The organism is Peribacillus sp. B65 (assembly GCF_058513295.1).
Genome location: NZ_CP195840.1, coordinates 3,719,592 through 3,942,942, shown reverse-complemented (window position 1 = coordinate 3,942,942; position 223,351 = coordinate 3,719,592). Strand labels below are relative to the sequence as shown.

At 41.2% G+C, this 223,351-nt stretch carries 209 protein-coding genes, 1 pseudogene, 4 riboswitches and 1 other annotated feature; of the genes and pseudogenes, 150 read left to right on the top strand and 60 right to left on the bottom strand.

The window, feature by feature from the left end:
- Positions 1-482: 482 nt before the first annotated feature.
- The 13 genes from ACSR9O_RS19200 to purD all read left to right on the top strand — a co-directional run bounded on the left by ACSR9O_RS19200 (position 483) and on the right by purD (position 13,825).
- Positions 483-701, top strand: a complete 219-nt coding sequence (locus ACSR9O_RS19200; RefSeq protein WP_491724922.1) for an NETI motif-containing protein — start codon at positions 483-485, stop codon at positions 699-701.
- Positions 702-775: 74 nt separating this feature from the next.
- A riboswitch (purine riboswitch) is annotated at positions 776-877 on the top strand.
- Positions 878-1,056: 179 nt separating this feature from the next.
- Entirely contained in the window at positions 1,057-1,545 is a 489-nt protein-coding gene (gene purE / locus ACSR9O_RS19195) for a 5-(carboxyamino)imidazole ribonucleotide mutase (RefSeq protein ID WP_076372819.1), read from the top strand.
- Positions 1,529-2,689 (top strand): 5-(carboxyamino)imidazole ribonucleotide synthase, encoded by a 1,161-nt coding sequence (gene purK / locus ACSR9O_RS19190; protein WP_230177956.1) that lies wholly within the window; start codon positions 1,529-1,531, stop codon positions 2,687-2,689. Before purE ends, purK begins: the two co-directional genes overlap by 17 nt.
- Positions 2,686-3,978, top strand: coding sequence for an adenylosuccinate lyase (gene purB, locus ACSR9O_RS19185; RefSeq protein ID WP_034306123.1), 1,293 nt, complete (start codon positions 2,686-2,688; stop codon positions 3,976-3,978). The genes purK and purB overlap by 4 nt, the downstream gene beginning before the upstream one ends.
- Before the next feature lie 103 nt (positions 3,979-4,081).
- Positions 4,082-4,801, top strand: coding sequence for a phosphoribosylaminoimidazolesuccinocarboxamide synthase (gene purC / locus ACSR9O_RS19180; protein ID WP_491724921.1), 720 nt, complete (start codon positions 4,082-4,084; stop codon positions 4,799-4,801).
- Entirely contained in the window at positions 4,794-5,048 is a 255-nt protein-coding gene (gene purS / locus ACSR9O_RS19175) for a phosphoribosylformylglycinamidine synthase subunit PurS (RefSeq protein ID WP_034306118.1), read from the top strand. Before purC ends, purS begins: the two co-directional genes overlap by 8 nt.
- Positions 5,045-5,731 carry a phosphoribosylformylglycinamidine synthase subunit PurQ gene (gene purQ / locus ACSR9O_RS19170; protein WP_048680628.1) on the top strand — a complete coding sequence of 229 codons (687 nt, stop codon included), beginning with the start codon at positions 5,045-5,047 and terminating at the stop codon, positions 5,729-5,731. The genes purS and purQ overlap by 4 nt, the downstream gene beginning before the upstream one ends.
- On the top strand, positions 5,715-7,934 hold the full coding sequence (gene purL, locus ACSR9O_RS19165; protein WP_101225022.1) for a phosphoribosylformylglycinamidine synthase subunit PurL: 2,220 nt from the start codon (positions 5,715-5,717) through the stop codon (positions 7,932-7,934). The genes purQ and purL overlap by 17 nt, the downstream gene beginning before the upstream one ends.
- Positions 7,919-9,334 (top strand): amidophosphoribosyltransferase, encoded by a 1,416-nt coding sequence (purF, locus tag ACSR9O_RS19160; RefSeq protein WP_048680621.1) that lies wholly within the window; start codon positions 7,919-7,921, stop codon positions 9,332-9,334. Before purL ends, purF begins: the two co-directional genes overlap by 16 nt.
- 42 nt (positions 9,335-9,376) lie before the next feature.
- Positions 9,377-10,402 carry a phosphoribosylformylglycinamidine cyclo-ligase gene (purM, locus tag ACSR9O_RS19155; RefSeq protein ID WP_034306111.1) on the top strand — a complete coding sequence of 342 codons (1,026 nt, stop codon included), beginning with the start codon at positions 9,377-9,379 and terminating at the stop codon, positions 10,400-10,402.
- Positions 10,402-10,977, top strand: coding sequence for a phosphoribosylglycinamide formyltransferase (gene purN, locus ACSR9O_RS19150; RefSeq protein ID WP_101225021.1), 576 nt, complete (start codon positions 10,402-10,404; stop codon positions 10,975-10,977). Before purM ends, purN begins: the two co-directional genes overlap by 1 nt.
- A gap of 18 nt (positions 10,978-10,995) precedes the next feature.
- Complete coding sequence (purH, locus tag ACSR9O_RS19145) at positions 10,996-12,531, top strand: bifunctional phosphoribosylaminoimidazolecarboxamide formyltransferase/IMP cyclohydrolase (protein ID WP_230177955.1); 1,536 nt, start codon at positions 10,996-10,998, stop codon at positions 12,529-12,531.
- A gap of 19 nt (positions 12,532-12,550) precedes the next feature.
- Complete coding sequence (purD, locus tag ACSR9O_RS19140; protein ID WP_101225049.1) at positions 12,551-13,825, top strand: phosphoribosylamine--glycine ligase; 1,275 nt, start codon at positions 12,551-12,553, stop codon at positions 13,823-13,825.
- Positions 13,826-13,874: 49 nt separating this feature from the next.
- On the opposite strand, the gene ACSR9O_RS19135 is transcribed toward purD, so the two are convergent.
- Complete coding sequence (locus tag ACSR9O_RS19135) at positions 13,875-14,141, bottom strand: YgaP-like transmembrane domain (RefSeq protein ID WP_101225019.1); 267 nt, start codon at positions 14,139-14,141, stop codon at positions 13,875-13,877.
- A 147-nt stretch (positions 14,142-14,288) separates the two neighbouring features.
- Between ACSR9O_RS19135 and ACSR9O_RS19130 the strand changes: the two genes are divergently transcribed.
- The 19 genes from ACSR9O_RS19130 (at position 14,289) to ACSR9O_RS19040 (ending at position 35,053) form a co-directional block, all read left to right on the top strand.
- Positions 14,289-16,034, top strand: coding sequence for an adenine deaminase C-terminal domain-containing protein (locus ACSR9O_RS19130; RefSeq protein ID WP_491724920.1), 1,746 nt, complete (start codon positions 14,289-14,291; stop codon positions 16,032-16,034).
- Between the two features lie 43 nt (positions 16,035-16,077).
- A complete protein-coding gene (locus ACSR9O_RS19125; protein WP_101225017.1) occupies positions 16,078-17,115 on the top strand; it encodes a DUF3048 domain-containing protein in 1,038 nt (345 codons plus the stop codon).
- 26 nt (positions 17,116-17,141) lie between these two features.
- Positions 17,142-17,456 (top strand): YerC/YecD family TrpR-related protein, encoded by a 315-nt coding sequence (locus ACSR9O_RS19120; protein ID WP_034306094.1) that lies wholly within the window; start codon positions 17,142-17,144, stop codon positions 17,454-17,456.
- 220 nt (positions 17,457-17,676) lie between these two features.
- Positions 17,677-18,360, top strand: a complete 684-nt coding sequence (pcrB, locus tag ACSR9O_RS19115) for a heptaprenylglyceryl phosphate synthase (protein WP_063235730.1) — start codon at positions 17,677-17,679, stop codon at positions 18,358-18,360.
- A 61-nt stretch (positions 18,361-18,421) separates the two neighbouring features.
- A complete protein-coding gene (gene pcrA / locus ACSR9O_RS19110; protein WP_491724919.1) occupies positions 18,422-20,668 on the top strand; it encodes a DNA helicase PcrA in 2,247 nt (748 codons plus the stop codon).
- A gap of 101 nt (positions 20,669-20,769) precedes the next feature.
- Positions 20,770-22,776, top strand: a complete 2,007-nt coding sequence (gene ligA / locus ACSR9O_RS19105) for an NAD-dependent DNA ligase LigA (protein ID WP_491724918.1) — start codon at positions 20,770-20,772, stop codon at positions 22,774-22,776.
- Positions 22,777-22,787: 11 nt separating this feature from the next.
- Entirely contained in the window at positions 22,788-23,957 is a 1,170-nt protein-coding gene (locus ACSR9O_RS19100) for a CamS family sex pheromone protein (protein WP_491724917.1), read from the top strand.
- Between the two features lie 350 nt (positions 23,958-24,307).
- The gene (gene gatC, locus ACSR9O_RS19095; protein ID WP_076372748.1) at positions 24,308-24,598 is read left to right on the top strand and encodes an Asp-tRNA(Asn)/Glu-tRNA(Gln) amidotransferase subunit GatC; all 291 of its coding nucleotides are present in this window, start codon (positions 24,308-24,310) and stop codon (positions 24,596-24,598) included.
- A 12-nt stretch (positions 24,599-24,610) separates the two neighbouring features.
- Positions 24,611-26,071: an Asp-tRNA(Asn)/Glu-tRNA(Gln) amidotransferase subunit GatA gene (gatA, locus tag ACSR9O_RS19090; protein ID WP_101225012.1), complete on the top strand. Its 1,461-nt coding sequence runs from the start codon at positions 24,611-24,613 to the stop codon at positions 26,069-26,071.
- A 13-nt stretch (positions 26,072-26,084) separates the two neighbouring features.
- Complete coding sequence (gatB, locus tag ACSR9O_RS19085; protein WP_101225011.1) at positions 26,085-27,512, top strand: Asp-tRNA(Asn)/Glu-tRNA(Gln) amidotransferase subunit GatB; 1,428 nt, start codon at positions 26,085-26,087, stop codon at positions 27,510-27,512.
- 154 nt (positions 27,513-27,666) lie between these two features.
- Positions 27,667-28,209 (top strand): RNA polymerase sigma factor, encoded by a 543-nt coding sequence (locus ACSR9O_RS19080; protein ID WP_232783007.1) that lies wholly within the window; start codon positions 27,667-27,669, stop codon positions 28,207-28,209.
- Positions 28,206-28,673 (top strand): hypothetical protein, encoded by a 468-nt coding sequence (locus ACSR9O_RS19075; protein WP_101225009.1) that lies wholly within the window; start codon positions 28,206-28,208, stop codon positions 28,671-28,673. The genes ACSR9O_RS19080 and ACSR9O_RS19075 overlap by 4 nt, the downstream gene beginning before the upstream one ends.
- Entirely contained in the window at positions 28,666-29,730 is a 1,065-nt protein-coding gene (locus ACSR9O_RS19070) for a hypothetical protein (protein WP_491724916.1), read from the top strand. Before ACSR9O_RS19075 ends, ACSR9O_RS19070 begins: the two co-directional genes overlap by 8 nt.
- Positions 29,727-30,653, top strand: coding sequence for a LiaF transmembrane domain-containing protein (locus ACSR9O_RS19065; protein WP_230177946.1), 927 nt, complete (start codon positions 29,727-29,729; stop codon positions 30,651-30,653). The genes ACSR9O_RS19070 and ACSR9O_RS19065 overlap by 4 nt, the downstream gene beginning before the upstream one ends.
- A 180-nt stretch (positions 30,654-30,833) precedes the next feature.
- Positions 30,834-31,748 carry a diacylglycerol kinase gene (locus tag ACSR9O_RS19060; protein ID WP_101225006.1) on the top strand — a complete coding sequence of 305 codons (915 nt, stop codon included), beginning with the start codon at positions 30,834-30,836 and terminating at the stop codon, positions 31,746-31,748.
- A 62-nt stretch (positions 31,749-31,810) separates the two neighbouring features.
- A complete protein-coding gene (locus ACSR9O_RS19055) occupies positions 31,811-32,386 on the top strand; it encodes a GNAT family N-acetyltransferase (RefSeq protein WP_491724915.1) in 576 nt (191 codons plus the stop codon).
- 38 nt (positions 32,387-32,424) lie between these two features.
- On the top strand, positions 32,425-32,607 hold the full coding sequence (locus ACSR9O_RS19050) for a hypothetical protein (RefSeq protein WP_157831128.1): 183 nt from the start codon (positions 32,425-32,427) through the stop codon (positions 32,605-32,607).
- A 231-nt stretch (positions 32,608-32,838) separates the two neighbouring features.
- Positions 32,839-34,209: a 23S rRNA (uracil(1939)-C(5))-methyltransferase RlmD gene (rlmD, locus tag ACSR9O_RS19045; protein ID WP_491724914.1), complete on the top strand. Its 1,371-nt coding sequence runs from the start codon at positions 32,839-32,841 to the stop codon at positions 34,207-34,209.
- A gap of 292 nt (positions 34,210-34,501) precedes the next feature.
- Complete coding sequence (locus tag ACSR9O_RS19040) at positions 34,502-35,053, top strand: YitT family protein (RefSeq protein WP_260356292.1); 552 nt, start codon at positions 34,502-34,504, stop codon at positions 35,051-35,053.
- Here the strand turns inward: ACSR9O_RS19040 and ACSR9O_RS19035 are convergent.
- The 4 genes from ACSR9O_RS19035 to ACSR9O_RS19020 all read right to left on the bottom strand — a co-directional run bounded on the left by ACSR9O_RS19035 (position 35,050) and on the right by ACSR9O_RS19020 (position 37,820).
- Positions 35,050-35,910 carry a DUF421 domain-containing protein gene (locus ACSR9O_RS19035; protein ID WP_491724913.1) on the bottom strand — a complete coding sequence of 287 codons (861 nt, stop codon included), beginning with the start codon at positions 35,908-35,910 and terminating at the stop codon, positions 35,050-35,052. The genes ACSR9O_RS19040 and ACSR9O_RS19035 overlap by 4 nt on opposite strands.
- Positions 35,911-35,940: 30 nt before the next feature.
- A complete protein-coding gene (locus tag ACSR9O_RS19030; protein WP_101225000.1) occupies positions 35,941-36,147 on the bottom strand; it encodes a DUF1657 domain-containing protein in 207 nt (68 codons plus the stop codon).
- Positions 36,148-36,377: 230 nt separating this feature from the next.
- Positions 36,378-37,382, bottom strand: a complete 1,005-nt coding sequence (spoVAD, locus tag ACSR9O_RS19025; protein ID WP_101224999.1) for a stage V sporulation protein AD — start codon at positions 37,380-37,382, stop codon at positions 36,378-36,380.
- Positions 37,383-37,616: 234 nt separating this feature from the next.
- On the bottom strand, positions 37,617-37,820 hold the full coding sequence (locus ACSR9O_RS19020; RefSeq protein WP_101224998.1) for a DUF1657 domain-containing protein: 204 nt from the start codon (positions 37,818-37,820) through the stop codon (positions 37,617-37,619).
- Positions 37,821-38,312: 492 nt separating this feature from the next.
- Between ACSR9O_RS19020 and ACSR9O_RS19015 the strand changes: the two genes are divergently transcribed.
- The 3 genes from ACSR9O_RS19015 to ACSR9O_RS19005 are packed head-to-tail and all read left to right on the top strand — an operon-like array spanning position 38,313 to position 40,038.
- Entirely contained in the window at positions 38,313-38,489 is a 177-nt protein-coding gene (locus tag ACSR9O_RS19015) for a hypothetical protein (protein WP_402944693.1), read from the top strand.
- The gene (locus ACSR9O_RS19010) at positions 38,486-39,763 is read left to right on the top strand and encodes an ammonium transporter (protein WP_260356295.1); all 1,278 of its coding nucleotides are present in this window, start codon (positions 38,486-38,488) and stop codon (positions 39,761-39,763) included. The genes ACSR9O_RS19015 and ACSR9O_RS19010 overlap by 4 nt, the downstream gene beginning before the upstream one ends.
- Positions 39,764-39,810: 47 nt before the next feature.
- Complete coding sequence (locus tag ACSR9O_RS19005; RefSeq protein ID WP_101224995.1) at positions 39,811-40,038, top strand: group-specific protein; 228 nt, start codon at positions 39,811-39,813, stop codon at positions 40,036-40,038.
- Positions 40,039-40,383: 345 nt separating this feature from the next.
- Here the strand turns inward: ACSR9O_RS19005 and ACSR9O_RS19000 are convergent, their stop codons facing one another.
- Positions 40,384-40,716, bottom strand: coding sequence for a hypothetical protein (locus tag ACSR9O_RS19000; protein WP_427574747.1), 333 nt, complete (start codon positions 40,714-40,716; stop codon positions 40,384-40,386).
- A gap of 354 nt (positions 40,717-41,070) precedes the next feature.
- Between ACSR9O_RS19000 and ACSR9O_RS18995 the strand changes: the two genes are divergently transcribed.
- From ACSR9O_RS18995 to ACSR9O_RS18975, 5 genes are all read left to right on the top strand, one after another.
- Positions 41,071-41,727 carry a 5-bromo-4-chloroindolyl phosphate hydrolysis family protein gene (locus ACSR9O_RS18995; protein ID WP_101224994.1) on the top strand — a complete coding sequence of 219 codons (657 nt, stop codon included), beginning with the start codon at positions 41,071-41,073 and terminating at the stop codon, positions 41,725-41,727.
- Positions 41,724-42,896 (top strand): toxic anion resistance protein, encoded by a 1,173-nt coding sequence (locus ACSR9O_RS18990; RefSeq protein ID WP_491724912.1) that lies wholly within the window; start codon positions 41,724-41,726, stop codon positions 42,894-42,896. Before ACSR9O_RS18995 ends, ACSR9O_RS18990 begins: the two co-directional genes overlap by 4 nt.
- Before the next feature lie 11 nt (positions 42,897-42,907).
- Positions 42,908-43,477: a nitroreductase family protein gene (locus ACSR9O_RS18985; protein WP_101224992.1), complete on the top strand. Its 570-nt coding sequence runs from the start codon at positions 42,908-42,910 to the stop codon at positions 43,475-43,477.
- A 192-nt stretch (positions 43,478-43,669) separates the two neighbouring features.
- Positions 43,670-44,176, top strand: a complete 507-nt coding sequence (locus ACSR9O_RS18980) for an SEC-C metal-binding domain-containing protein (RefSeq protein ID WP_034306044.1) — start codon at positions 43,670-43,672, stop codon at positions 44,174-44,176.
- A 333-nt stretch (positions 44,177-44,509) separates the two neighbouring features.
- Entirely contained in the window at positions 44,510-45,508 is a 999-nt protein-coding gene (locus ACSR9O_RS18975; protein ID WP_101224991.1) for a S8 family peptidase, read from the top strand.
- A gap of 46 nt (positions 45,509-45,554) precedes the next feature.
- Here the strand turns inward: ACSR9O_RS18975 and ACSR9O_RS18970 are convergent, their stop codons facing one another.
- Positions 45,555-46,217, bottom strand: coding sequence for a YcnI family copper-binding membrane protein (locus ACSR9O_RS18970; RefSeq protein WP_260356307.1), 663 nt, complete (start codon positions 46,215-46,217; stop codon positions 45,555-45,557).
- 18 nt (positions 46,218-46,235) lie between these two features.
- Positions 46,236-47,870 (bottom strand): copper resistance CopC/CopD family protein, encoded by a 1,635-nt coding sequence (locus ACSR9O_RS18965; RefSeq protein ID WP_260356308.1) that lies wholly within the window; start codon positions 47,868-47,870, stop codon positions 46,236-46,238.
- A gap of 302 nt (positions 47,871-48,172) precedes the next feature.
- Between ACSR9O_RS18965 and ACSR9O_RS18960 the strand changes: the two genes are divergently transcribed.
- On the top strand, positions 48,173-49,666 hold the full coding sequence (locus tag ACSR9O_RS18960; RefSeq protein WP_260356309.1) for a cadherin-like beta sandwich domain-containing protein: 1,494 nt from the start codon (positions 48,173-48,175) through the stop codon (positions 49,664-49,666).
- Positions 49,667-49,717: 51 nt separating this feature from the next.
- Here the strand turns inward: ACSR9O_RS18960 and ACSR9O_RS18955 are convergent, their stop codons facing one another.
- The 3 genes from ACSR9O_RS18955 to ACSR9O_RS18945 all read right to left on the bottom strand — a co-directional run bounded on the left by ACSR9O_RS18955 (position 49,718) and on the right by ACSR9O_RS18945 (position 52,729).
- The gene (locus ACSR9O_RS18955; protein WP_260356311.1) at positions 49,718-51,349 is read right to left on the bottom strand and encodes a PAS domain-containing sensor histidine kinase; all 1,632 of its coding nucleotides are present in this window, start codon (positions 51,347-51,349) and stop codon (positions 49,718-49,720) included.
- 114 nt (positions 51,350-51,463) lie between these two features.
- Entirely contained in the window at positions 51,464-52,120 is a 657-nt protein-coding gene (locus tag ACSR9O_RS18950) for a TVP38/TMEM64 family protein (protein ID WP_137023930.1), read from the bottom strand.
- Between the two features lie 123 nt (positions 52,121-52,243).
- A complete protein-coding gene (locus ACSR9O_RS18945; protein WP_101224985.1) occupies positions 52,244-52,729 on the bottom strand; it encodes a QueT transporter family protein in 486 nt (161 codons plus the stop codon).
- Positions 52,730-52,735: 6 nt separating this feature from the next.
- Positions 52,736-52,780: riboswitch (PreQ1 riboswitch) on the bottom strand.
- Positions 52,781-52,950: 170 nt separating this feature from the next.
- Here ACSR9O_RS18945 and ACSR9O_RS18940 point away from each other — a divergent pair.
- Positions 52,951-53,472: a YbaK/EbsC family protein gene (locus ACSR9O_RS18940; RefSeq protein WP_260356315.1), complete on the top strand. Its 522-nt coding sequence runs from the start codon at positions 52,951-52,953 to the stop codon at positions 53,470-53,472.
- Between the two features lie 135 nt (positions 53,473-53,607).
- The gene (locus ACSR9O_RS18935) at positions 53,608-54,420 is read left to right on the top strand and encodes a hypothetical protein (RefSeq protein WP_230177931.1); all 813 of its coding nucleotides are present in this window, start codon (positions 53,608-53,610) and stop codon (positions 54,418-54,420) included.
- An 81-nt stretch (positions 54,421-54,501) separates the two neighbouring features.
- Here ACSR9O_RS18935 and ACSR9O_RS18930 read toward each other — a convergent pair whose 3' ends face one another.
- Positions 54,502-54,798, bottom strand: coding sequence for a DUF3892 domain-containing protein (locus tag ACSR9O_RS18930; protein ID WP_260356320.1), 297 nt, complete (start codon positions 54,796-54,798; stop codon positions 54,502-54,504).
- Between the two features lie 299 nt (positions 54,799-55,097).
- Between ACSR9O_RS18930 and adhP the strand changes: the two genes are divergently transcribed.
- The gene (gene adhP / locus ACSR9O_RS18925; protein WP_402944799.1) at positions 55,098-56,111 is read left to right on the top strand and encodes an alcohol dehydrogenase AdhP; all 1,014 of its coding nucleotides are present in this window, start codon (positions 55,098-55,100) and stop codon (positions 56,109-56,111) included.
- 42 nt (positions 56,112-56,153) lie between these two features.
- On the opposite strand, the gene ACSR9O_RS18920 is transcribed toward adhP, so the two are convergent.
- The 3 genes from ACSR9O_RS18920 to ACSR9O_RS18910 are packed head-to-tail and all read right to left on the bottom strand — an operon-like array spanning position 56,154 to position 60,363.
- Positions 56,154-57,584, bottom strand: coding sequence for a sigma-54-dependent transcriptional regulator (locus tag ACSR9O_RS18920; RefSeq protein ID WP_491724911.1), 1,431 nt, complete (start codon positions 57,582-57,584; stop codon positions 56,154-56,156).
- Between the two features lie 4 nt (positions 57,585-57,588).
- Positions 57,589-59,202: a sensor histidine kinase gene (locus ACSR9O_RS18915; RefSeq protein WP_260356325.1), complete on the bottom strand. Its 1,614-nt coding sequence runs from the start codon at positions 59,200-59,202 to the stop codon at positions 57,589-57,591.
- Positions 59,203-59,214: 12 nt separating this feature from the next.
- On the bottom strand, positions 59,215-60,363 hold the full coding sequence (locus tag ACSR9O_RS18910) for an iron-containing alcohol dehydrogenase (protein WP_230177928.1): 1,149 nt from the start codon (positions 60,361-60,363) through the stop codon (positions 59,215-59,217).
- A 271-nt stretch (positions 60,364-60,634) separates the two neighbouring features.
- Here ACSR9O_RS18910 and ACSR9O_RS18905 point away from each other — a divergent pair, with 271 nt between their 5' ends.
- The 9 genes from ACSR9O_RS18905 (at position 60,635) to ACSR9O_RS18865 (ending at position 67,501) form a co-directional block, all read left to right on the top strand.
- On the top strand, positions 60,635-62,038 hold the full coding sequence (locus ACSR9O_RS18905) for a M28 family peptidase (protein ID WP_491724910.1): 1,404 nt from the start codon (positions 60,635-60,637) through the stop codon (positions 62,036-62,038).
- Between the two features lie 235 nt (positions 62,039-62,273).
- A complete protein-coding gene (locus tag ACSR9O_RS18900) occupies positions 62,274-62,699 on the top strand; it encodes a DUF5082 domain-containing protein (RefSeq protein ID WP_260356335.1) in 426 nt (141 codons plus the stop codon).
- Positions 62,699-62,986: a YwqI/YxiC family protein gene (locus tag ACSR9O_RS18895; RefSeq protein WP_034306007.1), complete on the top strand. Its 288-nt coding sequence runs from the start codon at positions 62,699-62,701 to the stop codon at positions 62,984-62,986. Before ACSR9O_RS18900 ends, ACSR9O_RS18895 begins: the two co-directional genes overlap by 1 nt.
- Complete coding sequence (locus ACSR9O_RS18890; protein ID WP_491724909.1) at positions 62,983-65,136, top strand: ADP-ribosyltransferase; 2,154 nt, start codon at positions 62,983-62,985, stop codon at positions 65,134-65,136. The genes ACSR9O_RS18895 and ACSR9O_RS18890 overlap by 4 nt, the downstream gene beginning before the upstream one ends.
- A gap of 9 nt (positions 65,137-65,145) precedes the next feature.
- Complete coding sequence (locus ACSR9O_RS18885; RefSeq protein WP_491724908.1) at positions 65,146-66,168, top strand: ADP-ribosylglycohydrolase family protein; 1,023 nt, start codon at positions 65,146-65,148, stop codon at positions 66,166-66,168.
- Between the two features lie 109 nt (positions 66,169-66,277).
- A complete protein-coding gene (locus ACSR9O_RS18880; RefSeq protein WP_402944622.1) occupies positions 66,278-66,481 on the top strand; it encodes a UCP033725 family protein in 204 nt (67 codons plus the stop codon).
- The gene (locus tag ACSR9O_RS18875; RefSeq protein ID WP_491725490.1) at positions 66,453-66,704 is read left to right on the top strand and encodes a UCP033725 family protein; all 252 of its coding nucleotides are present in this window, start codon (positions 66,453-66,455) and stop codon (positions 66,702-66,704) included. Before ACSR9O_RS18880 ends, ACSR9O_RS18875 begins: the two co-directional genes overlap by 29 nt.
- Before the next feature lie 110 nt (positions 66,705-66,814).
- Complete coding sequence (locus tag ACSR9O_RS18870; protein WP_491724907.1) at positions 66,815-67,090, top strand: hypothetical protein; 276 nt, start codon at positions 66,815-66,817, stop codon at positions 67,088-67,090.
- A 24-nt stretch (positions 67,091-67,114) separates the two neighbouring features.
- Positions 67,115-67,501, top strand: coding sequence for a UCP033725 family protein (locus ACSR9O_RS18865; protein ID WP_491724906.1), 387 nt, complete (start codon positions 67,115-67,117; stop codon positions 67,499-67,501).
- 129 nt (positions 67,502-67,630) lie between these two features.
- Here the strand turns inward: ACSR9O_RS18865 and ACSR9O_RS18860 are convergent, their stop codons facing one another.
- Together ACSR9O_RS18860 and ACSR9O_RS18855 are read right to left on the bottom strand one after the other, a co-directional pair.
- The gene (locus ACSR9O_RS18860; RefSeq protein ID WP_491724905.1) at positions 67,631-68,887 is read right to left on the bottom strand and encodes a DUF445 domain-containing protein; all 1,257 of its coding nucleotides are present in this window, start codon (positions 68,885-68,887) and stop codon (positions 67,631-67,633) included.
- Between the two features lie 245 nt (positions 68,888-69,132).
- Positions 69,133-70,104, bottom strand: a complete 972-nt coding sequence (locus ACSR9O_RS18855) for a bile acid:sodium symporter family protein (RefSeq protein WP_491724904.1) — start codon at positions 70,102-70,104, stop codon at positions 69,133-69,135.
- Positions 70,105-70,372: 268 nt separating this feature from the next.
- Between ACSR9O_RS18855 and ACSR9O_RS18850 the strand changes: the two genes are divergently transcribed.
- From ACSR9O_RS18850 to ACSR9O_RS18835, 4 genes are all read left to right on the top strand, one after another.
- Positions 70,373-71,092, top strand: a complete 720-nt coding sequence (locus ACSR9O_RS18850; protein WP_101225046.1) for a response regulator transcription factor — start codon at positions 70,373-70,375, stop codon at positions 71,090-71,092.
- Positions 71,089-72,468 (top strand): sensor histidine kinase, encoded by a 1,380-nt coding sequence (locus ACSR9O_RS18845; RefSeq protein ID WP_491724903.1) that lies wholly within the window; start codon positions 71,089-71,091, stop codon positions 72,466-72,468. The genes ACSR9O_RS18850 and ACSR9O_RS18845 overlap by 4 nt, the downstream gene beginning before the upstream one ends.
- Before the next feature lie 99 nt (positions 72,469-72,567).
- Positions 72,568-73,674, top strand: a complete 1,107-nt coding sequence (locus ACSR9O_RS18840; protein ID WP_101224969.1) for an ABC transporter permease — start codon at positions 72,568-72,570, stop codon at positions 73,672-73,674.
- On the top strand, positions 73,671-74,348 hold the full coding sequence (locus tag ACSR9O_RS18835) for an ABC transporter ATP-binding protein (protein WP_101224968.1): 678 nt from the start codon (positions 73,671-73,673) through the stop codon (positions 74,346-74,348). Before ACSR9O_RS18840 ends, ACSR9O_RS18835 begins: the two co-directional genes overlap by 4 nt.
- A gap of 2 nt (positions 74,349-74,350) precedes the next feature.
- Here the strand turns inward: ACSR9O_RS18835 and ACSR9O_RS18830 are convergent, their stop codons facing one another.
- From ACSR9O_RS18830 to bioF, 4 genes are read right to left on the bottom strand one after another with little or no spacing between them, the layout of a single operon-like run.
- Positions 74,351-74,524 carry a hypothetical protein gene (locus ACSR9O_RS18830; protein WP_491724902.1) on the bottom strand — a complete coding sequence of 58 codons (174 nt, stop codon included), beginning with the start codon at positions 74,522-74,524 and terminating at the stop codon, positions 74,351-74,353.
- The gene (gene bioC, locus ACSR9O_RS18825; RefSeq protein WP_230177913.1) at positions 74,517-75,338 is read right to left on the bottom strand and encodes a malonyl-ACP O-methyltransferase BioC; all 822 of its coding nucleotides are present in this window, start codon (positions 75,336-75,338) and stop codon (positions 74,517-74,519) included. The genes ACSR9O_RS18830 and bioC overlap by 8 nt, the downstream gene beginning before the upstream one ends.
- Positions 75,331-76,077 carry an alpha/beta fold hydrolase gene (locus ACSR9O_RS18820; RefSeq protein ID WP_491724901.1) on the bottom strand — a complete coding sequence of 249 codons (747 nt, stop codon included), beginning with the start codon at positions 76,075-76,077 and terminating at the stop codon, positions 75,331-75,333. Before ACSR9O_RS18820 ends, bioC begins: the two co-directional genes overlap by 8 nt.
- Complete coding sequence (gene bioF, locus ACSR9O_RS18815) at positions 76,074-77,273, bottom strand: 8-amino-7-oxononanoate synthase (protein ID WP_230177911.1); 1,200 nt, start codon at positions 77,271-77,273, stop codon at positions 76,074-76,076. Before bioF ends, ACSR9O_RS18820 begins: the two co-directional genes overlap by 4 nt.
- Positions 77,274-77,671: 398 nt before the next feature.
- On the opposite strand from bioF, the gene ACSR9O_RS18810 reads away from it, so the two are divergent.
- The 14 genes from ACSR9O_RS18810 (at position 77,672) to ACSR9O_RS18745 (ending at position 90,653) form a co-directional block, all read left to right on the top strand.
- Positions 77,672-78,511 carry a YitT family protein gene (locus ACSR9O_RS18810; protein WP_101224964.1) on the top strand — a complete coding sequence of 280 codons (840 nt, stop codon included), beginning with the start codon at positions 77,672-77,674 and terminating at the stop codon, positions 78,509-78,511.
- A 154-nt stretch (positions 78,512-78,665) separates the two neighbouring features.
- Complete coding sequence (locus tag ACSR9O_RS18805) at positions 78,666-78,851, top strand: hypothetical protein (protein WP_034305959.1); 186 nt, start codon at positions 78,666-78,668, stop codon at positions 78,849-78,851.
- A 362-nt stretch (positions 78,852-79,213) separates the two neighbouring features.
- Positions 79,214-80,503, top strand: coding sequence for an ABC transporter substrate-binding protein (locus ACSR9O_RS18800; RefSeq protein ID WP_101224963.1), 1,290 nt, complete (start codon positions 79,214-79,216; stop codon positions 80,501-80,503).
- Between the two features lie 167 nt (positions 80,504-80,670).
- Positions 80,671-81,531, top strand: coding sequence for a carbohydrate ABC transporter permease (locus ACSR9O_RS18795; RefSeq protein WP_098370419.1), 861 nt, complete (start codon positions 80,671-80,673; stop codon positions 81,529-81,531).
- Positions 81,531-82,349 carry a carbohydrate ABC transporter permease gene (locus ACSR9O_RS18790; protein ID WP_101224962.1) on the top strand — a complete coding sequence of 273 codons (819 nt, stop codon included), beginning with the start codon at positions 81,531-81,533 and terminating at the stop codon, positions 82,347-82,349. The genes ACSR9O_RS18795 and ACSR9O_RS18790 overlap by 1 nt, the downstream gene beginning before the upstream one ends.
- 57 nt (positions 82,350-82,406) lie before the next feature.
- Positions 82,407-83,441: a LacI family DNA-binding transcriptional regulator gene (locus tag ACSR9O_RS18785; protein WP_101225045.1), complete on the top strand. Its 1,035-nt coding sequence runs from the start codon at positions 82,407-82,409 to the stop codon at positions 83,439-83,441.
- 227 nt (positions 83,442-83,668) lie between these two features.
- Entirely contained in the window at positions 83,669-84,388 is a 720-nt protein-coding gene (locus ACSR9O_RS18780) for a ThuA domain-containing protein (protein WP_491724900.1), read from the top strand.
- Between the two features lie 18 nt (positions 84,389-84,406).
- Positions 84,407-85,429, top strand: coding sequence for a Gfo/Idh/MocA family protein (locus ACSR9O_RS18775; RefSeq protein WP_491724899.1), 1,023 nt, complete (start codon positions 84,407-84,409; stop codon positions 85,427-85,429).
- A 17-nt stretch (positions 85,430-85,446) separates the two neighbouring features.
- On the top strand, positions 85,447-86,487 hold the full coding sequence (locus tag ACSR9O_RS18770; protein ID WP_034305944.1) for a Gfo/Idh/MocA family protein: 1,041 nt from the start codon (positions 85,447-85,449) through the stop codon (positions 86,485-86,487).
- Between the two features lie 22 nt (positions 86,488-86,509).
- A complete protein-coding gene (locus ACSR9O_RS18765; RefSeq protein ID WP_101224959.1) occupies positions 86,510-87,478 on the top strand; it encodes a sugar phosphate isomerase/epimerase family protein in 969 nt (322 codons plus the stop codon).
- Between the two features lie 726 nt (positions 87,479-88,204).
- Positions 88,205-88,525 carry a PadR family transcriptional regulator gene (locus tag ACSR9O_RS18760; RefSeq protein ID WP_033796096.1) on the top strand — a complete coding sequence of 107 codons (321 nt, stop codon included), beginning with the start codon at positions 88,205-88,207 and terminating at the stop codon, positions 88,523-88,525.
- Between the two features lie 65 nt (positions 88,526-88,590).
- Positions 88,591-88,944 (top strand): DUF1048 domain-containing protein, encoded by a 354-nt coding sequence (locus ACSR9O_RS18755; RefSeq protein WP_034305937.1) that lies wholly within the window; start codon positions 88,591-88,593, stop codon positions 88,942-88,944.
- A 197-nt stretch (positions 88,945-89,141) separates the two neighbouring features.
- The gene (locus tag ACSR9O_RS18750; RefSeq protein ID WP_491724898.1) at positions 89,142-89,903 is read left to right on the top strand and encodes an ABC transporter ATP-binding protein; all 762 of its coding nucleotides are present in this window, start codon (positions 89,142-89,144) and stop codon (positions 89,901-89,903) included.
- Positions 89,904-90,653, top strand: a complete 750-nt coding sequence (locus ACSR9O_RS18745; protein WP_262869765.1) for an ABC transporter permease — start codon at positions 89,904-89,906, stop codon at positions 90,651-90,653.
- A 314-nt stretch (positions 90,654-90,967) separates the two neighbouring features.
- On the opposite strand, the gene rluF is transcribed toward ACSR9O_RS18745, so the two are convergent.
- The 4 genes from rluF to brnQ all read right to left on the bottom strand — a co-directional run bounded on the left by rluF (position 90,968) and on the right by brnQ (position 95,241).
- Entirely contained in the window at positions 90,968-91,675 is a 708-nt protein-coding gene (gene rluF, locus ACSR9O_RS18740) for a 23S rRNA pseudouridine(2604) synthase RluF (protein ID WP_434168389.1), read from the bottom strand.
- 114 nt (positions 91,676-91,789) lie between these two features.
- On the bottom strand, positions 91,790-92,689 hold the full coding sequence (locus tag ACSR9O_RS18735) for a DMT family transporter (RefSeq protein WP_491724897.1): 900 nt from the start codon (positions 92,687-92,689) through the stop codon (positions 91,790-91,792).
- A 165-nt stretch (positions 92,690-92,854) separates the two neighbouring features.
- Positions 92,855-93,787, bottom strand: coding sequence for an aldo/keto reductase (locus tag ACSR9O_RS18730; RefSeq protein ID WP_491724896.1), 933 nt, complete (start codon positions 93,785-93,787; stop codon positions 92,855-92,857).
- 122 nt (positions 93,788-93,909) lie between these two features.
- Positions 93,910-95,241: a branched-chain amino acid transport system II carrier protein gene (gene brnQ, locus ACSR9O_RS18725; protein ID WP_491724895.1), complete on the bottom strand. Its 1,332-nt coding sequence runs from the start codon at positions 95,239-95,241 to the stop codon at positions 93,910-93,912.
- Positions 95,242-95,339: 98 nt separating this feature from the next.
- Positions 95,340-95,586, bottom strand: a binding site (T-box leader).
- Positions 95,587-95,793: 207 nt separating this feature from the next.
- Between brnQ and ACSR9O_RS18720 the strand changes: the two genes are divergently transcribed.
- From ACSR9O_RS18720 to ACSR9O_RS18700, 5 genes are all read left to right on the top strand, one after another.
- Complete coding sequence (locus ACSR9O_RS18720) at positions 95,794-95,967, top strand: hypothetical protein (RefSeq protein WP_164468807.1); 174 nt, start codon at positions 95,794-95,796, stop codon at positions 95,965-95,967.
- Positions 95,968-96,416: 449 nt separating this feature from the next.
- Entirely contained in the window at positions 96,417-99,158 is a 2,742-nt protein-coding gene (locus ACSR9O_RS18715) for a GTPase domain-containing protein (RefSeq protein WP_232783005.1), read from the top strand.
- Between the two features lie 95 nt (positions 99,159-99,253).
- Positions 99,254-99,359, top strand: a riboswitch (SAM riboswitch).
- 115 nt (positions 99,360-99,474) lie between these two features.
- Complete coding sequence (locus ACSR9O_RS18710) at positions 99,475-100,587, top strand: sugar ABC transporter substrate-binding protein (protein ID WP_491724894.1); 1,113 nt, start codon at positions 99,475-99,477, stop codon at positions 100,585-100,587.
- Positions 100,588-100,644: 57 nt separating this feature from the next.
- A complete protein-coding gene (locus ACSR9O_RS18705) occupies positions 100,645-102,147 on the top strand; it encodes a sugar ABC transporter ATP-binding protein (RefSeq protein ID WP_260356385.1) in 1,503 nt (500 codons plus the stop codon).
- Position 102,148: 1 nt separating this feature from the next.
- Positions 102,149-103,153, top strand: a complete 1,005-nt coding sequence (locus ACSR9O_RS18700; protein ID WP_101224948.1) for an ABC transporter permease — start codon at positions 102,149-102,151, stop codon at positions 103,151-103,153.
- Positions 103,154-103,325: 172 nt separating this feature from the next.
- Here ACSR9O_RS18700 and ACSR9O_RS18695 read toward each other — a convergent pair whose 3' ends face one another.
- Entirely contained in the window at positions 103,326-103,949 is a 624-nt protein-coding gene (locus ACSR9O_RS18695) for a nitroreductase family protein (RefSeq protein WP_101224947.1), read from the bottom strand.
- 125 nt (positions 103,950-104,074) lie between these two features.
- On the opposite strand from ACSR9O_RS18695, the gene ACSR9O_RS18690 reads away from it, so the two are divergent.
- The 3 genes from ACSR9O_RS18690 (at position 104,075) to hmpA (ending at position 107,221) form a co-directional block, all read left to right on the top strand.
- Entirely contained in the window at positions 104,075-104,425 is a 351-nt protein-coding gene (locus ACSR9O_RS18690) for a winged helix-turn-helix transcriptional regulator (RefSeq protein ID WP_101224946.1), read from the top strand.
- A gap of 304 nt (positions 104,426-104,729) precedes the next feature.
- On the top strand, positions 104,730-105,713 hold the full coding sequence (locus ACSR9O_RS18685; RefSeq protein ID WP_101224945.1) for a ketoacyl-ACP synthase III: 984 nt from the start codon (positions 104,730-104,732) through the stop codon (positions 105,711-105,713).
- 287 nt (positions 105,714-106,000) lie between these two features.
- A complete protein-coding gene (hmpA, locus tag ACSR9O_RS18680) occupies positions 106,001-107,221 on the top strand; it encodes an NO-inducible flavohemoprotein (protein ID WP_491724893.1) in 1,221 nt (406 codons plus the stop codon).
- 332 nt (positions 107,222-107,553) lie between these two features.
- Here hmpA and ACSR9O_RS18675 read toward each other — a convergent pair whose 3' ends face one another.
- Complete coding sequence (locus ACSR9O_RS18675; RefSeq protein WP_491724892.1) at positions 107,554-108,966, bottom strand: purine-cytosine permease family protein; 1,413 nt, start codon at positions 108,964-108,966, stop codon at positions 107,554-107,556.
- Positions 108,967-109,254: 288 nt separating this feature from the next.
- Between ACSR9O_RS18675 and ACSR9O_RS18670 the strand changes: the two genes are divergently transcribed.
- From ACSR9O_RS18670 to ACSR9O_RS18625, 10 genes are all read left to right on the top strand, one after another.
- A complete protein-coding gene (locus tag ACSR9O_RS18670) occupies positions 109,255-110,001 on the top strand; it encodes a GntR family transcriptional regulator (RefSeq protein WP_260356390.1) in 747 nt (248 codons plus the stop codon).
- 20 nt (positions 110,002-110,021) lie between these two features.
- On the top strand, positions 110,022-111,167 hold the full coding sequence (locus ACSR9O_RS18665) for an LLM class flavin-dependent oxidoreductase (RefSeq protein ID WP_101224942.1): 1,146 nt from the start codon (positions 110,022-110,024) through the stop codon (positions 111,165-111,167).
- Positions 111,168-111,746, top strand: coding sequence for an amino acid synthesis family protein (locus ACSR9O_RS18660; RefSeq protein ID WP_491724891.1), 579 nt, complete (start codon positions 111,168-111,170; stop codon positions 111,744-111,746).
- A complete protein-coding gene (locus tag ACSR9O_RS18655; protein ID WP_101224941.1) occupies positions 111,746-112,558 on the top strand; it encodes an alpha/beta fold hydrolase in 813 nt (270 codons plus the stop codon). Before ACSR9O_RS18660 ends, ACSR9O_RS18655 begins: the two co-directional genes overlap by 1 nt.
- On the top strand, positions 112,555-114,039 hold the full coding sequence (locus tag ACSR9O_RS18650; RefSeq protein WP_230177892.1) for an aldehyde dehydrogenase: 1,485 nt from the start codon (positions 112,555-112,557) through the stop codon (positions 114,037-114,039). The genes ACSR9O_RS18655 and ACSR9O_RS18650 overlap by 4 nt, the downstream gene beginning before the upstream one ends.
- Before the next feature lie 57 nt (positions 114,040-114,096).
- Positions 114,097-114,657, top strand: coding sequence for an NADPH-dependent FMN reductase (locus tag ACSR9O_RS18645; protein ID WP_101224940.1), 561 nt, complete (start codon positions 114,097-114,099; stop codon positions 114,655-114,657).
- A gap of 104 nt (positions 114,658-114,761) precedes the next feature.
- Positions 114,762-115,067 carry a hypothetical protein gene (locus ACSR9O_RS18640; protein ID WP_101224939.1) on the top strand — a complete coding sequence of 102 codons (306 nt, stop codon included), beginning with the start codon at positions 114,762-114,764 and terminating at the stop codon, positions 115,065-115,067.
- A 37-nt stretch (positions 115,068-115,104) separates the two neighbouring features.
- Positions 115,105-116,547: an aldehyde dehydrogenase family protein gene (locus tag ACSR9O_RS18635; protein ID WP_491724890.1), complete on the top strand. Its 1,443-nt coding sequence runs from the start codon at positions 115,105-115,107 to the stop codon at positions 116,545-116,547.
- A gap of 12 nt (positions 116,548-116,559) precedes the next feature.
- Positions 116,560-116,814, top strand: a complete 255-nt coding sequence (locus tag ACSR9O_RS18630; RefSeq protein WP_101224938.1) for a YciI family protein — start codon at positions 116,560-116,562, stop codon at positions 116,812-116,814.
- A 630-nt stretch (positions 116,815-117,444) separates the two neighbouring features.
- Complete coding sequence (locus ACSR9O_RS18625) at positions 117,445-117,897, top strand: helix-turn-helix domain-containing protein (RefSeq protein WP_101224937.1); 453 nt, start codon at positions 117,445-117,447, stop codon at positions 117,895-117,897.
- Between the two features lie 119 nt (positions 117,898-118,016).
- On the opposite strand, the gene ACSR9O_RS18620 is transcribed toward ACSR9O_RS18625, so the two are convergent.
- Positions 118,017-118,373 carry a hydrolase gene (locus ACSR9O_RS18620; RefSeq protein ID WP_402944526.1) on the bottom strand — a complete coding sequence of 119 codons (357 nt, stop codon included), beginning with the start codon at positions 118,371-118,373 and terminating at the stop codon, positions 118,017-118,019.
- A gap of 188 nt (positions 118,374-118,561) precedes the next feature.
- Between ACSR9O_RS18620 and ACSR9O_RS18615 the strand changes: the two genes are divergently transcribed.
- The 8 genes from ACSR9O_RS18615 to ACSR9O_RS18580 all read left to right on the top strand — a co-directional run bounded on the left by ACSR9O_RS18615 (position 118,562) and on the right by ACSR9O_RS18580 (position 126,885).
- Entirely contained in the window at positions 118,562-119,251 is a 690-nt protein-coding gene (locus ACSR9O_RS18615; protein ID WP_491724889.1) for a hypothetical protein, read from the top strand.
- Between the two features lie 195 nt (positions 119,252-119,446).
- Positions 119,447-120,682, top strand: a complete 1,236-nt coding sequence (locus tag ACSR9O_RS18610; protein ID WP_491724888.1) for a S1C family serine protease — start codon at positions 119,447-119,449, stop codon at positions 120,680-120,682.
- A 255-nt stretch (positions 120,683-120,937) separates the two neighbouring features.
- Positions 120,938-121,252, top strand: a complete 315-nt coding sequence (locus ACSR9O_RS18605) for a hypothetical protein (RefSeq protein WP_101224934.1) — start codon at positions 120,938-120,940, stop codon at positions 121,250-121,252.
- A 1,045-nt stretch (positions 121,253-122,297) separates the two neighbouring features.
- Entirely contained in the window at positions 122,298-123,227 is a 930-nt protein-coding gene (gene qoxA / locus ACSR9O_RS18600) for a cytochrome aa3 quinol oxidase subunit II (protein ID WP_101224933.1), read from the top strand.
- 73 nt (positions 123,228-123,300) lie between these two features.
- Positions 123,301-125,247 (top strand): cytochrome aa3 quinol oxidase subunit I, encoded by a 1,947-nt coding sequence (gene qoxB, locus ACSR9O_RS18595; RefSeq protein ID WP_101224932.1) that lies wholly within the window; start codon positions 123,301-123,303, stop codon positions 125,245-125,247.
- Positions 125,247-125,843 carry a cytochrome aa3 quinol oxidase subunit III gene (qoxC, locus tag ACSR9O_RS18590; protein WP_101224931.1) on the top strand — a complete coding sequence of 199 codons (597 nt, stop codon included), beginning with the start codon at positions 125,247-125,249 and terminating at the stop codon, positions 125,841-125,843. Before qoxB ends, qoxC begins: the two co-directional genes overlap by 1 nt.
- A 1-nt stretch (position 125,844) precedes the next feature.
- A complete protein-coding gene (qoxD, locus tag ACSR9O_RS18585; protein WP_034305888.1) occupies positions 125,845-126,129 on the top strand; it encodes a cytochrome aa3 quinol oxidase subunit IV in 285 nt (94 codons plus the stop codon).
- A 306-nt stretch (positions 126,130-126,435) separates the two neighbouring features.
- Positions 126,436-126,885: a YfmQ family protein gene (locus tag ACSR9O_RS18580; RefSeq protein ID WP_260356415.1), complete on the top strand. Its 450-nt coding sequence runs from the start codon at positions 126,436-126,438 to the stop codon at positions 126,883-126,885.
- A gap of 593 nt (positions 126,886-127,478) precedes the next feature.
- Here the strand turns inward: ACSR9O_RS18580 and ACSR9O_RS18575 are convergent.
- Together ACSR9O_RS18575 and ACSR9O_RS18570 are read right to left on the bottom strand one after the other, a co-directional pair.
- Positions 127,479-127,736 (bottom strand): BA3454 family stress response protein, encoded by a 258-nt coding sequence (locus ACSR9O_RS18575; RefSeq protein ID WP_260356417.1) that lies wholly within the window; start codon positions 127,734-127,736, stop codon positions 127,479-127,481.
- 126 nt (positions 127,737-127,862) lie between these two features.
- Positions 127,863-128,699 carry an EamA family transporter gene (locus ACSR9O_RS18570; RefSeq protein WP_101224928.1) on the bottom strand — a complete coding sequence of 279 codons (837 nt, stop codon included), beginning with the start codon at positions 128,697-128,699 and terminating at the stop codon, positions 127,863-127,865.
- Between the two features lie 303 nt (positions 128,700-129,002).
- Between ACSR9O_RS18570 and queF the strand changes: the two genes are divergently transcribed.
- Positions 129,003-129,503, top strand: coding sequence for a preQ(1) synthase (gene queF / locus ACSR9O_RS18565; protein ID WP_034305880.1), 501 nt, complete (start codon positions 129,003-129,005; stop codon positions 129,501-129,503).
- Between the two features lie 203 nt (positions 129,504-129,706).
- The gene (locus ACSR9O_RS18560) at positions 129,707-131,053 is read left to right on the top strand and encodes an aspartate kinase (protein WP_491724887.1); all 1,347 of its coding nucleotides are present in this window, start codon (positions 129,707-129,709) and stop codon (positions 131,051-131,053) included.
- 658 nt (positions 131,054-131,711) lie between these two features.
- On the opposite strand, the gene ACSR9O_RS18555 is transcribed toward ACSR9O_RS18560, so the two are convergent.
- Positions 131,712-132,272, bottom strand: coding sequence for a nitroreductase family protein (locus ACSR9O_RS18555; protein WP_101224925.1), 561 nt, complete (start codon positions 132,270-132,272; stop codon positions 131,712-131,714).
- 449 nt (positions 132,273-132,721) lie between these two features.
- Here ACSR9O_RS18555 and ACSR9O_RS18550 point away from each other — a divergent pair, with 449 nt between their 5' ends.
- The 9 genes from ACSR9O_RS18550 (at position 132,722) to ACSR9O_RS18510 (ending at position 145,092) form a co-directional block, all read left to right on the top strand.
- A complete protein-coding gene (locus tag ACSR9O_RS18550; protein ID WP_260356426.1) occupies positions 132,722-134,470 on the top strand; it encodes an ABC transporter ATP-binding protein in 1,749 nt (582 codons plus the stop codon).
- Positions 134,370-136,235 carry an ABC transporter ATP-binding protein gene (locus tag ACSR9O_RS18545; RefSeq protein WP_397314078.1) on the top strand — a complete coding sequence of 622 codons (1,866 nt, stop codon included), beginning with the start codon at positions 134,370-134,372 and terminating at the stop codon, positions 136,233-136,235. The genes ACSR9O_RS18550 and ACSR9O_RS18545 overlap by 101 nt, the downstream gene beginning before the upstream one ends.
- A 366-nt stretch (positions 136,236-136,601) precedes the next feature.
- On the top strand, positions 136,602-138,656 hold the full coding sequence (locus ACSR9O_RS18540) for a carbon starvation CstA family protein (protein ID WP_101225040.1): 2,055 nt from the start codon (positions 136,602-136,604) through the stop codon (positions 138,654-138,656).
- Positions 138,657-138,669: 13 nt separating this feature from the next.
- A complete protein-coding gene (locus ACSR9O_RS18535) occupies positions 138,670-138,873 on the top strand; it encodes a YbdD/YjiX family protein (RefSeq protein ID WP_101224922.1) in 204 nt (67 codons plus the stop codon).
- A 305-nt stretch (positions 138,874-139,178) separates the two neighbouring features.
- Positions 139,179-140,393, top strand: a complete 1,215-nt coding sequence (locus tag ACSR9O_RS18530; RefSeq protein ID WP_491724886.1) for an ammonium transporter — start codon at positions 139,179-139,181, stop codon at positions 140,391-140,393.
- A 15-nt stretch (positions 140,394-140,408) separates the two neighbouring features.
- Complete coding sequence (locus tag ACSR9O_RS18525; RefSeq protein ID WP_491724885.1) at positions 140,409-140,771, top strand: P-II family nitrogen regulator; 363 nt, start codon at positions 140,409-140,411, stop codon at positions 140,769-140,771.
- 570 nt (positions 140,772-141,341) lie between these two features.
- Positions 141,342-141,992, top strand: a complete 651-nt coding sequence (locus tag ACSR9O_RS18520; protein WP_133351753.1) for a LytTR family DNA-binding domain-containing protein — start codon at positions 141,342-141,344, stop codon at positions 141,990-141,992.
- Positions 141,993-142,122: 130 nt separating this feature from the next.
- On the top strand, positions 142,123-143,649 hold the full coding sequence (gene scpC / locus ACSR9O_RS18515; RefSeq protein WP_101224918.1) for a succinyl-CoA:acetate CoA-transferase ScpC: 1,527 nt from the start codon (positions 142,123-142,125) through the stop codon (positions 143,647-143,649).
- Between the two features lie 336 nt (positions 143,650-143,985).
- Positions 143,986-145,092: an AI-2E family transporter gene (locus ACSR9O_RS18510; RefSeq protein WP_101224917.1), complete on the top strand. Its 1,107-nt coding sequence runs from the start codon at positions 143,986-143,988 to the stop codon at positions 145,090-145,092.
- Positions 145,093-145,146: 54 nt separating this feature from the next.
- Here ACSR9O_RS18510 and ACSR9O_RS18505 read toward each other — a convergent pair whose 3' ends face one another.
- The 5 genes from ACSR9O_RS18505 to ACSR9O_RS18485 all read right to left on the bottom strand — a co-directional run bounded on the left by ACSR9O_RS18505 (position 145,147) and on the right by ACSR9O_RS18485 (position 151,347).
- Entirely contained in the window at positions 145,147-146,565 is a 1,419-nt protein-coding gene (locus ACSR9O_RS18505) for an NAD-dependent succinate-semialdehyde dehydrogenase (protein WP_101224916.1), read from the bottom strand.
- Positions 146,566-146,769: 204 nt separating this feature from the next.
- Positions 146,770-148,038, bottom strand: a complete 1,269-nt coding sequence (locus tag ACSR9O_RS18500; protein ID WP_491724884.1) for a dicarboxylate/amino acid:cation symporter — start codon at positions 148,036-148,038, stop codon at positions 146,770-146,772.
- A gap of 220 nt (positions 148,039-148,258) precedes the next feature.
- Entirely contained in the window at positions 148,259-149,170 is a 912-nt protein-coding gene (locus ACSR9O_RS18495) for a ketopantoate reductase family protein (protein ID WP_491724883.1), read from the bottom strand.
- Between the two features lie 156 nt (positions 149,171-149,326).
- Complete coding sequence (locus ACSR9O_RS18490) at positions 149,327-149,884, bottom strand: 3D domain-containing protein (protein ID WP_101224913.1); 558 nt, start codon at positions 149,882-149,884, stop codon at positions 149,327-149,329.
- 398 nt (positions 149,885-150,282) lie between these two features.
- Positions 150,283-151,347: a M20 family metallopeptidase gene (locus ACSR9O_RS18485; protein WP_101224912.1), complete on the bottom strand. Its 1,065-nt coding sequence runs from the start codon at positions 151,345-151,347 to the stop codon at positions 150,283-150,285.
- A gap of 163 nt (positions 151,348-151,510) precedes the next feature.
- Between ACSR9O_RS18485 and ACSR9O_RS18480 the strand changes: the two genes are divergently transcribed.
- Positions 151,511-152,017, top strand: coding sequence for a general stress protein (locus tag ACSR9O_RS18480; protein ID WP_048685038.1), 507 nt, complete (start codon positions 151,511-151,513; stop codon positions 152,015-152,017).
- 49 nt (positions 152,018-152,066) lie between these two features.
- On the opposite strand, the gene ACSR9O_RS18475 is transcribed toward ACSR9O_RS18480, so the two are convergent.
- The 3 genes from ACSR9O_RS18475 to ACSR9O_RS18465 all read right to left on the bottom strand — a co-directional run bounded on the left by ACSR9O_RS18475 (position 152,067) and on the right by ACSR9O_RS18465 (position 156,231).
- Positions 152,067-154,061, bottom strand: a complete 1,995-nt coding sequence (locus ACSR9O_RS18475; RefSeq protein WP_491724882.1) for a methyl-accepting chemotaxis protein — start codon at positions 154,059-154,061, stop codon at positions 152,067-152,069.
- Positions 154,062-154,264: 203 nt separating this feature from the next.
- The gene (locus ACSR9O_RS18470; RefSeq protein WP_101224910.1) at positions 154,265-155,737 is read right to left on the bottom strand and encodes a PH domain-containing protein; all 1,473 of its coding nucleotides are present in this window, start codon (positions 155,735-155,737) and stop codon (positions 154,265-154,267) included.
- On the bottom strand, positions 155,737-156,231 hold the full coding sequence (locus ACSR9O_RS18465; RefSeq protein WP_101224909.1) for a PH domain-containing protein: 495 nt from the start codon (positions 156,229-156,231) through the stop codon (positions 155,737-155,739). The genes ACSR9O_RS18470 and ACSR9O_RS18465 overlap by 1 nt, the downstream gene beginning before the upstream one ends.
- Positions 156,232-156,534: 303 nt before the next feature.
- Between ACSR9O_RS18465 and dacB the strand changes: the two genes are divergently transcribed.
- The 3 genes from dacB (at position 156,535) to bluB (ending at position 159,593) form a co-directional block, all read left to right on the top strand.
- Positions 156,535-157,956: a D-alanyl-D-alanine carboxypeptidase/D-alanyl-D-alanine endopeptidase gene (gene dacB / locus ACSR9O_RS18460; RefSeq protein ID WP_491724881.1), complete on the top strand. Its 1,422-nt coding sequence runs from the start codon at positions 156,535-156,537 to the stop codon at positions 157,954-157,956.
- A gap of 298 nt (positions 157,957-158,254) precedes the next feature.
- The gene (locus ACSR9O_RS18455) at positions 158,255-158,860 is read left to right on the top strand and encodes a uridine kinase family protein (RefSeq protein WP_491724880.1); all 606 of its coding nucleotides are present in this window, start codon (positions 158,255-158,257) and stop codon (positions 158,858-158,860) included.
- Between the two features lie 91 nt (positions 158,861-158,951).
- On the top strand, positions 158,952-159,593 hold the full coding sequence (gene bluB / locus ACSR9O_RS18450) for a 5,6-dimethylbenzimidazole synthase (RefSeq protein WP_101224907.1): 642 nt from the start codon (positions 158,952-158,954) through the stop codon (positions 159,591-159,593).
- Positions 159,594-159,710: 117 nt separating this feature from the next.
- On the opposite strand, the gene rpoN is transcribed toward bluB, so the two are convergent.
- Positions 159,711-161,054: an RNA polymerase factor sigma-54 gene (gene rpoN, locus ACSR9O_RS18445; protein ID WP_491724879.1), complete on the bottom strand. Its 1,344-nt coding sequence runs from the start codon at positions 161,052-161,054 to the stop codon at positions 159,711-159,713.
- A 406-nt stretch (positions 161,055-161,460) separates the two neighbouring features.
- Here rpoN and ACSR9O_RS18440 point away from each other — a divergent pair, with 406 nt between their 5' ends.
- The 3 genes from ACSR9O_RS18440 (at position 161,461) to ACSR9O_RS18430 (ending at position 165,975) form a co-directional block, all read left to right on the top strand.
- Positions 161,461-162,786 carry an aminotransferase family protein gene (locus ACSR9O_RS18440; RefSeq protein ID WP_101224905.1) on the top strand — a complete coding sequence of 442 codons (1,326 nt, stop codon included), beginning with the start codon at positions 161,461-161,463 and terminating at the stop codon, positions 162,784-162,786.
- Between the two features lie 18 nt (positions 162,787-162,804).
- Positions 162,805-164,238 carry an aldehyde dehydrogenase family protein gene (locus ACSR9O_RS18435; RefSeq protein ID WP_230177964.1) on the top strand — a complete coding sequence of 478 codons (1,434 nt, stop codon included), beginning with the start codon at positions 162,805-162,807 and terminating at the stop codon, positions 164,236-164,238.
- 216 nt (positions 164,239-164,454) lie between these two features.
- Entirely contained in the window at positions 164,455-165,975 is a 1,521-nt protein-coding gene (locus ACSR9O_RS18430; RefSeq protein WP_434168418.1) for an aldehyde dehydrogenase family protein, read from the top strand.
- 266 nt (positions 165,976-166,241) lie between these two features.
- On the opposite strand, the gene ACSR9O_RS18425 is transcribed toward ACSR9O_RS18430, so the two are convergent.
- Positions 166,242-168,290 carry a molybdopterin oxidoreductase family protein gene (locus ACSR9O_RS18425; RefSeq protein WP_491724878.1) on the bottom strand — a complete coding sequence of 683 codons (2,049 nt, stop codon included), beginning with the start codon at positions 168,288-168,290 and terminating at the stop codon, positions 166,242-166,244.
- Between the two features lie 151 nt (positions 168,291-168,441).
- On the opposite strand from ACSR9O_RS18425, the gene putP reads away from it, so the two are divergent.
- From putP to megL, 4 genes are all read left to right on the top strand, one after another.
- Positions 168,442-169,911, top strand: a complete 1,470-nt coding sequence (putP, locus tag ACSR9O_RS18420; RefSeq protein WP_230177863.1) for a sodium/proline symporter PutP — start codon at positions 168,442-168,444, stop codon at positions 169,909-169,911.
- Between the two features lie 114 nt (positions 169,912-170,025).
- A complete protein-coding gene (locus ACSR9O_RS18415; RefSeq protein ID WP_402944462.1) occupies positions 170,026-171,351 on the top strand; it encodes an ATP-binding protein in 1,326 nt (441 codons plus the stop codon).
- 47 nt (positions 171,352-171,398) lie between these two features.
- Entirely contained in the window at positions 171,399-172,535 is a 1,137-nt protein-coding gene (locus ACSR9O_RS18410) for a DEAD/DEAH box helicase (protein ID WP_101224899.1), read from the top strand.
- Between the two features lie 212 nt (positions 172,536-172,747).
- Entirely contained in the window at positions 172,748-173,923 is a 1,176-nt protein-coding gene (megL, locus tag ACSR9O_RS18405; RefSeq protein WP_491724877.1) for a methionine gamma-lyase, read from the top strand.
- Here megL and ACSR9O_RS18400 read toward each other — a convergent pair.
- Positions 173,920-174,657: a TspO/MBR family protein gene (locus ACSR9O_RS18400; RefSeq protein ID WP_491724876.1), complete on the bottom strand. Its 738-nt coding sequence runs from the start codon at positions 174,655-174,657 to the stop codon at positions 173,920-173,922. The genes megL and ACSR9O_RS18400 overlap by 4 nt on opposite strands.
- Positions 174,658-174,858: 201 nt before the next feature.
- A riboswitch (FMN riboswitch) is annotated at positions 174,859-174,989 on the top strand.
- A 145-nt stretch (positions 174,990-175,134) separates the two neighbouring features.
- Between ACSR9O_RS18400 and ribE the strand changes: the two genes are divergently transcribed.
- The 4 genes and pseudogenes from ribE (at position 175,135) to ACSR9O_RS18380 (ending at position 178,538) form a co-directional block, all read left to right on the top strand.
- Positions 175,135-175,773: a riboflavin synthase gene (gene ribE, locus ACSR9O_RS18395; protein WP_101224897.1), complete on the top strand. Its 639-nt coding sequence runs from the start codon at positions 175,135-175,137 to the stop codon at positions 175,771-175,773.
- Positions 175,774-175,791: 18 nt separating this feature from the next.
- Positions 175,792-176,430: pseudogene (gene ribB, locus ACSR9O_RS18390) on the top strand (3,4-dihydroxy-2-butanone-4-phosphate synthase); the annotation flags it as partial.
- Positions 176,431-176,507: 77 nt separating this feature from the next.
- Positions 176,508-176,978 carry a 6,7-dimethyl-8-ribityllumazine synthase gene (gene ribH / locus ACSR9O_RS18385; RefSeq protein WP_048685088.1) on the top strand — a complete coding sequence of 157 codons (471 nt, stop codon included), beginning with the start codon at positions 176,508-176,510 and terminating at the stop codon, positions 176,976-176,978.
- A 393-nt stretch (positions 176,979-177,371) separates the two neighbouring features.
- A complete protein-coding gene (locus ACSR9O_RS18380) occupies positions 177,372-178,538 on the top strand; it encodes a DHH family phosphoesterase (RefSeq protein WP_260356486.1) in 1,167 nt (388 codons plus the stop codon).
- A 62-nt stretch (positions 178,539-178,600) separates the two neighbouring features.
- Here ACSR9O_RS18380 and ACSR9O_RS18375 read toward each other — a convergent pair whose 3' ends face one another.
- The 6 genes from ACSR9O_RS18375 to ACSR9O_RS18350 all read right to left on the bottom strand — a co-directional run bounded on the left by ACSR9O_RS18375 (position 178,601) and on the right by ACSR9O_RS18350 (position 183,772).
- Positions 178,601-179,467: a YihY/virulence factor BrkB family protein gene (locus ACSR9O_RS18375; protein WP_491724875.1), complete on the bottom strand. Its 867-nt coding sequence runs from the start codon at positions 179,465-179,467 to the stop codon at positions 178,601-178,603.
- 446 nt (positions 179,468-179,913) lie between these two features.
- Positions 179,914-181,140, bottom strand: coding sequence for a cation:proton antiporter (locus tag ACSR9O_RS18370; RefSeq protein ID WP_230177854.1), 1,227 nt, complete (start codon positions 181,138-181,140; stop codon positions 179,914-179,916).
- A gap of 6 nt (positions 181,141-181,146) precedes the next feature.
- Complete coding sequence (locus tag ACSR9O_RS18365; protein ID WP_101224892.1) at positions 181,147-181,644, bottom strand: cation:proton antiporter regulatory subunit; 498 nt, start codon at positions 181,642-181,644, stop codon at positions 181,147-181,149.
- A gap of 52 nt (positions 181,645-181,696) precedes the next feature.
- Positions 181,697-182,260, bottom strand: coding sequence for a tyrosine-type recombinase/integrase (locus ACSR9O_RS18360; protein ID WP_101224891.1), 564 nt, complete (start codon positions 182,258-182,260; stop codon positions 181,697-181,699).
- 576 nt (positions 182,261-182,836) lie between these two features.
- Positions 182,837-183,409, bottom strand: a complete 573-nt coding sequence (locus ACSR9O_RS18355; RefSeq protein WP_230177850.1) for a VanZ family protein — start codon at positions 183,407-183,409, stop codon at positions 182,837-182,839.
- A 42-nt stretch (positions 183,410-183,451) separates the two neighbouring features.
- Positions 183,452-183,772 (bottom strand): hypothetical protein, encoded by a 321-nt coding sequence (locus ACSR9O_RS18350; RefSeq protein ID WP_491724874.1) that lies wholly within the window; start codon positions 183,770-183,772, stop codon positions 183,452-183,454.
- A 451-nt stretch (positions 183,773-184,223) separates the two neighbouring features.
- Here ACSR9O_RS18350 and ACSR9O_RS18345 point away from each other — a divergent pair, with 451 nt between their 5' ends.
- Positions 184,224-184,421: a hypothetical protein gene (locus ACSR9O_RS18345; RefSeq protein WP_101224888.1), complete on the top strand. Its 198-nt coding sequence runs from the start codon at positions 184,224-184,226 to the stop codon at positions 184,419-184,421.
- Positions 184,422-185,025: 604 nt separating this feature from the next.
- Here the strand turns inward: ACSR9O_RS18345 and mreBH are convergent.
- A complete protein-coding gene (gene mreBH, locus ACSR9O_RS18340; RefSeq protein ID WP_101224887.1) occupies positions 185,026-186,033 on the bottom strand; it encodes a rod-share determining protein MreBH in 1,008 nt (335 codons plus the stop codon).
- A gap of 125 nt (positions 186,034-186,158) precedes the next feature.
- Here mreBH and ACSR9O_RS18335 point away from each other — a divergent pair, with 125 nt between their 5' ends.
- The 7 genes from ACSR9O_RS18335 (at position 186,159) to map (ending at position 191,153) form a co-directional block, all read left to right on the top strand.
- Complete coding sequence (locus tag ACSR9O_RS18335) at positions 186,159-186,287, top strand: hypothetical protein (protein WP_286141446.1); 129 nt, start codon at positions 186,159-186,161, stop codon at positions 186,285-186,287.
- A gap of 40 nt (positions 186,288-186,327) precedes the next feature.
- Positions 186,328-187,425 carry an AbrB family transcriptional regulator gene (locus ACSR9O_RS18330; RefSeq protein WP_157831124.1) on the top strand — a complete coding sequence of 366 codons (1,098 nt, stop codon included), beginning with the start codon at positions 186,328-186,330 and terminating at the stop codon, positions 187,423-187,425.
- 368 nt (positions 187,426-187,793) lie between these two features.
- Positions 187,794-188,585: a flagellar motor stator protein MotA gene (motA, locus tag ACSR9O_RS18325; protein ID WP_101224885.1), complete on the top strand. Its 792-nt coding sequence runs from the start codon at positions 187,794-187,796 to the stop codon at positions 188,583-188,585.
- Entirely contained in the window at positions 188,578-189,333 is a 756-nt protein-coding gene (gene motB, locus ACSR9O_RS18320) for a flagellar motor protein MotB (RefSeq protein ID WP_101224884.1), read from the top strand. The genes motA and motB overlap by 8 nt, the downstream gene beginning before the upstream one ends.
- 45 nt (positions 189,334-189,378) lie before the next feature.
- Complete coding sequence (locus tag ACSR9O_RS18315; RefSeq protein WP_230177842.1) at positions 189,379-189,654, top strand: late competence development ComFB family protein; 276 nt, start codon at positions 189,379-189,381, stop codon at positions 189,652-189,654.
- A 130-nt stretch (positions 189,655-189,784) separates the two neighbouring features.
- Complete coding sequence (locus ACSR9O_RS18310; protein ID WP_076370894.1) at positions 189,785-190,300, top strand: type 1 glutamine amidotransferase domain-containing protein; 516 nt, start codon at positions 189,785-189,787, stop codon at positions 190,298-190,300.
- A 106-nt stretch (positions 190,301-190,406) separates the two neighbouring features.
- Entirely contained in the window at positions 190,407-191,153 is a 747-nt protein-coding gene (map, locus tag ACSR9O_RS18305) for a type I methionyl aminopeptidase (RefSeq protein ID WP_101224883.1), read from the top strand.
- Between the two features lie 40 nt (positions 191,154-191,193).
- On the opposite strand, the gene ACSR9O_RS18300 is transcribed toward map, so the two are convergent.
- The 4 genes from ACSR9O_RS18300 to ACSR9O_RS18285 all read right to left on the bottom strand — a co-directional run bounded on the left by ACSR9O_RS18300 (position 191,194) and on the right by ACSR9O_RS18285 (position 193,538).
- Positions 191,194-191,436, bottom strand: coding sequence for a DUF2164 domain-containing protein (locus ACSR9O_RS18300; protein ID WP_063234700.1), 243 nt, complete (start codon positions 191,434-191,436; stop codon positions 191,194-191,196).
- 11 nt (positions 191,437-191,447) lie between these two features.
- Positions 191,448-191,963 carry a molybdopterin-guanine dinucleotide biosynthesis protein B gene (gene mobB / locus ACSR9O_RS18295; protein ID WP_157831123.1) on the bottom strand — a complete coding sequence of 172 codons (516 nt, stop codon included), beginning with the start codon at positions 191,961-191,963 and terminating at the stop codon, positions 191,448-191,450.
- Positions 191,951-193,216, bottom strand: coding sequence for a molybdopterin molybdotransferase MoeA (locus tag ACSR9O_RS18290; RefSeq protein WP_101224881.1), 1,266 nt, complete (start codon positions 193,214-193,216; stop codon positions 191,951-191,953). The genes mobB and ACSR9O_RS18290 overlap by 13 nt, the downstream gene beginning before the upstream one ends.
- Positions 193,217-193,313: 97 nt before the next feature.
- The gene (locus ACSR9O_RS18285) at positions 193,314-193,538 is read right to left on the bottom strand and encodes a DUF1128 domain-containing protein (RefSeq protein WP_034305672.1); all 225 of its coding nucleotides are present in this window, start codon (positions 193,536-193,538) and stop codon (positions 193,314-193,316) included.
- A 221-nt stretch (positions 193,539-193,759) separates the two neighbouring features.
- On the opposite strand from ACSR9O_RS18285, the gene ACSR9O_RS18280 reads away from it, so the two are divergent.
- Both ACSR9O_RS18280 and ACSR9O_RS18275 read left to right on the top strand, forming a co-directional pair.
- Positions 193,760-194,152, top strand: coding sequence for a YtxH domain-containing protein (locus ACSR9O_RS18280; protein ID WP_101224880.1), 393 nt, complete (start codon positions 193,760-193,762; stop codon positions 194,150-194,152).
- 16 nt (positions 194,153-194,168) lie between these two features.
- Entirely contained in the window at positions 194,169-195,008 is an 840-nt protein-coding gene (locus ACSR9O_RS18275) for a YihY/virulence factor BrkB family protein (protein ID WP_402944423.1), read from the top strand.
- A gap of 235 nt (positions 195,009-195,243) precedes the next feature.
- Here ACSR9O_RS18275 and ACSR9O_RS18270 read toward each other — a convergent pair whose 3' ends face one another.
- Together ACSR9O_RS18270 and ACSR9O_RS18265 are read right to left on the bottom strand one after the other, a co-directional pair.
- Positions 195,244-197,163 (bottom strand): heavy metal translocating P-type ATPase, encoded by a 1,920-nt coding sequence (locus ACSR9O_RS18270; protein WP_402944420.1) that lies wholly within the window; start codon positions 197,161-197,163, stop codon positions 195,244-195,246.
- Positions 197,164-197,496: 333 nt separating this feature from the next.
- Positions 197,497-198,663 carry an MFS transporter gene (locus tag ACSR9O_RS18265; protein WP_491724873.1) on the bottom strand — a complete coding sequence of 389 codons (1,167 nt, stop codon included), beginning with the start codon at positions 198,661-198,663 and terminating at the stop codon, positions 197,497-197,499.
- Positions 198,664-198,851: 188 nt separating this feature from the next.
- Between ACSR9O_RS18265 and cax the strand changes: the two genes are divergently transcribed.
- Both cax and ACSR9O_RS18255 read left to right on the top strand, forming a co-directional pair.
- Positions 198,852-199,910: a calcium/proton exchanger gene (gene cax, locus ACSR9O_RS18260; RefSeq protein WP_101225035.1), complete on the top strand. Its 1,059-nt coding sequence runs from the start codon at positions 198,852-198,854 to the stop codon at positions 199,908-199,910.
- 469 nt (positions 199,911-200,379) lie between these two features.
- Positions 200,380-201,192: a YfkD famly protein gene (locus tag ACSR9O_RS18255; RefSeq protein WP_101224876.1), complete on the top strand. Its 813-nt coding sequence runs from the start codon at positions 200,380-200,382 to the stop codon at positions 201,190-201,192.
- A 36-nt stretch (positions 201,193-201,228) separates the two neighbouring features.
- Here the strand turns inward: ACSR9O_RS18255 and yfkAB are convergent, their stop codons facing one another.
- Entirely contained in the window at positions 201,229-202,356 is a 1,128-nt protein-coding gene (yfkAB, locus tag ACSR9O_RS18250; protein ID WP_101224875.1) for a radical SAM/CxCxxxxC motif protein YfkAB, read from the bottom strand.
- A 149-nt stretch (positions 202,357-202,505) separates the two neighbouring features.
- On the opposite strand from yfkAB, the gene ACSR9O_RS18245 reads away from it, so the two are divergent.
- Complete coding sequence (locus ACSR9O_RS18245; RefSeq protein WP_101224874.1) at positions 202,506-202,691, top strand: SE1561 family protein; 186 nt, start codon at positions 202,506-202,508, stop codon at positions 202,689-202,691.
- A gap of 294 nt (positions 202,692-202,985) precedes the next feature.
- Entirely contained in the window at positions 202,986-204,554 is a 1,569-nt protein-coding gene (locus ACSR9O_RS18240; protein ID WP_101224873.1) for a fumarate hydratase, read from the top strand.
- 47 nt (positions 204,555-204,601) lie between these two features.
- Here ACSR9O_RS18240 and ACSR9O_RS18235 read toward each other — a convergent pair whose 3' ends face one another.
- Positions 204,602-204,739, bottom strand: coding sequence for a hypothetical protein (locus tag ACSR9O_RS18235; protein WP_170971547.1), 138 nt, complete (start codon positions 204,737-204,739; stop codon positions 204,602-204,604).
- Between the two features lie 109 nt (positions 204,740-204,848).
- Between ACSR9O_RS18235 and ACSR9O_RS18230 the strand changes: the two genes are divergently transcribed.
- From ACSR9O_RS18230 to ACSR9O_RS18205, 6 genes are all read left to right on the top strand, one after another.
- Positions 204,849-205,034, top strand: coding sequence for a hypothetical protein (locus tag ACSR9O_RS18230; RefSeq protein ID WP_101224872.1), 186 nt, complete (start codon positions 204,849-204,851; stop codon positions 205,032-205,034).
- Between the two features lie 399 nt (positions 205,035-205,433).
- Entirely contained in the window at positions 205,434-206,219 is a 786-nt protein-coding gene (pdaA, locus tag ACSR9O_RS18225) for a delta-lactam-biosynthetic de-N-acetylase (RefSeq protein WP_491724872.1), read from the top strand.
- Between the two features lie 122 nt (positions 206,220-206,341).
- Positions 206,342-207,226 (top strand): DNA-3-methyladenine glycosylase family protein, encoded by an 885-nt coding sequence (locus ACSR9O_RS18220; RefSeq protein WP_230177837.1) that lies wholly within the window; start codon positions 206,342-206,344, stop codon positions 207,224-207,226.
- Complete coding sequence (gene rlmD, locus ACSR9O_RS18215; RefSeq protein ID WP_230177836.1) at positions 207,223-208,611, top strand: 23S rRNA (uracil(1939)-C(5))-methyltransferase RlmD; 1,389 nt, start codon at positions 207,223-207,225, stop codon at positions 208,609-208,611. Before ACSR9O_RS18220 ends, rlmD (ACSR9O_RS18215) begins: the two co-directional genes overlap by 4 nt.
- A 395-nt stretch (positions 208,612-209,006) precedes the next feature.
- On the top strand, positions 209,007-209,969 hold the full coding sequence (locus ACSR9O_RS18210) for a tRNA dihydrouridine synthase (RefSeq protein ID WP_101225034.1): 963 nt from the start codon (positions 209,007-209,009) through the stop codon (positions 209,967-209,969).
- A 128-nt stretch (positions 209,970-210,097) separates the two neighbouring features.
- Complete coding sequence (locus tag ACSR9O_RS18205) at positions 210,098-210,625, top strand: YehS family protein (RefSeq protein ID WP_101224868.1); 528 nt, start codon at positions 210,098-210,100, stop codon at positions 210,623-210,625.
- A gap of 167 nt (positions 210,626-210,792) precedes the next feature.
- Here the strand turns inward: ACSR9O_RS18205 and ACSR9O_RS18200 are convergent, their stop codons facing one another.
- Positions 210,793-211,692 (bottom strand): 3-hydroxyacyl-CoA dehydrogenase, encoded by a 900-nt coding sequence (locus ACSR9O_RS18200; protein ID WP_101224867.1) that lies wholly within the window; start codon positions 211,690-211,692, stop codon positions 210,793-210,795.
- A gap of 289 nt (positions 211,693-211,981) precedes the next feature.
- Between ACSR9O_RS18200 and ACSR9O_RS18195 the strand changes: the two genes are divergently transcribed.
- Positions 211,982-213,250 (top strand): S-adenosylmethionine decarboxylase related protein, encoded by a 1,269-nt coding sequence (locus ACSR9O_RS18195; RefSeq protein ID WP_491724871.1) that lies wholly within the window; start codon positions 211,982-211,984, stop codon positions 213,248-213,250.
- 435 nt (positions 213,251-213,685) lie between these two features.
- On the opposite strand, the gene ACSR9O_RS18190 is transcribed toward ACSR9O_RS18195, so the two are convergent.
- Positions 213,686-213,826, bottom strand: coding sequence for a hypothetical protein (locus tag ACSR9O_RS18190; RefSeq protein WP_491724870.1), 141 nt, complete (start codon positions 213,824-213,826; stop codon positions 213,686-213,688).
- A gap of 375 nt (positions 213,827-214,201) precedes the next feature.
- Here ACSR9O_RS18190 and ACSR9O_RS18185 point away from each other — a divergent pair, with 375 nt between their 5' ends.
- The 6 genes from ACSR9O_RS18185 (at position 214,202) to ACSR9O_RS18160 (ending at position 221,730) form a co-directional block, all read left to right on the top strand.
- On the top strand, positions 214,202-215,392 hold the full coding sequence (locus ACSR9O_RS18185) for a glycine C-acetyltransferase (RefSeq protein WP_241589991.1): 1,191 nt from the start codon (positions 214,202-214,204) through the stop codon (positions 215,390-215,392).
- Positions 215,393-215,436: 44 nt separating this feature from the next.
- Positions 215,437-216,396 carry an L-threonine 3-dehydrogenase gene (locus ACSR9O_RS18180; protein WP_101224864.1) on the top strand — a complete coding sequence of 320 codons (960 nt, stop codon included), beginning with the start codon at positions 215,437-215,439 and terminating at the stop codon, positions 216,394-216,396.
- Positions 216,397-216,724: 328 nt separating this feature from the next.
- The gene (locus tag ACSR9O_RS18175; protein WP_101224863.1) at positions 216,725-218,119 is read left to right on the top strand and encodes an amino acid permease; all 1,395 of its coding nucleotides are present in this window, start codon (positions 216,725-216,727) and stop codon (positions 218,117-218,119) included.
- A gap of 178 nt (positions 218,120-218,297) precedes the next feature.
- The gene (locus ACSR9O_RS18170; protein WP_260356538.1) at positions 218,298-218,591 is read left to right on the top strand and encodes an RNA polymerase alpha subunit C-terminal domain-containing protein; all 294 of its coding nucleotides are present in this window, start codon (positions 218,298-218,300) and stop codon (positions 218,589-218,591) included.
- A 96-nt stretch (positions 218,592-218,687) separates the two neighbouring features.
- Positions 218,688-219,608 (top strand): type I pantothenate kinase, encoded by a 921-nt coding sequence (gene coaA / locus ACSR9O_RS18165; RefSeq protein ID WP_101224861.1) that lies wholly within the window; start codon positions 218,688-218,690, stop codon positions 219,606-219,608.
- Positions 219,609-220,224: 616 nt separating this feature from the next.
- Positions 220,225-221,730 (top strand): malate:quinone oxidoreductase, encoded by a 1,506-nt coding sequence (locus tag ACSR9O_RS18160; protein WP_101224860.1) that lies wholly within the window; start codon positions 220,225-220,227, stop codon positions 221,728-221,730.
- A gap of 343 nt (positions 221,731-222,073) precedes the next feature.
- On the opposite strand, the gene ACSR9O_RS18155 is transcribed toward ACSR9O_RS18160, so the two are convergent.
- Positions 222,074-223,126 (bottom strand): potassium channel family protein, encoded by a 1,053-nt coding sequence (locus ACSR9O_RS18155; RefSeq protein ID WP_230177832.1) that lies wholly within the window; start codon positions 223,124-223,126, stop codon positions 222,074-222,076.
- Positions 223,127-223,351: the final 225 nt, after the last annotated feature.

Genomic DNA, 223,351 nt, shown 5'->3' with positions numbered 1-223,351 from the left:
AGCCATCAGGCTGGTCTTTTTTTGTATTGCAATATTTTCGGCTTTCAGGGAGGAGTGACGTAAATTACATCTAATCGACCTGAAGCCTAACCTTTCGACCTAAAATGAAATAAATCGACCTGCGTTAAATCCTCTCAAATTACAAAAGCTGACTTTTAAAATAGGTCTTACTTGAATTGAAATAATTCGCGAGAGCAAGATACGAATATGGAGCAGAGGTTAATTTCATGAATAAGGCTATGGTAATTGAGAGGGGAAGAAGGGTAGGATATTGAAGGAGATGTATAATTTATGGGTGCAGGTGCTTTTACGGAAGACAGGGTTATCATAATCTTAGGCATTATGGAATTTCCATTATAATATAATCCTCTTTTTTGAAATGTAACTTGTCTTTACTTGTTCTTTTCATTATACTGGGAAGAATTTAATAATTTTAATAATGCAAGTTGGATGCTAAAGAAGAAGACAGAAAAAATAGAATTATGGAAGGAATCGGTATTGTGGGTAAAAAGAGTAAGGAAAAGTTTGAAGTTATCGAGGGCGAGACAATTGATGCATGTTTAGATCGAATTAAAGCGGCGGGGTACTTTCCTGTAAGGAGAACGGAAGAGCCCATCTTTGCCGAGAGAATCGAGAATGCCAAGGTCCATTATGTGCCAGTTGATCGAAAAATTGTATTTGAAGCAAAATTAATTGAGTAAAACACGAACGATTAATTAATATCATGTAAAAATATTCGATTTTAACTTGACATTAAAATGGCCGGAAGGTAAGATGAAGTTACATTAATACATCTCATATAATCATGGGGATATGGCCCAAAAGTTTCTACCTGATGACCGTAAATCATCGGACTATGAGAAAAGCATCTGACTATTTCGGAAACTAGCCAAGTCTTTTTGTTTTTTCAAAAGGGCTTTCTTTTCCGGACAGGTTGCTTTCTCGATGAGGAAGCAACCTGTCCGGTTTTTTAATTTACATGTTATAGATAAAAATGATAAGCGTCCGTCTGCATACCCGGGACGCCATAATATGAGTGTTGGAGGGAAAGATGATATGAAACCGCAAGTTGGGGTTATTATGGGAAGTGTCTCGGATTGGGAAACGATGAAATACGCTTGTGAATCATTGGAACAGCTTGAGATTCCCTATGAAAAAAGAGTCGTTTCCGCCCACCGGACGCCGGATTTACTATTTGAATATGCAGAGAGTGCAAAAGATAGAGATATTAAAGTGATTATTGCCGGAGCAGGCGGGGCTGCACATCTTCCAGGTATGACCGCCGCTAAAACGATTGTCCCTGTGATAGGCGTTCCAATACAGTCGAAGGCATTAAATGGGATGGATTCGTTATTATCGATTGTTCAAATGCCTGGTGGCGTACCGGTTGCAACGGTTGCGATCGGAAAAGCGGGCGCAGTCAATGCCGGTTTGTTTGCGGCTCAAATATTAGCAGCTTTTGATTCTGACATTGCCGATAGGTTAGAGGCTTTACGAAACGAAACCAGAGAAAAGGTGTTACAGAGCAGTGAACAACTTAAATAATACAATCATTTTACCGGGACAGACCATTGGAATAATCGGCGGAGGACAATTGGGCAGGATGATGGCCTTATCGGCTAAGGCATCTGGCTTTAAGATAGCGGTCCTTGAGCCGACAGCAGAAGGTCCATGTGCTCAAGTGGCGGATATTGAAATCACTGGTGCTTATGATGATATCGAAGCATTGAAAAGGTTGGCTGAGGTCAGTGACGTCATAACATACGAGTTTGAAAATATCAGTTCAGAAGCACTGGATTGGTTAAAGCAACATGCATTTCTTCCACAGGGCTCAGAATTATTAAAGCTGACACAGGATAGACTGACTGAAAAAAAAGCCATATCTGATGCAGGAGCTTCCGTTGCTCCATATCAGGAAATACAGGATATTTCAGAAATTCACCTTCATATAGAGAAATTAGGGTACCCTAGTGTGTTAAAAACGACGCGGGGCGGTTATGATGGAAAAGGGCAGTTGGTCATTAAGGAAGAAGCCGACATCAAAAAGGCTGAATCCCTGCTCAAAACAGGTATATGTGTGCTGGAAGCCTGGATTCCTTTCGTAAAAGAAATATCCATTATCGTGACGCGTAAGGCAGATGGCGAGACAAGTCATTTTCCGATTGCGGAAAACATTCATGTTGAAAACATTCTTCATAAAAGCATTGTTCCCGCCCGTATTAGTCAACAAGCTGAACGGAAAGCTATTAATGAAGCTTTGCAGCTTGCAGAGAAACTTGATTTGGTGGGGACATTGGCGGTCGAGATGTTTTTAACCGCTCAGGATGATATCATCATTAATGAATTAGCGCCAAGACCTCATAACTCAGGCCATTATACAATGGAAGCATGTGAAACTTCACAGTTCGAACAGCATATAAGGGCTGTCTGCAATTGGCCGCTCGGCAATACGGAGTTATTGAAGCCTGTGGTAATGATAAACATCCTTGGTGAGCATATCGAGCCCTTAATGGATGAAATTCCGACGCTTTCAGATTGGAAGGTTCACCTTTACGGTAAGAAAGAAGCCAAGCTTAAGCGGAAAATGGGTCATGTGAATATTTTACGTCCAACGATTGAGGAAGCTCTTTTGGAAAGTGATCGAAGCAAAATATGGAATCAACAGGTTGAAACGGAGGAAGTAAAATGATTGAACGTTATACCCGCCCAGAGATGGGAAACATTTGGACAGAAAAGAACCGCTTTAATGCGTGGTTGGAAGTTGAAATCTTAGCTTGTGAAGCATGGTCTGAGCTAGGTGTCATTCCTAAAGAAGATGTGAAGCTTCTTCGTGAAAATGCTACATTCGATGTAGACCGTATCAATGAAATCGAAAAAGATACACGCCACGATGTTGTTGCTTTTACACGTGCGGTTTCTGAAACATTGGGAGAAGAACGGAAATGGGTCCATTACGGACTGACTTCCACTGATGTGGTGGATACAGCTCTTTCATATGTGATAAAGCAAGCGAATGAGATACTTGCCAAGGATTTAAATAACTTCGTGGAGATCCTGAAAAATAAAGCGAAAGAACATAAATATACGGTTCAAATGGGACGTACACATGGAGTTCATGCTGAACCGACCACTTTTGGGTTGAAACTGGCTCTTTGGTATCAAGAAATGAAGCGAAATGTAGAACGTTTTGAAGAAGCTAGAAAGAACATTGAGGTTGGGAAAATCTCTGGAGCTGTCGGAACTTACGCAAACATCGACCCGTTCGTTGAAAAATTCGTTTGTGAAAAGCTTGGCCTTGAAGCAGCGCCAATTTCAACACAAACATTGCAGCGCGATCGTCACGCACATTATATGAGCACATTGGCTTTAATTGCGACATCAATTGAAAAATTCGCAGTTGAAATTCGCGGCTTGCAAAAAAGTGAAACACGCGAAGTGGAAGAATTCTTTGCAAAAGGACAAAAAGGATCTTCGGCAATGCCTCATAAACGGAATCCAATCGGTTCTGAAAATATGACGGGTATGGCTCGTGTAATCCGCGGTTACATGATGACAGCATATGAGAATGTGCCATTATGGCATGAACGTGACATTTCGCATTCTTCTGCTGAGCGCATCATCTTGCCGGATGCAACGATCGCATTAAACTACATGCTGAACCGTTTCAGCAACATAGTGAAGAACTTGACCGTTTATCCAGAAAATATGAAACGCAATATGGACCGTACGCTTGGATTGATTTTCTCACAACGTGTACTGCTTTCCCTTATCGATAAAGGACTTGTCCGTGAAGAAGCTTATGATACGGTTCAGCCGAAAGCGATGGAAGCATGGGAGCTTCAGGTTCCATTCAGAAGCCTGATCGAAAAGGATGATAAAATAACAAGCTTGCTTACGAAAGAAGAACTTGATGATTGTTTCGATCCTACACATCACCTGAAAAATGTTGATGTAATCTTTGATCGTTTAGGTTTATAAAAGTGAAGGCGGCAAACATGGCACCTCTAAACGGTGATATGTTTGCCAAGCCTGATCAATGGCAGGAAGATTCATAATATTCACAATGTGGGGGTCTGGACAGATGGAAAAACGAGAATTGTTGTATGAAGGAAAAGCGAAACAGATTTTTGCAACGGACAACAGTGAAATAGTTTGGGTGGAATACAAGGATTCGGCAACAGCGTTTAATGGTGAGAAGAAGTCAGAGATTGCCGGAAAAGGTAAGTTGAATAATCAAATTACTAGCTTACTATTTTCAAAGCTTGCCCAAGAGAATATCCCATCCCATTTTATTGAAATGCTTTCCGACCGGGAGCAGCTAGTCAAGAGGGTATCCATCATTCCACTTGAAGTCGTTGTCAGAAATACGGCTGCCGGCAGTTTTTCTAAAAGAACTGGCATTGAAGAAGGCCAGCCGCTCAAGAAAACGCTGATTGAGTTTTACTATAAAGATGACGAACTCGGCGATCCTCTGTTAACGGAAGACCATATTGAAGAATTGCAACTTGCAAGCAAGGAAGATGTAGCGATTTTAAAAGAAAAGGCAGAAGAAATCAGTATCGTCTTAACTTCCTTCTTTAAAGAGTTAGACATTAAATTGATTGATTTTAAATTAGAGTTTGGTAAAACCCCGAATGGAGACATTCTGCTGGCAGATGAAATTTCACCTGATACCTGCCGATTATGGGATATTAAAACAAACGAAAAGTTAGACAAAGATGTATTCCGCCGTGATTTAGGAAGTTTAACAGATGCTTATGAAAAAATACTAGCAAAGTTGGAGGGCACTCAACATGTATAAGGTTAAAGTATATATCACACTACGCGAAAGTGTACTAGATCCACAGGGAGCAGCAGTGCAACAATCACTTCATAGCTTGACTTATAACGAAGTCAGTGATGTTCGAGTGGGGAAATACATTGAACTTACAATTAAGGATACGGATCGTGATTTAGATCAACTTGTAAAGGAAATGTGTGAAAAACTATTGGCCAATACGGTAATTGAAGCTTACCGCTATGATGTTGAGGAGGTTATCACCCAATGAAATTTGCTGTCATAGTTTTCCCTGGTTCCAATTGTGATGTCGATATGTACCATGCGATAAAGGATGCACTGGGGGAAGAAGTGGAGTATGTTTGGCACTCTACAGACAATCTAGATCAGTATGATGGGATTCTTCTTCCTGGAGGTTTCTCTTATGGAGACTATTTACGCTCTGGAGCAATTGCAAGATTTTCGAATGTAATGGCAGAAGTCGTAAAAGCGGCACAAGCAGGAAAGCCTGTATTGGGTGTCTGCAATGGTTTTCAGATTTTACTTGAAGCAGGACTTTTACCTGGTGCGATGCGCCGTAATGAAGGCTTGAAATTCATATGCCGCAATGTAGGACTGAAGGTTGAAAATAACCAATCGATGTTCACGACAGGATATGAATTAAATGAAACGATTACGATCCCTGTTGCACATGGTGAAGGGAATTACTACTGCGATGATGAGACATTGGCTGAATTAAAACAAAATAACCGCATCTTGTTCACGTATGATGGTGAAAATCCAAACGGAAGCTTGGAGCAAATAGCGGGAATTACAAATGAACAAGGAAATGTCCTCGGAATGATGCCTCATCCCGAACGTGCTGTTGATTCGCTGCTTGGCAGTAAAGACGGCTTAAAGATTTTTCAATCCATCGTAAAAAACTGGAGGGAATCACATGTTATTACAGCTTGAACCAAGTCCGGAAAAAATTAAATCGGATCGATTGTACGCAACAATGGGACTATCCGATGATGAATTTGCAATGGTGGAGAAAATCTTAGGCAGACTGCCGAATTATACGGAAACTGGATTGTTTTCGGTTATGTGGTCAGAGCATTGTTCCTACAAAAATTCAAAACCCATCTTAAGGAAATTCCCGATTACAGGGGAGAAAGTGCTACAAGGTCCTGGTGAAGGAGCAGGTATCGTTGATATCGGTGACGATCAGGCTGTCGTTTTTAAAATTGAAAGTCATAACCACCCTTCGGCAATAGAGCCTTATCAAGGTGCTGCTACCGGTGTCGGCGGAATTATCCGTGATGTTTTCTCCATGGGAGCCCGTCCGATTGCGATGTTGAACTCGCTTCGCTTCGGTGAGCTAGACAATGATCGTGTGAAATATCTATTTAAAGAAGTGGTTGCAGGGATTGCAGGATACGGGAATTGTATCGGAATTCCAACTGTCGGCGGAGAAATTCAATTTGATCCATCGTATGAAGGAAATCCTCTTGTCAATGCAATGTGTGTCGGTTTGATCGATCATAAGGACATTAAAAAAGGCCAAGCGCATGGAGTGGGCAACACAGTGATGTATGTGGGTGCGAAAACTGGACGTGATGGTATTCATGGAGCAACATTTGCATCTGAAGAGCTATCAGAGTCTTCGGAAGAGAAACGGCCTGCCGTACAAGTAGGCGATCCATTCATGGAGAAGCTGCTTTTGGAAGCATGCCTTGAATTGATTCAAAATGATGCCCTTGTTGGCATTCAGGATATGGGAGCAGCAGGTCTTACAAGCTCATCTGCCGAGATGGCGAGCAAAGCTGGCTCAGGAATAAAAATGAACCTGGATTTGGTACCGCAGCGTGAAACGGGAATGACAGCATATGAAATGATGCTATCTGAATCACAAGAGCGGATGCTGATCGTTGTCACTAAAGGACGCGAACAGGAAATCGTCGACTTGTTTACGAAATATGACCTAGAAGCGGTTGCTGTTGGTGTAGTGACGGATGATAAAAACCTAACCCTTTCCCATCAAGGTGAAATCGTTGCTGAGGTTCCGGTTGATGCATTAGCTGAAGAAGCTCCTATTTATCACAAGCCATCTGCAGAGCCGCAATATTTCCGTGACTTCCAAAGCATGACGGCAGAAGTGCCAGTCATTGAAGATTATAAAGAAACATTGGTATCACTATTGAAGCAACCGACAATTTCGAGTAAGGAATGGGTCTACGACCAGTATGATTACATGGTCCGCACGAATACAGTCGTCTCACCTGGATCGGATGCAGCGGTAGTGCGTGTACGTGGTACGAATAAAGCCCTTGCCATGACAACGGATTGTAACTCCCGCTTTATTTATTTAGATCCTGAAACAGGCGGCAAAATCGCTGTGGCTGAAGCAGCCCGTAACATCATTTGCTCGGGTGCGGAACCTTTAGCGATTACGGATTGCTTGAACTTTGGGAATCCAGAAAAACCAGAAATATTCTGGCAACTGGAAAAAGCGGCAGACGGTATGAGTGAAGCTTGCAGAAGCTTAAGTACTCCTGTAATCGGCGGAAATGTTTCCCTTTATAATGAAACGAATGGTGAAGCGATTTATCCGACGCCTGTAGTTGGAATGGTTGGTCTAGTCAATGACCTTAAGCACATCACAACACAAACATTTAAAAATGAATCCGATTTGATTTACGTGGTCGGTGAAGCGAAAGTTGAATTCGGAGGCAGTGAATTACAGAAAATGCTCGAGGGTAAAATCTTTGGACGCGCTCCAGAACTTGATTTGGACCTTGAACAAAAACGTCAGCAGCAAATTCTGACGGCAATTCAAAAAGGACTTGTTGCATCAGCCCATGACCTTTCGGAAGGCGGTTTGGCAGTGGCTTTAGCTGAATCTTTATTCGGGGCTAGCAAACTAGGGGCAAAAGTGAATATATCCGGGGAACCTGTATCTGAATTATTCAGTGAAACGCAATCACGATTCTTACTGTCCATCAATCCTGATAATCAAGCGTCATTTGAAGCTCTTGTTGAAGATGCGATTTGCATAGGCTCAGTAACGGCTGATAATAAATTAGTCGTAGCAACAAGTGATAGCAAAGTGTTGGAAGCGGACGTTGAAGATTTACAAACAGCTTGGAAGGGAGCCATACCATGCTTGCTGAAATAAGAAGCCTAAACGAAGAGTGTGGTGTTGTTGGAGTCTGGGGACATCCCGATGCAGCGCAGCTTGCTTACTACGGTTTGCATAGCTTGCAACATCGTGGTCAAGAGGGAGCGGGCATCGTCGTGACGGATGGTGAGCAGATGTCCATCTCTAAGGGCGAAGGACTTGTCACAGAGATATTCACTGCGGAAAAAATGCAGGCACTTTCCGGTAGCGGTAAAGCGGCAATAGGCCATGTCCGTTATACAACGGCAGGCGGCGGCGGGTATCAAAATGTTCAGCCTTTCCTGTTCAATTCTCATACAGGGGGGCTGGCCCTTGCTCATAATGGGAATATCGTCAATGCCCATCAATTAAAAGCACAGCTTGAAGGACAAGGAAGCATTTTTCAAACGACCTCTGATACGGAAGTTCTGGCACATCTGATTAAACGCTCCGGCTACTCGGATGTAAGAGATTCCGTGAAGAACAGTTTAAGCATGCTGAAGGGAGCCTATGCCTTTGTCATCATGACCGAAACCCAAATGATCATGGCAAGAGATCCGCATGGCTTCCGTCCACTTTCCTTGGGGAAAATAGGCGATGCATATTTCGCTGCATCTGAAACATGTGCTCTTGATATTGTAGGTGCAGAATTCATCCGCGATATTGAGCCGGGAGAACTGGTTGTCATTAATGATGAGGGAATCACATCCGAATACTTTTCGCTTTCCAGCCAACAGGCAATGTGCACGATGGAGTACGTGTATTTTTCCCGTCCGGATAGCAACATTGATGGTATCAATGTTCATACGGCACGTAAAAACCTTGGTAAGCAAATGGCACTCGAAACCAAAATTGAAGCAGACGTAGTTACAGGTGTACCTGATTCGAGCATCTCGGCAGCGATTGGCTATGCTGAAGCTGCAGGCATTCCTTATGAAATGGGTTTAATAAAGAACCGTTATGTTGGACGGACTTTCATTCAGCCATCACAAAGTCTGCGTGAACAAGGCGTAAAGATGAAACTATCACCTGTAAGAGGGGTAGTGGAAGGCAAGCGGGTCATAATGGTTGATGATTCAATCGTCCGTGGAACAACGAGCAGAAGGATTGTCCGCATGTTAAAAGATGCCGGAGCGAAAGAAGTGCATGTAGTAATCAGCTCACCACCGATCAAGAATCCATGTTTTTATGGCATAGACACGTCTAAAAAGGAAGAACTGATTGCAAGCTCAAAATCGGTGGAGGAAATAAGGGAAATCATTGAAGCTGATTCCTTAACTTTTTTAAGTGTCGAAGGTATGGTCGAAGCGATTGGACGACCGTTTCCTGGAGAAACGCGCGGTTCATGCCTAGCTTGTTTCACCGGAAATTATCCGACTGAAATTTTTGAATACGAACGAGAAAAAACAAAATGTTAATCAAGTCGGCAATGATGATTGATTTTCGGAGGAGGATTTCAAATGGCTAATGCATATAAACAGGCTGGTGTGGATATTGAGGCTGGTTATGAAGCGGTAAATCGAATGAAGAAACATGTAAAGCGCACATTTCGTCCAGAAGTAATGAATGGTCTGGGCGGTTTCGGCGGCATGTTTGACTTATCTTCCTTGAACCTTAAAGAACCTGTGCTCATTTCTGGTACGGATGGAGTGGGTACAAAACTTTTGTTGGCGTTCATGATGGATAAACACGATACAATTGGAGTGGATTGTGTAGCTATGTGCGTCAATGATGTTGTCGTTCAAGGTGCTGCACCTTTATACTTTTTAGATTATATTGCCTGCGGTAAAGCAGATCCTGAACGAATTGAAATGATCGTCAAAGGAATTGCAGATGGCTGTGAGCAGGCGGGCTGTGCTTTAATCGGCGGAGAAACGGCTGAAATGCCGGGCATGTATGAGACGGAAGAATACGATGTGGCAGGTTTTACTGTAGGTGCCGTTGAAAAATCACGTCTGATTACTGGTGAAGCGATCTCTGCTGGTGATGTCGTTATTGGACTCGCTTCAAGCGGCATACACAGTAATGGGTATTCCCTTGTTCGTAAGATCCTTCTTGAAGACTCAGGTATGGGGCTTCATGACTTCGTACCGGAACTGGATTGCAAGTTGGGGGAGGAATTATTAAAACCGACGAAAATCTATGTGAAGTCCGTTTTATCGACGTTGGAAAAATTTGAGGTTAATGGTCTTGCCCATATCACCGGTGGAGGATTCATCGAGAATATTCCGCGTATCCTTCCTGAAGGATGCGGTGTTGAAATCGAGCTTGGAAGCTGGGAAATTCCAACTATATTTTCATTCCTTGAAGAAAAAGGAAACCTTGTAAAAGAGGAAATGTTCAATATCTTCAATATGGGTATTGGGATGACGGCTGTCGTCAAAAAAGAAGTGGCATCGGATGTGCTAGCCCACCTAAAGTCTTGCGGTGAAGAAGCCTCAATTATTGGAACGATCGTGGATGGAAATGGAGTGTCGTTCAAATAATGAAACGCCTTGCTGTCTTTGCATCAGGTAACGGTAGTAATTTTCAATCAATTGCTGAAGCAATAAAAAGTGGAAAGTTGGAGGCGGAAATCTGTCTTGTCGTTTGCGATCGTGAAGACGCATATGTGCTTGAGAGAGCAAAGCTTGAGAATATTGACTCTTTCTCCTTTTCAGCAAAGAATTACTCCAACAAGACTGAATATGAATCGGAAATCCTGGAAAAACTTCGCCAGTATGAGATAGAGTTCATCATTCTTGCTGGTTATATGCGTTTGATCGGTCCGACATTATTACAAAAGTATTCACAGAGGATTGTGAACATCCACCCTTCACTTCTGCCAAGTTTTCCAGGCAAGGATGCAATTGGCCAGGCTTTTGATGCCGGAGTGAAGGAAACGGGGGTAACCGTTCATTATGTTGATGATGGAATGGATACAGGACCGGTCATTGCCCAAAAAACAGTGCCAATTCTTGAAGGGGATACGAAAGACATCCTTCAGAAAAGGATTCAGGAAATGGAGCATGATTTGTATCCATCAGTTTTGCAGGAGCTATGCCACAAGAAACTTACTTAATGGAGGGACCAACATAACATGAAGAAACGCGCATTAATTAGTGTATCGGATAAAACAGGTATCGTAGAATTTGCTCAAGGTTTAATTGAAGCAGGTTTTGAAATCATTTCTACAGGCGGTACCAAAAAAACGCTTCAGGAAAATGGTATTGAGGTTATTGGAATCAGTGACGTCACCGGTTTCCCGGAAATTTTGGATGGACGTGTTAAAACGCTTCACCCGAATGTCCATGGAGCAGTGTTGGCAAAACATGATGACAAAGGTCACGCAGCACAGCTTGCTGAGCATAACATTGAACCCATTCAACTTGTCTGCGTAAACCTATATCCATTCCAAGCGACTATTTCCAAACCGGAAGTCACTGTGGAAGATGCTATTGAAAACATCGATATCGGTGGACCGACAATGCTTCGTTCTTCTGCTAAAAACCACGAATATGTGACTGTTATCGTTGATTCCAATGATTATCCTACCGTATTGGCTGAGCTGAAACAAAACGGCGGGGTAGCAAAAACCACGAATCGCCGCCTGGCTGCAAAAGTTTTCCGTCATACGGCAGCATATGATGCAGTTATTTCAGAGTATATGACAGAGCTTGCCGATGAAGAAAATCCTGAATCATTGACTGTTACCTATGAATTGAAACAGTCGCTTCGTTATGGGGAAAATCCACATCAAAAAGCCGCATTCTATAAAAAACCGCTTGGTTCCGTTTTCTCAATTGCAGAAGCGAAGCAATTACATGGAAAAGAACTATCATACAACAACATCAATGATGCTGATGCAGCACTTCAAATCGTTAAAGAATTCAATGAGCCTGCTGCAGTTGCAGTCAAACATATGAATCCTTGCGGCGTCGGTGTCGGTGCGACCATTTTGGAAGCATATGAAAAAGCTTATGAGGCAGATGCCACCTCCATTTTCGGTGGGATCATCGCTTTGAACCGTGAAGTCGATAAAGCGACTGCGGAAAAGCTTCATGAAATTTTCCTTGAAATCATCATTGCCCCTGGGTTTACACAAGAGGCAGTGGAAGTATTGACAAGCAAGAAAAACCTACGTTTATTAACGATCGATTTTGACGCGGTTAAAAAGCCTGAACGAAAATTGACATCCATTGAAGGCGGATTACTTATTCAAGATCGGGACGCACATAGCTTAAAGGATGCAGAGGTAAAAGTGGCAACGAAACGTGAGCCTACACCTGAAGAGTGGAAAGCCATGGAACTTGGCTGGAAAATCGTGAAACATGTCAAGTCGAATGCAATAGTGGTTTGTAACGATCAAATGACATTAGGTGTTGGCGCAGGTCAAATGAACCGTGTGGGAGCTGCAAAAATTGCTCTGGAACAAGCTGGGGAAAGAGCGACAGGAAGTGCATTGGCATCAGATGCATTCTTCCCAATGGATGATACTGTAGAAGCGGCAGCAAAAGCGGGCGTCACGGCAATCATTCAGCCTGGTGGATCTGTTAAAGATGAGGATTCGATCAAGAAAGCTGATGAATATGGGATTACAATGGTGTTTACAGGAATTCGTCACTTTAAACATTAATCAAAAACGAGGTGCGATAATGAATGTACTAGTAATTGGCCGGGGCGGCAGGGAGCATGCCATAGCCCGCAAACTATTTGAAAGTAAACGGGTTGGGACTGTTTTTGCAGCACCGGGAAATCCAGGGATGACCGATGTAGCGACTCTTGTTCCAATTGATGAAAACAATCACGGGGAATTGGTTGCCTTTGCCAAAAATAATGCAGTTGCATTAACGGTGATCGGGCCCGAAACACCATTGTTGAATGGACTTGCCGATGATTTTGCGGAGGCAGGATTACAGGTATTTGGCCCTAATGGCCGTGCTGCTGTCATCGAGGGAAGTAAATCCTTTGCTAAAGATTTAATGAAGAACTATAGCATTCCGACAGCGGAATATGAAACATTCTCTGATTATGATTCAGCAAAGGCGTATATCGAAAAAATGGGTGCACCCATCGTCATAAAAGCGGATGGTTTGGCTGCTGGAAAAGGTGTCGTAGTTGCTATGACGATGGAAGAGGCGTTAGACGCCATCCATGATATGCTTGTCGGGGCAAAGTTCGGGGAAGCATCTGCCAAAGTCGTTATTGAGGAATTCCTTGATGGCGAAGAATTTTCATTGATGGCATTCGTAAATGGGGAAAAAGTGTATCCGATGGTCATTGCTCAGGATCATAAGCGGGTTTTCGATGGAGATCAGGGTCCGAACACAGGTGGAATGGGTGCATACTCACCGGTGCCGCAAATTTCCGATGAAATGATCCAGACTGCAGTCGAAACGATTCTTAAGCCCACTGTAAATGCCATGATTTCTGAGAATCGGAGTTTTACAGGAATATTATATGCCGGGTTGATCGCTACTCAAAAAGGCACAAAAGTCATTGAGTTCAATGCCCGTTTTGGCGACCCGGAAACGCAAGTCGTTTTACCGCGCCTAAAAACAGACTTCGTGGATACGCTTGAAGCGGTTCTTTCTGGAGAGGATTTACAACTTGAATGGCATGAAGAAGCCGTGCTTGGAGTGGTCGTCGCAGCTGATGGATATCCAGGGGAATATAAAAAGGGATCTATCATTAAAGGCTTGGAAAAGATTGATCCGAAAGCCCATGTTTATCATGCTGGAACGGCTCTCAATAATGAAGGGAACTTCATCTCGAATGGCGGACGTGTACTTCTGGTTGCTGCAAAAGGGAAAGATTTGGCCTCTGCGCAAGCTGAAGTATATAAAGAGTTAGGGCATATTGAGAAAGACGGTTTATTTTGGCGAACGGATATTGGCTACCGAGCAATAAAATACAATTTTTCATCATAATATAAAGAAGCTGACTCTAAGCGGAGTCAGCTTCTTCTTTAGAAAAAACTTAATATGAATCAGATTGATTGGATTCACTTTCATATTTTGGCTCACTTTTCATCAAGTTCTGTCCGTTTTCCATCGCATCTACGACAGGACAATAGCGGAGTATGCCTTCGCCTATTTTCATGGCAGAAAGCATCACCACGATTATGTAAGATTGGTTTTTCCATGGTTTTTTCACCATTTTAGCCATGGCCCATGTTAAAAATGTAAAACCACAGGTAATTCGCATTAATGCATTTATTATACTGATATTTTGTTTAAACTTCATTTAAAGTCCATCCCTTCACAAAAATTTAACAATATTCTGGATAACATTACTGTTCTAATGGGGTAAGTATGTTACTATGAAATAAAATTGGATTGAAAATGGTTTTTTTCATACATCTGTTTCTAATAACTTATGGGGGAATGTTTTATGCTTGAACAGCGCTATAGATGGAAAAATAAACATCTAAGAGAACATATAGATGTGCTGGATGGCAATAGGGCACCACACATTCTGCTTAAAAATACGACTTATTTAAATCAGGCTTTACGAAAATGGGTGAAGGCGAATATATGGATATATGATGATCGCATCATATATGTCGGCGATAAGCTTCCTGATAATATAGACCGCTGTGAAATGGTAGACTGTACAAACCAGTACTTGGTCCCGGGTTATATTGAGCCGCATTCACACCCTTCTCAATTATATAATCCCCTTTCTTTTTCACGTTATGCATCTCATTTTGGCACAACGACATTGATCAATGATAACTTGCCGTTTCTATTGCAGTTAGATAAAAAGAAAGCGTTTTCTCTTTTGAAAGAATTACGTAACATTCCTGTAACAATGTATTGGTGGAGCCGTTTTGACGGACAAACGGAATTGATCGATGAAGATATGGTCTTTTCCCATGGGGCCGTTAAATCATGGCTGGAGCATGATGCCGTATTACAGGGCGGGGAACTGACTGGATGGCCGAAGCTTCTCGATGGGGATGACATGATGCTGCACTGGATTCAGGAAGCCAAGCGAATGAGGAAGAAAATAGAAGGACACTTTCCAGGTGCTTCAGAGAAGACTTTAGCAAAAATGACCTTGTTCGGAGCCGATTGTGATCATGAGGCAATGACAGGTGATGAGGTAATGTCGCGCTTGCTGCAGGGCTATTATGTATCGTTAAGACATTCTTCGATCCGTCCGGATTTACCAAAGCTGATACGGGAAATCCATGAACTGGGCATCGATCATTATGACAAATTCTTTTATACGACAGATGGATCGCCGCCGTCCTTTTATGAAGGTGGTTTCATAGACTGCTTGATCAAAATAGCGATAGAGCATGGCGTTCCGGTCATCGATGCATACAATATGGCAACTATCAACATCGCACGTTATTATAATATCGAATACCTTCATGGCAATATTGCCACTGGAAGGGTAGCGAACATCAACTTCCTGACCGATGTAAAGGAACCCGCACCGGTTTCGGTAATGGCAAAAGGGAAATGGGTTAAAAGGGATGGTGAAATCATTCCGGATAAACAGGAAATCGAATGGAGTGATTTCGATTTTAAACCACTCGATCTTGATTGGGATCTTAGTTTAAAGGAAGATTTTGAATTTTCCATGCCGTTTGGAATTGAATTGGTCGATAATGTAATTACAAAACCGTACTCGCTTGCCAATGATGTTGGCCATGAAGAACTGAACTTTGAGGATGATGAATGCTTTTTCATGCTTATCGATCGGGAAGGGAAATGGCGCATCAATACGATATTAAAAGGGTTTGCGGACAAATTATGCGGCTTCGCCGGCTCTTACACAAATACAGGTGACATCATACTGATCGGTAAAAGGAAAAAGGATATGCATTTGGCATTTAACCGGCTGAAGGAAATCGGCGGTGGAATCATTTTAACGGAACAAGGCAAGGTGATTCATGAACTTCCTCTGAAATTAAAGGGGGTCATGTCCACCAAGGAGGTTCCAGAACTGATAGAAGAAGAAAATGAATTGAAACATTTACTGCGTGAGAGAGGTTATCGCTTCGCCGATCCTGTTTACACCCTTTCGTTCTTTTCGACAACCCATCTCCCATATATAAGGCTAACCCAGCGAGGAGTATATGATGTAATGAATAAAACTATACTCTTTCCTACTATAATGCGTTAAAATATAAGAGAAGAAATGGCTAATAAATCAGAGGAGTGGAAAGATGAACCTAAAGAGAGTTCTTTTCATCGTTATTGCTATTTTACTGCTGGCAGGATGTTCTACGAAAGAAGATTCTGCATCGGATGACAATAAGCCGAAAGACCAAGCTGTCATCAAAAATACAGATGTGAAAAATGAACCTTCCAATGAGTTTCCACTAACAGGTATAGCCACCGATGAAGACAGTGAGCGCAGGGCTGCAGCAGTGATGATTAATAACCATCCGGAAGCACGCCCACAATCGGGCCTCTCAGAAGCGGATATCGTCTTTGAAATGCTCGCAGAAGGTGATATAACCAGATTTTTAGCCATCTTCCAAAGTGAAATGCCAAGCCAAATCGGTCCGATCCGGAGTGCAAGGGACTATTATATCGAATTGGCAAAAGGCCTTGATTGCATCTATGTCTGTCATGGAAACAGCCCCGAGGCAAAAACCATGCTGGACAAAGGGTATATTGATAACTTGAACGGATTATATTATGATGGTACTTTGTTTCAACGTTCGGCAGATCGAAAAGCACCGCATAATTCCTACACTTCCTTTGAGGATATCCAAAAAGGCGCGAAGGAAAAGGGATATGAGTTGAATGGTGCACCGGAGCATTATGCTTTCCTTACAAAGGAAGAGGCAGCTGGACTTCAAGGGGAACCGGCATTGAAAACCGAGGTTTCCTACGGATCAGACGAGTATGATGTACAGTATGAATACGAAGCCACGGAAGAGAAATATAAACGTTATTCGAACGGAGAGCAAACAGTCGAGCATAAATCGAATAAACCTATTTTACTGGATAATATATTGATCATTGAGGCTGCTCATCAAGTGATCGACGATAAAGGGCGTCGTAAAATCGACTTGAAAAGTGGCGGAAATGGTTATTTACTTCAAAAAGGAAAAGCGAATGAAGTAGAATGGGTTAATAAGGATGGGCGGATTATACCAGTGAAAAACGATAAAGAAGTAGGGTTGATTCCAGGGAAAACTTGGATCAATATTATTCCGGATGAACCTGGTTTAGTTGGAGACGTCTCATTTTGATACCCATGAAATTGAGGGGGAGTAACATGCAAATTGATAAGTTAAGAGGAAAAGAAACGGATCAGCTGTTTAAGTCGATCCTTTCCTTGCGTGATTTGGACGAATGCTATCGATTTTTTGATGATTTATGCACAGTTAATGAAATTTCATCACTGGCACAGCGTCTTGAAGTAGCCCGCATGCTTGAAGAAGGTAAAACCTATCATAAAATCGAAACGGAAACGGGTGCAAGCACGGCTACGATTTCCAGGGTCAAACGCTGCTTGAATTACGGAAATGATGCTTATTCCATGGCACTTAACCGTATTAAGGATAACGTTGAGGAAACAACTGAATCCTAATTCTTTCGATCAAAATAAAAAGCCGGGGAATTCATTTCCCGGCTTTTTATTTTGAGTTCAGGGCTCTCTTTGCCGGCTGTCTTTCAACCGTATCCGTGTTATATTGGATTTTAGATTCAGAGGTTCCATTTGGTAATAACATTTTATCGATACTTCTCTTTTTTAATGAAAAATCTTAATGCTATAATGGTGTAATGGGAAGTGTGAATGGAGGATTATAATGTACGATTTTCGCGAGTGGAAACATGTTTTCAAACTCGATCCAAATAAAGAAATAAGTGATGAGGCCCTAGAGAAAGTCTGTGAATCCGGTACTGATGCAATCATGGTCGGGGGAACGGATGGAATCACGCTAGAGAATGTGCTTCATTTAATGGCACGTGTCAGACGATATACCGTCCCATGTGTGATGGAAATTTCTTCTGTTGAAACCGTGACGCCAGGGTTTGATTTATATTTCATTCCGAGTGTCCTGAATAGCACCAACCCGGATTGGATGATGAAACTGCATCAGCAAGCAGTAAAGGAATATGGATACCTTTTGAATTGGGATGAAATTTTCGTTGAAGGGTACTGTATCCTGAATCCTGAGTGCAAGGCGGCCCAGTTGACGAAAGCCAATACCGATTTGGATATGGATGATGTGGGTGCATACGCGATGATGGCAGAAAAGATGTTCAACCTGCCGATTTTTTATTTGGAATACAGCGGTGATTATGGCGATGTCCAGATGGTGGAAGCTGCCAAAGAGAGTTTGGAGGATACCGTACTATTCTATGGCGGTGGGATAAAATCAGTTGAACAGGCCAAAGAGATGTCCAAGATTGCGGATGTCATCGTTGTCGGCAATGTGATTTATGAAGATTTGAAAGTGGCACTTGCAACAGTTTCGGCAGTTAAATGAAAACATGTAATAAATATAGTATACTAAAACAGAAACGAATGTTCGTATAGGTGGTGTGATAATGCAATATTTAGCGGAAAAATTACTAATAGGTTTGAATGAACAGCAACAAAAAGCAGTGAAAGCAACTGATGGCCCACTTTTAATCATGGCTGGGGCAGGAAGTGGAAAGACGCGTGTGCTGACTCACCGAATAGCTTACTTGATGGTCGAGAAGGAAATAGCGCCTTGGAACATCCTTGCAATCACGTTCACCAACAAAGCGGCACGTGAGATGAAGGAGAGGATCCGAGCCATACTTGGCGGTGCGTCCGAAGATATCTGGATTTCGACTTTCCACTCGATGTGTGTCCGTATTTTACGAAGAGATATCGACCGTATCGGATTTAATAGAAACTTCTCGATATTGGATACGACGGATCAGCAATCGGTCATAAAACAAATCATGAAAGACCGTAATATGGATACAAAAAAATATGATTATCGTGCCATTTTGGGTAGCATCAGTTCAGCGAAAAATGAATTGGTCGGGCCGGAAGAGTACCTGAAGACGGCGTCTGATTACTTCACTAAAGTAACTGCCGATGTATATACGGAATACCAAAAACGGCTGCGTAAAAATTCAGCGCTCGATTTCGATGATTTGATCATGATGACGATTCAATTGTTCCAGCTCGTACCTGAGGTGCTTGAATATTATCAGCGTAAATTTCAATACATTCATGTTGATGAGTATCAAGATACGAACAGGGCTCAATACATGCTTGTTAAACTGCTGGCTTCACGCTTCCGTAATCTCTGTGTTGTCGGGGATTCCGATCAATCGATCTATCGCTGGCGCGGTGCGGATATCGCGAATATCCTTTCATTTGAAAAGGATTATCCGAATGCCAACATGATTTTCCTTGAACAGAATTACCGCTCGACGAAAAAGATTCTTGCAGCGGCGAATAAGGTCATCGATAACAATCAAAACCGGAAGCCGAAAAATCTTTGGACAGAGAATGCAGATGGCAATAAGATATTCTATTACCGTGCAGACAATGAACAAGGGGAAGCGCAATTCGTAGCCGGAAAGATAAATGAGTTAGTCCAGGATGGCAGCCGGAAATATTCAGATATAGCAATACTTTACAGAACAAATGCACAATCACGTGTCATGGAGGAAGTTCTGCTTAAATCCAATATAAATTATGCAATAGTCGGGGGCACTAAGTTCTATGACCGTAAAGAGATTAAGGATTTACTTGCCTATCTTCGCCTTATTGCGAATCCTGATGATGACATCAGTCTTCGCCGTGTAATCAATGTACCAAAACGCGGAATTGGTGCAACTTCAATGGACAAAGTGGCAGATTATGCAGATCAATATGATGTTTCCATTTATAAAGCACTGGAATCTGTGGAAATGGTAGGGATAAGCGGGAAGGCTACCAAAGCGGCAAGGGAATTCCATACGCTGATCACTAATTATACAAATCAGCAGGAATACTTATCCGTAACGGAACTTGTGGAGGAAGTCATTAAGAAAACCGGTTACCGTGAGATGCTGCAGGCAGAAAAAACGATTGAATCACAAAGCCGCCTTGAAAATATAGATGAGTTTTTATCTGTTACGAAAGCATTCGAAGATAACAGCGAAGACAAATCATTGGTGGGCTTTTTGACTGACCTTGCGTTGGTTGCAGATATAGACCAACTTGACGAGAATACTGAAGAAGCTACAAATACGGTAACGTTGATGACGCTGCATTCAGCGAAGGGACTTGAATATCCGGTGGTCTTTCTATTGGGCCTTGAAGAAGGGGTATTCCCTCACAGCCGATCGCTTATGGATGAAGAGGAGATGGAAGAAGAACGCCGTCTGGCTTATGTGGGAATTACAAGGGCTGAAAGTGAACTATTCATAAGCAATGCCCAAATGCGGACATTGTATGGACGGACGAGCATGAATCCCGTTTCCCGTTTCATTAGTGAAATACCAGAGGAACTTCTTGAAGATCTAAAACCGAAACCGGCTCCTAGAGCTAGGCAAACACCTTTCAGTTCTTCGAGAACCGGATCTCCTTCAACTGCTTCAACAAGAAAAGTGCCTGCCTTCGGAAGAGCTGTTTCTGCGCCATCCGCAACGGGCGGCGAAGAGATCGGCTGGGCTGTCGGTGACCGTGCCTCCCATAAAAAATGGGGAATAGGAACCGTGGTGAGCGTAAAAGGAGAAGGCGAAGGGAAGGAATTGGATATAGCCTTTCCAAGTCCAATCGGAATCAAGCGGCTATTGGCGAAATTTGCACCAGTTGAAAAGGCTTAAGATTAATATGCTTCCACTGGTAAAGAATAGGGATATCTGACTTTAGACACCGCTCTTCTATAAGAAGTGCGGTGGAGTCTTCTTTAGAAAGGATTGAACGTATGGACTTACAAGCTGCAGAGAAGAAAATTCTAGAGCTGCAAACGTTGTTGAACCAATACAGCTATGAATATTATGTCATGGACCAGCCATCAGTACCTGATGCTGAATATGATCGTCTGCTCCGTGAACTTATTGAGTATGAGGAGAAATTTCCGGAACTGCAAACGGCGGACTCACCGACACAACGGGTCGGTGGCGCCATTTTGGATATGTTTGAAAAAGTGGAGCATACCACACCAATGCTTAGTTTAGGCAATGCCTTCAATGAAAGTGACTTACGGGATTTTGACAGAAAGGTCAGACAATCTGTAGGTGACGATTTTTCCTATGTATGTGAATTGAAAATTGATGGACTTGCCGTCACTCTTCAATATGAAAATGGATATTTCGTAAGAGGGGCAACCCGTGGAGATGGAACGATCGGTGAAGATATTACCGCTAATTTAAAAACGATCAAATCGATTCCATTGAAGCTGCGGGAGCCGGTTGCCATTGAAGTGCGCGGTGAGGCCTTCATGCCAAAAAAATCATTCGAATCATTAAACAAGGCTAAGGAAGAACGCAGTGAGGAACCATTTGCAAACCCAAGAAATGCAGCTGCGGGCTCGTTAAGGCAGCTTGACCCAAAACTTGCTGCGAAACGTAACTTGGATATTTTCCTTTATGCGATTGCCGATTTGGGCGAAACAGGGGTCCGTTCCCACAGTGAGGGTCTGGATTTATTGGATCGACTCGGATTTAAGACGAATCGGGAAAGAAAAAGATGCTCGAATATAGAAGAAGTGCTGGCCTATATAGTAGAATGGACGGAACAACGTCCAAACTTAGCCTATGATATTGATGGAATTGTCGTAAAGGTGGATTCCCTTGAACAGCAGGATGAATTAGGATTTACTGCAAAAAGTCCGCGATGGGCGATTGCTTATAAATTCCCAGCTGAAGAAGTCATTACAACCCTAAGGGATATCGAGCTGAATGTTGGCCGTACGGGTGTATTGACCCCTACCGCAGTTTTGGATCCCGTTCGGGTAGCAGGTACCACTGTACAGCGAGCTTCACTTCACAACGAAGACTTAATCCGTGAAAAGGACATCAGAATCGGAGATCAAGTGGTCGTGAAAAAAGCGGGCGATATCATTCCAGAGGTAGTCAATGTGCTGGCAGACCGCCGTACAGGGGAAGAAGTCGAGTTCCAGATGCCGACTGAGTGCCCGGAATGCAGCAGTGAACTTGTCCGGCTGGACGGGGAGGTTGCTTTACGCTGCATCAACCCGAAGTGTCCTGCACAAATACGGGAAGGTTTGATTCACTTTGTTTCCCGTACAGCAATGAATATAGACAGTCTTGGTGAAAAAGTGATTAGCTTGTTATTTAAAGAAGAACTCATACAAGATGTGGCTGATATTTATAAGCTTACATACGATCAACTGATTGCTTTGGAAAGGATGGGGGATAAATCCGTCAATAAACTTCTTCAAGCAATCGAAGCTTCGAAGACCAACTCGTTGGAAAAATTACTATTCGGGCTGGGCATTCGCCATGTTGGTTCCAAAGCTGCCAAGACGCTTGCGAGGGAATTCGGGACGATGGAGGCCTTAAGCAAGGCGAGCCGTGAAGAACTAACGGCCATTAATGAAATAGGCGATAAGATGGCTGATTCCATCGTAGCTTATTTTGAATTGGAAGAAGTCCATGCATTATTGAATGAGCTGGATGCAGCAGGTGTGAATCTTACTTTCAAAGGGCAAAGAGCTGTTTCTATAGAAGATATCGACTCCATTTTTTCCGGTAAAACAGTCGTTTTAACGGGGAAACTGCATCAGTTAACACGTAACGAAGCAAAAGAGAAATTAGAGGCGCTAGGAGCTAATGTTGCTGGAAGTGTCAGCAAGAAAACCGATTTGGTCGTAGCTGGCGAAGATGCCGGTTCCAAACTGGCAAAAGCTGAAAGCCTAGGCGTCATGGTATGGGATGAAGAGAGACTGATTGAGGAACTAAATAAATAAGAGGTGTAGCTATGAGGAAACACTCTATTTTGGGGATGATTCTTATACTGCTTCTTGCTGGATGTGCGCCTAGTTTTGAGGATAAGCAAGAGGTAGTTCAAGACTCCAAAGACAAAAAAGAATCGGCAATTATTCCGAAGTATAAAATTTCTGAAGAATATTATCAAACAATCCTACCGTTTGAACCATCAAAAGCACGCGGTTTGGTCGTATCCAATCTAAATACCCGATATGACATTGAAGAATTCGAAAATGGTTTGATGCGGTTGGCGCAAACCCAATTCGACCCGGAAGATTACCTGTTTCAAGAGGGGCAAATGCTAGATAGTTCCACGATATCTTCCTGGCTGAACAGAAAATATACCGATAGTCAGTTGAAAGAAAAGAAGAAGAAAGCCTCAGAGAACCTTGGCTTGAATCCGGTTGATCCGGGTAAAGGTGACATTGATAAGCGGAATGAAGAAAATCCGATCTATCTTGCCCATATTTTAGAACATAATTACTTGGTGAAAACAAAAGATAATTCAGTGAGCCTTGGCGGAGTTGTAATAGGTCTTGCGTTGAATTCAGTGCATTACTATCAAAAGGAAGAATTCGGTGCCACCTATGAAAATAAAATCGATAGTAACAAGCTAAAGCAAGAAGGGGAGAAAATTGCTGGAGAAGTCCTGAAAAGGCTGCGTAAAATGGACAAGCTGAAAAATGTTCCGATTACGATTGCCTTATTCGAGCAAAATGAAAAATCTTCAGTAGTCCCTGGGAATTTCATTTCCTATACGAATATCGATAAAAACTCTGACAATATTGGAAAATGGACGAACCTGGACGAAGAGTATTTCCTATTTCCTTCTGCAGGGGCTGAAAAAAAATACCGTGATGACGTCAATACATTCACGAACTTTAAAGAAGATGTCGAAGAATACTTCCCTAACTTTAACGGAGTCATCGGCAGGGCGTTCTATATGGATGATCAATTGCAAAGTCTGAACATCGATATCCCCATTCAATTTTATGGGAACTCCGAAGCGATCGGCTTTACCCAATATGTTGCTGGCCTTGTAATGGAACGTTTCCCGAACTATATTGCCGTACAGGTATCCATCACCTCTGTAAATGGACCTGAAGCACTCATAGTCCGTGAAGCGAATCAGGACGAACCAACCGTTCATATATATGAATGAAAAAAGATGAAGCTTAGCGGCTTCATCTTTTTTGTGTCCCGCTTTTAAATGGGAATGTATCCAAAATAACCTTTAAACAGGAAGTAAACCCTTCCATCTTAGGGAGCAACTGCTTTAAAAAGGGAACATTTGTCGAATTTTAAAGGACTTATTGTCATTTCCCCGGAAATTCCGGCAACTTTCCCATATTTCCCGGAAAATATCTCTTTTTCCTTATGAAATAATTGAATTTCGACATTGTATCTCTTGTTGCTTTACTGTGTAATAGTTTGATATGATTTAAACGATGATTATATGGAGAAAAGCGACGAAATTCAGTCGATTTGGATATTTTTTCGGAGGTGAAGAGAATGTCACGTATTTCTATGGAACAAGTTAAACACGTTGCCCATTTGGCTCGTTTGGCCATTACGGAAGAAGAAGCACAACAGTTTCAGCATCAGCTTGACCAAATGATTTCATTCGCGGAGCAGTTGAATGAGCTTGATACGGATCAAGTAAACCCGACTTCTCACGTTTTGGATATGAAGAATGTTATGCGCGAAGATGTCGCAAAACCGGGATTGCCAGTTGAAGAAGTAGTTAAAAATGCACCGGATAGCAAAGAAGGATATATCCGTGTACCATCAATAATTGAATAAGGAGGGACAATGATGTCGTTGTTCGAACAAAAGGTTTCTGAGCTTCATGAACGCTTACATAAGAAAGAGATAAGTGTCACTGATCTTGTTAACGAATCGTATAAGCGAATCGGACAAGTAGAGGACAAGGTGAAGGCATTTTTGACACTTGATGAAGAAAACGCCCGCAATCAAGCAAAACGATTGGATGATCAATTGGTAAAAGGCGAGAACGAAGGCGCTTTATTTGGTATGCCAATCGGAGTGAAGGATAATATTGTCACTAAAAATTTGCGTACGACTTGTGCGAGCAAAATTTTGGAGAACTTTGATCCAATCTATGATGCAACCGTTGTTCAAAAGCTACAGAAAGCAGAAACGGTTACGATCGGGAAATTGAATATGGATGAGTTTGCGATGGGTTCTTCCAATGAGAACTCCGCATTTCAGGCAACACGCAACCCTTGGAACACGGAATATGTGCCAGGCGGTTCTTCGGGCGGTTCAGCTGCATCTGTCGCTTCCGGTGAAGTCCTATTCTCTTTAGGTTCCGATACGGGTGGATCAATCCGCCAACCAGCTGCCTATTGTGGAGTTGTCGGCTTAAAACCTACATATGGACGGGTTTCCCGATTCGGACTAGTAGCATTTGCGTCTTCACTGGATCAAATTGGGCCAGTTACAAGAACGGTTGAAGATAACGCCTATTTGCTTGAAGCGATTTCAGGTGTAGATCCAATGGATTCGACCTCTGCCAATGTTGACGTGCCGAATTTTGTGAATTCATTAACAGGCGATGTTAGAGGATTGAAAATAGCTGTGCCTAAGGAATATCTTGGCGAAGGCGTTGGTGAAGAAGCACGTAATTCCGTACTTGAAGCATTAAAAGTATTAGAGGGGCTTGGAGCTGAATGGGAAGAGGTATCCTTGCCGCATTCCAAATATGCTTTAGCTGCCTATTATCTGCTATCTTCATCGGAAGCTTCGGCTAACCTTTCACGTTTTGACGGTGTGCGTTACGGACACCGTACAGATAATGCAGAAACACTTATAGAAATGTATAAGCAAACCCGTGCAGAAGGATTCGGTGACGAAGTGAAACGCCGTATCATGCTTGGAACTTTCTCCTTAAGTTCAGGTTATTATGATGCTTATTATAAAAAGGCTCAAAAAGTACGTACGTTAATCAAAAAAGACTTTGAAGATGTTTTTGAAAAATACGATGTCATCGTTGGGCCGACTACACCTACGCCTGCATTTAAAATTGGTGAAAAAGTCGACGATCCATTAACGATGTATGCAAATGATATCTTGACGATTCCAGTCAATCTTGCTGGTGTACCGGGTATATCCGTGCCATGTGGATTCGCAGCGAATGGTCTTCCGCTTGGACTGCAAATGATTGGTAAGCATTTTGATGAAAGCACGATTTACCGCGCGGCTCACGCATTTGAGCAAGCAACAGATTTTCATAAACAATTTCCTAAGCTGTAAGGGGTGAAAAAAAATGGACTTTGAAACGGTGATTGGTCTAGAAGTACACGTAGAATTAAAAACGGATTCTAAAATTTTCTCAGCGAGCCCAAATCATTTTGGTGCCGCTCCAAATAGTAACACGACTGTAATCGACCTAGGCTACCCAGGTGTATTGCCTGTCGTCAATAAAAAGGCTGTTGATTTTGCAATGAAGGCTGCAATTGCCCTGAATTGCGAAGTGGCGGAGATTACGAAATTCGACCGGAAAAACTACTTTTACCCGGACAATCCTAAAGCATACCAAATTTCACAATTCGATCAGCCGATCGGTGAGCATGGTTGGATTGAGATTGAGGTGGGCGGCAAGAAAAAGAAAATTGGCATTACCCGCATTCATATGGAAGAGGATGCTGGAAAGCTGACACATAAAGGGAACTATTCACTTTGTGATTATAACCGCCAAGGTACGCCTCTAGTTGAAATCGTATCCGAACCTGATATCACTTCCCCAGAAGAAGCTTATGCATATCTGGAAAAATTGAAATCCATCATTCAATACACCGGCGTTTCCGATTGTAAAATGGAAGAAGGCTCACTTCGCTGTGATGCCAACATTTCCTTGAAACCTGTCGGCCAAAAAGAATTCGGTACGAAAACCGAATTGAAAAACTTGAACTCATTCAACTTCGTCCGCAAAGGGTTGGAGCATGAAGAAATCCGCCAAGCGGAAATCTTGAATGAAGGCGGCATAATCGAACAGGAAACACGCCGGTTCGACGAAGCTACAGGCAGAACGGTACTAATGCGAATTAAGGAAGGCTCCGATGATTACCGTTACTTCCCGGAACCGGACTTATTGACAATTCATATCGATGAAGAATGGAAAGCGCGTATCGCTGCCGAGATTCCGGAACTTCCGGATGCCCGGAAAAAACGCTATGTCGAAGAATTTGGCTTACCTGAATATGATGCAGCCGTTTTAACGGTAACGAAAGAAAGTGCTGATTTCTTTGAAGCGACAGTCGCTTCAGGAGCTGATGCAAAACTGGCATCTAACTGGATCATGGGTGAGGTTTCCGCCTTCTTGAATGCAGAAGGTAAAGAGCTGCATGAAGTCAAATTGACTGCTGAATCGTTGGCTGGAATGATCAAGCTGATTGAAGATGGCACGATTTCTTCTAAAATCGCTAAAAAAGTTTTCAAAGAATTGATTGAAAACGGCGGGGATGCCGAAACGATCGTCAAGGAGAAGGGACTAGTCCAAATTTCCGATGAAGGCGCATTGCGTACAGCCGTTGAAGAAGCATTGAATAATAACCCGCAATCAATTGAAGATTTTAAGGCCGGTAAACAAAAAGCAATCGGCTTCCTTGTCGGACAGATCATGAAAGCGACAAAAGGACAAGCAAATCCACAGCTTGTTAATAAAATTTTGGTGGAAGAAATCAATAAACGTTAATATTGACCGTATCACTTTTAAAGTGGTACGGTTTTCTCTTGATTAAGAAAAGATTTTACTGTGAAAAAGCGAAAAAATTTTTGAGTTATCTGTAGGGGTAACTCCTTTTTGTGCGTCTATTACATGAATGATTAAAAGGAAAGGAGGAAGAGAAGTGACGGATGAGTTAGTTGAGAAGGTAAGGGCTGGGAATGATCATGCATTCCGAATGTTGATTGAAACATATAAACAGACGATTTATAGGACCGTCTATTCCGTCTTGCGGAATCAAAAGGATGCAGAAGATGTTACCCAGGAAGTCTTTATCAAAATCTACACCTCTCTTCCTCAATATAAGAACCAAGGTTTCAAAACCTGGATTACCCGAATTGCGGTAAATCATGCAATCGATTTAAAGAGAAAGAGGGAACGCCAAAAGGAAGAATTGCAGGAAGAACATTCATCGGAAGCTAATTTGGGCTTAACGGATGATGTCGAGGCGGTATTCTTTCGGAATGAAAGGCGAAAGCAAGTATTACGGAAGCTGAATGACCTTCCAGAGGGATATCGGGATGTTGTATATAGCTATTACATAAAGGAAAAGACATTCAAGCAAATTGCAGAGGAACAGCATATTCAAGTGAAATCTGTCGAGGTAAAGCTATATCGGGCAAGAAATTGGATGAGAAAACATTGGAAAGAGGAGGATTTTTCGTGAATCATGTTCCTGAAGCAGAATGGGTTGCATATTTGGCAGATGAAATACCAGAGGCTCTAAAAATTGAATATGAAAATCATCTATACTCCTGTGACAAGTGTTTGTCCGCCTATATGGAAGCGATGGAAAAAGAAGAAACCAGTCTGGACATCGAAGGATTTGATATTGCAGGTCCGGTCATGGACTCGATTAGCCGATTGAAAGAAGGTTCTGGTGAAGAGGCTAAACAACACCGAAAAGAGAAATCACTTCGGACGATTACAAGACATTACCTGATCGCGGCCGGGTTTACCATTTTATTGATGGCAGGCGGAGTATTTCAATCATTGACGGAATACGTGGATTCTGTGGAATCAAGCAGCGGAAGGGAAACTCAGTCCTTAACCGATGGACTTATTGATAAAACATTTAATTGGATGGACACAATCGAAAAGAAGAATAAGGAGGGGTTTAGAAATGAATAAAAGTCCGGTATTAGCTTTTTTATTATCGTTTCTGCCAGGTTTCGGACATTTTTACCTAGGAAGGAAATATAAAGGGTTATTTTATTTTCTTGCCACGGCTGGATTGGGGCTTGGAGGTCTATTTCTTTCGTTGATCAGTCAATCGGATGCGTTTCTGGCTTTTTCCGTTATTGGAATGGTGTTTTATTTCATCAGTATATTTGATTTGGTGGTCACCTCACTGAGGAATCCTAAAAATGAAGAGAATGTAGGGGCCGATCAGCCGGAGACGGAAAGATTTTATGTAATCATCCTGTCATTCGTTCCAGGATTAGGGCATTTTCAGCTGGGTCTCATGAATCGGGGACTCATTTTTCTCATCGGCTTTTTAGGCCTTGGCATCATGGTTGTATTCATCAGTGTGATGACACAATTGGAAGGTCTGTTGATATTCATGGCATTATTGCCTGTTATCTGGATTTACAGCTTTTTTGATTCTGTTCAACAGCTGAATAAAAAGCAAAGAGGTGAGGAGCTTATCGATCGGACCATTTTGGAAGACTTCGAGGAGAGAAGGGAATCCGGGAAGAAGAGTAAATCGGTCGCGACTTTACTCGCCATTTTTCCTGGTGCAGGTCACTTATATTTGGGGCTGCAAAAACGTGGAATTCAATTGATGGCCGGCTTTTTATTCGCCATTTACATACTGGATTTACTCCGGTTAGGTTTCTTCTTTTTCCTTATTCCGATTATCTGGTTTTATAGTTTTTTTGATGGATTGCAAAAAGCCTCGAAAATGGAAGAGGGACCAGTAGAAGATACGCCCATCATTTCGGGTATGGTCAATCACCAAAAATGGCTAGGATCGGGGTTGGTGGGAATTGGAATCTATTTCTTGGCCAGTAATATAATCGTCCCGGCCATTGCCCCTCATTTGGATGAATGGATTGGAAGCAACTTGGAGTATTGGTTTAGAGATTATTTTCAAAAAGGACTTGTATGCATCCTTCTCATAGGCGGGGGAATCAAACTGCTGTCGGGAAGTAAAAAAGGTAGAGTCGAGGAGGAGACTAAATGAGAACATGGAGAGTCGGAACGATTTCAATGGGGATCTCCCTGGTTGGTTTGGGTTTTGTTTTACTCGTTTCTCAAATTTCGGATATGAATTTGACGACGATTCTGCTATCGTGGTGGCCGTTGCTGTTCATTATCTTGGGTGCAGAGATTCTCTTTTATATTTATTTTTCCAGAAAAGAAAGTTCTTTTGTAAAGTATGATATTCTTAGCATTCTTTTCGTTGGATTGCTTGGAACGACGGGAATAGTTTTAATTCTGCTTACATCCAGCGGATTGTTGGATCAAGTTAGGGCTGCCGTTAATAGTGAAGAGAAAACGGTCAATTTGCCTGGTTTCAATCAAAAGGCAGGAAAGGGCATACAGAGAGTTGTCCTGGACACTGGTTCATACCCATTGACAATTGAAAGTGGTAAGGACGAAGAAGTTTCCGTTTTTGGAACATATGGTGAGCGGGTAATGGAAGATGATGATTCATTGTTGAACAAAGCGGAAGATTATTTACTTGTTGAAAGAAATGGTGATACTCTTTATATTAGCTTCAAGGATTTACCGAGTCAAAATGGACTTTTGGACAGTGGTACAAGGAATCTTAAGGCAACCCTTATAATCCCTGCTGAGTTGGCAGTGGAAATTGACGGACAAAGTACCGATCTTGTCTTGAAGCCTAGAAAGCTCTTGAATGACTGGAGTGTGAAGGACAGCGGAAATCTAAGTGTAGTCCTTCAGGATAATAGTGATATCAAGATAGATGCTAGAGGGGTCGAGGAACTTGAAGGCCCCGAGAGTGGCTGGAAGATGACTGAAGTGAAAAAAGGAACAAGTGATGAAGGCATTGTAAAAAAGAATGGGATATTCAATACTGGTGATGGGAAACATACTTTAATGGTTACCGATACATTTAACGTGAACGTTCAATATCCATGATTGAAATCATTTACTAGAATAAAATTGTAAAAAGCATTATAATTTTCCCTGATGCGATTTCTAGTAAAATGTAAAAGATATGGACCGAAATACGGTCCTCTTTTTTTCGAATATTGCTTTTCATGTAACGAAGGATTAAGATGTAAATTATGGAATCAATATGTATAAGGATGATGGGAAATGAAAAGAGCAAGGTTGATTTACAACCCGACTTCGGGCCGGGAAGCCATTAAGAAGAGCCTGCCAGGTGTGCTAGCAAAACTTGAAGAAGCTGGTTATGAAGCTTCTGCACATGCGACGACCGGTGCCGGGGATGCGACGAAAGCGGCTAAGATAGCGATTGAACGCGGCTATGATGTAGTTATTGCAGCAGGGGGCGACGGTACGATTTATGAGGTTGTTAATGGACTGGCCACTGCAGAGAAACGTCCGAAACTAGGAATCATTCCGACGGGAACGACCAATGATTTCGCCCGGGCGCTGCATTTACCGAAGTCGATCGAAGGAGCGGCCGAAATTATAGCCGGTGGGCATACGATGCCGGTCGATATCGGGAAAATGAACGATAAGTATTTCATCAATATTGCTGGCGGGGGCAGATTGACCGAATTGACCTACGACGTGCCAATCAAGCTGAAAACCATGCTTGGTCAGCTAGCCTACTATATTAAAGGAATTGAAATGCTTCCTTCAATTAAGCCGACGGAAGTTTCTATTGAATATGATGGAAAGCTTTTTGAAGGAGAGATCATGCTTTTCTTGGTGGCTAACACGAATTCGGTCGGCGGCTTCGAGAAACTGGCTCCTGACGCCTCTTTGAATGATGGGATGTTCACGTTGCTTATTTTGAAAAAGGCAAACCTCGCTGATATTGTCCGTGTCGCAACATTGGCAATGCGCGGTGAACATATACATGATAAAAACGTCATTTATGAAAAAGCCAATCGAATTAAAGTACATGCCAAAAAGGACATGATGCTTAACTTGGATGGGGAATTTGGCGGGATGGCCCCAGCTGAATTCGTAAATCAGTACCGCCATTTTGATGTATTCATCCCGCAAGGAATACTGCCGGATGATCCGGCAAATAAATAGGTTGAAGTGGCCACTGAATCTGGTGGCCTTTTCAGTTTAATGAAGCAAGGAGAATTACAAACATGTTTATCAGGAAAGCGACACCGGACGATGCAAAAAAGGCAGCCGTATTGACCCGGTTAGCGATTAAGGAAATTGCAGAGGTTTTGACTGGTGAAACGGAAGAAGAAAAGATACTTTCCGTTCTTGCCGATTTGTTCAGGAAAAGTGGGAATCGGGTCAGCTATGAAAATACGCTTGTCAGTGAACATGATGGACAAGTATCTGGATTGATCATTGCTTACCATGGCAAGGATGCCGAAAGCTTGGATGAACCGATAGTGAAACAATTAAGGATGAAGATGAAAGACCCAAGCGTTACGCTCGATAAGGAAGCGGAAATGAGAGACTTTTATTTGGATACAGTATCCGTTGACCCGGATTTTCAAGGAAAAGGTATTGGCAGTGCACTGATTCAATATGTTGAGGGATATGCTAAACATAAGGGATATCCAAGGGTTTCTTTGGTTGTTGAAAAGGAAAATGAAGCGGCGAATCGTCTCTATGGCAGATTGGGGTATGTGGAAATTAAAACCATTCCGATTAGCGGTCATGAATTTCGCTATATGGTAAAGGAAATAGAAGAACCTCCTGTTTAACAGGGGGTCCTTTTTACTCATTTAATATATGGCACTGTATGCGATTACATTTGCTGTCCATTCATGGCGGCCCAATCAGCGTAAGCGCCGGTGCCATTACAGCCGGGACAGTCGTGTATATCGGAAAAATGATATTCCGTAGGTACGAAGGAGCTGTATCCACGTCCGTAACAATCTGGACAGAGGCCTTTTTCCTCCATACTTGCACGATGTTTTTCTAACCTTGTAGCATTCCAGGCCGATATAGAGTTAAATAAACCCATTTCCTCACCTCATCTGTTTTTCCTTATTTTTCTTTTTTTAGTGAACTTTTATTCATGGAACTATGAAAAATCCGTAATTCCTTCCACTATATTTTTATGAAAACCAAGGTAAATTGGTGAGTGGTTTTGTGACAAGGCCTCTATTGTGGTAAAATACAGGCTAGCATAAAAAAGAAAAGAGAAGATGATATGAAAAAAACAGCACCAGTTGCTAAAAATGATATTATAGAGGTTTTATTTGAAGATTTAACACATGAAGGGGCTGGCGTCGCTAAAGTCGATGGCTACCCGATCTTTGTTCAGAGCGCCCTTCCAGGTGAAAAAGCAAAAATTAAAGTGATGAAAGCTAATAAGGGTTATGGCTTCGGCCGCTTGATGGACATTATCGAAAACAGTCCATACCGTGTTGAGGTCACGACCGAAGATTACCCTAAATACGGTGGTTGTCAGCTGCAGCATATGAGCTATGAAGGACAGTTGGAATTCAAGGAAAAGCAAGTGCGTGAAGTGATGACACGAATCGGGAAACTTGAGGATGCGAAGGTTCACCCGATCATCGGGATGGAGAACCCAACCCACTATCGCAATAAAGCGCAAGTACCTGTTGGTGAAAAGGATGGCAAGCTAATAGCTGGATTCTTCAAACCGCGGACACATGAAATTGTTGAAACGAAAGAAAGCATTATCCAAAATGAAGTGATCAATGAAGCCGTTCAAGTTGTTAAGGAGATTTTCAGTAAACTTGGTATTCCTGCTTATAATGAAGAGGCACATAAAGGTGTTTTACGGCACATCATGGCCCGTTATGGCAAGCAAACAGGCGAATTAATGATTGTTCTTGTTACAAGAACGAAAAGTATTCCTTTCATCGAAACCATCGTGAAGGAAATCGTTGAACGTCTTCCGCAAGTGAAATCCATTGTTCAAAACGTGAATTCCAAGAAAACGAATGTTATCTTGGGCGATAAAATGACTGTACTATGGGGCGACGAAGTGATTCATGATATGATCGGTGATGTGAAGTTTGCGATTTCAGCAAAATCCTTCTACCAAATCAATCCAGACCAAACGAAAGTCCTTTATGATAAAGCTCTTGAATATGCAGGGCTGACGGGTGAAGAAACGGTGATAGATGCTTATTGCGGCATTGGGACCATCTCTTTATTTTTAGCTAAAAAAGCGAAAAAAGTAATCGGTGTCGAAGTGGTCGAAGATGCGATAGAAGACGCACGCCGCAACGCTGAATTGAATGAAATCTCAAATGCAGAATTCATGGTCGGCGACGCAGGTAACGTTATTGCTGAATGGTATCAAAAGGGCAACACTGCGGATGTCATCGTTGTGGATCCGCCTCGCAAAGGTTGTGAAGAATCCCTTCTGAATACGATCATCGAGATGAAACCTAACAAAGTCGTATACGTATCATGCAACCCAGGCACTTTAGCGCGTGATCTTCATATATTGGAAGAAGGCGGATATAAAGCGGTTGATATCCAGCCTGTCGATATGTTCCCAATGACGACACATGTTGAAAATGTAGTGTTATTAGAGTTGAAATGAATGAGTGTGGCCCGGTCTAATTGACTGGGCCTACAGTTTTTTTATGGCTTGTACAATTGGACGTTGATTTTTGTTCAAGGCACTCGCTTTCCGCGGGTCTCCCTAGACGCGCTTTTCCCTACAAACTGTGGTCCCGGTCTAAATGATCGGGACCTTTTTACCGTAATTAGTTTGAAGGGAAGGGAGGGAGATTTTTTTTTTTTCATGTTTATTCTTGACGCTTTGACTTGGACATATAGTAAGGAATATATGGATTGGGAGGCAAGGTGATTTTATTAATTTTCAAAAAGCGGTGGCTGTAATTGTTGGTAGCTTTTTGGTGGGCATTGGAATCAATGGTTTTTTAGTTCCCCATCATTTAATAGATGGCGGCGTTATTGGGATTGCACTTATCCTTCATTATTTCTTTGGTTTTCAAACGGGGCTATCCATGTTGATCCTTAGTATTCCTATATTTTTATATGCCTGGTACTATGAACGGCCTTTTTTCTATAGCAGCGTTCACGGATTGCTTTTGACATCCCTTTTTATGGATTGGCTTAATCCATTGAAAAAGGTCTTTTCCATTTCGATACTAACAAGCTCTTTGATTGGCGGTGCCATCATAGGGATGGGCATAGGACTCATGCTTCGATATGAGACAAGCAGCGGGGGAACGGATATGTTAGCTAAAATCATCTCAAAATCTACTTCCATGGATATTGCTTTGGCGATTATCGTCATAGATACACTAATCATTTCAGCTGCAGCATTTACCTTAGGGATCGAAATTTTTCTTTTTTCATGTGTGACGATTGTCATCATTGGACTGATCACATCGCTTATGAAAGTAAGGAATGATTAGTTCCTTAAGATATAGGAGACTTCATCTATTGCCCTTTGCAGCTTTTCGCTATTTTTGCTGAACATCTCTTTAGCTTCCTTTGATTCAGTTCCAAGGGCAAACAACTCTAAGTCCGCTTGGCATTTTTTCAAGGTCGCGAGCAAAAGAGGTTTTTCTTGAGGGGAAGGAACTTTAAGCTTATCATCATAAAGGTCCACAGTTAATTCTCCGTTAGAATTAGCTTGACCAAGAAACACATTTTCTAGGAGTACACCCAGCTTATCCAATTCAGTATGAAGCCAATTTTGGTTCAGACCAATCGTGGAAAGTGGTTCATCAAGTATGCTGCCGTCCATAATGATGGTTTGTGGCTCCTTTACTGCAGCTACAGGCAAGTTAAGGTCCTTGGCTGTTATAGGTTGATTTTGCTTCTTTAACATTACGGAAAAATCCCCGTTGGCTTCCAATAAGGCAAACTCAACTTCAGAAATATCGAAGACATCCTTTTTCCGGAGCAATCCTAACAATTCATCGATGGTATATTTCTCTTTTTTTAAATTATCTTCCATGACTTTCCCATCTTTGATGAAAACCGATGCTTTTCCTTCCACAAGATCACGGAAAGTTTTACTTTTTAAGGATATTAAACCTGCAATGAAGGGTGCTATGGCAAAAACGAGAATGGACAGTACGCCATGTATAATATTGCCCTCCACTTTTGTAGCTAATTCTGCCCCAACATTACCAATGGTTATGCCCGTTACATATTCAAAAAAGGAGAGCTGGGACAATTGTTTTTTTCCTAACACTTTAGTGATCAAAAAAAGAACAATTAAAAAGAAAAATGAACGCAAAACAATTTCTATCCAACCCGGCATTACCAAACACCTCCTGCTTGATCATAGTCATTAAAAACCTTTATATTGCGGTTCTTCCCTTTCTAACTCGCCTACGCGCTTCTGTACATCCTTAATAACTTCATTCACCACCAGCATCGTTTCATGTAAGATGCGTTTAGATTCATCGTCTTGAGTCCGGAGTGCTAAGCTGGATAAACCTGCTTCAACTCCTTTTAGGCTAGATACACATTGCTTTACATTGGAAGCTATCGTCATGCAGCATCCTCCTAATCTTTAGGTCTATGGGTCGGAACACTCCAGGCTGTTATCCCATGCACCGGTTACTTCAAACATGCGAGCGGCAACAACCGAACAATCCAGTCTTTTCCGTATCCGCTAACGCTTCCGAAACCACCTCCGCAGAATGTTCATCCGGTATGAGCAGGCGTCTGTTTGTATACTTCAAATCTTATCTGTCCCGTTACACAAGTAAATCATGGTTGTGGTTACTCATATTCAATCGATACGGCATGGGCAATGCATGGAATCGTCTCACTTTGTTGAAAGGAAAGGGGAGATAATAGAGCACCTGTAGCCACGACGAGCAATCGTTTTATTTCTCCCTTTTTCATGCGATTCAATAAGTGACCATAAACGACGGTTGCGGAACATCCTGGGCCGCTTGCCCCGGACAGGACCGGTTGACCATCCCTGTATATCATTAAACCGCAATCTTTATATTGCTCCTCTTTAATCGGCGTACCATGCTTCTTAAATAATTCCAGAGAAACTTCATGTCCAATTTTCCCTAAATCCCCGGTCACTATCAGATCATAATAGGACGGGTCGAGGTTTCTTTCTCTTAAATGGGCTTCAATCGTATCCACGGCGGCCGGGGCCATGGCACCTCCCATATTGAAAGGGTCAGTGAGGCCCATGTCGATGACACGGCCTATCGTAGCTGAAGTGACCCTTGGTCCTTCCCCGGCGCTGCTTAATAAAGCCACGCCGGCTCCTGTAACGGTCCATTGGGCTGTTGGAGGTTTCTGCCCTCCGTATTCAGTTGGGTATCGGAATTGTTTTTCTACTGCGGCGTTATGACTTGATGCACCTGTCAATAAATACTCTGCTCCTTTGGTATTGACAAGATAAGCACCAAGCGCCAATCCCTCCATGGAGGTGGAGCAGGCGCCAAATAAGCCGAGATAAGGCGTTCCCAGTGTTCGGCAGGCAAAACTGGTAGGCGTTATTTGATTGATAAGGTCGCCTCCAAGGAAAAATTGAATCTGTTCCTTCTGAAGACCAGCCTTTTCGATTGCTTTTGTGCTAGCTTCTTCCAATAAGACTTTATGTGCCTTTTCATAGGTATCTTGATTTATCCATAAATCGGAATGGAGAAGATCAAAATCATCCGCAAGCATACCGTCTGCTTCAAATGGACCGCCGACAGTTCCTGTGGAGACGATGACAGGCTTTTGATCAAACACCCATGTGCGATGCCCCGTAAGCATTATAAACCACCCCAATGTATGAGTATTGTCAGTGCGAAGGTAAAACCAAGTATTAACATAAATGATTCGCCAATTTGAATATATTGGTGCCGTTTCCTAACAGATATAGCTGCATTACCGCCAATTCAATACACCATAAGTCCGGTAAGGACGGAAAAACGCTTGATATAGAAAAGAAATGAATGGATACAAAAAAGGGCTGGTTGCCTTAACCACCCTTTTTTATATGAATGATTATTGCTTATATTGAGGTTCCTCATTTTGAATCTCTTCAATGCGAGGAGTGATGCTGTCCACAATCGTTTGTGTTTGTTGGGCAGCTTGCTGGTACAGTTGTTTGGCTTGCTCATTATCTGTTGAAAGGGCGAAGGTTTCAAAGCTCGCTTGAGCACTTTTCAGCCCGGCTAATGTTGTTTTGACATCGTTTATTACTGTCATATATAGGACCTCCCTAGTTTATATCTTCTTGTTTAGAGTAAGAAAAAAATGATTATCTATACCTTCCAATATTTATCTGGATGAGTTAACTATCTCAGTCCATTAATCAAACGTTTGATTAATGAAGGACAACAGACAAAAGTGAGGTTAATATCATTCATTACGCAAAGTGGTTTTTATTTCTTAATTATTGACTGAATTCAGAATTATTAATATAATTAGAAAACATAACGTGACTACGTGAGGTGATATGACATTTATATTCATGATGATTTATATAGTAGAGTTGTTTTTGAAATTTCATCTGAAGAAGTTGTAAAAGGACTGCTATTCCATAAAAGCAAACAAGAGTCGGAAATTGAATCGATTAAAGGTAAAATTCATAAATATGAGCAAAAACGAAGAGCTGAGGAAGCTTGGTATCAATCCCTATCACCATTTAAACGTTTTTTTACAGGGCGTGCTCCAAGTCATCACCAGGCCGTTGAGCATTTGGTGAATGTTAAAGATAGATATAAACAAATCGAGAAAATAAAACAGAAGGTCGCTTTTTTAAATGAGATGATCGGTTTACTTGAAGCTGAACCGGAAAAACGGGAAATTAATTTACCATCAGACATCATTAAAGAAATAATGGCCTGGCAGAAAGCGGAGGGAACCCCAAGATGACTCTAGAAACGTTAAACGCTGGCTTGGATACGATTTGGGTGGTTCTGACAGCAGCCATGATTCTATTGATGGAGGGCGGGTTTGCTTTATTGGAGGCAGGGTTCGTCCGTACGAAGAATAATGTGAACATCATCATGAAGGTTTTTGCCGATATTACTATTGGAACGCTTTGCTATTTCGTCGTTGGTTTTGGCTTAATGTATGGAGCGGATGTATTTGGAATTATTGGAGCAAGCGGCTTTCTGCTGAAAGGTGATTTGTCGCATATAGACCTTACGATTTCCATCGACGCATTTTGGTTATTTCAAGGGGCATTCGTCATCGCGGTCGTTTCCATCGTTTCGGGAGCCGTTGCAGAAAGGATCAATTTTCGGGCGTATCTTATTTTTGTCGTAATGATGACGGCATTCATCTATCCGATTGCCGGTCACTGGGTATGGGGTGGTGGCTGGTTAAGCGGGTTGGGCATGCAGGACTTCGCAGGGTCAGCAGTCATACATGCACTAGGCGGTTTTTCTGCACTTGCGGCCGCCATTGTAATCGGGCCGAGAGCAGGAAAATTCACTTCACGGGGGACTAGCTCCATTTCACTGCCGAGCAATCTCCCACTGGCATCTGTTGGGGCATTTCTTTTATGGTTTGGCTGGTTTGGGTTTAATGCTGGAAGCACCTTGCAAGCTACTGATGGACGCATTGGCCATATTGCAATTGTCACGATGCTTTCAGCTGCATCAGGGGGAGCGGCGACCTTGCTTTATACACTTTTTAGATATGGACGCTCGGATGCACCTTCCGTCATCAATGGATCACTTGCAGGTCTTGTCGGGATTACGGCTGGCTGTGCATTCGTTAGTGATCTTTCGGCATTGTTGATTGGAGCAGTTTCTGGAATGTTGATGTTAGCTGCGACCAATTGGCTGGAAACCCGAAAAATCGATGATCCGGTTGGCGCCTTTCCTGTTCATGCGGCATCAGGGATGTGGGGTACGATAGCGGTAGGGCTTTTCTCCACTGAAAACGGATTGTTCGCCGGTGGGGGATGGCATTTGCTCGGAGTTCAAACATTAGGATTAGTGGTGTTATGCATCTGGGGCTTTACATTGACATGGTTCGTTTTTAAAATTATAAATGTTTGGCTGCCTATCAGATCCACTGAAGAAGAAGAAGAACTCGGATTGGATATCAGTTATCATGGCATCATGGCCACACATACCTCGCCGGAGTTCATCAAGGTCGAGGACTACTATAAGCAGGATGAAGAATTGACAAGGTAATGACTATAATACAAGATAGAATCAAGATAAGTAAGAGGTGAATTTAAATGGGTGCATGCAATCTTAATCATTCGCAGCAAGATGTCAGGCTGAAATTTGAAAGTCAAAAGAGATTTTTACCAAGCGAAATAAGTCAAACATTAGATCGATATCTGGAAAAAGGGAATTCGCAGGAAACATTGAATGAACTTTTTCATCTATTGAAGAAGTATGACTTGTCTACCCAGGAGGAACAGGAATCAAGAAACGAAAAGTTGAAACGGTTAATGTTGTAAAGGGAAAAAAACGGAGGATGACTTCCGTTTTTTTTGTTTTTTCTTATTAAACGATTTAAGGGATTGGGCGCGGGAATCTGACTCCTATTTTCTTTTTATTCGGTGCAAAAGTAATTGTAACTGCTTTTTTAAAGAAGATAGCAGGAATAACATTTAAGGCAGCGAAAACATGACTGTAAACGAAAAGGTATTCTTTTAAGAGTTTAAGTAACTCGGACAAAGGTTTAGCGGATCTTTAAAGATTTAATCAATCGTTTGATTAAATTTCATGAACTGACTACCAGGCCTTCGATAAAAGCATGGAAAAATAAAAAAGCGGGAGCCCATAATGAGCTCCTGCTATCTTTAAAAACCATCATCTGTCGCGGTGAAGGGGATGTTAAGGTTTCTTTCCACTGCCCGAAGTCTTTGATTCAGTCTGTTTAACCTATTCGTATGTCGCTGGTCCGCTTGACTTAGCCTTGTGATTTCCTGGTTAATGCGGTTCACTTCACGATTTATCCGCGTGATTTCTTGGTTCTGCCGATTGAGTTCCCTCGTTTGACGCTCGTTTTGACGCTCAAGTTCCCGGATTCTTCTTTCAAGTTGTTGAGGCTGCCTTTCAATATCGAATTGGTCTGGCACATGGCTATATGGATTTTCTTGTACCTGCTGAAGGTTCCAATCTTGCTGTGGCATATAATCAAATCGTTCAGGCTGTTGGAAGTATGGGTTAAAATTTGGTTCAAAGTACTGATGATTTCCATTTTGTTGTGGATAAGGATAAAATCCGTATGAATTCATGGTCAACTCTCCTTTTTAAAATCAGGATGGATACCCTATAACTTATGTCAGTTCCGGTGAAGTGACTAGGCGTTAGCCCATATTAGCGGGAAGAAGGGGTAATTTACAGAAAAAATTTCAATAAATTTGCAGAAACCATCCGGTTCCTATATCGTTTAGGGGAGGAGAAATTCTTTTATCCAACTTGAAACCAATTCCAAGGATAATCCGTATATAAAGAAAAGAGTGTAAGTCAGGAGTGTAATGATTATGAATCGATTTCTTGCTGATTTTGTTCCGATATTGATTGCATTTCCAATGGTTTTGCCGGTTTGGATAATTAGCTATTTTGTATTGAATCAACCGTTTGCCCTGTCCGTTGTCATATCTTTAGCAGGAGGGGTGCTTGCATACTGGCTAAGTTCCGTATATTTTTCATCCAGATACCTCAAAAAACATGAATTGACGAGAAAAGAATATCAATATATAAAGAAAAATTTAACTGAAGCAAAACCAAAGATTTGGCGGGTGCAAAAAGCACTAATCTCGGTCAGGCATATCTCCTCTTTCAAACAGAGGAAAGATATGATTAAAATGATCAGGAAAATATACAGTCTGACGAAAAAAGAACCGAAGCGATTTTACCAGGCGGAACAATTTTATTACTCGCATCTGGATTCCGCCATGGAGCTTGCGGAGAAGTATGTTTTTTTAGCACAGCAGCCAAAAAAGAATAGGGAACTCGAACTCTCCTTAACTGAGACTCGTAAAACATTAAAGGAACTCACTAATACGATAGAAAAGGATTTATATAAAGTGATTGCGGATGATATCGATAACCTTAACTTCGAATTGGATGTTGCTAAGCAATCCATTAAAACGAGAAAAGAGTCACAAGTAATTGATGAAAGCAGGAGGTTAAAATGAATAACAATGATCCAAACCTGTTGAATAAAACGAACGATGCCAGTTTGATCGATGATCTTTTAGCCAATCCATTTGATGGGGTGCAGGAGGTGGAGAAAGCATCTTCACAGGAAGCGAAACCGGTTAAGCTGATTGATGTCATCCCTGAAGAGAACAGGGCAAAGGCTTATCAGCTTGCCGAACAAATCGACCCAACGAATCATCAGGCAATGATTTCCTATGGTACACCCGCCCAATCAAAGCTCCTGACCTTTTCTAATTCGATGCTTGAGCATGTCCAGAAAAAAGATGTGGGTGAAGTGGGCAACATTATCAGTGATTTAATGAAAAAGTTAAACGAGCTGAGCCCGGATGAGCTAAAACCGGATAAGCCATCATTCTTTGCGCGTATGTTCGGGAAGCTCTCGGGATCTGTACAGGAGGTACTATCCAAGTATCAAAAAACAGGGGCCCAAATTGATCGTATCAGTGTGAAACTCGATCGGAGCAAGAATATCCTGTTATCGGATATCGTAATTCTTGAAAAGCTATATGAAACGAATAAGGATTACTTTCAGGCATTGAATGTCTATATTGCAGCTGGGGAAATCAAACTAGAAGAAATTCATGGGAAAACGATTCCGAAGCTAAGGAAGTCCGCTGAATCAAGCAATGATCAAATGAAGTTTCAAGAGGTCAATGATATGCTGCAATTTGCTGAACGGTTGGATAAAAGGCTTCATGATTTGAAATTGAGTCGTGAAATCACGATTCAAAGCGCACCGCAAATCAGGCTGATCCAAAACACGAATCAGGCACTAGTCGAGAAAATCCAATCTTCGATCATGACCGCGATTCCCCTTTGGAAGAATCAGGTTGCGATTGCATTGACCCTAATCAGGCAAAGGCATGCTGTAGAAGCACAAAAACAGGTTTCCAAGACTACGAATGACTTGTTATTGAAGAACTCCGAGATGCTGAAAACGAATACCATTGAAACGGCTAAAGAAAATGAGCGCGGACTTGTCGATATCGAAACATTAAAGAAAACTCAAGCTAACTTGATTTCCACGCTTGAGGAAACAATGCGGATTCAAGAAGAAGGCAGGCATAAACGCCGGCAAGCCGAACAGGAATTGGCATCAATGGAAAATGAGCTGAAACAGAAACTATTAGAGATAAAGGGATAAGGGGAGATAAAATGGAAACTATCGAAGCTATAAAAACGAGACGAAGCATTGGAATCGTAAAGCAAGATCCGGTACCTAAGGAAATGATCGAGCAAATCATCGAAGCCGGAACGTATGCACCCAATCATCATCGAACGGAACCTTGGCGTTTTTTTGTATTGACTGGAGAAGGAAGAAATAAACTTGGCCAGGTATTCGAAGAAATCACAAGAATTGAAAATGCTGATGATACCCCTGAAAATTTAATCAGCAAGCTCGAACGGCAAAAAAAGAATCCATTAAGGGCTCCAGTCATCATCGCAGTGGGCATAGAGCCTAGTGATAAGAATAATGTCCTTGTGACAGAAGAATATGCGGCAGTGAACAGTGCCATCCAAAATATGCTTCTTGCAGCACATTCTCTAGGTCTGGGAGCAGTATGGAGAACGGGGAAAATAACGTATCATGAAAAGGTCCGTGAATTTTTCAATTTATCCTCTAAGGGAGAGGTATTGGCATTCATATACTTGGGTTATCCTGACATGGAGCCGAAACCTGCCAAGAGAACATCGATTGATGAATTGACCACATGGATCGGATGAAAGATTGAGGGAGCTGCATCAGTTTATAGATACTGATGCAGCTTTTTTATTGCCTTCCATAAGGCTTCCTTAAATCTGCAATTAATGAAGGGGATTTGGCTTTGCCAAGCTTCGTTTCAAGTGACGATTGATGAATTAGGTTGTACAATACATAGGAAGAATAAATTTTGATGAATTAGGATGTGTCTATAGATGAGAACGATTGATCCATTTGAGATACTCGATGGAAAAGCGATAAAATATTTGGATGTATTTGGCGTTGAGGATGGCATTGCTTTAAAGAGTAAGTACGAAGATAAATCGTATTGGATATATGATTATTATTGCATGCATCAAACTTGTGATTGCCAGGAAGTATACCTTGAATTCGTTGAGGAGCTTAAAGGCAATAAACAGGCGGGACAGCATTTTGGAGTGAGGGTTTCTTTCGGGGATAATCAATTTGTCCTGGAGGATTATAATATTTCCAAGCAAAAGGCGATGGATATCGCGGAAGATACGCTGAAGTACAGTAAAGATGTAATGGAATTATTTAAACAGCGGTATCAGCAAATGAAGGAAAAAGGCACGCAAATTATCACGGAAAGTGCAAAGGCAGCTAAAATGCCGCATGTTCATGCAGAACCAGTCATTGGCAGAAATGAGCCTTGTCCATGCGGAAGCGGGAAAAAATACAAAAAATGCTGCGGTGCAGCTTAACATTTTGGAAGCTGACTCGATTCGGAGTCGCTTCTTTTTTAATTGGAAAAGCGCATGCTTGCAAAAAAACTGAATAATGAATAAAAAAATGTAGCATTTATCGAACATTTGTTCTATAATGAGAGTACCAGATAATAACACAAAAAGAAATAAAAACTAGTTATTTAGACGGAATTTTCCGAAAACTTCTTTTTTATTTTCATAAATCTGGTATATATAAGAGAGAAGAGTTTTTTGATCTCATCTCTTTCAACGGTAGACGGCAACCAGACGGGATGAAAATCCCCACACTGATGGCAGTTTAACTTATTGAACGAAGGAAGGGGTAATCAAATGACAAGAGAAAAAAGATTAATACCTTACAAAGTTCTAGAAGTAATGGAAACGGTGAAAGAGAAGATTCCCGAGGGTGTCGAGCTTGTGAAAGCACCGGCGATTTGGGAAAAAAGCAATTATGGTGAGGGCGTGGTAGTTGCCGTCATCGATACAGGCATTGACAAGGGACATCCAGACCTCAAGGAAAGAATCATTGGCGGGAAGGATTTTACCAATACCGGGGATTATCAAGATGATAACGGACATGGGACACATGTTAGCGGTACGGTTGTAGCTGCCATTAATAATGCCGGTGTAGTGGGAGTGGCTCCGAAAGCAAGCATATTAGCGTTAAAGGCCCTAAATGGTCAAGGACAAGGCGATATAGATTGGATTAATGGGGCTCTAGAGTATGCAATCAATTGGCGGGGACCTAATGAAGAAAAGGTTTCGGTTATTTCACTTTCACTTGGCGGACCTCCGGATGAGACTGAACACAAACTCATTCAAAAGGCCCTTCAGAACGATATCCTTGTAGTTTGTGCAGCCGGAAATAGCGGTGATGGGCGTCATGAAACGGATGAATTGGATTATCCAGGAGCATATCCCGAGGTAGTGGAAGTCGGAGCTGTGGATTTAAGCAGAAATTTAGCGGATTTTTCAAATACAAATGATGAAATTGACTTGGTGGCGCCAGGGGTCGATATTCTCTCTACGTATCCAGGCAATAAATATGCGAGGTTGAGCGGAACGTCAATGGCTACGCCCCATGTAAGCGGTGCAGCAGCTCTCTTGAAAGTGATTGCTGAAAAGGAATTTGAGCGCAATTTAACTGAAGCGGAATTATATGCACAGCTGGTGAAAAGTACGGAAGATCTGGGAATAAGCAAAAAAGCACAGGGAAATGGATTGCTTAACTTAACGATAACGGACCAAAGAGCTGAAAAATCGATTAAGATTACGATAGAATCAGAAAACCTTAAGTTACCGAGCAAATCGGTTGTCATGGAATATTAGAAAAGAAAAAGGTGCCTCAAGAAATTGGGGCACCCTTCCATAATGATTATTTTTTATTTTTCCTTAGAGCTGCTAAAAGCGCTACAATGGAAAGAATTAGTGATATGACAGCCAGGGTGATGATCAGCGTTTGGTTGCTATCATCTTCTGTTGTTGCTGACTCCTTTGAATTGTCAGTTGTCGTGGAATCATTAGTGTCAGCTTCATCTTTGTGACCATGGTCCGCTGGTTCTGCACTATCATTAGGCACAACCGTAATTTCCGTTACAGAATGCGGTAGGTCTGAGCCTTCTTCACCGCTCCATTCAACAATTTCACCATCTTCGTAATATTGAAATGCATCCCAGGCAACTTTCGTTTCTTCTTTAGGATTTTGTGCTACGAAAGAGAATTGCTGGAATTGTCCTGCTCCGATACCTTCATCAGTTGCTGCCCAAGTTACCGTTTTTACATGCCCATCTTTGTCACCTTCTGTAGTTACTTTCCATCCCGGTACAGGTTGATAGCTCTCAAAAGTAACCCCTTCAGGAACTTTTAAAGTCACCTTTGTAGTGGCAGCTTCTTTTTCGACGGGTACTTTAAGTGTATAAGTTTCCCACGCCTCAGGGGCAGATGAACTAGGCTTGACTGTAACGTGAGCATACGCTGAACCGGAAAAAATGAATAGTGCAGCAAATGTAAAAATAAGAAGCTTTGAAATGCTTTTCATTAGTATTAATTCCTCCTGTTATGAATTTCCTATGAAAATTATAAAATCAGCATTGATTGAATCCAGGCTTTCAGTTAATCCGTGAACATGGATACTCCACTTTCCTGGCATGGTTAATATAGACTTTGATGTAAATGTACCTGTGTTTTTCTCCTTCATCTGCAGCTTTATTTCACCATTTGGCGTATCCAATGACTGCATTGTGATTGTAAGCTGCTCTATTTCAGCAATTGGCTTGCCTTCATTGGAAAGGTTTACTTGAATCAGGTTATCCCCTACTTCATTGGGGGTCACCATTAATGTAACCTCATTATTTTCTTCAGTCAGTAACGTCTTTTCAATGGGCCCGGGAGAAGACATGGCAGTTTGGACATTTGTCAATAGAGCTGCAACGACAAGTATGACGATCCCTAAACCAAACTCCATTCCCACACTATAACCAAGTTTTTTCGTTTGCTTTTTCCCTCGGAGAAAATGAAAGCCTCCTAAAACGATCATGACTAACATGAGACCGATTTTCGCTAGTAACAATTGGCCATATGTTGTGTTAAACAATGAATGGATAGTCGGTACATGCTGTAAACTGCTATATATCCCACTGACAATCAGTATGATTACAAACAGAAATGACCATTTGGAAAACCTGGAAATGATCGACCAGTAAAACGTTCTCTTATCTTCTTGGACTGCCTGACGATTGGCTAGTCCAGGCAAAATTACCAATAAGGCCATAATGCCGCCGAGCCATAAAGCCATGGACAATAAATGAAGGAAATCCATCAAAACGGCCAGGACCTGATTAGGAACGGCTGCTGTATGTCCAGTTAAAGCCTTACAAATCATCAAGCAGGCAATTATGATGAAAGAAAGGTAAGGTAGTGATTTATTCAGGGTGTTCTCGAGCATGAAATAAATCACTAAAAATAGAAGCAGCAATATTAGAATTTCAATGATCCAGACCGATCCAAAGTTTGTAGCATTCAATACTTCTTTTATATAACTAACTTTAAATGCATCAGTCCAACCTACGCCAGCATCAAGCGTAACTTTTAAAGGCAGACTGCAGAAGATGGAAAATGCTAAACCTGCATATGAACTCCAAAGGTATAGACGAGTTCTTCTGCTAGCTTCAAAAAGTCGAGAATCCTTCATTAACGATAATCTGAAAAAAAGGATTCCGGTTAGGGCAGCGAAGCATATGTATTGAAGACTTTGCAGGATTACATTGATGGAATTCGGAAAACTTGCATTCACTTCGGAATTTTCTTGGCCTGAAAGACCAACTGAATCTCCGAATTGAAAGGGTATTGTTCCTTCGATGGGATGGCCATCACTCGAAACCACTCTCCATTTAATGTAGTAAATCCCTTCATCGATAGTGTCCTTCCACTTAGCTTCCAGTACTTTTTCACTTTGTTCCGAGATTGCACTGTCTTGGATTTGAATTTTGTCCCCATCTTGGCTGAATACCTCAAGCGAATGGAAAGCTGGCTGGATATTCTCACTGAATTGAATGCTGATTTTTTCAGGAAGAGCATCCATTGCTTCATTCGGGCTAGGATTAGAGCTTATTATTGTAGCATGACCAAAAGCCATTGCCGGGTTTAAAAGCAAAACGAACAGGCTGACTATCAGCCAAAAATATTTTTTCATCTTGGTGTGCCATCATCCTTTCATCAGATTATGTAAGTTTATTATAAAAGGAAAATGTGAAAAAACAGTGAAAATAAATTAGTTATCTAAAGGCAGTTTAAGAGGTTCGCTAGAAAGGTGAAAACAATATGGTTAGATGACCTGCCTCCCTCCATCCATTATAACCATAGTATTGGTTGGGGATTCCGCTTTGCACCAAAGAATCAATAGGTATCCTCCGAAAAAATCCATTAAGAAATAATTAAGGTTCCTTTGGTAACCTGGCCCTATCATGTTTGCAGGAATTATAGGAGGGATAGGCTTTGCTAAAGAAGGGGTTAAAAGAAAAAAGCGTGAAGGTGATCTTGGTTGGTTCTCTTGTAGGGATGGGAACATCCACTTATATGCCCGAGGCATGGGCTGCGGAAGGCGCGTCTGTCATTCAGGAAGAGGCACAAACGGTAAATAGTCTTTCAAAGCTAGAAATAGAAGGGATAGAACTGGATCAAAAATTTTCGGAAGATGTACACGATTATAGTTCGGCAGTGGGGAATGATGTGGAAAAGATCACATTGCTTGCAGCAAGTCCTAACGAGAATGCAGCCATATACGTGAATGGTGTAAAAATGACAGATGGTAAAGTGAAGGATTTAACTCTTCAAACTGGCATGAACACGTTTAAAATCACCGTCAGCGATGGGGAAAATGAAACGGTTGCGTATACTCTCAAGGTCGAAAAACTTGAAAGTGATGATAACCTTTTAACATCGATTGGATTATCAAAAGGCTCATTAACATTCGATTCTAAAGTGACAGCTTATAATGCTTCAGTTGAAAATGAAGTCCAGTCCGTTACGGTAACTCCAACATTGAGTGACAGTACCGCAATTGTAAAGGTGAATGGAAAGGATGCTACCAATGCCGGTGTAAAGGTCACACTTCCAGTCGGTAAGACAACGGTGAAGATTATCGTTACAGCTGAAAATGGAGATGAAAAAACCTATACGTTAACGATTACACGGGCTGCAGCCAAGGTAACCGAATCGAAAGATGCTCCTAAAGAGAGTGAAGTTCAAAAGGAGCCATCCACAGAAACAAGTAATGCTCAACCTTCCTCGGATAATGGGAATAAATCATCTTTAACATCAACAGAATCCTCGGATAAGGGGAATAAATCACCTTTAACATCAGAGGAATCCTCCAATAATCTAAAACTAAGCAGTGGTGTCAGCCAAGTGCCGAAAGCACAGCAAATTGAAAGTAATTCAACACAAAAACTGAAAACGGATTCTATAGAGAAGGCAGCGTCAGCAGATTCTTTAGGCGAGGAAGGCAATAATGCACCAGTGTTAAACAATCTGACAGTATCAACCGGAGTATGGAACAAAACTTTTGAATCTAATGAGCATACCTATCATATCGAGGTCGATAATGATATTTCTTCAGTCGAAATGGATGCAGCGACAAATGCCAGCGGAGCAACGATTGAATATGACGGTGAGAGCAGTAAACAAGTGAAGATCAAGGATAAAGCGAAGACGGCCATATCCGTTACCGTTTCAAAGGATGGGGAGCGCCGTACTTACGTCCTTGTTTTCGAAAAGGATATGGATGTGGAGATGGATGAGGAAGAAACCGTGGATGATGTCAAAACAAAAGAGGCGGAGGAAGTTGAGGCTGCACAAATGAGTACGGCTGGCAAGAATGTGAGCGATACATCGAAAGATACAGAAGGCCAGGTTAATGTGAAACAGCCTGTCGAGACTGTGTCATTCTTAGGGAATATAAAGGATTTCTTCACCTCCCTGTTTAAATAGAATCGTTCTGAATCCTGCAAAAAAGGACAAGGTTTAGGCTTGTCCTCGGATTCAAAATTTTATGGGCAAAATGATTTGGATCTCGGTTCCATAGTTTAGTTCGCTGTTAAAGCGGACCTTTCCCCGATGCGCTTCGATGATTCGGCAACTGACTGTCAGTCCTAATCCGGTTCCTTTTTCTTTAGAAGAATAGAAAGGTTCTCCGAGATGCTTTATCCGGTTTTTTTCAATTCCGCTTCCATTATCTTTGATGGTGATGGAAAGGTTATTATCCATGCGTTCGAAATCAATCCAAATGTGATCGGCGGATGCCTCCATTGAATTTTTGAGCATGTTTATGAAAACTTGTTTTAATTGGTTTCCCTCACATAAAAGAAGCGGTATTTCGTTTTTAACAGATATTGATATTTGGGTGGGGTACGAGTCCGCCTCTGGTTTCAACAAGGTTTTGACATCATTCATCAGGTCGATGATTTGATGATTGCTGAATGGAAGTTCCTGTGGTTTCGCCAGAACGAGTAACTCACTTACAATAAGATTGATTCGGTCCAACTCACTTAACATGATTGTGTAGTATTGTTCATAGGGATGGTCGCTCTTTTTAAGCAGCTGGACGAAACCTTTTAAAGAAGTCAACGGGTTTCGTACCTCGTGGGCCACACTTGCGGCAAGTTCGCCGACTATCGATAATTTTTCGGTTCTTCTTAAGCGGGCTTCGGTTTCCCGGATTTGAGTGACCTCTTTAGCATAAGTAATGATTCCGACTAAATCCTCGCCAACCATCATCGGGACAAACGTACAAGAAAGTAAGATGGAATTCCCGTACTTCGTCAGGAATTCTATATCTTTACCTTTTTTGATTCCCTTATGGTTTTCCATGACATATTGGCAAGATGTACGGATCAATTCCGCGTCTTCTGCTGAGAAGTTCAAATTAATGAATGAGGCTCCATGTATTTCTTCCTGTTGAAAGCCTGTTACCGTTTCAAATCTAGGATTCACCGTCGTGATCATTCCGTTTAAATCAAGCATCAGCATCGGATATGGGTTGTGTTCAAACAATGATTTATAGCGTTGTTCACTTTCGAATAATTGATTCTCCGCGACAACCCTTTCAGAAATATCCCTGCCAATGACGACTAAGCCTTTTCGTGAACCATCCTCATTGAACAGGGGAACTTTAATCGTATCAAAGGTCTTGTGATTGCCATCGGGAAGAGGGATGATTTCCTCACACCGTGTGATTTCCCCTTTTACCCACGTTTCTTCATCGGAAACTTCACAGTAGATCAACGACTCTTTATAAAATTCGGAGTATTCGGCGAGCTCACTGTCTCTTTTTCCTTTATAATCTACATGCTCCAATTGAAATAATTGCAGCCCGAAGGTATTGGATTCAAGCCATCGGCCATCACCATCCTTGAAGTTAACGAAATCAACCATCGAATTGATGAGTGTACGCCGACGTTGTTCCGCCTCTTTTAATCGTTTGAATTCTTCCCTTTTAGCTAAATAAAGATATAAGACCAAGCCTATTGATAAAAGGAAAACAAAGCCTTCCACTCTTTGCAGTTGAACGAAGACTTCCTTGTTTTGGATATTTGTAGTTAAAAAATAGTCGAATACGACTAATGTAAGAATCCCGGATAGGATATATATTGCTAAGATGGAGCGTTTGGACATGGAGATTCTCCCTGATTTTAGACATTTCAAAGGTAAAATTACATACACATTTTAACAAACTATCGAAAAAAAATATATGCAGAATCCTAAATAAAAAAACAGGGGCCAATGTGGTCACCTGTTTTTTCTGAAGAAGGTAAGTTTCTTTTTCTTTTTTGCACGCTTATAGATAATGAAAAATAGTAAGAAGAGGAGTGCGAGTGCAGCTAGCGTATATTGGTTCATTTCAACAGATAGCAGTCCATAGGGAATCAGCGATAGGAAGAAAAAGTATATAAGGTTGCCAAGCGCCGTCGCTAATAAAAAATCCTTGAACGTGACAGTGCTGACTCCAGCTGCCAAGTTAATTAAGCTTGTTGGGATAAGCGGGAAAATCCTTCCTGTAAAAACGTACATGAAGCCATGCTCCACAACGGTTTCCTGCCATTTTTCACCAATCTTCTTTAAGAGAAGCTCCTGAAACCAGTTTCTTGCTGCATAAAAAATGAATCCTGAGGCAACAACACTTGTAAACCAACTCCATAGATAGCCATATATGAATCCGAATATCGTGACATTGATAGTCAGGAGCAAAATTAAGGGGATGATTGTAAAAGAATTTTGTACAAACATCAATACGAATGTCACAATAAATGTAAGCAGAAGGTTTTCCTTCAATATACCAATAACAGAATCCAGGTCACTTTTCCAAACCAAAGTGAACAGCTCAGCATTAGAGTATATAAATATTGCGATTACAAGGAGACCTATTATGGTCAGGACTTTTTTCAATGGGCCACCACCATTCTTACTAATAGTTTATCATTTTCGAGTTCATTGGTGAAAAAAAAGAGCTGCCGCATCATGCAGACAGCTCTTTTCCATTATAGTGGCCTAACGGCGCGAAGATTCCTTTTAAAGCCACTTTTCAAACTGAATTCTTTTGTTCATTCCATAAATGATTGGCGCTCCGATCAGGAGGACGACGAACTCACCGACAGCTGTAGTCATCCAGCTTAGCCAGAATGGCAAGCCAAAGGCAAGGTTCAGTTCAATTGCAATTAAAAACATTGTGAACGTGAAAAAGATAATCGTGGCGATCATCCGTCCTTTAATGCCTTTTATGAAACGAGAAATATAAATGACAAGCAATAAGGCGAGCAGGGATTGCCCCACCCCAAAAATCAAATCATATGGCACCATCGGCGAAAAGAGCAGATTCGATATGAAGACCCCGCCAACGATACCGTAGATATACTTTTTATTGAATACAATCAGATGATTCAACATTTCCGGTACACGGAATTGGAACATCTCAAAAGCTATTGGTTTAAACACCAATGAGACCGCCACATACAAGGCAGCCAATAACCCGTTTATCACGAGTGTACGAACATTCATTTTACTCTCTCCCTAGTTTTTTATCGTGGGATGGTTACGAACCACGTGTAGGCGTTTACCCGATTATTAATAGTATCCCATGTACGCTTGTTTCGTCAATTTGTAAAGAATGGTTTTAATTTATTAGTTTCCAAGCAGTAGAAGTGGCACAATAGGATTTTGATTTATTGCAATGAAGGATGATATTATTTCAATATGTACGTAAAAGGAGTGAATATAAAATGTCAATCGAGAGTGTCAAAAGCCATTTTAAACAATGGAATCGGGAAGGCGACGTAAAGGAGTTCGAAACATCGAGTGCTACGGTGATTGAGGCAGCGGAAACCATCGGTGTTATCCCAGCGCGGATTGCTAAGACTCTTTCCTTTAAAGGGGAAGGTGAACACGCGATTTTGGTAGTTGCCGCAGGGGACGCCAAAGTGGATAATAAGAAATTTCGTCAGACATTCGGCTTCAAGGCACGAATGCTTTCGCCTGAAGAAGTGCTTGCACAGACCGGCCATGCAATCGGAGGCGTTTGCCCGTTTGGTCTGGCAAACGATTTAGCTGTTTTTCTTGATGTATCGATGAAGCGCTTCGAGTCATTGTTCCCGGCTTGCGGCAGTGCGAACTCTGCAATAGAACTTACACTCGCTGAATTGTTTGAATATTCAGGTGCGAAGGAGTGGGTGGATGTTTGTAAGGGTTGGGAAGAAAAGGAGAATGAGGAAACGGCGGTAGGCAATACAGTTGATGTCATTTGATTAATGTGTCAAAAAATTAGATTCACATGATTGGGATTGAGTCCACTGCAGTGGACTTTATTTGTGGGGGCCGCATGCATTTCCATGATTAAAGCGGAAAACGGGCAGAAAGTGTTCCTGAGCGGAGGTTGAAAGATGTTAAATGGAAGCGAAAGAAAAAGCAATAGCAGCTATCTTAGTCTTAAAACTCTTTATGAAGAAAATATAACGGTTAAGAGCATTGCCCAGGAGCTTGAGTTTTGCCATAAAAATGATCAGGCGCTGGATATTCAGAAAGCATTGGAGAAAAAGAATTTTGATATATTGGCTGTCCAAGATCAAGGGGAAATCATCGGGTATATCGAAAGGGACGAACTAGGTGAAGGAAGTATTTCTGAATATATGAGAAACTTTTCACCAAGGGAAATGGTTTCGGATTCAACTCCTTTGATCCAGCTTCTCCATATTTTCAAGAATAAAACAAGGGTGTTCGTCTTGGAGAATAATTCAATTAAAATGCTGATTACCCATGCCGACCTTCAAAAGCCTCCGATCAGGATGCTGATATTCGGATATATTACCTTATTGGAAATGAGGATGAGCGATATCATCCTGGATAGATTCGGCGATGGCAGCTGGTATCCAATGATCAGCGAAGACCGTTTAGAAAAGGCAACCGAATTATATAGAAGGAGAATCGATAAAAATGAGGATATCAATATAATAGAGTGCCTGCAAATCAGTGATAAATTCGATATTATACATAAAGATAAAGAATTGAGGTGCTTCTTCCAAATCCCTTCGAAAAGTAAAGGGAAGAAGGATGCGAATGCCATCCGGAAATTACGGGATAAGATTTCCCATGCTAATGAACTGGGTCTGGACATGTCATGGATGGAAATCATCGAGGTTGTCGAGTCCTGCGGCCGACTGCTCGAAATCTCTGAATCCTATCCTTACGAAAAATAAGATCCGGCTAATCATGCTGGTTCTTTTTTAGTTCATCCAGACAGAAAAAAACTGCCCATATCAGGCAGTCTCCCCGAAATATCAAAAATCCGGCAGTTGATCCAGGTTATTTTCCTTTATCCCATCGGGCTCACTCCGCAATATGTCACGTCCATATTTATGAAAGACGTCAACATTGGCCAGGTTGCCCGCCTTTGCTTCCGCAAGGGCTGTGGGGTAGTCGAGTTCGCGGCCGGAGTTCGTCTTGATGGCGATAATATTGTCCTCTTCATTTTTCCTTACGGCGATGATTTCTTCTTTTCCTGCTGAATCAGGTTGGTTTGCTTGCGGTGTTCCCTGCTGTTTATATGATTCATAGGCTTTTTCAAATTGGTCCATGTTTTAGACACCTCCTATTTATAGGGTGAGCCATTTTTTCTGCAATATACAAACCGGATTTCGTCCAACTTGAGCCGTTAATTCGTCCAAATGGGCCGATTTTTCGGCACTTTTTTTTGTGATTGCTGTCTTATTGGCCTTTTTGCAGTGGCATGGCACTTGCATCTATTTTAAGTAGTGCAGTAGTGCAAATTTAAGTAGTAGCAAGAAATAATATCCACTGAATTAAGGGAGGAATATGAATCATGAATGTAAAACAAGGGGCAAGCACTGTAAATGCAAAACAACAGGTCAAGACAATGAAAGCGGCGGTCGTCAATGAATTTAACCAAAAACTTGAGGTTAAAGAAGTACCCATTCCGAAATTGGAGTATGGTGAGATATTAGTGAAAATTAAAGCCTGTGGCGTGTGTCATACCGATCTACATGCGGTACATGGTGATTGGCCGGTAAAACCCAAGCTTCCGCTTATCCCCGGACATGAGGGTGTGGGCATTATAGAAAAGGTGGCAGAAGGCGTAACTTCCTTGAAAGTGGGTGACCGTGTTGGGATCCCTTGGCTTTATTCAGCCTGTGGCGATTGTGAATATTGTCTGACCGGCAGGGAAACGCTTTGCTTGGATCAATTGAATGCAGGCTATTCCGTGGACGGCGGGTATGCGGAATATTGTAAAGCACCTGCCAAATATGTGGTGAAGGTTCCTGAAGGGCTTGACTTTGCGGAGGTATCACCGATTTTCTGTGCAGGTGTAACGACGTATAAAGCGCTTAAGGTATCAGAAGCAAAACCTGGTGATTGGGTAGCGGTTTATGGAATTGGCGGATTGGGACATGTTGCCCTGCAATACGCGAAAGCGATGGGCTTTAATGTCATTGCTGTCGATATTCAAGATGATAAGCTTGATCTGGCGACGGAACTGGGGGCGGATTACACGGTTAATGGGCTTAAGACCGATCCTGTACAGGCCATAAAGGATAAAGTTGGCGGTGTGCAGGCATCCATTTCTGTAGCGGTTACGAAAAAAGCATTCGAACAGGCTTACAGTTCTGTCAAGAGGGGAGGCACACTTGTCGTAGTCGGATTGCCGAATGATGAACTTCCAATCCCGATTTTTGATACAGTGTTAAATGGGGTAACTGTAAAAGGGTCCATCGTCGGGACGAGAAAAGATCTACAGGAAGCTGTTCAATTTGCGGCTGAGGGTAAAGTCAGAACGAATATTGAAACAAGAAAGCTTGATGAAATCAATGACGTGTTTTCAATGATGGAAAAGGGAGAAATCAACGGACGCATCGTATTGACGCTAGAATAGTAACAGAGGAGGAAGCCCTGGAACGGGGCATCCTCCTTTTTATTATGTCTGGCTTTTCTCATTTAATATATAGCGCAATTTCCTTATGGATATTTGCAAGCGTTTGGCAGCTTCATTCCGGTTGCCGTAGGTTTTTTGCAGTGCTTGCATGACGAGCTCCTTTCCAATTGTCGATTGAAGCTGTTTGATTTCCGTAAGGATTTCTTCAAGCATCAGTTCATCCTTCTCATTAAAATCGGCCACCAGTCTTTTTCGCCACTCTTCAAGAAGGTTTTCTGTTGACTGAATCTCATTAAGGGACACATTTTTGTCAGTGGTGATCTGGCTGTTGGATAGAGAGATATCATTGGCGGTTATTACCGACTTATTGTCTGCAAGAGTTAGCGTGCGCATGACCACATTAGAAAGTTCGCGTATGTTGCCTGGCCAGTTGTATTGCTGTAATTTTTCAATGGCTTCATTGGAAAAAGAAATATCTCCATGACCATTTCTCTCAATCAAGTGACGGACAAGCAAGGGAATATCCTCTTTTCGGTTCCTTAATGGCGGGATATCCAGAGTCACGACGTTCAGTCGGTAAAATAGGTCTTCCCGAAATTTATTCTTGTCCACGGCCTGCTGCAGGTTTTCATTGGAGGCTGCCACTAACCGGGCGTTCGTCCGTAATGTCCCGCTGCTGCCAACCCGCATGAATTCCCGCGTTTCCAAAACCCGAAGCAATTTGACCTGAATGGCGGGACTCGCATCCGCAATTTCATCAAGGAAAAGCGTCCCGTTCCCTGCAATTTCGAAAAAACCCTTTCGCAGCTGGGTCGCTCCGGTGAAAGCGCCCTTTTCATGACCGAATAATTCGCTTTCAAGCAGGGATTCAGAGATCGCTCCGCAATTGATGCCGATAAAAGGTTCATGGTTCCGGGGGCTGGCAATGTGGATGAAGCGGGAAAGCACTTCTTTACCGCTTCCAGTTTCTCCTTCAATTAATACATTGACGGATTTTTGGGCCACCTTGAAAGCCGTTTCAATCAAATTCTTCATTAAAGGACTTTCACCGACAATGAGTCCTGAATCCTCGGCTAGCTTATGAATGAAATGCTGATTCAAAGCTTCATTTTCATTTAATAGGTTGTCAATCTGCCTTTCCAGTACTTCAATATCCACGAAGGGTTTTTCCATGTAATCACTCGCGCCGAGCTTCATTGCATCAACAGCGGTCTTGACGGTGCTGTATCCGGTCATGATCAGTACCTTGCAACGCGGCTGCAGTTGTTTTAGATGCTGCAGGAGGGAAAGTCCATCACAATCCGGAAGCTTCAAATCTATCATTGCGACATCAAAACGCTGCTGATTCCAATCGATCTCATGAAACTCCTTGCCGCTATTCACAACTTGTACGAGGTAACCTTTCATCGTAAAAAGGCGGGATAGAAAAGTCCCAACCTCTTTCTCATCGTCTACCACAAGTAAATGAACCACCTTATCATCCCCTTTCCTCTCCTTGTAAGGGAAGCCTCAGGAAAAAAGTGCTTCCTTGTCCTGGCGTGCTCAATACGTCGATCTTTCCGCCATGGTCTTTGGCGATGCCGAGGCTTACAGACAGCCCCAAACCTGTACCTTTTTCACGGTCTTTAGTCGTATGAAAGGGATGGAATATGAAGGGCAGGCGTTCTTTTTCAATCCCCGTTCCGTTATCAGTCACCTGAACCACCATGAACTTGTTTTCTGTATAGGTAGTGATCGCAATTGATTTTTCCGTTTGGGCGGACTCATCCAATGCGTCCTTGGCATTCAATAGCAAGTTGATGATGATCTGTTCTATCTGCGGCTGGCTGCCCTTTATGAAAGGAAGGTCTTCCTGAAGGGTAAGATGGAGGGAGATTTGCTTCTTCCCAAGTTGGAACTTCAATAGGTTCAGAACCTGGTGAATGGCTTCGTTAATAGAGTAATAGTGAAATCTATACTCATCCTGCCTTGAAAAGGTAAGCAGGCTTTTCACTATTTGCCTGCATCGGTCTCCGCAAATCTTGATATCGTCCAATAGCATATAATCCAGATTGTCCTGTGGGGTTTTCCGTAGTAAAATTTGCGAGTTACCAAGAATGGCCGTTAATGGGCTATTCAATTCATGGGCAATCCCTGCTGCCATTTCACCAATCGCCCCAAGTTTCCCGGCATGCAATAGCTGGACTTCCATCTGTCTTCTTTCGGTGACATTTTTATAATAAGCAATGACCCCATATACTTGATGCTCCTTATTCTGAATCGGGTAAGCATGCATTTCTAAGATGGTATCATGATGAAGGAGAATTTCCTGAAACCCTGGCTTATTACACGTAAAGGTATCTTGAATCAAAGATTGGGATTTTACAATTAAAGCAAGCAGGTCGGAAAAGTCCCTGGCTGAATCATTGGATTGATAGACCGTTCCTTTGTGATCAAAGACGATGATCATATCCTCAACTGCCTTGAATGTATCCTCCCACTCCTGTTTGGAATGAAGAATTTCCTTATAAAGCTGGGCATTCTCCAAAGTTAACGCAAGCTGGTTGGATAGTTGCTCAAGAAATTCGAGTTCATCTTCATGCCATGTTTTCTTTTTCTTCCTGCCGAAAGTCCAAATTCCGATTTTTTTACTTTTTCCGTATAAAGGGACTAATAGAAGTGATTCGATTTCAAGGGATAATAGACGTTCCTTTTCTGGGAATTCCGGTAACCGTTTAACTTCCACCTGAATCGGCTGTTTGTCCTTCAAGGCGGATGAGAAATCCTGAAAAGGGTGTAACAAGTTTTTGGGATCCAGCTCAAGTTCGCAGTGACCATTAGGGCAGATGTGGAGCAGGGCAGGTTCTTCCTCATACAATATGACAAAATGACTGTCATCGAAGGTAATGAGCTGCTTAAGTTTTGCAATAACATTTCGGAGAATCTCTTGGATGTCGATGTCCATATTCATATTTTTAGTGATGTCATTCATGATTTCAAGCTGCATATTTTTCTTCTTCAGCTGATCCACGGTTTTCTTAAGTTCCGTGTAATACGTTTTCTTTGAAGATTTAACGCCTGTCATTAAATCTATCATTTCAAGTTTGTTCATGCTTTTCACCTCTTATAGGGCTGTAAGAAGCAGCTGATTTATCTGTTCTAATGACATATCACGAGGATTTGTGATCATGCAGGCATCCTCAAGAGCGGTCATCCCAATGGGATCTATCATTTCTTTCGTAATGCCGACATCACTTAAACTCTTGGGAGCCCCTATATCCTGAGATAATTCCCTTACAAAGCTAATGGCTGCCATTCCTGCTTGCTGCTCGGTCAATGCCCGTGTATCGATGCCCATGATGTCGGCAATCTCGCTGAATCGCCTTGGTGAGGCAATTCGATTGAAATCCATGACATGGGGAAGGAGTATCGCATTGATTTCACCATGTGGAAGGAGGTACTTGCCGCCTAGGGCATGTGAAATGGCATGGGCAGCTCCCAAAATGGCATTGGAAAAAGCCAGTCCAGCCTGCAGGCTCGCCATCGCCATCGCTTTTTTTGCTTCCTCATTATGCCTGGATGCTACAGAGGGGCGTAAGTGGCGGGAAACGATGGAAAGCGCGTTTTTAGCTTGTACATCTGTCAAAGGTGTCGCAGCGATTGAAACATAGGATTCAATGGCGTGTGTTAAAACATCCATTCCCGTAGCTGCTGTCAAATCCGGTCCCAAGGTGGTTAAGGTACCAGGATCGACTATTGCAATATCGGGAACGAGTGATTTTGAAATGATCGTCATTTTTTTCTCGCGGAATGAATCGACGATCACCGAAAACTGGGATACTTCCGAACCCGATCCTGCAGTGGTCATGATCATCACCATGGGCGGGAGGGGAGAGTGGACTTTATCAACACCTTCATAATCACTGATGATGCCGCCATTCGTTACTAAAAGGGCAACCCCTTTGGCAACATCCAAAGCACTGCCTCCACCCAACCCGATGATGGCATCACATTCTTGTTCTTTAAATGCCAAACAGCCGGCCTCGATCTCCCTGTCCTTCGGATTGGTCGTCATTTCAATGAAGGTAGCAAAAGCAAGTCCTGCATCTTGGCAGGATTCAATGACTTTATCTAACCAGCCAGCATTGGCCACCCCGGAATCGCTTACGATCAGCGCCTTTTTGGCACCCAGCCGCAAGCAGGCCTCGCCAGCTTGTTCAATCGAACCTTTTCCAAAAATCACTTCCGGCATCACGAATTTAGTTATCGACATCTTTGCGCCTTCTCCCTGTAGAAATTCTATCTCTTCTGTATTATTTTCCCGAAAAAGAGCGAAAATCCTGTTTGGATTACAAGTATTTTTATATAATATGACAAAATATCGATTGATATAGAACTTTCGGCACGAATCAAACCTCCTGTTAATTTCTTGAATTTGTAAATTAGGTACTTTAGACATGCATGAATAGGGATAAACCTACCTAGTTAGTATTTTCTATATATTGTAAAATTATGGAGGAATCTATTAAACTGGGAGGCAATCTATGAAAAAACAATTTCTGTCGGTAACCTTAATCGCAGCATTGACACTCGGGACAGCCGGGACAACAACCGCATTAGCAGCGCCACATTCATCGCCGGTGCTATCCGCGCCATCCACGGACAAGCAAGTCATTAAAAGAATAGATGCCGATAAAATCTACAAGATTATTGAATACCTCTCACAAACACCTCGGGTGGCCGGTTCGGATTCTGAGTATAAAGCCGTCCAATTCATCAAAAAGCAGTTCAAATCTTATGGCTATAAAGCCGATATTGAAGAGTTCAATTTTTTATCTTATACAGATCCAAATCTGGTCGAGCTATCCGTTGCTGGATTCGATGGGGAAATCCAAGCGAACCATTTAACCTATTCAGTTAATGGGGACCTATCCGGTGAAGTGGTATATGCCGGTTTAGGAACGAAAGAAGAGTTTGGGGAAATCGATGTTGCAGGGAAGATTGCCCTTATACAAAGAGGCAGCCTCACTTTTGCAGAGAAAGTATTGAATGCAGCAGAAAAAGGGGCAGCGGGAGTCATCCTATTCAATAATGCAGAAGGGGAATTAAACGGGACACTCGGAGAGGATAATGACAAGTATATTCCATCCGTCACGATAACCAAAAAGGATGGAGAAGCACTTCTGGAAAAACTGAATGCTGGAGTTAAATTGACAGCATCATTAAAAATTGAAGGAGCTTATTCTGGAGAAAAAACCTCTTATAATGTAGTGGCTACGAAAAAGGCAACAAAGAGCAATAAAGCAAAAAAGAACGATATCATTTATATTACTGGCCATCATGATTCCGTCGCAGGAGCACCCGGAGCGAATGATGATGCATCAGGAACATCCGTCACCCTTGAACTTGCACGTGTTCTGAAGAATCTTCCTACAGATACGGAAATTCGTTTCGTCACCTTTGGGGCAGAGGAAAATGGATTGCTGGGTTCACAGCATTATGTGAGCAATCTCCCTGATGATGATATCAAGCGGACCATTGCCAACTTCAATCTCGATATGGTGGGAAGCAAGGATGCCGGAGATTTGGTCATTTTGACTAATGATGGAGAAATGAACCTTGTAACCGAGCTGGCCCAGGCATCAAGTACAAGATTGAATGGTGAGCCGACTCCATATGGACAAGGCGGGAGAAGTGACCATGTATCCTTTGCTGAGGCTGGGATACCCGCTGCTTTATTCATCCACAGTCCATCAGAGCCTTGGTATCATACTCCTGATGATACCATTGATAAAATCTCAAAAGAAAAGCTTCAGGATGTTGCTGAAATTGTCGGTACCGCTGTATATGACCAAGCTAAAATCGAAGCTAAAAAACCTGATCTCAATCATAAAAAAGGGAAAAAGGTGAAAGTTCCGCATTTATTTGACGAAAAGGAATTCAAATAATGCTGTAAATATTCAGAGGGTGCAGCCTGCACTCTCTTTTTATGTTTAAAAATGGAAAATCAGGGATGAAAAGTCTAATCTGGAATTGGTGCGTGTGGGATGAATTCCCTAAACACCTAGCATAAATAGCTTATTTGTCCCTATTTAACTCTAAGACTATAATCCTTATAATAAAAATTATGAAAAATATGACAGTCTACATAATGAGAATAGTATGTTTGAGGTGATTTTTTAAGTGTATGCAAATTCATTGAGTGAAATACACTCAGCCCTTTCCAGTAAAATGTCCGATGTGAATGAAAAAATCAACCGTTTGGAGCATGCAAAAAGTCAAATCAAAGTAGAACAGAATGCTTGTCTTGGGGAAATAGCTAAAATTAAAAATCCGGACTTGGCAAAAAACTGGACGGGAAACCGTGCAGAAGACTTTCAAGATGCCCGTATTGATGCATACAAGGCAATGTCAACGATCATTCATGATGATTATGACGACTATCAAGAGAAAATCGACGGTAAAATCATGATACTTAATATAGAGAAAAAGACTCTGAGTGCAGCAGGTACGATAGCACATGAAGCGGATGTTCTTTTAGGCAAAGGAGAAGCCGTCATAGATCAATTGGAAAGCAAAATATCATATTTAAAAGGGTGGTTGTTTTAATGACGACAATCAAACTGAATCATCCTGCCGTAACGAAGCAAGTCGATCAGGTGAAGACGGCACTTGGTACAGTCACGCTTGGAAATTTGCCGGCAGGCGAGCTTGGCAATAATAAATTGGAATTCACCTCGAAATGGATCGACCGCGAAACGAACCTGGAGAAGGTCTTCGAGCAATATATCAAAATCGTCCAGAAAAATGTGGAAGATACCCGTGCCAACATTGACTTATTAAAAGAACAGGATGAAGCCATCGCCCATACGTCTTCACATGGGTATCAGCGATGAAGATATATGAAGCCGAGACATTGACGGCCGCAACCAAGTCGCGCGCCAAGCAATATGAAGAACTAAAGAAGGAAGTCACAGCCCTGAAAAAGGAATTTCAGGGCATCGTCGGCCTGGATAACGAGTTTCAGGGAGCCGGTGCTGCCGCCATCAAAAGCTTCTATGAAGCGCAAATCGAGGTGGCGGACGCCTGGATGGAGCTATTCACGACCCAAATCAGTTTTTTGGAAGGCATACCGGCCACCCTGGAAGAGGCGGGCCTCTCCGGAAATACGGTGGTCGAGGTTCCCTTTTTAGACGGCGAAGTGTCGAACGGCATCAACCAAGCGAAATCGCTTGTCGATGAACAAGCGAACGATCTCCAAAGAATCCTGAACAGCATTGACGATATCCTGCCTCTTGATATGTTCGATCAAAAGGACTTTAATGAAAAAATCACGCTGGCCGGACATAGACTGGATGACACCGTGACAAAGGTCGAGAATGTCGACCGGCAATTGGTCGAGGAATATGATGTGTCCGTCGGGCAGGAAAACGTGGCCGTTGGCCTCTTCCGTGCCTTGCTTGATGCCACCAAACAGGACGGCCACGTTTCGCCGATGACATTCAACCAATCGGCATTCAAGAACAGTGACGTCTATCAAGTGAAGGATGAAGTCGCCGGTCAGATGAAAGATTATCAAACCTTCAAAAAGCAGCAAGCCGAAGCCCGGAAAATCGAACAGGAAATGGAAGAACTCGAAAACCGGCCATGGTACGAAAAAGCCTGGGATACGACAAAAACCTTTACAGGGGAATTCACGGGATATTATGATTCTATCAGGGCCTCAACCGGAGTCGATCCAGTAACAGGGCGCAAGCTGTCCGATGCCGAACGAATCGCCGCCGGCGCCATGGCAGCCGCTGGATTCATCCCCGTCGTCGGCTGGGCCGGCAGGGCCATCAAGGGCGGCAGCGCCATCTACAAAACGGCCAAAGGACTTAACGCAGCGAACCACGCGCTCGATGCCTATAAAACGACAAAAGGCTTTAGCCTCCTCCAGAAAACCGAATACGGGATATACGGACTCCTCGCAGCCAACGGCCTTGGTGAAGCGGCCACAGGTAAAGACATGTTCGGCAACCAGCTAACCGAGGAACAGCGCCAGAACGGGCTGTTGATGGCACTTGGCATCGGCGGTGTGGCAGGTGCGGCAAAGGTCGCTGATAAAGTAGCGAGTGGTACAAAGTTCGTCCCTTACAGCAAGGAATTTGCACAAAATCAGGTTCAGAAGGTTCAAGCCATCATCAGCGGTATGGGCAAAGCCACATATGAAAATGTGATAAAGGTGGGCAAAGCCACCGGGCAGGTTGCTAAAACAACCGGCCGCTTCATTGCCAATGAAACAAAAACCTTTAAGGATATTGCCGTTTCCCATGGGAAAGCGGCTGGCCGGGCTATAGGTGAAATCAAAATGCCTGTTCTCAGACCGTCCCTTCAACCTGCTGGGCATAATATGGTTGGACTTGAAACCGATTCAGTAAAAGTGAAGGAGCTCGTGCAGAAATTTAGTGTTAGAGGTGGGGCCAGTGAAGCAACCCCTACATTTAGTAATATACCCGAAGCTCATGAATGGGGAGAAGCGTACTACTCTAAGTGGTTAGATTCCTTGACCGAAAGAGAAAAGGTAGCTATTAAACAATACACGGGAAATGATTACCAATATATTAATAAATATTTGAGAGGAATTGAAAATTCTTTATATGGAATAGATAAGCAGGTTATTGATGATATTAAAAGTGGCCTGAATAAAGCAGCAGTTCCACATGATATGCAGGTCTTTAGAGGAACTGACCTCACGCCATTAGAAAGTATTTTAAAAATAGACGACCATGGTAATATAGATTTGGGTTCATTAATAGGAAAGACTTTTAAGGATGAAGCATTTGTGAGTACTGCGATTGTAAAAGAGTCATCATTTGATTATAAACAGGTTTCTTGGACTATAAATGTTCCAAAAGGAGCGAACGCTGCTTATGTTGGGAAAATTAGTGAATTTCCTGATGAGGCCGAGTTACTTTTAAATGCTGGTCAAGAATTACTTATCAAAGAAGCCAATGAGGATGCGTATGGTAAGCTGCATCTTGTATTAGACTTAAATAAAAAGTAGGTGTAAAGAATGACAGGCAGAAGAATGGTAGACAGATGGGAAGACGATAACAAGATTTTTATGAGTTTAGCCATTAAGAAAAGATTATTACCGAGTATGTATGGCGGTATTATCGGAGACATGCTGGGTGTTCCTGTTGAATTTAAAAAAAGAGGGACTTTCACTATTAATGATATATCGGGATATGGAACCTATAATCAGCCGCCAGGCACCTGGTCGGATGATACTTCGTTAACTTTATGTTTAATTGAAAACTTAATTGGAAAAAGCGATTCAGCGGAGCTCATGCAAAAATTCGTTCAGTATATGGAATCTGGTTATTGGACACCACATCATGAAATGTTCGATATTGGCAGAACGACCAGTGAAGCCATAATCAAGTTTAAAAATGGAGCCCCAGCGCCAGAATGTGGCGGAAATGCCATGTTTGATAATGGAAATGGGGCGTTGATGAGGATCGCTCCAGTGGCATTTATCCTTATTAATAACTTTAATTTCATTGAAAAAATTCAAACCATTAAAAAGTATACGGAAGTAACACATGCACATCCGCGTTCTGTGGTAGGTTCCATTATTTATGTCGAGTTTTTACTTAGACTTTATTATAATAATTCTCCTGAAGATGCAATAAGGCAAACAAAAAAACTTTTTGATGAGAATTTTGATAAAGATCATATATACCAAAAAGAGCTGCAATCCTATTCAAGAATTTTTGAGGAAGATTTCTTTTCATTACCACAAGAAGAAATTCAGTCAGATGGTTATGTCGTTCATACGTTGGAAGCAGCTATTTGGTGCTTAGGAAATTCAAATTCGTTTAGCGATGCCGTTTTAAAAGCAGTGAATCTAGGGGATGATACGGATACAGTAGGTGCCATTACAGGGACAATGGCAGGTATGTACTATAAAATGGACGACATTCCTAAAGAATGGCTTGAGAAAATCATCAGAAAAGAAGATATTGATGAATTAATCAACCAATTCCATAGTTTTTGTGCAGATAAAGCCATTAAAGAAAAGTATGGGGCTTGATGTAAATCCCCAATATAAACAAAAAAACTCCTATAAAATTCCTTTATAGGAGTTTTTTTTGTCCAGAGTCCAGTTTATGCGATGTTAAACGGAAAGCAAGCAGTTTGAATTGGGTGATGGGAAATTAAATAATGGAGTGAGTGGGAAAATGCTAAGAAAAGGTGAGTATACGATCTATAATGGTAAAGAGTATAGATTCATAGAATCTGATTTAGTAGAAGCTATTGAATTAATTAGTAATGATAAAAATGAAATGGACAATGGCTTACTTATTATAAAAAAATATTTACACGAAAATAGTAGGTGTAAATGAAGTTAAAGAATTATATTCTATAAATCCCTATGCTGTATATAAGGGAGAGGTGTTTCCAGCATCACAAGAAAGAAAAACCGGAAAAGTATTGTTGGATACAACAAACACTGAACTTGCTAAAAGGATGGGTTTTGAACGGACAGATAAATATATGTACTCTAAATCTGTAAAATGGGATGAAGTTGAGATAATCGAGGAGAGGAAGCCTTATTCATTAGATTAATTTCTTCATTTCAAACGCGATTATATTTATTGTACTATCCCCCTAATGAGCTTTGGCACTGTTTTGTTAAAGGTCTCCTTTGTAGGCGAGTAGATAGGAAGATGAAATTAATGGATAAGAAAAAGCAGTTAATCGATCAAATAAAAGTTGTGATAAATAATCTTGAAAATGATTATTATAATGAAATTACAAGGGGCGTGTTACAACTTATATATAAAAGATATAAGGACGCATTGGATGTAATGGAAAATAATGAAGATATAAGAGAATTAAATATTATTGGCGGCGTAAGGGCTTATATGGATAGTTATAATGACTATCTAAATCCGTTATTAGGAGAATTACATAAAGCTGAAAAATTAAATAGAGAATTATTCAATGCTTGATAAAGTTTGAAAATGGAGGAACCTATGATAAGAAAAGGAAAGTATGCAATACATAATGGTAGTGAGTATAGTTTTATTCCACTGAAACATAAGTCTATAAGGTTAATAAGTAATAAATATGCTGATCTATCTCAAGGTTTCAGACATTTAGATGAAAATATTTATATAAAAAATGTTTCTGTAGAAGAGGTAGAAAATTTATTTAAGATAAATTCGAAGGCAATATATAAAGGCGAGATGTTTCCAGCATCTGAAGAAAGAAAAACTGGAAAAGTATTGTTGGATACAACAAACACTGAACTTGCCAAAAAGATGGGGTTTGAAAGAACAGATAAATATATGTATTCCAAATATGTGGAATGGGATGAAGTGGAGATAATCGAAGAGAGGAAGCCCTATTCGTTAGATTAATTTCCCCGTTAAAAAGCCCTTGAGGTTAAGGGCCTTTTTTATGAGGTATAAACTAAAGGCAAGAGATCGCCCCAGTTGATTTAGTAATGACAGTATTCTTCCGTTACAATGTCGGCAAAGGTTTCTGGATTATAATAGCTTAAGCAGAGCCTGTGCACCTGTTAGGATAAGTCCTATTATAAAACCACAGACCGCTCCGTTCACACGAATCCATTGTAAATCTTTTCCTACACCATTTTCCATCATATCAATCAGCGTTTCGTTGTCTAGCTTATCTAAATTTTCTTGTACAAGATTGCCGATCTGCGTATGATTATTTTCAATTAGAACAGTAATTTGTTTCTGAATCCAATTATCGATGTGCGTGCTATTTTCTTTTATGTTGTCCAGTACGTGATGAATCATTGGAGTCAGATAAGCATCCATGAAATGTTCATCTTCGACGAAATCCAATGCTTCTTGTTGAATTTGTTGTAGAGTTCCCTTTATTGTCGCCTCAGGCTCCCATTTTGTCAGAAGTTGTTTTTTCCATTTTTCAACTCCTTCTAACAATTCCCGGTTATGGTTAATGCCTTGTATCTCTTTCCTGATATATAAGATTAAAGCCTCTCTATTTGGTTCTTTCTCGTTTTGTAAATTATTTACGACACTTAATAACAGGTTTTGTATGATATTCCCAAGTTTCTCTTCGTTAAGTAGACTTTGAATGGATTTAACGGCGAACTGAAGCATACCTTCCAGTTCAATCTTACTGAGTACATCCATGGAAACAGTGCCAAGTCGGTGACTGGTTTCTTTTTTTCCTAACCAATCTTCAGCTTTTTTCAAAACATGATCCAAAGCCTTTTTATCAAACTCTTCGTTAAGTAACTGTGAACTTACTAAATGTAGAATCTTGCTCATGTCTATGTTAGAAAGTGATATTTTAATTTTTTTAGCAACGAAAGGTGTAATCTTTTCTATATCTATATAACCAATCATTTGCTTGATTAATTTATTCAGGACTTTTCTAAAAGTCTCACTTTGAATCTCTTTTACTAAAATAGGGATCAATTTTTCAGTAAAAGGAATATGTTTTACTTTGTCCTGAATGCTTTCCTTAGAAAGCCAGTCGTTTTTTAACATCGAAACAAGTGCATTTGTCATTCTTTTACGATTGTTGGGCAAAAGCGCTGTATGGGGGATCGGTAATCCAAGCGGATGGCGGAATAATGCAGTGACTGCAAACCAATCTGCCAATCCGCCGACTAAACCAGCCTCAAACCCTCCATGTAATAAATCTAACGGCAATGAACCTTGAAATGGAGTGGTTGCAATATAACCTGCCCCCATGATAATTAGTGAATATCTAGCTATTTTTCTTGAAGATTTTATTTTTGGTGACATTATATTCCCTCATCCTTAAAATGATAGTCAATTACTATAACCCGAATCATTAGCAAATTTTATAACTTACTTTCATCTAGTAGTATAGCAGGTAGTTCAAAAAAATAACCACAACAAGGCAGTAAGTTCATTAATTTTGGGCATAGAATATTTGTCATTTTCCCTTGAATGTTCAATATTCAGATGATAAATGCACAAAAAAAAGCCGATTCACTCAATCGGCTTTTTTTATTCATCCAACAATATTATGATACTTCTGTTTTTATCGAATTATTTGTCCCTGTATTTTTTTTATCTTTCATGCGACTGAAAATAAAGGCTAGAACGGAACCTGATATATTATGCCAAACACTGAAAATGGCACTAGGTACAGCAGCCAAAGGCGAGAAGTGGGCTGTTGCTATGGCTACACCTAAACCAGAGTTCTGCATACCAACCTCCATTGCGACAGCTTTCTGTTTCGCTAAATCCATCCCGCATAAACGAGCAAAGAAAAAGCCGAGTAAAAAGCCAAGAACATTATGAAGAACGACTACTGCAAAAATCAGCAAACCTGTTTTAGCCAGCTGAGCTTGGCTGCCAGCCACTACGGCAGATACGATCAGAACGATGGAAATGACAGATACTAGAGGTAAAGCCTTTGCACCGGCCTCTGCCTGTTTGCCGAAAAACTTTTTGACGATGAATCCAAGCAGCAGTGGGATAATCACCACTTGAATGATCGAAATGAATAATGACCCAATACTGATATTGACCCATTTACTTGCCAAGAGCAGAATAAGCAGGGGCGTTACGATAGGCGCTAGAATAGTGGAAACAGAAGCAATGGCAACTGCAAGCGCAACATTTCCTCTCGCAAGAAACACCATGACATTTGAAGCCGTTCCACTAGGGCAACATCCTACCAAGATAACACCAACAGCGACTTCTTTGGGCAAATCGAACCCTATTGCTAATCCGAATGCCAATAAGGGCATAATGATAAAATGACCTGCTACCCCTAGTGCGACCTCTTTCGGCCGTCGGAATACTTCTTTAAAATCCGATGCCGATAATGTAAGTCCCATGCCAAACATGACAATTCCTAGTAATGGAACAATATAGTCTCCAATCCATATAAACTGATTAGGTAAGATATACGCAATAACTGCAAATAAAATGACCCATAAGGTAAACGTTTTACCAGCAAATCCGCTGATTTTCTCTACTACTCCCATAGTGACCTCCTAGATGTTTTAAAATAAAACAATTATAGTTTATATTCTGAATATTTAAAACCCTTTTGGGCAATAAAAATATCAATAGGGCTGAACTAGTGTGAATATGACGATTTAAAGCGGACAGGTTTTTTAGATTCTGTTCGCTTTTTTACTTTATTTTTTTTAAAAAATAAGTGGGTGCTGTATATTAGTGGCAAACTAGTTTATGAGGAACCGGAAATTGAATTAGTAATTGTTGTTTTACAGTTTTAATTATTGCTATTGTATGTTTAGCCAGGGCTATAAAAGAAGTGGAGATGTGGTTTCTTTGATACATATATTAATTGCGGATGATGATCGGCATATTCGGGAGTTGCTTAAATTTCACTTGGAAAAGGAAGGGTACATGGTATTCGAAGCGAAGGATGGTAATGAAGCCTCCTTGCTACTGGAGAAGGAACGGGTCCATCTGGCTGTTGTCGATATTATGATGCCGTTTAAAAACGGACTGGATCTTTGTAAGGAAATCCGGGATCAATATGATCTGCCCGTCATTTTATTGACAGCTAAAGATCAACTTATCGATAAGGAAAAGGGGTACTTTGCAGGTACGGATGATTACCTCGTAAAGCCGTTTGAGCCACGGGAACTTCTATTTCGGATAAAAGCGCTATTGCGAAGGTACCGTATGGTGAATTCTGAATCCATCTCATTGAATCAAACGGTGATTGACCGTAGAAGTTACGAAGTGCGAATAAAGGGGAATACGCTGCTCCTGCCGCTTAAGGAATTTGAGCTGCTGGCTCAGCTTGGGAGTTTTCCAGATCAGGTCTTTACGCGTGAGCAGCTTATTGAACTGGTTTGGGGTGCTGATTTTGAAGGGGATGATCGAACGGTTGATGTTCATATTAAACGGTTGAGGGAACGTTTTGCCGGACGGACCGATGATTTTGTCATAACGACTGTCCGTGGCTTAGGTTATAAACTGGAGGTCAACAAGAAGTGAAAACACTTTATTTCAGGATAGTTATTCAAACCATTTTGATCATGGTGCTTGCCAGTGTCATCGCTTTTTTAATTTCCAATGTTTATTATCATCAGGTTCAAAAACCCAACAATGGTAAGAAGATAGGCAAAGTTGCAAGTGAGATCGTCTCCTTATATGAGGAGAATCCTGATCAGGATATTGATGCGTATTTAAACCATATTGCAGGTTTGCACTATCAAATGTATCTATTTAATGAGCAGGGTGAAGGAACTTTATATGGTGAGCCGTTTAGGGATACCAGTTTGGATAGCGACACGATTTCCGGAGTTTTGAATGGAAATACCTATCAAGGGATCGTCAATTATAATAATGGGTTATTTATTACCGGTTTTTTTGAAGATGTTTTAATTAATAGCATTGGGGTCCCGTTAAACGTGAATGGCGAAAAGCATGCATTGTTTGTAAGACCGAATATAGAGCTGCAGTTTGGTGAATTTCGCTTTTTCCTTGCGGTTTTGCTCGTACTGACGCTACTTCTTAGTTTTTTATTTGTGATCATTAATACGCGTTTCATCGTTAAGCCGATTACGAAATTAACGGAAGCTACAAAAAGAATCGCCGATGGGGATTATAGTAGTGAATTGAATGTCACCCGAAGAGATGAAATAGGGGACTTGGCACAGCATTTCTCGAAAATGACTCAAAGCATACAGAAGTTGGATGATATGAGGCAGGAGTTCGTATCGAATGTATCTCATGAAATTCAATCTCCGCTTGCATCCATCCAAGGTTTTTCTCAAACCCTCCAATCGGAGGAATTAACAAAAGAACAAAGAAATCAGTACTTGTCCATCATTGAAAAAGAAAGCAGGCGCATGTCGTCGTTAAGCAAACAGCTGCTCATGCTTGCTTCGTTGGATAAAGAAGAAGATCCGCTACAACGGTCAAATTTTGATTTAGCGCAGCAAATCCGGCAGGTGTTGTTCATGCTGGAATGGAATTGGCGGGAAAAAGATATGGTGATCGAAATGGATTTGCCGTTAACCGTCATTTCTGCAGATGAGAAACTTTTAAATCAAGTTTGGACGAATTTGATAACCAATAGCATTAAATACTCGGAAAGCGGCAGTTCGATCAATATTCGGATTAAAAGTATAGGAAGTGCTGTTGAAGTGATGATCGCGGATACGGGCATGGGAATTCCAGAAGAAGACCTTCCTTATATCCTTGAACGCTTTTATAAAGTCGACAAAGTGAGGAATAGGAGTGAAACAGGCAGCGGGTTAGGACTTTCGATCACGAAGAAGACGGTTGATCTTCATGGAGGAACGATCGAAGTTCAAAGCGAACTTGGTAAAGGGACCACTTTTTATATACGGCTGCCCCTTATGTAATCAGTTGTTCATCTTCCATTCATATTGATTGTTTACAATCGAGTCATACCGATTGAAGCAGGACTCGATTGGTAAACAAAAGAAAAGGGAGATGAAATGATGTTTTTGGCAATACGTGAACTAAAGCATTCAAAGTTACGTTATCTGCTGATTGGACTGATCATGGTATTGGTCGCTTTGCTTGTTTTTATCATTTCAGGATTAGCTAATGGACTTTCATCAGATAATGCTTCATCCATACAAAACATGAAAGCCGACTATTTCGTTATGGAGCATGACTCTAAAAATAAATTGAATCGATCCATCATATCCATGGAAAAGCTTGATGACATCCAGGCTTTATCGGATGTTAAAGCAGCCGAAGGGCTGGGGCAAATGATGATCACATTGAATAAAACCGGATCATCGGAGAAAACGGATGTCACCATTTTTGCTACCGATGCCAGTGGGATACTAGCACCGAAGGTCATAGAAGGAACGAGCTATGACAATAAGAAACAAGGTGAAGTAGTTGCAGATCGTTCTTTAAAAGAAGTGGGTTATAAATTGGGTGATTCACTTAAAGATGACCTATCAGGTAAGGTTTTCACCATTGTTGGTTTTACTGAAAAGCAGTCTTACAGCCATTCACCGGCAGTTTACATGAATGTTAAGGGGTGGCAGGAGATTAATCCTGGATTGAAAAATCAAGGAAAAGACTCAATCAGCGCAATAGCCGTGCAAATGGATTCGAAGGCAGAAGAGAATGTACGTGAATCATTGCCTGAAGGAGTAACGCTCATTTCGAAAGAAGAATCACTTCAGAGTATACCAGGGTTCAAAGAGGAACAGGGTACATTGACGATGATGATTGCCTTCTTGTTTGTCATTGCAGCATTCGTTTTGGCTGTATTCTTTTATGTGATTACCTTGCAGAAGACTAATCAATTTGGAGTCCTTAAAGCACTCGGGGCCAATACGGGTTACCTGGCAAAAAGTATTGTTGGTCAAGTAATGCTGCTTGCAGTGACATGCATAGCCATCAGTGTTGCACTGACATATGTCGTCACTTTAATCATGCCAGAGGGAATGCCATTCGTATTGAGTACCGATTTGGTCATTAAATATTCCGTGTTACTTTTGGTTGTATCCGTATTGGGTTCGCTGCTATCACTATACCGAGTAGCGAAGATAGATGCGATCGAAGCAATAGGGAGGGTATCATGATGAGGGATAAACTATTATTTGAAAACGTCAGTAAGATTTATGGGGAAGGCGTTAATAAGGTGACTGCCCTTGATAATATTTCCCTGAATGTGAAAGCGGGGGAATTCGTCGCGATCGTGGGTCCTTCAGGCTCAGGAAAAAGTACTTTTCTTTCAATAGCGGGTGCGTTACTATCTCCGAGCGAAGGTCGCTTACTGCTGAATGATGAAGATATAACAACACTATCACCAAAGGAATTGACTAGAGTTCGCCTCGAAAAGATCGGGTTTGTATTCCAATCATCGAACCTTGTGCCATATCTAACCGTACGAGATCAGCTTCTGCTACTTTCTGAACTGATTGGCAAGCGAGATAAAAAAACTGTGAAAAAAGCGGACGAATTGCTTAGCCACCTTGGACTTGGACATCGGGCAGATCACCTGCCAGAAGCACTGTCGGGCGGTGAGCGGCAGCGTGTAGCCATTGCCCGTTCGCTGATGAATGATCCAGAAATCATTTTAGCGGATGAACCAACCGCAAGTCTTGATTCCAAAAGAGGCAGGGATGTTGTTGAAATGCTTGCACATGAGGTGAAATCAAGAAATAAAGCGGCCATCATGGTAACGCACGATGAAAGAATGTTAGATTTATGTGATCGAGTGGTCAATATTACAGATGGCAAGGTATTTGGATGAAGTTATAGGTAAAAGGCCGCTGCCTCTCCAAAGGAATTAGGAGTGGCGGCGGCCTGAATTGCTTGAATGGGAACCTGGTAAGCGGTTGGTATACTAGTCGTTACTTTATCTAAACGATTTGCATTTATGTATAATATATTGCAAGTATCCCAGATGGTTATCTTCGGATTAATCATGTTTTTTCATTTTAAAGAACAAACAATGATAGGTTGCTTTTACACCTGATTCATCTCGGTATTCTGTGTCGTATATGTTGATTAACTCTCGAAAAAGGGAAGGGCGCTGGCAGTAGTTTTCTTTGTTGCTGTTAGCTGCACCAATCTTTTTAATTGAAGTGAAAAATTCACGTACTGTCTGAAAGTACTCCAGTTCAAGATTTTCCATTTTTGTTATCTCGATTGGAGATGCTGATGAAAAGGGGAGCGCTTCTTCACAAATTTGGGATAATTCTTCTAGTGTGTAAAACATTTGGCCTGGTGAACTATCAATGGAAAGCTGAAGCTTTTCTTTCGCCTGTTCATACGACATATGAAGCTCTTGAAATGTATCTATTCCGAACGTTGAAAATATCAGGCTTCCTTCAGCCGTTAATCGTGTACATAGTTTTTCTAGGGTTGCAGGAAGATCATTCAGCCATTGAAATGTTGCATTGGAAATAATCAAGTCGAAATTTTCATTTAGCGCCATTTCTTCGATGTCCGTACATAAAAATGTAACACGGTCCTCCTTTGTCATTCCTTTCGCCACTTCAACCATTCCGGGTGCAATATCAACAGCCGTAATGGCGGCATTAGGGAATGCTTTGACGAGTAACCTGGTTAAGTAACCAGTGCCGCAGCCGATTTCAAGAATATTGATTTTATGATTGGTGTTTTTTTGAAGAAGCAAATCCACTAATTTTCTTGCCATGTTTTTTTGAACATTGGCATACGCATCATATGTTTTCGCGTGTTCACTAAACCGCTTGCTTAACAATCGTTTATCAATCATGAACGTACTCCTTTTGAATAAATGTTTTTATATGCTCCATACATTTCTGTGGTTTTGTGAAAAATGGAATATGACCAGCACCTTCAATAATATGAAGCTCGGCTTGCCCACCCAGGTTTTCTTTAATGAAGGAGGAGGCTTCAAGTGGACAAATTTTGTCTTCCCTCCCATGAAGCAATATAAAGGGGGCTTCAATCCGGTCGAGTCTTGCTCTAGCATCTTTCTGAAGTAAATAATCCAAACCAATCAGAAGCGAAAACACATCATCTCCATGAAACTCGCGTTGAATTGTCTTGATGAATTGATCATAAAAACCTGCTTCTTTTTCAGTATCGGAAAACATTGCTTCATAGAAGGAAGTCAAAGTCTTCTCTTTATTGCGCTGCAGTTGTTTCTTCATGCGCTCGACCATTCGTGGATCCCAGCCAAATGTGTAATTTTCTCCGGTGGTGAACCGACTTGTTGCGCCAAAAAGGATAAAACCGTTTATTTTTTCTCGAAAGGAACTTGAAAGTTCAAGTGATACTATTGATCCTAATGACCAGCTCAGTAAATAAACAGGACCATCTATGGAAGTGATTGTTTCTATGACTCGTTCTTCAATGTCATTTAGTGCTTTCATATCTCTCCAGTCTATAAATGAAAGGTGAAATAGTTCTGACAGCGGTTGGATTAACGGTTGAAACGCATCTTTTTCCATTCCCCAGCCAGGAAGCATGATTAAATTCGGCTGTTTCATTTAATAACACCCATTTCTTTTCCAATAATCGAAACTCTTTCAACTGCCCAATCAAGATCTTTTTTATCGTGGAGAGCCGTAACGGTAAAACGGATTCTCGCTTCATTTTCAGGAACGGTCGGCGGCCTTACAGCAATAGCGGCAATTCCTTCTTTCTGCAAACGTGCAGCAAATTCCATCGCTTTTTCGTTTTCCCCGATGACGATAGGAACAATTTGTGATTGGCTTCCGCAAATATTAAACCCGTAATATGTGAGTTCTTGTCTAAAGTGTTCTGAGTGTGTTTGGAGCAGTGAGCGGCGTTCTGGTTCTTGCTGCACAAGTTCAATCGCTGTTTTTATAGCACCGAGTATGGCCGGGGGAAGTGCAGTTGAATATATGAATCCGCGCATGCGATTTTTTAAATAGTCAATGAGCCATTTTTTCCCGACGACATAGGCCCCGAATGAACCGAGCGCTTTACTGAATGTTCCCATTTGGATATCTATTTTATTTTGAAGATGGAGGTGACCGGCATAGCCTTCACCATGTTTACCGTAGATGCCGCTTCCGTGTGCTTCATCTGTCATTAACAGTGCGTTATAACGTTCCTTTAGCCGAACAAGTTCTTCGAGAAAAGCGAAGTCACCATCCATGCTGAAGACCGTATCCGTCACGATTAATTTCCGTGCTTCAATCGGTGATTTTTTCAAAAATGCTTCTAAATGATCTAAATCATTATGACGATAGCGTATATGCTTTGCTCTGCTTAAAAGAGCTCCATCGACAATGCTTGCATGATTTAATTTATCGCTATAAATAATATCGTTACGGGACAGCAGGGTGGAGATTATTCCAAGGTTTGCGTTATATCCACTATTGATGATGAGTCCTGCTTCGGCTTTCTTCCAATTGACAAGAGCTTGTTCCGCCTGCTCGTAAAGAGGATGATTGCCAACAATTAAACGTGAAGCCGTTGCTCCTGCACCATATGTATGTACTGCATCAACCATAGCCTTTTTCAGCCGCTCATCTCCGGCATACCCTAAATAGTTATTAGAAGCTAGATTAAGCATCCTGCACCCGTTGATTGTAAGCCAAGGCTGCTCGGCACATACGGTTGATACGAGTTCACGCTTTTGCGAAATCTCTTCTAAATGAGCCAGTTCTTTTTTTATTTTTTCTTCCCAACAAGGCAATTGTTTTTCACTGTGCATGGCCATTCTCCTTTTTATATGTCAACTAAAATTAATACAGGTTAACATATAAAACATTCTAATCATGACTCAATGAAACTGTCAAGCTTTGAAAAGGAGCATGAGAATAAACTAATAATCATTAATCTGGAGAAATCAAGGGTCAAAAAAAGCTGGTTGGTTATTTTGAATAAAGGAGAATCGGGCAGCGGCTTTGTTAAGCTAATGTATAAAAAAGCTTAGTGAAAATAGTGACTTCTTATGTATTAAGCTCATTCATTGAAGATAATCTAACTTCAAAGGTAGTCTTTTTGTTAAACCTTCAAATCTTTGAAGGATTAAATGGAATTCCATGTTACTATAGAGCAGTGAAATTAACCGAATTCACATTAACCATTACATAAAGGAAGGGTATAAATATGAAAAAGATTTCTTTGGATGTTTTCTTTATATTAATAGGAGCTTTTATTTTCGCTTTGGCAATAAATCTTTTCGTCATTCCCAATGAGCTTGGTGAGGGAGGAGTCACTGGGATAACCATCATTTTGTTTTATCTTTTTGAATGGTCACCAGGGCTGTTAAGTTTGATCATTAACGCTTTCCTGCTCATTGTCGGCTATAAATTTTTGTCGAAATTAACAACGGTATATACAATCGTAGCCGTTGCATTCAATTCACTTTTCCTTCATTTAACCGAAAGTTGGACGATATCTTCAGATGAATTGGTCATCAATGCGATATTTGGCGGGGTTTTTGCCGGTGCAGGAATTGGCATGATCATTCGTGTTGGGGGCACTACTGCCGGTACGACAATCCTTGCCCGAATTACTAATAAGTATTTGGGATGGAGCTTAAGCTATGGACTTCTGTTTTTCGATTTAATCGTTGCGTTCTCATCTTATTTCATCATTGGTGCAGAAGGTCTGATGCTCACTATCCTTATGCTTTATATTGGAACAAAAACGATGGAATTCATCATTGAGGGATTGAACCCGAAAAAAGCGATTACCATCATTTCAAAAGAAGCGGACCAGATTGCAAAGCAAGTAACCGAATTGATGGACCGGGGTGTCACTGTTTTTAGCGGCCATGGATACTATACAAAGGCATCCAAGGATATTTTATATATCGTTATAAGTAAGCAAGAGGTGCTAAAGTTAAAGAGAATAGTGCAGTCAACGGATAGCAATGCGTTTATAGCCATACATGACGTTCGGGACGTATTTGGTGAAGGATTCCTGGATATCTCGAAGTCCTGACGCGAATAAAGTATAAGCGAAATGAAAAGGCCTTGATAGGCTTTTTTATTTTGTACTGCAAAAAATCTGTAAATTCATAATAATTTGTTATATTATGTAAGTAAGAAACCACACACCCTGAGGAGTGCAGCCATTAAATGTGGAGGTGTCCAAGATGATCCTTTTAAAAGTGGATGACAGAAAGTTTGGGAAAAGCAATATCAAGTACAGTGTCGTTGATAAAGAAACGAATGAATTGATCATTAGCGGTGTGTTTAAGGAATTTGGACAAGCAAGCGATAAATATTATGAATTGAAGGATGAATACGGTCCTTCCAATGTGAAGATGATATTGAAGTGATAAGAGGGAAACCGACGGGTTTCCCTTTTTTCGTATAATGCCAGGAATGAAAATGGCCCGTACAATAAATAATCGGATAAAGGAATAATCAAAGGTTTCCGAATCATATAATTAGATTAAGAGAGTTCTTAACATCCTTTTTTTACAATATACTACAATTTTATTGTAAAGTATGGAATTTGGTGGTAATATAAAGCGCATAAATGTAAACGTTTGCAACATTTTTTTGTGAGGAGGTGATGTAAAAGAAGTACGCTAGACTATGAATTTTATAGAATGAATGGCTTTTATTTTACTAATTTTATGCAAACGTTTTCTTAAAATTGCATGAATATTATGAGAAAAAGGGAGAGTGGGTAGGCATGAGGCGTAAAAAATGGTACGGGGGAATTCTTACTGTTTTATTAATTTTTAGTGTAATTTTGGCAGGATGCTCTTCTTCAACTGGCGGAAACAGCGACTCAAAGGATGTCGTGACGCTCGATATATTTCAATTCAAGGTAGAATTCAAGTCGCAATTCGAGACATTGGCAAAACAATATGAAAAAGAAAATCCAAATGTGAAGATCAAGGTATCGACAGTCGGCGGCGGTAATGATTATAAATCTGCCATAACGGCAAAGTTCGCTTCAGGTGAGGAGCCAGCGGTTTTTAACATTGGCGGACCGGTAGATGTCGCACAATATAAAGATAGATTAACAGATTTAAAGGACACTAAAGCTGCTGCTGCAGCGCTTGACGGTACTTTGGATGGCGTGGAAGAGGACGGGCAAGTCCTTGGACTTCCATTTAACCAGGAAGGATACGGCTTGATCTATAACAAACGAATATTTAAAGAAGCCGGAATTAATCCTGATGAAATTACAAGTTATGAAGCCTTAGAGGCGGCAGTTAAGAAAATCGATTCACAAAAAGACAAATTGAAGCTCGAAGCAGTTTTCGCATATCCGGTAAAAGAGAAGTGGGTGACAGGAAACCATTTATCCAATGTATTCTTATCACCGGAGTTTGATGGAAATGTGTTAGAAGCAAGTAAAGCACCTACGGTTAAATTCACGGATGGTGACAAGTTTAAACAATTGGTCGATATCCAAAATGAGTATTCCGTCCAGCCGACAGCAAGTCTTGATTATTCCCAACAAGTGGAGGAGCTGTTCTCGCTTGAAAAGGTTGCGATCATTCAGCAAGGTAACTGGGTTTATAACACAGTCTATGATATGGATCCTGAGTTAGCTGAAAAGGGAATTGGCATCATCCCGATTCCAAATGGAGACAATGCAGGCATGCCAGTCGGCGTACCGAACTATTGGGCAGTGAACAAGAAATCGGATGAAAAGGTACAGGAAGCGGCGAAGAAGTTCCTCGATTGGATGTATACATCCGAAGCAGGGAAGAAAGCCGTTTTGGAAGACTTTAAATTCATTCCTGCTTATGAAGGATATGATGTAGAAAAAATTGCCGATCCAATTTCAAAAGAAATTTATAAATACTCCCAAGAAGGAAATACGATTGGGTGGGTGTTTAATGGATATCCGGTCGGTTGGAATGATGATCTTGGTGCAAGTGTCCAAAAATACGTAACTGGTAAATTGACTTGGGAGGAACTTGTCCAACAGAACATTGAAAATTGGGAGAAGATTCATAGCAAATAAGCGTTGGGAAATGCAAGTGACCAATCGGCATGAAAAATGTGTCGATTGGTTGTTCCTTATTATAGAAAAGTCGCTGAGGGAATTTGCCTCAACAAGGGATTCATCAAATAACACAGTCATGATCTAAACCCATTAACTATTAAATCATTTGAAGGAGGTCGGTTTCGTTGAGAAATCGGGATGCTGCATATTGGCTGTTTTTGACACCTGTTCTTGCTGCACTCATTTTGGTTGTGATCGTGCCGCTCATCTACGGATTTTATTATTCCTTTACGAACTGGAACGGTTTAGGGACTCCGGATTTCATTGGTCTTAAGAATTATATAGACTTGTTTACGGACAAAGGGTTCCTTGATACATTTTGGTTCACCATTAAATTTTCCGTAGCGGCAATTGTGGTAATCAATATCATCGGATTAAGTTTGGCCCTCATCGTGACTTCGAAAATTAAATCAAGCAACATATTGCGGACAGTTTTCTTTATGCCCAATTTAATTGGCGGCTTGATACTCGGCTTTATTTGGCAGTTCATTTTTATTAAGGTCTTCGGTGCGATTGGTGATTTGACTGGGATCGAAGCATTTAATGGGTGGTTATCAACGACTGATACAGGTTTTTGGGGATTGATCATTTTAACGTCTTGGCAGATGGCCGGATATATCATGATCATTTATATTGCCTATCTGCAGGCTGTTCCTGAAGACTTGATAGAAGCGGCAAAAATTGACGGAGCGAACAGCTTCCAGCGTTTTCGCCATATAACTTTTCCGCTAGTGGCACCTGCTTTTACCGTCAGTTTGTTTTTGACGCTTTCCCACTCGTTCAAGATCTATGATCAAAACCTTTCCTTGACGAATGGAGCTCCCTATAATTCAACTGAAATGGTTGCGATGAACATTGTAAAATCCGCCTTCACCGAAAACGATATGGCATATGCACAGGCAAAAGCCGTTATCTTTTTCGTAATCGTGGCGGTCGTTTCGCTGACACAAGTCTATTTCAATAAAAAACGGGAGGTTGAGCTGTAATGAGGGGAAAATGGAAATTGTGGCTGATTGGATTCATCGGATTCATATTGGCCATATTATGGCTCACTCCGTTTTATTTAATGCTTGTCAATGCTTTTAAAATGAAACGGGATATATTTGCCGATACATTGGGACTGCCTGAAACCTGGACATTCGAAAACTTCACTCAAGCTTTCGAGCAATTGGATTTCCTCCGGACTTTATTCAATTCTTTATTGATATCGGGCGTCAGTGTAGTCATCATCATCATCTTTTCTGCGATGGCAGCATACGCTCTTTCCCGAAACAAAAGTAAAATAAGTTCCCTGCTTTTCTTTGTGTTTGTAGCAGCCATGCTGATCCCGTTTCAGTCTGTGATGATACCGCTCGTTGCCCAATTCGGACAGCTGGGGATGTTGAACAAGGCCGGACTGATTTTCATGTATTTAGGTTTTGGCTGCAGTCTTTCCATATTCCTTTATCATGGTACTTTAAAAGGGATTCCCCTCTCACTTGATGAGGCAGCAAAGATTGATGGTGCAAACCGCTTTCAAGTATTTTGGTATATCATTTTTCCATTATTAAAACCGATGTCCATTACCGTTGGGATCTTAAATGTCATTTGGATATGGAACGACTATTTGCTGCCATCCCTTGTTATTGGCGGTGCAGGATCGGAGACCATCCCGCTTAAATTATTCTTCTTTTTCGGTCAATATACGAAGCAATGGCATCTTGCCTTGGCTGGACTTACTTTATCCATCATTCCAGTCATCATTGCGTACTTTTTTGCTCAGAGGCAAATTATCAAAGGAATTGCAGATGGAGCAGTTAAATAACTATTTAAATATAGGGAATATTAAGCCATGTGCGGTGAACGGGGAGTGTTGATGAATTTGTCTGTTACTATAAAAGACGTTGCAAAAAAAGCAAATGTCGCTCCATCAACGGTATCGCGTGTAATCCATAACAGCCCGACAATCAGTGAAAAGACAAAGCGTAAAGTACGCAAGGTATTAAAGGAAATGGGCTATCATATGAATGAAAATGCCCGGAACTTAGTCACGAAGTCAACTAAGGCCATTGGGATCGTCATGAAAAGTTCGGCAAGGGAATCACTTTATAATCCCTTTTTTCCAGAAGTGATCCGAGGCATCGGGGATTTCTGTAATAAAGAAGGGTACAGTCTTTCCCTGACAACCGGCGAGACGGAGGATGCAATCTTTGAGGATGTCGTGAAAATGGTTCAGGGCAGAAGAGTGGATGGCATGATTGTTTTGTACTCTAAAAAGGACGATAAAGTGGTGCCGTATTTATTAAAGCAGGGCTTCCCGTTCGTTTTGATCGGGAAGCCAAGTACGAACATGAGCGGAATCACGTTCATTGATAACGATAATGTTCAAGCGGCCAGGGAAGTATCGGAGTTTGTAATAAGTCTTGGACATGAGCGAATCGCCTTTTTAGGGGGCAGTCCCGAGTTTGAGGTGATCCAGGACCGCTTGACAGGTTTTCAACAAGCGATGGAGCAGGCCGGGCTGGATGTGCGACAGGAATATATCAAATTGATTCCTTTAAATCGAACGGATGGAATAAAGGCCATTGATGAATTGCTGGAACTGAAAGAGGCACCAACCGCATTTTTGGTTATGGATCTTTTATTGGGTGTTCTCTTGCTTGGGGTGTTAGCTGAAAAGAACTTGAAAGTGCCAGAGCAAATAAGCGTCGTCTGTTTTAACCACTCAGAATTCATAGAATTTTTAAGTACGCCGCTGACAACGGTTGATATCCATACGTATCAGTTAGGGTTTGAGGCGGCAAAATGCGTGTTCGATCTAATTGCAAATCCGGAAATGATGGAAAAGAGTATCAGTATTCCTACCAAAATCATAAAGCGGGAGTCGCATTTTGTTGCTGAAAAGGAAATTAAATGAAAAATGTAGAAATGTTTTACCAATTAAAGCTTGATTTTTGCTAACATAAATTTACAATATAGATTATCACTATTATTTTTGAAAATTCATACTTACTGAAGTCAATAAGTATGTTCTTATATTTTGATCACACCTAACGCAAACGTTTGCGTTATGGATAAAGAGGTAATAGTTAAACATGAAAAGCAAGTTGCCGTGAAATGAATCTAGAATGGAGGAGGTTGTTCATGAGAGTCCTGGTATGGAATGAGTATCGCCACGAGAAAACAAAGCCTGAAGTGGCAAAAGTATATCCAGATGGTATCCATGGTGCAATTGCTAGCTTTTTACAAAGTGATCAGGTCGAGGTGAGGACCGCTACTCTCGATGAAGAAGAGCATGGATTAACTGAAGAAGCGCTGGAACGAACCGATGTACTTCTTTGGTGGGGGCATGTTGCACATGATGAAGTTCAGGATGAAATCATTGCAAGGGTCCACAAGCGAGTACTCGAGGGTATGGGTCTCATCGTCCTCCATTCCGGTCATTTTTCAAAAATCTTCAAACGGCTTATGGGCACGACTTGCGATTTGAAATGGCGGGTCGCGGATGAAAAGGAACGGCTTTGGGTTGTCGATCCCAGTCATCCTATCGTTAATGGAATTGGAGAATATATAGAGCTTGAGAAGGAAGAGATGTACGGGGAACATTTTGATATTCCTGCACCAGATCAATTGATATTCGTCAGTTGGTTTGAAGGCGGGGAGATATTCAGAAGCGGCTGCACGTATCAGCGGGGAAAAGGGAAGATTTTCTATTTCCGTCCAGGTCATGAAACATATCCTACTTTCCATAATCCGGAGATTCAACGAGTAATTAAGAATGCCGTTGATTGGGTCAAGCCGGAATCTGGAGTCGTAACGAACTATGGGAAAGCCGAACCGTTGGAATCCATCTCAAAGAGATGAAGTGAAGGAGAGAACAAAATGGGCAAAGTGAAGGTAGGAGTCATTGGATGCGGGAGTATCGCAAAAAACAGGCATTTTCCGGAGTATGATGCACATCATGAAACGGAGATTATTGCTGTTTGTGATATTGTGCAGGACCGGGCGAATGCAGCAGCACAAAGGTATGGCGCCCAAGCATATACTGATTATATAGAACTTTTGAAGAATGAGGAGATTGAAGCGATCAGTGTATGTACACCGAATTACCTGCATGCACGCATCACGGTTGCAGCCTTGGAAGCTGGTAAGCATGTCCTTTGTGAGAAACCAATGGCTACTTCTTTGGTGGACGCTGAAAAAATGAATGCAGCAGCAGCGAAAAGCGGCAAAATACTAATGATTGGTCATAATCAGCGTTTTGTTCCTTCTCATCAAAAAGCGAAACAGCTTATTGAGAGCGGGGACCTAGGGAGGGTCTATAGCTTCCGGACGGCTTTTGGACATTCCGGGCCGGAAACCTGGAGCGTGGACGGACTGGAAAGCTGGTTTTTTAAGAAGGATCAGGCAGTCATTGGTGCAATGGGCGATTTAGGCGTTCATAAAGCTGATTTATTACGGTATATCCTTGGAGAAGAATTTGTTGAAGTGGGAGCCTTTGTGGAAACGACTGCCAAGAAAAATACAGACGTTGATGACAGTGCGGCCTGTATCCTCCGGACGGAGAGCGGTATCATCGGAACTCTTACCGCCAGCTGGTCTTATGCAAAAGAAGACAATGCTACGGTCATTTATGCGGAAAAAGCGGTATTGCGCCTTGAAGACGATCCGAAATACTCACTGATCATCCATCATGATAATGGAAAGACAGAAACCACCCAATTAGGAAGCATCCAGACTAATGACTCAGAAGGACAGCATGATTCCGAAGTGATCAGCCACTTTGTAAAATGTGTGGTGGACAATGAGGAGCCTCTTGTCTCAGGAGTTGAAGGATTAAAATCATTAAAAGTCATTCTTGGCGCGATGGAATCAAATGCATCCCGAAAAATCATCCGCTTATAAAGGGGTTAAAAGTCATCATGTACAAATTAAAAATGGGTATTATCGGTGCTGGCGGAATTGCCCAAAAAAGGCATATCCCAGCTTTTCAAAAATTTCAAGATAAAGTGGTTTTATACGCCATTCAGGATATAGATGAAATGAAGGCGCGAGAAGTGGCGCGTGAATTTCATATCGAGAAGGTTTTCACCAATTATGAAGAAATGTTTGCTGAAGTGGATGCTGTTACGATTGCAACGCCTAATAAGTTCCATGCGGAGATTTCCATTGCTGCTCTGCAAGCGGGTGTTCATGTATTATGTGAAAAGCCGATGGCCATTACAACTGAGGAATGTTTAGCAATAACCGAGGCTGCAAACATATCAGGTAAAGTGTTATCGACTGCTTATCATTACCGCTTCATGAAGGAAGCTCAGGCTGCAAAAAAAATGATTCAGGCCGGTGAGATCGGTGAACCGTATGTAGCGCGTGTACAGGCAATCAGACGACGCAAAGTCCCTGGCTGGGGAGTTTTTACAAGCAAGGAATTGCAAGGCGGAGGAAGCGTGATTGATTACGGCTGCCATTTGCTTGATTTGGCATTATGGCTGATGGATGACCCAGAACCGATTGAAATCGTAGGTTCGACATATAATTATGTAAGTAAGGGTGTCGATCAGGTCAATTTATGGGGGAATTTCGATGCCTCGGTATTTGAAGTGGATGACCATGCCACTGCATATATCAAATTTGCCAACGGAGCATCTCTATTATTCGAAACATCCTGGGCCGCGAATATCCGTGAAGAAGCAACTGTTTTGAGTTTATCCGGAACGCAGGGCGGACTTGATGTGTTCCCTTTAGTCTTGAATCAGGCTAAGCACGGCATGCTTTTAAATAGTGAAGCAGTATGGATGCCAGGGGAAGATACACCAGACCTGCAACAGGCAGAGAACTTTATTAATAGCTGCCTAGGATTGGCAGAACCATTGGTAAAACCATCGGAAGCCATGAAAGTTTCAAAAATAATCGAAGCCATTTATCAAAGCTCGGCAAGTGGGAAGGTCATGAGCATAAATTAATGAAAAAGGTGAGGTGGGGCATGTGAAATTAGGGATCTTTACAGTGCTATTTGCTCAAAAATCATTCGAGGATATGCTTGATTATGTCGCGGATTCCGGATTAAAAACAGTTGAAATCGGTACAGGCGGGTATCCAGGGAATATCCATTGTCCACTCGATGAACTGCTCGAAAGTGAAGAAAAGCGCCAAAAATACCTCGAATCCGTTCAAACAAGAGGGTTAACGATCAGTGCATTCAGCTGCCACGGCAATCCAATCTCTCCAGATGAAGCATTCGCTAAAGAAAGTGATGAAACACTGATTAAAACAATCAAGCTTGCATCCTTACTGAACGTCCCGGTCGTCAATACCTTTTCCGGTACAGCAGGTGATCACGAAGGAGCTAAATATCCAAACTGGCCCGTCGCCCCATGGCCGAATGAGTATACAGATGTGCTGAAATGGCAATGGGAAGAAAAATTGATCCCCTATTGGAAAAAGGCGGCCGCCATTGCCGATGAACACAATATAAAAATCGGCCTTGAACTGCATGGGGGCTTTCTTGTGCACACACCCTACACCTTGTTAAAACTTCGGGAAGCTACATCTGATGCAATAGGCGCCAACCTTGATCCAAGCCATCTTTGGTGGCAAGGCATCGAACCAGTCGGGGCCATCAAAATCCTCGGGAAAGCGGGAGCAATCTACCACTTCCACGCAAAAGACACATACTTGGATCAGGATAACATCAATATGTATGGGTTAACCGACATGCAGCCATATGGAAATATCCAGAGCCGTGCCTGGAACTTTCGCTCGGTAGGATGCGGCCACAGCCTGCAAGAGTGGTCCGACATCATGAGTGCCCTTCGCACATACGGTTACGATTACGTCGTCAGCATCGAACACGAAGATCCGCTAATGTCAGTTGAAGAAGGCTTCCAACGGGCCGTAACCAATCTGAAAACTGTACTCATAAACGAAAGCCCAACTGATTTATGGTGGGTATAATTTAGAGTTGATAACGAGCAGCCTAACGCAGGTTGCTTTTTATGTTGTTCGTTGCTCATGAAAAAGTGGAATTCACGAGTAAAAGTGTAAAACTCACGAGTAAAAGTGTAAAACTCACGAGTAAAAGTGTGAAACTCACGAGTAAAAGCGTGAAACTCACGAGAAAAAGTGCGAAATTCACGAGTAAAGGCGTGAATTTCACGAGTATAACAGTATAATTCTCGAGTAAAAGTGTAAAACTTCACGAGTAAAGAGGAATTAATAATATGTTATCTTTTTCACATCAATTGTGTTAGAGACAAACATATTATGTATGACCCTTTCCACCCTTACTTTTAAACGGGCTCTTGGAACTGTCAATATACCGAAATCTTTCGCCTTTCTTAATATACGTGTAAACAAGAAGCATAGGAGGAAGTAAAGGCTTCATAAAAGAAATCAGCTGTATCCAATGGAGATAGCTGGTTTTTAAAAAAAATTCAAGTTGACAGTCACCTACTACGTGTTACAGCATACTCTATAGTAAGTAACACTGGATACCGACAGCACTGAATAGTGAAGTTGCAAAAATGTTATTAAGAATAGGAGTTGACACCTCTGCTACTCGGTGTTACAGTTTAGTTGTAATAAGTAATACTAAATAGCGTGAATACATTCAAAAAGCTATTCAGTAAAAATTCCCCTCAGAACTAAGTTACAAGTCACAAAATAGAGGAGGCTCTGAACATGGAAAATTTAACTGAAATGCTGAAAGGTTCGCTGGAAGGCTGCGTGCTGGAAATCATCAGCCGCCATGAAACCTATGGCTACGAGATTACCCGCCGCCTGAACGAGCTTGGATTTACTGAAGTCGTGGAAGGGACCGTCTATACCATCCTCGTGCGATTAGAAAAGAAAAAACTGGTGAACATAGAAAAGAAACCGTCAGATATGGGGCCGCCCCGCAAGTTTTACTCACTTAATGAGGCTGGACGCCAGGAACTTGAATTGTTTTGGGAAAAATGGGATTTTGTATCATCAAAAATCAATGTCTTAAAGTCAATCTAGCTTCATAAGATATTCCGTACGCTATTTTTGGAGTGTCTTGTTTATAAAAAAGGAGGAAAAATAACATGATGGAATTATTCAAAAAAATGATTGGTGATAAAAAAGAGTATAAAATGATGATGGCACGGGTTGAAGCTCTGCCAGAGGACTACCAATTTGTATTTAAGAAAATTCAAAACTATATGTGGAATTTCTCAGCGGGCAACGGGATGGATATGCTGCACATGCAGTATGAATTAATCGAGTTGTTCGAAGCAGGTGCTGCGGAAGGCAGGCAAGTGCTGGAAATCACTGGGGACGATGTGGCGTCCTTTGCCGACGAACTAGTGGCAAATGCTAGAACCTATTTCGCCAAGTATCGTGAGGATTTGAATGACAGTATCATGAAGCGATTGGGAAAAAATAAATTCAATAAATAATTCCGACTGAATAGCTGGTTACAAATGTGAAATGCCACCTTCGCTATTCAGTTATATTTTAACTCGGTAGTAAGTTATACAGATTATCAGTCAGACTAAATAGAGGACTATAGGCAATTTAGTTCCGCTGGGCGCTCGGAAGGATAAATACGAATCTTATAAGCGGCATTACTGCGCTATTAAAAGGAGGAAAAAGTATGAGCAATGCAGTGATTTCTGTAAAAGGGTTAAAAAAGTCATTTAAAGACAATGAAGTCTTAAAGGGGGTGGATTTTGAGGTGCGGCGTGGCGAAATTTTCGCACTGCTGGGCTCAAATGGAGCGGGCAAGACGACGACGGTCAACATCCTCTCGACTCTGATGAAGTCCGATTGCGGTGAAGTAGGTATTTGCGGCTTTGACGTTCAACGTGAACCGGATCATGTTCGCCAGAGCATCAGCCTGACAGGGCAGTTTGCAGCTTTAGACGGCATGCTCACCGGGCGGGAAAACCTGCTGATGATCGCCAAGTTGCGGGGAGTTTCCAATCCCGCTCAAGTCGCCGACAATCTGCTTGCGAGATTCAGCCTGAACGATGCGGCCAACCGCCGGGCGGATAAATATTCCGGCGGGATGAAGCGCCGGCTTGACATCGCCATGAGCCTGATCGGGACGCCAGCAGTCATTTTTCTCGACGAACCGACGACAGGGCTTGACCCCGAAGCGCGGATTGAAGTCTGGGATACGGTCAAGGAGCTAGCTGGAGGCGGCACGACAATCTTGCTGACGACCCAGTACTTGGAGGAAGCCGAACAACTGGCGGACCGTATCGCCATCCTGCATGGCGGAAAAATCATCTCGACCGGGACCCTTACCGAACTCAAGGAGATGTTCCCGCCAGCAAAAGTAGAGTACATCGAGAAGCAGCCGACATTGGAGGAAATTTTCCTCGCAATCATCGGCAAAAAGGAGGAGTTGTAAATGAATAGCAAAACAGGGGTATTACTAGGGCGTTTAATGCGCAACATCATGCGCAGCCCGGATACAATTATCACGGTGGCGATTACGCCGATTATGATGATGCTGCTGTTTGTCTACGTATTTGGCGGCGCCATAGAGGCAGGCACGGACAACTACGTCAATTATTTATTGCCGGGAATCTTGCTGATGGCTATCGCATCCGGCGTCGCTTACACTTCCGTGCGGCTGTTTACGGATGTAAAGAGCGGGTTGATGGCGCGTTTCATTACCATGCCCATCAAGCGCTCGTCGGTATTGTGGGCTCACGTGTTGACCTCGCTTGTATCCAATTTGCTTACTGTCGTCGTTGTTATCCTCGTCGCACTCTTGATGGGCTTCCGTTCCAGCGCTGATATCCTGGATTGGCTAGCAGTAGCTGGGATAATCGTGCTGTTTACGCTGGCGCTGACATGGCTGGCGGTCATTCCTGGATTGACAGCGGGGTCTTTGGAAGGGGCGACAGCCTACTCGTACCCGCTGATTTTCCTGCCGTTTATCAGTTCGGCCTTTGTCCCCACCGAAACCATGCCTAAAATTGTCCGTGCGTTCGCCGAGAACCAGCCAGTGACTTCAATCGTGAATGCGATTCGTGCCCTTTTGTATGAAGGGTCTGTTGGGAACGATATCTGGATTGCGCTTGCCTGGTGCGTCGGCATCATGGTCATCGCTTACTTCTTCGCCAGTAAAGTATTTAAACGCCAGTTCGGGTAAGTACACCATAAAGGGATTGGCCAAATCAATGGACAGGCGATGCGATGAAAGCATTGCTATCACATGGAAGACTGCTTGAATGCCGGGGCAACCATCACATGGAAACCCTCAAAATTGCTGTGATTAGTGGCGGCTCGATCAGTTATCCCAACGCGAGGTTTGCATGCATGTTCCGAGTAAAAGTGGAAAACTCACGAGTAAAAAAACAGCAAAACTCACGAGAATATCCGCAATACTAAAAAGCAAATGATTGCTGAAAATTCTTCTGAAATTTAAAAAGCGATGCCCCCGGAATTCTGGGGGCATCTTCATTATCATCTTTGCCTTGGGGTGTAATCCAATTCCTTAAATAGTTCCGTCAATTCATCCTCGGTCAGGTCGCGCCATTGTCCGTTCGCCAGTCCGTCCAGATGGATGTTCATGATCCGGATTCGATGTAAATCACGGACTTCATAGCCCAGTGCGGAGCACATACGGCGGATTTGTCTGTTCAGTCCTTGCATCAAAGTGATGTTAAATGTATATTTGGTCAACTGCTCAACTTTGCAAGGAAGTGTTTTCGTATCCAAAATCTCCACTCCGGAGGACATATCTTTAATGAAGGACGCGGTAATTGGCTTATCCACGGTTACGATGTATTCTTTTTCATGCTTGTTTTCTGCACGAAGGATTTCATTTACGATGTCTCCGTCATTTGTAAGAAGAATCAGACCGCTTGAGTCCTTGTCCAGCCGTCCGATATGAAAAATGCGAAGCGGATGATTTACAAAATCAACGATATTCCCTTTTATGTGTTTTTCGGTCGTACTTGTAATCCCTATCGGTTTATTCAGTGCAATATAGACATTTTGCTGTTCGACTTTTATCGGCTTGCCGTCGACACGGACATCATCGCCGGGTTCAGCTTGACTGCCAAGCTCAGCTACCATGCCATTAATCGTCACACGGCCATCGGCTATCCATTTGTCTGCGCCTCGTCTCGAGGTAATTCCGGATTCACTGATAAATTTATTGATCCTCAACTAAAGCACACCTTTACATTCAGATTTTCTTCTTTAAAGGATAACGTAAATCATGGTGCATAGACAAGGGGAAAAGACAGAAAGCGTTCGTTGGTTAGAATTACTGGATGTTCTTTACATGTTCCTCGTGACAGCTGCCGGATATGCCTTTTTCTTTTTGCTTGTCAGGTAGACACCTATAAAGACCAGGATGCCACCGAGGATTTGGATGAGCGAAATCGCATGACCTAAAACCAGGCTAAGGATGGCGGTAAATACAGCAATCAGATTCAGGTAAATTCCAGCCTGGCCGGCATTGATATGACGAAGGGAAACATTCCAGAAAATAAATGAGCCGACAGACGGGAAGATTCCAATATATAAGAGACCTGTGATGGCTTTACTGCTTAATTCAAGGTTCATTCCCGAACCAATGGCAAATGGAGCGACGAGAATCAATCCGAGAAATACGGAAACGGCAGTAGCAGAGATGATCGGAATGTTTTTCAGTTTTTTACCGATTATTGAATAGAAGGTCCAAACGAGAATCGCCAGGATCATCAATAGGTCACCTTTATTATAGCTGAGCTGGAAAATATCCAGAAGGTGTCCTTTTGTCAAAACCAATAAAACGCCGAATAAAGAAATGATAAGTCCGAGTGCATGGAGGGATGAAATTTTCTCCTTTAATAGCAAAGCGGAAAAAAGAACAATTAAGGCAGGGTTCATGGAATTGACAAGAGCGGCATTCATGGAAGTTGTATAGGTTAAAGCCCAATAAAGGAAAAAATTATAACTGATGATCCCGAGCACACCCAAGACTAATAATAATTTCCAGGCTTTCCATACAGTCTTCCAGTGTGGCTTTTCAATCCACTGCGCTAAAGGAAACAATAAGAAAACGGCAATTAGCCATCGCGCAAATGTTAGCTGGATCGGGGAAAGTTCTGTCACAACGTATTTTCCGAAAATGTAATTACCGGCCCAGAACAAATTTGCCAAGATAAGAAATAAAATAACAATAGATTTTTTCATAAGACTGCCTCTTCCTTAATTTATGGAATATTCACTAAATATAACAAAGTAGAGGTACCTAAGCAATATAGAGAGCCTACGGTTAATTTAAGTACAAGGATGAACCGCAGAGCAGGATAAAAAGGCCGTTCAGCTTAAACTGAACAGCCTTTTTCACATCTATAATTAAGCGAAAATGGCACTGATTTCGGCAATTTCGTCCATGGTTAAATCGACATCCAATGCTTGTAAGTTGCGTGTGACCTGTTCTGGCTTTTTCGCTCCGGGAATGAGTACATCAATCGAGTGCCGAGTTAAATACCAAGCTAGGACGACATCGGCAACTTCGGTATGCTTCCTGTTGGCTATCGCCCGTACTTCTTCCACTTTTTGCAGGTTGCTTACAAAGGCTTGTCCTTGGAAAAGCGGACTTTTTGCCCGGCCGTCATCGAATGTTGATTCCTGATTATATTTGCCGCCGAGCAGACCGGACGCAAGCGGGAAATAAGGAATGAAGGAAATATCATTTTCGGCTGTATATGGCAGCAGGTCTTGTTCTGCCTCCCGTTTGAATAGATTGTACTCGGATTGCAGGACATCGACATAGCCGTCTTTATTCGCTTCCTTCAATTGTTCGAACGAAAAGTTCGAGACGCCGATTGACTTGATTTTACCTGCATCCTTCAATTCCTTTAAGGCACCTACTGCTTCATCTTTAGGGGTATCGCGATCAGGGAAATGGATATAGAATAAGTCGATGTAGTCTGTTTGGAGCCTTTTTAGACTCAAGTCCACGGCATTTTTCAGAAAAGCGGGAGAGTTATCAAAAACGATGCTCCCATCGACAAATTTGTGTGCCCCTTTAGTGGCAAGGACTATGTCTTCGCGTTTGCGACTCTCTTTAAGGATTTCACCGATAAGTTCTTCTGAACGTTCAGGACCGTAAATGTAAGCTGTATCCCAAAAGTTGATTCCTTCTTCCAATGCCGTTCTCAAAACATCCCTTCCTGTATCCTCACTTAGATTAGGGAAAAGGTTATGTCCGCCAATTGCATTCGTGCCAAGGCCAATCGGGTTTACATACAGATCTGTTTTACCAATACGGGTTTGCTTAGACATATTACTTATCATCTCCTTTGACCCCATCATAACAAAAAGCGGATGTCGATTTCCAAAATAAAGCAATGCAGGCGTGCACAAAATAAGCAGATGATCTGTAAAATCACCTGCTTACTTCATTATTATAGTGTTTCGATTTCAAACTCCTCAGCTGGCGCTGTTTGTCCGATTTGACTGAGCAGAACGCCAAGGGCTGTACCGACGAGAGCAGGGATGATCCACTCCATGCCGTAGGCGGAAAGGGGAAGGACATCACTCAAGGTTTGCACCGGTCCTAATTGTAGGCCGAAAGCATTCAGTCCATCCATCAAGGCGAAAACTCCTGTGAAAGTCATTGCACTGCGATAAACCTTCTTCGGGTTTTTGAAATGACGGCTGAAGAATGTCAGGACAATCAGGACGATCGTTAACGGATAAGCCATCACAAGGAATGGTACCGATACTTTCAGAATTTGATTCAGACCCATATTTGAAAGGATGAAACCGACGATTGTTACAATCAGAATGACGGTTTTATAGTTCAGTTTGGGGAAAAGTTTCGAGAAATACTGTCCGCAAGCAGTGGTCAATCCGACAACGGTGGTGAAGCATGCTAAAGTGAAAATGATGCCGAGAAGGACCTTTCCGCCAGTTCCAAGTAAAAGGGTCGATGCGACAGTGAGGATATCCGTTCCGTTTTCGAATGAACCATCTGCTGCCATGCGTGCTCCGATTACTCCTAAGGAGATATAAACTAAAGAAAGCAAAACACCAGCGATGAGACCCGCTTTTACTGTATATCTCGTCAATTGCTTTCGTTCTGAAATCCCCCTTTGCTGGATTGAAGTAAGGATGACGATCCCAAAAGCCAGGGAAGCTAGAGCATCCATCGTGTTGTAGCCTTCAATGAACCCTTTCGAAAATGCTCCTGCAGCATATTCTTCGGTTGGAGCTTGGAATGGAGCATCAAGCTTTACGAACCCAACGACACAGAGAATGACCATGGATAAAAGAAGAACGGGTGTAATCCAGCGTCCCATGAAGGTTTCCATTTTTTCTGGATTCAATGAAATGGCATAAACGATGATGAAAAATACGGTTGTGAACATGAATAGAAATAGTGATTGATTCATTGAGTCTCCAAGATACGGCTTGAAGCCCATTTCATAGGCAACATTCGCATTCCGCGGAATGGCGAGGAACGGCCCGATGCTTAAATAGATGACAACCATGAACAACGTGCTGAATAGTGGATGTACACGGGCACCGATGGTTTGTGCCCCGCCCTTAACAAGTGAGACTGCAAGAAGCACCAAAATTGGCAGGCCGACTCCGGTGGCGACAAAACCGGCAATGGCCGGCCAGAATGAAGTTCCTGAAGATGCTCCTAAAAATGGAGGGAATATAAGATTCCCCGCTCCGAAGAACATTGAGAAAAGCATAAGGCCGATAAATAATGTGTCTGTTTTTTTCATGGTGATTTCTCCTTTTTTTAAAAATGATAACTCTCGCCGACTGGCCTGAAAAAGGCTAATTAAAGTGTTTTGTGCAAATAAAAAACTCGCCCCTGAAAATCAGGGACGAGTTTGTGCTCGCGATACCACCCATATTCCGCACTACAAAGAAGCTGCGGCACTCAGTCAACGTACGAATTCATACGTGATCCATTGTAACGGCGGAAACCCGTCAAAGCCTACTGCATTTTCAGCTTTGCATCTCAGAGATGATTTTCGGATAGGCCTTGGACATCGACTTCCACCACATGTCGACTCTCTGTGGAACAGGGTTCCCATCTTACTCTTTCTCTTCATAGATTTTATAATATAAAGACAATTTAGCAAATTCTGATTATGAAGTCAACATAATTTATCATAAATCCTTTAAAAGGAGCAGGAAATTAGTCCCTCGTTAGCGAAACTTCCTTTATCCAGAGGATTTTTTGAACAAGAATAGGCTATAACTCCCTATTATCTTTCTAATCCCAACTATATTATAATAGAAGGCAGAACACTAAAGGAGACAACAGTATGTCTGAAAATAAAAAATTAAGCCTGGCGGATGCAGTCAAACAAAAACTGGCTCAAAAGCAAGCGGGATCAAGTAAAGATAAACTGGAAACAGGCGTTGTGAAAAAAACGAAACAGCTTAAAAGCCAGTTGACCAAAAAGCCGAATAACCAACGTAAGCGTACAGGGGTATAATCCTAATTTGTCAAAGGACAAGTACTGTTCGGAGCTTATCAGAGAGCAGTTACCTTTTATGAATGAGGGTACTGCTTTTTTATATGGAAGAGGCAGGGGGATTTTGCTTTTTACCGTTTATAGGTAAGTTGAAGGGTGGGCTTCTGGTAATTTAGAGGGATAAAGAATGGTTCGCTCACCTCTAGAAAAAACATATTTTCTCGAATATGGAAATGACATCTCTGTATCGGATTATTAAAAACATTACAGTTCCAATTGTTTCTGTTTTAAAATTGTAAGAGTGGTGACATGTTGTTACCATATTGTTTTGCTAAAATAACATTTTAAGGTTTTGTAAATGATTTTTTAACTAAAGGAACCTATAGATTGAATGTTAGGTCTACTAGAAGGCTTATAGAATCAGTGATTATCCTTTAATTGAAAATATGAAATATATCGGGGGAATAAAGATGGACGAACGTCTGATCGGAAAAAAATATTATGAAACGATGATTGAGGATACAAGGAAGCACCCCATTCAAGCTTTGGGTGAAATGTTTCTCGTGGAACAAAAAAAGGAAAGAGCGGATTTAACCGCAATTCGATTTGCTCAAGGAGAAGTATATTTTCAGCATCATGACTATGAGGCAGCCATTTTTAAATGGGAAAACATAGAAGGGGAACTTGGTTCATGGGCGAAGAAAAACATCGCTGATGCTTATTTTGAACTGGAAATGTATTCAACCGCAGAGGATATCTATAAATCCGTCGATACGGATGAAGCGGTCTTGAAAACAGAGGTTCTTTTGCAGCTGTTTTCCCTGTACATAGTGGAATCGAGAAATGATTTGGCTTCCAAAGTCGTGAAAGAAGCAGTCGAGTTTCAACCGGACTACCCGAATGTCACGGAAATCGCACGCGCCTTTTTTGAAGAACAAAAGGATTGGAACAGTGCGGTGGTATTAGCGGCGAATGAAAGTATCCGTACAGAGTCAATGGGCTGGTTCGATGTGCTGAAAACGTATATCCAGCAAGGTGTTGCCCAATCGATGGAGCCGGATTATTTCTCAACTGTCCTTGGTTCGTTATACACACTCGACCAGGAACGTTTCGAGAAAATGACGGTTGCCCTTTGGAAAAATTATAAATATACGGATTCTTATTTCGAATGGTTAAGAGTGATTAATAATTTGATAGATACCATCGAATTGAACCATGCGGATGTATGGGATGAGCTTTCCGTCTATTACAGGGATGCATATGCAGGTCTGTTAGAAGGAACGCATCTAATCAAAGAATTAAGTCCTGTCGTGCCAAGGTTGCTGGAAAACTGGCTCAAAATCGCAGACGGGGAGCTTTCGCTGTTTGCGGCGGCGTCCACGTTGTCCTGGAATGAAATCTTCCCGGATACGGTCAATGCGCTGGTCATTCAGGATGCAGAGAGCCTGCTTTCGAAATCGCCTAAATTGGGAGGCGGACTGGAAGCGGGAGAGAAACTGTTCAATTCCATTATCCAGTGGGCTGAAGATAATGATTTAAGGGTTGGCAATAAGCTTAAATGGATGGTGGAGGGGCTTAAGGATACCAGGAATTTCAATCTCCTTCTTGCAGGAAGTACAGGAAATGGCAAGACATCCTTTATTCAGTCAATCGTTGGCGAGAGCATTGCTGCTGAGGACCATTCTTCCCTAGTCAGTGTCAAAGATGGGGATGATTTGGAAATCCTTGAAATTACCGATACAGATAGCAAAGTTGTCGAGGAGCTAACTGATTTGGATGAAACACGCCGTCAGCGCGGGACTATTGTCGATGTGACAATCATCAGTGACTACCTAAGAAATAATCATCTGCGGTTATTGGATACACCGGGGTTCAATGGGGAACAAAGCGTGGAATCCGATTTCCAAGGCTATTTACATGGCAGTGATGGCCTGATGTTCGTTCTTGACGCCCGGGCTCCTTTCACCGGCAGCGAAAGGGATCTGTTATTGGAAATTCAAATGATGGCTCCGAAACTGCCGATCCATTTCCTATTAAATAAAATGGATACGATATACAGTGATCAGGTCGCAGTCCGGATGGAAGACGAAACATGGGATAAAGTGAATGCATATTTCCCGAATGCGAAAGTGTTCGCTTTCTCCAAACATTATGACAGCAGGCAGCAATTGAAGGACCTTTCAGCCTTCCTTCAATCGAATTATCAAGATGATAATTGGAAGGAAAGAAGATCTGAAAAAATCCTGGCATTCATTCGTAAAACTTTATCTTATCTATTAGAAAAACGGGCAGCCAATGAGCGGAAATGCGAGCATTCCATCTCTTGGAATGAACAGATGGAAGTCAAGCTGAATGGGGCGGTCAACCAATTGGCTGATTTGGAAAAAGAAAAAAGTGAAAATATCATAAGGTCGTATCGTTCGCTTAAGGACGAAGTGAAAAATCAGCTTTATTCAAAAATTCCTGAATTACTGAGGGATTGCTCTAAATCGTTAACGGAAAGCAGTGATTTCAGTCAGGTCCATGTACAGTTAAATCAGGAAATGAATGAGCGGATTCAAAACTTCATTTCTGACAAGATCATGCCTCAATATTACCGTTCTCTTCAAGACTGGATTGCCAGTTCCCAAATGGAGTTCTCACAAAGCCAGCAGTTTATGGATGAGATGAGTGCCGGTTTCAATGAATTATACAAAGAAGAACGGATTACGCTTGCAGGCGACTTCAGAGTATTGGATGACTGGCGCCGTGATGCCGACCGGATGACAAGCAGCATCCGCATCGAAAACGTCAATATCCTTTTGCGCAGGACTCCATCTCAATTACTGCTTAAAGGGGCAGGGAAGCTGTTTGGGGCGATACCGCAAAATAAAGCCAATATGTACAATCGTTATAAGAAATACCTGGAAAGTGAAGATTACCTGGATGTTGCGGAAATGATCACGGAGCGTTTCCTTACCCAATTTGGATTGTTTGAAAAATCTTTGGATCGTGACATCTCCCTTTTCTATCGCGGTTCATTTGCATTACTTCAAAAAACGATAGAGCAAACGCAGACTGAAATAAAAGACTACCAGGCTGCATTGGAGCATATGAAACAAAATCCGGAAGTTTACCGTGACCCTATCACTTTGTTCGAAGTGAAATTAAGGCAGTTGGAGCGGCTTGAAAAGATTGAGAAAAAGCGTCTAGCCCAGCTTCAAAGAAAATAAAAAATAACGGGGAACATTTCAAATATTCAAAAATCTATTGACTTTACGACTATATCCCTATAAAGTGATAATTACGAAAACGTAACACGATATATCTCTTATCAAGAGTGGCGGAGGGACTGGCCCTAAGATGCCCAGCAACCGTTCCATTAGGAATTGGTGCTAAATCCTGCAAAACAGAAATGTTTTGACAGATAAGAGAGGGACAAGTCTGCAAAACAGCCGATTAAACCTCTCTATATTAGAGAGGTTTTTATTTTGGGATTTACACCAACTTAACTGATAAGACTAATAAGAAAAAATGGAGGGAAACAAGATGAAAAGGTCTATTAAAGGTATATTCATTTCAGCCATCGCTTCGGCTTTGCTTTTAACGGGGTGCTCTACAGGTCAGAGTTCCACAGAGTCGAAGAAAGAAGAAAAAGTATCATTTGAAAATGTTCCGGAAAGATTCGCTGATGGAGATGGAGCCAGAATCAAAGTGATCCGTAAAATTGGCGGTGATGATCATACGGCCCAATACCTGGCGGGGGCGAAGGAAGAAGGAGAAGCACTGGGGTTTCAAGTGGATACGTACACAGCCAATGGTGATACGGCTAAATTCCATGATGCGATAGCGCAGGCTTTGGAGGCAGATTATGACGGCTATATCATTTCACATGGTGATGATGCAGCAACTGTGAATGACGTTCAAAAGTTGGTTGATGCAGGTAAAAGCGTTGTCACATTCGATTCAATAAGCGATCTATCTAAAATAGAAGGCGTGACATTAACTTCACAAGATGATGAAGCGTTGGCAACACTGGCTTTTGATAAGCTGATAAAAGAACAGAAAGGTAAAGCGGCAATTGCATACCTTTGGGTGGACGGTTTTCCTCCAATGGTAAGAAGAAATGCAGTCTATCAGGAAAAATTAAAAGAAAATCCTGGGATCAAAGAAGTCGAAAGATTCGGAGTGGCATCTGCTGATACATCGGTTCAGACACAAAATGCTGTAGCCGCAATGCTGAATAAATACCCTAAAGGTAAATTGGATGCCATTTTCGCAACATGGGATGCCTTTGCTATCGGTGCAGCCCGGGCGATTAAAGAGGCGGGCCGCGATGAAGTGAAGATATATGGAATAGATGTCTCGAATGCAGATCTCCAGGAAATCCAATCGGCTGATAGCTCATGGTCCTACACGGCAGCAGTAGATCCCAAGTTGATCGGTGCAGTGAATATGAGGATATTGGCTAAAAAATTAGCGGGCGAAGAAACGCCGCAAACCTATGACTTGGAGGCTTCACTTATTTCACAAAAGCAAATCCAAGCGTCTAAAGAAGCAGTGAACATGGCAAATCTGTCTGGTATTGTCGATGGCTGGGGTGTATCGACGGAATTTGAAGAAGATTGGATGAAAGTTTTGAAAGATCATTATAAAAATTAAAAAGAGACACTCTCTTTCAAGTAGAAGGGAGTGTCTGTTCAATAAGGGGGAATGGACATGGGCACGCAACTAGAAATGAAGAAGATTTCGATTGAATTTCCGGGGGTGAAGGCGCTGAGTGATGTTGATTTTTCCGTAAAATCGGGGACAGCCCACGCATTGGTCGGTGCAAACGGAGCAGGGAAATCGACGTTAATGAAAGTTTTATCGGGAGCCCATGTTCATTATTCAGGTGACATTTATATTGATGGGGTGAAGAGGGATATCCGCTCGCCAAAAGCGGCTCAAGAACAAGGCATTCAAATTGTTTATCAGGAAGTGGATACCGCCCTCATCCCTTATTTAACGGTTGGGGAAAATGTAATGTTGAATGATATGGTCCAAAACATGGGAAAAAAACAGATGGTCCAATGGAAAGAGCTGCATAACCAAGCGGCTTCTATTCTTGAAGATATGAAAATTCGTGTCCCTTCGAAAAAGCTGGTAAGAGACCTTACCTTGGCTGAAAAACAGATGGTCCTGATAGCAAGAGCCGTTTCGACAGAATGCAAATTCCTGATTCTCGACGAGCCAACTGCTCCGTTAAGTCATACGGAGACGACAGAACTTTTTCGAATTGTAAATGAATTAAAGCAAAAAGGCGTGGGAATCATTTTCATTTCACATCGTCTGCCCGAAATTTTTGAAATCTGTGAGGAAATTACAATCATGAGGAATGGGGAGCGTGTCACAAGTCGAAAGAAGGAAGATATAACCCGTACCGAAGTCGTAGAGAACATGCTTGGAAAAACCATGGATGAACAGTTTCCTGAAGTGAATGCTTCGATTGGCGACGTTATTCTGGAAGTGAACGGATTGTCAGATGCAGAGAAAGTTAAAAATGTCAGTTTGAATATTAAAGCAGGCGAGATAATCGGCTTGGCAGGGTTGGTCGGGGCTGGGAAAACGGAGCTGTGTAAAACCCTTTTCGGCCATACGTCCATCACAGCGGGGGAAGTCATCCTGAATGGTCGAAAGCTTTCCTTGAAATCACCGCACGAAGCAGTAAAAAGCGGTCTGGCACTTGTACCTGAGGAACGCAGGAAAGAAGGGGTCCTTGTTCAGGAATCAGTCTCGGCGAACTTGACGGCAGCCAGTCTTGGCAAATTCTCCAAGACATTCAGCTTTGTGAATCGCAAGGCGGAAAAGGAAAGAGCGAAGGAAATGATCGCAAGCCTCGGCATTAAAACTCCTTCAGGGGAAGTGAATGTCGAAAACCTTTCAGGTGGCAATCAGCAAAAAGTTGCCATCGGGAAATGGCTTATGGCCGATGCGGATGTATACATATTCGATGAACCAACGAAAGGGGTCGATGTTGGAGCCAAGAAGGATATATTCGAATTGATTGCAGAGCTTGCAAGGAATGGGAAGGCGATCATTTATGCATCATCCGAGCTTTCCGAAATCATTGGCATTACCAACCGGACATATGTGTTATATGACGGGAGCACTGTCATCGAATTAGAAACAAGTAAAACGAATGAAGAAGAACTACTATTCTATTCAACAGGAGGAAAATAGAATGAGCATACCCAATCCTGTTACACAGACAGCGAAAGTGAAGAAAAAGGTGGAACTATTCGACTTTTTCTATAAATACGGCACAATATTGACGATTATCATTCTGATTGGAATTTTTGCCGTGTCCAATCCATCTTTCATTCAAACTACGAATCTGGTCAACATCCTGCGTTCCATTTCAATCGTGACCATCATTGCGATCGGCATTACGATATCCCTGACCGTGGATGGCTTCGACCTTTCCGTCGGCTCCGTCGCATCATTGGCCAATGCCATCGTCATCTCGATGTTTGTCTGGTTTTCACAGGATACATTAATTGCCATATTAGCTGCGATCGGTGCCTCACTTGTCGTAGGCGCCTTGAATTCATTCATGATCGTTAAATTGAGAATTCCCGACATGCTGATGACTTTGGCTACCATGTTCATTATCCAGGGAATTGCCCTTACCTATACAAAAGGGGCCACGGTTTCGCAAAATATGGTCATGCCAGACGGGACGTTCGCAACAGGACTGATCAGCCCGTTTTTCGCCAAAATTGGCCAGGTACCGTGGATAATCCTGATCATGGCCGTCATTGTGATAGCGACCCATATCTTTTTGACTTATACGAAGCACGGTCGTTATATGTACATTATTGGGGGAAATAAGGAAGCGGCGAGACTTTCCGGGATATCGGTCAATAAATACAAAATCCTTGCCTATCTGCTTTCGGCTCTATTTGCTGCAATCGGGGGGATTGTCCTTGCTTCAAGGGTCATGACATCGGAAATCAATTCAGGGTCACCCTATTTAATGGATGCCGTCGCGGCTGCCTTCATTGGTTCCTCCGTTTTAGGAGCGGGAAAACCGAATGCCTTTGGAACCTTTGTCGGAGCAGTCCTGATCGGAATCCTACAAAATGGGCTGATCATGATGTCCGTTCCGTATTATGCGATGGATATCGTCAAAGGAACAGTGCTGGCCCTTGCTCTCGCTGTAACTTATTACAAACAAAAACACTAAAATGAATCCGTTACGTTAATATGACTATATGATAAGTCTGCATGTGGATGAAATGTGAGACTGTAACTCGTGGTGAGTTTTAACTATAAGATGATAGGGGAAGAGGGTTCTTTTTAACCCTCTTTCCACACTAATCTCCCATATTCAAATTTTAAAAAAGTAAAAACACTCACTATATTTTGTTTTTATAAATGACTTTGTTCACATCGTGTCTTACTGTTTTGTGACCTTCTTTAATTCCTTTCCCCATGGCGATAAGCATAACATCTAAATACCTATCAGAAATTTTTAAAGCTGACTTTAATTGTTCGGAATCATACCCGGACATTGTAATGGTTTCAAGACCTGCCTCGTTCGCCAATAAAACTAACGACATTGACGCCAGGCTTGCGTCTCTTATTAATTCAGCCTTTAAATCTTCTTTTGATTTATTTAGATAATAATTGATTGCCGCGTTTGTTAGATAATCTCTTACTGATGCGTCAAAATAACCTTTTTGAAACTCATCCTCATGTATCATTATGATATTTTCTTTTTCAAATGCTTGATAATCACCTAGTATAACAATCAGTACTGAGGCTTCAATTACCTGTTGCTGATTAAAAGCAATGGGCAGTAACAAATTCTTTAAATATGGTTCATCTATAACCAGGTATCGTGTTGCTTGAATATTGTTTCCGTTAGGCGATTTACTAGCTCCTTCAATAAATGTCGCCAACGTTTCGGGACTAATTTTATAATCGGGATCGTACTGCCTTACGGAACGTCTTTTTTCTATGATCTCCCTTACACTCATCGTGTTCACTCCCAATGTTATATTTGCTTCATAATCAGAGTATAATGGACCCATGATGTAGAAGAAAATAACGCACAATAAAGTGGCATAGCCACCTTTATGTGCCTATTCAGGAGGAATGAGGAATGAAGAGTTTAAATACTGGAATAAATATTTTCATGAATACTGTAGGAGGAAAGTGGAAATGCTTAATCCTCTTTTTTCTGAGTCAAAAACCAATGAGGACAAAAGAGTTTTATATTCTAATACCGGCCATTACCCAGAAAGTTTTGACCGACCAATTAAAGCAGTTGGAAAGAGATGGGCTTGTCCGAAGAGAAGTATATAAAGTAGTACCACCAAAAGTAGAATACAGTTTAACTGAGTTGGGTCAATCCTTTGTACCTGTATTAAATACAATGTGTGAATGGGGCACTACATATGCAGTTGAACAAAATCTCGAAAGACAAGAACAAATTTGTCGCCATCATAAATAGTAAGAGCTGCATCAACTAGGAGTATGGCTTTTTTTTTGACAAGTTCAGTGATGCAAGCAGAATTTATTCAACTATCAGTATAATTGTCAGAAATACAAAATGTCTTGAAGATGACTTTTGGCAGTCACTCTAGAGATTGTAATAAACTAACAGGTGCTTTACTTTAAAGTAGTTGCTTTTCCCCACTCTTTTTCTTAAAATGTAACGGTTAGTTGCATAAGATTTTTTTTGCTTTATAATTAGTACCAGGTGTTAATATCAAGTTATAAAATGATGCAATTCATACACACGAGGTGGCTATTCTATGTTCAAATCCAAAGCACGTATTACTGCGATAGGTTCGTATGTTCCTGAAAAAAGGTTAACAAATAAAGACTTGGAAAAAATGGTTGAAACCAATGATGAATGGATTGTTAAACGTACTGGTATTAAAGAACGAAGAATTGCACATGAAGAAGAGTTTACTAGTGATATAGGTTATAAAGCTGTAAAGGATTTAATGGAACGGTATGATAAATCTGTCGAAGATGTTGATATGATCATTGTCTGTACCTTTACACCTGATTTCAACACTCCAAGTGTAGCATCTTTAGTCCAAGCAAAGCTAGGTATTAAGAATACTGGAGCTATTGATTTAAACGCTGCCTGTGCAGGATTTACTTATGGGCTGCATGTAGCTAATGGATTAGTAACATCTGGTTTAAACAAGAAAGTTCTTGTTATTGGAGCTGATACTTTATCTAAACTTATGGACTATGAAGATCGAGCCACTTGTATTTTATTTGGAGATGGCGGAGGAGCAGTTCTTGTAGAATATGATGAAAAACAGCCAAGTTTTATTTCTTCACATTTGTATTCTGAGGGAGAAGGCGGAAAACATTTATATAGTACAAACCTATCGACACGAATAAATGGTGAAGACTTAAATAATAGTGGCAACCTTGTACAAAATGGACGTGAGGTTTATAAATGGGCTGTCACGACCGTTCCAAAAGGAATGCAAACTGTGATGAAAAATGCCGAATATCAATTGAATGATGTTGATTGGTTCGTACCGCATAGTGCAAATTTAAGAATGATTGAGTCAATATGTGATAGAAGTGGCTTTCCAATTGAGCGTACTTTATATAGCTTAGTGGAGTATGGAAATACTTCTTCAGCGACAATTCCATTAGCTTTAGAAATAGGATTAAAAGAAGGGAAGCTCAGTGGTGGTGAGAAGGTTTTATTATATGGTTTCGGCGGTGGATTAGCTCAAGCTGGATTGCTTATCAATTGGACCCTATAACACTTTTTTTCTGCTACTGATCAGCAGCTTTGTTCTTATTGATATAAAGGGTCAGTTAAAGTTATCAAGGATACTAAAATAACAAAAGACACCGTACTAATAGGTATGGTGTCTTTGAATTATCTTAAGGATTTCAAAATCTCAAAATGGGCGGAAGTCGCCTATAGTAAGAAGTTTGGGTTTGTTAGTGATAAGTGAACAGGACCAAAATATCATGTTTACTCCAATATTTAGTGGGAATGCTATTTACAGTATATATCCCTGAAATTTGAGGAGGAAATTTTAACATGCTTGATGCTAAGACCATAGAAATCGTTCAGTCAACAGCACCTGTTCTCAAGGAACATAGTAAACCAATAGGAAAGAGATTTTATGAATTACTATTTTCAAAAGCTCCTGATTTGTATAATCTTTTTAACCAAACGAACCAAAAAAGAGGAATTCAACAAGAGGCCTTGGGATATGCTGTCTATGCTGCTGGTGAACATATTACGAACCTTGAAGCGATAAAACCTGTAATTAAAAGAGTTACTGAGAAACATCGTGCGATAGGGGTCAAGCCTGAACAGTATCCGGTTGTAGGTGAAACGTTGCTTCAAGCAGTTAAAGATGTGTTGGGTGACGCAGCCACAGATGAAATCATAGAGGCATGGGGAAAGGCCTATGGCTATATTGCAGATGCCTTTATTGATATTGAAAAAAACCTTTATGAGGAAACAGAACATCAGCATGGTGGATGGGAAGGATATCGAAGCTTCAATATCGATAAAAAGATAAAAGAAAGTGATGTGGTAACCTCCTTTTATCTAAAGCCTACAGACGGAAAACCCATTGCCTCCTACCATGCTGGGCAATACCTAACACTTAAGGCTGAAATTCCTGGCGAGAAATATACGCACATACGCCATTACAGTCTTTCGGATTCACCTGGAAAGGATTACTACCGAATTAGTGTTAAACGTGAAGATGCCCATGGAGATGCTCCATCTGGAATTGTATCTAACTATTTACATAGACAGCTGCAAGTTGGAGATACGCTGCAATTTTCTGCTCCAGCAGGTGACTTCGAACTGGATAACACCGATTTACCCGTTGTTCTAATTAGTGGCGGTATTGGCATTACACCTTTGCTTAGCATGTTAAATACCATTATAGAAAAGCAGCCACAACGTCAGGTTACGTTCATCCATGCAACAAGCAATAGTCAAACACATGCTTTTAAAGATCATCTGCAACAAATAGTGAATGAACATCAACATATAAAATCATTTGTAGTCTATGGTGCACCAACAGAAGCCGATCGAACCTCTGGGCATTTTGATAAAGAAGGATACGTTGGTTTAGACTTCCTGCAATCTATCGTTCCATCAAAAGAAGCTAATTTTTATTTTTGCGGACCTATTCCTTTTATGGAAGCAATCAATGAGGCCCTAAATAAATGGAGTGTATCGAAAGACCGTATTCATTATGAAGTATTTAGTCCACTCGCTATTTTAGGAGAAAAATAAGTAAGCTAAATTTGTGAATAAAAAGGATCTTTCATTGAAGTGAACCCAAAAAGCTAGACACATTATTTACTTAGGCAGCCTTGAGGGCATGAACCCGGTAATCTACCGGATTCATGCCTTTTAATCTTTTCTTGATTCGTTGTGATTGTAGTAATGGAAATATTCTTCTAGTTCTTGTTGAGATGCTTCATGTCTTTTTTGTGCAATAGATTTAGGTTTTTTTCCTTAATCGTATAAAGTCAAAAAAACTGCACCTCCAATTGTTAGTTGGTGACTAACGATTGGGGTGCAGTTCATTTTAGGGTTCTCTATTATCGACACCTGATATTAAGTTACTTAACATTTTTCTCGGAAGCGTCTGTATTCTCTATTGAACCAGTCTCTTGTTTGTTTATTGCATTTTCAGCGGTATTCAACTTTTTTCTCATTGGGAAGTAATACAAAACAGCTGGGACAACTAACCCAATAATCCAAGCGATATCTGCTCCTTCAAAAGCCTTGGCTATCGGTCCTACATAGAATGATGTGTTTATAAAAGGGATTTCCGCCAAGATTGATACAAGGAATGCGATACAAGTAATCCAGTTTATTTTGCCATATTGACCGTTCACATCAAAAATATCTTTTACATTGTAATGGCCATGTCGAAGCAAATAATAATCAACAAGGTTGATGGATGTCCAGGGAATTAAAAAATAACTAATGAAAAAGATGAAATTCAAGAAAAAAGATAGGAAATTACTCTGACCTAGTAAGCACAAAACGGTACCTGCTACTGTTACACAGAATATCATTCCTATTCGTACTTTCGGTGTGACCTTTAATTTAATAAACGGTTCAATTGTTGTTATGGTTGCCATGAATGCTCCATATAGGTTAAAGACATTTATAGCAAGCTGTCCAAAGATGATTATAAAGAACATGATTATAGCAAAATTTCCAAACAGGCTGGCCAAGTTACCGCCAGAGTGATCAAGGAAGTTAGGAATCGCTATGGTTAAGGTTGCGCCTAATGTCATCATCCATATAGTCCCGATGACTGTGCCAGCGTAACTATACCAAAATGTATGGGCCGTGGGTGTGGTTATCGGTAGATAGCGAGAATAGTCTGCAACGTAGGGGGCATATGCCAATTGCCATGTAGCAACCATACTCACTGCCAGCAAAAACACTGGTATATCCAAATTCCCAATGGCCCAACTGCCTGCCGGAACTTGCAATTGGAAGACTATATATGTAGCTACAATATAAATACAAAGAGACGCCCAAGATAATAATTTTTGCATTTTATGAATTAAGTTATAGCCATAAATGGTGGCCACGAAACAAAGTACATTTAAAAGTATTATGCTCCATGTTTGGTCGATCTTTGTTAAACTGCTTAAGGTTTGTGCTGCAAGCAAACCGCTGCTGGCAAAGAAGCCTAAATAGACAAACATAACGAGAAACAAGGGGAAGATGGCTCCGATTACACCAAATTGAGCCCGGCTTTGGATCATTTGCGGAATTCCGAGTTGAGGTCCTTGAGCTGAATGGGAGGCCATGAAAATGGCGCCTAATAAGGTACCGACAATAATTGCAGCCAGACTCCAAAATAAATTAAGACCTAATGTAATGGGCAATGCCCCGGTCACAAGGGTGGTAATATGCATATTTGCCCCAAACCAAATTGGAAATAAATCACGGGCCTTGCCATGGCGTTCATCTGCCGGAATATATTCTATACTGCGAGTTTCAACTTTCATCAATTTACCCCCTATCAAATTCGGTATACTACCATGTACCATGCAAGCTTATTTTATAGAATCACTATAATTGTAAGCGTATACAGATGTCAATATTTTCAGAAAAAATAATTTTTAGGTAACTATCATAAAATATCCGTTCATTCATCTAGTGAATTTCAATAAATCAGATTGATCATTAGACTGAATGATTGGAAATATTAAACTCTAGTTTGAAAATTGTGGAACAACATGTCTTCCAATAAAAAATAAAAATTTTATATTTTTTGAATTGACAGTCTATTTTTCATGACCTATAATTGCACTTATCAAGAGCTTGCATGGTACATGGTACAAACTTTTAAAAAGGAGGGGCTTTTCATTACAGCTATCTTAACGTTGGGGATTACTGCTCAGGTTACGAACGCTATACGCGAATCCATAGTAACTGGAGATTATGAACCAGGACAAAAATTATCGGAAACTGTTTTATCTGAATATTACAAAGTTAGTAGAACCCCTATAAGGGAAGCATTTAAACAGCTAGAAAGAGAAGGGTTAGTCGAGATCATTCCAAGGGTTGGAACATGTGTGACCAAACCAACTGAAAAGGAACTGGATGAGTTATTTACTTTAAAGGAAGTAATGGAAGGGCTCGCAGCGGGGCTGCTTGCAGAAAGCGGGAGTGCTGAAGACATTAATAACCTTAAGCAAGCAGTGTCTGACATGGAGGTTGCTATACAAACCTCGGATAAAAAGCTATATGTCGAGGCTAATGATGTTTTTCATTCAGTCATCCAAGAAGGCGCCAATAACTCTAAATTAAGTTACATGCTAAATTTGCTGCTCAATCAAATACCTTATAGACAGTATGTCTTTTTAACCATTGAAGATCCGAATCGCCGTGAGAGATCACTAAAGGAACATCAGGCGGTCTTGATTGCTATAGAGAAAGGCAATCGGGAGGAAGCGGAGAAGGCCATGCGAGAGCATGTAAAAGCAAGTGGAATGCAACTTAAAATGGACATAGCAAAGAAACTTGGTCAAAAAAAGTGATATGAGGGGGAATGAGTACTATGAAATTTGGAATCTTTGCAAACCTTGCAGGACAGGGAAGACATGATGAATATTATAAAGTGCTGGACGAAGCCCGTGAGCAAGCTATTTATTGTGATGAAAATGGTTATGATTCGATTTGGTATACCGAGCACCACTTTGGTCATGAAGGAAATGAATTGATTTCTAACCCGATCTTAATGGGGGCTGATATTGCTGCACGTACAAAGAACATTCGAATTGGACAAGCTGCGAATGTCGCCACTTTCTGGCATCCGCTGCGTTTGGCGGAAGACATAGCAATGCTTGATCAGTTAAGCAAAGGACGTGTGGAAGTTGGTCTGGCACGTGGATTATACGGACGGGAAGCGGCTAATTTAAACACTTTGGCTGATCCGGCAAATCAAGAACAAAACCGTGCACTGTTTGAGGAAACATTGGAAATTTTAAAAAAGGCTTGGTCAAACCGTTTCTTTTCACATCAAGGTGACATCTATCAATTTCCTCCTAAAGGTTTAAAGTGGAGTCACCCTATGAGCCCATCAACACCGGAATTTATGGATATGGAGAAAGGAGAAATTGATAAGATTTCCCTTATGCCTAGACCTTACCAGCAATCACTTCCTCTGTGGCAGGTAATTGATTCACCGCGTTCTATTGAATTGGCCGCGGAGAACGATATACAAGGAATGTTTTGGATGCCGACCGTCAAAGAATTAAAAGGCCGTTTTGAACTGTACCGTGAAAGGGCTTCCAAATCCAAAGGCTATGAAGTGCCACTTGGTCAGGGTATTGCTTTGGTACGTGATGTATATGTAGCGGAAACGATGGAACAGGCTCGTCAAGATGCGGCAGAAGCAGTATTGAACAATTATCGCTGGATTTGTCACTGGAGAGGACTTAGCAACCTTATGGATCCGGGCGAAACAGTAAAAGAAGGGCAGGAATTGAACTATGAATTCTTACACCCAAGAAATTTATTGTTTGGTACACCTGACTATGTAGCAGAGAAAATTCAGGAATTGAAGGAAGAACTGAATTTGGAAACATTACTGCTTTGGGTGAACCATAATGGTTTGCCACATGAAAAAATGATGAAAAGTTTAAAATTGTTCACGGAAGAAGTAATGCCAAGATTCACAAAAACTAAATTGGGGGTAATGTAAATGTTAGATATTCGTAAAGTGTATACAGCTATAGAAGAAACACGTATTGAGGGCGGTAAAAAAGTAGAGAATCCCATCAAGATGATAACAAGTATGGCGGTTATCAAAAACCCATGGGCTGGAAGAGGATATGTTGATAATTTAAAACCGGAAATTGATGAATTTGCACCGCAAATTGGCGAATTATTAGTTGCTGAACTATTTAAGCACATTGATTCCGCTGATGACGTCGAAGCATTCGGCAAGGCAGCTGTCGTGGGTGTTGATGGGGAGGTTGAGCATGCATCAGCTTTTATCCACACTTTGAAATTCGGTAACAAATTCAGGGACGCCGTGAAAGGAACGAGTATCTTAAGCTTTACTAATAAGCGTGGTGGCGCTGGATCTGCGGTGCTCATACCGATGGTACATAAGACAGATGAGTCTGAACGCTCTCATTTCATTACATTTGAAGCTTCTATACCTGATGCACCTAGGGCCGATGAGATCGTTGTTGCCATTGGGGCTTCTACAGGAGGACGTCCTCATCCGAGAACAGGAAACAGGCATCAAGATATGGTTGAAATGGGGCTGGTTTAATGCCAACTACATTGCATGGAAAAGATTCGCTTCATTATGAAGAGAAAGGGATGGGGCAATCGCTTATCTTTATTCATGGTGTTGGTCTTGATCTTACGATGTGGAAAAAACAAGTTGAAGATTTGTCGAAACATTTCCGTGTTATCACATATGACATGGTTGGGCACGGAGGATCTGAGCATCCTCCGGGTCCTTATTCCCTTTCACAGTTTGTTGAGCAGTTAGCAGAACTAATGAATCACTTACGGATTGAAGGAAGTCATATTATTGGTTTCTCCATGGGTGGTATGGTCGCTCAGGCATTTGCATTAAAATATCCGGATAAAGTGAAAACGCTAACAATTATGAACGCAGTGGCCAATCGGACGAAGGAACAGAGGAAAGCCGTTTTAAAAAGAGTGGAAGAAGTGAAAATAACGGGCCCTTTGGCAACAATTGAACCGGCCATTAAACGATGGTTTAATATTGAATTCTTGAATTCAAAGGAAGAAACTGTTAGTGAAATTCGGGAAAGACTTCAGACAAACGATGCTGCTTCATATTTAGCGGCCTATACACTTTTTGCAACTGCGGATGAAGATTTGTGGCCGCAGATCCACCAGATTAATATACCGACCCAAATTATAACAGGGGAGCATGATGTAGGTTCAAATCCCGAAATGGCAAGACAAATGCATGAAAAGATTGTGGATTCAGAATTAATGATAGTACCAAATATGAGGCATATGCTGCCGATAGAAGGAGCCAAAATAGTGAACGAAGCTATTAGGTCGTTTATTGAAAGACAAAAGCAAAGGGGTGACTCGATGTGAAAGAGCTGAAGAAATATCAGATGTATATAAACGGGGAATGGATAGAATCATCAAGTGGTGAATATTTCGATAGTTATAACCCTGCAACCGAAGAAGCTTGGTGTCAAGTCGCTAAAGGGAATGCTGAAGATGTAAATCATGCCGTTCAATCTGCGCATAATGCATTCCTGCATTCGGGATGGACCAATATGACATTCACGGAGCGGGGGCGTCTGGTTAGAAAGCTTGGAGAGCTGATTGCTGATCACTCTGAAGAGCTTGCGAAAGTCGAATCACTGGATAATGGGAAATTAATACGCGAAATGCGCGGTCAGGTAAAATATTTACCTGAATTTTTCTATTACTATGCGGGTCTAGCAGATAAAATCCATGGTCAAACCTTACCAATTGATAAAAAAGATATGTTCGCTTTTACATCCAAAGAGCCGCTGGGGGTAGTAGCCGCCATTACTCCTTGGAATTCCCCTCTTTATTTAACAACCTTGAAGCTTGCACCTGCACTTATTGCAGGAAATACCATAGTCATTAAACCTTCGGAAATGACTTCGGCCTCTCTATTGGAATTGGTAAAACTGGTTGAAGAAGCTGGTTTTCCACCTGGAGTAGTCAATGTAGTTACCGGCTTTGGAACTCCTGTAGGCGATACACTCACCTCCCATCCTCTTGTAAGGCGTGTGGCCTTTACGGGAGGTTCAGAATCAGCACGGCATATTGTTCGTAATTCGGCTCAAAATTTTGCGCAGGTATCGCTTGAACTTGGAGGGAAATCACCCAATATCGTGTTTGAGGATGCTAATCCGGATAATGCGGCGATGGGTATCATAGCTGGTATTTTTGGTGCTTCAGGACAAAGTTGTGTGGCAGGTTCGCGTGCATTTTTACATGTTGATATTTACGATGAAGTGATGCAAAAACTCGTAGACAGAGTATCGAAAATCAAGATCGGTGATCCTTTTCAAGATGAAACAGAAATGGGTCCGCTGGCTACGCAGGCCCAATTGGAGCGAGTCGAAAAATACGTGGCTATCGGATTAGATGAAGGTGGTAAACTTGTTTGCGGAGGTAAAAAGCCTGAATATTTAGAAAAAGGTTGGTATTTTGAACCCACGATCTTCGAGCATCACGATAATAATTCCCGTATTACAAAGGAAGAAATATTTGGCCCCGTGTTAAGTGTGATCCCTTTTAAAGATGAAGAAGAGGTTATTCAATTAGCAAACAGTACTGATTACGGATTGGCAGCTGGAATTTGGGTGAGTGATATTGCAAAAGCTCATCGAGTCGCGAAAGCTATACGTGCTGGAATTGTTTGGGTGAATACCTATCGAAGTATTTCACCAATTGCTGCAATCGGTGGATCTGGCCTAAGCGGTTATGGAAGAGAAGGCGGTTATGAAGCGATTCATGAATATATGCAAGATAAAGTTGTTTGGATCAATACATCATCTGAACCGATTCCTGACCCGTTCATAATGAGGTAATGGGAATTTTTGGGTATGCACTTTTATCTAAGAGATTTAATAAGGAGGAAAAGTGAAATGAAATTACTGGGGATTTCAGGAACGATAATAGGAACGAAGACGAAAGTTGTTATTGAAAAGGTTTTAGAGGAAGTTAAGAATAACCATCCTGATATCGAAGTCGAATTGCTTGATTTGAAAAAGTATGATGTTCAATTTTGTGATGGCCGTAATCCGTCAACATACACTGGAGATACGAAAAAAGTAATTGATATCGTTACCTCAGCAGACTTTTACATTATAGGAACCCCAATATTCCAAGGGTCAATTACAGGAGCTCTTAAAAACTTATTTGATTTGATCCCCCCGAAGGATTTCCGTAATAAAGTAATGGGGCTAGTGGCTACCGGTGGAACCTACCAGCATTATTTAGTCATTGAAAATCAGCTGAAACCTATAGCCAGCTATTTCCGTGCATTTGTTGCACCTGGCTCTGTTTATGCTCATAACGACCATTTCAATTCACAAAACGAACTGGTTGATGAGGAAGTTTTGGAACGTATTTCAATGCTTGGTGAAGAAATCGTTTTTATGCAAAAAGCACTGAAAAGTACTAAACCAGAGCATCAATTAAGCTAAAGGGCGGTAGATTTAGGAGATTTAATAAACTCCAGCTGATAAAAAAACGTTTTGGAATTGAGTACATTTCAATTAGCAGAGCTAAGTAGCAAGGAGGGGACAAATTGCTATTAGATGTAGAAGAGATAATAAACTTAACTGATTTATCCTTTATTAAAGTTTGTAATGAACAGTATGGGATTAATAGAGGAGTTTATAATACCATCGATGCCTGGTTTTATAAGCAAGGAATTAGTAACATTCTAGAAAGGCGCAATAGTATATTGTATTTTCTTGAATTTATTAAGCGAAGTTCCGAGAGTGAAAATAATCACTGTAAATTTGGTCACGGTGGCTTAACTACAAAATTAGAAGAGTATTATTTTCCAAGAATGGAATCGACTGTTTCAAAAATTGCCTCTAATCTTTAGATGAAGCACTTACAAAGAGTGAAGGGTGGCTGAGAACATGACAATCATAGATAAAGTAGAAAAAAAACATTTACTAATTAAAGGGGAATGGGTGGAGGCGAAGGAGTATAGTTTGCTTCGTTCTCCTTATTCAGGAGAAGTCATAGCTGAAATCCCCCTGGCCACAGACGAAGAAACCGACCAAGCTATTGAAGCGGCGCAAAAAGCTGCTAAGGTGATGGCAAAAATGCCAGCCCATCAACGTGCGAATATCCTGGAAACATTGGCCCATCTTCTTGAAGAGCGCGCGGATGAAGCCGCCAAAATCATATCTATTGAATCAGCAAAGCCGGTTACAACCGCTAAGGGCGAGGTGGCGCGAACAATTGAAACCTACAAGTTTGCGGCTGAAGAAGCGAAAAGAATTCATGGAGAAACGCTTTCGCTGGATGCCGCCCAAGGTGGCGAAAACCGACTCGGTTACACTGTACGTGAACCGATTGGAGTGATTGGGGCCATAACACCTTTCAATTTCCCCATGAATCTAGTCGCTCATAAAGTAGGTCCTGCCATCGCCTCAGGTAATACAATTGTATTAAAGCCAGCAAGCCAAACACCTCTATCCTCTCTGTTCCTCGGAGAATTATTACAGGAAGCCGGATTGCCTGCAGGAGCATTAAATGTGGTCACAGGTGGAGGAAGAGTGGTTGGAGACAAGTTGGTCACTGATTCTAGAGTAAGTATGATTACTTTTACCGGCAGCCCAGGAGTCGGGATTGGCATCCGCAACAAAGCCGGATTGAAACGAGTGACGCTGGAGCTGGGATCAAATGCAGCTGTCATTATTGACAGGGGTGTGGATATCGATAAAATCATTTCTCGTTGTGTGACGGGAGCGTTTTCCAATCAGGGACAAGTATGTATTTCTTTGCAAAGAGTTTATGCTCATGAAGAAATCTACGATCGCTTTGTTGAAAAGTTTATAGAAGCTACCAAACTATTAAAATTAGGTGATCCGCTTGATCCAGAAACGGATGTTTCCGCTTTGATTTCCCCAAATGATGTTGAAAGAAGCCTCAATTGGATTGAAGAGGCAAGACAAGGTGGAGCCAAGATTGCAACAGGTGGAATAACGGAAGGCAATATCCTTCATCCGACCGTCATATTGGATGCAGATACTCACACAAAGGTATCTTGTCAAGAAGTGTTCGCCCCAATCGTTTTGATTAACAAGATTCAATCAGTAGAACAAGCAATTGATTTGGTGAATGATTCAATTTATGGCCTGCAGGCAGGGATTTATACGAACGATGTAGGTACAGCAATGGATGCAGCGGAAAATTTACAAGTTGGTGGAGTCATGATCAACGACATTCCGACATTCCGTGTGGATAATATGCCGTACGGTGGAGTGAAGGAAAGTGGAACTGGACGTGAAGGATTAAAATATGCAGTTGAAGAAATGACAGAAATGAAGCTGGTTGTCTGGAACCGAAATTAGGGAGTGGAAAGCATGGCTTATTATGCAGCAATTTTACATATGATTGATGCTGAAAAAAATATAGAAGTTCGTCCACATCATATCGAGTATTTAAACGAACTTGATCGTAGAGGGAAGGTTTTTGCAAGAGGCCCTTTTGCGGATGGCTCAGGCGGCTTGGTTGTTTATATTGCAGACACATTTGAAGAAGCACTCTCTTTAGCGGAAAATGATCCTCACGTTGTACATAAAGTGCGGAGACTCGAATTAAAAGAATGGAACATTTAATAATGAAACGTTATGATTGCGTGTCAATGCGATGAATATATACTGGGATCTGGAGACAGTTCCTTCATTAAAGGGAGGTTGCCGAGGCAACCTTTTTTTATGTGCAAAGCAACTCGATAACGAAAAGGTAAAGTTATACCAAAGTGAGGAATGATCTTTGATAACTGCCAGTTGTTATATTGTGAAAGTATTAGTGGAAAAAGGATCAAAGAGCGAAATAAAAAAATGCTTCGTGTAGTTAAACAGGCAGGAAAAAATGGGTTTAAAAGTCTTGTCTATACAAGGCTTTTTTTGAATTAAGCTGAATTATGTGATGGCAAGATGGCTTATTCAGTGGAAAAATTATAGAATTGAGTAGCTGCTTAACTGGCTAGCTACGACCCCGGAGTCGCTTGCTTTGATGAGGCTTGGCAGACAGTCGGCGGAAAGGGAGCTGATTTCTGAAATCAACTGGAATCTTTTAAAATTTTACCTTTCTGCAGCAGTTCCGAAAAATTAATCTGATTCCCTTGATATACCAAGGTTTTCTTCGGTGTCACTCATAAGTTGCATAGTAATGCGCTTATTACTATCTTTACTTTGCATAATTCATCTCACAATACTAGGAGTAGGAAAGGCGATGAACTCATTATGATTTTTAGCGAACGATTAAAAAAAGAACGGGAAAAAAGAAATTGGTCACAAAATGATCTTGCGGAGAAGATTCATGTGAGTCGCCAATCTGTGTCCAAATGGGAAACGGGAAAAAATTATCCTAGTATTGAAGTACTCATTAATTTAAGTGATTTATTTCAAATTACGGTAGATGAATTATTAAGGAGTGACGAGGAATTGAAAGAAAAAATAATAAGGGAAAGTAAGCAGTTAGCATTTCCAAAAAGGAAAATGTTTTTTGATATCGTATTATTAATAGGAGCATTTTTGTTAGTGTCTAAATTAATTATTTTTGGACTTAATAAATTTGCCGGCACAGATATTACCATTTTAAAAAGCATGCCAGTTGTATCGAATTTTTTACCATTAGCTTTGATGGTCATTGGCGGTATTGGTTCAGATTATTTGAAGGATAAATATGTAGATTAAAAGAACTCTGATTATAAAACTTTATAGTGAATCATAAAATAGAATCTTCTGTTTTCCCTTTTATTGGGGACATGATAATAAAAGAACAGAACCTTTGAATCAGGTTCTGTTCCTATTTCTTATTTGAACTTTTGCACTTCTTCTTTTCCCTCGAATTTGTTATCTTTCAATATGCCGATTTCTTCAATATGGTTTCGTGCCGTTTCATCCCCTAATTTATAAATGAGGGCATAAAGCCTTTTCATGGCTGCATCGTATTTATCATTTGCCCGGTCATGATGATAGAGTAGGTAGGGCACATGTGAACGGGCATATGCTTCCAGGTCATCTGTCCGGTGTTCCTCCAAGCATTGTTTCAATTCTGCAAGTTCCTCATCAGTTGCGTGTACGGTGAAGCTTGGATTCTCTTCAAGTTTTTGTCCGAGTACGTCGCCGCTGACCAAATCGACATGATAGGTCTGTTTTTCCTGCATCATTCTGTGATCATCCTTTCAAGCGTTTATCTATTCTGTACCACTATTTGTAAAAATTTAATCATCAATGTAAACATTTCCTTAATGAAAAAGATAGGAAATAGAGGTATCGGATTTCTTATCAAATGGTATAAGATGAATTTACAGAATAATATGGAAAATCAAGGGGTGATATAGTGAAGAGGTCAATCATGGTTATTTTTTTGGTGTTGATTGCTTCAGGCTGCGTAACAAGGAATTATGATTCCAATATGGATTTAGGGAAAAGTCAGTTGAATGAGGAAAATTATTTAGAAGCCCACGAGGCATTTGAATTAGCTTATAAAGAAGCAAATACACCGGAAGCAAGGGAGTTAATGGATCTTTCAGGTTTTCTGGCGAATGGAATGAAGAAATACGACGAACAGGATTTTGATTCGGCCAAAAGAGATTTTGAAGAAGCAACCGCATATAAAGCAAAATACCGGGAAGGTAAACTAATGGTTTCTAAGGCGGTGGAAATGCAACCGGTATCAGACTCCGCCACGATAGAAGCAGTAGAGGGAAATGACGAGGCGGAGCCGGCGGAGGAAGCAACCGTGGACGGAACCAATGGATCCAAAGTAGAAGATGAGGCGGCAACGGATACAATAGGCAAAGAAGAGAGCAAGGCTTCGGTTAGTACATTAAGTAAATCTCAGGCAGAGAAGCTAGTTAAGGATTATGTGGACATGGAAAATTTTCCTGATTTAGATATCGAATATGATCATGATGCCGAAAAGGGAGATTACATTTTTCATGTTTTCGAGGTGGATGAACCTAGTCAGGAAAGTGGCCACAAAACCACTTGGGGCTGGTATGGCGTGAATAAGAAGACTAAAGAAGTTTATGAAGTCTTGTAAGGATAACTGTATGGTCGAATTGAAGGCCCCTGTTGAGGCCTTTTTATTTTGCAGGCGGCAAGATACAGGATTCGATAAAATTTTATAATTTTTGTAAAATGTCGCCCTATTCGTTATTTCTTAAGAATTTTTTAATATTTCCTGTTTATGATTGAGTCAAGTAAAGGATAAAGGACAATCATAGGAGGGATAAAGATGGAAAATTATAATGGTGATGAGCAAGTCAGAGTAAAGGCAGAACGGAAAAAGGGTAAGTCTCTTTGGCTAACTAGCCTTGTTTCCGGAACGGTTGCTGCTATGGTTACATCGTCTGTATTTCTATTTGGCGGGGACTTTATAGGTCAAGGGAATAGTCCAGTGAATGAGTCAACCAAAACGGCAGGTGTACAGCAAACGGAAAGTGTTGAAAAGGATAAGAGTGTCACGGCGGAAAAGTTATCGACAAGTACGGATTCAAATGATAGGGCAGAGATGGTCGAATCAGCATCCAAATCGATAGTCGGGGTCGTGAATTTACAGGAGATGCAAAACCAGTACCCGTACCAGCAGCAAAGCACGGAGAGCGAAACGGTTGAAAGCGGCACCGGCTCAGGGGTCATCTATAAAAAAGCTGATGGGAAAGCCTATATCATCACGAACAATCATGTTATTGAAGGCGCTAAGGAAGTCGAAATTTCATTGTATGATGGACAAAAGGCAACGGCGACGGTTGTCGGGGCTGATGCTTTGACTGATTTAGCGGTTTTGACAATTGATGCCTCGAAAGCACCTGAGGGAATTAAATTCGGGAATTCCGATAGCATGCGTCCAGGAGAAGAAGTATTGGCAATTGGCAACCCACTTGGACTTGATTTTTCACGATCGGTTACACAAGGGATCGTCAGTGCGACCGGACGCTCCATTTCAGTCGATACCTCGGACGGGGAGTGGGAACTTGATGTCCTTCAAACAGATGCAGCGATCAATCCCGGCAATAGCGGGGGTGCATTGATCAACACCGCTGGGGAAGTGATCGGCATAAACAGTTTGAAGATTTCCGAAAACGGTGTGGAAGGCTTAGGGTTTGCCATACCAAGTAATGATGTGATTCCGATTGTTACGGAGCTGATTGAAAATGGAAAAATCACGCGCCCATATTTAGGAGTCAGCTTGGCCAGTATGGAAGAACTGCCGCAATATTACATTCAAAATGTTCCAGAAGCCGTAAAGTCCGGCGTAATGGTGACGAGTATAGAGGCGGGATCGGCTGCGGCGAATGGAGGGCTTAAGCAACAGGATATCATCGTTGAGATTGATGGAACGAAAATAAATACTGCCGCTGCATTAAGGAAGTACTTATATACAGATAAGAAAATCGGAGATAAAGTAAAGATTAAAGTATATCGAGGCACTGAAGAGAAAACGGTAACGATCACCTTGCAAAAACCATAGAATGAGGTAAGGCCCCTGATTATTCAACAGGGGTCTTTTATTGGAGTTTTTTTAATAGTATACAGTGGGCTAATATCGGTAAAATAGATAGTGTATTTGCACTGTTTTGAAGTTTGTTCATATAGTCTTGAATACCTAAAGGTGAATGGTGGCGCCTTCTATTTGTCAAGGTTTTCATCGTGAATATGTTAAAAAATAGAAAAGATTTGACAAATTTGTGAAATGTCATAAAATAGAAAGAAAGGGGATGAAATTATGGAAGCTAATCAGAAGATGTTAGATGCAGTGAAATGGGTATCGGGCACAGGTTGTGTAATCGGAATTATTATTTTTGCTTTAAGTTTCTTTGTAAGCGATTACAATAAGGATTATATATTCACCGCTGTTGGAATCGCCATCACATTAAGCGCAGCTGCCATTTTTCTAGTTGGTATATTTTTTGTCCTGACAGAGGAAATGGTAATGAATACACGTAAAGGCGAAAGAATTGAACCGGAAACGACTAAAATCATAAAAATGAAAACAAAGGCTAAAGCTCCAACAAACAGAAGTACAGAATTCAGTAACTAAAGCGAGGAATATAGCGCAATATACTGTTTTTCTAAACAAAACTAGTTGTTCTTTTACCTAACTTGCTGAATTTGAGTCAACTTGATCACAAATAATGAATGCGCTTTCATTTCATATTATCAGAATCGAATTATCGATTTGTTACATTTTAATTCAATATACTGCCACTCGTCATTGCCAAACACACGATGTGCTTGTACATCCAAACCAACTGCCTGCACGCCAGGAAGTCTCAATTACATTTTAAACAATATCTACGAGAAAAGGACACTTTTAAGAAGTCCTTTTTTTGTGGTTTTTTTTATGTACTTTTAATTGAAAATTCAAAAGGGAAAGGGATACAGGTATCAATATGGGGTTATTGAGCAGTGGTTTTGCTAAAGGCAGATTTGATAGCAAACCTGAATTACTTACTACGCTTTTGCTACACGGCTGTTTAAAAATACTGACAGGGCATAAGGATTGCAAAAAGAACCCAATTTCATTTCAACTCGTTGTTTCCTTATATATATATAATATTGACCTGTGTTGGTTCATAAGGGTATTGAAGCATGGAGACAACATCGTGTCCCATGTGTCTACCATTTACCAACCTCCTTGGCCGAGTGAAAAAAATCCGGTTTAAATCATGGTATCTAACGATAAATACCTAATTGACAAGATAGGTAATATAATTCATAATCTTTAAGAGTTTTGAGGCAATATACACGGTGACTATAATGTGAAATTTTTATTTCATTATATTAGAGTAATATTAAATGGAAAGAGGATCGGTACTATTTGTAATCCTGCACTGATAAGTGAATTTTCAAAGGCAAGATATGAAACATTTATTATATTTCATTTGCTGAAGATTTTCGAACATTTCAGTTCATTTACCATCTTCTTACTGCTCTTTAATGAACTTTATGTGACAGATGTCACTTTGTATTGTCTTTTTTTAGACTTGGGATTAATATTGGTATGTCGGGGTTTGTGAACATGGTAACACTTTGTCCGAATAATTACCAATTGGAATTTTATTATGTAAGAAAGGGGTAGTACTATGAAAATAAAATGGGCTCTATTAACTATACTTTTTACTATTGCCACTGTGCTAACCGGTTGCGATAACCCATTAATGGTCTTGGACCCTAAAGGGCCAGTAGCTGCAACACAAGCAGATGTTATTATGATTTCGATATGGACAATGGCCTTTGTCGTCCTTGTCGTTATGGTACTGTATATCTTCATGATAATGAAATATCGTGCTTCCAAACAACGTGATGATTATGAACCGCCTCATATTGAAGGAAGTAAGGTTCTTGAAATAATTTGGGTTGCGATCCCAATTCTAATCGTCGCTTTCCTATCCGTTGTTACTGTTAAAACAACAAATGAAGTTGAGGCAACACCTAAAGGATACGGTGATCAAGAACCTTTAATTATTTACGCTTCATCTTCAAACTGGAAGTGGCACTTTAGTTATCCGGAAGAAGATATCGAAACAGTCAACTATCTGTTTTTACCTACTAACCGACCAATTGAATTTAAACTTTACTCATTCGGTCCAATCTCAAGTTTCTGGATTCCGCAACTTGGAGGACAAAAATACGCGATGTCGGACATGGTTAATACGTTGCACTTAGCAGCTGATGTACCAGGAGAGTATATGGGTCGAAATTCAAACTTCAGTGGTTCAGGTTTTGCTCAGCAAACTTTCAACGTTAATGTACTATCTGCAGAGGAATACGATAAGTGGGTAGATGAAATTAAAGCTACTGCTAAACCGATTACTGAGAAAAAATTCAATGAATTATTAAAACCTGGTCATGTGGGACAATCCACTTACACTGGAACTCACTTAGAGTTTTCTCCAGCTCCTGAAGGGGAAAATGCTGGTCATGACCACGGATCTTCTGATACGGAAGAAAATGATTCCAAGGATTCACACGATGAACATTCAGAACACAGCAACATGAATCATGATCACTAAGAATTAATTTCGTTCGATAAAACAACTAGGTTTACAAGATAAGGAATATTTTCCTGAAAGGAGTCACAAAAGTATGGATTACTTTGATCGATTTGCCGTACCTCATCCAAGTCCTGCGATTTATGCATCCATGGTTGCCATTGGTTTAACCATGATTGCGGTTGTTGCCGGAATTACCTATTTTAAAAAATGGGGTTACTTATGGCGTGAGTGGTTAACAACGGTTGACCATAAACGTATTGGTATCATGTACATCTTGGCAGCACTGCTTATGCTCTTCCGTGGTGGCGTGGATGCTCTTATGATGCGTGCTCAAACGGCTATTCCAGATAACGGTCTTTTGGATGGACAGCATTATAATGAGGTATTTACAACACACGGGGTCGTCATGATCCTGTTCATGGCTATGCCATTTATCATTGGGTTAATGAACATTGTCACACCATTGCAAATTGGAGCGCGTGACGTAGCATTCCCACGTCTGAACGCAGTAAGCTTCTGGTTATTCTTCATGGGGGCAATGCTATTTAACATCTCTTTCGTAGTCGGTGGTTCTCCTGATGCAGGTTGGACATCTTACTTCCCGCTGGCAAGTAACGATTTCAGTGAATCAGTAGGTTCGAACTATTACGCGATTGCAATTCAAATAGCTGGTATCGGTACATTACTGACTGGTATCAACTTTATCGTAACAATCTTGAAAATGAGAGCACCTGGCATGAACTTAATGAAAATGCCAATGTTCACATGGTCTATCTTGATCACAAACTTCATTATCGTTTTCGCTTTCCCTGTATTGACAGTGGCACTTGCGTTGATGACAATGGATCGTCTATTCGGAACTCAATTCTTTACGATGGCCAATGGCGGTAGCGATATGCTTTGGGCGAACTTGTTCTGGGTTTGGGGACATCCTGAAGTTTATATAGTAATTCTTCCGGCTTTCGGTATATACAGTGAAATCATTTCGACATTTGCACGTCGTAACCTGTACGGGTATAATTCGATGGTTATCTCCATGGTAGCTATTTCTACTCTATCTTTCATTGTATGGGCTCACCATTTCTATACAATGGGTCACGGTGCAATGGTTAATGGTATCTTCTCGATTACCACAATGGCAATTGCCGTCCCGACCGGTGTTAAGATTTTCAACTGGTTGTTCACACTTTGGAAAGGTAAAATCGTTTTTACCGTTCCGATGCTTTACTCTTTAGCTTTCATTCCGATTTTCACGCTCGGTGGGGTAACAGGGGTCATGCTTGCAATGGCAAGTGCTGACTACCAATACCATAATACAATGTTCTTAGTAGCTCACTTCCACTACGTTTTAATCCCTGGTACTGTATTTGCCGTACTTGCTGGTTTCACGTACTGGTGGCCAAAAATGTTCGGTTTCATGTTGAGCGAAAAAATTGGGAAATGGTCGTTCTGGTTCATTACAATCGGCTTTAATGTTACATTCTTCCCGATGTTCATCACTGGTTTAGATGGGCAGGCACGTCGTATGTATACGTACTCTGAATCAACAGGGTATGGTCCATTGAATATGCTCTCTTTCGTTGGAGCGATTGGCTTGGCAATAGGTTTTGCACTTATTGTGTACAATATCTATTGGAGCACTCGTTATGCGTCAAGAAATATTTCAAACGATCCATGGGATGCACGTTCTCTAGAGTGGGCTACACATACACCAATCCCTGAATATAACTTTGCAATTGTGCCAACAGTTGATTCTACAGAAGCATTCTGGGATTCAAAGAAAAAAGGCTTTAAGTTATTTGGCGGTAAAGTAGAAAAGATCCATATGCCAAATAACAGTGGTGTGCCGTTTATCATGAGCTGTATCTTCTTCGTTTGGGGCTTTGCGATGGTATTCAGCATGTGGATCATTGCTATCATTGCAACGATCGGTATCTTTGCTTGTATGATTCACCGTTCATTCGAAAAAGATCACGGACGTTATATCTCTGTTGAAGAGATCGAAGAAACTGAAAATAAATTGCGAGGTGCTAAGTAATGAAAATAGATAACTCGCTGCCACTAGAATATAGCACGGAAGAAAATCGCTTAAAGATTTTTGGATTCTGGATTTTCCTAGGAGCAGAAATAGCTCTTTTCGCTACACTGTTCGCCACTTATTTTGTATTGGTCAATGGAACTGGAAATGGTCCAACAGGGGAACATCTTTTTAAAGTCCCAACCCTGATGTTCCAAACAATCTTTCTTTTAACCAGTAGTTTTACCATAGGTCTTGGAATCAATGCAATGAGACTTGGCAGACAGAAAGCAACGATTGGTTTCTTCATTATCACCCTTATTCTTGGTTTAGGCTTCTTGGGAGTCGAAATTTATGAATTCGTGGAGTATGTACATGAAGGAGCAACCATTCAAACAAGTGCTTTCTTATCTAGTTTGTTTACATTACTAGGTACGCATGGAGCTCACGTTACACTTGGTTTATTCTGGGGAACCTTCATCGTCATGCAAATCAAAAAGCGCGGTATGACTCCAGAAACAACAAACAAGGCTTTCATCTTTTCACTTTACTGGCATTTCTTGGACGTTGTCTGGATCTTCATCTTCAGTTTCGTCTACCTGAAAGGAATGATGTAATATGAAAGAATTATTCCCACGGGGCCAAGTTATGGGATTTGCGTTTTCTCTAGTCCTGACTTTGGTCGCACTATCAGTTATTATGTTTGATCTCTCACTAAAAATGGGTGTGATCATCCTACTTGTTACAGCTTTCATGCAAGCTGCACTGCAATTAGTTATGTTCATGCACGCAGGTGAGTCTGAAGATAAAGCATCGATTTACACAAACGTTTATTACGGATTGTTCGTTGCATTGGTTACAATTTTCGGTACAATGCTAACAATGATTTGGGGATATCAATAATCGATTCCGGAAAAGCTGGGCGTCTTGATGACGCCCAGTTTTTTTGTACTTTAATAAATATAATTTCTTATACCGATCTATCCATCTCATTCATGGAAATTTGTTAAGAAGGATGTGGATGAAACCATTATGTTTAGTATAACCATTTCGGAAAATTATATTTATAAAGGGGAAATTGTGTTTAAGTACAATGTTTTACCAAAGTAAAACGTTAATAGAACGGACACATCTTCTAAGAGAAATTGCCAGCCCTATTGATATAATAAGTTATAAAGAATTAATTATAAATGTAGCGGAGATGATGAATTGACATTGCCGGTTTTGATTTTGACAATTATATTAAGCTTGTTAAAAATATTGGTTTCCTGTCTTCCAACCGATGCTGTTAATTGGATTATCAGCAAATTTAAAATACACTCAGAAATTAGTGGCGGGAATGCGATCGTATCCTTTGACGGAAAACGATTGGAAGGTGAAGAAAAAATTCAAGTTATTAATTACTTTAATAACGCCAGATTTTTGAAGAAAAATCATATATTCCCGGGTAACGAGCAATTGTTTTTACATCCAGAGGACAGTGGGACTCCATTAGTCATTGATACTAAAAAAGGCAAAATTGATGTTAAGTTATTTGTGTATATTTACAATGACCGAGTGGATGTAGTTAAACAGTACAAGAAGAAAGTCATTTCTTATAGCCTGTTTTCCGATAACCTCCAAGAACGTTCCATGCCATTAATAAGAAATTTAGTTTAATAACAGTAATTCGGTCTCAGTTTGTAAACAAAAGGGTTCTGTATTAAATTAAAAACAAGGTTGATTGGAATGGTGTGTGCGAGACCTTTGCGGGGAAAGCGTGTCCAGGGGAGACCTCGCAGGCGCAAAGTGAGTGCCAGGAGAGGAAATAAACGATTGAATTTAAAACCCTCAACAAAAACTGCAGGAAAATCAATTATTAGCTTGTTAGTGGACAAAAGGGGTTCTATCTAAATTTTAAAACAAAGTTGATTGGAACGGAGGCTCCCGGACCGCCTGCGGATAGCGAGTGCCTGGAATGGAAATCAACGGTTAAATTGTCTACAGTTGAGACGGTCCTTTAAAAGACCGTCTTTTTTAAAAGACTTTTATTATATAATCCCATTTCAATTGGATATTTTTTTCATTATAAAAAATTCTAGTACACAAACTGACATCTTAATTTTAGTGTCTTTTGAATAAAAATAATTAAAAGTGTTTTTTACCAGGAGGGAATTGCTGCAAGAGGATCTTTAATAGTTCATATGAAACGTATTTTGGAAATTATTAAAATGGTAATAAAAAAGCAGGTATCTATTGCGATGCCTGCCTTCTTACGCTTTCCATTGCTTTTCAACTTGATGAAGGGCTTGTTGTAAAATTACTTCATGATCTGTACCCGGTTTAGTAAGGACGTTAGTTTGATAAGATTTTCCTTGGAAATCAACTGTTACTGTAACTTTTACCATAATGCATCTTTCCTTTCTTGATTCAGAATTAAATGAGGTGGTTGTACCTATTTCTTTAATACCCGTGGCAGAGGATCTTTCAAACATTTCAAAAGCTGTTAAATCTAAAGAATTAATATTCAAAATTATCTGATATTTTTACGGATGTGTCAACATTTTTTTTTTTTGACCTACCCCATTTCCCATTAAATAGAAAACGACCTGGCTTGTACACATGACAGCCAGGTTGTTTTTGTAAACGTACTATATTCATATTTTAGTTAAAATAATACCGATTAATGCTGCAAGAACACCGGCAATTTGATAGGTTTTTAGTTTTTCCTTGAATAAATAACATCCAGCGAATACGACAACTAAACAGTTCAGGCTGACGACAGGGAAAATGATGCTTGCGATCCCTGTGTTCAATGCAAAGAAATAACATCCATAGCCTATCATGCTTAAAAAACCTACTAAGGAACCGATTTTGACTTCCTTTAGCTTGATTTTTTCTTTTTTTAAGGCCAGAGCCGAAAGAAGATAAAGCATTCCGCCTCCATACATTGATACAAGGATATCAAGGGAGTTTAAATGAAGACGTGTTGATGTCGTCATTAGAATTCCGAGCACTCCGAATGATAAGATGGAGAATACTGTGTGCATGATCCAAGGGACATACTGATGGTTACCTTTGGCGTTAGGTGTATACTGGATAACTAATGTAGCGAGAAACATGCAGACTATTCCACTCCACTGCAAGGAGGAAATATGTTCGTGAAAAATTAAAGCTGCACAGAGTATGGGGAATATGGCATTCGCTGCGATTAATGGTGATGTCAAGCTTGCCGGCCCTTTTTCAAAGGCGCTTGCCATCTGGATGTTACCATTAGCGTTCAGTACACCAATTGCTGCACCAAGCATGATGGACAGCCAGTTCAGCTGCAAACCATCCATAAACATTCCATAAATAATGGACAAAATAAAAGCTGAAAAATAAAAGAAAAATTGGATATGTATCTTGGAATAGCCTTTTCCGCTGCTCCATTTGAAAATGCTGTTATTGATTCCGAAACATAAGCTGGTGATGAGTGCTGCAAAAATCCACATGTGTATATTCTCTTCTTTCTTATAGGTTGAACTGCTTTTTCCATTTTAAACTGAATATATAAAGGAATCAAACCCAATTTAAGAGAGTTGCATTGACAGATTGACTATTTTTTTTTATATTTACTAAGACAATTTTAAAATATTTCCCGATAATCGGGAGAGGTTCATAGCATCACCCTCTTAAAAAAACTATGGCTTTGATATTTTTCGCGAATCAACCATATCTTTGAGGAGATATGGTTTTTGTTATATAGAGGCCCATTTTATGAATCTCCCTGAAGCGTGGGATTAGGAGGACTTTTCATGTCTGGAAGAAAAGAAGAAGAATTAAAAAAAGATATCACACTGCTTGGTAATCAAGGAACAAAATATACATTTGACTATGCGCCTGAAATCCTTGAGTCATTCGATAACAAGCATCCGAACCGGGATTATTTCGTCAAATTCAATTGCCCGGAATTCACTAGCTTATGTCCGATAACGGGCCAGCCGGACTTTGCTACCATTTACATCAGCTATATTCCCAGTGTGAAAATGGTGGAAAGCAAGTCTTTGAAACTTTATTTATTCAGCTTCCGCAATCACGGTGATTTCCATGAAGACTGCATGAACATCATCATGAATGATTTAATCGAATTGATGGATCCTAAATATATTGAAGTCTGGGGCAAGTTTACACCAAGGGGCGGAATTTCCATCGACCCTTACACGAATTATGGGAAACCAGGTACGAAGTATGAGGAAATGGCGAATTACCGCTTGATGAACCATGACTTATACCCGGAAACTGTGGATAATCGTTAAAGAATAGGAGAGACAATGGGCATATGCCCGTTGTCTTTTTCTTTGTTTTAGCCATTCCCGATTCATCGTCCTGATGATTTGTCCTTTTTAAAAATACAAATGTCCTCCTATAATGGAATTTCCACTTGATTGTTTCGAGAAAAAGCGTAATAATAGGGAGAGTTGATTTTGACAGAATATTTACGAAAATAGGGGATGTCGAGATGAAAGTTGCAAAGTTTGGTGGAAGTTCACTTGCGTCAGGTGAACAATTGAGGAAGGTATTCGAAATTGTTGTTTCTGATCCAGAGAGAAAGATTGTAGTCGTTTCGGCTCCAGGGAAACGCAATTCCGATGATATAAAGGTGACGGATTTATTGATTGAAGCTGCGGAACAGCAGCTGCGCGGGGATAACGGAGAGCATTTGATAGAAGATGTCGTATCCCGCTATGCGAGCATTGCTGAAGAGTTGGATATATCCGAGAGTGTCATCACTGGGATTCATGAAAATTTAATGGCACTGCTGCATGCAGACCAAACTAACCCGAAGCGCTATCTGGATGCCTTGAAGGCAAGCGGCGAGGATAATAATGCGAAGCTGGTCGCAGGTTATTTCCAAAGCCGTGGTGTAGAGGCGCAGTATATAAATCCAAAGAAGGCCGGCTTGATCGTAACGGATGAAGGTGGATTTACCAAGGTGCTGCCAGAGTCTTATGATCGGTTATATGCTCTGCGTGATGAGCCTGGAATCGTAGTATTCCCGGGGTTCTTCGGTTATACGTTGGATGGTGATGTGTTAACCTTCTCAAGAAGCGGTTCCGATATTACTGGTTCGATTCTTGCGAATGGGGTCAAAGCTGATTTGTATGAGAACTTTACGGACGTGGATGCCGTTTATGCGGTGAATCCAAATGTGGTTTCCAATCCGAAGGGAATCCGGGAATTAACCTATCGTGAGATGCGTGAGCTTTCTTATGCAGGCTTCTCGGTATTTCATGATGAGGCACTGATTCCTGCATTCCGTGCGGGAATACCAGTCCATATCCAGAATACGAACAATCCGGCGGCACAAGGGACCCGAATTGTGAATACACGGGATAATACGAACGGGCCCGTTATTGGGATTGCGAGTGATAAAGGATTTTGCAGCATTTACATTAGCAAATATTTGATGAACCGGGAAGTTGGTTTTGGTCGGAAACTGCTGCACATCCTTGAAGATTATGGAGTTTCATATGAGCATATTCCATCAGGCATCGATGATGTGACGCTTATTCTAAGGCAGGACCAGATGAAAGGTGAAGCCGAGAGAAAAATCATTTCCCGAATCAAGAAAGAGCTGCATGCCGATGAAGTGAATGTGGAGCATGATCTTGCCTTGATCATGGTTGTAGGGGAAGGAATGCGCCATAATGTCGGTACAACGGCAAGAGCGTCAAAAGCCTTGGCCGAAGCTAAGGTGAATATTGAGATGATCAACCAGGGCTCTTCGGAGGTAAGCATGATGTTCGGTGTGAAAGGGCACAACGAAGAGACGGCGATTCAGGCATTGTATCACGAGTTCTTTTGAGTATGGGCGTTCAGGACCTCCTTTTAGAAGGGGGTTTTTTTGATTAATCTTTTAGTCACTATACATACGCTGGATTTTTCATTCGGTTCTTTATGATAGTGGCAATGACCGTGTGATAATCATTACAAGCTAACAGTCGCGCTGTAGGGTTCAGGGCGTCTTTATTAATTTAATACCCATTTGTCAAGTGGTTAAAGCAATTAGAGGAGAACGGAGTTGACGCTCCAACCTCTGAATACATATCTTTCACCAAATTATAAATGAAAGAGATGTCAAAGGCACATCAAGTTTACGAGCCAAATGATTCACTGAGTTGATCTTGCTGAATAGAATCGTGTTTAGAAAGCATCCATATCACCCAAGTTAAATACTTCTATATAATACAAAAAAGAATGTAGGGATAAGTTCTATCTATATGTTAAAACAAAGTTGATTGGAGTGTAAGGGGCGAGACTCCTGGGGGAAAAGCGCGTCTAGGGGAGACATCGCAGGCGTAAGCCGAGGAGGCTCCCGGACCGCCCGCGGAAAGCGAGTGCCTGGAGCGGAAATCAACGTTCAAATTGTAAAAGCCATAAAAAAACTGTAGAAAACTCGATTTTCATCAAGTTTGTCTACAGTCTGAGTCTCCAAATGGAAGATTGGATGCTTTCCTTTTATGTTAGTCCATAATGGTCAGGAGTTGATCGATCGCGGTCCTTGGACGAGGGGCAGGAATCATATCGGGATAGCCAACGTGAAGGCTGCCGACGATTTTCTCGCCTGGTTTCACACCCAAAGCTTCACGAAACTCCATGCTGTGTATCATGCCGTATGTTTCCCATATCATCCCGATTCCCTGTTCCCAGGCAAGCAGGCTGAAATTCTGGATCAAGGCACTTGTAGCCGCATAATCTTCTTCACGTGTCATGGGATTCGGATTCTCTTCCATGATCACTGCGACAAACATCGGTACACCTATAAGTTTATTATATCCTCGCTGTCCGGCTGCTTTTTTCTTTTCAGGGTCCTTCTCTTTGCCTTCCATGAATGCACGGGTTGCTTCTGCGAGTTTTAAACGGCTATCACCATGCACCACGACGAAGCGCCATGGCTGGGTCATTTTATGGTTCGGTGCCCATGTCGAAGTTTCCAATAATGATTGAATGGTATCAATAGGAACAGGAATGTCCTTAAATCGTTTGATGCTGCGCCGTTCTTTAATGATATCTTCTAGTTTCATGATCATCCTGCTCCTTTAATCATATATGTAAGTTTAATAGTTGAAAAAAAATAATCCCCGGCTGCCTAATATGCTTCCAACGTGAATAAATTACTTGAATAAAGAGGGGGCAATATTCTAGTGACTTGCATTCGCTAATGAGCATATAATTTTACTAGGCACAGAGAAGCCGGGGCGACATTGTATCTATGTACAATATCAAAAGGGTACGATAAGAGAATATCGTAATTGCTTATCAAATTTCAGAGATCGATAATGAAATTGAAAATCATTATCAATTAGAATTTTCGCTTATTTCCTGTTATTTGTCAAGGGTATTTATAAAAAAAAATTCAAGATATTTACCAATGCTTTAAAACGGTTAAAATCTTTTAAAAAATCTGTATAAAAATGTATAATGAGAGGATAAAAAAATGCTATCTACATAAGAAGAATCGAAGGTGTCATAGATGAAAAAATTGTCCTCATTTCTTAAGCCGTACTGGCTTTTGATCATTCTTGCTTTATCCTTAATGATTGTCGAGCTCGGGGTAGAGCTGTTACAACCTTTATTTATAGCAAAAATAATTGATGATGGCATTTTGCAGAAAGATTTATCGGTGGTGATTAAATGGGGAAGTGTCATGGTTGGGCTTTCCGTTTTTTCATTTCTTGGCGGGATCGTTAATTCCTTTACGGCATCACATGTAAGTCAAAGCTTTGGACATGATGTCAGGAAAAGCCTTTTTGGTAAAATACAGGCGTTTTCTTTTGCAAATTTGAATAATATCCCGACTTCCTCGTTGATAACAAGGATGACAAATGATGTGACACAACTTCAAAATACGGTTTTTATGGGCTTGCGTATCATGGCGAGGGCGCCATTGATCGTAATCGGCGGAGCGATAATGGCTATTGCGGTCGATTTGAAACTATCACTTGTTTTGGTCATTTCAATTCCGATTCTTGTTTTCTTCCTGAGATGGGTTATGAAACGAGCAGCCAAGCTGTTTAAGCTCGTACAGAAAAAACTCGATAATGTTAATGGCGTAATGAGGGAAAACCTGATAGGCATGCGCTTGATCAAGGCTTTTCTTCGTAAGGAGCATGAAATCGGCCGATTTGACGATGCGAATGAAGAGTTGAAAAGAAAGACCGTGACTTCGCTTCGTCTAATAGAAACGACGATGCCTGTACTGATGTTGGTCATGAATGTGGCGATTCTGATCATTCTCTGGCTTGGAAGCGAATTTATAACAAAAGGAGATATACAGGTAGGGGAAGTTGTGGCGATTGTCAACTATGCCACAAGAATTGCGGCATCCCTTTCCGTTTTTTCATGGCTGATCATGGTCATTTCCCGTGCGAAGGCTTCAGCGGAGCGTGTGACGGAAATATTTGAAACCCCGATAGATATTGATGAAGGTAAGGCGGAAAGCAAGAGTGGGGCCGTAAATGGGGGAGGCATCAAGTTTTTGGATGTATCTTTTCGTTATCCTGGAACCGATACGCCGATATTGAAAAACCTGACCTTCTCCATCGATCCGGGAGAAACGCTTGCCATCTTAGGAGCGACAGGATCAGGGAAAACATCTCTGTTTCAGCTGATTCCGAGATTATACGAAGTTGAAAGCGGCTCCATTCAAATTGATGACCAAGATCTGAAAGATATCCCCCTGAATTCTCTGCGGAAAAGGATCGGCTATGTACCGCAAGAGGCGCTGCTTTTTTCAGGAACCATAAAAAATAATGTCGCTTGGGGAAAAGAAGGTGCCTCGATGGAGGAAATCATGGCTGCGGCCAAGCATGCTCAGGTGCATGAGACCGTAATGAAACTTCCGAAGCGATATGAAACCCAGTTAGGGCAAAAAGGAGTGAATCTGTCCGGAGGGCAAAAACAGCGCTTATCGATCGCAAGAGCATTGGTGCGCAGACCGAAGATTCTCCTTCTGGATGATAGTACGAGTGCGCTGGATTTGAAAACGGAAAGTAAATTGCTTGCCGCTTTAAAGGAATATACATGCACAACGCTCATCATTACACAAAAAATCAGTACAGCCATGGAGGCGGACAAAATCTTGTTGCTGGAAAGCGGTCAAGTCCTTGCACTGGGGAAACATGAGGATTTGCTTCAAACAAGCGATCTTTATCGAAAAATCGTTCACTCACAGTTTGGGGAGGAGGGGATTTCGCTTGAGTCAAAGAATATCTCCCGATAAGGCAAAGTCTAAACCGGTCAACTCCTGGAATACGATAAAAAGGATCATTCCCTACTTAGCAACGAATAAAAGCCTGTTATTTTGTGTCCTTTTCATGGTGCTGATAAGCTCGGTTTTGGGGTTGCTTGGCCCCTTTCTTGTTGGGATGGCCATTGATGATTATATTGTCACAAAAGATAGCGGGGGGCTGATCACCCTTCTTTTCGGACTTCTTGGAGTCTATATATTCTATTCCCTATCCATGTGGCTTCAGAATTATTGGATGATTGGAATCGCGCAGGATACGGTTTATGAAATGCGCAATCAATTATTTAAAAAGCTTCACCAGCTGTCCATCCCCTTTTTTGACCGGCGCCAGCATGGGGAATTGATGAGTAGGGTCACGAATGATATAGAAAATGTCAGTTCCACTTTGAATAGTTCCGTCATCCAGATTTTTTCAAGTGTGCTGACACTGGTCGGGACGATCGGAGTCATGCTGTATCTGAGCCCTTTATTAACTGTTTTAACCTTATTCATCGTTCCGCTTATGTTCTTCGGTCTGAGGTGGATAACGAACCGGACAGGAAAGCTGTTTAAACAACAGCAGAAGAACCTTGGGGAACTGAATGGGTTTATAGAAGAAACGATTTCCGGACAACGGATCGTAAAGGCTTTTTCACAAGAAGATAAAGTGATCCGGGATTTTATCATCCGGAGTGAAAACTTGAAGAAAGCCGGCTTCCTATCACAATCATACTCCGGGCTGATTCCAAAACTGATGAATTTACTGAACAACCTAAGTTTCACGGTAATAGCTGCTGTTGGCGGGTTTTTGGCGCTGAGTGGCATAGGAACGGTTTCCATCGGGGTAATTGTCATCTTCACCGAGTATTCAAGGCAATTCACCCGTCCGCTCAATGACCTGGCTAACCAATTCAATACACTCCTTTCAGCTGTTGCCGGTGCGGAGCGGGTTTTCGCCATACTTGATGAAGAAGAAGAGGAAGTGGATGAGAAGCAGGCCTCTGAACTTCGCGATGTCTGCGGTGAGGTGGTCTTTGAGGGTGTTTCCTTTTCGTATAATGATGAGGAGCAAACGATATATGATGTTAATTTCCAGGCGGAAAAAGGGGAGACCATCGCGCTTGTAGGTCCCACTGGGGCCGGTAAGACTACGATCATTAATCTTCTTGCCCGTTTTTACGAGCCGAGCAGCGGCCGGATAATGATTGATGGGCAGGATATCCAACAGGTGACGAGGTCTAGTCTCCGTAAGCATATGGGCTTCGTTTTACAGGATTCCTTCTTGTTTCAAGGTACGATTCGTGAAAATATCCGCTACGGCCGACTGGAGGCGGAAGATGAAGAAGTGGTGAATGCAGCCATGCTTGCCAATGCCCATTCCTTTATCATGAAACTGCCAGATCGATATGATACCATCTTGAATCAAGAGGGCAGTGGAATAAGTCAGGGGCAGCGCCAGTTATTATCGATTGCCAGGGCTATTTTAGCCGATCCCATTCTATTGATTTTGGACGAAGCGACAAGTAGCATAGATACGATTACCGAACTTAAAATCCAGGAAGCATTACACCGCTTGATGGAGGGAAGGACAAGTTTTGTCATTGCCCACAGATTGAATACAATTCAGCAAAGTGATCAAATCCTTGTACTTGATGAAGGAAGGGTCATTGAAAAGGGATCCCATGATGAATTGTTGCGGCAGAGGGGTTTTTATTACGACCTATTTCGCAGTTCTTTAAGGGGAAATCAGATTGGATGAAGAAAGAATGTGTGCCGTCAGGCGCACATTTTTTTGTTGTTGGTCCAATAACAAGGACAACTTCCGTTTCATTTAATGATACACCTTCCAAAAATGGTATTTTTTAATCGATGCGGTTCTTATAAAGAGTGTGAATTCATAAATCCATATTGGTGGGAAAAGAGGTAATTATCGACAAAATAATGGAAAATACTTTACAAATTGACCAATTTACTATTGCTAAAAATCCTTATGGTGACATATAATTCAGAATATATATAAAATTCTTTAAATTTAATGGGCATGGGGAGTAATTCAGCCCAGGTCCCTTATAAATGAAGGTTTTTTATAGTTGTAAAATAGTTCAATGGAGGGGAGATGGAAAAAATGAAAGCGCTTAAGTCAGTCGTACTTTGGGGGATCATATCTGCTTTGGGGGCGGTGAGTTTTGGTTTCGTCGCGCTAAACCGGGGGGAAAGCATCAATGCCATGTGGATTGTCACTGCAGCACTCTGTGTTTATTCAATTGCATACCGCTTTTATAGTAAATTCATTGCACGGAAAGTGTTTGAGCTAGATGACAATCGCCAGACTCCATCGGAAGCGAATAATGATGGGAAAGATTATGTTCCTACAAACAAATGGGTGTTGTTTGGCCACCATTTTGCAGCAATTGCCGGAGCTGGCCCTCTGGTAGGTCCCATCCTTGCAGCGCAGATGGGATATTTGCCAGGGACGCTATGGCTTGTAGTCGGAGTTGTTTTGGCTGGTGCCGTACAGGATTTCATCATTCTTTTCGGTTCGATGCGCCGTAACGGTAAATCTTTGGGAGAGATGATCAAAGAGGAAATTGGACCGATTACAGGCTTGATAGCGATGATCGGTATCCTCGGTATCATGATCATTTTATTGGCGGTACTTGCCCTGGTTGTCGTAAAAGCGCTGGTGGGCAGTCCGTGGGGAATGTTCACGATTGCCTCGACCATACCGATTGCAGTCCTTATGGGCATTTACATGCGTTATATAAGGCCGGGACGGGTTGGTGAAGGGTCGATTATCGGAATCATACTTTTGATGCTCGCGTTATATTTCGGCCGCTTTGTAGCCGAGAGTGCAACATTGGCGCCAATGTTCACTTTCAGCGGGGAAACGATTGCCATCATGTTGATTGTCTACGGTTTCGTTGCCTCCGTTTTGCCTGTATGGATGTTATTGGCACCGCGTGATTATTTAAGTACATTCTTGAAAATCGGTACGATCATCGGACTTGCACTTGGTATCTTTATTGTCATGCCGAGCCTTGAAATGCCTGCAGTCACTCAATTCATCGATGGAACAGGACCTGTATTTTCCGGAAATTTATTCCCGTTCCTATTCATTACGATCGCTTGTGGAGCGGTATCGGGATTCCATGCACTCGTTTCCTCAGGTACAACTCCTAAGATGATTGAACGCGAATCGCATGCACGTCCAATCGGATACGGGGCGATGTTGACTGAATCCTTTGTAGCCATCATGGCGATGATTGCCGCCTGTGTATTGACGCCAGGTATCTATTTTGCCATTAACAGCCCGGGAGCCGTTGTGGGAACGGAACCAGCGCAAGTGGCTGCTACCATATCCGATTGGGGTTTCCTTGTGACACCTGAGATGATTACCGGCCTTGCAGACGATGTTGGGGAAGAGACCATCATATCCCGTACTGGAGGAGCACCGACCTTTGCAATCGGCATGGCCCATATCTTCTCGCAAGTGATTGGGGGGGCGTCCCTGATGGCGTTCTGGTATCATTTCGCGATCTTGTTCGAGGCATTGTTCATATTGACCACCATTGATGCAGGAACCAGGGTGGGACGTTTTATGATACAGGATATCATCGGCACCTTTTACAAACCATTTGCCGAAACGAATAAATGGCTGCCTAATATAATTGCAACTGCCATTTGTGTAATCGGTTGGGGGTACTTCCTTTATCAAGGGGTCATTGATCCTCTTGGCGGGATCAATACCCTTTGGCCATTGTTTGGAATTGCGAATCAGATGCTTTCCGCCATTGCGTTGCTGCTTGGGACGACGGTCCTTTTCAAAATGGGCAAAAAAGCGTACACATGGGTCACTCTTGTGCCCACTACATTCTTGTTGATAGTGACCATGACGGCAGGGTGGCAGAAGCTGTTCCATGAAAACCCGGCAATTGGCTTTTTAGCACATAAGGATAAATTTAAAGCGGCTTATGATAGTGGGGAAGTTCTTGCTCCTGCAGCCAATCTGGCCGAGATGAAGCGGGTTATCGTCAATGATTATGTGGATGCTGCTCTATGTGCCATCTTCATGATCGTGGTGATCACTGTCCTGATATCTGCCATTAGGTTATGGATAAAAGTCTTGAAGAACCAGAAAATAGATTTACATGAAACGCCTTATGTATCAAGGTCGTCATAAGGGAGGGAAAGCAATGTTGAAAAGAATAATTACAATTCTCAGCTACAGAAAGCAATTCGTCAGTTTGCTCGTCGGCGTGCCAAGTTATGATACGTATGTGGCACATATGAAAAAGCATCATCCTGAAGAGCGCGTGAAAACCAGGAAAGAATTTTTCTGCGAAGCCCAGGATGAACGGTATAACGCAAAGGGTGGGAAAGTGTCTCGTTGCTGTTAATTGAATATTTTTTGAGGGTCCTCAATATGAGGGCCCTTTTTTTATTGGTTTTTTTTGAAGTGGGACATAGGTAGAGGGGTAAATGTAATAGTAATGGAGTCGTAAAAAGGTGGGAAATTAATTATAAGACAAAAAAATCAAATTATCTAAGCCTTTATTCACAGTGATGTTATATAACCTAACATTTTTTTATAAAATATTAAAATTAAGTTGAATTATTAGAAAATTAAGTATATGATAAAAAATATAACATAATAGTGTTAATAAACATAACATATACAAAAAATAAGGGGGAAAAAAACAGTATGCAAATGGCAGATTCGGTATTCATGTTTTTGGCGACAATGATGGTTTGGTTAATGACACCAGGGATTGCCCTATTTTATGGAGGGATGGTAAAAAGTAAAAATGTCCTGAATACGGCAATGCATAGTTATATGCCATTGGCTGTCATTTCGATTCTTTGGGTGCTGATTGGGTATTCATTATCATTTTCACCTGGTAATACACTTCTGGGAGGTCTGGACTGGGTTGGCTTAAAGGATGTAGGCTTTGCACCTGGACCATACAGCGAAACGATTCCTCATAGTTTGTTCATGTTATTCCAAATGACTTTTGCCGTTTTAACCGTCTCGATCATTGCAGGTGGCATTGCCGAGCGGATGAGATTTTCAGCATTCCTGATTTTTACGATCCTTTGGTCTTTATTCGTATACGCTCCCGTTGCACACTGGGTATGGGGAGGCGGCTGGTTAGCGGAACTTGGTACACTTGACTTTGCAGGCGGCAACGTTGTTCATATTTCTTCAGGGGTTGCAGGTCTGGTTTTAGCGATCATGTTAGGTAAAAGGAAAGAGTCGGGTGACAGTGCACCGCATAATCTTCCTTTAACATTCCTTGGCGGATCATTAATATGGTTCGGTTGGTACGGCTTCAACGTCGGAAGCGCACTGACAATCAATGAAGTGGCGATGAATGTATTCGTCAATACAGCTGTTGCGGCCGCTGCTGGTATCATAGGCTGGCTGATCGTTGAGTATATGGCTAATAAAAAGGCAACATTGCTGGGTGCGGTATCAGGAGCTATTTCTGGCTTGGTGGCCATTACACCTGCTTGCGGATTCGTAACCCCTGCCTCTTCCATCATCATCGGTGTCATTGGTGGTGCCTTATGTTTCTGGGGCGTATTCTTCCTGAAGAATAAACTCGGTTACGATGATGCACTTGATGCTTTCGGATTGCACGGGATCGGCGGGACATGGGGTGGGATCGCTACAGGTTTATTCGCGACCACTTCCGTTAACGAAAACGGTGCAGATGGTTTATTCTATGGAGATTTCAACTTGTTGTGGAAGCAGCTTGTAGCGATCATTGCGACATATATCTTCGTTGCCGTGGTCACATATGTCGTTGCTAAAGTCATTAACCTTTTCGTACCGTTGCGTGTCAGTGAAGAAGATGAGTCAATGGGGCTTGATCTTACACTTCATGGAGAAAAAGCTTATCACGAATCCATTTAAAAGGGGGTTGCTCATATGTCCGAGGTTTTAACGAAAATCGAAATCATTACACGTCCGATCAAGTTTGAACAATTCAAAGCGGAACTTGCAAAAATAGGGGTAAGCGGAATGACTGTATCGGAAGTAAAAGGAACGGGTCTTCAGAAAAGTTATGTGGAAACCTATAGAGGCAGAAATCGTGAAATGTCACTACATGATCGAATGAAAATCGAAATCGTCGTGTGTGAAGTGCCAGTTCAGGATGTTGTGGATGTAGCAAGGAGATTCCTGAGTACAGGTAAACCAGGTGACGGAAAAATCTTCATTTATGAATTGGCGAATGTTGTGAATATCCGTACCGGAAAGGAAGGCCATGATGCATTAAAGAATGACATCTGAATGTCCGGCCGAATGTGCCGGATACAGTTGATTAAAGAAAGGGAGCTGAAAATGGGGAGACTGGTCCGAATTGTTAATGCAAAAAAACAGAAGATCGTTAATACGCTCATTTCAGAGGATGTATATCAACCTGATGACCGACCCTTTTTATTGGAATTGCCACTGAAAAATCTAGAAGAGATACTATCTCTAAGAATAAAATCCTCGTTTCAAAATCCCCGTTTTAAAAAATGACCTTTAGCCGTTATCCTATATGGGGAGAGCGGCTTTTTTATGCGTTTGATTTCCACCCTCGCGACATTTAAATGTTAGTATATAAGGAAACTTTTTTCTTGAATCCCCCATGGAAATCGAGGAGCTTTCCAACTATAATGAATAAGGATGTAAATTTAAATACGATTTTTTTGCCTTTTTTGACGCTTTTCGCTTAGTTACTTCAATTTTTCTTTAATTTTATGAATAATAAATTCAAAAAAATGTAAGTTTTCCAAAAAATGATGAATTATTTTATGAATGCCCTGTTTAATAATAGGGAAATTATTAATATGTTCTTTTAAGAGGTGAAAGGAAATGGATCAATTTACGGTCGAATCCGTTTTAAATATCATCAGGGAATTTGTACCGAAGGATGCTTCAATTTCTGTGGCTGATTCCGAAAAATACATTTATTATCAACCGAGCAAACAAGTTGATTTAAGAATAAAACCAGGTGATTTAATCAGTGAAAACACAGCGACATATAAAGCACTGAGTGTCCGTAAAAAAATAGGGGTGCAGGTTGAAAGCAATGTATTTGGCGTACCTTACTATGGGCTGAGTGTTCCTATCATGGATCAGGGCAATCCTTTAGGAGCGGTCACGGCCATCTTGCCGACAAAGCCATTAATTTTACCTACATCATTCTTGACCATTAAAACCGAAGATCGCTGGATACCGCTTCCATATGATGAAATTATGTATCTGGAAGCTCAAAATAGGAAAACTAAAATTCAGTCCGAACGTGTGAGTGGATTTCATAAAATGAATTTAAGTGAATTGGAATTCATTTTACCTAGTGATTTATTCATTCGCGTGCATCGTTCGTACATCGTCAATATCAACTATATTCAAGAAATCCTTCCCGATTTTCATTCTACATTTTTACTGATAATGAAAGACAATTCCAAAATCCAGGTCAGTCAAACGTATGCAAGTCAATTCAGGAGGGCTTTAGGATTTTAATGATTCTCCCTTGTGTGAATAAAATGCTGGTTTATGCCCTATTTAAGGCTTTTCATTCAAAAATGAATGTGACGATTACACAGGATTGGTAAAATTAAGTGTAAGAAAAGCGAAAATGGGGGTCTTTTGTATGAACGAAAGCGTTTTCAAAAAAATTCGCAATGAACAATTTAAGGGGAAAGTAGTTACAGCGGAAGAAGCAGCTTCATGGATTAAAGATGGGATGAAACTCGGGATGAGTGGATTTACCCGTGCTGGTGATGCTAAAGTTATTCCGATGGCTCTAGTTGAAAAAGCAAAAACTGAAAAATTCAAAGTTGACGTTTATACTGGTGCTTCATTAGGACCGGAAGTCGATCAACATATGGCTGAAGCCGGTATCATAAACAAACGTTTGCCGTTCCAAGCGGATAAAGGCATTCGCAATAAAATAAATGCTGATGAAGTCACTTATGTGGACCAGCATTTATCTCATACAGCTGAACAAGTTCGTCAAGGCATTGTCGGACCTATAGATTTTGCAATCATCGAAGCATTGGCGATTACGGAAGAAGGATTGATCATCCCGACAACTTCTGTAGGTAACTCAGCCATATTCGTTCAAGAAGCTAAACATGTAATCATTGAATTGAACGTGTCCCATCCAGAAGGATTGGAAGGGATGCATGATATATATACACCAGCTGAACAAGGGAAACGCGAACCGATTCCTATGACTAAAGCTAGTGATCGCCTTGGATCGATCGGTATTGCGGTTGACCCTGAAAAAGTAATGGGAATCGTCATTTCTACAGATCTTGATGCACCTTCTACAATCGTGCCGCCGGATGAAGAAACTGCAACAATCGCGAACCACCTCATTAACTTCCTTCGTGAAGAAATCAAGGCTGGCCGTTTAACTGAAAGCCTTGCTCCGCTTCAGTCGGGTGTAGGTTCAGTGGCAAATGCTGTATTCGCTGGCTTCCTTGATTCTGAATTTAAAGATTTGGAAGTTTATTCAGAAGTGCTGCAAGATGCGGTATTTGATTTAATCGATGCTGGAAAAGTTAAATTCGCTTCAGGTTGTTCGATCACATTAGCTGAAGAAAAAGGTAAACAAGTTTACGGTGAACTTGAAAAATACCGTGATAAACTAGTTCTTCGTCCACAAGAAATATCTAACCATCCTGAAATCATCCGCCGTCTTGGTTTGATTTCAATCAATACAGCGTTAGAGTGTGATATCTATGGTAACGTAAACTCGACACATGTTTCTGGGACAAGAATGATGAATGGAATCGGTGGCTCGGGAGATTTTGCCCGTAACTCACGCCTAGGCATTTTCGTAACGAAATCATATGCAAAAGGCGGCAAGATTTCCAGTATCGTTCCTTTCGTTTCTCATGTGGATCATACTGAACATGATGTGGATGTATTAGTGACAGAGCAAGGGATCGCTGATTTACGTGGTTTGGCACCAAAAGAGCGCGTAGAGTTAATCATTGAAAATTGTGCGCATCCTGACTACCGTCCACAGCTTCGTGCATACTTCACTGAAGCTGTTGCGCAAACTGGCGGGCATCAAACTCCACACATTCTTGAAAAAGCATTTTCATGGCATACAAACCTAGCTAAAAACGGTACGATGCTTGAAGCAGTACTTCAAGATCAAAAATAAGACTCAAAACCACCCCGCCAATACAGCGGGGTTTTTTTATTTGGGTCCGTTTCCCGTATTGGGTGGAAAACCATGAATCTTTCAATTTGCATGATGGTGCATATTAGTTTTTTTCCTCTAACATATAAAAGATTTAAAGTGTAAAATGATGCTTAACCATCAAAAAGATAGGGAACTGTATCTTTAGGCTTTTTTCTTTTATTTTTGTATATAATTATTCATTCAAGTTATAGAAGTATGGTAAACTGCTAACAATGAAGGATTATCATACATAGAATTTTTTCGTTTCCTTAGAAATAAGGAGTCATATAGAATGCTTATAGTGGAGGAGATTATTTGTTCAAGCAAAAACTGCATTTTTGGACGTTAGAGTTATTACTATTGTCTTTACTTTTTTATGTTGGTACAAAGATTTCTTTTCTTTTTGAACCAATCGTGATTTTTACCTCGACATTGTTCTTTCCCATCTTGATTTCAGGTTTTCTCTATTTCCTGTTCAATCCCACTGTTGATTTCCTCGTTAAAAGAAGAGTGCCTAGGGGATTGGCGATATTATTGCTTTATGTATTTTTCCTGGGATTGATTAGTTTGCTGGTCGGTCTGGTTGGACCTTCACTGTCCAAACAGGTTACGGATTTAATCAATAACCTTCCGGATTATTTCAATCAAACAAGGAAGTTCATTGAAGATTCAGCGGAGTCAAAATGGTTTTTATGGACGGTGGAACAAGATTATGTACCTCTGCAAGAAGTAGGGGATTCGCTTCAGAAATATTTGACTGATTTACCTAGTAATATTACGAACAGTTTAACTTCCGTTTTCAGCGTAGTGACGAATATTACCTTAGTGGTCGTAACGGTTCCTTTCATCCTGTTTTATATGTTGAAGGATGGGGATAAGCTTCCGGCCGCCATTATGAAATTCGTCCCGGTTCGCTATAGGAAACCAGCTTTAACAGTGCTTCAGGAAACTGGCGGGACGCTTACTACATACATACAAGGGCAGATGCTTGTTTGCATGTTTGTCGGGATCGGAACGTTCATCGGGTATTTGATCATTGGTTTGCCATATGCGTTCTTATTCGCGCTGATTGGCGCTGTAACCAATATCATTCCATATGTAGGTCCGTTTATCGGAGCCGCTCCTGCTGTCATTGTGGCGTTGATTCATTCACCGACCGAGGCGTTATTGGTCATTCTGGTTGTAACGGTCATTCAGCAATTGGATGGTAATTTCATTTCACCGTTAGTCATCGGGAAGAAATTGAACACACATCCGCTTACCATCATCATCCTATTGCTCGTCGCCGGAAACATTGCCGGTATCATCGGCATGATTTTGGCCGTTCCGACTTATTCCGTTGTTAAAACGATTGTATTGAATATCGTAAAATTCATCAGGATCCGAAAAGAGGAAAAGCTTGAAGAGGATATATTGGAATGAAAAAACGGGCCCGACTCAATTGAGTCGGGCCCGTTTTCAGTGCGTATAAATAGGTTACAAACCTAAGGAAATATATTTTACTTCCAGGAATTCTTCGATGCCTTGGTGTCCGCCTTCACGGCCGAGCCCGCTTTGCTTGAATCCGCCAAATGGAGCTTGCGGAACGGAAGGAAGTCCATCGTTCAAGCCTACAATTCCGAATTCAAGTGCCTCGGTGAATTTGATGCCCTTGGTGATATTTTCAGTGAAGACGTAAGCTGCCAAACCGAAGATGGAGTCATTTGCCCTCTTGATTGCCTCTTCGTCAGTCTTAAAGGAGGCAATGGGAGCTAGTGGACCAAATGTTTCTTCCTTCATGCAGAGCATGCTGTCATCAATGTTGGACAGTACGGTTGGTTCAAGAAAAAGGCCGCTTATTGATTTACCGCCAGCTTCGAGCTTAGCCCCGCTGCTGATTGCTTCATCTATTTGTTTTTGAACCTTATCCACTGCATTTTGATCGATAAGCGGACCGATATCGACGCCATCTTCCAGTCCGTTTCCTACCTTTAGTTCCTTTACCTTGGCAACGAGCTTTTCGATGAAGGCTTCTTGTATGGCTTCATGGACATAAATGCGATTTGAACAAACGCATGTTTGTCCTGCGTTACGGAATTTTGAACTGATGATGCCATCAACCGCTTTATTAAGGTCGGCATCCTCAAGAACGATTGCTGGTGCGTGACCTCCGAGTTCAAGCGAGATTTTCTTAACTGTGTCAGCCGAGCCCCTCATAAGGGTTTTGCCGACTTCTGTAGAACCGGTAAACGTCAATTTACGAACCCTCGTATCTTGAAGCCAAGTTTCACCGATTTCTGATGATTTTCCTGTCACGACATTGATGACACCTTTTGGAATGCCAGCTTCTTCAGCTAATTCAGCCATTTTTAAAGCTGTTATTGGAGTCAGGTTTGCCGGTTTAATGACGACTGTGCAGCCGACGGCAAGCGCTGGTGCCACTTTTCTTGTAATCATGGCTGCAGGAAAGTTCCAAGGCGTAATGACAGCTACAACTCCGACAGGCTGTTTAGTCACGAAAAGACGCTTATTGGACACGGAAGCAGGAATCGTTTCGCCGTACACCCGTTTTCCTTCTTCGGCAAACCAAGATAAAAAGCCGTTTGCATATGTCATCTCACCAAGAGCCTCTTTAAGGGGCTTGCCTTGCTCTTCAGTCATGATTTTTGCCAATTCTTCTTTATTATCATCAATCAATCGATGCCATTTCCAAATCAGTTCAGCGCGTTCGTAGACTGAGAGTGCAGCCCAGCCCGTAAAGGCTTCATATGCGGCATCTGCAGCCTTCGCCGCTTCAGTTGCACCGCCTTTAGGAACGGTGGCAACTATTTCATCCGTTGCCGGGTTTCTTACTTCAATTTTATCCAATCCAAAATCCGACCACTCACCGTTAATAAATAATCCGTAATCCTTCATGATAAAACCTCCTAATTTGGTTAAATCCATCAAACTACTAAAACTTTTAACTTTATACTTTTACCTGTTACATAAAAGTATAAACACTTTTCACTGATTCTGAAATTTATTTGATTGGCTATTTATAGAAAATTGGCTAATTGATAGAAAGGGAGCAATACAAAAAAAGAGGTGCAAGTTACACACCTCTTCATTAGTGTTCGATTATTTTTCCGATGAGACGGCCACTTCATTCATATCACCTGAGATGGCTTGGTTTGGATTGAATTCACCTTCTGATTTAGAAATGACCACTGTAGCAACACTGTTACCGATTAGATTGGTGATGGCACGTGCTTCAGACATGAAGCGGTCGACTCCCAGTAGTAATGCCATTCCTTCAACTGGAATCATTGGGAAGGCAGCTAATGTTGCAGCAAGGGTAATGAAACCGGATCCCGTTACACCAGCAGCACCTTTGGATGTTAACATCAAGATTCCTAGAAGGGTCAATTCCTGCCAGATGCTTAAATCGACACCATATGCTTGGGCGATGAAAATTGCAGCCATGGATAAGTAGATGGATGTGCCATCAAGGTTGAAAGAATAACCTGTTGGGACAACCAAACCGACTACCGATTTTGAGCAACCGTATTTTTCGAGTTTTTTCATCACGCTTGGCAGGGCGGATTCCGACGAAGATGTTCCTAAAACTAAGAGGATCTCTTCTTTTATATAGGCAATGAACTTGAAAATATTAAAGCCGTACATCTTTGCGATCGAGCCAAGGATTAGTATGATGAATAGTGCCATTGTGATATATACGCTGCCCATTAATTGTCCTAACGAGGTTAAAGAACCAAGGCCAAACTTACCGATTGTATAAGCCATTGCTCCAAATGCGGCCAATGGAGAAACTTTCATGATCATACCTACGATGCCGAAGAAAATGTCGGCAATATGCTGAAAGAAAGAAACGACTGGCTGCACTTTCGGTCCCATTGCCGCCATTGATAATCCGAATAATACGGCAAAGAATAGAATAGGGAGTAAGTCTCCGCCGGCCAGTGCTGCAACGGCATTATCAGGAATGATATTAGAAATGAAAGCAACGGCTCCATGTTCCGTTTCGGAAGCGGCTGTTGTATATTGTGATACATCTCCGCCCTCGACTGAATCGATGTTAAAGCCTTTACCAGGTCCCAGCAGATTGACTACGATGATACCGATGGCAAGTGCGAAAGTGGTAACGATTTCAAAATAGAGCAGGGCCTTTCCGCCGATGCGGCCAACCTTTTTCATATCACCCATACCGCCAATTCCGATTACGACGGTTAAGAAGATGATTGGTGCGATGACCATTTTAATCATTTTAATAAATAAATCAGCTAATATCTTCAGCTGCTCACCGAAAGCAGGGAAGAAGAAACCGACTGCTATACCCAGAATGATACCGATGATGACCTGAACTGTTAAATTTTTTAATATTTTCAAGGGGCATTCTCCTTTGTTATATGATAGCGCTTTCTTAACTTGATAATAGTGTAACAGAAGAAAGAATCAGAATATTCTTTTGGTGATATTGTTTTCTTTTTGTTCTTTTTGGTCTTGGGGATTTTGAATAACTGAAGAGGAATTAAAAGTGCCATTAGGATATAGATAGATTACTAAGCTGCAAAAAAAAATACCGGTGGAGCACCGGTATTGGCGAAAATCAATTTTCAAAAGGTTTTATGAGTGCATATAGGGTTCCGATCACAGGAAGTTTCAAACCGGCCTTTTCGGCAAGGCGCAGTGCACCGCCCTGTAAATGTTCCACTTCGAGGGTTATGCCCTTCCGGCGGTCCTGGTGCATGGAAGAGGTGGATTCGTCAGGTAAACCTGCCATGTTTTCTAACGCTTGAGCAATATTCTCCACAGTAATACCGACGTCATAAGCATTTGCAAGCTCCTTCATTTCAACAAGGACCTTTTCTAGCAATCCATTGGTTTCCGGGAATCTCCGTATCGTGCCGATAGGGAGGTTAGATGCAGTTGTCACACCGGAAAAAGCGGTGATGAACATATATTTGATCCACATCCTGATCAATATGTTTTCCGTTCTGCTTGCCTTCATGATAGCTGATCCGGTAGCCTGTTCGAAATCATCACAAACTTTTTTTTGTGACGGATGAAGCGGGCCATAGATTAAATCGTGATTTTCATTGGAGTGAATGACATGACCTTTTTCATCAAGGGTTGCTATGATGAAGGCGCTTCCTCCCAAGACGGCTTCTTCGCCCAGTTCGTCCTGTAAAATGGATACATGTTCCAACCCATTCAAAAGCGGGAGGACCTTTGCGCCCCTTTCAACAAGCACCTTTAAATCTGTAAGAGTGCCTGGCAGATGCTGGCCTTTTACAGCGAGAATCACAAGATCGACCTTTTCTATATCATTTACATTCTCTGTGATATGAAGGTCGTTGAATTGGTAGTTTCCATGTGGGCTGGTTAAGCTGATCCCGTTTTCCTTCAATTGTTTAGCGCGGTTTTTTCGGACAAGGTATTGAACATCCTGCCCGGCCTGCTGCAACCTGCCCCCAAAGTAGGAGCCGAGTGCCCCTGCCCCTATAATGACAATATTCAAAGCGCACACCTCTCTTTTGATTAAGATATACTAATCATAACATTGACTGAATTTTCGGTAAATGTTTTCCGTTTGAAGGTAACTGGTTGTTTAGTTGTTTGCAAGAATGGGAAAAACAAAAAAACAGCCTGAAAGGTTTCAGGCTGGTGCTTATCATTATTTATAGATTTTTACTTTAACGGTTTTTCTGCCCCAATTGATAGCTTTTGAGTGAGAAGAGTAGAAGACGTCAATTTTATTACCTTTGATTGCGCCGCCTTTATCTGCAGCAATGGCATCCCCGTATCCTTCTACATGAACTTTTGTTCCAAGTGGAATGACTTTAGGGTCGACTGAGATTGCTTTTACGTTAGGGTTTTTCTTTAAGTTAAGACCCGATGCTGTAATCCCGCTGCAGCCTTTGCAGTTTGCTGTGTATGCTGTTGCCTTCACCGTGATCGTTTTATATTTTTTTGATGATGATGATGTTTTAGCTTTAGGTTTAGCTGCGGTCGATGTTTTCTTGACCTTTAAAACTTGTTTTGGATGGATGTTATCTTTTTTCAGGTTGTTCCAACTTTTGAGTTGATTGACTGTTATATTATGTTTATTGGCGATACCCCATAGTGTGTCGCCGCTTTTAACTTTGTATGTAGTAGTAGCAGCCGATGAAACTCCGGAAAAACTAAATACCAAAAAGAAAGCAGTGAATAGTGGAAGTAGTATTTTTTTCAAAATGAATAGTCTCCTTTGTTTTAAATCGTAGACTTAGAATAACAGGTCTTTATGACAATAATGTTTCGGTGGAATAGTAATTGTGTTACAAAAAGGTTTCCCTTGATAAATAAATGTAATATAAACTAGGTCAAAAGTACTCATCTAAGAAATGTAAATATATTATTTATTATGTCAGTATAAGCGTATTTTTGTTAAATAGTGTTGATGTAATGGCGTATCCTGTTTAATGAGGTAATATATGGACGTGTAATCCCTGGTTTTAAAGTCCTGTATATTTTGTAAAAAAACAACGTAATAATAGACGATTGAATGCTGTTTATTTTAGTAGGAGAGGATATGCGGAACATGAAAAAAGCCGACATCTATGTGATGCCGGCTTTTTTTCATGACTTGGATTAATGTAAAACAAATTCAGAAGCGAAATCGACAAGCATTTTTTGATAGACTGCTACCGATTCAAGATTGACGCATTCCCTATCTCCATGCCAGTTCTCACCTTTTGGTCCGAATTCAATCGCTGGGATATCATATGCCGCAAAAAAGACGGTATCTGCGGAGCCATGTTGTCCAAAAATGACAGCGTCTTGCTTGGTGTTTCTTTCGATAATCGGACGGAGCAGAGTGATGAATGGGTCTGACTCTTCGGTTTTTACAGGTTTACTGTACATATTAAGGTGGACATTATTTCCTGTCACACTTTCGATCTGAGCAATGATATCTTCCATTGTTTGCGTAGGAAGATAGCGAATATCAAGACTTAGCAAACAGGCATCCGGTACCTTATTATAGACCTCCCCGCCTTTTATTTTTGCTAGGTTAAGTGAGGGTGAAGCGTATAGGGGAGTATGATCCCGGGTGAAAGGAAGTTCCTTTATTTTTTGATAAAGATCATATGCCTTTTCAATTGCATTCACGCCTTCCCATGGCCGGCTTCCGTGTGCGGATTTGCCGGATACTTCAATATCGATTCGAAGGGCACCCTTTGCCTGGAGCCCGATACCCAATTGCGTCGGTTCAGCACAGATCACAAAGTCCCCTCTATAACCATGTTTCGCTAAATATCCGGAACAGTTCAACCCGCCAATCTCTTCATCCGATACGATCTGAAGCTGGATTTTCAAACCTAAGTCCTTATCCTTCAGTTCGGTAAATGCACACATCATCCCTGCAACTCCAGCTTTCATATCGGCTGTCCCTCGTCCATATAAGTTTCCTTCATGAATCTCAGGGAAAAACTGATCCGGCGTTCCGCTGACAACATCGACATGGCCATTCCAAATTAGGGTTTTATCTCCGCTGCCAATCTCGCTTACAAGCATCTTATAACCGTTATTTACGATCACATTCACGGTAAGTCCTTGATCTTTAAGCCAGTCCGCACAGTAATCAACTGCTTGGTTAGCTCCTTCTTTCGATGAACTGTCGATAGATACTAAATCTTTAAGTAACTCGATGAGCAAAAAGAAAACCTCCTAAAAATATGCATACTATGATTATATATACCCTTTCTGAGAAAGGGTTAACTCAAAATTTTTTTCCTGTTAATTAACGTTTAGCACTTTCATCATCTGGGGTATGTAAAGGGGGAGCGACAATTTACATTCTTTAAGGAGGATGATAGATATGGATAAACGTATAATTGGTGTATATGAAACTGGAGAAGAAGCCATAAAGGCTGTTGAGTCATTACAGGCCCAAGGATATAATCGTGAAGATATTTCAGTGGTAGCTAAAGATAAAGAAGAGTTAAATGCAGTGAATGAAGAAACGGGTACCAAAGTTGAGGAGGGGCTCGCAGCAGGTGCGGCGACCGGAGGTATTTTGGGCGGTGCTGCCGGATTATTAGCTGGTGTGGGAGCGTTGGCGATTCCGGGAATCGGACCGGTACTGGCAGCTGGACCGCTTGCTGCAACATTAGCCGGAGCGGCTGTAGGTGCTGGTACAGGAGGATTGGCCGGTACATTAATCGGTATGGGCATACCTGAAGACGAGGCGAATCGTTATGAAGCGGATGTAAAGAGTGGCAAGCTGCTTGTGTTAGTCGATTCGGATGCGAGAAAATCCAGTTCTTCTTACTCAGGAATAACGGAAACCGATGAAACGCTAACGAACGGTAGAAGAACTCTATAGGTCGTAAGTTAAAAAAGGACGGATCCCTTAGGGCCCGTCCTTTTTTTGATTAGAATGTGAATTTCTTTATTTCTTTGTGCATTTCCTGGGATAGGGCATCCAATTCACTAGCCAGGGCATTTAATTGTTCCATGGAAGCATTCGTTTGTTCCACGGAAGCAGATACTTCTTCAGTTCCCGCTGCAGTTTCCTGACTTATCGAATTTAATTTTTCTGCATTGCCCGCCATCCGTGTGACCTCGTTTACCATATCGTTCATCATCTTTTTGATTTCGTCAAAATTGCTGAATGTGTTCGCGATGATGGATGCAATGTGACTGAAGGCATTTTCCGTATCCGTTACAGAAGTATCCTGAAGATGGATTTTTTGATTGACTTGATCAATCAAATGAACGGTATTGGTTGTATCGGTTTGCATGGCTTGAATGATTTGAGAGATTTCTTTCAGTGAGTTTTCCGTCTGTTCGGCCAATTTTTTCACTTCATCGGCAACGACTGCAAACCCTTTTCCGTGTTCACCAGCCCTGGCTGCTTCGATGGCAGCATTCAGGGCGAGTAAATTCGTTTGTCCTGCAATCCCGCTTATGGTTTTTACGATCACACTAATATCATTGGATCGTGCATCCAATGATTTGACTGCCGTACTCATCTTATTGGATATCAGGGACGTTTCATTGAATTGTTGTTTCAGGCCTTGTACTTGAGTGATTCCGTTTTCGGAAGCCTTGAACATATTTTCGGATTCCGTGGCCATTTTGCCCGTTTGCGCCTCAAGATCATTGATTTTGTCAGCCAATAGCTTTACGGCCATTTCGTTATTCTGCCCGACTTCGATTTGGTCTATGGCACCGGTTGCTATTTGTTCCATCGTCATGGCCACCTCGTTAGCTGCCGCTGAATTTTCATCGGCACTAGCCACTAGCGTCATGGAGGAATCCGATACTTTATCGGAAAGGTTTTTGACAACTCCTAACATATGACTCATATTCCTCGTCATTAAGCTGGTGTCTTCTGCAAGTTGGCCTATCTCATCTTTTCTGGAAATGGAATTCCTGGAGGTGAAATCGCCGTTAGCCATTTTTCTTATGGATTCCTGCAGCTTTTTAATGGGATTTGTTAAAGAACGGGTGATGAAGATGGCAGATAGTGCAGTGACGGTAAAGACAATCAAAAGTGTGATGATATTATCGATTATCATCGGGCTTGCCCGGACTTTCACTTCATTTTCCTCCATTACCCCTGCTATTCTCCATCCAGTGGTAGGATTTGTGGCGTATCCGACGATCCGGCTTTGCCCTTCAAATTCCTCGATCATTGATCCGGATTCACCTTTCATTTTTTTGAAAATATTTTCCTTTGATATATCCTGTTGAATTTTTTCCTTGTCTGGATGTGTAACGAATGACCCTTTCTGATCCAGCAAAACTGTATAGCCCGTTTCGCCGAATTTCGTTTTATTGACCATCGTGATCAATGTATCGATCGAGATGTCGACACCGAGCACGCCTATTAATTCATCACGATCATCATATATGGCTTTTGCTGCCGTAATGACAAGCTCATTCGTAGCCTGATCGGTATAAGGTTCCGTCCAAATGGTCTTGTCTTTTTGTTTTAATGCGGATTGATACCAATCCCTCTGTCTTGGGTCGTAGTCAGCCGGCAATTCAGTTTCTGGGAATATAAATGCTTTTCCATCCTTCTCTGTGCCGAGATATATACCATTTATTTCAGAGTTACTGGTTTGCGTATAAGAAAATTCATCCATTATGGATTCGAGGTTCTTATCATAAGAAATCATGATAGGATATTTACTGATTCTATCCAATTGATTTTCCGTTTTTCGAAAGAAGGTCTCGAAAGAATCGTTCATTGACTTGACTTGTTCTTCCGTCGTTCCGGTAAGTTCCTGGGTCGTCAACTCGATACTATTTTTATAGCTCATGTAGGAAATGGCCATTCCGCTTATCATGATCAAAGCTAAAAAGGGAATCAATATTTGTTTTTTTAGTGAATTAAAATACCAGTCTGTCAGTCTTCTCATTTGGAAAAACCTCCTTCTTATAAACTTCTAATTAATTTTGGCTTCTATTTGATATTTCGGTCTTCTTTCGCGTTTTTGAAGTGATTAAGTTAGAAAATTCCAATATTAATTTTGTCATGAAGTGCAATGGTGGGAAGGGAGTGGGATATAGAGGATAAAAAAAGAGTTGACTGCCGTCGTCAACTCTTTCATTTCAATGATTACTATTCGACTTGGATATTTTTTGTCCTGTCCATATACCATGTGTAAAACTCGTCTGCGTATTCAACGGATACATCTTGGAGCTTTGTATGGTGTACAGGCTTGGAGCGGTTGATCGTTTCAATTGTGGCAAGCCCGAAAAGCTTTTGCAGCTTCGAACGTTCCACCTCAATTTGAATGACCTTGCTCCTTTTGGTTATGAATAGTGATGTTTCCAAACTTCCGGCTTTGAACTGAATGAACTCATCATTTAACAAGTAACGGCTATTTTTGTAATCCATTATTCTCAATGTATAAATGAGAACGAGTAGAATCAGTGAGATATACCATAGGGAGACGTTGAAATAATAGATTGCCAATGTTGTGAGAATCCAGAAAAAGCTGGGCCGCAGCATTCGGATTTTGAAGGCCTGTTTCGATAGTGACTTCATTGACCGTTCCACTTTATAAGCGGGTAAAATCTCTTCTACCATCCCATATGCCCGTTCAATTGATAAAAAAGGATAGAGGGTGTTCGTTTCCAGCTCTTCATCACCGGTGCTTCCTGCACTGATCAGTTTCACTTCTGCCAACCCTAGCAATCTTTTAATGATTGATTGGGTGATTTCGACTGCTTGTACTTTTTCTTTCCGAATGGAAAAAGCAGATTCGTCCAGTACGCCTTTCTTGATATATATGCGCTCATGATCGGATGAAATTTCATATTTTCCATATTTAACGAATGTGGAAACGATTCCGAAGGCAACAGCGACACATATGAGGCCTGCAAAAACGATGGTAATGATCCACCATGAATCCAATAACTTGGCAAGAAACCCTTCGGCATTCTCCAAATCGATAAAATCATCGAGTGTATTATATAACGTAGCCAATATCGGGATAAGAGCCAGGAAGCTGAGTGATGTAAAGGAAGCTTTCAGCACATCTTGTTTGCTTGGCGTGAAATGAATCGTTTTTTCATTGGCTGGTTCCATATCCTCAGCAATTCGTTCTTCGGGAATATCCGCTTCGTTAACCGGAAGTTCCTGTTTTGAAGCATATTCCCCCTCAAGCCGTTCGGCCTCTTTTCGGGAAATCATCTCGAAAGGTACACTACCCTGATCACCTGTCATCCCTGTTTCGAATGTTAAAGAGGTCAATCTGAAAATCTTATGAAATAACGTCGTGCGTTGCTGGACATTCTGAACCTTATGAAGCGGGACAGTTCGATACGATTTTGAGACAAGCCCTGAAGTAATATATAAGGTACCTTCTTTGATTTGGTATTTGTATGTATACCATTTAAGGATGACAGAAATGACTTTCCAAACCAGATAAACTAGAAAGCCGATTTGGAGTACCTTCATATACATCTTTTCAGAACCGAAATTCAAGACATAAAGCATGATTATGAAAAATACATTTCCTTTCAGCAATTTCCAAAATTCGAAAGGGATTTTGATAGGGTGTAATCGTTTTGCTTGTTCTTCCATCATTAATCCACTTCCTTAATTTTTGCGAAATGGGCAATTTTATCTCGTAATTCATACGCTTCCTTCTCGGGGATGGCTGGTATGTCATGAGAGTCGCCCATTGTTCCGATGCTTAGGGAATAAAGGTTGTATTTTCGCAAAAACGGTCCTTGGTTCAATTTGACGGATTGAACCTTCGTCATCGGAATGAGTTCATGCGTTTCACTCCAGGCTCCACGTTTTGTTTGAATGAATTCTTCGTTCACGTCGTAACGCCAATACTTTTGCAACAGTATCGGTTCAATGAAGATGGACCAGATAGCATGGAAAAAAGATAATACGATAAGTCCGTTTAAAATCCATCCAATCCATTCTTTCCAAGTGAAATAATCATCAACAAATAATAGGAAGCCAAGGACGGCGAGGATAATGAGATTGGTAATGGCTTCGGTCATCCGCCACACCTTCACTGATTCTTTGGATATTTTCTTCGTTGGTGGCTGTATCTTGGAATACATATATTCACTCCTTACTATGTCTTTATACTTATACGGATTATCTTGCAAAAAAGTTCCCTATTATAGGTACATGTATAGAAATTGGCAGCCGCATACCATGGAGTGGCGGCCGAATAATCCTGCAGTTTCCCGAGTATGTATAAATAAGGAGTTTTCTAGTGGATCTTTTCTTTTTATATGATCGAAAAATGGACAAGATAGAAGTGGTGAGTTTCTAGAGTGGGAGTGATAGGTTTGACGTATAAAAGGAAGTTGAGTTTTATATTCTTCCTGTTTTTGATTTGTTTTTTTAATGGAGAATCGATGCAGGCTGCGAATGATGATGGAAACCTAGGGCAGGAAATTCAACGAATATTGGAGCATTCGCCAGGACTGGATGGGGCGTTGACGGGAATTTCCATCCGTTCAGCTGAAACGGGGGAAGTGATTTATGAACGGGGGTCGCAAACGAGATTGCGGCCTGCTTCGAACCTTAAGCTTTTGACTGCAGCAGCTGCGCTGGAAACTTTAGGGGAAGATCATGTTTTTCAAACGGAACTATACATAAAAGGAGTGCAGGTTGGCCATGTTCTGCAGGGCAATGTATATCTGAAGGGAAAAGGAGATCCCACATTATTGGAAAAGGATTTTGATGAGCTGGCAGCTTCACTGAAGCACAGGCAAGTTAAGTTCGTTCACGGGGATCTTATAGGCGATGATTCTTGGTATGATGACGTTCGTTATTCCCAAGACTTAGTTTGGAGCGATGAACAGGAATATTACGGTGCAGCCGTTTCGGCTTTAACGGCTTCCCCGAATGAAGATTACGATACCGGTACCATCATCGTGGAAATGACCCCAGCGGAAAAGGCTGGGAAGAGGGCAACGGTGAAGCTGGAGCCTGAAACCGATTACGTGAAGGTCATCAACAAAACGAAAACTGTATCGGCTGACGCTAATAACAAAATTGAAGTTGAACGGTCTCATGGCACACAAGTCATTACGGTGACCGGTACCATTCCGGAGCATTCCGGTGTGACCAAAGAGTGGATTTCTGTGGAAGATCCCACAGAATATGCGCTGAGCCTATTTGAAAAATCAATGAAGAAACATGGAATTAAAGTGTTGGGAAAAAGGAAAAAAGGGAAAACGCCAGTAGGAGCGGACATGATTGCCACTCATCAGTCCATGCCGCTTTCACAGCTGCTTATTCCTTTCATGAAATTGAGCAATAACAGCCATGCCGAGGTTTTGGTAAAGGAAATGGGCAAAGAGGCAGAAGGGGAGGGAAGCTGGAAGGATGGTTTGAAGGTTACTCAAAATCAGATGAAGAGTATGGGTCTCGATATGCAAACGATCATGATGCGTGATGGATCTGGAATTTCCCAAGTCAATATGATTCCAGCGAATGAAATATCGAAGCTGCTGTATGCCGTTCAGGAAAAAACGTGGTTTCCTGCTTACTTGAATGCTCTACCGATTGCAGGCAACGAAAATCGGATGGTGGGCGGTACGCTTAGAAAGAGGATGAAAGGGACACTTGCAGCCGGGAATGTTCGTGCGAAAACAGGGACGATTTCAGGAACGAGCTCCTTATCAGGTTATGTGACGACCAAAAGAGGGGAAAAAATCATATTTTCGATCATCTTGAATAATTTTGTAGAAGAAAAAGGCATTACGGCAATTCAGGATAAGATAGCCGTAATGCTCGCAGAACAGGAAAACCTATTGGAAAGCGGCCATTAATATTCATGGAAAGCTAAGTTGAAGTTCAGGATATGCGAGAAAAAGGTCGGCTTCAGCCTAAGCATTTTTATATAGTTACCATGACTGTTATTGAAACGTCTGTAATCCAAGAGGAGTATACCCTGTCCAGCTTACTTCTGTTCGAAGAACCTTAAACGTTTTTTTTTAGTGATGGACCAAATCTATTTTTTGTTTGAAACTAATAACAGTACCTTCATCTTAGTTTTTTCATTTTATCCCCTCAAGGAAGGAATTTAAGGGAGGATGAATAGAAATAAGTAGTATAGGGGGAATGCTTATGAACTTTCCAACACTTAATGGACCGTATACGATTAGCAGTCTTATAACTAAAATTTATGAAATTTCCAAAGAACGATCTCTCTATATATTGGCCATAGATGGCCGGGGCGGGTCTGGAAAAAGTACACTCGCTGCCCGTATCCAGGCAGAATGTCCGGGCAGCGCGGTCGTACATATGGATGACTTTTATTTGCCATCATCGGATAGGGTTCAACTGCCTCCATCCCAAAAGCCGATTGGAGCGGATTATGATTGGGAACGTGTTTGTAACCAAATCCTGAAACCGCTTACGGAGGGAGGAGAAGGAAGGTATCAAAGGTATGATTGGGAAACGGACACTATGGCCGAATGGCATGAGGTTCCTGCTGGGGGCCTTGTCATAATAGAAGGAACGTATTCTATCCGTAAAGAATTGGCAGGGTACCATGATTTCACGATTTGGGTGGAATGTCCACGTGATCAGCGTTTGAAACGTGGCCTTGAGCGGGATGGTGAAGATGCTCGTCAAATGTGGGAGGATAATTGGATGGTTCATGAAGATCTCTATGTGGGTGCGCAAAGGCCTCAAGAAAGAGCGAATCTTGTTGTGGACGGAACGAGATGAATCCGGGGATATTTTAATTGTAAGGGTTTACCTATAAAATAGATTGTATGTTTAGATAAATTTCTGGGGAGCCGGAAACAGGGGGGAAACTATGTTTACTAATGAAGAACAAGCTGCCGTATATAAAGCCATTTATAACCGTAGGGATATCAGGAGTTTTTTGCCAAAGCCAATTGCAAAGGATATACTCCGGAGAATTTTGGATGCTGCACATCATGCGCCGTCTGTAGGATTCATGCAACCTTGGAGTTTCATCGTGATTTCGTCTCAGGAAACCAAGAACAGTTTGGCATGGGCAGCGGATAAAGAAAGAAGGGCACTCGCTATTCATTATGAAGGAGGTAAAGAAAATAAGTTTCTTAGTTTGAAAGTGGAAGGGTTAAAAGAAGCACCATACACCATTTGTGTTACATGCGACCCGACACGGGGCGGCTCCCATGTTTTAGGGAGGAACTCCATTCCGGAAACCGATATTCTATCTACAGCCTGCGCAATTCAAAATATGTGGCTGGCTGCCTGTGCGGAAGGATTGGCAATGGGGTGGGTAAGCTTTTATAAGAAAAATGATATTCGTGATATTTTGGAGATTCCGCCGCATGTAGAACCCGTTGCACTCCTGTCGATTGGCTATACGGATCAATATCCGGATAAGCCCATTCTTGAACTTGCTAATTGGGAAAAAAGAAGGCCGATGGATGAACTTATTTTCGAGGATAAATGGGGTAATAAATAAAACGATATATTAAGATTCCAAAACTTTTTATTAAGCTCTGGTTCAGGGCTTTTTGGTTGTGATGAAGACATAAAAGACTCTTACGAAAGATACATCTTTTGTAAGAGTCTTTTTAAGTTAAAACCTGCGCCGTTTTGAAGATCCCGGTATACCGAGATCTTCACGGTATTTTGCAATAGTACGGCGGGAGATCTTCGTTCCTTCATTTTCGAATATTTGACAAAGTTTCTGATCTGAAAAAGGCCTTATCTTATCTTCATCGGCAATCAATACCTTTATTTTTTCTTTGATGGTGGTCGTTGATTCGGTTGCTTGGCTGTTCACGCGGTGTAACCCTCTAGTAAAGAAGTTCCTTAGTTTAAAGAGGCCATGCGGCGTCTGGATATATTTATTGCTCGTCGCCCTGCTGATCGTTGATTCATGAAGCTGAAGTTTTTCCGAAATGTCTTTCAGTGTCATAGGTTTTAATCCAGTAATTCCCTTCATGAAAAACTCTCGCTGTTCGTCCACGATTGATGCTGTCACTTTATAAAGTGTCATTTGCCTTTGCTCAAGCCCTTTTAAAAGTAATTGGGCATCATTTATGTGCCCCTTTATATAATCTTTAGCTGGATTAACTGAATTCATAGCAACGTGGTTCTTGTAGAAAGGATTGATGTAAAGTTTAGGCATGCAGCTATTGTTGAGCGTTATCAGAAAACCTTCTTTATCTTTTTCCACGTAAACATCCGGAACTATGTAATGAGTCATATCATTGGAAAAGTGACTGACTGGACGCGGGTTTAACGTACGGATGAAATCCGAGGCCTCTTGTACTTCCTGAACGGTCACCTGGTAAAGACCGGCAATTTTCCTGTAGCGTTTTTCTGCTAAATCCGTTAAATGCTTTTTAACGATCTTATACGCCAATTCATTGTAATCCACATGCTCACGCAGCTGAATGAGTAAACAGTCGGTCAGATCTTTAGCCCCGACTCCAATGGGGTCAAGGGACTGCAATACTTGAATCATATTTTCGATTTCTTCCACGGACACGGAAAAATGAGAGGCAGCCCAATTGGCATCCAATTCAAGAAATCCATATTCATTTAAGTTCCCAATCAAGAATTGGAGAATTCTCTTTTCAAATGCTTTCAACGAACTTAGTAAACTCAATTGTTCCAGTAAATGGCTTTCCAGTGTTTCTGTGTTGATTGAATAATTATTGATAGGGTTGTAATCATTGTCTCCGTTAAAACTTTTACTTTTATAGGACCGTATCTGAGAATTTATTTTATGTGTATGAATGCTAGATTCAGAAAATGATGCGAGGGGTTCTTTAAAGCTAATTTCGAGAACGGGATTTTCGTAAGCCTGTCGGTTCAGGAAATCTATCAGTTCATGGGAGGAATATTGAAGGATATTGATTGATTGCTGTAATTCAGGTGTTAATGACAATTTCAATGTTTGTTTTTGGTACATTTCAAATCCTACCTGCATATATATCAACTTCTTTCGTTTAGATTAACATAGCGGTTCAAAAGGAATGAAAAAATATTAACATGATAATAATACAAATCTTCAGAAAATTCAACATTGTGTGTCAGGTTTTGTAACATCAATTAAAAAATAAAGAGGGGGATTCAAAAATTTGTGTAAATTAAGATTTAATTTAATGAATGGGAGTCGAGTGATTCAAATTCGAATCAAATGATTTGTATATGAATTAACACGCGCTCCTAATGATTCACTTATGAATCATATTAACTTGAATACCTTTAATATAAGGCTCATATAATTTGGCATGCATCTTGCTATATCTATATATATAAATATAAAAAATAAACTAGCTTGAAAAAAATCCATACATGAGAAGGGTGTTTTTTACATGATTAAAGAGACTACGGGTATTCAGGAATTAATCGATTTGGATAAAAAGCATTTTATCCATCCGACTACGTCAATTGAGCAACAGCAGGCAGATGGTCCAAGTTTCATCTTTAAGGAAGGAAAGGGAATATATCTTACGGATGTAACGGGCAGGACTGTCATTGATGGCATGGCTTCACTTTGGAATGTGAATATTGGACATGGACAAGAAGAGATGGCTGATGTCGCAAAGGAACAAATGGCGAAGTTAGCTTTCACCTCAAGTTTCGCCACTTTCAGCAATGAGCCGGCAATCCGTTTAGCGGCCAAAATCGCTTCCATCGCTCCTGGGGATTTGAATGCAGTTTTCTTCACTTCAGGTGGATCGGAGTCGAATGATACGGCAATCAAGCTTGCTCGACATTACTGGCTTTTGAAAGGGCAGCCTAACCGTCAAAAAATCATTTCCCGCTCGAAATCCTATCATGGAGTGGCAATGGGAGCCACAAGTGCGACTGGCCTGAAACCGTTCCGAGACTTCACGAATTCAATCGCACCGGATTTTTACCATGTGGACGGTTCTTCCATTGAGGAGTTGCGTAAGGTCATAGAACAGGAAGGACCGGAAACGATTGCGGCATTTATCGCTGAACCGATTCAAGGGGCCGGCGGCGTGAACCTTCCTCCTGAAGGCTATTTTAAAGAAGTAAGGGAGATTTGTAATGAATACGGCATTTTAATGGTGACGGATGAAGTCATTACAGGTTTCGGAAGAACAGGGACTTATTTTGGGATTGAACACTTTGGTGTTGTACCTGATATGATGTGCTTTGCAAAAGGTGTGACAAGCGGATATGCACAGTTAGGCGGGGTCGTCCTGAATGATAAGATGCATCAGGATTTCATTGCCCTTTCAAAAGGCACGCTTTTACACGGCTACACATACAGTGGCCATCCTATGGCTTGTGCGGTTGCTTTGAAAAATATTGAAATAATTGAACGTGAAAACCTGATAGAAAACTCGAAACAGCGTGGTGAAGAGTTGCTTGCCGGCTTTAAGAAGCTTCAAAGCAAACATCCGATTATTGGTGATGTCAGGGCACTTGGATTAATTGGAGGCATCTCCATCGTAAAGGACAAACAAACAGGCGAAGGCTTTGAGACTCAGCTTGCTCCAAGGCTGGTTGCTGAAGCGGCTAAGAATGGTTTGATTTGCCGGTCTGTTACGTTTGATCAAGATACACTCGTATTCGCACCGCCTTTAATCATTACTAAATCGGAAGTCGAAAGAATAATTGAAATCCTTGATGAGACATTTACTGCTGTCGAAAAAGAAATTTTATAAGAGGTGAAAGTGATGGTCATGACTGAAACGCTGAAAAAGAAATTATTCATTAATGGTAAATGGCAAGAAGCTGAAAAATTCACGACACTAAAGTCTCCCTATAGCGGGGAAGTTCTAGCGGAGATTCCTTCGGCAAGCCTTGAAGATGTCGAGTTGGCAATAGAATCAGCCTATCAAGCTAGAAAATCAATGGCAGCTTTACCTAGTCATAAACGTGCTGCCATACTTGAAAAGCTTGCGAGCCTTTTGGAAAGCCGCAAAGATGAGGCAGCTGAAATAATTGCTAAAGAGGCAGCGAAACCGATTAAAACGGCAATGGTTGAAGTATCCCGGACGATTGCCACATATAAATTTGCAGCAGAGGAAGCAAAACGGATTCATGGAGAAACATTGACGATGGATGCTACAGCTGACGGAGAAGGAAGAATAGGATACACAGTCCGTGAGCCTCTAGGTGTCGTAGGTGCGATTACGCCTTTTAATTTTCCGATGAACCTGGTTGCCCATAAAGTAGGCCCGGCGATTGCTGCCGGAAATACACTTGTCCTGAAACCTGCGAGCCAAACACCGCTATCTTCGCTATTCCTTGCTGAACTATTAGCTGAAACGGATTTGCCGGCAGGTGCGTTTAATTTAGTTACCGGAAGCGGCTCGGTAATCGGTGATAAATTAGTCACAGATTCACGGGTAAAGAGCATTTCGTTTACAGGAAGTCCGGCTGTCGGAATCGGGATCCGCAATAAGGCCGGGTTAAAGAAAGTGAGTCTTGAACTAGGTTCGAATGCGGCTGTCATCGTTGATAAAGGGATCAATATCGATAAAATCATCCAACGCTGTGTATCCGCAGCATTCGCTTTTCAAGGGCAGGTCTGTATTTCCTTACAGCGTGCATATGTTCATGAAGAGGTATATGATGAGTTCGTCAAAAAATTCACAGAAGCAACGAATGGCTTGAAACTTGGAGATTCTTTGGACCCGTCGGTGGATATTTCGGCATTGATCAGCGCTGGCGATGTACAGCGAAGCCTGGATTGGATCGCTGAAGCTAAACAACACGGTGCGATTGTTGCAGCAGGAGGCAAATCTGAAGGAAATATCCTGCATCCAACTGTGTTGCTGGAAGTGGATGCAATGCTTAAGGTATCTTGTCAGGAAGTCTTCGCTCCGATTGTTTTGATCAATAAGGTTTCTTCCGTTGAGGAAGCGATTGACTTGGTCAATGATTCCGAATTCGGATTGCAGGCCGGGATTTACACAGAAAATATCAATCTGGCTCTTTCTGCCGCAGAAAAATTGGAAGTCGGCGGTGTTATCATTAATGATATCCCAACTTACCGTGTCGACAACATGCCATATGGCGGAGTCAAAAAAAGCGGAACTGGCCGCGAGGGGCTGAAATATGCAATTGAAGAAATGACGGAAATGAAATTGGTCATTATTAACCGGAATTAATCAGAAAAGAGGTGAGCAGCTGCTCATCTCTTTTTTCTATAATCTTGAAAGAGTTTGGCCCATAAGTTATGCAAAAATGAATAGTTAATTCAGCACTGAATTTAAATGAGACAGGAAAGGGCAAAAAAACGTGAGTTACCTAATATTTCAAACTGGCATGAATCTTGCTCATATCTAATATATAGATAGATAACTTAAAACCGAGGAGGAAATTACATGCAGGAAACTTTGCAAAATAACAAGAAAAAAGAAGGAACGGGAGCACTGGACTTAAAGATGTTCATCAATGGGGAATGGGTGAATTCGACTTCAGGTGAGAAGAGGGATGTATTGAATCCGGCTACAGGGGAAGTTATTGCCAAAGCTGCGGAAGGAACACAGGAAGATGTGGATGCAGCGGTCGAGGCAGCAAAATATGCTTTCTATGAAGGTGGTTGGTGGGGAACTCCTGCAGTGGAAAGAGCTCGCATTTTATTCAAAATAGCCGACAAAATAGAAGAAAAAGCTGAAGAACTAGCTGCGTTGGAAACATTGGATAATGGGAAACCGCTGCGTGAGGCTCGTTTTGATATTGCTGATTCAGCAGCCTGTTTTAGATATTATGCAGGATTGGCTACAAAACCGACAGGTCAGACTTTTGAGGTTCCTGACGGCCAGCAAGCGATGGTCGTAAGGGAACCAATCGGTGTATGCGGGCAGATCGTTCCGTGGAATTTCCCTCTAATGATGTCAGCCTGGAAACTGGCTCCGGCGCTTGCAGCAGGAAATTCCGTTGTATTCAAACCATCTGAGATCACTCCGGTGACAGCGGTCAAACTATTTGAAATCATGGATGAGGTCGGATTGCCAAAGGGTGTCGCAAACCTTGTTTTGGGAGCGGGGCCAGTTGTCGGACAAGCCATTGCCGAACATGACGAAATCGATAAAGTAGCCTTTACAGGAGGAACGGCAACAGGTCGTAAGATCATGGAGGCTTCACTGGGTAACCTAAAGAAAGTGACATTGGAGCTCGGCGGGAAATCGCCTAATATCGTATTTGCGGACTCTGACTTTGAGACTGCCGTTGATTATGCTCTATACGGGATTTTCTGTAATCAAGGACAAGTGTGCTCAGCAGGCTCCCGTTTACTATTGGAAGAGTCCATTTACGATCAGTTCATTGCAAGTCTTACTGCGAAGGCGAAAAAGATCAAAGTAGGTTCAGGTTCTGATGAAAACAGCCAGATGGGACCTATCGTTTCAGAAGCCCATATGAACAAAATATTATCGTATATCCAAATCGGAAAAGAAGAAGGCGCCAAATTAATCGTCGGTGGAAATCGAATTAAAGAAGAAGGCATGGATAAAGGTTACTTTGTCGAACCTACTATTTTTGTTGATACGACACCGGACATGCGGATTGTGCAGGAAGAAATTTTTGGACCGGTGCTTGTCGTTCAAAAATTCAAGGATGAAGCGGAAGCTCTTCGACTTGCCAATGATACGAAATACGGCTTAGCGGGAGCGGTGTTCACGAATGATATCGCAAAAGCATACCGTGTCATTAAAAAAGTGCGTGCAGGCATCACGTGGATTAACTCATATCACCCAACTTATAACGAAGCTCCTTGGGGAGGGTTCAAGCAAAGCGGAAATGGACGCGAACTGGGAACTTTCGGTTACGAAGCTTATACGGAAGTGAAGCAAATCAATAACAACTTGGATATCCAGCCAACAGGCTGGTTTGATGAAGAGTAAATAGCTTGACGAAAAGGCTGTTCCTTAGGGAACAGCCTTTTTTGTGGATCGCAGATATATTTCTGAAATCGGAGATATATTCAGGGAAATTGCAGATAAAACTCCGAAAATCGGAGAAATAGTCCGAGAATCGCAGATAAAACTCCGAAATTGCAGATAAAATGCCGGAATCGCAGATAAAACTCCGAAAATCGGAGATATAATCCGAAAATCGGAGATATATTTCAAAGAATCGCAGCTATATTCAAAGATTGCTCAACGTTGATCTACTTTTGTTGGACTTTTTCAAGTTCCACCCGTCCTGAGAAGAAAACGGCGCCATTACCCATATCTGCGAGCCGATCTGGGGTAAGGGAATTAATGTGTTGCTTTGTTTCGGGCGTATTCTGCCACAAGCCTTGGCTGACAAGAACGCCTGGTAACACATTTTCTCCAGGAGCAGCGGTAAGCAAACATTCACCGCGATCGTTCCAGATTTTAACGATATCTCCGGGTGCTATCCCCATTGTTTTGGCATCAGCGGCATTCATGTGCAGTTTTGGTTCCTTTTCCATGGAGATATGTTTGGCATTATTTGAAAAGGTTGAATTCAAGAAATTGTGATTAGGTGCCGGTATGAATAAAAATGGCAGGTCGCTGTCTTTAATGATGGGTGTATATGTTGGCAAAGGCTCGTATCCATCCCGCTTCATCCTTTCGGAATAAAGTTCGATTTTACCGCTTGGTGTCGGGAGTTTGCCTGGGAACATCGGCCGCATTTTGGCTTTGAGAAATTGATTCCTCGAAAGGGAGTCATAGGTGATGCCTTCCAAATGCGGGTTGTCGGGAAAATCCAGCGCCTGCCGTATCAAATCTTCCTCTGAATCTCTAAATGCTTGTTCCTCAAATCCCATTCCAACAGCCAACAGTTTGAACAATTCAACATTCGATTTAGATTCGCCATATTTTTCGACTACAGGTTTTTGTATTTGGACGTAATTATGCCAGTATGAATTATAAAAATCCTCCGTTTCATAAGATGACGTGGCAGGAAGGACGATGTCGGCAAACATGGCCGTTTCGGTTAAGAATAGGTCATGGACCACTGTGAATAGATCTTCCCGCATTAGACCCTCCTGTACCTTATTTGCATTTGGAGCGACAAGTGCTGGATTGGAGCCGTAAACAAACATGGAGCGAATCGGGTTTTCTTTTTCCAGAAGAGCTTGCCCGATTTGGTTCATATTAATGGTCCGGGTAGCTTTATTTTGCAATAAATCCGGACGTCTTAAGGCATTTGTATTAAACGCGAGATATCCTGAATTCCCTTTGATGGCTCCGCCGCCTTCCGCCATCCATTGGCCGGTAAGGGCAGGCAGGCAGGCAATGGTGCGTACTGCCATGCCGCCATTGTCATGGTGCTGCAGGCCATTGCCTATCCGGACGAATGATGGACTGGTCGTGCCGTACATCCTGGCTAATTCATATAAGTCATCAATTGGAACTCCAGTGATCGCGGAGACCGTCGCAGGGTCATATTGGCGGACGTGTTCGCGCAATTCAGCAGCACCCACTGTGTATTCATCGAGAAAGGCCTGGTCGACTAGATTCTCGGCATATAGGATATGCATTAATCCGAGGGCGAGCGCACTATCTGTACCAGGCAGAATGGGAATGAACCAATCCGCCCACTTGCCTGTTTGGTTTTTATGTACGTCAATGACAACTACTTTGGCCCCGTTTTTTCGGGCTTGCTGGGCAAGCGTTACTTGGTGCATATTTGTGCTCACAGCGTTAATGCCCCACATGATGAAAAGTTTTGTATGAATCGTTTCTTCTGGGTCGGTGCCGAATGAACCACCCATTGTATAGCTGTATCCGACTGAGCCGGCCGCGTTACAAATGGAGCGTTCAAGCATGCTTGCACCGAGCCTGTGGAAAAAACGGCGATCCATTCCTTCAGCGCTAAGGTTGCCCATGTTTCCGTAAAAGCTGTAGGGAAGTATGCTTTCCGGACCATGCATATCGATCAGGTCTTTCCATTTGGAAGTGATTGTGTCAATGGCCTCTTCCCAGCTGATTGGAGCGAATTTCCCTTCTCCTTTCGGACCGATGCGCTTTAATGGCTGCTTTAAGCGATTTGGGTCATATAGACGGGCAGTCATGTTGCGGACTTTGTTGCAAATATTCCCTTTTGTGACTGGATGATCAGGGTCTCCTTGAACTTTAATGATTTTCCCATCTTTTTTGTGCAGCAGTAAACCGCATTGATCAGGACAGTCAAGAGAGCAAACAGAGGGAAAGACTCCATCTGGCTGATTGATATAGGATTGCATGGCGTATTCCTCCTTATAATTTAATCTAATAAAATGAATTTTCTTAATTATATTGAAAGTGAAATCGGTGAAAGGTGCAAGAACTTCTTAACATATGTTTTTTTTTCTGATAAGCTTACTAGATGAAAAATTAACCTAGGGGGATTCATTTTTGGATTACGGAATTATAATATCAATTGGAATATACATGGCAGGCATGCTGTTAATTGGTTATTTGGCCTATCGGAAAACGGCAAACTTAACCGATTACATGCTTGGCGGACGGAACTTGGGCCCGGCTGTAACTGCATTGAGTGCAGGTGCTTCCGATATGAGCGGCTGGCTGTTGATGGGTCTTCCGGGTGCAATGTACATAAGTGGATTGAGTGCTGGCTGGATTGTCGTCGGCCTGTGTGCAGGGTCTTATTTAAACTGGCTATTCGTGGCACCAAGACTTCGGACATATACGGAATTGGCCGGTAATTCGATTACGATTCCCGACTTCTTGGGAAATCGGTTCAAGGATGGCTCCCGGGTCTTAAAAGTGGTATCGGCATCGGTCATTTTAATTTTCTTCACTTTTTACACATCTTCAGGCATGGTAGCAGGCGGTGAGCTTTTCCGCACGGCTTTCAATTTGGATTACCGGTGGGGCATCTGGCTGACAGCGAGCGTCGTTATTCTTTATACATTATTCGGCGGATTCCTGGCTGTTAGCTGGACGGACTTCGTACAAGGTACGATTATGTTCATTGCCTTAATTCTAGTCCCGGTTGTCACAATTGTAAATATTGGAGGCTGGGATCCCACTTTCAATGAAATAAAATCGATCAATCCGAATTTATTGCATGTTTTTGAAGGAACATCGACCATTGGCATCATATCTCTTCTGGCATGGGGGCTTGGTTATTTCGGGCAGCCTCATATAATCGTTCGATTCATGGCGGTTTCATCTGTTAAAGAATTGAAAAGCGCACGGCGAATCGGTATGGGCTGGATGATTTTTGCCATCGTCGGAGCGATGTTCACCGGGTTGGTGGGGATTGCTTATTTTAACCTGACAAGCAGTCCTTTAGGGGAAAAAAATGCTGAGTCCGTCTTCATCATTTTAGCAAAAGAACTGTTTCCTTCCCTAATTACAGGCTTTTTGTTGGCTGCGATTTTAGCAGCGGTCATGAGTACGATTGCATCTCAGCTGTTAGTATCGGCAAGTGCCCTGACCGATGATTTCTATAAGCAGTTCATTCGGCCGAAAGCATCTGATAAGGAATTAGTGCTGGTAGGTCGGTTTGGTGTATTGGCGATATCTGCCATTGCCTTATTATTGGCGTTTAATCCAAGCGGTACAATCCTTAAATTGGTGGGTTATGCATGGGCTGGTTTCGGAGCGGCATTCGGTCCTGTCATTCTATTAAGCCTATACTGGAAGCGGATGACGAAATGGGGAGCCCTGGCGGGAATGATTGTCGGTACGGCAACCGTGATCGTTTGGGATATGATCGATAAGTTCGCTGAAGTATACGAAATCATTCCTGGTTTCATTGCTGGTTCAATAGCGGTGATCGTTTGCAGCTTATTATCGGCCAAGCCTACAAAAGATATAGAAGAAGAATTCAATCAAGCCATTAAAAACCTCTCTTGATCATTGAAGGTCCAGTTAAAATGCTCTGGATTTTTTAGCTATATAAAACAATGATTGCAATATATATGGTACAATATCGATAGAGTCCTTATGTTGAAAACATGAGGGCTTTTTTTGAGTGATTTGGGAATAATAAACCAAAAACAATACAAAGGAAAAAATATGAACCAATCTCATAAAATTGCATGTAAAGTGGCTTTTATATATATAACCATTGGGGTCTTATGGATTGTCGTTACGGATTACATCTCTATGACACAGGCAAGGGCAGATGTTCAGATATATGCAATGTTTCAACATTCCAAAGGCTGGATGTTCATTTTCATAACCGGGCTTTTCCTATACTTCATAATCAGGTATTGGACGGGGAAAATGTTGAGGTCCCAACAGGAATTCATTCTGAAGGATGAACAGTATCGGTCGCTGTTCAAGCATAACCCGGATTGTGTCCTTGAGCTGAATCTCGAAGGAAATGTAGTTTCGCTAAACCCGGAAGCTGAGAAACTGTTGGGGCATAATAGTGACAATTTGAAAGGCAGGAATGCGAATCATCTCCTCAACTGGAATGAAAGTGAAAAAGTATCTGAATTCTTTTTACAGTCCCTTCAAGGGGAGGCTGTTAAATTCGAAACGACCATCCAGAATAGCAGTGATGAAAAACGGATAATCCGTGTGACCTTTTTACCGATCATCGTTCACGCGGAAATGCTAGGGGTATATGCAATCGTTAGGGATATTACTGAATTGCGGCGCGAAGAGGAATTGATGATCATGTCTGAAAAGCTATCTGTTATCGGACATCTGGCTGCCGCCGTCGCACATGAGATAAGGAACCCACTTACATCGTTAAAAGGATTCGTACAGTTAATGGATATGACCCAGGAAGTAAACCCGCAGCATTCCGATATCATGTTGAAGGAAATTGACCGAATCAATATTATCTCAAGCGAACTTTTGGTTCTCGGGAAGAAACAGGATGTCGCATTTCGCAGGATCGATCTTGCCGACTGTTTACAGCAGGTTTTCACGTTGATGAAGGCAGAAACGAATTTGAATAATATCGAAATGGGATTCAGGGTTAAAACTGCCGAACCGATTTATATTATGGCTGATTCAATTGAACTTAAACAGTTGGTAATCAATATCATAAAGAACAGCATTGAAGCGATAAAGGATAATGGCGAAATTGAAATTTCACTGCAAATCATCGATGGACAAGCTGTAGTCAGCGTGAGTGATAATGGCATGGGAATGGGGCCCGAGCGTCTTGAACGGATTGGTGAGCCTTTTTACTCAACGAAGGAAAAGGGCACAGGGATCGGGCTTGCAATTTGCCGGAAGATCGTTCATCGCCTTCAGGGGGAAATGGATTTTGAAAGTGAGATAAACAAAGGGACGACGGTTACAATTCGCATTCCGTTGGCTACTGGACAAGAATAAATGGTACTATGAAAGATAGGAAAAGTTTTATATTAAAGGAGAACGATATGAGCGAATTACCCGCATTAATAAACGATAGAAAACCATATATACAAGAGGTCTGGAAAAAGTCCGGATTCGGACAACTTACCCCGATTCAAACGAAAGCAATTCCCGTGATTGTCGAGGGAAAAGATATCATGGCCGAATCACCGACAGGTACAGGGAAAACATTGGCATATTTACTGCCATTGCTGGAAAAGATAGATCCTGAAAAAAAATCGCCCCAAGCTTTGATTTTGGCATCATCACGAGAACTGGTCATGCAAATCAATGAAGAAATTCGCATTTGGTCAGAGGGAAGCGGCATTACGGGCGCAGCATTCATCGGCGGTGCAAATGTGAAAAGGCAATTGGACAAACTGAAGAAGCGTCCACAGGTGATTGCTGGAACACCGGGACGGATTTACGAATTGATTGCCCAAAAGAAATTGAAAATGCACGAAGTTAAGACGATAGTACTTGATGAAGGTGACCAATTGATCACTCCGGAGCATATGGGAACGATCAATAATATTATCAAAACAACGCTAAAAGACCGGCAAATCATGGTGTTTTCAGCGACCCTGCCGGAGGAAACGGAAAAAGCGGCCAGGGGATTCATGAATGAACCCGAAATGATCAAGGTTGATAAGCATGAAAAAATGGAATCAAAGGTGGACCATCTTTACTTTGTTGTTGAGAGACGGGAAAAGTCCAAGATTCTAGAGAAAATCACAAGACTTAAAGATGTGAAGGCCCTTGCCTTCCTGAATGATATAGCAGAGCTGAGCGTCTTACATGAAAAGCTGAGCTATAAAGGTATTGAAATGGGCGTGCTTCACGGCGAATCCAATAAAGTCGACAGGGAGAAAGCGCTGCGCAAGCTTCGTTCCGGAAAATCCCCGATGCTGATAGCAACGGATGTAGCGGCAAGGGGGCTAGATATAAAAGGCCTTACTGCGGTCGTTCATATTGATATGGCTGACAACATCGAACAATATATCCATAGATCGGGTAGAACTGGGCGTGCAGGTGCAGATGGCACTGTCATTTCAATCGTAACGGAAAGAGAAGAGCGAGAGTTGAAAAAAATGGCTCGTGAACTAGAACTGCCATTAACGAGAGTAACCTTCTATGGTGGAAACATCGTAGTCGATGAATGATTCGGAAAAAGGGACGGCCATGGCGGCTGTCCCTTTTTTACGAATGCCCGGGTAAATCCACCTGAACTTGTTCATCTATTGCCCTACGGAAATCATATCATCTTTACTAAATTCAGGGGTTCATTTATAGGTGATGACCATGAATGAAAACGCTTCCTTTATATAGGTTTTTGACATATGATAGCAATAGACATAGGTTAGGAGGAGACGGTATGACAGGAAAGTATAAAAAGTTTGAAACGGCAGTCATCCATGAAGGATATGACTCGAAGAAGCATTTAGGAAGCTTGGCAACACCCTTATTTCAAACCTCAACATTCACTTTCGAAAATGCCGAGCAAGGGGAGAGGCGTTTCGCCGGTATGGAAGATGGATATATATATTCACGACTTGGAAATCCAACGGTACATGTGCTTGAAGAAAAGATTGCCGCTTTGGAAGGCGGGGAAGCTGGCCTTGCTTTCGGTTCAGGCATGGCCGCCGTTTCAGCTGTGCTTTTTGCGTTAACGAAAACAGATGACCACATCCTATGCTCACAGGGGTTATATGGTTGTACATTTGGCCTTCTGCAGCTTATGAAAAATAAATACCGCATCACTCATGATTTTTGTGAGATGGATACAGAAGAACAGGTAAGGAAAATGATTCGGCCGGAAACGAACTGCATCTATGTAGAAACCCCGATCAATCCGACGATGAAAATGATTGATTTACAGATGGTGGTGAAAGTTGCGAAGGAACATAATGTGACTGTCGTAGTGGATAATACGTTTTCGACGCCATATCTACAGAGACCGCTTGAGTATGGCTGTGATATCGTCCTTCATAGCGCTACTAAATATCTTTGCGGGCATGGGGATGTCGTTGCAGGACTTGTCGTAGGTAAGAAGGAATTCATGAATCAGGTAGCAGGGACTACACAGAAGGATATCGGTGGAATCATTTCACCTTTCGATGCCTGGTTACTATTGCGGGGGTTAAAGACCTTGCCTGTCAGGATGGACCGTCATTCGGCCAATGCAATGGAAATCTTTCATGAACTTAAGAAACATCCAAAAGTGAAAAAGGTATATTATCCAGGTGATGAAGCTTCACCGGATCATTATATAATGCAAAAACAGATGAAACATGGCGGCGGCCTTATCTCTTTCGAATTGCATGGCACAAAACAGGATGCACAGGAATTCCTAAATAAATTGAAACTAATCAAAATTGCCGTAAGTCTTGGGGATGCCGAAACATTGATCCAGCATCCCGCTACCATGACGCACTCTGCCGTTCCTGAAGATTCACGGAAACAAATGGGCATCAGTGACCAGTTGGTCCGTATCTCAGTTGGCCTAGAAGCTTGGCAGGATGTCTGGCAAGATCTTCAGCAAGCATTTTAGGCTACCATATTCCTTCTGCTTTTAATGAAGATGGTGATGGATACGATAAAAGTGATGACAGCCAGGATATAAGAAATGTCCGTAATTACCGGATAGGCGGAGCTATTTCGTATCCCGATGCCTATGAACGCCCAAACGAATACGAGAGGATAGCACCAATCCCGGTTTTTACCTGCAAAGACAAAAGCCAGGATTGTTGCTGCAATCAGCAGGACGATCGTCCATGTTGAACTGGAAACCCCAAAACCGTCCCATTTGATATACGTGAGGTAATAAGAAATGTCAGCGATCGTTGCAACACTTACCCAGCCTGTATAAACGGAAAACGGAAATAGGTCGAAAGGCTCATGCTTCACTTTTTTTACGTTAGTATAAATGACCATTAAAGTAGCCAAAAGAGCAATGATAATGAATACGGATAACAAAAAGTGCTCATAGTGCCAAGCCAAAAGCCAAGCGCCATTCAAGACACAGCTTAAAGCGAACCAAGGGAAGGATGCCTTATAAGCAGGGCTGTTTTGGTGTTTGCTTAAAAACTGCCTGAATACCCAGATGGCGAGCAGGAAATAGATCAAGCCCCATATGGAAAATACATATCCTGCAGGAGTGAAAAGGACATCAAGTTTATCGGAAATCTCTCCTGATGTCTGGCCGTTCAATGGCAGGTAATTAGCTAAAAAATTCATCGTGACGACGAACAGATAGAAGATCAAGTTGATGATGGAAATAAGCATAGGCTTCCTCCTTATATGAATAGTGATCCTCTAACCCTATTCCACATATTTAGCCTGATTAACCTCTTTGGAGCACATCGGGGACTTTGGAGGTCGTTTTTCCATAAAGAGAGGAAGTTTCTGTAACAATTGAACCATTTAAGGTTAGAAATTTTACATCTTCACTTTATGGTGATAAAATATTCAAAGATTCATATTATTTTAGTCCTTCGGGGTCGGGTGAAAATCCCAACCGGCGGTGATGAAGAAATTCTAAGCCCGCGAGCCTGTTAAAGGCAGGATTTGGTGAGATTCCAAAGCCGACAGTAAAGTCTGGATGGGAGAAGGACGTGTGGAACCCAAGTGTATACGTACGCCTAATTTTTCAAAAATGAAAATGTTAGGCTTTTTAGGTATACAATTTTTTCACTCATTTCTCCTGCTAACTCCTTAGGTCATCCTAAGGGGTTTTTTATATTTTATAAAAGGGGGAAAAACATGTTTACGGGAATCATTGAGGATATCGGTACCGTTCATTCCATGAACAAAGGAAAAAGCAGTATGGAGTTATCGATTCGTTCTGAAAAAATCCTTGAAGATGTTCATCTGGGGGATAGTATTTCAGTAAACGGGGTCTGCTTAACGGTAACGTCCTTCACTAAAAGTTTGTTTACGGTCGACGTGATGCCGGAAACGGTCAAAGCTTCCTCGATACGGACATTGAAATTGGGATCACCTGTGAATCTTGAACGAGCCATGAGTGCACAGGGAAGGTTTGGCGGTCATTTTGTTTCAGGTCATATCGACGGAACCGGAACGATCATCAAAAAAGAACGGAAAGAAAATGCCGTTTATTATGTAATCCAATTGGAAGAGGGGCTCAGTGCCTTTTGCATTCCAAAAGGATCCGTGGCCATTGATGGAACGAGCTTGACGATATTTGGGATCGAAAGGAACCTATTGACTGTATCACTGATTCCATTGACTCATCAGGACACCATATTGGGACAAAAAGCGGCTGGCGATATCGTTAACATCGAAAACGACATGATAGGGAAATATATAATACATCAAATGAAAAATGGCAATCCAAAACCAGGACTTAATTTAGAGTTTTTGGCAGAGCATGGATTCTAATAAAAGGGCGGTGTAATGATGTTCCATACAATAGAAGAAGCGATAGAAGATTTGAAGGCAGGCAAGGTAGTAATCGTATCCGATGATGAAGACCGTGAAAATGAAGGGGATTTTGTAGTGCTGGCCGAAAAGGCGACACCGGAAGCGATCAATTTCATGGCGACTCATGGACGTGGTTTGATATGTACAACCATCACTGAAGAACTGGCAGCGAAATTGAAACTGCATCCTATGGTTGGAGAAAATACCGATCATCATGGCACTGCTTTTACGGTAAGTGTCGATCATAAAAGCACCTCTACAGGAATCAGTGCTTTTGAAAGGTCCTTGACCATCCTTGAGCTTCTTAATGAAGATTCGGTCGCTGAAGATTTCCAAAGGCCTGGTCACACTTTTCCGATAGTCGCAAAAGAAGGCGGCGTATTAAGGAGGGCGGGACATACAGAGGCATCGGTGGACTTGGCGAAGTTATGCGGTGCCGCTCCAGCTGGTGTCATTTGTGAAATCATGAATGAAGATGGATCGATGGCCCGGGTATCCGATTTAGAAGTCATCGCTGATAAATTCAACCTGAAGTTCATTACGATAGCCGATTTGATTCGGTATCTTCAACAAAATGATACTATCGGGAACCAGGAGCTTGAACTGAACATCCCGAAAGCTTGAGGATTTAAGTAATTACATCTTACAGAACAAAAAATTATATTGTTTTTTAAAATTAGGAGGAATTGGACATGGGGAAAACTATTGAAGCACAATTAATCGGATCAGGATTGAAAGTCGGTATCGTGGTAGGAAGATTTAATGAGTTTATCACAAGCAAGCTTTTAGGAGGGGCATTGGATGGCCTTAAGCGTCATGGCGTTGATGAGAATGATGTTGACATCGCTTGGGTCCCGGGTGCTTTTGAACTACCGTTAATTGCAAAAAAACTTGTGAATACAGGTAAATATGATGCGGTAATCGGTCTTGGAACGGTAATCAGGGGTGCCACTTCACATTATGATTATGTCTGTAATGAAGCGGCTAAAGGCATGGCTTCCGTTTCCTTGGAAACGGGTGTACCGGTTATCTTCGGTTTGCTGACAACTGAAAATATTGAACAAGCGATTGAACGTGCAGGAACAAAATCAGGTAACAAAGGTTATGAAGCGGCCGTTAGTGCAATTGAAATGGCCAACCTTGGAAAATTGATTGAACAGTGATTTGGTATAAGGAAGCCGCAGGGAATAACGTCCCTGCGGCTTTTTTTGATGTACCGGATCATTTGTCGGATTGGGTCTGGCTTTTTAAACCATTAAGCAATTCTTCAAAGTTCGTAAAATTCCTAGCCATTTGATCGATTAGTGAATGCTGATCTTCACCACTCACAGCAACCTCTTCAATGGAAAAACCTCGATTTCAAAGTAATGGACGTTATAAATTATGGAAAATAAAGAATCATCAGGGGATTTTTCGAAAAAAAAACGAACAAAAGCATCACGTAATGGAAGCATGATAAAATATGCGGATATGATTATGCTACAATTGTAAAGATTGCAATTGAAATTCATGTCTTTAGGGAAAAGTAAATTTATTAGTTACTAGGAGGGGTTTGTGTGTACCATCTCTTTACACATAATGATTTAGATGGAGTCGGCTGCGGCATTATAGCTAAGCTGGCCTTCGGAGAAGAAGTAGTGGTAAGTTATAATTCAATTGGTCGCCTTAATCAGAACGTAGGAGCATTTCTTGAGCAGGCCAAGCTTGAAGATACATTGATCGTTACTGATCTATCGGTTGATGAAGATAACGAAAAAATGATTACTCAGTTTGTGGAAGATGGAGGCAAAGCGCTGCTGATCGATCATCATAAGTCAGCATTGCATTTGAACGAACATGATTGGGCATCTGTAACTGTCGAACAGGAAGATGGTAAACAGACGGCAGCGACATCATTATTCTATCAGTATGCAGTTGAAAATAAATACCTGGAACCTTCAAGCATTGTCGCTGAATTCGTTGAATTGGTCCGACAATACGATACTTGGGAATGGGAAGTCAATAAAAATACAACGGCAAAACGATTGAATGACCTGTTTTTCATGATTCCGATAGAGGAATTCGAAATGAAAATTGCAAATAAGCTGTCTACGGCTGAAAGTTTTACTTTTGACGAAGTGGAGCAAACCCTTCTGAATGTTGAAGAGAGTCGGGTAGATCGGTACATAAACAGGAAAAAAAGAGAAGTCTATCAGGCTACGGTCGGTCCCCATACAGCTGGTGTGGTCCATGCAGAGTCATATCACTCAGAATTGGGTAATGAACTGTCGAAAGAGTTCTCGCATCTTGATTATATAGCGATCCTGATGGTTGGAAGTAAAAGAATCAGCTTCCGGACAATTCACGACGATATTGATGTTTCTGAAGTTGCTGGCAAGTACGATGGAGGCGGCCACCAAAAAGCGGCAGGTTGTACCATGTCCGAAAAGGCGTATAGCCAATATGTCGAAAAGACCTTCTTTGCCGAGCCCCTTAAACGAGACGCACATAAGAATCAACTGAATGTAAAGGAATCCCCAGAGGGCTGCCTATATTCAACGAGGGACAAACAGGACATATTCATCTATGAAGATGAAGAAGAGCAATGGATTGTTGAAATCAACGGAAAACAACAGAAAAAAACATTCGATACATTTGTGGAAGCGGAAAAATACATGAAGCGGAAATACGCAGCATGGCTGGCCCATGATGAAAGATATGAAGAGTTTGTCAATAAAGGATGAATACGAAAGCGGCTGTCCGAATGGGACAGCCGCTTTTCTATCTTTTGTCGTAATTCATGATTTTATCTTTTAAGCGGGACAGGATGGACGATCGTGCGGGAGGTTTTTTTTGGAATGGAGTTTTGGCGATGAAGAATGGCATTGATTTCTCCGCCGATCACAAAAATCAGACCACTCAAATACAGCCATAGCATCAAGATGATGACGCCTCCTAAACTGCCGTAAGTGGAAGAATAGTTGGCAAAATTACTGACATAGAATGAAAATCCAAGTGATATTCCTAGCCAAAGTACAGTTGCGGTAACTGCCCCAGGGATGACATGTTTAATGGGAAAACTTTTATTCGGTGCAAAGCGATATAAAAAGGTCAGGACAAGTGATATGACCACAACCGCGATAACCCACCGTAATAAGCTGAATATTATTTGCGTTTCTTCAGGGATCGGAATGACTTGCTGTAATAAATCGATGATCACTTTTCCGAAAACGGGGAGACCCAACATGACGATGAATGCCACAACCAGTCCTAATGTCAATGCAATGGAAATGAAGCGGGCTTTAATGAAATTCCTTGTTTCTTCAACATCATAGGCGATATTCATGGAATGGATGAACGCATTCATTCCATTGGAAGCGGACCATATGGTGCCAAGGAAACCAAAAGTCAGTAAGCCGCCGTTCCGTTCAGATAATATGTTAATGATATTTTTCTCGATGACTTCCATCGTTTCCGCAGGCATGAAGGTTTTTATCGTGTCAAGGGCAGTCTGAATATCGATGTTCAGATAAGGTAATAAGGACAGCAGTAAAATGAGCAAAGGGAATAGTGCCAGTAGATAGTAATAAGCTTGTTCTGCTGCCAGTCCGGTCACACGATCTTCCTTTATTTCTTTAATCAGTTTCTTTGAAAATTTTATCGACTTATTCATCTGGGCATCACTCCTGAATAGTTACTTAGGTTATTGCTTCTTTTCCCTCTGTTCATATAAGTTAATCCTCAAAAGAAAAGAAATTGAAAGCTCTAATCCGAGCACTTGTAAAAGCTTGTGACAAATATGCCGGAATGGTGGAGAGGTGAAGAAAAGGGCTAGCCAAGGATGACCAACCTTAGCCAGTTCTTTTTTCAATGCCTTTTTTTTAAAAAAATTGCAGAAGTCGGGCAATGGCGAGTATCATGCCCGGGAAAATCAGGATTGAAGAATCGTAAAGCAAGCGACTAACTGATAAGCTTTCGATACTTCAAGCCTATCAATAATGCCAACACTACTGCTAGGTATGATTTTATGTCCTCTTTAAAACAAGTATAATAGCTAATTAAGTGATTTATTAAGGTAAACAGAAAAACGGCCAGACATTGCGGTCTGGCCGTTTTTCTCTATTGCACTTCTTTTCCCTGTTCCTTCTGAACCTTCGGAGAGGTCCATTTGAATACTTTATTTAGGATATTATAGATGTGTTTGGATTCTTTGGTAAGGATCGGCCCAAGAATCGCTAAGGTTAAAACATAAAGTGCCGCAAACGGGGTTAGTATAGGCATTAAACCGCCGGCAATGCCTAAGTTGGCTAAAATGATGGAGAATTCGCCGCGTGAAACGATCGTTAAACCGATGTTTGCGGAAGCTCTGTGAGATAAACCGGATTTGCGTCCGGCAATCATACCAGCTGCAAAGTTACCGATTATGGTGATGATGACGGCACCAAGAACCATCCAGACAGCTCCGCCAAGGGTAGTCGGATCGATACTCAAGCCAAAGCTGAAGAAAAATATGGCCCCGAAGAAGTCTCGAAAGGGAATGACAAGTTTCTCGATTCTGTCGCTATGTTCCGTTTCAGAAAAGACTAGGCCGAGCAGTAATGCACCAATGGCTTCCGCAACATGAATCGTTTCCGAGAAACCGGCAATGAAGAATAGTAATGCGAACACGACGATGATAAAAATCTCATCGGAGGATATATTGAATAATTTGTTAAGGACCCCAGATGCTTTCCGGGCGATAACGAAAAATATCAGCATATACCCAATCGCGATAAATGTAGAAAGTAATGTTCCCCAAACGGAACCAGAAGAGCTTAATACCAATCCGGATACGACTGATAAATAAACAGCGAGGAAGATATCTTCAAACATGATGATGCCAAGGATTAGCTCCGTTTCATTGTTACCGGTCCTTTTAAGGTCCACAAGCACCTTTGCCACAATGGCACTTGAAGAAAAACTGATGATACCGGTTAATATCAGAACCTCTTTCAATGGAAGACCGAGCAGGAAACCGTAAAGCAAGGCCATTCCCACGTTGATTAAAATGTAATAGGTTCCGCCTGTCACGATATTTTTTCCGGATTTCATGAGCTTTTTGACGGAAAATTCAAGCCCTAGGTAAAACAGAAGGAATAAAATACCGACCCGACCGAGGAATGCTATGATTTCATCGCTTTCGATGAAACGCAGGTCAATTAATCCGAAGTGCGGGGCATGGGGGCCAACGAGCATCCCGATGATAATTAATAGTGGAACATTCGATATTTTGAATTTACCTGCTACGAGAGCGGCTAATGCCACTAGAAGTAGGGCAGTTCCCACTTCAAAGACTAAATGGTCCATATGAGCTTAGTCACTCCTTTCGTCGGTCAATAATTCTCTTGTGAGGTTTCGGATATCTTTTCTTTCACCGGATATCACAAGGGTGTCGCCTGTTTCGATGATGGAGTCAGGACCAGGATTATTCAGTTGTTTTTTTCCTTTTTTAGAATGGGCGATGACGGTCACGTTATAATTGCTCCTGATATCAATCGCACCGATCGTTTGATTGATGGCCTTTGAACCTGGTTCGACTTTGAACCATTCAATCACCAAGTCACCCAATGACATTTCAATCGTTTCAAGTGCTTGCGGTTTATAAACCATGCCTCCTATGATGGAAGCCATTTGCCGTGATTCCTGATCGTTAAGGGTGATGCTAGATATGACGTCCTCATGTTCATTATCAAAATGGTATAATTCCCGACGGCCGTCATCATGAATGACGATTACTAACTTTTCATCATTTCTCGTTATGATTTCAAATTTTTGGCCAATACCAGGAAGTTCACTTTCTCTAATTCTCACTGGAATTCCTCCTTAAAATGTTGGTTAGAGTTAATAGAAGATAGCAGAATGTTTATAAGTTAACGTCAATATTCGTCTTGAATTTCTTCTCCTTCGATATGCCGATGTATTTTAATGTCTCCGATGGACTGGAATGATGGTAATGCTTCTGTATCAATGCCAGTGACACTCCTTGTTTATAGGCATGGTAGCCAAAAGTTTTACGCATCGAACTTGCTCCGAATTTGCCTGTCAGCCCTGCACCTTCCACAGCATCATGGATGATTCGGTGAGCCTGTTGACGTGTGATCGGCTTTTTTGTCTTAGGGGAAAGAAATAAAAATTGACCTTCGATAACCTTTGAGCCTTTAAGGTATTCTTGTAAGGCGGTACGGACTTTCAGGTTCAAATAAATTTGGTTTACTTCGTCATTTTCCGTACGCTGCTCATAGAACTCCTTTATTTTGCCCGTTTCATCCAGAACGCTGGCGACGGTGATTTCGAGCATTTCATTTATCTTCATACCTGTATTGATGCCGAGTACAAACAATAAATAATCCCGACTGGAGTGAGAGCGTAAGTATGTTTTTATTTTGCTGATTTGATTGATATCCTTAAAGGCTTCTACATATTCCATAGATCTTCTCCTCTTACCAATGTAACATAATTATATTATAACACAAGTTATGTAACATTGCATGCGTTAAGTCCTATTAAGTCCTATTAAGGCTTCTCCAAAAAGCAAAGTACTGTTGAACCGAAAAAAGCTTTTTCTTATTCTCTACACAATCAAGTGAAAATATATCCGTTTCTTTTAAAAGCAAAAAGGGGTTTGTCTACTTTTTTTATGGCTTGTACAATGTGGGCGTGGTTGTAACGAGAGGCACTAAGCTTTCCAGAGGCGGTACGGGAGCCGCATCGGCTTTCAGCGAGGCTGCTGAAAAACTAAAGGTTTTGAATGAGTTATTGTTTTTTTAACAGAAATAGTTCACTTCCTGTACGATAATGAACAGGAAGTGATCTATTTCTTTCATATTTAGTTACTTTTCTGCTTTGATTTTCGTGAAAATTCGTTTGAGGTTGACTGCGAAAATGGCTGTTGCTCCTTGAATTCTCATGCCAAATAGAGACCCGCTGATGATGCTTCATCATACCCGTGTCTGTGTAGTCGGATAACGATTTGAAATGGCGTTTTTCACAGGATAAATCGTTATTATGTATTATTGATATGTTTAACTATGGAATTAAACTTTATATGCCACTTTCTCACAAGGATATGAAACGTTAATTTAAATAACTTAAATAAAATGAAGTATCCTAATAATGTCCCTGATATATTAAAGATTACATCATCAATATCAACAAATCTGAAAGTATATCCTGCATATAAAGCTGTTAGTAGTTGACCTGATTCGAGAATTATTCCAGTTAATACACCAGCTATTAAAATTTTCTTAAATGAGGCTCTAAATAAGAAGGGTAATCCAAAGCCTAGTGGGACAGTCATTAAAATATTAAAAAAGCTCAATTTGGTAAATTCATATTTAAATGGGATTAAATTCATTTCTCTCCAAACATTTTGCCCCCCAAACGCTTCTCTTTGATCATCATCTACATAAATGGGAAATTGAGTGAGGTTTATAACATTACATAAATAAACATACATAATTGTATAGAATAAAAGATAGGTATGACTTTTTTTGAAACTTAATTTTAGTATTAGTGCCAAAATGATATATAAAATTATAAAACTGTAAAGAATCCAACCGCTGAAATGATAAACCATTTTAGAGACTCCTATCGAGAATTATAAGCTCTTTCCAGTTGTTTAATTTGATATTTTTCCTGAACCTTTTATATTTCTACCGTCATCAACTTTAAAAATTTGCAAATAATACTTAGTACCCCCACCTAGACCAGAATAGCTACCTGACACACTAGAAGAAGTACCATTTTTATTAGGTGTAGCTTTTATTGTACCAAAACTGTTACCTGAGGTCTTATTCCATAATTGATAAGTTATGGGGTTAGGACCTACAGGGCTAGGGTCAGAGCTATATTGATAATGTGTACCACTTAATTTTGCAGTTCCTTTATTTAATTTAAAATATTGACCGTTTTTACTTCCATCAACTAAACGAAGATTCATTGTAAAGCTATAAGCGTTAGTTGCTGCAAAAGCAAAAGAGGGCATTGCTATTATAATTGATAATATACATATCACTGAAACTGAAAATAATTACACCCTTTCAGTTTTTTTATATGTGACCACATATTACCTATTTGTTAACAAGGACTATAGTATCGTAAATATCCACAATTTACGTCTCAATTTTGAAGTGTTCTGTTTCAGAAAAGAATAATAGTATAAAGAAATAAATGGTGAAATGATGTTTGAATATTTAATTTTATTTTAAAATTCATGGTGAATAATGATTGTAAGTTAATGAACAACAGATGTATTAAAGGAAGTGTTTGTAACGCAGATAAATCAAGTTTATCGAGTTGCGGTATAACCATGAAAAAACAATCTTTTACATAATCACTATGTTATTTATCAGCATACAATTTTAGTAGTAAAGAAATTAAGGTGAAATTTAATGATGTTGAGTGTTAGAAATCTGGGCTATGTGTCTAATATCAGTATTTATGATAAGCCTAAAAAAGTCGCAATTTTAGACAGCGTTATTAATGATCAGCAACCTGCATTAAATGGACAAATTGTTGCTAAATATGACGTAATTAAACAGCAAATGTTTATTATTTTCACGCTGACGAGAATGCAAAGAAAATTATAAGATTGTTTACAAAATCGCTTTATGAGTGGGAAATGCCAAATTCACCTGAAGATTTGTCATTTTTTAAACAAGGAAAGTTTTGGTTTGGCTACTTCTTCGCATGAAAAACAATGATCCTGAAAATGATACCGAAGCTTCTAGGATTAAGGATATTGAAGGCTTAAGAATTCAAGAATTGGAAGATTAACAAATGGGAGTTTTCCTTGATTAAAATAAGGGTGAATCCTATATACCTTTACAAAGCATGAAAGATTCTCAACTTAAATGTTGAGGTCTTTTTTCTTTGTATTGGATACGCAAAAAAGGTTGCTGGAGGACGGAGCTATGGGGATAGGCGTATCACCTTAGAATTACGTAACCAAGGTGCTCGCATCAAGTGTAATTTTGTATAGGATGAAACAAATCCTTCCATTTCATGTTTTAGATAGCGACCCATCTTTTCAGAGGGGGTAAACCTCATGTCTTTCTTGTTTTTTTTCCTTCTAAGTACTCTAAAACTGCATTTGATTTTTGGTCTATCGTATATTTAGGAAAAAAAACTGCACCTCCAATTGTTAGATGTTGTCTAACAATTGGGGTGCAGTTCAAAGATAGCCATTTATTTCTAGTATACGGCTTTTTGTAATTTGTGAATGACCTCAAGTGAAAGCCCGGTTCCGATGGCAACTGATTCAAGCGGGTTATCTGCAAGTTGGACTGGGACGACGATTTCATTCGTCAGCCATTCTTGTACCCCGTTGAGAAGTGCACCCCCGCCGGATAAGATGACACCTTGATCGACGATATCCCCGCTCAATTCAGGAGGACAATCTTCCAAAGTGGCCCTGATTGCTTCCAGTATATGGAGAAGCGATTCCTGGATGGCTTCCTGGACGTCAGTGGATGATATTGTAATCGGCTTTGGAAGACCCGTTACAAGATCGCGGCCCCTGACTTCCATGGTGATCACGGAATGTTCAACGAGTGCGTAGCCGATTTCTTTTTTTATTTCCTCGGCTGTTCTTTCCCCAATCAGCACATTATGTTTTTTTCTGACATACTGGCTGATATCTTCATCCAATTGATCTCCGCCAATTCTGATTGAATTGCAAGAAACGACGCCGCCATAAGAAATGATTGCGACCTCAGTCGTTCCGCCTCCGATATCAACGATGACATTGGCAACTGGCTCTTCGACAGGCAAGCCCGCACCTATTGCTGCTGCTACTGGTTCCTCGATAAGGTGGACCTGTTTCGCTCCGCAGCTTTTGACTGCATCCTGAATGGCCCTTCTCTCAACTGATGTGGAACCTGATGGTGTACAGACCACTACACTAGGTTTGCGAATCGATAATCCTAGGGCCTTACTTGCTTTTTTCATGATTTCCCGAAGCATTTGCGCGGTCACATCAAAGTCCGCAATGACACCATCCTTAAGCGGACGGATTGCCACAATATTTCCAGGTGTTTTCCCGATCATGTTTTTTGCATCCACACCGACTGCCAATACTTTATTAGTCTCTATATCAATGGCCACCACAGATGGCTCATTAAATACGATTCCTTTATTTTTACTGTAAACTAGCGTATTTGCAGTTCCTAAGTCAATGCCTATTTCTGTATTTGATAACATCTAGTCACCCCTCCATAAGAGTTTGACCCCTATATACTCATTCTACCTTTTATAGCGAATTTGTGGGGGTGGGAAATCTAGTAAATAGTGGAAGTCCCGTGCTGTTCCTTTCATAGAGCGAAAACATGATGAAATATAAAAATGCACTGGTGAGGGAGGCGCCCCAAGAACGGCAAATGTCCAATTGGCATCCTGACAATGGAATGTTGAAAACAAGCGTGGATGCAGCTTTGAATCCGCCTATTTTATGTTAAGATAAAGATGAAAATCCGCTTATATAAAGAAGGTAATTTTGTGAGTGTAAATTTAATCGAGAGTAAGAGTTTTAGAGTCATCTTTACAGCTTTTCTAGCTTTCCTGGGTGGTTATGCGTTTGATAGCCTTGGAATATACCTGCCATGGATGCTTGGACCATTATTCGTCGTGATGATTGCTAAAGTGAAGTTAAGGAAGTACTTGTATTGGTCTAAAACCTTTAGAAGTACTGGATTGGTCATTCTAGGTTTACAACTGGGCAGTTCATTCACGAAACAATCGCTAAATGAGATGATTGAATATCTGCCTGTTATGCTTTTTACGACAATTGCAATCATTTCATTTACAGTGTTGACTGGATGGTTTGTCGGAAAGCGAATGAACTTATCCTTGAGCACATCGATGCTTGGCAGTTTTCCGGGAGGCCTTTCCCAGATGGTGGTCTTAAGTGAGGAAATGAAGGATAGTGATGAAACGGTTGTAGGTTTCATGCAAACACTGCGGGTCATCCTTGTGATATCCATTGTTCCTTGGATTGTGACCCATGTAATGTCAGTTGAATCAGGTGCGGTAATGGCCGTATCGGAGCGGCCGTTTTTCTTATTTGAATATGATGGGAAATTAGCCATCATGATGTTGGTAACATTGCTGATATTCATCTTCATCACAAAGAAAGCCAATTTTCCGCTCCCTTTTTTGCTAGGACCTCTCATGGCCGCAGCACTATTCAATTTAGCAGGCCCAGGTGCACCGCAGATTCCTGACTTTTGGTTGAACTTATCGCAATTGTTGATCGGCGCACATTTAGGCTACACACTGAAGGTTGATAACCCCCGACTTTTCAGAAAGATGTTCGGGGCCGTATTCGTCAGTAATGTCCTATTGATTGGATTTTGCTATTATCTTTCCATTCAGTTTGCCCCAATCCTATCTTTACAGGCGAACGAATTATTTTTGAGCATGGCGCCAGGCGGTGTCGCCGAAATGGCAGTCACAGCCATGTCGGTGCATGTGGATTTATCCGTTGTCACAAGCTTTCATTTATTCAGGATCTTATTCATTTTATTTTTTCTGTCACCCATCATAAAATGGCTGGCCGGAAGAAACCTCGGGAAACAAAAACAGGGACAAAGCTGACAGGCTTTGTCCTTTTTGCGTTAAGCGGAATTCACGAGTAAAATGCTGAACTCACGAGTAAAATGCTGAACTCACGAGTAAACAGCCAAAATTCACGAGTAGAAACCGCAAAACTCACGAGTAGATGCCCATATTCCAGACGTATTGAGATAATTTCGTACAAAACAGGCTGGTAATTCCGCTCTGAAAGGATATTGTACCCAAAATATTGAAATGTGCTGTTTGTTAAGCTCATCAAGGCAATAAAGTTGGTGGATTTTGTGATGATTTAGTGAAAATTGAAATCGAATAGTAAAATAATCCTCACTTTTTTTGAACTTCATCCGATATAAGGAGGAGACGAGACTTTAAATGAATGGGTGAGTATTATGGATATAACATCAGTTTTGGGTGTAGTTCTGGGTATCGTGGCCATCTTGGTCGGAATGGTGTTGAAAGGCGTTAGTGTAACGGCGCTGATAAACCCGGCGGCTATTTTGATCATTATTGTAGGGACGATAGCTGCTGTCGTAACGGCTTTCCCTTTGTCGGAATTAAAAAGACTACCAAAAATATTCAAGATTTTATTCTTTGAACAAAAATTGACAAAGCCTGAAGATTTAATAAAAACCTTTTCTGAATGGGCGGTCATTGCCAGGAAAGAAGGCTTATTGGCATTGGAAAGCATTTCGGATCAGGTGGATAATACTTTTTTGAAAAATGGCTTGAATCTTGCAGTCGAAGGTCAAAGTGCCGATTATATTCGTGATATTTTAGCAGAGGAAATAGATGCGATGGAAGAACGTCATCTAAGCGCGGCAGCGATTTTCAGTCAAGCCGGTACATACGCACCGACGCTGGGTGTATTGGGTGCGGTAATCGGGCTGATAGCTGCATTGGGTAATATGGCCGACACGGAGGCTTTGGGGCATGCCATATCTGCCGCGTTCGTCGCAACCTTGATGGGTATTTACACGGGGTATGTTTTATGGCATCCATTTGCCAATAAACTAAAACGGAAGTCGCAGCAGGAAGTTCGAATCAAAGAAATGATGATAGAAGGTATTTTATCGATCATCGAAGGGGAAGCGCCCCGAACGATTGAACAGAAATTAACATCATATTTGCCTGCTGGAGATCGTAAAAAGTGGTTAGAAGGCGATGTGAGAGAAGATGGCTAGGCGCAAAAAGAAACAAAGGCATGAAGAGCATATCGATGAATCATGGCTGGTTCCCTACGCCGATATCTTAACATTGCTTCTCGCGCTTTTTATCGTCTTGTTCGCTTCAAGTTCGGTTGATGCAGTAAGGTTCCAGCAGTTGTCCAATGTATTTAACCAGGTTTTTACAAGCGGAACGGGTTTTATGGATTTTCCAAGTGATTCCCCCAGCAATGAGCCAACGTCACCAGAACAAAGAACAGGTGCGGAAGATCTTGAGAAGCTAGGGAAAAACGAGCAAGAAGAACTTACGGAAGTTCAGGAGCGTGTAAATGCCTACATCCAAAAGAATGATTTAACGAATAAATTGGGAACGAACCTAACGGATGAAGGCATGTTGATTTCAATTAGGGAAAACGTGCTGTTCGAATCGGGTGTGGCTGAGGTGAGAAGTGAAAACCGAAAAATCGCTAAGGAAATCTCGGATTTGCTAATCATGGATTTACCCAGAAACATTATCGTAAGCGGACATACAGATAATATTCCTATAAAGAATTACCAGTATGAATCCAACTGGGATTTGAGCGTGATGCGATCCGTGAATTTTATGAAGCTTCTCCTCGAAAATAAAGAGTTGGATCCCGAAATGTTCAGCGCTAAAGGACATGGGGAATTCAAGCCGGTTGCTTCCAATGAAACGAAAAAAGGAAGGGCGAAAAACCGGAGAGTTGAAATCCTAATTGTTCCACGGACAGCGATAAATGAGTGAAAACCTGTCAGGAATGGACGGGTTTTTCTTTTTTAAGGAGATTATATGGAAAGAGAATATACAAATGTGATGGAAGAAATTGTTGTGACTTGGGTGCAGGTTTTAATGTCAGGTATGGAATACCAAACATTTTGTTCATGCGGTAAATGTAAAAATGACATCATCACATTATCATTGAATAACCTGCCTAATTACTATGTAACCACGGAAGAAGGGCGGAAAAGGATATTTGGAAATTTGAATACAGAAGAAAACAGGAAATGGATCAATAAAAGAATCATCAATGCGATACACGTTGTTGGCCAGTATCCTAAACATTGATTTGCTTTGGGGATAGGCTAATGAAATTTAGCACTAACATTAATTATGTGTTTTATTTATGGTGGCAGAGGGAACATAAATAAAGTGCAAAGTATGTTCATTCGATCAAAAATTGAGGAGATGAATTATTATGGGTAAAAATATCGCATGTGTAGTAACGAATATGTTTGAGGACTCGGAGTATAGTGAACCGGCAAAGGCATTTGAAGAAGCCGGCCATACGGTAACGACGATTGAAATGATAAAAGGGAAAACTGTTAAAGGGAAACAAGGGGAGGTAGAAGTCGAGATTGATGAAAGCATCGACTCAGTGAAACCGGAAAATTTCGATGCATTATTCATCCCCGGTGGGTTCTCGCCTGATCAGCTGCGTGCTGACGAACGCTTCGTATCTTTCGCCAAATCGTTCATGGATGATAAGAAGCCTGTATTTGCAATCTGTCATGGACCGCAGTTGCTGATTACAGCCAAAACACTTGAAGGACGCCATGCAACAGGATATACATCCATTAAAGTCGATATGGAATATGCAGGTGCAACATATTTGGACAAGGAGGTTGTTGTTTGCGGCAACCAGCTTGTAACCAGCAGGACACCTGAAGATCTTCCGGCATTTAACCGGGAATCGCTCAATCTATTGAAATAATGAAAAATCCCGGCAGCTGCCGGGATTTTTCATTTTAAAGGATTCATATACTTTCATCTTTGCAGTAAAATAAAAGGAGAGACGAATAAAAAAGGAAGTGTCACAATTGATCGTATTAAAATCTGCACGTGAAATCCAAGCGATGCATGAATCGGGTAAAATTTTGGCAGCTTGTCATAGGGAGATTGCTAAGTTGATTGTTCCTGGGGTGACAACATGGGAAATAGAAGAATTTGTTGAAGGATTCTTAAAAAAACATGGTGCGAAGCCGGAACAAAAGGGTTACAAAGGGTATGAGTATGCGACATGTGCCAGCATAAATGAAGAAATCTGTCATGGTTTCCCTCGTAAGACCCCTTTGAAAAATGGAGATATCGTAACGATTGATATGGTCGTCAATTATAACGGGGCACTTGCCGATTCAGCCTGGACGTATACGGTCGGTAAGGTTTCAAAGGAAACCGAGCATTTGGTTCATGTGACGAAGGAATCTTTATATAAGGCGATTGAAGTATGTGTGGAAGGCAATCGGATTGGAGATATTGGTCATGCCATACAAACATATGTCGAGGCGGAAGGCTTCTCTGTCGTTCGTGATTTCATTGGGCACGGGATAGGAAGTGTCATTCATGAAGAGCCGCAGGTTCCGCATTATGGACTGCCGAATAAAGGTCCGCGTCTTAAGGAAGGCATGGTATTCACCATCGAGCCAATGGTAAACGTAGGTACATATAAAGCAAGCCGGGATCCGAATGGATGGACGGCATCCACTGCAGATGGGAAATACTCGGCTCAATATGAGCATACGATTGCCATTACGAAAAACGGTCCGCTTATTCTGACCGAACAATGAAAATGAAAAAACAGCATCGATTATGATGCTGTTTTTCATTTTAATCAATTGGCCGTTCCAATGAATACAAATCTTCTTCGATATTTCCTAATCTGTCCTCAATGACTTTTTTAGCATCTTTGATACCTTCATTATAAATAAATGGAGCAATATTTTCGAAAATGAACTGTAAGTGATTTTCAGCAGCGATTTCTCCGATTTCCTTGCCATGTTCCTGATACACATATTCTTGGATACTTTCGATCATCTTGCGGCGTTTTTCTATGGGAAATTGAATGAACATTGTGCCCTCCTTCATATTTGTTCTAAAAACCATGTAATGAATGAATCTGAATCCAAAGGGAATACGGGAACAGAAGCATGATTCCTGGTTCGTTCCAGACATTCGGGCCAAGCCACTGCTGCTTTGACATTAGTAAGCCGTTCCAATAACACGAGGTCACTTTCTTCCTTGATTAAAATGACCTTAGGAAAGTCCTCTTGCTTATAACCCTCAATTAAAATCACATCAGGGAGAAATAGACACAGTAATTGAATCAGCTCAGTTATAGGGGCTTCACCCTTGAAATTCCCGAGCAGCTCGATTGTTCCATCACCTTCAACAAGTGAAGCTGCCGCCCCAGCCTGAAAGTGTTTATTGGAATCCTTCATACCGTTAACATACGGTTTTCCGCCATGTCCATGATGTTTTAAAACGGCTGTCTCTAATTTGGCTTTGCGAAGCTTTTCGATAATATTCGTTATGAAGGTCGTTTTTCCTCTATTTTGGTAGCCAACCACCTGAAAAATAAAAGGCTTCACCAAGGCCATTTGCATCCTTCCTGGTCATCGAGGAGCAGGATGTCCACGAAATCTCCCGTTTGGAAACCACGGGTCCCTCCAGGTAAGACGGTCAGTGAATTGGCACCTGCCAAGCTTGTTGTAATATTGGATTTATCCACACCGCTAGGAATTACCTTCAACTGGCCTGATTCGTAAAATAATCGGGTCCGAAGCAGACGTGAGAATGGATTGGGCTTTAAAAAGTCTTCTGCCAATTGGGCCGTCTCTTTTCGTAAATGCGGATGTTCCGAAAACAGCATGGTGCGGATGATCGGTCTTGCAAATAGTTCAAAGCCAACATAACTGGCGGAAGGATTGCCGGATAAACCGAATAAAAATTTGTTATTATATACCGCTACAGTCGTCACGCTGCCGGGGCGCATGGCCACTTTGTTGAATAAGACTTCAGCACCCATTTTTTGATAAATATCCGGGAGAAGGTCAAAATCACCGACAGAAACCCCTCCAGTTGTAATGAGCAAATCCACTTCCTCCAAGGCAGTTGAAATGGCCTCGTAACTTAATTCGAATTCGTCCTTAAGCTTTCCATAAAAGCGGACATCTCCTCCGGTCCTCCGAATTTGGGCGGAGATGGCATGTGAATTGCTATTACGGATTTTCCCGGGCTGCAACGGTTCGTTAACATCAAGAAGTTCCGAGCCTGTAGCGAATAATCCGACGACAGGTTTCTTGGCAACTGGGACTTCGGCATATCCGAATGTTGCCAGCAAGCCGATGATCCCTGGATTGATCGTTGTTCCTTTTTTTACAAGAACATCGCCTTTCTTTGCATCCTCTCCTTGAAAAGAAACGTTTTCGCCTTCCTTAAGTGAGCGTTTAAATGATATGTACTTCTTTCCGTCCTTTTCGAATTCCTTTGTGAGCTCGAGCATGATTACGGCATCACACTCAGCTGGCATCTGAGCTCCAGTCATGATTCTCGCCACTTGATTTTTTTGTACAGGGACAGTCGGTACCATCCCCGCAGCCAGTTCTTCAACCACTTCGAACTCAAGAGGGTTATTTATGGAACCCTCTGCCGTATCCTTGGACCTGAGGGCGAATCCATCGTATGGAGAGCGGTTAAAATGCGGAACATCATTTGTAGCTACAATATCTTGAGCCAAAAAACGGTCTTGGCTTTCCTTGAGGGGAATCAGTTCCGCATGTCCTATTAATTTATGCTTCATCACTTTTTCCACTGCTTCCGCAATACTGATGGGTGTTCTTCTTTCTAACATGCTTACAACTCCTGTCAGTTTTCAATTTCTATATCAAATGTATCAGAATTATTTTAAAAATGAAAAAAATCCTCACCGGTACGGGAGGATTTGAATGTTACTTATTACGCAGTCTTCCAAGTTCCTCGGCGATCGCTTCCATTTCACGGACACTGAAATTCGTTTTTTTCATCACCATTGTATAAATATCGTGCAGCTCTTCGTACATTTCGATATCAAAATGGGTTGATTTGATTGCACCGAAGTTCATCACTTTTAATTTATCCTTGATTGCTTCGATCATAAACTCGACACTTTCGGCTGTGTTTTGCGTTAAATCCATTTCCCTCATCCTTTCATACGTTCCTAAATTATTTTCATCTTTGCATGATTATCGCTGGAAGTCAATGAATATTACGAAGCTTGATCCCCAATATCCTTGGTCATCTCCACGTTTTAAACTGAGGGAGTTTGGGAAAAGATAGGAAAAAACTTTTTTAAACATTGTATAATGGAGATAGCTACCATTATCCATCAACTAATATATGACGAGGAGGAGAATATATGAGCAACATTCGAGAAGAATATAAGTGTGTCAAGAAAAGTAAATTTATGCAAGCGGTCTTTATTGGTGCGTTAGCAGGGGCTGCGATAAGCCTTTTTGACAAGGATACGCGTAATTCTGTATTGGAAAACAGTAAAAGCTGCATGAGTAATATGAAGGAATTCGTGAAGAATCCCAATGGGGTGCTTACACAAGTACGTGAAACATCATCCAAGGTCCGTTCCACTGTTGAAAAAATTTCCGATGATGTATCCTTCATTTCCCAAAAGGTGGAGGAAATGAAAGATATTCCATCGCAAGTTGCCCAAGTGGTGATGGAGACGAAGGAAGTTTTTGCTGCAGAGCAAGATGAGTCATCTTCAAGTCACCATGAACGGATTTCCTTAAATTAGAAAATGGGGTGGAGGTATGGCCAATAAAAAAGAATGGCTGAAAGGCTCATTCTTCAAGACTTTCATAAAACGGTTACAGATGGATGATGTGTCGGGGCTTGCCGCACAGCTGTCTTATTTCTTCTTACTTTCCTTGTTTCCGTTACTTATTTTTTTATTCACCTTATTGGCCTATCTGCCATTTTCCCAAGAAGATATATTAAATACCGTCCGTACATATGCGCCTGACGATTCGATGAAAATCATTGAGGCCAACCTATCTGAAGTAATGGAAGCGAATGGGACTTTATTGTCGTTTGGTGTCATCGGAACGATATGGTCGGCATCGAATGGGATGAATGCAATCATTAAAGCATTTAACCATGCATATGATGTAAAAGAAAGTCGAACTTTCTTTATTTCCCGGGGAATGTCGATTCTGCTCACATTAGCGATGATTTTTGTTTTTATTGTCGTTTTATTGCTGCCGGTATTCGGAAAACAGATCGGAGTATTCCTATTTGCCGAAATTGGACAATCCGATGAATTTCTTATGATTTGGAACCAGCTTCGCTGGGTAATAAGTACGCTTGTATTTTTAATTGTGTTCACGATCCTTTATTGGATTGCCCCCAACATAAAGCAAAAATGCATAACCGTACTGCCCGGTGCTATCTTTGCAACGGCAGGATGGAGTCTTGTTTCCTTTTTGTTTTCTTTTTATGTGGAGAAGTTCGCTAATTATTCCGCAACATATGGGAGCCTTGGAGGGATCATCGTATTAATGGTCTGGTTTTATTTATCAGGGCTCATCATCATACTGGGCGGGGAAATAAATGCGCTCATAAGTGAAAGGCAAAAACCAGAATGTGCATGAGCTTCCTGGAGTTCCCGTAATAGCGGACTATCATGATGCAGATACTATTCAAGAAATAACAACTTTTGATGAGGAGGAGTTCTTTCATGAGTAAAAAGGATGGCAGCACAAAGCAAAAAGGAAAAAATAAAGGTTCTAACCATAAAACATCAGGTTCTGCAAATGGTAAGAACGGATATCACTAAATTGAAACGATCATAAAAAAAGGGAGCCTTGGAGGGCTCCTTTTTCATGTTTAATTTCTCAAAAGTCTTAAGCTGTTCAGTATAACGAGAATTGTGCTTCCTTCATGTCCAATGACGCCGTATGGAAGGTCAAGGAATTGAAGGAAATTGGATGCAATCAGGATCATGATGACCGAAATTGAAAAGATGACGTTTTGTTTGATGATTCGATTCATCTTCTTGGATAATTTGACTGCTTCCGCGATGCGCGGCAAGTCATTCTTCATCAGAACAACATCCGCTGTCTCCAAGGCAACATCCGTGCCTTCACCCATTGCAATTCCCACAGATGCCGTTGCTAGTGCAGGTGCATCATTGATGCCATCCCCAACCATTGCTACAGTGCCAAAATGTTCTTTCAGCCTTTTCACTTCAGTCACTTTGGTTTCTGGCAGGCATTCGGCAATATATGCATCAATATGGCTCTCCGACGCAATCGCTTTAGCCGTTTTTTCACCATCGCCTGTCAGCATGACGGTATGGATGCCCTCCTTTTTCAAAGCTTCGATGGCTATAATGGTTTCTTCACGCACGACATCTTTCAAAGTGAGAATACCGGCAATCCCTTGATCATCCTTTGCATAAACGATTGTCTTGCCTTGTTCAGCCAATGTCAGTGCAATGCCATTTTGGAATCGTTCTGCTTCACTGCGACCGACGAAATCAGCTTTTCCGACTTTCCAAAGCACGCCATTGATGTATGCTTGAACCCCATTGCCTGAGATATCTTCCATGTTATCCGGTTTAATGATGTCTCTTTGCAATTTCGTTTTGGCATAACGGACGATCGATGTTGCCAAAGGGTGGTTTGAATAATTTTCAACAGATGCAATATGAAATAAGAAATCATCTTCGTTTAAATCTTCGCGGATAATGACATCCGTTACCTCGGGTTTTCCTTTTGTTAATGTACCTGTTTTATCTAAAGCAATTGCCTGCAGGTTACCTAGATTCTCAAGATGGATGCCGCCTTTAAATAAAATGCCATGACGAGCACCATTTGAAATGGCAGATAGCGTTGCTGGCATAATAGAAGCCACAAGTGCACAAGGTGAAGCGACAACGAGCAGGATCATCGCCCTGTAGAATGTTTCGGTCCAGCTCCACCCCAATATGAAATGGGGTACGAACATCATCAAGCCGACAACGGTCAATACCACTTTTACATAAGTACCTTCAAACCGTTCAATGAACAGCTGGGAAGGGGACTTTTCACTTTGTGCGGATTGAACGAGAGTGATTATTTTTTGAAATAATGTTTCACTTGCTGGTTTGGTGATTTCCACGGTAATTGTACCACGGAGGTTAACCGTTCCGGCAAATACTTCATCATCCAATGATTTGCTGACCGGTATGGATTCACCAGTGATGGCGGCTTCATCGATATTGGTACGGCCGTCCGTGATTTTTCCATCTGAAGGAACTCTCTCACCTGGTTTCACTAAAATCAGATCTCCGACATGCAGCTGTGAAACGGATACGGTTTCTTCATATCCGTTAGTGATGCGCAGTGCTTCCTCAGGCTGTAAGTCCATAAGTGCCGAAATTTCTTTATGGCTTTTATTCATCGTGTATGTCTCAAGGGCACCGCTTAAAGCGAAGATGAAAATCAATATGGCACCTTCCGTCCAGTATCCGATGACCGCAGAACCGATGGCCGCAAAAATCATCAGCATCTCAACATTCAATTCCCGGTCGGCAATCGTATCTTCTATTCCTTCTTTTGCTTTGGCATATCCGCCAATCAAGAAAGAAGCTAAGTATATGACGATGGAAGTGGACTCCATTCCGTTCTTTGAAAGGGCCCATCCCAACACTATTAATAAACCGCTGAACAATGCAGCAAAAAGTTCTAGATGAGGTTTTGCTTTTTCCAACCAAGTGGTTTGGCATGAAGCCGGTTGGGTTAAATGTTTAGTATCTGTAGTCATAAGATTCCCTCCCACATTCTTCTCTATTTTGTGTAAATGATATAGATTATCATTTGTGTAATATCTAATTGAGAAAGATAATCAACGTCATTTCTCTGGATAAAATATGAAAGCTGCCACCAAAATTGCGATGACAGCAATGTTTTCAAAGGTTTTTAAACGTAATGTCCCTTTTGTTATTATTATAATACCACATATCCTATTCAGAAATAAAGAAGAATGATTCTAATCTAGTAAAAAATATAAAGTGCATCCTAACCAAATATTCAGCCGTTATTGAGAAATACCTTTCAAATTGAATAATAAAAGAAGTAGTCCAGATAATAAACTATACTAAATAACTGAAGCAGGCATTTTCTCCTTAAACAAGGCCAACGAAATGAAGACAAGGAAAAGCATGATGCTGATCATATAGAAAAAATTCCCGCCTTGTATATGTTCAATGACAAGGCCGCCAAAAAACGGACCGCCGATGCTGCCGAGGCTAAAGAAGATACTGCATAATAAATTTCCAGCAGGTAATAGGTTACGAGGCAAAAGGTCTGCCATATAACTGATTCCCAGCGAGAAAGTCGAACCAACCATCATTCCGCCAAACATAAAGCAAATGAATAGACCAAGCACTGAATAAGAATAAATCCCTGCAAGAGTGAATATGGCAAACCCGGAAAAAAGTATCGTCAGCAAGGTCTTTCGCCGGCCAAAACGGTCACTTATCATCCCCAAGGGAATCTGGGTAAGCAGGGTCCCCGCGGAAAATGCCGGGATGATGATGGATACTGCGGTTAAATCGATTCCGGAGCGCAGGGCGAATACAGGGAAATTGCTATTCAATGATGCTTCAAGCACGCCAAATGTGAACGGAAGTAAAAAAGCGACCCAAGCTATGCGGCTAACTCTCGTAAACCTTTTGAGTGTGCCAAAGAATGATGTGTTTTCAGAATCATCCTGTTCAGGGAGCTCATTTCCAATAAGGAAAACAGTGGACCAAGCTAGAAGGCTAAGTATGGATGTGATGATGAAAGGTAAAGACTGATTAATCTCGAGAAGCTTCGTCATCATCGGGCCAACCATGAACCCAAGACTGAAGAAAAGTCCATAAATGGCTAGATTCCTTCCGCGCTTCGTTTTTGGTGAAATGGCAGTGATCCATGTCTGGGTAGCAAAGTGAAGTGTATGATCGCCGATTCCAATGAAGAAACGCAGGACGAACCAAAACCAGAATGATTTCCAAACAGGAAATAATGCAAGCGATAGAATGACCGTTATACCGCCAAATAATATCAAAGGCTTATAGCCGTATTTACGGAGCGGGGCTTCCATAAAAGGAGAAATCAACAGAATTCCAAGATAAAGCGAGGCTGCATGAAACCCGTTTAGGGATGAGCTAATTCCGTCATTTTCAAAAATGATGGCAATGATCGGCAGAAGCATCCCTTGAGAAAACCCCGATATGCCGACAATTAAGATTAAAACGCTAAAAAGCAATTTATTATTCATAAAATCAAGTCTCCTAAGAAATGTATACCTTCTTGATGTTACATCTTAGGAAGAGGATTAAGCAATAGAAATTTGGGTAAATATTGACAAGAAGAGAGAGGATGATAAAATTTTCCTTTGTCATCTCCCGAAGATTATGTATGATAGTTTTTGTTACATAAAGGAATTATAGGATTGTGAGGAGAAGTATCGTGAATAAAATATTTTTTGGGCTTGTCCTGTTAGGCGTCCCTATATCAGTCATTGGGTCATTATTGCATTGGCCGAGCGTGATCATGTTCATCGTATATTGCTTAACCATCGTTGCGCTAGCAGGATTCATGGGCCGTGCGACTGAAAGCTTAGCGATCGTTATGGGACCAAGGATTGGCGGTCTCTTGAATGCAACCTTTGGAAATGCAGTGGAATTGATCATATCCATCTTTTCATTAAAGGCGGGGCTTGTGGGGGTCGTGTTGGCTTCTTTAACTGGTTCCGTATTAGGAAACTTATTGTTGGTGGCAGGACTTTCATTCTTTGTCGGAGGGACTAAATACAAACGGCAGAAATTTAATGTATTCGATGCGAGGCATAATGCCGGTCTATTGATTTTTGCAGTTATTGTAGCCTTCGTCATACCGGAAGTATTCACACAAGATATGAGTGAATCACGTACGATGTCGTTAAGTGTAGGAATTAGCATTATTTTGATCTTATTATATCTTGCTGCATTATTCTTTAAATTGGTTACTCACCGTGGGGTATATCAGCATACGGAGAAACCCGAGGAACATGAAGAGGAAGTACCGGAGTGGAGCAGGAAAAAGGCAATTATTATACTTGCTGCCGCTACATTGGCCGTTGCGTATGTATCGGAGAAACTTGTTCATACGTTCAGCGAGGTGGGGGAAACCTTCGGATGGTCGGAGTTATTCATAGGTGTCATTATCGTTGCAATCGTGGGTAACGCGGCAGAGCATGCGTCAGCCGTCATAATGGCCTATAAAAACAAAATGGATGTCGCAGTGGAAATTGCCGTTGGTTCCACACTTCAAGTAGCGATGTTCGTAGCTCCTGTACTCGTACTTATTTCATTAATGTATCCAACTCATATGCCGCTTGTTTTCACAATGCCAGAACTTATATCAATGGTTACAGCAGTCTTTCTGATGATCATGATTTCGAATGACGGGGAAACGAACTGGTTTGAAGGCCTTACCTTATTGGCCGCTTACTTCATCATGGGAATTGGATTTTACTTATTATAAGAAATGCAGGCCTTCCGATGCGGGAGGTCTTTCTTTTTATATAATTCAAAAATAAAAATGACTCTGCTCAGGTTAGATTTAGCAGAGTCATTTCTATATTAGTAAATTACCATTCATAAGTCATTCCAAAATTTTTCATCATGCTTTTGTAAAAGTTGAGAAATATTCTAGAGTGTCACACCATCCTTTTACATCAGATTTAAGTATAGGCGAATTCGTTTTCTGTCATCCTTTAAAAGGGTGTCATGGATTGTTCGATAAGCATACCTCCTGAAGGTTTAATAGGTATGAACGATTTCGCCTCCTTTTTATAATGTAAAATAAGTATAACCGATTTAAATAAAAAAGTAAATATTCTGAACTTTACAAATTCATTACAAAATCGAAATAAGAATGAAATGTATAGAATGTTAGCTAAAAACAAAATCTATAACAAAATGATTGAACCCCTCAAAAGGAGTGCGACAGCATGAGAAGAACTATTCTTATTACGATGATTGCCCTAATTGCCTTTATTCAGGCGAATGTAAGTTTTGCAGCTGATATTCCAGAAGGCAAAGCAAATCCGAATATGGTGAAAATCCCACCTTCCGTTTTGAATATTGCAAAGGAGAATACGTATCCGAACCCAACCCAGGATCTTCCGATGCTGCAGCCGAGTAAGTTGGCCGAACAATTGATCGATTCGTCGGATATCAAGATTGAAAATCCAGAACTCATCCATATGTTGAATGAATCGGCAATTGCAAAAGCTCCGCTTGCTTTTGGTTACAGGGCGACGATTTACCTTGGCCATTGGGCATTGAATTATGAGTCTTCGGAAACGGCGCCAAACTGGGAGTACCAAAAAATCAATACGAATTACTACGATAATCGCGGCGGTGAGGTTCCATACAGGATCCGTTATGTCCAGGAAAGTCAAAAGGCAGTGAGTGGCGGTCTTACTGCGAAAATCCCTAAGGCAGAGGATGTTCAAAAGATGATGCTGTTAAAAGCCACTGAGAAAACGAATTTGCCGTTGGCTTTTGAAACGATCATCGGAGCTGGTACAAAAAAAGATGAAGTATACAATGTTGCTTCTAATAGGATAGGTTACTTATCCAGTTATGCTTCCGCCGTCAATGAAAAAGGGAAGATCACATATGGGGAAGTGTATTTGAACTTAAAAGGAAGTAAAAGAACCATTACGATAAAGAACATCACTTCACAAGGCATCGGTGCATGGATACCGGTTCAGGACCATGTTTCCTTCAGCTTTACAGTCTCGCAGCAACCCAGGTAAATTGAAAAACTCGCCGGAATGGCGAGTTTTTTTTCTTCATATGGTTGACTTCCTGATCCTGAAGTCCTCCTTCGGGTAGTATGCATTTTTGACGAGAACATTCGGGCCTAGGCATTTGACTGCCGGACAATGGCAATTCAATTCATTGGCGAGTTTCGAATTCATCCATGTTTCATAGGATTCGGTCAAAGGTTGGTCTTTGATATTCCCTAATGTAGGCGCGTCACCGAAATCGGTCACGATCACTTCCCCGGTAAAAATATTGATGTTCAACCGGGAACGTCCATCAGGGTCATTACGAACAGTTACTTTATGTGAACCATAAAGGCGTTGAAGCAGCTTTATATCCTCTTTACTGTTATTGCAAGGATAAAATGGCAGGGTACCGAAAAGCATCCAAACATTTTCATCACGGATATCAAGCAAATGATGAATCGCTTCACGCATTTTGTCCAATGATAAAGTTTCAAGTGCCGAAGCGAAATCGCTTGGATACATCGGATGAATTTCGTGCCTTTGACATCCCATTTCATCGACAATCTGTCTGTGAATATGCTCAAGATGCGGCAATGTCCGTTTATTAAGCATCGTTTCTGCAGAAACCAGCACACCAGCCTTGGTCAGGGCACGGGAATTTTCAATCATTTTATCGAATAATTTCTTTCGCTGTTCCCGAGATGGTTTTCGATCCATCATGGCAAAGCCGATATCAATGAATTCATCGATCGTTCCCCAGTTATGGGAAATGTGCAGAACATCCAAATAAGGAATGATTTCCTCATACCGTTCCAGGTCAAGGGTCAAATTGGAATTGATTTGTGTCCGGACCCCGCGGCTACGGGCATATTTCAATAGAGGCAAAACATAATTCTTCACTTGTTTTCTTGAAAGCATCGGCTCCCCGCCAGTGATGCTGAGCGAGCGAAGCAAAGGGATTTCATCGAGGCGCTGAATCAATAATTCCAGTGGCAGTGCATCCGGGTCCTTGGGCTGGAGTGTGTAACCTACGGCACAATGCTCACAACGCATATTGCAAAGGGTGGTGGTGGTGAACTCCACATTGGTAAGGCTGAGCTTTCCATATTGTTCAACGTCCATATATGCTTCCCAAGGGTCATACTTGGGTGTAATTGGTGTTAAAAGATCTTGCTTGATTATTGACATATTTAAAACTCCTTACGTAATAATGCACTAACCCATTATGAACAATGGGGACAAAAAATGTCAAATGGCGGAGAGTGCATTTATAGCTTGCCATTGCACTTTCAAGCAGATTTCGTTACGATGAAAGAAGAACGGAAGGAGAGTGCCTCATGGGAAAATCCATTACAGGTAAAAACGAACAATTAACATACTTAAAAGAACGCCTCACGATGTTCATGGAAGTTCTTGATCATATCGAACCGGAAAATACGGAGTTGGAAGATATAGACCGTTTGATCGGCATGTTAGATGATTTGGAAGGCAAAGTGGAACAATTCAAAACCCGCGAAGATTAATATCTGTTTCGATAGTATGATTTTTTCAATGTTAATATTCATGAAGGGATGACGGGAATACTGCGTCATCCTTTTTTAATGGAAATGATTGGTGATGAAATTTAATTCATGGGTTATTTCTGGCGGGTTTGCTCATTTCTCTCCAAATTGCTTTTCATTATGAAAAATAATTACTTGTTTTCGAAAGATTATGTTAGATGTATAATAAAACGGGTGTTGTATCATTCGCTATTTATAGAGAAGCAGGGAAATGATTAAATCTAATCTAGGGGAAATAAGAGGGGGAAGAGAAATTTGGATATTCAAAAATTCCAAGAAAGTATGTACAGTCTTATCGTTGAAACTTCAACGAATCTTCCAAAGGATGTTCGTCGTGCGGTCAAAAGTGCAAAACAACGTGAAAATGCAGGTACTCGTTCTGCATTGAGCCTGACCACCATCACGAATAATATTACAATGGCTGACGACAATGTATCACCGATTTGTCAGGATACTGGTCTGCCGACTTTCAAAATAAAAACTCCAGTTGGCGTGAACCAACTTGAAATAAAAAAAGCAATCCGGAATGCGATCATCTTAGCGACAAAGGGCGGAAAACTTCGTCCAAACGCAGTTGACTCTTTATCGGGTGAAAATAGCGGGGATAACCTTGGGGAAGGTCTTCCTGTCATTAAATTCGATCAATGGGAAAAAGACTATATTGATGTTCGTCTTATCTTAAAAGGCGGCGGCTGTGAAAATAAAAACATCCAATACAGTCTGCCTATGGAGCTTGAAGGATTGGGAAAAGCGGGCCGTGATTTGGACGGAATCCGTAAATGTGTCCTTCACTCTGTCTACCAAGCACAAGGACAAGGCTGCAGTGCCGGCTTCATCGGAGTTGGTATCGGAGGGGACCGTTCATCCGGATATGATCTGGCTAAGGCTCAACTTTTCCGCAGTAATGAAGATGTGAATCCGAATGAAGACCTTCGTAAACTTGAAGATTACATCATGGATACAGCTAATGAATTGGGAATCGGCACGATGGGCTTTGGCGGCGAAACTACGTTGCTTGGATGTAAAATCGGTGTCATGCACCGTATTCCGGCAAGCTTTTTCGTCTCCGTTGCTTACAATTGCTGGGCGTTCCGCCGTTTAGGAGTGAAAGTCAATCCGGAAACAGGCGAAATCAATGAGTGGTTATATCAAGAAGGGGAGAAAATCGACTTTGCTTTGGAAGCAGAAAAAGCAGCGAAGGATGAAGTGGCAGCCGCTGCAGAATCGGACGTTGAAGCTTCCCGTGAAATCACCCTGCAAGCACCAATCACGGAAGAACAAATCCGTGAATTAAAAGTTGGTGACGTCGTTCATATTAACGGCAGAATGTATACAGGCCGTGACGCCATCCACAAGCACTTATCTGAAAATCCTGCACCAATCGACCTAGATGGACAAATCATCTATCACTGTGGACCGGTTATGCTGAAGGACGAAGAAGGCAAATGGCATGTGAAGGCTGCTGGACCGACAACAAGTATTCGTGAAGAACCATACCAAGGCGATATCATGAAACGATTCGGCATCCGTGCAGTTATCGGTAAAGGCGGAATGGGACCAAAAACACTAGAAGCACTTAGTGAGCACGGCGGCGTTTATCTAAATGCAATCGGCGGGGCTGCTCAATATTATGCAGACTGCATCAAATCCGTCGAAGGTGTGAACTTCACTGAATTTGGTATTCCAGAAGCAATGTGGCATCTGAATGTTGAAGGATTTACTGCCGTGGTAACCATGGATTCACATGGAAACAGCCTGCATAAAGACGTTCAGCAATCTTCATTGGAAAAATTGGCGCAATTCAAAGAACCAGTATTTAAATAAATGTATGCAAAAGACGCTCGCCAAACGGTGAGCGTCTTTTGCATAGCTTACTCCTCTATTTCCGGCAGTGGATCGATCCTTGATGCATCCTCTAAATTCAATCCACTTTTCACAAAATGAACAAACACTCCACCACTTAAACCAAGACAACCAACAAAGCCTAAAGTGATAACCCATTCCAGCATTTCATTCCCCCCCTGCTAATGTATATGAAAAAAAGGCGGAAATTACCTCAAAAAAGTACAATCTTTTGGAAAGGTCGCACATACATTAGAAGAGAAAGGGGGGATTTTCATGCAGAATAACTACTTCTTATTCTTTATGGCCATGCTAACCGGTTTTGCTTTCATCAAACTTCCTGTGGCAAACACGATTTTCTCCGGACTTGAAACATTCCTTGACGTAATCGGAATTGTAATCGTTCTCATTTTCGCTATCGCCATTATTTGGAAGGCGGCACAAGCGCTATTTAAAGGATAAACAAAACATGGAGGGCCAATCCTTTTCGGAGGAGAGGCCCTTTTTTGCGTCTGATTATAGACACTAACGAACTAATTCGGCCTCCGGGGCGTTAATTTGATCCAGAGCGAAATTTATACGGCTCAAGAGCGAAAAATCGACCTGTGGCGAGACCAATTCGCCCTAAATCGGCAGAAATTCGACCTAAAGCGGCAGAAAATCGACCTACGGAGCAAAAAATTCGACCTATGGCGGCAGAAATTCGACCTACGGAGCGAAAAATCGACCTAAAGCGGCAGAAATTCGACCTACGGAGCGAAAAATTCGACCTACAACGAGATCAATTCGACCTTCACAATATCATGCATATAAATCTCCATGTTCCAAACAATAAGAAAAAAGAACATGGGGGATATTCCAATGAAAAAAATGGTGATTTTATCCGCTTTTATTTGCTTGATATGCTCTTTGGCAAGCCCGGCTTTTGCAGAATCCTATAACTGGGGTTTCAATAAAGGAAAAAATGGGACACCTGCCGATGCCGGTAAAAAATTCAATGAAATGCTGCCTGAATATGAAGCGATTTATAAGGGGGATACAAAGAAAAAAGTCGTTTATTTAACATTTGATAACGGTTATGAAAATGGCTATACGGCCCAAATCTTAGATGTCCTGAAGAAACATGGTGCTCCTGGAGCTTTTTTTGTCACGGGTCATTATTTAAAAACGGCACCTGAGCTTGTTGTCCGTATGGCTAATGAGGGGCATATCGTAGGAAACCATTCATGGAACCATCCGGATATGACCAGCGTGACGGACGATGTGATTCGCACGGAGCTTGAGCGGGTAAAAGAAGCAACGGAAAAATTAACGGGGCAAAAGGAAATGAACTACTTAAGGCCGCCTCGTGGGGTATTTAATGAAAGAACGATGAGGATCGCAAAAAAAGAAGGGTATTACCACATCTTCTGGTCACTGGCCTATAGAGACTGGATTGTTGATCAACAAAAGGGTGCCGCGTTCGCACACGATGAAGTGCTTAAGCAGATTCATCCCGGTGCGATATTATTATTGCATACCGTATCGAAGGATAATGCGGATGCTTTGGACTCGATTCTGACGGATCTTGAAAATCAGGGGTATGCTTTCGGTAGCCTTGATGATTTAATGATTGAGAAGCAGTTGCCGAACCGAATGCTTTATTAAAGTGAAAAGCGGGTCCTGTAGAGATAATTCAGGTCCCGCTTTTATCCATTCTCCTCAAATTCAAGTAATATTTCAGGAAACATGCTATAATACGTGGAAAACTGCTAAAGGATGGATCGCTTGTGTGGACAGAAAAATTACAGGTTCAAGGACCCTATAATTTCGATCTAGTTCTCGAACGATTATCGTTAGACCCACTTCAGGTAGTTGATTTCACTAACAGGACGGTAAAAGTTCCGCTTTATATAGAAAATGAACCAATCGTTTTGCAGGTTCAAGCAATAGGAAATATCGATGAACCATCTTTTATCATCAAAGGTCATTCAGAGGTATACAAGTCAAAAGCGATCGAACGGTTAAAAAAGGTCTTTCATTGGCATCAGCCATTAGAAGGCGTTTCCAGGCATTTCCGGGAATCCGATTTGCGTGAAATCTTCGAAGAGCACCGCGGTACTGCCATAGTCTTGGACTTCGATTACTACAGTTGCCTCGTTAAATGCATCATACATCAGCAATTGAACTTATCCTTTGCCCATACGCTTACGGAACGATTCGTTAAAACCTTCGGCTACCAGATGGAAGGTGCCTGGTTTTATCCGACGCCGGAAACAACCGCCCAACTTAAAATCGAGCAATTGAGAGCCATTCAATTCAGCGGCCGGAAAGCGGAATACGTCATCGGACTTTCCGAGCAGGTCATTCAGGGCCATCTCAACCTTGATATAATGGAAAAGCTATCCGATCAAGAGGTTATGGATACACTAATAAAAATACGCGGTATCGGTAGATGGACGGCTGAAAACTTCCTGCTTTTTGGACTTGGCCGGCCGAACCTATTTCCTAAAGCCGATATTGGCATTCAAAATGCCTTGAAAATATTATATGGCTTACCGCAAAAGCCAACCCAAGAAGAAATGGAGTCCTATAGTGAGAAATGGGCTCCATATCTAAGCTACGCTTCCCTCTATTTGTGGAGAAGCATTGAAAAACGGAGTGAAAAGAAATGACAAACATTCAAGATACAAAACTGGAAGTGGATCAAACCCTTCCCCTTACGATTAAACGGCTTGGCATTAATGGAGAGGGAGTCGGTTATTTCAAAAAGAAAGTCGTCTTCGTCCCAGGAGCATTGCCTGGTGAAGAAATTGTAGCTTTGGTCACAAAGGTGCAGCCAAACTTCACCGAGGCGAAAATAAAAACCATCCGTAAAGAATCACCGCATCGCATTGCAGCGCCATGTCCGGTTTACGCTGAATGCGGCGGATGTCAGTTACAGCATTTAAGCTATGACCAGCAGCTTATCGAAAAGCGCGATATCGTCATTCAAGCGATGGAGCGCCATTCGAAATTCCCGGTTTCTTCATTAAATGTAAAAGAAACGATCGGTATGGAAGATCCTTGGAATTACCGCAATAAAAGTCAGTACCAAGTCGGCCAAAAAGATGGTAAATTGATTGCTGGCCTTTACGGCTTGAATTCCCATAATCTGATCGATATCCCGAATTGCCTTGTACAGCATAAGGCAACAAATAAGGTAACACGTACAGTGAAAAAGATTCTAAAGAACCTGAACATCTCAATATATAACGAAAGAAAAAGAAAAGGTGTTATTCGTACGGTCATTACACGGGTAGGCTTTGAAACAGGTGAAGTGCAGGTTGTCCTTGTTACAGGTGCGGAGGAAATTCCACAAAAAGATCAGTTGCTAAAACAAATTCGGGACCAATTGCCAGAAGTGAAATCGGTCGTTCAAAACATCAACAACCGAAACACATCACTGATATTTGGCGAAAAAACGATTCACCTGGCAGGCGAAAAAGTCATCAACGAAACATTGGGTGACCTATCATACGAACTATCAGCGCGTACATTCTTCCAGCTTAACCCCGTTCAAACTGTTCGCTTATATGATGAAGTGAAAAAAGCGGCAGCCTTAACCGGCACGGAAAAAGTGGTTGACGCTTATTGCGGTGTAGGAACCATTGGTCTATGGCTGTCTGAAAATGCCAAGGAAGTCAGAGGAATGGATGTCATTAAAGAATCCATCGAGGACGCCAAGAAAAATGCTGAAAAACATAAACGCGACAATGTATACTATGAAACAGGCAAGGCCGAGAATATCCTTCCACGCTGGACCAAAGAAGGCTGGAAACCGGACGTACTTGTCGTCGACCCGCCAAGATCAGGCTGTGACCAATCATTACTGCAGACAATCTTGAAAGTAAAACCGAAAACCATAGTGTACGTATCATGCAACCCTTCCACTTTGGCCAAGGACTTACAAGAACTGAGCACTTCTTATCGCGTTGAGGCCATACAGCCTGTGGATATGTTCCCGCAGACGAGCCATGTAGAGTGTGTCTCGCAACTCATACTAAAAGAAGGAAACTAACGAATCGCTAGTTGCTTTTGTATATAGTTTTTACACTGATGTAAATGGATAAATATATTGGAATCATGTATTGAATAAAATACTGATTTTCTGAGAACATGTTTCTATTAAAACATGTTCTCCTATTTTTTATTCTTCTTCATAATGTAATTCTGGTGGGTTTGAGCTGTAAATGCGTTTTGGGTATTCAAGTCCGCCGTCAATTCCATTCGGACAGATTTTCCTTAAAATAAACATTGCCGATTTTCACAAATTATAAATGTCCAAAATGTACTTGTGTTTGATAAGGAGTTATTAAGCATGATATAAGTGTAAAAGAAGTGGAGCACTTGGCTTTTATATTTTTTGACCGAGAGTTTGAAGTTGTATCCATAGTGAGAGGATTTGAGTTTGAAATGATAGATAATTTTTGGCGTGATTTACCACGACCATTTTTTGTACTTGCACCAATGGAAGATGTGACAGATGTTGTTTTTCGTCACGTAGTAAGTGAAGCCGGTCGACCGGATGTATTTTTCACAGAGTTTACAAACTCGGATAGCTATTGCCATCCAGAGGGCATGAAAAGTGTGCGTGGCCGTTTGACTTTTACAGAAGATGAGCAGCCAATGGTGGCACATATTTGGGGGGATAATCCCGAATATTTCCGTCAAATGAGTGTTGGCATGGCAGAGCTAGGATTTAAGGGCATCGATATTAATATGGGCTGCCCTGTACCGAATGTGGCATCGAGAGGGAAAGGTAGTGGCCTAATTCTGCGTCCAGACGTGGCGGCAGAACTTATTCAAGCAGCAAAAGCGGGCGGACTGCCTGTCAGCGTGAAAACACGACTTGGCTATAATGATGTAAATGAGTGGGAGGAGTGGCTGACGCAAATTTTAAAACAGGATATTGCGAACCTTTCCATTCATTTACGTACAAGAAAGGAAATGAGCCAAGTAGATGCGCATTGGGAGCTAATTCCGGAAATCAAAAAATTACGTGACCGTATCGCACCAAATACGCTACTAACAATCAATGGAGACATTCCTGATCGTCAAACTGGACTGCAGCTTGCTGAACAATATGGTATTGATGGCGTTATGATCGGGCGAGGAATTTTTAAAAATCCTTTTGCTTTTGAAAAAGAGCCAAAAGAGCATAGCAGTAAAGAATACCTTGATCTTTTAAGATTGCAGCTCGATCTTCAAGATCAATATGCGGAAGTACTACCACGTTCAATCACAGGGCTTCATCGCTTTTTCAAAATTTATGTCAAAGGATTCCGTGGAGCTGGTGAATTAAGAAATCAATTGATGAACACGAAATCAACAGATGAAGTGCGTGCATTGCTTGATAACTTTGGAAAAGAATGTTGATGGGAGCAATAAGCAGAGTGATCCGGGAATCTGTAAAAGGTTCTCGGATTTTAACCTGCGTTTATTTCCATCAATTTGTGAAATAATGAAAGTACTGTGAATAGAGAAAATACATAGGAGGTTTTTGGATGCACAATCATGATATATTAATTCGATTAAGATATGCGCTTGATATTAAAAATAAAGATATGGTAGAGATATTTAAACTCGGGGAGATCGAAGTGACAATGGAAGAAGTCATGCAGATGCTCACAAAACCAAAAGATGATTATTATGATGAATATGAAGAATATGATGATATGGATGAAGAGGAAGATGGGATAACCTGCAATAACATGATGTTAGAGTCCTTTTTAAATGGTTTGATCATTTTTAAAAGAGGGAGACAAGAGCCAAAACCTGGTCAGCCTCAAAGTCAGGCACCGGCTGTAAAGAATAAGGAAAGTGTGAACAATATCCTTCTGAAGAAACTGAAAATAGCATTATCATTAACCAGTGAGGATATGATTGATATTTTGGAAGAAGCAGGAGTCATGATAACCAAAGGGGAATTAAGCGCTATACTAAGAAAAGTGGGCCATAGGAATTATAAAGAGTGCGGAGATCGATACGCGAGGAATTTCTTAAAAGGATTAACTTTGAGATATAGGGGATAAGGATTCAGTAACTGTTTCTATTATGCACATCATTACGATTAGACCATGATTTCGTGAAAAGTACTTTTCCGATTTCTGGGTCTTTTTTCGTATGAACGTTATTTAAGGGATAGAAAGTGCGAAATAGTAAAAAAACAGAAGGCACCCTCAAGGCACCTTCTGAATCATTAACCTTTTAAAAAGTCTGGTTTTGCGAAATTGGGGTTGGGATATTTATAGAAGCCTTCTCCTGCTTCTCTTCCGATTTTCCCTTTATCGATATACTCTGTTTTCAATAAGTTAGCCAGCTTTTCAATCTCTGGATCACCTGTCGCTTTCGCTTTTGCAAGTGAAATATTATAAGCGGTATTGATTCCTACCACGTCCAATATGGCGAAAGGACCAAGAGGTGCCCCTGTTGCGACCATCCACGTTTTATCGATGGTTTCCGTATCAGCCACTCCTTTTAATAAGAGCATTTGGGCAGCATCCAAAAGAGGAACCAATAAGGAATTCAGAATATAGCCTGGCTGTTCTTTATGTAAAGGCAGAGGAACCATTCCAATCGCTTTTGCAAAATCAATCACTTCTTCGAAAACTTCACTATCCGTTCCAGGATGCTTCATGATTTCTGCCGTATTGTTTTTCCAGATTTCATTAGCGAAGTGCAAAGCGAGGAATTTCTTTGGGCGGCCTGTCGCTTCGGCGAATTGGCTTGGTAATAATGTAGAAGAGTTCGTGGCGAAAATTGTTTTTTTAGGTGCCACTTTTCCTAACTCTGTGTAAAAATCGGTTTTGATTTGAACTACTTCCGGAATCGCTTCAATCACAAGATCAGCTTCGGCAACTGACGCAGATAAATCACTGTGGAAAGAAATGCGGGTATAAGCAGTATTAAGATCTTCCTCGGCAGCGCTTATGTCTTCTTTATAGTATGGCTTTAAATTAGTGATCCTATCTTTTGCACGTTCTAATGCTTCATCATTGATGTCATATACTGATACGTTAAATCCTTTGAATGCGGTTTGAAATGCAATCTGACTTCCTAAAACGCCGCTGCCGGCAATCGTGATATTCTGATAATTCATAGTCATTCTCCTTTATTTCTTTGGATATCTCTACTTGTTAATTATTTCACTTAGCTTGAAAATAGATGCAGGCAGGAATAGCTTAGGATATATATTATTTTCCCTTTAAGGGACCGATAAACGCATATTAAAACGTAACACCCCTTCTTAGATGCAGGAGGTTCTTCATAACCTTCCTATCATTTTGGATTGATGATAGCTTGTACGTATTGCTCATTTCTTCTGTTGCCCATTGCATTTCACTCGTAACCACATAGTTTATAATAAAAAGGTTGGACGAGGTGCAAAAATGGATGATTACCAAAAAGTGATAACCATTCTTGGGAGTGCAGGAGGGGCCGCAAAATCAATACTTTCCATATTGAATAAATCAGCTATTGATAAAAAGGATCCAATCCATCTTTTTATATCCAGTTGTATTATTCACTTAATTGATATTAAACAAAAGGAAGAAAAATATTATCATGAATTATTTCCACAGCTAAAAGATCAAATTGTACTGCATCAATTTGATTTAAAAGATACAAAGCGGTTTATTAAGCATCTTGAAAGCACAAAAACATTATGTGTCATTGATCTTTCATGGGCGGATACGGTTGAAATGCTGCAATGCTGCGACGCAATAGGCGTTAATTATGTTAATTCCGCTTTAGAAAACACAATGATCGATGAAAATGAAGAATTATATTATGGGTTTCCTCTAATTGAACGGATCAGGCATTTTGAAAAGGTTAAAGATCAATTTTCCAATTCTACAGCTATCATTGGGTCGGGAATGAATCCAGGGGTGGTCCAATGGATGGCCATTGAGCTGCTAAAGAGTGATTCAGAGGAACGACCGCTTGGCTGTTACATTGTAGAGCATGACAATTCGTTTTTTAAGGACAAATCGAAGGCAAAGAATGACGTCATTTACACAACCTGGTCTCCCGAGTGCTTTCTGGATGAGGCTATTTCATGCTATCCAATGTTTATGAATCACCATACACCGCTCTTTTTATATGAAAATGTTTATGATGTCGAATTTAAGGTCAAATTAGGGGACAAACAGTTTTATGGTTGTTTAATGCCTCATGAGGAAGTATATACTTTATGTAAATTGTATGATATGGAAGGCGGCTTTTTATATAAGGTAAATGACCATACGACGGAGTTAATCCGCTCGAAACTGGATGACGCCGATCAATTATGGAACCATGACATGAAGGTTCTCGATCCGCTTGAAGCCGAACTTGACGGGGAAGATCTAGTTGGTGTCCTTATCGTTTATCAAGATAAGGAGCGTTATATGTATAATACATTAAAGAATCGCGATATCTTTTCCAAATACAAAACCAATGCAACATACTTTCAAGTGGCCTGCGGGATATATGCTTCATTATCGGTGCTGCTAATGGATCAAATCCCCAAAGGGGTATACTATGTGGATGAGTTATTGTTAAATACCAATAATCATTACGGTCAATATTTGACCTATTATATGACGAGTTTTGTAATTGGTGAAAACAATCATTCAGATGGTCCTTTACTTCACAGAATGAAAAAGATGAATCAATAATGTGAATTTTAAGTCGGCATCAGAATTGAGCTGGCTTAAATTTTCAACTAAAGTTGTGCACATTTTCCTTCTGAATGTGCATAACTTTTTTGTTTTTTGATCTGCTTTTTACGTGTAAGTTACGGCAATATCCGGAGCTGATCAGCAGCTCTTTTTTTATTGTTGTAATGCACTTTAACGTCCATTAGTACAATGTAAAACAGACAAAAAAGAGGATAATTAATGCCCTTGCAGACCATAGACAATTTCAGTTTTTTCTTTAAAAAAGTTTAAGAAATTCGCTCCCTTTCCGCCGACTATCTGCCAAGTCTCATCTGGAAGGGGGCACCAAGTATTGTTTTAAAAAGTGGTGAAATCACTTCGGTAAAATCGTGGAAGGGATTCGACAAGAGACCATTCCGGACTCCCTTTTTCGACAAAACTGAAAGAGGATAATCAATCCCCTTGGTTGATTTTATTTGTTTGTTCATCAGATTTTTGGACGATTTCTTTTAATTCACCAATGTCACCTTTTGCATTGATAATCTCAAAAATCTCATTTAGGCCTTCTGAGGTCTTTTCATTTTCAGTTTTCACAATACCACTCCTTTATTAGGTTAATGGTTAATGTCTCCAAAAAACCCGTAGATAAAACATCGGTTACATTGGAAAATTGATGAAATTATCTTCGTATTTCCATTGATATAAACGCATTTCAGGCGAATGCTGATTGTAAAAACTACAAAAATTCAAATTTTTTTGTCCACACAATATGGACAACATTAAAATTATCAATTATTATGATTGTAATAACACTTAGTATAAAGGGATTTACGTTAATGTTGAGTGTGTTTATGGAGAAGACACGTGTATTTTTGGAAAAAAGGGAAAAAATACAATGTTTTTTTAAATAGGGGTAAAACATATAAAGATCCTGCATTTATTCCAACCATCAATGAGGGGGTATATTAAATGTCAAGTGAAATATTAAATAAATTTTTGAAAGAAAATTTGGAAGATTTAAAAGAAAAAGGGCTTTACAACGTTATTGATCCGGTGGAAGGTCCAAACGGTCCGGTAATCACCATTGCAGGCAGAGAGCTAATTAATTTATCATCCAATAATTATTTAGGTTTAGCAACAGATAGACGATTAATAGAGGCTTGCATAGAAGCGACTAAAACATATGGTGTCGGTGCCGGTGCCGTTCGTACGATCAACGGAACGTTAGATATTCATGTCAAATTAGAAGAAAAGCTTGCCGAGTTTAAACATACAGAAGCAGCCATTGCTTATCAATCTGGATTTAACTGTAATATGGCAGCGATTTCAGGAGTGATGGATAAACACGATGCCATTCTTTCAGATGAACTGAATCATGCTTCAATCATTGATGGTTGCCGATTATCCAAGGCGAAAATTATTCCTTTTATCCATTCCGACATGGACGATTTACGGACAAAAGCACGTCAAGCAAAGGAGTCCGGATTGTATAACAAGATCATGATTATCACCGATGGGGTTTTCTCGATGGATGGGGATATTGCCAAGCTTCCTGAAATTGTGAAGATAGCTGAAGAGTTCGATTTAATTACGTATGTTGATGATGCGCATGGTTCAGGTGTATTAGGTAATGGTGCAGGAACGGTAAAACATTTTGGATTATCGGATAAAGTGGATTTCCAAATTGGTACATTATCCAAAGCCATTGGTGTTGTTGGAGGCTATGTAGCAGGAAAGAAAGATTTGATTGATTGGTTAAAAGTGAGAAGCCGTCCATTTTTATTTTCAACGGCTGCCACACCGGGAGCAGTTGCAGCTAGTATAGAAGCCATCGATATTTTGATGAATAGCTCAGAACTTCAAAATAAGCTGTGGGAAAACAGCGATTATTTGAAAAAAGGCCTAAAAGAATTAGGGTTTGATATCGGGGAGAGCGAAACACCGATTACGCCTTGCATTATAGGTGATGAAGCAAAAACGCAGCAATTCAGCAAAAGGCTGAATGAAGAAGGTGTGTATGCTAAATCCATCGTATTCCCTACCGTTCCAAAAGGAACAGGAAGAGTGAGGAATATGCCTACTGCTGCTCATACAAAAGAGATGCTGGATCGTGCAATTGCCATTTATGAAAAAGTAGGAAAAGAGATGTCGATCATATAAGAGATTGCTTGTTTCAGAGTTTAAAACATGGGGAGGGATTTTTGATGAAAAAGGTCTTGGTAACGGGGGCTTTAGGTCAAATTGGTTCAGAATTGACGCTGAAAATGAGAGAGATTTATGGAGCTGACAATATCATTGCAACAGATATTCGAAAAACGGACAGCGATGTTGCTCAATCGGGTCCATTTGAGATATTGGATGTTACAGATGAAAAAGCGATGTATAACATGGCAAAAAAACATGAAGTGGATACGATTATACATTTAGCCGCTTTATTGTCGGCAACAGCTGAAAAAAAGCCGCTTTTAGCTTGGCATTTAAACATGGGCGGATTGGTCAATGCTTTGGAATCTGCAAGAGAACTCGATTGCCAATTATTTACACCTAGTTCAATTGGTGCCTTTGGTCCAACCACTCCTAAAGATTGGACACCGCAAGACATCATTCAACGGCCGAACACGATGTACGGCGTGAACAAAGTATCCGGAGAATTATTATGTGATTATTATCATCATAAATTTGGGGTTGATACGAGAGGTCTTCGATTCCCGGGACTGATTTCGTATGCGACACCTCCTGGCGGCGGAACTACCGACTATGCAGTTGAAATTTACTATGAAGCGATTAAAAACAAGCGATATACTTCTTACATTGATAAGGGAACGTATATGGATATGATGTATATGCCGGACGCTTTAGCAGCCATCATTACATTAATGGAGGCAGATGCCTCAAAATTGAAACATCGGAATTCTTTCAATGTTTCTGCCATGAGCTTTGATCCGGAGCAAATTGCAGCCGAAATTAAAAAGCATATTCCGGAATTTGTCATGAATTATGAAGTCGATCCTGTAAGACAATCCATTGCAGACAGTTGGCCAAATACAATTGATTCAACTTGTGCGAAGGAAGAGTGGGGATTCAAGGCGGAATATGATTTGGAGAAAATGACGAATGATATGTTGTTAAAGCTGAGAATAAAGTCCCTTTTAGTAACAGCATAATAAACCTGCCAGCCGAATAAAAGAGTTGCAATACTCTTTTATTCGGGTTACTTTATACAGGGGAATTTTAATGTTTAAGGGGTGAGCTTTTATAAACGTTAAAAAGTAAGCGCTTTCTATGAAACCTTGAACAGAATTAAGAAATAACATGAAATTTTATGGTAATCTTTCCAACTGTCAGAATGCTTAAGAGTGAAGAATGATTTTATGAGGCAGCTTTAAGAAAGATAAAAAAAGTGGAGCCTGCTATATCATTTCTATACTAAATAGGGAGTGTATTAAGCATCTTGAAAAAATTTCGACTATTAGTAGTGTAGGGGGAAATGGAATGGCAAACAAAGATTTGAATAGGGAGTTGAAAGGTCGTCATATTCAGATGATCGCTTTGGGCGGAACGATTGGTGTCGGTTTATTTATGGGTTCAGCCAGCACGATCCAATGGACAGGCCCGTCTGTAATGTTAGCTTATGCGATATCTGGGCTTTTTATATTCTTGATCATGCGCGCAATGGGGGAAATGTTGTATTTGGAGCCAAGTACAGGTTCATTTGCGACATTTGGTTATAAGTACATTCATCCATTGGCTGGGTATATGACAGCATGGAGTAACTGGTTCCAATGGGTTATTGTCGGGATGGCAGAAATTATTGCAGTGGGGACGTACATGCAGTATTGGTTCCCTGATCTCCCTGCTTGGATTCCAGGTTTAATCGCAATGGTGATTCTTGGAGCAGCGAACTTAATTTCCGTTAAATCCTTTGGGGAAATTGAATTTTGGTTTGCATTGATTAAAATCGTGACAATCATTTTAATGATCGTTGCAGGTTTTGGACTTATCTTCTTTGGATTAGGTAACGGAGGGGAAGCCTTAGGATTATCGAATCTTTGGGAGCATGGCGGTTTATTTACAGGTGGCTGGAAGGGCTTCTTCTTTGCTCTTTCACTGGTGGTTGCCGCTTATCAAGGTGTAGAATTAATTGGGATTACAGCTGGTGAAGCAAAGAATCCGCAAGAAACGATAACGAAAGCGATTCAAAGTACCATTTGGCGTATTTTAATCTTCTATATCGGTGCAATTTTCATTATTGTAACCGTTTACCCTTGGGATCAATTAAGCGCGATTGGCAGTCCATTTGTTGCGACTTTTGCGAAGGTTGGTATCACGGCAGCAGCTGGAATCATTAATTTTGTCGTAATCACGGCTGCTATGTCTGGCTGCAATAGTGGTATTTACAGTGCTGGACGCATGCTTTACACATTAGGGATGAATGGACAAGCACCAAAATTCTTTGCTAAAGTATCTAATAGCGGTGTTCCTTTATTCGGTACTTTTGGAGTGATAGTCGGGTTAGCACTTGGGGTTGTATTAAGTTATATTGCACCAGAAAATTTATTTGTGCATGTATACAGTGCGAGTGTACTTCCTGGAATGATTCCATGGTTTGTCATTCTGATCAGTCAAATTAAATTCAGGAAAGTCAAAAAAGCTGAAATGCACAATCATCCATTCAAGATGCCTTTTGCACCTGTTACAAACTACCTGACCATCGCTTTCTTGGTCATGGTATTAATCGGTATGTGGTTTAATGATGACACACGCATATCACTTATGGTTGGAGTAGGTTTTCTGGCTATCGTTGTAATTAGTTATTTCGCTTTTGGAATAGACAAGCGTGTACAAGCCAATGCTCAGGCAGAGGCTAAGGAAGATAAAGTGGGTTAATCTATCATTCACTTTGGGTTTTTACAAAGGGTTGCTGCGGCAGCCCTTTTCCAATGAAACCAAAAGGGCAGTTCAGTTTTAACAAGAGATGATAAAATGGATTAAAATGATTGCTTCATTTTGAAGTGTGAACTTTTTATGTTCGGATTAAAAATCTTAAGAAAAGGGGAAGTTGACAATGACAACTTCAAAGAAGAATATGAGGACTTGCGAAAAGGGACACAAATACTATAAATCCAGCGATTGTCCGACCTGCCCTGTATGTGAGCAGGAACGAAAACCGGACACCGGATTTCTTTCAGTGCTCTCGGCACCTGCCAGACGTGCATTGGAATACAATGGGGTAACCTCTTTACAACAGCTCTCAACATATAGTGAAAAAGAGATTTTGAATTTTCACGGTATGGGACCAGCTTCTTTACCTAAACTTAGGGCTGCTTTGGAGACAGGCGGGTTATCATTCAAAGATTAATCACTTTACGTGGATAAGGGATCAGGAACATCTTTTTTATGATCATCATCCTTGTTAAACTGATAGTAACTCTAAAAAGTGAGGTAACGAAAAATCATGAGTTCCTATACTCCCTATTTTGAATTCAATCGAGAAAAGTGGGCATCTCTGCGAAACCATACTCCTCTTCCTTTAACTGAAGAAGAATTGGATAACTTAAAAGGAATAAATGAAGAAATATCGATTCAGGAAGTAGAAGAGGTTTATTTGCCCTTGACTCGTTTGATCAATTTACATGTTGAAGCATCTCAGCAGCTTAACACAGCCACCACTTCATTTTTAAAAACTGATGTTAAAAAAGTACCTTATATCATTGGGATTGCAGGGAGCGTTGCTGTAGGAAAGAGTACGACAGCAAGGTTGCTTCAGACTTTATTATCTAGATGGGATAATCACAGAAACGTAGGTCTTGTCACTACCGACGGTTTTTTGTACCCAAATGATCTTTTAGAAGAAAAAGGACTCATGAAAAGAAAAGGGTTTCCTGAAAGTTATGATACTCAAAAATTAATCAATCTTATAGGAGATGTAAAAGCAGGAAAAAATAAAGTGGAAGTTCCCATCTACTCACATTTGAAGTATGACATTTTGCCAAATGAAGTGCAGACTATCTGTAATCCGGATATCTTAATAGTGGAAGGTGTTAATGTTCTTCAAGTAGACAAGGAAAACCAAGTATTCGTCAGTGACTTTTTTGATTTCTCACTCTATGTAGATGCAGATGTAAATGACATAGAAAGATGGTATGTTGAAAGGTTCCTTTTACTTCAAAAGACCGCATTTCAAAGTCCTGAATCCTATTTTCACCGTTATATTAACTTGTCTAAGGAACAGGCCATTAAACAAGCGACTCAAATTTGGGATGAAATCAATTTGAAAAATTTACATGAAAATATACTGCCGACAAAAGGACGGGCAAAACTCGTCTTGAAAAAAGGATCAGAACACAAAGTTGAAAATATCTTTATGCGAAAATAATATAATGAATATAAGGAATGTGTATTAGAATAATATTTTTTTGTAATAGCAATAAAGTAAGGAATTTTTTATAAGGACTATGCCATAAGTCTTAAAATTAGCAATATTATCAATGGTCTTACCTTATATTGGTTTAATTATCAGTAATTATTGGTATTGTTATAATATCTAATAATTGGGTGAAATTTATGATACAAGTTAAAAAGGTAGGAGTTTAACATTTTCAGGAAGGTACTTATTGTTTAGGGAAATGGTTACAAATCCTTCTAATTTCACTTCTGATTTTGTCAATAAATGTGTTTTTTCGTCGCTTTTTCCGATGTGTCAATATTATTTCACTAACAGTTTCTTCCTTCAATAAGGGGTAGTTGCTGAAGAAATCTTTTAATGCGACTATTGGGGCGGATAAGTTTAAGCTAATTTCTTCACAAAATCAATATTTTAACAAAAAAAGTAATAGTAGAATATTTTAATCTATGAAATAATAATAATAGACTATGATATAGTTATAAGGAGACAGAAAAGGTGTGTTCCTTGTTCGTGCCTGGCTTTTTGTGACACCTAAGCAGGAGCGCCTACATCTTTTTTGAAAATATAGGGGATAAGGAAGGTTATAATGAGCAACATACAGAAACAAACAGACGTTATCTTAATTGGCGGCGGAGTCATGAGCGCGACTTTGGGATCATTACTGAAAGAGTTAGCACCGGAATGGGAAATCAAAGTATTTGAGAAGCTTGCAAACGCAGGAGAAGAAAGCTCTAACGAATGGAATAATGCGGGTACGGGTCATTCTGCACTTTGTGAGCTTAACTATACATCCGAAAAGTCTGACGGATCTATAGATATAAGCAAAGCAATTAAAATTAATGAACAGTTCCAAGTTTCATTGCAGTTTTGGTCGTATCTTGTAAACTGTAAGCTGATTGATAATCCGCAAGACTTTATCATGCCATTGCCTCATATGAGTATGGTACAAGGGGATAAAAATGTAGCGTTCTTAAAGAAACGTTTTGAAGCGCTGTCAAAAAATCCTCTGTTCAAAGGTATGGAGTTTTCCGATGACCCAGCAAAACTGATGGAATGGATTCCACTTATTATGCAAGACCGTCCATCAAATGATTCTATAGCGGCAACAAAAATTGATTACGGTACTGACGTTAACTTTGGTGCTTTGACACGCATGTTGTTTGACCACTTAAAGACTAAAAACGTCGATATCAAATATAAACATAGTGTTGATAATGTTAAACGGGCTAGCGATGGCACATGGGAATTAAAAGTTCGTAATGTCGATACTGGCAGCGTAGAACGCCATAATGCTAAATTCGTCTTTATCGGCGGCGGGGGCGGAAGCTTGCATTTGCTGCAAAAATCCGGTATTCCTGAAGGGAAGCATATCGGCGGATTCCCAGTTAGTGGATACTTCATGGTATGTAATAATCCGGAAGTTGTTGCGCAGCATCATGGAAAAGTATACGGAAAAGCTAAAGTTGGTGCTCCACCAATGTCTGTTCCGCATCTTGATACACGTTTTATCGATAATAAAAAATCGTTGCTTTTTGGACCATTTGCAGGCTTCTCTCCGAAGTTCTTAAAAACAGGTTCAATGCTCGATTTAATAACTTCCGTAAAACCTAATAATGTTTTAACTATGTTGGCGGCAGGCGCAAAAGAGATGCCATTGACAAAATACTTGATCCAGCAAGTTATGTTATCGAAGGAACAGCGCATGGAAGAGTTACGAGAGTTCATCCCGAACGCTAAGAGCGAGGATTGGGATTTAGTAGTGGCTGGCCAACGTGTACAAGTTATCAAAGATACTGCTGAAGGCGGAAAAGGTACACTTCAATTTGGTACGGAAGTTGTCAGTGCATCCGATGGCTCGATTGCAGCATTGCTAGGTGCTTCTCCAGGGGCTTCTACTGCTGTTCATGTTATGCTTGAGGTAATTAATAAATGCTTCCCGCAACGTATGGAAGAGTGGGAACCGAAAATTAAAGAAATGATTCCTTCTTATGGAGAGTCACTAATGGAAAATACTGAGCTTCTGCACGAAATTCAAACCTCAACATCAGAGACGCTTGGTTTAAGCAAAAAAAAAGAGCTAGTTTATAGTTAATTTTTGGATACTGAAGTAACATTGAAATTAAAAATAACAGAACCTTTAATCTATCATTGATTGAAGGTTCTTTTTTTGTTTTAAAGCCTTATTCATTTAAGGAAGCTTATTTGTAGGCAAACACGAAGAAAATTGAGTTTATGGCGCTAGTACAATTTGGACGTTGATTGGAACGATAGGCAATCTCTTTCCGCGGGCGGTCCGGGATCCTCCTCCGCTTGCGCCTGCGGGGTCTCCCCTGTCTCGTACACCCGCTCCAATAAATTAGTTTTAACTTTTAGATAGAACCCCCTTTTCTACAAACTGAGGGATGCTATTATAGCATCCCTAAAGATTTCTGCTTCTAATGTATCTTTGAATTTATTTGGGAAATGGTTTCTTTATCGCAAATAATGAAAAGCTGTGCATCATCGGGAATTCTTGCATCTAATTTTTGGTTTATGTTAAGATCACCACGATCTGCTACCAGTGTGGCTCCTTTGTTAAGAAGATCTATAAACGCATCACGATAGGTTAGCCATTCATCTTGTTTAGGAATCTCATACATAGTTTCCTCATATTTCGTGCTCATAAGTTCTGAATACATGTGGGTGACTCCATGAGAAAATAATGATCGTACTGCTGCGTGGGAGATCATTTCTTGCGTAGGAATAAACTCGTCCACCTTTACACGCTCGAATAAACGAATATGCTTTTGATTGATCACCTCGGCTGTGACATGGATGGACGTATTTGTTTTTTCTTCAATGGCCGTTATGGCAGTGGCAACTAATAATGTCTTTCCATCGACAAGTAACGGATCCTTTGTAGCATAATTATCTTGTGTAATTTGGTCAGCAAAAATGATAACGCCTTTTGCTTTAGGCAGATTTGCACGGAGTAATGTTTCTTCATCGGTGGCATCCCCGCGAACATAAAACAGACGCTCCTCCATCATAGGAGCTTTTTCCAAGTTATCAATGATTACAATATCAATGGTTTCATCAGATTTAAAAATTTCTTGGAGTGCAGATTTTGACTTATCACTCCAACCAATCAAAATGATATGATTTTTACCTGTATATTTCATTTTTCCACCAACTTTACGTTTTTCGATAAGATATACAGATTTAATGATTCTTCCAATAAAAAGACTAACAAGCCCAATACCAGTGATGTAAAGACCAATGGTAAATGCTTTTCCAAGATCAGTGACTGGTGCATAGTCCCCAAAACCAACCGTAGCAAGCGTTGTAAGAACCCAGTAAACTGAGGTTAAATATGATTCGAACGTCTGTGGCTCTATTGAAAAAGCAACATATGCAGCAACTAATATGTATAAAATGGCAAATGGTATAAAGATTCTACCTCTTAATTTAATCAGGTAATATATTATTTTTTTTACCTTAATTCTCATCATACCCATCCTAGTTTTCAAGTCATCGATTAAATTTATAGTTCCCCAATTTAAGAATTAAATAAACGTAAGTGTAAAAAAACTATTTTTTACCCAAGCAAGAAGCAAAAGAAAACTGTTTAAAATAACGTTCAGCTCATTTTCTTAAGCAAAGAAATGGGCAGATCGTTGAGAATTCCATTGGGTTTCATCTGCAGAAGTTTAATAGACCACACAATCAGTATG

What these genes read in the sequence shown, in the direction of transcription:
- ACSR9O_RS19200 (WP_491724922.1), top strand. Translation starts at nt 483, where the DNA reads ATGGAAGGAATCGGTATTGTGGGTAAAAAGAGTAAGGAAAAGTTTGAA.
- purE (WP_076372819.1), top strand. Translation starts at nt 1,057, where the DNA reads ATGAAACCGCAAGTTGGGGTTATTATGGGAAGTGTCTCGGATTGGGAA.
- purB (WP_034306123.1), top strand. Translation starts at nt 2,686, where the DNA reads ATGATTGAACGTTATACCCGCCCAGAGATGGGAAACATTTGGACAGAA.
- purC (WP_491724921.1), top strand. Translation starts at nt 4,082, where the DNA reads ATGGAAAAACGAGAATTGTTGTATGAAGGAAAAGCGAAACAGATTTTT.
- purS (WP_034306118.1), top strand. Translation starts at nt 4,794, where the DNA reads ATGTATAAGGTTAAAGTATATATCACACTACGCGAAAGTGTACTAGAT.
- purQ (WP_048680628.1), top strand. Translation starts at nt 5,045, where the DNA reads ATGAAATTTGCTGTCATAGTTTTCCCTGGTTCCAATTGTGATGTCGAT.
- purL (WP_101225022.1), top strand. Translation starts at nt 5,715, where the DNA reads ATGTTATTACAGCTTGAACCAAGTCCGGAAAAAATTAAATCGGATCGA.
- purF (WP_048680621.1), top strand. Translation starts at nt 7,919, where the DNA reads ATGCTTGCTGAAATAAGAAGCCTAAACGAAGAGTGTGGTGTTGTTGGA.
- purM (WP_034306111.1), top strand. Translation starts at nt 9,377, where the DNA reads ATGGCTAATGCATATAAACAGGCTGGTGTGGATATTGAGGCTGGTTAT.
- purN (WP_101225021.1), top strand. Translation starts at nt 10,402, where the DNA reads ATGAAACGCCTTGCTGTCTTTGCATCAGGTAACGGTAGTAATTTTCAA.
- purH (WP_230177955.1), top strand. Translation starts at nt 10,996, where the DNA reads ATGAAGAAACGCGCATTAATTAGTGTATCGGATAAAACAGGTATCGTA.
- purD (WP_101225049.1), top strand. Translation starts at nt 12,551, where the DNA reads ATGAATGTACTAGTAATTGGCCGGGGCGGCAGGGAGCATGCCATAGCC.
- ACSR9O_RS19135 (WP_101225019.1), bottom strand. Translation starts at nt 14,141, where the DNA reads ATGAAGTTTAAACAAAATATCAGTATAATAAATGCATTAATGCGAATT.
- ACSR9O_RS19130 (WP_491724920.1), top strand. Translation starts at nt 14,289, where the DNA reads ATGCTTGAACAGCGCTATAGATGGAAAAATAAACATCTAAGAGAACAT.
- ACSR9O_RS19125 (WP_101225017.1), top strand. Translation starts at nt 16,078, where the DNA reads ATGAACCTAAAGAGAGTTCTTTTCATCGTTATTGCTATTTTACTGCTG.
- ACSR9O_RS19120 (WP_034306094.1), top strand. Translation starts at nt 17,142, where the DNA reads ATGCAAATTGATAAGTTAAGAGGAAAAGAAACGGATCAGCTGTTTAAG.
- pcrB (WP_063235730.1), top strand. Translation starts at nt 17,677, where the DNA reads ATGTACGATTTTCGCGAGTGGAAACATGTTTTCAAACTCGATCCAAAT.
- pcrA (WP_491724919.1), top strand. Translation starts at nt 18,422, where the DNA reads ATGCAATATTTAGCGGAAAAATTACTAATAGGTTTGAATGAACAGCAA.
- ligA (WP_491724918.1), top strand. Translation starts at nt 20,770, where the DNA reads ATGGACTTACAAGCTGCAGAGAAGAAAATTCTAGAGCTGCAAACGTTG.
- ACSR9O_RS19100 (WP_491724917.1), top strand. Translation starts at nt 22,788, where the DNA reads ATGAGGAAACACTCTATTTTGGGGATGATTCTTATACTGCTTCTTGCT.
- gatC (WP_076372748.1), top strand. Translation starts at nt 24,308, where the DNA reads ATGTCACGTATTTCTATGGAACAAGTTAAACACGTTGCCCATTTGGCT.
- gatA (WP_101225012.1), top strand. Translation starts at nt 24,611, where the DNA reads ATGTCGTTGTTCGAACAAAAGGTTTCTGAGCTTCATGAACGCTTACAT.
- gatB (WP_101225011.1), top strand. Translation starts at nt 26,085, where the DNA reads ATGGACTTTGAAACGGTGATTGGTCTAGAAGTACACGTAGAATTAAAA.
- ACSR9O_RS19070 (WP_491724916.1), top strand. Translation starts at nt 28,666, where the DNA reads ATGAATAAAAGTCCGGTATTAGCTTTTTTATTATCGTTTCTGCCAGGT.
- ACSR9O_RS19065 (WP_230177946.1), top strand. Translation starts at nt 29,727, where the DNA reads ATGAGAACATGGAGAGTCGGAACGATTTCAATGGGGATCTCCCTGGTT.
- ACSR9O_RS19060 (WP_101225006.1), top strand. Translation starts at nt 30,834, where the DNA reads ATGAAAAGAGCAAGGTTGATTTACAACCCGACTTCGGGCCGGGAAGCC.
- ACSR9O_RS19055 (WP_491724915.1), top strand. Translation starts at nt 31,811, where the DNA reads ATGTTTATCAGGAAAGCGACACCGGACGATGCAAAAAAGGCAGCCGTA.
- ACSR9O_RS19050 (WP_157831128.1), top strand. Translation starts at nt 32,425, where the DNA reads ATGCGATTACATTTGCTGTCCATTCATGGCGGCCCAATCAGCGTAAGC.
- rlmD (WP_491724914.1), top strand. Translation starts at nt 32,839, where the DNA reads ATGAAAAAAACAGCACCAGTTGCTAAAAATGATATTATAGAGGTTTTA.
- ACSR9O_RS19035 (WP_491724913.1), bottom strand. Translation starts at nt 35,910, where the DNA reads ATGCCGGGTTGGATAGAAATTGTTTTGCGTTCATTTTTCTTTTTAATT.
- ACSR9O_RS19030 (WP_101225000.1), bottom strand. Translation starts at nt 36,147, where the DNA reads ATGACGATAGCTTCCAATGTAAAGCAATGTGTATCTAGCCTAAAAGGA.
- spoVAD (WP_101224999.1), bottom strand. Translation starts at nt 37,382, where the DNA reads ATGCTTACGGGGCATCGCACATGGGTGTTTGATCAAAAGCCTGTCATC.
- ACSR9O_RS19020 (WP_101224998.1), bottom strand. Translation starts at nt 37,820, where the DNA reads ATGACAGTAATAAACGATGTCAAAACAACATTAGCCGGGCTGAAAAGT.
- ACSR9O_RS19010 (WP_260356295.1), top strand. Translation starts at nt 38,486, where the DNA reads ATGACTCTAGAAACGTTAAACGCTGGCTTGGATACGATTTGGGTGGTT.
- ACSR9O_RS19005 (WP_101224995.1), top strand. Translation starts at nt 39,811, where the DNA reads ATGGGTGCATGCAATCTTAATCATTCGCAGCAAGATGTCAGGCTGAAA.
- ACSR9O_RS19000 (WP_427574747.1), bottom strand. Translation starts at nt 40,716, where the DNA reads ATGCCACAGCAAGATTGGAACCTTCAGCAGGTACAAGAAAATCCATAT.
- ACSR9O_RS18995 (WP_101224994.1), top strand. Translation starts at nt 41,071, where the DNA reads ATGAATCGATTTCTTGCTGATTTTGTTCCGATATTGATTGCATTTCCA.
- ACSR9O_RS18990 (WP_491724912.1), top strand. Translation starts at nt 41,724, where the DNA reads ATGAATAACAATGATCCAAACCTGTTGAATAAAACGAACGATGCCAGT.
- ACSR9O_RS18985 (WP_101224992.1), top strand. Translation starts at nt 42,908, where the DNA reads ATGGAAACTATCGAAGCTATAAAAACGAGACGAAGCATTGGAATCGTA.
- ACSR9O_RS18980 (WP_034306044.1), top strand. Translation starts at nt 43,670, where the DNA reads ATGAGAACGATTGATCCATTTGAGATACTCGATGGAAAAGCGATAAAA.
- ACSR9O_RS18975 (WP_101224991.1), top strand. Translation starts at nt 44,510, where the DNA reads ATGACAAGAGAAAAAAGATTAATACCTTACAAAGTTCTAGAAGTAATG.
- ACSR9O_RS18970 (WP_260356307.1), bottom strand. Translation starts at nt 46,217, where the DNA reads ATGAAAAGCATTTCAAAGCTTCTTATTTTTACATTTGCTGCACTATTC.
- ACSR9O_RS18965 (WP_260356308.1), bottom strand. Translation starts at nt 47,870, where the DNA reads ATGAAAAAATATTTTTGGCTGATAGTCAGCCTGTTCGTTTTGCTTTTA.
- ACSR9O_RS18955 (WP_260356311.1), bottom strand. Translation starts at nt 51,349, where the DNA reads ATGTCCAAACGCTCCATCTTAGCAATATATATCCTATCCGGGATTCTT.
- ACSR9O_RS18945 (WP_101224985.1), bottom strand. Translation starts at nt 52,729, where the DNA reads ATGAATGTTCGTACACTCGTGATAAACGGGTTATTGGCTGCCTTGTAT.
- ACSR9O_RS18940 (WP_260356315.1), top strand. Translation starts at nt 52,951, where the DNA reads ATGTCAATCGAGAGTGTCAAAAGCCATTTTAAACAATGGAATCGGGAA.
- ACSR9O_RS18935 (WP_230177931.1), top strand. Translation starts at nt 53,608, where the DNA reads ATGTTAAATGGAAGCGAAAGAAAAAGCAATAGCAGCTATCTTAGTCTT.
- ACSR9O_RS18930 (WP_260356320.1), bottom strand. Translation starts at nt 54,798, where the DNA reads ATGGACCAATTTGAAAAAGCCTATGAATCATATAAACAGCAGGGAACA.
- adhP (WP_402944799.1), top strand. Translation starts at nt 55,098, where the DNA reads ATGAAAGCGGCGGTCGTCAATGAATTTAACCAAAAACTTGAGGTTAAA.
- ACSR9O_RS18915 (WP_260356325.1), bottom strand. Translation starts at nt 59,202, where the DNA reads ATGAACAAACTTGAAATGATAGATTTAATGACAGGCGTTAAATCTTCA.
- ACSR9O_RS18910 (WP_230177928.1), bottom strand. Translation starts at nt 60,363, where the DNA reads ATGTCGATAACTAAATTCGTGATGCCGGAAGTGATTTTTGGAAAAGGT.
- ACSR9O_RS18905 (WP_491724910.1), top strand. Translation starts at nt 60,635, where the DNA reads ATGAAAAAACAATTTCTGTCGGTAACCTTAATCGCAGCATTGACACTC.
- ACSR9O_RS18895 (WP_034306007.1), top strand. Translation starts at nt 62,699, where the DNA reads ATGACGACAATCAAACTGAATCATCCTGCCGTAACGAAGCAAGTCGAT.
- ACSR9O_RS18890 (WP_491724909.1), top strand. Translation starts at nt 62,983, where the DNA reads ATGAAGATATATGAAGCCGAGACATTGACGGCCGCAACCAAGTCGCGC.
- ACSR9O_RS18885 (WP_491724908.1), top strand. Translation starts at nt 65,146, where the DNA reads ATGACAGGCAGAAGAATGGTAGACAGATGGGAAGACGATAACAAGATT.
- ACSR9O_RS18870 (WP_491724907.1), top strand. Translation starts at nt 66,815, where the DNA reads ATGGATAAGAAAAAGCAGTTAATCGATCAAATAAAAGTTGTGATAAAT.
- ACSR9O_RS18865 (WP_491724906.1), top strand. Translation starts at nt 67,115, where the DNA reads ATGATAAGAAAAGGAAAGTATGCAATACATAATGGTAGTGAGTATAGT.
- ACSR9O_RS18860 (WP_491724905.1), bottom strand. Translation starts at nt 68,887, where the DNA reads ATGTCACCAAAAATAAAATCTTCAAGAAAAATAGCTAGATATTCACTA.
- ACSR9O_RS18855 (WP_491724904.1), bottom strand. Translation starts at nt 70,104, where the DNA reads ATGGGAGTAGTAGAGAAAATCAGCGGATTTGCTGGTAAAACGTTTACC.
- ACSR9O_RS18850 (WP_101225046.1), top strand. Translation starts at nt 70,373, where the DNA reads ATGTTTAGCCAGGGCTATAAAAGAAGTGGAGATGTGGTTTCTTTGATA.
- ACSR9O_RS18840 (WP_101224969.1), top strand. Translation starts at nt 72,568, where the DNA reads ATGTTTTTGGCAATACGTGAACTAAAGCATTCAAAGTTACGTTATCTG.
- ACSR9O_RS18835 (WP_101224968.1), top strand. Translation starts at nt 73,671, where the DNA reads ATGATGAGGGATAAACTATTATTTGAAAACGTCAGTAAGATTTATGGG.
- ACSR9O_RS18830 (WP_491724902.1), bottom strand. Translation starts at nt 74,524, where the DNA reads ATGATTAATCCGAAGATAACCATCTGGGATACTTGCAATATATTATAC.
- bioC (WP_230177913.1), bottom strand. Translation starts at nt 75,338, where the DNA reads ATGATTGATAAACGATTGTTAAGCAAGCGGTTTAGTGAACACGCGAAA.
- ACSR9O_RS18820 (WP_491724901.1), bottom strand. Translation starts at nt 76,077, where the DNA reads ATGAAACAGCCGAATTTAATCATGCTTCCTGGCTGGGGAATGGAAAAA.
- bioF (WP_230177911.1), bottom strand. Translation starts at nt 77,273, where the DNA reads ATGCACAGTGAAAAACAATTGCCTTGTTGGGAAGAAAAAATAAAAAAA.
- ACSR9O_RS18810 (WP_101224964.1), top strand. Translation starts at nt 77,672, where the DNA reads ATGAAAAAGATTTCTTTGGATGTTTTCTTTATATTAATAGGAGCTTTT.
- ACSR9O_RS18805 (WP_034305959.1), top strand. Translation starts at nt 78,666, where the DNA reads ATGATCCTTTTAAAAGTGGATGACAGAAAGTTTGGGAAAAGCAATATC.
- ACSR9O_RS18800 (WP_101224963.1), top strand. Translation starts at nt 79,214, where the DNA reads ATGAGGCGTAAAAAATGGTACGGGGGAATTCTTACTGTTTTATTAATT.
- ACSR9O_RS18790 (WP_101224962.1), top strand. Translation starts at nt 81,531, where the DNA reads ATGAGGGGAAAATGGAAATTGTGGCTGATTGGATTCATCGGATTCATA.
- ACSR9O_RS18780 (WP_491724900.1), top strand. Translation starts at nt 83,669, where the DNA reads ATGAGAGTCCTGGTATGGAATGAGTATCGCCACGAGAAAACAAAGCCT.
- ACSR9O_RS18775 (WP_491724899.1), top strand. Translation starts at nt 84,407, where the DNA reads ATGGGCAAAGTGAAGGTAGGAGTCATTGGATGCGGGAGTATCGCAAAA.
- ACSR9O_RS18770 (WP_034305944.1), top strand. Translation starts at nt 85,447, where the DNA reads ATGTACAAATTAAAAATGGGTATTATCGGTGCTGGCGGAATTGCCCAA.
- ACSR9O_RS18760 (WP_033796096.1), top strand. Translation starts at nt 88,205, where the DNA reads ATGGAAAATTTAACTGAAATGCTGAAAGGTTCGCTGGAAGGCTGCGTG.
- ACSR9O_RS18755 (WP_034305937.1), top strand. Translation starts at nt 88,591, where the DNA reads ATGATGGAATTATTCAAAAAAATGATTGGTGATAAAAAAGAGTATAAA.
- ACSR9O_RS18750 (WP_491724898.1), top strand. Translation starts at nt 89,142, where the DNA reads ATGAGCAATGCAGTGATTTCTGTAAAAGGGTTAAAAAAGTCATTTAAA.
- ACSR9O_RS18745 (WP_262869765.1), top strand. Translation starts at nt 89,904, where the DNA reads ATGAATAGCAAAACAGGGGTATTACTAGGGCGTTTAATGCGCAACATC.
- ACSR9O_RS18735 (WP_491724897.1), bottom strand. Translation starts at nt 92,689, where the DNA reads ATGAAAAAATCTATTGTTATTTTATTTCTTATCTTGGCAAATTTGTTC.
- ACSR9O_RS18730 (WP_491724896.1), bottom strand. Translation starts at nt 93,787, where the DNA reads ATGTCTAAGCAAACCCGTATTGGTAAAACAGATCTGTATGTAAACCCG.
- brnQ (WP_491724895.1), bottom strand. Translation starts at nt 95,241, where the DNA reads ATGAAAAAAACAGACACATTATTTATCGGCCTTATGCTTTTCTCAATG.
- ACSR9O_RS18720 (WP_164468807.1), top strand. Translation starts at nt 95,794, where the DNA reads ATGTCTGAAAATAAAAAATTAAGCCTGGCGGATGCAGTCAAACAAAAA.
- ACSR9O_RS18715 (WP_232783005.1), top strand. Translation starts at nt 96,417, where the DNA reads ATGGACGAACGTCTGATCGGAAAAAAATATTATGAAACGATGATTGAG.
- ACSR9O_RS18710 (WP_491724894.1), top strand. Translation starts at nt 99,475, where the DNA reads ATGAAAAGGTCTATTAAAGGTATATTCATTTCAGCCATCGCTTCGGCT.
- ACSR9O_RS18705 (WP_260356385.1), top strand. Translation starts at nt 100,645, where the DNA reads ATGGGCACGCAACTAGAAATGAAGAAGATTTCGATTGAATTTCCGGGG.
- ACSR9O_RS18700 (WP_101224948.1), top strand. Translation starts at nt 102,149, where the DNA reads ATGAGCATACCCAATCCTGTTACACAGACAGCGAAAGTGAAGAAAAAG.
- ACSR9O_RS18695 (WP_101224947.1), bottom strand. Translation starts at nt 103,949, where the DNA reads ATGAGTGTAAGGGAGATCATAGAAAAAAGACGTTCCGTAAGGCAGTAC.
- ACSR9O_RS18690 (WP_101224946.1), top strand. Translation starts at nt 104,075, where the DNA reads ATGAAGAGTTTAAATACTGGAATAAATATTTTCATGAATACTGTAGGA.
- ACSR9O_RS18685 (WP_101224945.1), top strand. Translation starts at nt 104,730, where the DNA reads ATGTTCAAATCCAAAGCACGTATTACTGCGATAGGTTCGTATGTTCCT.
- hmpA (WP_491724893.1), top strand. Translation starts at nt 106,001, where the DNA reads ATGCTTGATGCTAAGACCATAGAAATCGTTCAGTCAACAGCACCTGTT.
- ACSR9O_RS18675 (WP_491724892.1), bottom strand. Translation starts at nt 108,966, where the DNA reads ATGAAAGTTGAAACTCGCAGTATAGAATATATTCCGGCAGATGAACGC.
- ACSR9O_RS18670 (WP_260356390.1), top strand. Translation starts at nt 109,255, where the DNA reads ATGACCTATAATTGCACTTATCAAGAGCTTGCATGGTACATGGTACAA.
- ACSR9O_RS18665 (WP_101224942.1), top strand. Translation starts at nt 110,022, where the DNA reads ATGAAATTTGGAATCTTTGCAAACCTTGCAGGACAGGGAAGACATGAT.
- ACSR9O_RS18660 (WP_491724891.1), top strand. Translation starts at nt 111,168, where the DNA reads ATGTTAGATATTCGTAAAGTGTATACAGCTATAGAAGAAACACGTATT.
- ACSR9O_RS18655 (WP_101224941.1), top strand. Translation starts at nt 111,746, where the DNA reads ATGCCAACTACATTGCATGGAAAAGATTCGCTTCATTATGAAGAGAAA.
- ACSR9O_RS18645 (WP_101224940.1), top strand. Translation starts at nt 114,097, where the DNA reads ATGAAATTACTGGGGATTTCAGGAACGATAATAGGAACGAAGACGAAA.
- ACSR9O_RS18635 (WP_491724890.1), top strand. Translation starts at nt 115,105, where the DNA reads ATGACAATCATAGATAAAGTAGAAAAAAAACATTTACTAATTAAAGGG.
- ACSR9O_RS18630 (WP_101224938.1), top strand. Translation starts at nt 116,560, where the DNA reads ATGGCTTATTATGCAGCAATTTTACATATGATTGATGCTGAAAAAAAT.
- ACSR9O_RS18625 (WP_101224937.1), top strand. Translation starts at nt 117,445, where the DNA reads ATGATTTTTAGCGAACGATTAAAAAAAGAACGGGAAAAAAGAAATTGG.
- ACSR9O_RS18620 (WP_402944526.1), bottom strand. Translation starts at nt 118,373, where the DNA reads ATGATGCAGGAAAAACAGACCTATCATGTCGATTTGGTCAGCGGCGAC.
- ACSR9O_RS18615 (WP_491724889.1), top strand. Translation starts at nt 118,562, where the DNA reads ATGGTTATTTTTTTGGTGTTGATTGCTTCAGGCTGCGTAACAAGGAAT.
- ACSR9O_RS18610 (WP_491724888.1), top strand. Translation starts at nt 119,447, where the DNA reads ATGGAAAATTATAATGGTGATGAGCAAGTCAGAGTAAAGGCAGAACGG.
- ACSR9O_RS18605 (WP_101224934.1), top strand. Translation starts at nt 120,938, where the DNA reads ATGGAAGCTAATCAGAAGATGTTAGATGCAGTGAAATGGGTATCGGGC.
- qoxA (WP_101224933.1), top strand. Translation starts at nt 122,298, where the DNA reads ATGAAAATAAAATGGGCTCTATTAACTATACTTTTTACTATTGCCACT.
- qoxB (WP_101224932.1), top strand. Translation starts at nt 123,301, where the DNA reads ATGGATTACTTTGATCGATTTGCCGTACCTCATCCAAGTCCTGCGATT.
- qoxC (WP_101224931.1), top strand. Translation starts at nt 125,247, where the DNA reads ATGAAAATAGATAACTCGCTGCCACTAGAATATAGCACGGAAGAAAAT.
- qoxD (WP_034305888.1), top strand. Translation starts at nt 125,845, where the DNA reads ATGAAAGAATTATTCCCACGGGGCCAAGTTATGGGATTTGCGTTTTCT.
- ACSR9O_RS18570 (WP_101224928.1), bottom strand. Translation starts at nt 128,699, where the DNA reads ATGTGGATTTTTGCAGCACTCATCACCAGCTTATGTTTCGGAATCAAT.
- queF (WP_034305880.1), top strand. Translation starts at nt 129,003, where the DNA reads ATGTCTGGAAGAAAAGAAGAAGAATTAAAAAAAGATATCACACTGCTT.
- ACSR9O_RS18560 (WP_491724887.1), top strand. Translation starts at nt 129,707, where the DNA reads ATGAAAGTTGCAAAGTTTGGTGGAAGTTCACTTGCGTCAGGTGAACAA.
- ACSR9O_RS18555 (WP_101224925.1), bottom strand. Translation starts at nt 132,272, where the DNA reads ATGAAACTAGAAGATATCATTAAAGAACGGCGCAGCATCAAACGATTT.
- ACSR9O_RS18550 (WP_260356426.1), top strand. Translation starts at nt 132,722, where the DNA reads ATGAAAAAATTGTCCTCATTTCTTAAGCCGTACTGGCTTTTGATCATT.
- ACSR9O_RS18545 (WP_397314078.1), top strand. Translation starts at nt 134,370, where the DNA reads ATGAGGATTTGCTTCAAACAAGCGATCTTTATCGAAAAATCGTTCACT.
- ACSR9O_RS18540 (WP_101225040.1), top strand. Translation starts at nt 136,602, where the DNA reads ATGAAAGCGCTTAAGTCAGTCGTACTTTGGGGGATCATATCTGCTTTG.
- ACSR9O_RS18535 (WP_101224922.1), top strand. Translation starts at nt 138,670, where the DNA reads ATGTTGAAAAGAATAATTACAATTCTCAGCTACAGAAAGCAATTCGTC.
- ACSR9O_RS18530 (WP_491724886.1), top strand. Translation starts at nt 139,179, where the DNA reads ATGCAAATGGCAGATTCGGTATTCATGTTTTTGGCGACAATGATGGTT.
- ACSR9O_RS18525 (WP_491724885.1), top strand. Translation starts at nt 140,409, where the DNA reads ATGTCCGAGGTTTTAACGAAAATCGAAATCATTACACGTCCGATCAAG.
- ACSR9O_RS18520 (WP_133351753.1), top strand. Translation starts at nt 141,342, where the DNA reads ATGGATCAATTTACGGTCGAATCCGTTTTAAATATCATCAGGGAATTT.
- scpC (WP_101224918.1), top strand. Translation starts at nt 142,123, where the DNA reads ATGAACGAAAGCGTTTTCAAAAAAATTCGCAATGAACAATTTAAGGGG.
- ACSR9O_RS18505 (WP_101224916.1), bottom strand. Translation starts at nt 146,565, where the DNA reads ATGAAGGATTACGGATTATTTATTAACGGTGAGTGGTCGGATTTTGGA.
- ACSR9O_RS18480 (WP_048685038.1), top strand. Translation starts at nt 151,511, where the DNA reads ATGGATAAACGTATAATTGGTGTATATGAAACTGGAGAAGAAGCCATA.
- ACSR9O_RS18475 (WP_491724882.1), bottom strand. Translation starts at nt 154,061, where the DNA reads ATGAGAAGACTGACAGACTGGTATTTTAATTCACTAAAAAAACAAATA.
- ACSR9O_RS18470 (WP_101224910.1), bottom strand. Translation starts at nt 155,737, where the DNA reads ATGATGGAAGAACAAGCAAAACGATTACACCCTATCAAAATCCCTTTC.
- ACSR9O_RS18465 (WP_101224909.1), bottom strand. Translation starts at nt 156,231, where the DNA reads ATGTATTCCAAGATACAGCCACCAACGAAGAAAATATCCAAAGAATCA.
- dacB (WP_491724881.1), top strand. Translation starts at nt 156,535, where the DNA reads ATGCAGGCTGCGAATGATGATGGAAACCTAGGGCAGGAAATTCAACGA.
- ACSR9O_RS18455 (WP_491724880.1), top strand. Translation starts at nt 158,255, where the DNA reads ATGAACTTTCCAACACTTAATGGACCGTATACGATTAGCAGTCTTATA.
- bluB (WP_101224907.1), top strand. Translation starts at nt 158,952, where the DNA reads ATGTTTACTAATGAAGAACAAGCTGCCGTATATAAAGCCATTTATAAC.
- rpoN (WP_491724879.1), bottom strand. Translation starts at nt 161,054, where the DNA reads ATGTACCAAAAACAAACATTGAAATTGTCATTAACACCTGAATTACAG.
- ACSR9O_RS18440 (WP_101224905.1), top strand. Translation starts at nt 161,461, where the DNA reads ATGATTAAAGAGACTACGGGTATTCAGGAATTAATCGATTTGGATAAA.
- ACSR9O_RS18435 (WP_230177964.1), top strand. Translation starts at nt 162,805, where the DNA reads ATGACTGAAACGCTGAAAAAGAAATTATTCATTAATGGTAAATGGCAA.
- ACSR9O_RS18430 (WP_434168418.1), top strand. Translation starts at nt 164,455, where the DNA reads ATGCAGGAAACTTTGCAAAATAACAAGAAAAAAGAAGGAACGGGAGCA.
- ACSR9O_RS18425 (WP_491724878.1), bottom strand. Translation starts at nt 168,290, where the DNA reads ATGCAATCCTATATCAATCAGCCAGATGGAGTCTTTCCCTCTGTTTGC.
- ACSR9O_RS18410 (WP_101224899.1), top strand. Translation starts at nt 171,399, where the DNA reads ATGAGCGAATTACCCGCATTAATAAACGATAGAAAACCATATATACAA.
- megL (WP_491724877.1), top strand. Translation starts at nt 172,748, where the DNA reads ATGACAGGAAAGTATAAAAAGTTTGAAACGGCAGTCATCCATGAAGGA.
- ACSR9O_RS18400 (WP_491724876.1), bottom strand. Translation starts at nt 174,657, where the DNA reads ATGCTTATTTCCATCATCAACTTGATCTTCTATCTGTTCGTCGTCACG.
- ribE (WP_101224897.1), top strand. Translation starts at nt 175,135, where the DNA reads ATGTTTACGGGAATCATTGAGGATATCGGTACCGTTCATTCCATGAAC.
- ribH (WP_048685088.1), top strand. Translation starts at nt 176,508, where the DNA reads ATGGGGAAAACTATTGAAGCACAATTAATCGGATCAGGATTGAAAGTC.
- ACSR9O_RS18375 (WP_491724875.1), bottom strand. Translation starts at nt 179,467, where the DNA reads ATGAATAAGTCGATAAAATTTTCAAAGAAACTGATTAAAGAAATAAAG.
- ACSR9O_RS18370 (WP_230177854.1), bottom strand. Translation starts at nt 181,140, where the DNA reads ATGGACCATTTAGTCTTTGAAGTGGGAACTGCCCTACTTCTAGTGGCA.
- ACSR9O_RS18360 (WP_101224891.1), bottom strand. Translation starts at nt 182,260, where the DNA reads ATGGAATATGTAGAAGCCTTTAAGGATATCAATCAAATCAGCAAAATA.
- ACSR9O_RS18355 (WP_230177850.1), bottom strand. Translation starts at nt 183,409, where the DNA reads ATGGTTTATCATTTCAGCGGTTGGATTCTTTACAGTTTTATAATTTTA.
- ACSR9O_RS18350 (WP_491724874.1), bottom strand. Translation starts at nt 183,772, where the DNA reads ATGAATCTTCGTTTAGTTGATGGAAGTAAAAACGGTCAATATTTTAAA.
- ACSR9O_RS18345 (WP_101224888.1), top strand. Translation starts at nt 184,224, where the DNA reads ATGATGTTGAGTGTTAGAAATCTGGGCTATGTGTCTAATATCAGTATT.
- mreBH (WP_101224887.1), bottom strand. Translation starts at nt 186,033, where the DNA reads ATGTTATCAAATACAGAAATAGGCATTGACTTAGGAACTGCAAATACG.
- ACSR9O_RS18335 (WP_286141446.1), top strand. Translation starts at nt 186,159, where the DNA reads ATGATGAAATATAAAAATGCACTGGTGAGGGAGGCGCCCCAAGAACGG.
- motA (WP_101224885.1), top strand. Translation starts at nt 187,794, where the DNA reads ATGGATATAACATCAGTTTTGGGTGTAGTTCTGGGTATCGTGGCCATC.
- motB (WP_101224884.1), top strand. Translation starts at nt 188,578, where the DNA reads ATGGCTAGGCGCAAAAAGAAACAAAGGCATGAAGAGCATATCGATGAA.
- ACSR9O_RS18315 (WP_230177842.1), top strand. Translation starts at nt 189,379, where the DNA reads ATGGAAAGAGAATATACAAATGTGATGGAAGAAATTGTTGTGACTTGG.
- ACSR9O_RS18310 (WP_076370894.1), top strand. Translation starts at nt 189,785, where the DNA reads ATGGGTAAAAATATCGCATGTGTAGTAACGAATATGTTTGAGGACTCG.
- ACSR9O_RS18300 (WP_063234700.1), bottom strand. Translation starts at nt 191,436, where the DNA reads ATGTTCATTCAATTTCCCATAGAAAAACGCCGCAAGATGATCGAAAGT.
- mobB (WP_157831123.1), bottom strand. Translation starts at nt 191,963, where the DNA reads ATGGCCTTGGTGAAGCCTTTTATTTTTCAGGTGGTTGGCTACCAAAAT.
- ACSR9O_RS18290 (WP_101224881.1), bottom strand. Translation starts at nt 193,216, where the DNA reads ATGTTAGAAAGAAGAACACCCATCAGTATTGCGGAAGCAGTGGAAAAA.
- ACSR9O_RS18285 (WP_034305672.1), bottom strand. Translation starts at nt 193,538, where the DNA reads ATGGATTTAACGCAAAACACAGCCGAAAGTGTCGAGTTTATGATCGAA.
- ACSR9O_RS18280 (WP_101224880.1), top strand. Translation starts at nt 193,760, where the DNA reads ATGAGCAACATTCGAGAAGAATATAAGTGTGTCAAGAAAAGTAAATTT.
- ACSR9O_RS18275 (WP_402944423.1), top strand. Translation starts at nt 194,169, where the DNA reads ATGGCCAATAAAAAAGAATGGCTGAAAGGCTCATTCTTCAAGACTTTC.
- ACSR9O_RS18270 (WP_402944420.1), bottom strand. Translation starts at nt 197,163, where the DNA reads ATGACTACAGATACTAAACATTTAACCCAACCGGCTTCATGCCAAACC.
- ACSR9O_RS18265 (WP_491724873.1), bottom strand. Translation starts at nt 198,663, where the DNA reads ATGAATAATAAATTGCTTTTTAGCGTTTTAATCTTAATTGTCGGCATA.
- ACSR9O_RS18255 (WP_101224876.1), top strand. Translation starts at nt 200,380, where the DNA reads ATGAGAAGAACTATTCTTATTACGATGATTGCCCTAATTGCCTTTATT.
- yfkAB (WP_101224875.1), bottom strand. Translation starts at nt 202,356, where the DNA reads ATGTCAATAATCAAGCAAGATCTTTTAACACCAATTACACCCAAGTAT.
- ACSR9O_RS18245 (WP_101224874.1), top strand. Translation starts at nt 202,506, where the DNA reads ATGGGAAAATCCATTACAGGTAAAAACGAACAATTAACATACTTAAAA.
- ACSR9O_RS18235 (WP_170971547.1), bottom strand. Translation starts at nt 204,739, where the DNA reads ATGCTGGAATGGGTTATCACTTTAGGCTTTGTTGGTTGTCTTGGTTTA.
- ACSR9O_RS18230 (WP_101224872.1), top strand. Translation starts at nt 204,849, where the DNA reads ATGCAGAATAACTACTTCTTATTCTTTATGGCCATGCTAACCGGTTTT.
- pdaA (WP_491724872.1), top strand. Translation starts at nt 205,434, where the DNA reads ATGAAAAAAATGGTGATTTTATCCGCTTTTATTTGCTTGATATGCTCT.
- rlmD (WP_230177836.1), top strand. Translation starts at nt 207,223, where the DNA reads ATGACAAACATTCAAGATACAAAACTGGAAGTGGATCAAACCCTTCCC.
- ACSR9O_RS18210 (WP_101225034.1), top strand. Translation starts at nt 209,007, where the DNA reads ATGATAGATAATTTTTGGCGTGATTTACCACGACCATTTTTTGTACTT.
- ACSR9O_RS18205 (WP_101224868.1), top strand. Translation starts at nt 210,098, where the DNA reads ATGCACAATCATGATATATTAATTCGATTAAGATATGCGCTTGATATT.
- ACSR9O_RS18200 (WP_101224867.1), bottom strand. Translation starts at nt 211,692, where the DNA reads ATGAATTATCAGAATATCACGATTGCCGGCAGCGGCGTTTTAGGAAGT.
- ACSR9O_RS18195 (WP_491724871.1), top strand. Translation starts at nt 211,982, where the DNA reads ATGGATGATTACCAAAAAGTGATAACCATTCTTGGGAGTGCAGGAGGG.
- ACSR9O_RS18185 (WP_241589991.1), top strand. Translation starts at nt 214,202, where the DNA reads ATGTCAAGTGAAATATTAAATAAATTTTTGAAAGAAAATTTGGAAGAT.
- ACSR9O_RS18180 (WP_101224864.1), top strand. Translation starts at nt 215,437, where the DNA reads ATGAAAAAGGTCTTGGTAACGGGGGCTTTAGGTCAAATTGGTTCAGAA.
- ACSR9O_RS18175 (WP_101224863.1), top strand. Translation starts at nt 216,725, where the DNA reads ATGGCAAACAAAGATTTGAATAGGGAGTTGAAAGGTCGTCATATTCAG.
- ACSR9O_RS18170 (WP_260356538.1), top strand. Translation starts at nt 218,298, where the DNA reads ATGACAACTTCAAAGAAGAATATGAGGACTTGCGAAAAGGGACACAAA.
- coaA (WP_101224861.1), top strand. Translation starts at nt 218,688, where the DNA reads ATGAGTTCCTATACTCCCTATTTTGAATTCAATCGAGAAAAGTGGGCA.
- ACSR9O_RS18160 (WP_101224860.1), top strand. Translation starts at nt 220,225, where the DNA reads ATGAGCAACATACAGAAACAAACAGACGTTATCTTAATTGGCGGCGGA.
- ACSR9O_RS18155 (WP_230177832.1), bottom strand. Translation starts at nt 223,126, where the DNA reads ATGAGAATTAAGGTAAAAAAAATAATATATTACCTGATTAAATTAAGA.